Source organism: Stenotrophomonas sp. ATCM1_4 (assembly GCF_004348115.1).
GTDB lineage: Bacteria > Pseudomonadota > Gammaproteobacteria > Xanthomonadales > Xanthomonadaceae > Stenotrophomonas > Stenotrophomonas capsici.
Map to the genome: position 1 here is coordinate 806,454 of NZ_QPFB01000001.1, position 227,241 is coordinate 1,033,694.

Annotated in this window: 198 protein-coding genes and 4 tRNA genes; 120 read left to right on the forward strand and 82 right to left on the reverse strand. The window is 66.8% G+C overall.

The genetic code is table 11. The features are described 5' to 3' along the window. Positions 1 to 178: 178 nt before the first annotated feature. Positions 179 to 1,969, reverse strand: a complete 1,791-nt coding sequence (locus ATCM_RS03950) for an acyl-CoA dehydrogenase C-terminal domain-containing protein (RefSeq protein ID WP_132862957.1) — start codon at positions 1,967 to 1,969, stop codon at positions 179 to 181. A 37-nt stretch (positions 1,970 to 2,006) separates the two neighbouring features. After that, complete coding sequence (locus ATCM_RS03955) at positions 2,007 to 2,483, reverse strand: LEA type 2 family protein (protein WP_132862958.1); 477 nt, start codon at positions 2,481 to 2,483, stop codon at positions 2,007 to 2,009. A 191-nt stretch (positions 2,484 to 2,674) separates the two neighbouring features. Here ATCM_RS03955 and ATCM_RS03960 point away from each other — a divergent pair, with 191 nt between their 5' ends. From ATCM_RS03960 to ATCM_RS03980, 5 genes are all read left to right on the forward strand, one after another. Further along, positions 2,675 to 6,034, forward strand: a complete 3,360-nt coding sequence (locus tag ATCM_RS03960) for a TonB-dependent receptor (protein WP_132862959.1) — start codon at positions 2,675 to 2,677, stop codon at positions 6,032 to 6,034. 61 nt (positions 6,035 to 6,095) lie between these two features. Beyond that, a complete protein-coding gene (locus ATCM_RS03965; protein WP_132862960.1) occupies positions 6,096 to 6,683 on the forward strand; it encodes an RNA polymerase sigma factor in 588 nt (195 codons plus the stop codon). Next, positions 6,667 to 7,671: a FecR domain-containing protein gene (locus ATCM_RS03970; protein ID WP_132862961.1), complete on the forward strand. Its 1,005-nt coding sequence runs from the start codon at positions 6,667 to 6,669 to the stop codon at positions 7,669 to 7,671. The genes ATCM_RS03965 and ATCM_RS03970 overlap by 17 nt, the downstream gene beginning before the upstream one ends. 13 nt (positions 7,672 to 7,684) lie before the next feature. Continuing rightward, positions 7,685 to 9,499, forward strand: coding sequence for an amidohydrolase family protein (locus ATCM_RS03975; protein WP_165931116.1), 1,815 nt, complete (start codon positions 7,685 to 7,687; stop codon positions 9,497 to 9,499). 17 nt (positions 9,500 to 9,516) lie between these two features. Next, on the forward strand, positions 9,517 to 10,962 hold the full coding sequence (locus ATCM_RS03980) for an amidohydrolase (protein WP_132862962.1): 1,446 nt from the start codon (positions 9,517 to 9,519) through the stop codon (positions 10,960 to 10,962). Positions 10,963 to 11,737: 775 nt separating this feature from the next. Here the strand turns inward: ATCM_RS03980 and ATCM_RS03985 are convergent. The 4 genes from ATCM_RS03985 to ATCM_RS04000 form a co-directional block, all read right to left on the reverse strand. After that, a complete protein-coding gene (locus ATCM_RS03985) occupies positions 11,738 to 12,148 on the reverse strand; it encodes a hypothetical protein (RefSeq protein ID WP_132862963.1) in 411 nt (136 codons plus the stop codon). Between the two features lie 3 nt (positions 12,149 to 12,151). Continuing rightward, entirely contained in the window at positions 12,152 to 15,277 is a 3,126-nt protein-coding gene (locus tag ATCM_RS03990; protein WP_132862964.1) for an RHS repeat-associated core domain-containing protein, read from the reverse strand. 11 nt (positions 15,278 to 15,288) lie between these two features. Continuing rightward, positions 15,289 to 16,986: a hypothetical protein gene (locus ATCM_RS03995; RefSeq protein ID WP_132862965.1), complete on the reverse strand. Its 1,698-nt coding sequence runs from the start codon at positions 16,984 to 16,986 to the stop codon at positions 15,289 to 15,291. Between the two features lie 163 nt (positions 16,987 to 17,149). Beyond that, positions 17,150 to 18,835, reverse strand: coding sequence for a hypothetical protein (locus ATCM_RS04000; protein WP_132862966.1), 1,686 nt, complete (start codon positions 18,833 to 18,835; stop codon positions 17,150 to 17,152). 1,760 nt (positions 18,836 to 20,595) lie between these two features. Between ATCM_RS04000 and ATCM_RS04005 the strand changes: the two genes are divergently transcribed. Further along, positions 20,596 to 20,671: transfer RNA gene (locus ATCM_RS04005), tRNA-Ala, on the forward strand. 253 nt (positions 20,672 to 20,924) lie between these two features. After that, positions 20,925 to 21,000 (forward strand) — tRNA-Phe (locus tag ATCM_RS04010). Positions 21,001 to 21,243: 243 nt separating this feature from the next. On the opposite strand, the gene rnd is transcribed toward ATCM_RS04010, so the two are convergent. After that, complete coding sequence (rnd, locus tag ATCM_RS04015) at positions 21,244 to 22,326, reverse strand: ribonuclease D (RefSeq protein ID WP_132862967.1); 1,083 nt, start codon at positions 22,324 to 22,326, stop codon at positions 21,244 to 21,246. Positions 22,327 to 22,607: 281 nt separating this feature from the next. Between rnd and ATCM_RS04020 the strand changes: the two genes are divergently transcribed. From ATCM_RS04020 to ATCM_RS04030, 3 genes are all read left to right on the forward strand, one after another. Then, positions 22,608 to 24,338 carry a formylglycine-generating enzyme family protein gene (locus tag ATCM_RS04020; RefSeq protein ID WP_132866060.1) on the forward strand — a complete coding sequence of 577 codons (1,731 nt, stop codon included), beginning with the start codon at positions 22,608 to 22,610 and terminating at the stop codon, positions 24,336 to 24,338. Between the two features lie 66 nt (positions 24,339 to 24,404). Beyond that, a complete protein-coding gene (locus ATCM_RS04025; RefSeq protein ID WP_132862968.1) occupies positions 24,405 to 25,313 on the forward strand; it encodes a M48 family metallopeptidase in 909 nt (302 codons plus the stop codon). Positions 25,314 to 25,383: 70 nt separating this feature from the next. Further along, on the forward strand, positions 25,384 to 26,586 hold the full coding sequence (locus ATCM_RS04030; RefSeq protein ID WP_132862969.1) for an AcvB/VirJ family lysyl-phosphatidylglycerol hydrolase: 1,203 nt from the start codon (positions 25,384 to 25,386) through the stop codon (positions 26,584 to 26,586). Positions 26,587 to 26,676: 90 nt separating this feature from the next. Here ATCM_RS04030 and xseA read toward each other — a convergent pair whose 3' ends face one another. Next, positions 26,677 to 28,017 (reverse strand): exodeoxyribonuclease VII large subunit, encoded by a 1,341-nt coding sequence (xseA, locus tag ATCM_RS04035; RefSeq protein WP_132862970.1) that lies wholly within the window; start codon positions 28,015 to 28,017, stop codon positions 26,677 to 26,679. A gap of 58 nt (positions 28,018 to 28,075) precedes the next feature. Continuing rightward, positions 28,076 to 29,161 (reverse strand): tRNA epoxyqueuosine(34) reductase QueG, encoded by a 1,086-nt coding sequence (gene queG / locus ATCM_RS04040; RefSeq protein WP_132862971.1) that lies wholly within the window; start codon positions 29,159 to 29,161, stop codon positions 28,076 to 28,078. A gap of 23 nt (positions 29,162 to 29,184) precedes the next feature. Here queG and ATCM_RS04045 point away from each other — a divergent pair, with 23 nt between their 5' ends. From ATCM_RS04045 to ATCM_RS04070, 6 genes are all read left to right on the forward strand, one after another. After that, positions 29,185 to 30,717 carry an NAD(P)H-hydrate dehydratase gene (locus ATCM_RS04045; RefSeq protein ID WP_132862972.1) on the forward strand — a complete coding sequence of 511 codons (1,533 nt, stop codon included), beginning with the start codon at positions 29,185 to 29,187 and terminating at the stop codon, positions 30,715 to 30,717. Beyond that, complete coding sequence (tsaE, locus tag ATCM_RS04050) at positions 30,665 to 31,144, forward strand: tRNA (adenosine(37)-N6)-threonylcarbamoyltransferase complex ATPase subunit type 1 TsaE (RefSeq protein ID WP_132862973.1); 480 nt, start codon at positions 30,665 to 30,667, stop codon at positions 31,142 to 31,144. Before ATCM_RS04045 ends, tsaE begins: the two co-directional genes overlap by 53 nt. An 80-nt stretch (positions 31,145 to 31,224) precedes the next feature. Next, positions 31,225 to 32,781, forward strand: coding sequence for an N-acetylmuramoyl-L-alanine amidase (locus ATCM_RS04055; protein WP_132862974.1), 1,557 nt, complete (start codon positions 31,225 to 31,227; stop codon positions 32,779 to 32,781). A 140-nt stretch (positions 32,782 to 32,921) separates the two neighbouring features. After that, a complete protein-coding gene (gene mutL, locus ATCM_RS04060) occupies positions 32,922 to 34,787 on the forward strand; it encodes a DNA mismatch repair endonuclease MutL (RefSeq protein ID WP_132862975.1) in 1,866 nt (621 codons plus the stop codon). Beyond that, positions 34,787 to 35,725 (forward strand): DUF1684 domain-containing protein, encoded by a 939-nt coding sequence (locus tag ATCM_RS04065; protein WP_132862976.1) that lies wholly within the window; start codon positions 34,787 to 34,789, stop codon positions 35,723 to 35,725. Before mutL ends, ATCM_RS04065 begins: the two co-directional genes overlap by 1 nt. A gap of 8 nt (positions 35,726 to 35,733) precedes the next feature. Continuing rightward, positions 35,734 to 36,675: a TraB/GumN family protein gene (locus tag ATCM_RS04070; protein ID WP_132866061.1), complete on the forward strand. Its 942-nt coding sequence runs from the start codon at positions 35,734 to 35,736 to the stop codon at positions 36,673 to 36,675. Positions 36,676 to 36,742: 67 nt separating this feature from the next. On the opposite strand, the gene phaR is transcribed toward ATCM_RS04070, so the two are convergent. The 3 genes from phaR to gluQRS form a co-directional block, all read right to left on the reverse strand. After that, positions 36,743 to 37,327, reverse strand: a complete 585-nt coding sequence (phaR, locus tag ATCM_RS04075) for a polyhydroxyalkanoate synthesis repressor PhaR (RefSeq protein ID WP_165931117.1) — start codon at positions 37,325 to 37,327, stop codon at positions 36,743 to 36,745. A gap of 81 nt (positions 37,328 to 37,408) precedes the next feature. Continuing rightward, positions 37,409 to 38,149 (reverse strand): beta-ketoacyl-ACP reductase, encoded by a 741-nt coding sequence (locus tag ATCM_RS04080; RefSeq protein WP_132862978.1) that lies wholly within the window; start codon positions 38,147 to 38,149, stop codon positions 37,409 to 37,411. Positions 38,150 to 38,205: 56 nt separating this feature from the next. Further along, positions 38,206 to 39,093 (reverse strand): tRNA glutamyl-Q(34) synthetase GluQRS, encoded by an 888-nt coding sequence (gluQRS, locus tag ATCM_RS04085; protein WP_132866062.1) that lies wholly within the window; start codon positions 39,091 to 39,093, stop codon positions 38,206 to 38,208. Positions 39,094 to 39,185: 92 nt separating this feature from the next. Between gluQRS and htpX the strand changes: the two genes are divergently transcribed. Continuing rightward, positions 39,186 to 40,052, forward strand: coding sequence for a protease HtpX (gene htpX, locus ATCM_RS04090; RefSeq protein WP_132862979.1), 867 nt, complete (start codon positions 39,186 to 39,188; stop codon positions 40,050 to 40,052). Positions 40,053 to 40,143: 91 nt separating this feature from the next. Here the strand turns inward: htpX and ATCM_RS04095 are convergent, their stop codons facing one another. Together ATCM_RS04095 and ATCM_RS04100 are read right to left on the reverse strand one after the other, a co-directional pair. Next, on the reverse strand, positions 40,144 to 40,530 hold the full coding sequence (locus ATCM_RS04095) for a hypothetical protein (RefSeq protein ID WP_132862980.1): 387 nt from the start codon (positions 40,528 to 40,530) through the stop codon (positions 40,144 to 40,146). 223 nt (positions 40,531 to 40,753) lie between these two features. Next, on the reverse strand, positions 40,754 to 41,581 hold the full coding sequence (locus tag ATCM_RS04100) for an inositol monophosphatase family protein (RefSeq protein WP_132862981.1): 828 nt from the start codon (positions 41,579 to 41,581) through the stop codon (positions 40,754 to 40,756). Between the two features lie 120 nt (positions 41,582 to 41,701). Between ATCM_RS04100 and ATCM_RS04105 the strand changes: the two genes are divergently transcribed. The 3 genes from ATCM_RS04105 to ATCM_RS04115 all read left to right on the forward strand — a co-directional run bounded on the left by ATCM_RS04105 (position 41,702) and on the right by ATCM_RS04115 (position 45,586). Further along, a complete protein-coding gene (locus ATCM_RS04105; RefSeq protein ID WP_132862982.1) occupies positions 41,702 to 42,460 on the forward strand; it encodes an RNA methyltransferase in 759 nt (252 codons plus the stop codon). A 91-nt stretch (positions 42,461 to 42,551) separates the two neighbouring features. Next, entirely contained in the window at positions 42,552 to 43,439 is an 888-nt protein-coding gene (locus ATCM_RS04110) for a phosphate/phosphite/phosphonate ABC transporter substrate-binding protein (protein WP_132862983.1), read from the forward strand. Continuing rightward, complete coding sequence (locus ATCM_RS04115) at positions 43,436 to 45,586, forward strand: EAL domain-containing protein (RefSeq protein WP_132862984.1); 2,151 nt, start codon at positions 43,436 to 43,438, stop codon at positions 45,584 to 45,586. Before ATCM_RS04110 ends, ATCM_RS04115 begins: the two co-directional genes overlap by 4 nt. Before the next feature lie 15 nt (positions 45,587 to 45,601). On the opposite strand, the gene epmB is transcribed toward ATCM_RS04115, so the two are convergent. Next, on the reverse strand, positions 45,602 to 46,630 hold the full coding sequence (gene epmB / locus ATCM_RS04120; RefSeq protein ID WP_132862985.1) for an EF-P beta-lysylation protein EpmB: 1,029 nt from the start codon (positions 46,628 to 46,630) through the stop codon (positions 45,602 to 45,604). Between the two features lie 100 nt (positions 46,631 to 46,730). Between epmB and efp the strand changes: the two genes are divergently transcribed. The 5 genes from efp to ATCM_RS04145 all read left to right on the forward strand — a co-directional run bounded on the left by efp (position 46,731) and on the right by ATCM_RS04145 (position 50,918). Then, entirely contained in the window at positions 46,731 to 47,297 is a 567-nt protein-coding gene (gene efp, locus ATCM_RS04125) for an elongation factor P (RefSeq protein WP_132862986.1), read from the forward strand. Between the two features lie 111 nt (positions 47,298 to 47,408). Further along, positions 47,409 to 48,758 (forward strand): TRZ/ATZ family hydrolase, encoded by a 1,350-nt coding sequence (locus ATCM_RS04130; protein ID WP_132862987.1) that lies wholly within the window; start codon positions 47,409 to 47,411, stop codon positions 48,756 to 48,758. Between the two features lie 43 nt (positions 48,759 to 48,801). After that, positions 48,802 to 49,524 (forward strand): bifunctional 2-polyprenyl-6-hydroxyphenol methylase/3-demethylubiquinol 3-O-methyltransferase UbiG, encoded by a 723-nt coding sequence (gene ubiG / locus ATCM_RS04135; RefSeq protein WP_132862988.1) that lies wholly within the window; start codon positions 48,802 to 48,804, stop codon positions 49,522 to 49,524. Further along, the gene (locus ATCM_RS04140) at positions 49,521 to 50,210 is read left to right on the forward strand and encodes a phosphoglycolate phosphatase (protein ID WP_132862989.1); all 690 of its coding nucleotides are present in this window, start codon (positions 49,521 to 49,523) and stop codon (positions 50,208 to 50,210) included. The genes ubiG and ATCM_RS04140 overlap by 4 nt, the downstream gene beginning before the upstream one ends. A gap of 24 nt (positions 50,211 to 50,234) precedes the next feature. After that, positions 50,235 to 50,918: a squalene/phytoene synthase family protein gene (locus tag ATCM_RS04145; RefSeq protein WP_132862990.1), complete on the forward strand. Its 684-nt coding sequence runs from the start codon at positions 50,235 to 50,237 to the stop codon at positions 50,916 to 50,918. Between the two features lie 133 nt (positions 50,919 to 51,051). Here the strand turns inward: ATCM_RS04145 and ATCM_RS04150 are convergent, their stop codons facing one another. The 3 genes from ATCM_RS04150 to yidD are packed head-to-tail and all read right to left on the reverse strand — an operon-like array spanning position 51,052 to position 53,523. Beyond that, positions 51,052 to 51,903 (reverse strand): M23 family metallopeptidase, encoded by an 852-nt coding sequence (locus ATCM_RS04150; protein WP_165931118.1) that lies wholly within the window; start codon positions 51,901 to 51,903, stop codon positions 51,052 to 51,054. Continuing rightward, positions 51,903 to 53,249 (reverse strand): dihydroorotase, encoded by a 1,347-nt coding sequence (locus tag ATCM_RS04155; protein WP_132862992.1) that lies wholly within the window; start codon positions 53,247 to 53,249, stop codon positions 51,903 to 51,905. Before ATCM_RS04155 ends, ATCM_RS04150 begins: the two co-directional genes overlap by 1 nt. Position 53,250: 1 nt before the next feature. Continuing rightward, positions 53,251 to 53,523: a membrane protein insertion efficiency factor YidD gene (gene yidD / locus ATCM_RS04160; protein ID WP_132866063.1), complete on the reverse strand. Its 273-nt coding sequence runs from the start codon at positions 53,521 to 53,523 to the stop codon at positions 53,251 to 53,253. Between the two features lie 260 nt (positions 53,524 to 53,783). On the opposite strand from yidD, the gene dksA reads away from it, so the two are divergent. Continuing rightward, positions 53,784 to 54,869, forward strand: coding sequence for an RNA polymerase-binding protein DksA (dksA, locus tag ATCM_RS04165; protein WP_132862993.1), 1,086 nt, complete (start codon positions 53,784 to 53,786; stop codon positions 54,867 to 54,869). A gap of 70 nt (positions 54,870 to 54,939) precedes the next feature. After that, a complete protein-coding gene (locus ATCM_RS04170; protein WP_132862994.1) occupies positions 54,940 to 55,395 on the forward strand; it encodes a nucleoside deaminase in 456 nt (151 codons plus the stop codon). Positions 55,396 to 55,569: 174 nt separating this feature from the next. On the opposite strand, the gene ATCM_RS04180 is transcribed toward ATCM_RS04170, so the two are convergent. The 3 genes from ATCM_RS04180 to cysS all read right to left on the reverse strand — a co-directional run bounded on the left by ATCM_RS04180 (position 55,570) and on the right by cysS (position 58,817). Next, the gene (locus ATCM_RS04180; protein WP_132862996.1) at positions 55,570 to 56,814 is read right to left on the reverse strand and encodes an MFS transporter; all 1,245 of its coding nucleotides are present in this window, start codon (positions 56,812 to 56,814) and stop codon (positions 55,570 to 55,572) included. Beyond that, positions 56,811 to 57,251: a SufE family protein gene (locus ATCM_RS04185; protein ID WP_132862997.1), complete on the reverse strand. Its 441-nt coding sequence runs from the start codon at positions 57,249 to 57,251 to the stop codon at positions 56,811 to 56,813. The genes ATCM_RS04180 and ATCM_RS04185 overlap by 4 nt, the downstream gene beginning before the upstream one ends. Positions 57,252 to 57,449: 198 nt before the next feature. Beyond that, positions 57,450 to 58,817 (reverse strand): cysteine--tRNA ligase, encoded by a 1,368-nt coding sequence (gene cysS / locus ATCM_RS04190; RefSeq protein WP_132862998.1) that lies wholly within the window; start codon positions 58,815 to 58,817, stop codon positions 57,450 to 57,452. A 165-nt stretch (positions 58,818 to 58,982) separates the two neighbouring features. Between cysS and ATCM_RS04195 the strand changes: the two genes are divergently transcribed. The 11 genes from ATCM_RS04195 (at position 58,983) to ATCM_RS04245 (ending at position 70,773) form a co-directional block, all read left to right on the forward strand. Continuing rightward, entirely contained in the window at positions 58,983 to 59,534 is a 552-nt protein-coding gene (locus tag ATCM_RS04195; RefSeq protein WP_132862999.1) for a hypothetical protein, read from the forward strand. 303 nt (positions 59,535 to 59,837) lie between these two features. Then, positions 59,838 to 60,848 carry an N-acetylornithine carbamoyltransferase gene (locus ATCM_RS04200; protein WP_132863000.1) on the forward strand — a complete coding sequence of 337 codons (1,011 nt, stop codon included), beginning with the start codon at positions 59,838 to 59,840 and terminating at the stop codon, positions 60,846 to 60,848. A 143-nt stretch (positions 60,849 to 60,991) separates the two neighbouring features. Then, the gene (locus tag ATCM_RS04205; RefSeq protein ID WP_132863001.1) at positions 60,992 to 62,182 is read left to right on the forward strand and encodes an argininosuccinate synthase; all 1,191 of its coding nucleotides are present in this window, start codon (positions 60,992 to 60,994) and stop codon (positions 62,180 to 62,182) included. 169 nt (positions 62,183 to 62,351) lie between these two features. Further along, the gene (locus ATCM_RS04210) at positions 62,352 to 63,449 is read left to right on the forward strand and encodes an acetylornithine deacetylase (RefSeq protein WP_132863002.1); all 1,098 of its coding nucleotides are present in this window, start codon (positions 62,352 to 62,354) and stop codon (positions 63,447 to 63,449) included. A gap of 73 nt (positions 63,450 to 63,522) precedes the next feature. After that, entirely contained in the window at positions 63,523 to 64,851 is a 1,329-nt protein-coding gene (locus ATCM_RS04215; protein ID WP_132863003.1) for an acetylglutamate kinase, read from the forward strand. A gap of 4 nt (positions 64,852 to 64,855) precedes the next feature. Beyond that, positions 64,856 to 65,464, forward strand: a complete 609-nt coding sequence (locus ATCM_RS04220; protein WP_132863004.1) for a GNAT family N-acetyltransferase — start codon at positions 64,856 to 64,858, stop codon at positions 65,462 to 65,464. Continuing rightward, the gene (gene argC / locus ATCM_RS04225; RefSeq protein WP_132863005.1) at positions 65,461 to 66,414 is read left to right on the forward strand and encodes an N-acetyl-gamma-glutamyl-phosphate reductase; all 954 of its coding nucleotides are present in this window, start codon (positions 65,461 to 65,463) and stop codon (positions 66,412 to 66,414) included. The genes ATCM_RS04220 and argC overlap by 4 nt, the downstream gene beginning before the upstream one ends. A gap of 74 nt (positions 66,415 to 66,488) precedes the next feature. Next, positions 66,489 to 67,787: an argininosuccinate lyase gene (locus ATCM_RS04230; protein WP_132863006.1), complete on the forward strand. Its 1,299-nt coding sequence runs from the start codon at positions 66,489 to 66,491 to the stop codon at positions 67,785 to 67,787. Positions 67,788 to 68,078: 291 nt separating this feature from the next. After that, positions 68,079 to 68,336, forward strand: a complete 258-nt coding sequence (locus ATCM_RS04235) for a YciI family protein (RefSeq protein WP_132863007.1) — start codon at positions 68,079 to 68,081, stop codon at positions 68,334 to 68,336. A gap of 4 nt (positions 68,337 to 68,340) precedes the next feature. Continuing rightward, a complete protein-coding gene (gene proB, locus ATCM_RS04240) occupies positions 68,341 to 69,489 on the forward strand; it encodes a glutamate 5-kinase (RefSeq protein ID WP_132863008.1) in 1,149 nt (382 codons plus the stop codon). A 27-nt stretch (positions 69,490 to 69,516) separates the two neighbouring features. Continuing rightward, positions 69,517 to 70,773: a glutamate-5-semialdehyde dehydrogenase gene (locus ATCM_RS04245; protein ID WP_132863009.1), complete on the forward strand. Its 1,257-nt coding sequence runs from the start codon at positions 69,517 to 69,519 to the stop codon at positions 70,771 to 70,773. Positions 70,774 to 70,792: 19 nt separating this feature from the next. Here the strand turns inward: ATCM_RS04245 and ATCM_RS04250 are convergent, their stop codons facing one another. From ATCM_RS04250 to ATCM_RS04275, 6 genes are all read right to left on the reverse strand, one after another. Then, positions 70,793 to 71,998 (reverse strand): MFS transporter, encoded by a 1,206-nt coding sequence (locus tag ATCM_RS04250; protein WP_165931119.1) that lies wholly within the window; start codon positions 71,996 to 71,998, stop codon positions 70,793 to 70,795. 82 nt (positions 71,999 to 72,080) lie between these two features. Continuing rightward, a tRNA-Pro gene (locus ATCM_RS04255) sits at positions 72,081 to 72,157 on the reverse strand. 162 nt (positions 72,158 to 72,319) lie between these two features. Then, positions 72,320 to 72,396 (reverse strand) — tRNA-Pro (locus ATCM_RS04260). Positions 72,397 to 72,456: 60 nt separating this feature from the next. After that, positions 72,457 to 72,567: a cytochrome bd-I oxidase subunit CydX gene (gene cydX / locus ATCM_RS04265; protein ID WP_132863011.1), complete on the reverse strand. Its 111-nt coding sequence runs from the start codon at positions 72,565 to 72,567 to the stop codon at positions 72,457 to 72,459. 32 nt (positions 72,568 to 72,599) lie between these two features. Then, the gene (cydB, locus tag ATCM_RS04270; protein WP_132863012.1) at positions 72,600 to 73,751 is read right to left on the reverse strand and encodes a cytochrome d ubiquinol oxidase subunit II; all 1,152 of its coding nucleotides are present in this window, start codon (positions 73,749 to 73,751) and stop codon (positions 72,600 to 72,602) included. Positions 73,752 to 73,766: 15 nt separating this feature from the next. Beyond that, the gene (locus ATCM_RS04275) at positions 73,767 to 75,350 is read right to left on the reverse strand and encodes a cytochrome ubiquinol oxidase subunit I (RefSeq protein ID WP_132863013.1); all 1,584 of its coding nucleotides are present in this window, start codon (positions 75,348 to 75,350) and stop codon (positions 73,767 to 73,769) included. A gap of 195 nt (positions 75,351 to 75,545) precedes the next feature. Here ATCM_RS04275 and cydD point away from each other — a divergent pair, with 195 nt between their 5' ends. Next, the gene (cydD, locus tag ATCM_RS04280) at positions 75,546 to 77,249 is read left to right on the forward strand and encodes a thiol reductant ABC exporter subunit CydD (protein WP_243693950.1); all 1,704 of its coding nucleotides are present in this window, start codon (positions 75,546 to 75,548) and stop codon (positions 77,247 to 77,249) included. Continuing rightward, positions 77,246 to 78,925 (forward strand): thiol reductant ABC exporter subunit CydC, encoded by a 1,680-nt coding sequence (gene cydC / locus ATCM_RS04285; RefSeq protein WP_132863015.1) that lies wholly within the window; start codon positions 77,246 to 77,248, stop codon positions 78,923 to 78,925. Before cydD ends, cydC begins: the two co-directional genes overlap by 4 nt. Before the next feature lie 62 nt (positions 78,926 to 78,987). Here cydC and ATCM_RS04290 read toward each other — a convergent pair whose 3' ends face one another. The 18 genes from ATCM_RS04290 to ccmA form a co-directional block, all read right to left on the reverse strand. Then, positions 78,988 to 80,952, reverse strand: a complete 1,965-nt coding sequence (locus tag ATCM_RS04290; protein WP_243693951.1) for a PEP/pyruvate-binding domain-containing protein — start codon at positions 80,950 to 80,952, stop codon at positions 78,988 to 78,990. Between the two features lie 101 nt (positions 80,953 to 81,053). Beyond that, positions 81,054 to 81,686, reverse strand: a complete 633-nt coding sequence (locus ATCM_RS04295; RefSeq protein WP_132863017.1) for a DUF1294 domain-containing protein — start codon at positions 81,684 to 81,686, stop codon at positions 81,054 to 81,056. A 130-nt stretch (positions 81,687 to 81,816) separates the two neighbouring features. Continuing rightward, entirely contained in the window at positions 81,817 to 82,650 is an 834-nt protein-coding gene (locus ATCM_RS04300) for a DNA ligase (RefSeq protein ID WP_207911773.1), read from the reverse strand. A gap of 95 nt (positions 82,651 to 82,745) precedes the next feature. Next, a complete protein-coding gene (locus tag ATCM_RS04305; RefSeq protein WP_132863018.1) occupies positions 82,746 to 83,870 on the reverse strand; it encodes a homoserine O-acetyltransferase in 1,125 nt (374 codons plus the stop codon). A gap of 75 nt (positions 83,871 to 83,945) precedes the next feature. Continuing rightward, on the reverse strand, positions 83,946 to 84,971 hold the full coding sequence (locus tag ATCM_RS04310) for a tetratricopeptide repeat protein (protein WP_132863019.1): 1,026 nt from the start codon (positions 84,969 to 84,971) through the stop codon (positions 83,946 to 83,948). Beyond that, complete coding sequence (locus ATCM_RS04315; RefSeq protein WP_132863020.1) at positions 84,965 to 85,423, reverse strand: cytochrome c-type biogenesis protein; 459 nt, start codon at positions 85,421 to 85,423, stop codon at positions 84,965 to 84,967. The genes ATCM_RS04310 and ATCM_RS04315 overlap by 7 nt, the downstream gene beginning before the upstream one ends. After that, a complete protein-coding gene (locus ATCM_RS04320; protein ID WP_132863021.1) occupies positions 85,420 to 86,046 on the reverse strand; it encodes a DsbE family thiol:disulfide interchange protein in 627 nt (208 codons plus the stop codon). Before ATCM_RS04320 ends, ATCM_RS04315 begins: the two co-directional genes overlap by 4 nt. After that, complete coding sequence (locus ATCM_RS04325; RefSeq protein ID WP_132863022.1) at positions 86,043 to 87,977, reverse strand: heme lyase CcmF/NrfE family subunit; 1,935 nt, start codon at positions 87,975 to 87,977, stop codon at positions 86,043 to 86,045. The genes ATCM_RS04320 and ATCM_RS04325 overlap by 4 nt, the downstream gene beginning before the upstream one ends. After that, positions 87,978 to 88,445 (reverse strand): cytochrome c maturation protein CcmE, encoded by a 468-nt coding sequence (ccmE, locus tag ATCM_RS04330; RefSeq protein WP_132863023.1) that lies wholly within the window; start codon positions 88,443 to 88,445, stop codon positions 87,978 to 87,980. After that, positions 88,442 to 88,615: a heme exporter protein CcmD gene (locus ATCM_RS04335; RefSeq protein ID WP_132863024.1), complete on the reverse strand. Its 174-nt coding sequence runs from the start codon at positions 88,613 to 88,615 to the stop codon at positions 88,442 to 88,444. Before ATCM_RS04335 ends, ccmE begins: the two co-directional genes overlap by 4 nt. Next, entirely contained in the window at positions 88,612 to 89,364 is a 753-nt protein-coding gene (gene ccmC / locus ATCM_RS04340; RefSeq protein ID WP_132863025.1) for a heme ABC transporter permease CcmC, read from the reverse strand. Before ccmC ends, ATCM_RS04335 begins: the two co-directional genes overlap by 4 nt. 143 nt (positions 89,365 to 89,507) lie before the next feature. Then, positions 89,508 to 89,960, reverse strand: a complete 453-nt coding sequence (azu, locus tag ATCM_RS04345) for an azurin (RefSeq protein WP_132863026.1) — start codon at positions 89,958 to 89,960, stop codon at positions 89,508 to 89,510. Between the two features lie 54 nt (positions 89,961 to 90,014). Beyond that, positions 90,015 to 90,785, reverse strand: a complete 771-nt coding sequence (locus tag ATCM_RS04350) for a cytochrome c4 (RefSeq protein WP_132863027.1) — start codon at positions 90,783 to 90,785, stop codon at positions 90,015 to 90,017. After that, positions 90,782 to 93,310, reverse strand: a complete 2,529-nt coding sequence (locus ATCM_RS04355; RefSeq protein ID WP_132863028.1) for an MtrB/PioB family outer membrane beta-barrel protein — start codon at positions 93,308 to 93,310, stop codon at positions 90,782 to 90,784. Before ATCM_RS04355 ends, ATCM_RS04350 begins: the two co-directional genes overlap by 4 nt. 12 nt (positions 93,311 to 93,322) lie before the next feature. Next, positions 93,323 to 94,366, reverse strand: a complete 1,044-nt coding sequence (locus tag ATCM_RS04360; protein WP_243693952.1) for a DmsE family decaheme c-type cytochrome — start codon at positions 94,364 to 94,366, stop codon at positions 93,323 to 93,325. A 129-nt stretch (positions 94,367 to 94,495) separates the two neighbouring features. Continuing rightward, entirely contained in the window at positions 94,496 to 95,176 is a 681-nt protein-coding gene (locus tag ATCM_RS04365) for a TetR/AcrR family transcriptional regulator (protein ID WP_132863029.1), read from the reverse strand. A gap of 51 nt (positions 95,177 to 95,227) precedes the next feature. Continuing rightward, complete coding sequence (gene ccmB, locus ATCM_RS04370) at positions 95,228 to 95,923, reverse strand: heme exporter protein CcmB (protein ID WP_132863030.1); 696 nt, start codon at positions 95,921 to 95,923, stop codon at positions 95,228 to 95,230. After that, positions 95,920 to 96,579 carry a heme ABC exporter ATP-binding protein CcmA gene (gene ccmA, locus ATCM_RS04375; RefSeq protein ID WP_132863031.1) on the reverse strand — a complete coding sequence of 220 codons (660 nt, stop codon included), beginning with the start codon at positions 96,577 to 96,579 and terminating at the stop codon, positions 95,920 to 95,922. Before ccmA ends, ccmB begins: the two co-directional genes overlap by 4 nt. 164 nt (positions 96,580 to 96,743) lie before the next feature. Between ccmA and ATCM_RS04380 the strand changes: the two genes are divergently transcribed. From ATCM_RS04380 to ATCM_RS04395, 4 genes are all read left to right on the forward strand, one after another. Then, positions 96,744 to 97,892 (forward strand): pyridoxal phosphate-dependent aminotransferase, encoded by a 1,149-nt coding sequence (locus ATCM_RS04380; RefSeq protein WP_132863032.1) that lies wholly within the window; start codon positions 96,744 to 96,746, stop codon positions 97,890 to 97,892. Between the two features lie 10 nt (positions 97,893 to 97,902). Further along, entirely contained in the window at positions 97,903 to 98,214 is a 312-nt protein-coding gene (locus ATCM_RS04385; protein WP_132863033.1) for a hypothetical protein, read from the forward strand. A gap of 5 nt (positions 98,215 to 98,219) precedes the next feature. Continuing rightward, positions 98,220 to 99,035 (forward strand): amidohydrolase, encoded by an 816-nt coding sequence (locus ATCM_RS04390; protein ID WP_132863034.1) that lies wholly within the window; start codon positions 98,220 to 98,222, stop codon positions 99,033 to 99,035. A 91-nt stretch (positions 99,036 to 99,126) separates the two neighbouring features. Then, positions 99,127 to 99,561: a hypothetical protein gene (locus ATCM_RS04395; RefSeq protein WP_132863035.1), complete on the forward strand. Its 435-nt coding sequence runs from the start codon at positions 99,127 to 99,129 to the stop codon at positions 99,559 to 99,561. Positions 99,562 to 99,604: 43 nt separating this feature from the next. On the opposite strand, the gene ATCM_RS04400 is transcribed toward ATCM_RS04395, so the two are convergent. The 5 genes from ATCM_RS04400 to ATCM_RS04420 form a co-directional block, all read right to left on the reverse strand. After that, positions 99,605 to 100,240 (reverse strand): hypothetical protein, encoded by a 636-nt coding sequence (locus tag ATCM_RS04400; protein WP_132863036.1) that lies wholly within the window; start codon positions 100,238 to 100,240, stop codon positions 99,605 to 99,607. A 3-nt stretch (positions 100,241 to 100,243) separates the two neighbouring features. Further along, positions 100,244 to 100,585: a type II toxin-antitoxin system prevent-host-death family antitoxin gene (locus ATCM_RS04405; protein WP_132863037.1), complete on the reverse strand. Its 342-nt coding sequence runs from the start codon at positions 100,583 to 100,585 to the stop codon at positions 100,244 to 100,246. A 160-nt stretch (positions 100,586 to 100,745) separates the two neighbouring features. Continuing rightward, a complete protein-coding gene (locus ATCM_RS04410) occupies positions 100,746 to 102,368 on the reverse strand; it encodes a pseudouridine synthase (RefSeq protein WP_132863038.1) in 1,623 nt (540 codons plus the stop codon). Further along, entirely contained in the window at positions 102,361 to 103,212 is an 852-nt protein-coding gene (gene scpB / locus ATCM_RS04415) for an SMC-Scp complex subunit ScpB (RefSeq protein ID WP_132863039.1), read from the reverse strand. Before scpB ends, ATCM_RS04410 begins: the two co-directional genes overlap by 8 nt. 16 nt (positions 103,213 to 103,228) lie before the next feature. Further along, positions 103,229 to 104,128 carry a ScpA family protein gene (locus ATCM_RS04420; RefSeq protein WP_132863040.1) on the reverse strand — a complete coding sequence of 300 codons (900 nt, stop codon included), beginning with the start codon at positions 104,126 to 104,128 and terminating at the stop codon, positions 103,229 to 103,231. Between the two features lie 349 nt (positions 104,129 to 104,477). On the opposite strand from ATCM_RS04420, the gene ATCM_RS04425 reads away from it, so the two are divergent. The 9 genes from ATCM_RS04425 (at position 104,478) to ATCM_RS04465 (ending at position 117,227) form a co-directional block, all read left to right on the forward strand. Continuing rightward, positions 104,478 to 104,777: a YciI family protein gene (locus ATCM_RS04425; protein WP_132863041.1), complete on the forward strand. Its 300-nt coding sequence runs from the start codon at positions 104,478 to 104,480 to the stop codon at positions 104,775 to 104,777. Next, a complete protein-coding gene (locus tag ATCM_RS04430) occupies positions 104,774 to 105,049 on the forward strand; it encodes a BolA family protein (RefSeq protein ID WP_132863042.1) in 276 nt (91 codons plus the stop codon). Before ATCM_RS04425 ends, ATCM_RS04430 begins: the two co-directional genes overlap by 4 nt. A gap of 127 nt (positions 105,050 to 105,176) precedes the next feature. Continuing rightward, entirely contained in the window at positions 105,177 to 106,217 is a 1,041-nt protein-coding gene (locus ATCM_RS04435; RefSeq protein ID WP_132863043.1) for a LacI family DNA-binding transcriptional regulator, read from the forward strand. 53 nt (positions 106,218 to 106,270) lie between these two features. Beyond that, positions 106,271 to 109,231 (forward strand): TonB-dependent receptor, encoded by a 2,961-nt coding sequence (locus tag ATCM_RS04440; RefSeq protein ID WP_132863044.1) that lies wholly within the window; start codon positions 106,271 to 106,273, stop codon positions 109,229 to 109,231. Between the two features lie 198 nt (positions 109,232 to 109,429). Further along, positions 109,430 to 110,959 (forward strand): glucoamylase family protein, encoded by a 1,530-nt coding sequence (locus ATCM_RS04445; protein ID WP_225591664.1) that lies wholly within the window; start codon positions 109,430 to 109,432, stop codon positions 110,957 to 110,959. A 10-nt stretch (positions 110,960 to 110,969) separates the two neighbouring features. Continuing rightward, positions 110,970 to 112,256: a sugar ABC transporter substrate-binding protein gene (locus ATCM_RS04450; protein ID WP_132866066.1), complete on the forward strand. Its 1,287-nt coding sequence runs from the start codon at positions 110,970 to 110,972 to the stop codon at positions 112,254 to 112,256. Further along, positions 112,253 to 113,134 carry a sugar ABC transporter permease gene (locus ATCM_RS04455; RefSeq protein WP_132863045.1) on the forward strand — a complete coding sequence of 294 codons (882 nt, stop codon included), beginning with the start codon at positions 112,253 to 112,255 and terminating at the stop codon, positions 113,132 to 113,134. The genes ATCM_RS04450 and ATCM_RS04455 overlap by 4 nt, the downstream gene beginning before the upstream one ends. Next, positions 113,131 to 113,967 (forward strand): carbohydrate ABC transporter permease, encoded by an 837-nt coding sequence (locus ATCM_RS04460; RefSeq protein ID WP_132863046.1) that lies wholly within the window; start codon positions 113,131 to 113,133, stop codon positions 113,965 to 113,967. The genes ATCM_RS04455 and ATCM_RS04460 overlap by 4 nt, the downstream gene beginning before the upstream one ends. A 101-nt stretch (positions 113,968 to 114,068) precedes the next feature. Next, the gene (locus tag ATCM_RS04465; protein ID WP_132863047.1) at positions 114,069 to 117,227 is read left to right on the forward strand and encodes a discoidin domain-containing protein; all 3,159 of its coding nucleotides are present in this window, start codon (positions 114,069 to 114,071) and stop codon (positions 117,225 to 117,227) included. Positions 117,228 to 117,351: 124 nt separating this feature from the next. On the opposite strand, the gene eda is transcribed toward ATCM_RS04465, so the two are convergent. The 5 genes from eda to zwf all read right to left on the reverse strand — a co-directional run bounded on the left by eda (position 117,352) and on the right by zwf (position 123,250). Further along, positions 117,352 to 118,011 carry a bifunctional 4-hydroxy-2-oxoglutarate aldolase/2-dehydro-3-deoxy-phosphogluconate aldolase gene (eda, locus tag ATCM_RS04470; protein ID WP_132863048.1) on the reverse strand — a complete coding sequence of 220 codons (660 nt, stop codon included), beginning with the start codon at positions 118,009 to 118,011 and terminating at the stop codon, positions 117,352 to 117,354. 48 nt (positions 118,012 to 118,059) lie between these two features. Next, entirely contained in the window at positions 118,060 to 119,976 is a 1,917-nt protein-coding gene (gene edd / locus ATCM_RS04475; RefSeq protein WP_132863049.1) for a phosphogluconate dehydratase, read from the reverse strand. An 84-nt stretch (positions 119,977 to 120,060) separates the two neighbouring features. Further along, positions 120,061 to 120,780: a 6-phosphogluconolactonase gene (pgl, locus tag ATCM_RS04480; protein WP_132863050.1), complete on the reverse strand. Its 720-nt coding sequence runs from the start codon at positions 120,778 to 120,780 to the stop codon at positions 120,061 to 120,063. Then, positions 120,777 to 121,781, reverse strand: a complete 1,005-nt coding sequence (gene glk, locus ATCM_RS04485) for a glucokinase (protein WP_132863051.1) — start codon at positions 121,779 to 121,781, stop codon at positions 120,777 to 120,779. Before glk ends, pgl begins: the two co-directional genes overlap by 4 nt. Beyond that, positions 121,778 to 123,250, reverse strand: a complete 1,473-nt coding sequence (gene zwf, locus ATCM_RS04490; RefSeq protein WP_243693953.1) for a glucose-6-phosphate dehydrogenase — start codon at positions 123,248 to 123,250, stop codon at positions 121,778 to 121,780. Before zwf ends, glk begins: the two co-directional genes overlap by 4 nt. A 303-nt stretch (positions 123,251 to 123,553) precedes the next feature. On the opposite strand from zwf, the gene ugpC reads away from it, so the two are divergent. Continuing rightward, positions 123,554 to 124,654: a sn-glycerol-3-phosphate ABC transporter ATP-binding protein UgpC gene (ugpC, locus tag ATCM_RS04495; protein WP_132863053.1), complete on the forward strand. Its 1,101-nt coding sequence runs from the start codon at positions 123,554 to 123,556 to the stop codon at positions 124,652 to 124,654. Positions 124,655 to 124,669: 15 nt separating this feature from the next. Here ugpC and ATCM_RS04500 read toward each other — a convergent pair whose 3' ends face one another. Then, positions 124,670 to 125,527 carry a folate-binding protein YgfZ gene (locus ATCM_RS04500; protein ID WP_132863054.1) on the reverse strand — a complete coding sequence of 286 codons (858 nt, stop codon included), beginning with the start codon at positions 125,525 to 125,527 and terminating at the stop codon, positions 124,670 to 124,672. 39 nt (positions 125,528 to 125,566) lie between these two features. Here ATCM_RS04500 and ATCM_RS04505 point away from each other — a divergent pair, with 39 nt between their 5' ends. From ATCM_RS04505 to ATCM_RS04550, 10 genes are all read left to right on the forward strand, one after another. Further along, positions 125,567 to 125,740 carry a DUF1674 domain-containing protein gene (locus ATCM_RS04505; protein WP_132863055.1) on the forward strand — a complete coding sequence of 58 codons (174 nt, stop codon included), beginning with the start codon at positions 125,567 to 125,569 and terminating at the stop codon, positions 125,738 to 125,740. 55 nt (positions 125,741 to 125,795) lie between these two features. Continuing rightward, a complete protein-coding gene (gene sdhC, locus ATCM_RS04510) occupies positions 125,796 to 126,188 on the forward strand; it encodes a succinate dehydrogenase, cytochrome b556 subunit (RefSeq protein ID WP_132863056.1) in 393 nt (130 codons plus the stop codon). Beyond that, positions 126,185 to 126,568, forward strand: coding sequence for a succinate dehydrogenase, hydrophobic membrane anchor protein (gene sdhD, locus ATCM_RS04515; protein WP_132863057.1), 384 nt, complete (start codon positions 126,185 to 126,187; stop codon positions 126,566 to 126,568). The genes sdhC and sdhD overlap by 4 nt, the downstream gene beginning before the upstream one ends. Before the next feature lie 3 nt (positions 126,569 to 126,571). Then, on the forward strand, positions 126,572 to 128,362 hold the full coding sequence (sdhA, locus tag ATCM_RS04520) for a succinate dehydrogenase flavoprotein subunit (RefSeq protein ID WP_132863058.1): 1,791 nt from the start codon (positions 126,572 to 126,574) through the stop codon (positions 128,360 to 128,362). 18 nt (positions 128,363 to 128,380) lie between these two features. Next, positions 128,381 to 129,166, forward strand: a complete 786-nt coding sequence (locus tag ATCM_RS04525) for a succinate dehydrogenase iron-sulfur subunit (RefSeq protein ID WP_132863059.1) — start codon at positions 128,381 to 128,383, stop codon at positions 129,164 to 129,166. A 161-nt stretch (positions 129,167 to 129,327) separates the two neighbouring features. Continuing rightward, positions 129,328 to 129,582, forward strand: coding sequence for a succinate dehydrogenase assembly factor 2 (locus ATCM_RS04530; protein WP_132863060.1), 255 nt, complete (start codon positions 129,328 to 129,330; stop codon positions 129,580 to 129,582). A gap of 31 nt (positions 129,583 to 129,613) precedes the next feature. Next, a complete protein-coding gene (locus ATCM_RS04535; protein WP_243693954.1) occupies positions 129,614 to 129,982 on the forward strand; it encodes a hypothetical protein in 369 nt (122 codons plus the stop codon). Between the two features lie 23 nt (positions 129,983 to 130,005). Further along, positions 130,006 to 131,247: a lipoprotein-releasing ABC transporter permease subunit gene (locus ATCM_RS04540; protein WP_132863062.1), complete on the forward strand. Its 1,242-nt coding sequence runs from the start codon at positions 130,006 to 130,008 to the stop codon at positions 131,245 to 131,247. Continuing rightward, complete coding sequence (locus tag ATCM_RS04545; RefSeq protein ID WP_165931120.1) at positions 131,240 to 132,115, forward strand: ATP-binding cassette domain-containing protein; 876 nt, start codon at positions 131,240 to 131,242, stop codon at positions 132,113 to 132,115. The genes ATCM_RS04540 and ATCM_RS04545 overlap by 8 nt, the downstream gene beginning before the upstream one ends. A 93-nt stretch (positions 132,116 to 132,208) precedes the next feature. Then, positions 132,209 to 132,670 (forward strand): DUF6491 family protein, encoded by a 462-nt coding sequence (locus ATCM_RS04550; protein ID WP_132863063.1) that lies wholly within the window; start codon positions 132,209 to 132,211, stop codon positions 132,668 to 132,670. 91 nt (positions 132,671 to 132,761) lie between these two features. Here ATCM_RS04550 and ATCM_RS04555 read toward each other — a convergent pair whose 3' ends face one another. The 4 genes from ATCM_RS04555 to htpG all read right to left on the reverse strand — a co-directional run bounded on the left by ATCM_RS04555 (position 132,762) and on the right by htpG (position 137,653). Beyond that, positions 132,762 to 133,034, reverse strand: coding sequence for an oxidative damage protection protein (locus ATCM_RS04555; protein ID WP_132863064.1), 273 nt, complete (start codon positions 133,032 to 133,034; stop codon positions 132,762 to 132,764). Between the two features lie 17 nt (positions 133,035 to 133,051). Beyond that, a complete protein-coding gene (gene mutY / locus ATCM_RS04560; RefSeq protein ID WP_132863065.1) occupies positions 133,052 to 134,107 on the reverse strand; it encodes an A/G-specific adenine glycosylase in 1,056 nt (351 codons plus the stop codon). 155 nt (positions 134,108 to 134,262) lie between these two features. Further along, positions 134,263 to 135,576 carry a signal recognition particle-docking protein FtsY gene (gene ftsY, locus ATCM_RS04565; RefSeq protein ID WP_132863066.1) on the reverse strand — a complete coding sequence of 438 codons (1,314 nt, stop codon included), beginning with the start codon at positions 135,574 to 135,576 and terminating at the stop codon, positions 134,263 to 134,265. Between the two features lie 172 nt (positions 135,577 to 135,748). After that, entirely contained in the window at positions 135,749 to 137,653 is a 1,905-nt protein-coding gene (gene htpG / locus ATCM_RS04570; RefSeq protein ID WP_132863067.1) for a molecular chaperone HtpG, read from the reverse strand. A gap of 203 nt (positions 137,654 to 137,856) precedes the next feature. Between htpG and rsmD the strand changes: the two genes are divergently transcribed. From rsmD to ATCM_RS04605, 7 genes are all read left to right on the forward strand, one after another. Further along, positions 137,857 to 138,483, forward strand: coding sequence for a 16S rRNA (guanine(966)-N(2))-methyltransferase RsmD (rsmD, locus tag ATCM_RS04575; RefSeq protein ID WP_132863068.1), 627 nt, complete (start codon positions 137,857 to 137,859; stop codon positions 138,481 to 138,483). Next, positions 138,480 to 138,986, forward strand: a complete 507-nt coding sequence (gene coaD, locus ATCM_RS04580; RefSeq protein WP_132863069.1) for a pantetheine-phosphate adenylyltransferase — start codon at positions 138,480 to 138,482, stop codon at positions 138,984 to 138,986. The genes rsmD and coaD overlap by 4 nt, the downstream gene beginning before the upstream one ends. A gap of 43 nt (positions 138,987 to 139,029) precedes the next feature. Continuing rightward, entirely contained in the window at positions 139,030 to 139,521 is a 492-nt protein-coding gene (locus ATCM_RS04585; RefSeq protein WP_132863070.1) for a hypothetical protein, read from the forward strand. Between the two features lie 208 nt (positions 139,522 to 139,729). Beyond that, positions 139,730 to 140,014, forward strand: a complete 285-nt coding sequence (locus ATCM_RS04590) for a YfhL family 4Fe-4S dicluster ferredoxin (protein ID WP_132863071.1) — start codon at positions 139,730 to 139,732, stop codon at positions 140,012 to 140,014. After that, positions 140,011 to 141,741: a gamma-glutamyltransferase gene (ggt, locus tag ATCM_RS04595; protein ID WP_132863072.1), complete on the forward strand. Its 1,731-nt coding sequence runs from the start codon at positions 140,011 to 140,013 to the stop codon at positions 141,739 to 141,741. The genes ATCM_RS04590 and ggt overlap by 4 nt, the downstream gene beginning before the upstream one ends. Before the next feature lie 258 nt (positions 141,742 to 141,999). Then, on the forward strand, positions 142,000 to 142,890 hold the full coding sequence (locus tag ATCM_RS04600) for an MBL fold metallo-hydrolase (protein ID WP_132863073.1): 891 nt from the start codon (positions 142,000 to 142,002) through the stop codon (positions 142,888 to 142,890). 96 nt (positions 142,891 to 142,986) lie between these two features. Beyond that, complete coding sequence (locus ATCM_RS04605) at positions 142,987 to 143,820, forward strand: alpha/beta hydrolase (RefSeq protein ID WP_132863074.1); 834 nt, start codon at positions 142,987 to 142,989, stop codon at positions 143,818 to 143,820. A gap of 47 nt (positions 143,821 to 143,867) precedes the next feature. Here ATCM_RS04605 and upp read toward each other — a convergent pair whose 3' ends face one another. Continuing rightward, positions 143,868 to 144,500, reverse strand: coding sequence for a uracil phosphoribosyltransferase (gene upp / locus ATCM_RS04610; protein ID WP_132863075.1), 633 nt, complete (start codon positions 144,498 to 144,500; stop codon positions 143,868 to 143,870). 202 nt (positions 144,501 to 144,702) lie between these two features. On the opposite strand from upp, the gene ATCM_RS04615 reads away from it, so the two are divergent. From ATCM_RS04615 to ATCM_RS04665, 12 genes are all read left to right on the forward strand, one after another. Continuing rightward, positions 144,703 to 147,213 carry a TonB-dependent receptor gene (locus tag ATCM_RS04615; protein WP_132866069.1) on the forward strand — a complete coding sequence of 837 codons (2,511 nt, stop codon included), beginning with the start codon at positions 144,703 to 144,705 and terminating at the stop codon, positions 147,211 to 147,213. After that, positions 147,210 to 148,313 (forward strand): phytase, encoded by a 1,104-nt coding sequence (locus tag ATCM_RS04620; protein ID WP_243693955.1) that lies wholly within the window; start codon positions 147,210 to 147,212, stop codon positions 148,311 to 148,313. Before ATCM_RS04615 ends, ATCM_RS04620 begins: the two co-directional genes overlap by 4 nt. Before the next feature lie 23 nt (positions 148,314 to 148,336). After that, positions 148,337 to 149,683, forward strand: coding sequence for a metallophosphoesterase (locus ATCM_RS04625; protein WP_243694073.1), 1,347 nt, complete (start codon positions 148,337 to 148,339; stop codon positions 149,681 to 149,683). Positions 149,684 to 149,686: 3 nt separating this feature from the next. Beyond that, entirely contained in the window at positions 149,687 to 150,295 is a 609-nt protein-coding gene (locus ATCM_RS04630; RefSeq protein ID WP_132863077.1) for an inorganic diphosphatase, read from the forward strand. Positions 150,296 to 150,476: 181 nt separating this feature from the next. Further along, a complete protein-coding gene (locus ATCM_RS04635; protein ID WP_132863078.1) occupies positions 150,477 to 150,971 on the forward strand; it encodes a hypothetical protein in 495 nt (164 codons plus the stop codon). Positions 150,972 to 151,238: 267 nt separating this feature from the next. Further along, positions 151,239 to 153,482 carry a type VI secretion system tip protein TssI/VgrG gene (tssI, locus tag ATCM_RS04640; protein ID WP_132863079.1) on the forward strand — a complete coding sequence of 748 codons (2,244 nt, stop codon included), beginning with the start codon at positions 151,239 to 151,241 and terminating at the stop codon, positions 153,480 to 153,482. 20 nt (positions 153,483 to 153,502) lie between these two features. Further along, entirely contained in the window at positions 153,503 to 155,122 is a 1,620-nt protein-coding gene (locus ATCM_RS04645) for a hypothetical protein (protein WP_132863080.1), read from the forward strand. Then, positions 155,119 to 155,247: a hypothetical protein gene (locus tag ATCM_RS19420; protein WP_263863683.1), complete on the forward strand. Its 129-nt coding sequence runs from the start codon at positions 155,119 to 155,121 to the stop codon at positions 155,245 to 155,247. Before ATCM_RS04645 ends, ATCM_RS19420 begins: the two co-directional genes overlap by 4 nt. Before the next feature lie 18 nt (positions 155,248 to 155,265). Then, positions 155,266 to 159,813: an RHS repeat-associated core domain-containing protein gene (locus tag ATCM_RS04650; protein ID WP_132863081.1), complete on the forward strand. Its 4,548-nt coding sequence runs from the start codon at positions 155,266 to 155,268 to the stop codon at positions 159,811 to 159,813. Continuing rightward, positions 159,801 to 160,196, forward strand: coding sequence for a hypothetical protein (locus tag ATCM_RS04655; protein ID WP_132863082.1), 396 nt, complete (start codon positions 159,801 to 159,803; stop codon positions 160,194 to 160,196). Before ATCM_RS04650 ends, ATCM_RS04655 begins: the two co-directional genes overlap by 13 nt. A gap of 393 nt (positions 160,197 to 160,589) precedes the next feature. After that, positions 160,590 to 160,838, forward strand: a complete 249-nt coding sequence (locus ATCM_RS04660; protein WP_132863083.1) for a hypothetical protein — start codon at positions 160,590 to 160,592, stop codon at positions 160,836 to 160,838. Between the two features lie 324 nt (positions 160,839 to 161,162). After that, positions 161,163 to 161,975, forward strand: a complete 813-nt coding sequence (locus ATCM_RS04665; RefSeq protein ID WP_132866071.1) for an aminoglycoside adenylyltransferase family protein — start codon at positions 161,163 to 161,165, stop codon at positions 161,973 to 161,975. 205 nt (positions 161,976 to 162,180) lie between these two features. On the opposite strand, the gene ATCM_RS04670 is transcribed toward ATCM_RS04665, so the two are convergent. Next, complete coding sequence (locus ATCM_RS04670; RefSeq protein ID WP_165931121.1) at positions 162,181 to 162,732, reverse strand: SMI1/KNR4 family protein; 552 nt, start codon at positions 162,730 to 162,732, stop codon at positions 162,181 to 162,183. Between ATCM_RS04670 and ATCM_RS04675 the strand changes: the two genes are divergently transcribed. Beyond that, the gene (locus tag ATCM_RS04675; RefSeq protein WP_207911774.1) at positions 162,731 to 163,522 is read left to right on the forward strand and encodes a heme-binding beta-barrel domain-containing protein; all 792 of its coding nucleotides are present in this window, start codon (positions 162,731 to 162,733) and stop codon (positions 163,520 to 163,522) included. The two genes, ATCM_RS04670 and ATCM_RS04675, sit on opposite strands and share 2 nt — an antisense overlap. Positions 163,523 to 163,600: 78 nt before the next feature. Here the strand turns inward: ATCM_RS04675 and ATCM_RS19065 are convergent, their stop codons facing one another. Further along, positions 163,601 to 163,765 carry a hypothetical protein gene (locus tag ATCM_RS19065; RefSeq protein WP_165931122.1) on the reverse strand — a complete coding sequence of 55 codons (165 nt, stop codon included), beginning with the start codon at positions 163,763 to 163,765 and terminating at the stop codon, positions 163,601 to 163,603. 165 nt (positions 163,766 to 163,930) lie between these two features. Between ATCM_RS19065 and ATCM_RS04680 the strand changes: the two genes are divergently transcribed. The 5 genes from ATCM_RS04680 (at position 163,931) to ATCM_RS04705 (ending at position 168,423) form a co-directional block, all read left to right on the forward strand. After that, on the forward strand, positions 163,931 to 164,716 hold the full coding sequence (locus tag ATCM_RS04680) for a GIY-YIG nuclease family protein (protein ID WP_165931123.1): 786 nt from the start codon (positions 163,931 to 163,933) through the stop codon (positions 164,714 to 164,716). A gap of 121 nt (positions 164,717 to 164,837) precedes the next feature. Then, the gene (locus tag ATCM_RS04685) at positions 164,838 to 165,341 is read left to right on the forward strand and encodes a lipocalin family protein (protein WP_132863087.1); all 504 of its coding nucleotides are present in this window, start codon (positions 164,838 to 164,840) and stop codon (positions 165,339 to 165,341) included. Positions 165,342 to 165,580: 239 nt separating this feature from the next. Beyond that, complete coding sequence (locus tag ATCM_RS04690; RefSeq protein ID WP_132863088.1) at positions 165,581 to 165,937, forward strand: BON domain-containing protein; 357 nt, start codon at positions 165,581 to 165,583, stop codon at positions 165,935 to 165,937. 63 nt (positions 165,938 to 166,000) lie between these two features. Beyond that, positions 166,001 to 167,014 (forward strand): DNA topoisomerase IB, encoded by a 1,014-nt coding sequence (locus tag ATCM_RS04695; protein ID WP_343145379.1) that lies wholly within the window; start codon positions 166,001 to 166,003, stop codon positions 167,012 to 167,014. Between the two features lie 389 nt (positions 167,015 to 167,403). Continuing rightward, a complete protein-coding gene (locus ATCM_RS04705) occupies positions 167,404 to 168,423 on the forward strand; it encodes an SDR family oxidoreductase (protein ID WP_132863091.1) in 1,020 nt (339 codons plus the stop codon). A 487-nt stretch (positions 168,424 to 168,910) separates the two neighbouring features. On the opposite strand, the gene ATCM_RS04710 is transcribed toward ATCM_RS04705, so the two are convergent. Next, positions 168,911 to 169,156 (reverse strand): hypothetical protein, encoded by a 246-nt coding sequence (locus ATCM_RS04710; RefSeq protein ID WP_132863092.1) that lies wholly within the window; start codon positions 169,154 to 169,156, stop codon positions 168,911 to 168,913. 385 nt (positions 169,157 to 169,541) lie between these two features. Beyond that, positions 169,542 to 170,813 carry an amino acid permease gene (locus tag ATCM_RS04715; protein ID WP_243693957.1) on the reverse strand — a complete coding sequence of 424 codons (1,272 nt, stop codon included), beginning with the start codon at positions 170,811 to 170,813 and terminating at the stop codon, positions 169,542 to 169,544. 219 nt (positions 170,814 to 171,032) lie between these two features. On the opposite strand from ATCM_RS04715, the gene ATCM_RS04720 reads away from it, so the two are divergent. Together ATCM_RS04720 and ATCM_RS04725 are read left to right on the forward strand one after the other, a co-directional pair. Beyond that, positions 171,033 to 172,850 carry a DUF885 family protein gene (locus tag ATCM_RS04720; protein ID WP_132863093.1) on the forward strand — a complete coding sequence of 606 codons (1,818 nt, stop codon included), beginning with the start codon at positions 171,033 to 171,035 and terminating at the stop codon, positions 172,848 to 172,850. Positions 172,851 to 173,036: 186 nt separating this feature from the next. Further along, on the forward strand, positions 173,037 to 174,188 hold the full coding sequence (locus ATCM_RS04725; RefSeq protein ID WP_132863094.1) for a metallophosphoesterase: 1,152 nt from the start codon (positions 173,037 to 173,039) through the stop codon (positions 174,186 to 174,188). A 31-nt stretch (positions 174,189 to 174,219) separates the two neighbouring features. Here the strand turns inward: ATCM_RS04725 and ATCM_RS04730 are convergent, their stop codons facing one another. The 6 genes from ATCM_RS04730 to ATCM_RS04755 form a co-directional block, all read right to left on the reverse strand. Continuing rightward, positions 174,220 to 174,699: an MgtC/SapB family protein gene (locus ATCM_RS04730; RefSeq protein ID WP_132863095.1), complete on the reverse strand. Its 480-nt coding sequence runs from the start codon at positions 174,697 to 174,699 to the stop codon at positions 174,220 to 174,222. Between the two features lie 153 nt (positions 174,700 to 174,852). Then, a complete protein-coding gene (gene mtnC, locus ATCM_RS04735) occupies positions 174,853 to 175,551 on the reverse strand; it encodes an acireductone synthase (protein ID WP_132863096.1) in 699 nt (232 codons plus the stop codon). Between the two features lie 134 nt (positions 175,552 to 175,685). Beyond that, positions 175,686 to 176,240, reverse strand: coding sequence for an acireductone dioxygenase (locus ATCM_RS04740; RefSeq protein WP_132863097.1), 555 nt, complete (start codon positions 176,238 to 176,240; stop codon positions 175,686 to 175,688). A gap of 72 nt (positions 176,241 to 176,312) precedes the next feature. Further along, complete coding sequence (locus ATCM_RS04745; RefSeq protein ID WP_132863098.1) at positions 176,313 to 176,960, reverse strand: methylthioribulose 1-phosphate dehydratase; 648 nt, start codon at positions 176,958 to 176,960, stop codon at positions 176,313 to 176,315. A gap of 219 nt (positions 176,961 to 177,179) precedes the next feature. Beyond that, complete coding sequence (locus tag ATCM_RS04750; protein WP_132863099.1) at positions 177,180 to 178,613, reverse strand: amino acid permease; 1,434 nt, start codon at positions 178,611 to 178,613, stop codon at positions 177,180 to 177,182. A 79-nt stretch (positions 178,614 to 178,692) separates the two neighbouring features. Beyond that, entirely contained in the window at positions 178,693 to 180,168 is a 1,476-nt protein-coding gene (locus tag ATCM_RS04755) for an amino acid permease (RefSeq protein ID WP_132863100.1), read from the reverse strand. Positions 180,169 to 180,353: 185 nt separating this feature from the next. On the opposite strand from ATCM_RS04755, the gene ATCM_RS04760 reads away from it, so the two are divergent. Next, positions 180,354 to 180,911: an NUDIX hydrolase gene (locus ATCM_RS04760; protein ID WP_132863101.1), complete on the forward strand. Its 558-nt coding sequence runs from the start codon at positions 180,354 to 180,356 to the stop codon at positions 180,909 to 180,911. A gap of 134 nt (positions 180,912 to 181,045) precedes the next feature. Here the strand turns inward: ATCM_RS04760 and serA are convergent, their stop codons facing one another. Further along, positions 181,046 to 182,287: a phosphoglycerate dehydrogenase gene (serA, locus tag ATCM_RS04765; protein ID WP_132863102.1), complete on the reverse strand. Its 1,242-nt coding sequence runs from the start codon at positions 182,285 to 182,287 to the stop codon at positions 181,046 to 181,048. Positions 182,288 to 182,492: 205 nt separating this feature from the next. Between serA and ATCM_RS04770 the strand changes: the two genes are divergently transcribed. The 4 genes from ATCM_RS04770 to ATCM_RS04785 are packed head-to-tail and all read left to right on the forward strand — an operon-like array spanning position 182,493 to position 187,226. Continuing rightward, positions 182,493 to 183,881 carry an FAD-binding oxidoreductase gene (locus ATCM_RS04770; protein WP_132863103.1) on the forward strand — a complete coding sequence of 463 codons (1,389 nt, stop codon included), beginning with the start codon at positions 182,493 to 182,495 and terminating at the stop codon, positions 183,879 to 183,881. 51 nt (positions 183,882 to 183,932) lie between these two features. After that, complete coding sequence (locus ATCM_RS04775; protein WP_132866073.1) at positions 183,933 to 184,232, forward strand: DUF2388 domain-containing protein; 300 nt, start codon at positions 183,933 to 183,935, stop codon at positions 184,230 to 184,232. Next, positions 184,229 to 186,106: a DUF4105 domain-containing protein gene (locus ATCM_RS04780; RefSeq protein WP_132863104.1), complete on the forward strand. Its 1,878-nt coding sequence runs from the start codon at positions 184,229 to 184,231 to the stop codon at positions 186,104 to 186,106. The genes ATCM_RS04775 and ATCM_RS04780 overlap by 4 nt, the downstream gene beginning before the upstream one ends. Then, on the forward strand, positions 186,099 to 187,226 hold the full coding sequence (locus ATCM_RS04785) for an ATP-binding protein (protein WP_207911775.1): 1,128 nt from the start codon (positions 186,099 to 186,101) through the stop codon (positions 187,224 to 187,226). The genes ATCM_RS04780 and ATCM_RS04785 overlap by 8 nt, the downstream gene beginning before the upstream one ends. A gap of 142 nt (positions 187,227 to 187,368) precedes the next feature. On the opposite strand, the gene yeiP is transcribed toward ATCM_RS04785, so the two are convergent. From yeiP to ATCM_RS04810, 5 genes are all read right to left on the reverse strand, one after another. Further along, on the reverse strand, positions 187,369 to 187,935 hold the full coding sequence (gene yeiP, locus ATCM_RS04790) for an elongation factor P-like protein YeiP (RefSeq protein WP_132863106.1): 567 nt from the start codon (positions 187,933 to 187,935) through the stop codon (positions 187,369 to 187,371). 105 nt (positions 187,936 to 188,040) lie between these two features. Further along, positions 188,041 to 188,811, reverse strand: a complete 771-nt coding sequence (locus ATCM_RS04795) for an SDR family NAD(P)-dependent oxidoreductase (RefSeq protein ID WP_132863107.1) — start codon at positions 188,809 to 188,811, stop codon at positions 188,041 to 188,043. Positions 188,812 to 188,893: 82 nt separating this feature from the next. After that, positions 188,894 to 191,446: an EAL domain-containing protein gene (locus ATCM_RS04800; protein ID WP_132863108.1), complete on the reverse strand. Its 2,553-nt coding sequence runs from the start codon at positions 191,444 to 191,446 to the stop codon at positions 188,894 to 188,896. Then, a complete protein-coding gene (locus ATCM_RS04805; RefSeq protein ID WP_132863109.1) occupies positions 191,443 to 192,336 on the reverse strand; it encodes a hydroxymethylglutaryl-CoA lyase in 894 nt (297 codons plus the stop codon). The genes ATCM_RS04800 and ATCM_RS04805 overlap by 4 nt, the downstream gene beginning before the upstream one ends. A 19-nt stretch (positions 192,337 to 192,355) precedes the next feature. Beyond that, positions 192,356 to 193,144 (reverse strand): enoyl-CoA hydratase-related protein, encoded by a 789-nt coding sequence (locus ATCM_RS04810; RefSeq protein ID WP_132863110.1) that lies wholly within the window; start codon positions 193,142 to 193,144, stop codon positions 192,356 to 192,358. 126 nt (positions 193,145 to 193,270) lie between these two features. On the opposite strand from ATCM_RS04810, the gene ATCM_RS04815 reads away from it, so the two are divergent. The 3 genes from ATCM_RS04815 to ATCM_RS04825 are packed head-to-tail and all read left to right on the forward strand — an operon-like array spanning position 193,271 to position 195,626. After that, complete coding sequence (locus ATCM_RS04815; protein WP_132863111.1) at positions 193,271 to 193,519, forward strand: FeoA family protein; 249 nt, start codon at positions 193,271 to 193,273, stop codon at positions 193,517 to 193,519. Continuing rightward, positions 193,516 to 195,372 carry a ferrous iron transport protein B gene (gene feoB, locus ATCM_RS04820; protein WP_132863112.1) on the forward strand — a complete coding sequence of 619 codons (1,857 nt, stop codon included), beginning with the start codon at positions 193,516 to 193,518 and terminating at the stop codon, positions 195,370 to 195,372. The genes ATCM_RS04815 and feoB overlap by 4 nt, the downstream gene beginning before the upstream one ends. Next, positions 195,372 to 195,626 (forward strand): DUF6587 family protein, encoded by a 255-nt coding sequence (locus tag ATCM_RS04825; RefSeq protein ID WP_132863113.1) that lies wholly within the window; start codon positions 195,372 to 195,374, stop codon positions 195,624 to 195,626. Before feoB ends, ATCM_RS04825 begins: the two co-directional genes overlap by 1 nt. A gap of 38 nt (positions 195,627 to 195,664) precedes the next feature. On the opposite strand, the gene ATCM_RS19425 is transcribed toward ATCM_RS04825, so the two are convergent. Then, complete coding sequence (locus ATCM_RS19425) at positions 195,665 to 195,907, reverse strand: SDR family oxidoreductase (protein ID WP_343145101.1); 243 nt, start codon at positions 195,905 to 195,907, stop codon at positions 195,665 to 195,667. 10 nt (positions 195,908 to 195,917) lie between these two features. Between ATCM_RS19425 and ATCM_RS04835 the strand changes: the two genes are divergently transcribed. The 8 genes from ATCM_RS04835 (at position 195,918) to recJ (ending at position 205,546) form a co-directional block, all read left to right on the forward strand. Further along, positions 195,918 to 196,415 (forward strand): hypothetical protein, encoded by a 498-nt coding sequence (locus ATCM_RS04835; RefSeq protein WP_132863114.1) that lies wholly within the window; start codon positions 195,918 to 195,920, stop codon positions 196,413 to 196,415. Between the two features lie 51 nt (positions 196,416 to 196,466). Further along, positions 196,467 to 197,183 carry a 4-hydroxy-tetrahydrodipicolinate reductase gene (gene dapB / locus ATCM_RS04840; RefSeq protein ID WP_132863115.1) on the forward strand — a complete coding sequence of 239 codons (717 nt, stop codon included), beginning with the start codon at positions 196,467 to 196,469 and terminating at the stop codon, positions 197,181 to 197,183. A gap of 250 nt (positions 197,184 to 197,433) precedes the next feature. Continuing rightward, a complete protein-coding gene (carA, locus tag ATCM_RS04845) occupies positions 197,434 to 198,561 on the forward strand; it encodes a glutamine-hydrolyzing carbamoyl-phosphate synthase small subunit (protein ID WP_132863116.1) in 1,128 nt (375 codons plus the stop codon). Next, the gene (locus ATCM_RS04850; protein ID WP_132863117.1) at positions 198,561 to 199,115 is read left to right on the forward strand and encodes a hypothetical protein; all 555 of its coding nucleotides are present in this window, start codon (positions 198,561 to 198,563) and stop codon (positions 199,113 to 199,115) included. The genes carA and ATCM_RS04850 overlap by 1 nt, the downstream gene beginning before the upstream one ends. A gap of 54 nt (positions 199,116 to 199,169) precedes the next feature. Then, positions 199,170 to 202,412 (forward strand): carbamoyl-phosphate synthase large subunit, encoded by a 3,243-nt coding sequence (gene carB, locus ATCM_RS04855; RefSeq protein WP_132863118.1) that lies wholly within the window; start codon positions 199,170 to 199,172, stop codon positions 202,410 to 202,412. Positions 202,413 to 202,420: 8 nt separating this feature from the next. Further along, entirely contained in the window at positions 202,421 to 202,885 is a 465-nt protein-coding gene (greA, locus tag ATCM_RS04860; protein WP_192287234.1) for a transcription elongation factor GreA, read from the forward strand. 2 nt (positions 202,886 to 202,887) lie between these two features. Then, positions 202,888 to 203,811, forward strand: coding sequence for a phosphoglycerate mutase (locus ATCM_RS04865; RefSeq protein ID WP_132863120.1), 924 nt, complete (start codon positions 202,888 to 202,890; stop codon positions 203,809 to 203,811). Next, the gene (gene recJ, locus ATCM_RS04870) at positions 203,804 to 205,546 is read left to right on the forward strand and encodes a single-stranded-DNA-specific exonuclease RecJ (protein ID WP_132863121.1); all 1,743 of its coding nucleotides are present in this window, start codon (positions 203,804 to 203,806) and stop codon (positions 205,544 to 205,546) included. The genes ATCM_RS04865 and recJ overlap by 8 nt, the downstream gene beginning before the upstream one ends. Positions 205,547 to 205,650: 104 nt before the next feature. On the opposite strand, the gene ATCM_RS04875 is transcribed toward recJ, so the two are convergent. After that, positions 205,651 to 206,844, reverse strand: coding sequence for an acyltransferase family protein (locus tag ATCM_RS04875; protein ID WP_132863122.1), 1,194 nt, complete (start codon positions 206,842 to 206,844; stop codon positions 205,651 to 205,653). 153 nt (positions 206,845 to 206,997) lie between these two features. Here ATCM_RS04875 and ATCM_RS04880 point away from each other — a divergent pair, with 153 nt between their 5' ends. The 7 genes from ATCM_RS04880 to ATCM_RS04910 all read left to right on the forward strand — a co-directional run bounded on the left by ATCM_RS04880 (position 206,998) and on the right by ATCM_RS04910 (position 214,482). Continuing rightward, the gene (locus tag ATCM_RS04880; RefSeq protein ID WP_132863123.1) at positions 206,998 to 207,915 is read left to right on the forward strand and encodes a LytTR family DNA-binding domain-containing protein; all 918 of its coding nucleotides are present in this window, start codon (positions 206,998 to 207,000) and stop codon (positions 207,913 to 207,915) included. Between the two features lie 188 nt (positions 207,916 to 208,103). Further along, on the forward strand, positions 208,104 to 208,781 hold the full coding sequence (locus ATCM_RS04885) for a DUF1963 domain-containing protein (RefSeq protein ID WP_132863124.1): 678 nt from the start codon (positions 208,104 to 208,106) through the stop codon (positions 208,779 to 208,781). Positions 208,782 to 209,198: 417 nt separating this feature from the next. After that, positions 209,199 to 209,468 carry a hypothetical protein gene (locus ATCM_RS04890; RefSeq protein WP_132863125.1) on the forward strand — a complete coding sequence of 90 codons (270 nt, stop codon included), beginning with the start codon at positions 209,199 to 209,201 and terminating at the stop codon, positions 209,466 to 209,468. Between the two features lie 157 nt (positions 209,469 to 209,625). After that, positions 209,626 to 210,306 carry a L,D-transpeptidase gene (locus tag ATCM_RS04895; protein WP_132866074.1) on the forward strand — a complete coding sequence of 227 codons (681 nt, stop codon included), beginning with the start codon at positions 209,626 to 209,628 and terminating at the stop codon, positions 210,304 to 210,306. A 272-nt stretch (positions 210,307 to 210,578) separates the two neighbouring features. After that, positions 210,579 to 210,827 carry a hypothetical protein gene (locus tag ATCM_RS04900; RefSeq protein ID WP_207911777.1) on the forward strand — a complete coding sequence of 83 codons (249 nt, stop codon included), beginning with the start codon at positions 210,579 to 210,581 and terminating at the stop codon, positions 210,825 to 210,827. 188 nt (positions 210,828 to 211,015) lie between these two features. After that, a complete protein-coding gene (locus ATCM_RS04905) occupies positions 211,016 to 211,363 on the forward strand; it encodes an RcnB family protein (RefSeq protein WP_132863127.1) in 348 nt (115 codons plus the stop codon). A gap of 230 nt (positions 211,364 to 211,593) precedes the next feature. Continuing rightward, complete coding sequence (locus tag ATCM_RS04910) at positions 211,594 to 214,482, forward strand: VIT domain-containing protein (protein ID WP_132863128.1); 2,889 nt, start codon at positions 211,594 to 211,596, stop codon at positions 214,480 to 214,482. Positions 214,483 to 214,549: 67 nt separating this feature from the next. Here ATCM_RS04910 and ATCM_RS04915 read toward each other — a convergent pair whose 3' ends face one another. Further along, positions 214,550 to 215,848 (reverse strand): ABC transporter substrate-binding protein, encoded by a 1,299-nt coding sequence (locus tag ATCM_RS04915; protein WP_132863129.1) that lies wholly within the window; start codon positions 215,846 to 215,848, stop codon positions 214,550 to 214,552. Positions 215,849 to 216,018: 170 nt separating this feature from the next. Next, entirely contained in the window at positions 216,019 to 217,149 is a 1,131-nt protein-coding gene (locus ATCM_RS04920; protein WP_132863130.1) for a PPC domain-containing protein, read from the reverse strand. Between the two features lie 215 nt (positions 217,150 to 217,364). Here ATCM_RS04920 and prfB point away from each other — a divergent pair. The 5 genes from prfB (at position 217,365) to lysS (ending at position 224,573) form a co-directional block, all read left to right on the forward strand. Then, a protein-coding gene (gene prfB, locus ATCM_RS04925) for a peptide chain release factor 2 (protein ID WP_132863131.1) occupies positions 217,365 to 218,490 on the forward strand; the annotation gives its coding sequence in 2 pieces (ribosomal slippage) (positions 217,365 to 217,439 and positions 217,441 to 218,490; 1,125 coding nt in all). Between the two features lie 93 nt (positions 218,491 to 218,583). Then, positions 218,584 to 219,366 (forward strand): helix-turn-helix transcriptional regulator, encoded by a 783-nt coding sequence (locus ATCM_RS04930; protein ID WP_132863132.1) that lies wholly within the window; start codon positions 218,584 to 218,586, stop codon positions 219,364 to 219,366. A gap of 487 nt (positions 219,367 to 219,853) precedes the next feature. Continuing rightward, a complete protein-coding gene (locus tag ATCM_RS04935; protein ID WP_132863133.1) occupies positions 219,854 to 221,251 on the forward strand; it encodes an NAD-dependent succinate-semialdehyde dehydrogenase in 1,398 nt (465 codons plus the stop codon). Between the two features lie 55 nt (positions 221,252 to 221,306). Next, entirely contained in the window at positions 221,307 to 222,950 is a 1,644-nt protein-coding gene (locus tag ATCM_RS04940) for an acetolactate synthase large subunit (RefSeq protein ID WP_132863134.1), read from the forward strand. Positions 222,951 to 223,061: 111 nt separating this feature from the next. Further along, positions 223,062 to 224,573 carry a lysine--tRNA ligase gene (gene lysS, locus ATCM_RS04945; RefSeq protein WP_132863135.1) on the forward strand — a complete coding sequence of 504 codons (1,512 nt, stop codon included), beginning with the start codon at positions 223,062 to 223,064 and terminating at the stop codon, positions 224,571 to 224,573. A gap of 247 nt (positions 224,574 to 224,820) precedes the next feature. Here the strand turns inward: lysS and ATCM_RS04950 are convergent, their stop codons facing one another. After that, entirely contained in the window at positions 224,821 to 226,503 is a 1,683-nt protein-coding gene (locus ATCM_RS04950) for a long-chain fatty acid--CoA ligase (RefSeq protein ID WP_132863136.1), read from the reverse strand. Between the two features lie 216 nt (positions 226,504 to 226,719). Here ATCM_RS04950 and ATCM_RS04955 point away from each other — a divergent pair, with 216 nt between their 5' ends. Continuing rightward, complete coding sequence (locus tag ATCM_RS04955) at positions 226,720 to 227,067, forward strand: hypothetical protein (RefSeq protein WP_132863137.1); 348 nt, start codon at positions 226,720 to 226,722, stop codon at positions 227,065 to 227,067. Positions 227,068 to 227,241: the final 174 nt, after the last annotated feature.

Sequence of the window (227,241 nt, forward strand, 5' to 3'; positions counted from 1 at the left end):
AAAGACGGGGCGGTTCCGGGGCGTGTGCTTCTTCAACCTGCGATAGAAGCGGCCCTCGCCCCAACCCCTCTCCCGCTTGCGGGAGAGGGGCTTTGGGCTTGCTGCGATAGAAGTTGCCCTCTCCCCAACCCCTCCCCCGCTTGCGGGAGAGGGGCTTTGGTTTGTCGGGGCGTTGGGTTTAGTCGCCGAAGCGTGCCGAATCCATCGCCATCAACGGGTCGGCGCCGGCTTCCATGCTGGCGGCATGGGTCAGGGTACGCGGCAGGACGCGGGCGTAGTAGAAACGCGCGGTTTCCAGCTTGGCCTGCTTGAAGCTGTCGGTATGGCCGGACACCTGGGCGGCGGCGACGGCGCGGGCCCACCAGTAGGCCAGGGCGACGTAGCCGCTGTAGAACAGGTAGTCCCAGCTGGCCGCGCCCAGTTCTTCCGGGTTGGTGGCGGCGCGCTGCAACACGCTGACGGTCAGCTTGCTCCATTCCTTGGCCTTGGCGCCCAGTACCGGCAGGAACTCGGCCACGGCCGGGTTGTTGGCGTTGTCGGCGATGAACTGCTCGACCTCGGCCAGGAACAGCTTCAGGCCGGCGCCCTGCGAAACGGCGGTCTTGCGGCCGATCAGGTCCAGCGCCTGGATGCCGGTGGTGCCTTCATACAGCGTGGTGATGCGGGCGTCGCGGGCGTACTGCTCCATGCCGTGCTCGGCGATGTAGCCGTGGCCGCCGAACACCTGCTGGCCGTTGTAGGTGGCCTCGATGCTCCATTCGGTCAGGCAGGCCTTGACGATCGGGGTGAGGAAGCTGACCAGCGTGTCGGCGTCGGCACGTGCCTTGTCGTCGCTGCCGTTCTGGGCGGCATCGAGCTGCGTGTAGGCGTGCGCGGCGAGCAGGCGGCCACCTTCGGTCAGCGCCTTGGTGGTGAGCAGCATGCGGCGCACGTCGGGCTGGGCGATGATCGGGTCGGCCGGCTTGTCGGCCAGCAACGGGCCCTTGGGCGCACGCGACTGCAGGCGCTCACGGGCATAGGCCAGCGCGCCCTGGTAGGCGCGCTCGGACTGCGCCAGGCCCTGCACGCCGACGCCGAGGCGGGCGGAGTTCATCATCACGAACATCGCCTGCAAGCCCTTGTGCGGCTGGCCGACCAGGTAGCCCTGGGCGCCGTCGAAGTTCATCACGCAGGTGGACGAGCCGTGGATGCCCATCTTGTGCTCCAGCGCGCCGCAGCGCAGGGCGTTGCGCTCGCCCTTGTTGCCGTCGCGGTCGACCTTGTACTTGGGGGTGACGAACAGCGAGATACCCTTCGGGCCCGGAGGGGCGTCGGGCAGCTTGGCCAGCACCAGGTGGACGATGTTCTCGCTCAGGTCGTGCTCGCCGGCGGTGATGAAGATCTTGGTGCCGGTGATCGAGTAGCTGCCGTCGGCATTGGGCTCGGCGCGGGTCTTGAGCAGGCCCAGGTCGGTGCCGGCATGCGGTTCGGTCAGGCACATGGTGCCGGTCCAGTGGCCGGCCACCAGCGGCTTGAGGAAGGCTTCCTTCTGCCAGTCCTCGCCGTAATGCTTGAGGGCTTCGACCGCACCGTGCGACAGCATCGGGAACAGGCTCCACGCCAGGTTGGCCGAGGACACCATTTCGCTCAATGCCATGCCCAGTGTCTCCGGCATGCCCTGGCCGCCGAACTCCGCTGCCGCGGTCAGGCCGGTCCAGCCGCCCTCGACGAACTGTGCGTAGGCCTCCTTGAAGCCGGGGGCGGTGGTGACCTCGCCGGTGGCCTTGTCCAGCTTGCAGCCGGTCTGGTCGCCGACCGCGTTGAGCGGGGCCAGCACGCTGGCGCTGAAGCGGCCGGCCTCCTCCAGCACGGCGTCGATGACGTCGGCGCTGGCGTCTTCCAGGCCCATCGCGGCGAACAGGGATTCGGCCTTGAGCACGTCGTGCAGGGCGAAGCGAAGATCGGTAACAGGGGCTTTGTAGTTGCTCATCAGAACGGTCTCGAACGATGCAGGAAGCGGGTGGGGGTCAACGCAGGACGCCGGGCAGACCCGGTGCCTGGTTGAGGCTGTTGCGCGATTTGACGTCGAAGCTGCGCTGTTTCTTTTCTTCCGGGGTGGCGCTGATGGTGCCTTCCAGTTCATAGAACAGGGAGCGACCGCCGGCCAGCGAATCGGCCACGACGATGCGTGCCGCCGAAGACGGTTGCAGGCGCACCTTGACCACGTCGGCCGACTCCGGGCCGATCGATACGCCCGGTTGCGTGCTGAGCGTGCCGGCGGCTTCATCACCAACCTTCATCGCCAGCGACACCGCGTCAAAGCGCATCGGCATGGAGCTGTAGTTGCGCAGGCGCAGCTCGACGTCCCAGTTGCCGTCGTTGCCGACGGTAAGCTGCTGGATGCTGGCGGCAGGTTCGGAAACGCGCTTGACCGGGCCGCCGCTGCAGGCGGCAAGCGCCAGCGCGGCCACGGTGATCAGGGCGAATGTAGGGCGAAAACGCATGCCGCGCGGTCCTCCAGTCCTAAAGATGTCCCGAAGGATACTACGGCGTATGGCAGCGTGCGCAGGGCACGGGGTGGCAAACACGGGCGACAATCGCGGCGGGGGGATGGCGGAACCCGGCTCCTGGTGCATCAACACATGCAGGGGCCTGACGGCTGCCGTCTTCCGCGTCACTTTCTGGGGGTTCATTCATGCGTTCATTCAAGTTGTTGCCGCTGGCCAGCGCAATCCGCGGCGGTCTGACTCTGGCGGTGCTGTGTGCCGCTTCCCCGGCGTTCGCCGCGCCACCGCAATTCGATATCGATGCCGGCAACATCGAGGACGTACTGCCCGAATTCGCCCGCCAGGCGGGCATCCAGATCATCGCCCCGGCCCATTCAGGCAAACAGGGGCGCATCGCGGTGGGGGAACTGAAGGGGCAGATGGATACCCGGCAGGCCTTGAACCGCCTGCTCGACGGTACGGGATTGACCGTGGCCTCCGATGATGGCCGCACGATCACCCTGCGCGCGGCCACGCCGATGCTGGCGTCGCTGGGGGGCTTGGGCGCGATGTCGATGGCGCAGTCGAGCCAGGTCGAGCCGGTCGCCGCCGAAGCCGAGCCGGCGCAATCCAATGCGAACGTGAACACGCTGGACCAGATCACCGTGGTCGGCAGCCAGATCAAGGGCAGCAAGTCGGCTGCCATCCTGCCGGTGGCCACGCTGCAGACCGAACAGATCGAGGCCACCGGCGCGGTCTCCGGTGACGACCTGTACCGCTCGATCCCGCAGATGGGTGATGTCTCCTTCAGTGGTACCAACGGCGGCAACAGCTCCAACTACGCGCGTGGTGACATCGCCTCGGTCAACCTGCGCGGCTTGGGCGTGGGCAACACGCTGCTGCTGATCAACGGCCGCCGCACCGTGGTGCACCCGATGAGCCAGGCCGACGGCAACCTGGTGCCGGTGCTGACCTACAACGCCAACGCGGTGCCGGTGTCCAACCTGCGCCGGGTGGAAGTGCTGCTGGACGGTGCGGCCGCCATCTACGGCACCGACGCGGTGGCCGGCGTGGTCAACAACGTGCTGCGCGACGATATGGACGGCGGCACCATCAGCGTGCAGAAGGGCTTCGGCGAAGGCACCAACCTGAGCGATGTCGGCGTCAACGGCATGTGGGGCAAGAACTCCGAGGACCTGCGTTCCAACATCACCATCGCCTTCAACTACTACAACACCACCGGCCTGAACTCGCTGGACCAGGGCTGGACCAGGAACGGCAACCGGGCCGATGACTTCGCCGGCACGCCGTTCGAAGGCCTGGCCGGGGTGGACAACCGCAACACCAACAGTCCGTGGGGCAACTTCACCGCCAGCGGCCCGCGCATCTCGCGCAATGGCACCTGGTTGACCACGGCGGCCGGTGCCTTCCACGTGCAGCCGACCGCCAACAGCGGCTGTGCGGCGACCATCGGCGACGGGCTGTGCGTGCAGTCCGGCAGCAAGGCGACCTCCGGCGCCGATGCCAACCTGCGCGACAACCAGCAGTCGCAGTACCCGCTGTCGATCACCCCGGACGTGCGCCGGCTGAATCTGTTCGTCACCGGCAAGCATGATTTCGAGAACGGCATTTCGTTCTTCAGCGAAGCCGGCCTGTACGACTCGCGTGCCTACAGCCTGCAGAGCGGCGTGAACACCATCACCGCCTTGCCGATGACCGTGGCCGCCAGCAACTACTGGAACCCGTTCGGGGCGATGTACCTGCCCGATGGCTCGCTCAACCCGAACCGCCTTCAGGGGTTGAACATCGGCCCGGATGGCGTGCCGGTGACGATCACCAGCTACCGCTTCGAGCGACCGACCCGCATCGAGGTCAATAACACCCAGGTGCGCGCGCTGGCCGGCCTGCGTGGCTTCCATTACGGCTTTGACTGGGAAAGCGCGGCGCTGTACTCCAAGGCCAAGGTCAAGGACACCCAGGATGCGGTGAGCATGTCGCTGTTCCAGCAGGCGCTGGCCAACCCGACCGCCTCGGCCTACAACCCGTTCTGCGGTGGCTGCAACGACTGGGACAAGCTGGACCAGTTCTTCTACAAGGCCAAGCGGCAGAGCCAGACCGAGCTGTTCCTGTGGGACTTCAAGGTCTCGCGCCCCGACCTGTTCAAGACCTGGGCCGGCGATGTCGGCATGGCCGCCGGTTTCGAGATCCGTCACGAAACCCAGCGCGATGACCGCGACGCGCGCGTCGATGGCTCGGTGACCTTCACCGACATGATCACCGGCGTTGCCTACCCGAGCGACATGTACGGTGTCAGCCCGACCCCGGACACCTATGGCTCGCGTACCGTGGCCGGCCTGTTCGCCGAGCTGTCGGTGCCGCTGGTCTCGCCGGAGATGAACGTGCCGCTGGTGCGTTCGCTGGACCTGCAGGTTGCCGGCCGCGCCGAGCGTTACAACGACTTTGGCAACGTCGCCAAGCCCAAGCTGGCGCTGGGCTGGCAGATGTTCGACGGGCTGACCCTGCGCGGCTCCTGGGCCAAGGGCTTCCGCGCCCCGAACCTGGAGCAAATCAATGCCACGGTGGTGAGCCGTTCGAACAACCGCACCGACTACATCCAGTGCGAGGCCGACGTGCGCACCGGTGCGCAGGCATCGATCAACGGCTGCGGCGGCTACACCTATTCCACCACCGCACGCCGCTCGGGCAACCCGGACCTCAAGCCGGAAACCTCCACCAACACCAGTGCCGGCATCGTGTTCCAGCCGCGCTTCATCCCGGAGGACTACGGCCGCTTCACCTTCGCGGTGGATTACTACAAATACGAGCAGGAAGGCATCATCGGCCTGTTCGGCGAAGGCAACGCACTGATCTTGGACTACATCCTGCGCCAGCAGGGCGGCAGCAATGCCGCCGTGGTGCGTGCCGACCCGACCGCCGACGACATCGCGCGCTTCGCCGGTACCGGCCTGGCTGCCGCGGGCAAGGTGCTGTACGTCACCGACCAGTACGTCAACCTGGAGCCGCAGACCCTGCGTGGCGTGGACTACAACTTCAGCTGGAACTCACCGGAAACCCGCATCGGTCGTTTCGACCTGTCGGTCACCGGCACCCACCTGATCGAGTTCTACCGCCAGCGTTCGCCGGCGTTGCAGGCGCTGGAAGACGCCAAGGCCACCGGCCTGGTCGACCCGTCGATCCGCATCACCGGCGGTGGCGACCTGATCGGCAACGGCGGCAACCCGGAATGGAAGTGGGCCGGCACGCTGACCTGGCGTTACCAGCAGCTGTCGGTGGGTGCCACCGCGCGTTACTCCAGTTCCTACGTGGAGAATGGCCTGACCCTGGCCGACGGCACCCCGTGGACGGTGAAGTCGCAGACGTTGGCCAATGCCTTCGTCAAGTACGAGTTCGAGCGCGAAGGCTGGCTCAACGGGTTGGCGGTGAAGGTCGGTGCCAACAACCTGGCCAACAAGCGCCCGCCGGTGTCCGATGATGCCTACGGCTATTCCTCGGCGGTGTACCAGGCGTATCCGCGCTACTGGTACGTCAACGTCAGCAAGGCGTTCTGATGAAGGCCGTCGTGGCAGGTGCGGGCGTCCGGCAGTGGCCGGACGACCTGCTGGAGAAGCAATGAGCGCAACGCAGGCAAGACAGCGTGCCTTGTGGTTGGCCGAGCACGTGCTGCCGCACGAGCCCGGCCTGCGTGACTGGCTGCAGCGACGGTTGTCGGTGCGCCAGGACGTGGACGACGTGATCCAGGAGACCTACGCGATCCTGGCGGCGATGGCCGATGTGACGCACGTGCGCCAGCCGCGCGCGTACGTCTACACGGTGGCGCAATCGGTGGTGCTGCAGCAGCTGCGGCGTGCGCAGGTGGTGTCGATCGAAGCGGTGGCCGAGATTGACCGGGTGGCGGTATTGCCCGAGGAAGCCAGCCCCGAGCGCACCGCCTCCTCGCGGCAGGAGCTGGCGCGGATCGGCGCGTTGATCGACAGCCTGCCGGCCAAATGCCGCGAGGCGTTCGTACTGCGCCGGGTGGAAGGCTATTCGCAGCGCGAGATCGCCCAGCGGATGCAGATCAGCGAGAACACGGTGGAGAAACACATCTGCAAAGGCATTCGGCTATTGATGGATGCAATGAAGCGCGACGGCGACAGGACGGAGACGGGCACGGACCAGCCCGCCGCAGGAGAAACATGGCATGCGCGCAGACGTTAACGGGATTGATGACATCGCCGCAGCATGGGTGGCGCGGGAAGACCGCGCGCCGCTGACGGCGAAGGAGACGGCCAGCCTTGATGCCTGGCTGGAGGCCGACGCGCGCCATTTCGGCGCCTATGCGCGGGCACAGGCGGTGCTGGCGCGCACCGACCGCGCGCGGGCATTGTCGGCCGGTGCGATGGACCGCGCCTTCACCGCGAACGTGCCGGCCAGGCCGGCGCGGCGGATGCTGCGCTGGGCGGTGGGGTTGGCCGCGGTGGTCAGCGTGCTGGCCATCGGCGTGCAACGCCAGGACGACGGCGCCGAGTACTACGCCACGCGCAAGGGCGAAATCCTGCGGGTGCCGCTGCAGGACGGCTCGGCGATCACGCTGGATTCGGATTCACAGGTGCGGGTGAGCTACAGCGATACCCGCCGCGACATCCGCCTGCTGCAGGGCGAAGCGTTATTCGACGTGGCCAAGAACCCCGGGCGTCCGTTCGTGGTGCGTGCCGAGGAGACCGACGTGACCGCGGTGGGGACGAGCTTCGCGGTCAGCCTTACCGAACGCCGCAGCGGCGGGGTGGAGGTGCTGGTGCGCGAAGGCATCGTCGATGTCACCGACGTGCAGGGTGTGGTCGCGCCGACGCGGCTGGTGGCCAACTACCGCGCGCTGGCCAACCGCAGCCATGGGATCCGCATCGAACCGGTGCCCAGTGACGACCTGCAGCAGCAGCTGGCCTGGCGCGAGGGCATGTTGTCGTTCAACGGCGACACGCTGTCGGTGGCGGCGGCGCAGTTCCTGCGCTACAGCGACACCCGCATCGTCATCGACGACCCGCTGGTGGGCAGCCGCCGCATCGTCGGCCTGTACTCGGCCAGTGACCCGCTGGGCTTCGCGCGCAGCGTGGCGCTGAGCCTGGGATTGGTGGTGGAACAACAGGGCAACGAGGTCCGCCTGCGTTCGCCGGACGCCGCGCCGCACATGGCGCGGTCCATGCAATGAAATGGGGTTGAGCATGCATAACGAGAAACGACGCGCCCGCCTGCTGGCGCTGGCGACCGCGTTGCTGCTGGGCAGTGGCCAGGCGACCGTGGTGGCCATGGCCAGTGAGACGCAGGCGTTGCTGATCCGCGACGCGATGGTGTTCGACGGCACCGGCCGGGCCGCGTATCCGGCCAGCGTGCTGGTCGAGGACGGGCGGATTGCCGCCATCGGCGACGCGCTGCAGGCGCCCAAGGGGGCACGCACGGTCAATGCGCGTGGTCAGGCGTTGTTGCCGGGGCTGTTCGACCTGCATACGCACTGGACGCCGAACGCGGTGCCGTCGGAGCTGCCGCAGGTGGCCAACCTGTACATGGCCGCAGGCGTGACCACGGTCAGTGATTTCCACGAACCGCCGGAGGCGTATGCACCGCGCCGGCAGTGGCTGTCCTCGATCGCCGCGCCGGACGTGAAGTTCGCCGCGCGCATGAGCACGCCGCTGGGACACGGTGCCGACTGGGGCGACGAGAACACCACGCGCTGGGTCAATTCCCCCGAGTCCGCGCGCGCCGGTGTCCGCGCGGTGGCCGCCTACAAGCCCGATTTCATCAAGGCCTTCACCGATGGCTGGCGCTACTCCAATGCCGCCGACAACAGCAGCATGGACGAGGAAACCCTCGCTGCGCTGGTCGACGAGGCGCACAAGAACGGCCTGAAGGTGTTCACCCATACGGTGATGGTCAAGCGCGGCAAGAGCGCCGCACGCGCCGGCGTGGATGTGATCGCGCACAGCGTGCAGGACGGCCCGGTCGACCAGGAACTGATTGAACTGATGCGCACGCATGGCACCGCCTATGCGCCGTCGCTGGCGGTGTACCTGCCGGAGCGGGTGGATGGCAGCGGCCGTACCGGTGCCAAGCCGGACGTGCTGCGCCAGCGCGAGCAGAACTTCGCCAATGCCCTGCACAACGTCAAGACCTTGCATGACGCCGGCATCCCGGTGGTGGTGGGGACCGATGCCGGCATGACCGGCACGCCGCATGGTGTCTCCACGCTGCGTGAACTGGAGTTGCTGGTGGATGCCGGCCTGACGCCGGCCGAGGCGCTGCTGGCCGGCACCGCCCGGAGCGCCCGGGCGCTGGGCGTGGCCGATCGTGGCACCATCGAGGTCGGCAAGCGCGCGGACCTGTTGCTGGTCAAGGGCCAGCCGTGGCAACGCATCAGCGACATCCGCAATACCGAGCAGGTCTACGTGGCCGGGCGCCAGGTGCACGGCAAGGGGGCCGTTCTGCCTGCCGGCAACCGGGCGTTGGCATTGCCGGCGCAGCCGGTGGCGGCACTGATCGATGACTTCGAGCGCGCCGACGGCCGTACCGCGTTGGATACCCTGCGCGTGGACGAGGCCGATGGCGGCAACGACCGTACCGTGCAGGTCACCGAAGTGGTGGCGCGCGAGACCGGCGGCAATGCGCTGGCCACGCAGGCCAAGCTGTCCAGCAAGGACAGTGCATTCGCAGCGGCGATCCTGCCATTGAGCCGTGGGTCGGTGGCGCCGGTGGACGTGCGCGCCTACCAGGGGGTGCGCTTCGAGCTGCGCGGTTCGGCGCCGGAGCTGCGGCTGGAAGTACGCGCGCTGGGCAACCGCCGCTTCATCGCGCCGTTGCAGGCCCAATCGCAATGGCGCACGGTCGAGGTGCCATTCAGTGCCCTGCAGGGCCAGCCACCCTATCGCGCCACTGCACCCATCGCGCAGTGGAAAGGGGACGACCTGCAGCAACTGGTGTTCTCCGCCGGTGGTGCGCCGGGCAGCAAGGTCTGGTTCGAGATCGACAACGTGACTTTCTACTGATGCACCGGTGCCTGCCGATGAAGCATTCCCTGTTGCGTGTCGCCCTTTTGTGCAGCCTGCTGCCCGTACCTGCGGCGTGGGCGGCCACGTCGGATGTCCTTGCCACGCTCGATGCCTACGTCAAGCGCCAGGCCGAAGTGGGGCATGCGCTGTGGCAGCAGCCGGAGCTGGGGTATCTGGAGACCGCCTCCTCGGCATTGTTGCAACAAGAGCTGCGCGAGGCCGGTTTCCAGGTCAAGGCGGGTGTCGCCGGCATGCCCACCGCGTTCGTGGCGTCCTACGGCACGCGCGGCAAGGGTCCGGTGATTGCACTGTTGGCTGAAATGGACGCCTTGCCGGGCATGGCCCAGGCCGCCGAGCCGGTGCGCAGCGCCATTGCCGGCCAGGACGCGGGCCAGGCCTGCGGGCACAACCTGTTCGGTGCGGCGTCGGTGGGCGCGGCGCGCGCCATCGCGCAGTGGCTGGAGGCCACCGGACGCGACGGCGAAGTGCGGCTGTATGGCACGCCGGCGGAGGAGGGCGGGTCGGGCAAGGTCTACATGACCAAGGCCGGCCTGTTCGATGACGTCGACGTGGTGCTGCATTGGCACCCGTCGGCCGACAACTCCGCCGCGCAGGGCACCACCTTGGCCAACATCAGCGGCAAGTTCCGTTTCAGTGGCATTGCCGCGCATGCCGCCATCGCGCCGGAGCGTGGTCGCTCCGCGCTGGATGGCGTGGAAGCGTTCAACTACATGGCCAACCTGATGCGCGAGCACGTGCCGGACCGCACGCGCATCCACTACGTGATCAGCAACGGTGGCGCGGCTCCCAACGTGGTGCCGGACGCGGCCGAAGCCTATTACTACGTGCGCCACACCGATCCGGCGGTGGTGCGCGATGTGATCGCGCGCTTGCGCAAGGCCGCCGAGGGCGCGGCGATGGGTACCGGCACCACGGTGAGTTTCGAGCAGACCGGCGGCGTGTTCTCGCTGCTGCCCAACGACACGCTGGGGCAGGTGATGCAGGCCGCGCTGCAGCAGGTGGGGGGCGTCCATTACGACGCGACCGAACAGCGGTTCGCCCTGCAACTGCAGCAGACGCTGGAGAAGAAGCCTTCACTGGAAACCGCGCAGCAGTTGCAGCCCTACCGCGCCGACCTGGCCGGCAGTGCCTCCACTGACGTCGGTGACGTGAGCTGGAATGTTCCCACGGCCGGGTTGAGCACCGCGACCTGGGTGCCCGGCACGCCGGCGCATAGCTGGCAGGCAGTGGCCGCGTCGGGCATGTCCATTGGTGACAAGGGCGCATTGAATGCGGCCAAGGTGATGGCGCTGGCGGCCGTGCAACTGCTGCAGTCACCGGAGACCGTGCGCAAGGCCCGCGAGGAATTCGATATGCGACGTGGTACCGGGTTCCAGTACCTGCCGTTGCTGGAGCGGGACACCCCGCCACTGGACTACCGGCGCGCGACGCGCGACTGACTTGTCGCCGTAAGCTGCCGCCGACATGTGCTTCACTCCCGGGCTGGCAGGCTGCAGCCGGAGTGATGTTGCTGGGTAGCCCGTCACTCCGATGGGCGGCGGCCCGATCCCTCCATCGGGCCGCCGCCCGGATTCTCATCGAACCGCGATGGCGGTGCCTTGGTGGTGGAGTTGCACGGCCCGGTTGTTCGTTGAGCGATGGTGCGGGCGACGCCCCGAGGCAGAGACGCGTGCGTCGTCAGGCAAGCGTGGTGGGCTTGGGGCGGATTGGGTGGCGGTGGTCATGGACGCGCCCCTTGGCGAACGCGCAGGCAGCGCGTAGAATCCGGAGCACCGCGTGGGGCGGTAGCTCAGCTGGGAGAGCGTCGCGTTCGCAAGCTGGCCGGAAAAAACCGGAACTACCTCACCGATCAAGGATTAAACAAACGCCCGCTCATCAGCGGGCGTTTTGCGTAAGGCGGTCGGGGAGGGCGAGTGAGTAGCCGACATTTACGATGGCTTCTACGATACGGGATCAATGCGGATGAGGACGAGGACCAGCTTCACTGGCAAGGGCTGGTCTCGTTGATCGTTTGAACCGCAGAGCGTCGCATGTGCCATGCGTCTTGCGAGTGAGTGGGTATCCTTGTGGATCAGCAGGTTGGCCACTTGGCGCACAAAGGGAAGCCGGTGGTAAGCAGGCTTCCCTTTGATCATTAAGCATCTGTGCGACGATCGAGTGGGCTACAAGTCCTTGGGCAATTCAGGGCGCTGAACTTATGCTTGTTATTTTAAATCAGTTTTCAGTTGGACTAGTCAATTCATAGGCCCCATGCGAGCCATTCACCGAATGAAAAATTCCGTTCCCATCTATTCGAAGAAATAGCAAGTATTTCGTCCCGGGGTGACAAGCACTAGGGCTCGCCTCGGCGAAAGGTTCGCTGCAGCGGAACAGAAGCTCCGAAGGAGCGCTACCTTTCAGAACATTTGAAACTGCAACCGTCGCTGTTATCGCTCGCGCCGAACACTCGCCGACGATGCGAGACCCGCAGCTGATTAGTTCGTTAATCGTGCCGATGACGACCAAATCTGAATGGGCAACTTTTTCGTCCAGGTTCTTTTCAGCGAACTCATTAGCTCTGCACTCCAATGCAAAAACTAGCAATAGAAGAAAAACAACGAGCTTTCCATTCGTTAAAAAATGCATAGATCAATACTCCTTGTGATTAGGGTCAGCTGCACGTTGATCTAAGCCGGGAACTTCTGATCGGAATTTATTCTCGTTTTGTACCCCGTTCCCGGTGTCAGGGCCGATCATGATCGGAGCGGCATGAGCGACCACTTCGTGCGCAAATATCTCTGCAGGCCCATCAATTAGGTTTCCGCCAGAAGCGGATTTCAGTGAGTTGTTTGCGTTTCCAGAAACAACGACATCTACGTCCCCGTTTGGCAGAGCCCGGGTGAGTCCGCCGCCCGCCTGCGAGTCAACGTTCACTGGGACAAATGTAACGGGATCAACATATACACTCAAGACCTGCACATGCATCGTAGACGAGGAATCAATCACTCCTGAAAGCTTATCTCGAAGATAGGAGGACCTTTCACCTTGTCCGCCCGAGGCGCTGGTCAGAGCCAGCTTTCCTTGTTCGGAAATTGAGAACGAGCCGGCAGAATTTTTAGCAATCCATTCAGATACTTGCCGGGTTGCTGCAGGTGCCACCAGCACTTCGCGTCCATCCGGATCCGTAAATCGATACGGATTATTGTTGGCATACCAGTACCGATTGAACGCCCCCACCGGGTTGCTATACGCCGTCACCGGATCCACCGACAGGAACCTTCCGATCTGCGGATCGTAGTAGCGCTGCTGCATGTAGTTCATGCCGGTCGCCGCATCCAGTACGTGACCCGTGAAGCCAGGCCCATCCTTCGCCGTTGCGTTTACCACCTGCCCATAGGGCTCGTACTCGCTTCGCTCCAGCACCGCCTTGTCCGCGCCGGTCACCGTGATAGGGCTACCCAGCGCATCGGTGTGCTGGTACTTCGGTGTGATGACCGTACCTACCGCCTCACGGAATGCGACCAGACTGCCACCCAGATAGACATACTGGGTGCTGACACCCAGCCGGCCGTCGGTGCTGTACATCAATCGCCCGTCTTGGGCATAAAGACTGTACTTGCTAGCCGTGGTGTAGTCTCGAACCCGACGCCCCGCTACATCGTAGACATAGCTGGCAATGCCATTGACGCCGCGCAGGCGGTTGCCGAAATCGAAGTCAAAGACCTTGCCGTTCTTGTTGCTGAGATTGCCCTGTACGTCATAGCCCAGGCCAATCACGCTGGCGCCGCTACAACTGCCGGTCTTGACGTTGGTCAGCTGCCACTTGGTGTCGTAGCAGTAAAAGTGATTGCGGGCTGCACTACCTCCAGCAACGTTGACCCGTATCAGGTTGTCCAGAACGTCATAGGCATAGGTGGCTGTGCCGAACATCGCCGAGGTCGTCGACGTCACTCGGTCCAGCCCGTCGTACACCATGCTGCGATTCTGACGACCGGCGATGTTGTCGGTGATCTGGCTGACATTGGCGTTCTTGTCAAACCCGTAGGTCAGATCCAATCGTTTGTCGGCGGCCGCCGTGCAGCCGACCACTACACAGTCCGTGCTGCGAATCGGTAGTTGCCGGGTGTTCTGCGTCATCGTGTGGACGATGCCATTGCCGTAGGTGAACTGTTTGATGGCCCCATTTGGGTGGTAGCTCACCCCAGTGGCAAAAGTGCCCGCCTGGGTGGGCTGTCCGAGTGCATTGGGCGCAAACGCGACACTCTGCCCATTGGGATACTTCTCGATACTCAGATGGCCATTGCCGTTATAGGTGTAGTTAATGGGCCAACTGATCTGGTTCCACTGCATCCGCTCCTCCGTCAGCATCCGCCGACGGTTATAGGTGTACTGTGTGGTAACTAGGTTGGCACCATCATTGTCGGCAGACACCGTGTTGGGAAGACCATCGGCGGTGTAGGTCCAGGTTTGGTTTCCCCGACCATCCGGAAACGTTAGCGTCTTGAGTCGGTTGCGCACGTCATAAGTGCGAGCTGCGGTTCGCGCCAGAATGGCCGCAGTCTGGCCGGTGGCGTGGCAGGCGGACGTAGCGCCGAATCCGCTACCTGACCATGTGAGATTGCCTCCGGCGTCATAGCCCATCAAGGTGGCGCCGGTTTCCGGCTCAACCACCCGGCACAATTCTTGATTGGCGTTGTAAGTATAGGTGCGCGTGGCCTGCACAGTACCGCCACTATTGCCGCGCACGATGCTCGTGGGCTTGCCAAACACATCCCGGGCAATCGTGGTCACCGCCCCCTCGGGGTGCGTGATCTTCACCGGCGCATCGTAGCTGGGTTGGTCAAACATCTGGTACCAGGTCCGCGTCTGCTGTCCGCCCGGTTGCGTGACCAAGGTGTAAGGACCTGTCGCATTGTTGAGGTAGGCCGTTGTCGTGGTCAGCAACCCCAACTCCGAATCCTGCGACACCGACTTTGTTCGCCCCAAGGCATCGTAGGTTGTCCAGATCCCCTTATCCGGGTTGCTCGCTGCCGAAGGATACGAGGTAAACACCACCCGTCCCTCATGATCGTACTCGTAGCCCGTAAAGCGCTGTGTGGCAGTTACGTTGCCCGAGTCATACTCGCGCACTAGCAACGGCCGCCACAGGGCATCGAAATAGCTGATCTTGACACCATTGCCGGTTGTTACCGTCTGACGCCAGTGTCCTGCCGAAATCCCGTACTCGGCCGTGTTTACCTGGACGAAAGCCTGCGTGGTGGAGTTCCACGCAACCGTGTCTCCAGTGGGATAGGCGATGCTCGCCATGCGCCCCATGGCGTCATACGTGTAGTTGGTGGCGTAGCCGTTCTCGTCGGTGACCCGGGTGATCCAGCCATTGTCATTGACCGCGGCGGACTGAGTCTTGCCATCGGCATAGGTGATCGACTGCGGAATGCCGCGCTTCCAGTTGGACAGCGTGGTGATGTTGTTGTTGCCGTCCTTGACCGTAGCCACTGTGCCGTCAGCATTGTAGGTCAGGGTCTGCTTGAGCTTGCCGAATGACCAAGACTGCAAGGGGGCGGCTGTGTTGGTGTCGAAGGTCGTCTGCTCGACTACGATGCCATCCACCGATCTGCTGGCGACCTGCCCAAGCACCCACTTGGCGGCGTTGTCATGGTAGGTGATGGTTTCAGTGCGTGAGTTATTCTGGGCATGAGTCGATCCGATGCCCAGCGAAAGAAGTGCAGCCAAGGTCAATGATGGGAAATGATTGCCGCTAATGCTTTTTCTCATCCCCTATCTCCTCAGGGTGTATTGGAGCTGGACGTAATGATTTTCGTGGCTCGGTAAAGACTGTCTATGCAAAGTGACTGTGCGCCGATTCCGCAATCATTTGCAATTGACCAGGTAAAGTTAACCCCATCCCTTTTTATGACTCTCCTTTTTGTGATGACGACCATAATGTCTTGAGTATTGTATATGCGCCTCTTGCCTATTCCGTTGAAATTCTGATAGGGGGTGGCATACTCGTATGTCGTTTCTTGAAGGTTGCCAATTTTATGTTTTAAAAGTAAGCCGGCGTTCGTGAGATATCTGTTTCCATACGTATAGGATTCGCTGGTGCCATCCGATCCTGTAACTGTCACGGTACGATAATCCGGAGAAGAGGGGGAGCAAGGGTCTGGAGTGCTCGTGGCAGGCGATGTTTCATAGCAGGCGTTTACCGGGCCGTAGTCGATCACGTGGTTAAGTGGCTCAATGCCCGGGCCACTTATTGTTCGCTCTACGAGCGCTGGTTCGTCCACATAATTCTGGGTGTTTGCATATGAAGGGCCTGGTGTGCTGATCTGCATGCATTGATATGGGACATGCGAAAAGCCTCTTCGTTTGGGTTGTATTTTAAATGTGCCGGTGATGCCGGATTCTGCTGTCACGGCTAGAGTTGTCTCGCCGCCAATGCTCATTGTTAAGCTCTGCTCAGAAATGCAGGTGCTGTCATGGTTGCTGCTGGGACTTGATATGACGTTAGAGCTGGATACTGACCATCTCGTGTTGTCAGGATTGGTTATAGTGTAGCTGTACGGTACGCCTGTTCCGTTTGGGCCTGCAAGATAGGTCAGTAGCCATTGTTTCCCATTGGCCTCAACGCGATCGGGGTAAAAATTTATAATTCTGCCGTCACTGCTCACTATTCGATCTTGCTCGTAGTTTACCCAGTTTCCGAACTTATCCTCTATTCGCCTCAAATGCATCTTGTATAACGATACGTCAATCCATGACTCTGCATCGGGTCTGAAGTTGCTCATAATCCATAAGCTATCTGGGCCGCGTTCGGGAGTGCCGAAGAAATACTTGTCGCCGTTTTTTGCGTGACCTACAAATCCTTCGCTTCCGTCCGGCAAGAGGTAGCAGGAAAAGCGCCATCCTCCATTTGTGGCCCAAGTTGCGCTCACTCCTTGGATGCCCAGCTCGTTTTGGTCAATAGGGCGAATTATTCCTCCGCCTTCAACGCCCATAAGCGAATTTCCATCCCAATAGTCATCAGGAATGAAATTGTCTCTTGGTGGTTTTGTCGATCGAATCACGGCGGCTACGCTCTTCCTCGCTGGATCCGAGCACCTATTGGCGGTGTAGTTTGAAGGGCCACCGACAACCCACCCATGGTCATACGAGTGAATGCCGACAATATAAGGAACGGCGCGGCGTAGTTCATATCTCGAATACCAACCCAGTCTGTCCCAAATGGCGAATTCGTAATCGGCTGCCACTCTTAGTGAGTTGTTTCCGGGAATTTCGACAATCGTCTTTTTGAAGCTTAACGAACCAGTATTGAAGTCAATGGTTTCACCCAATTGGCCGAAACCATTTGGCAAGGGTGATACAGAGGCAGATAGCGATACTTGCTTGCTGTGCGTCTCGTAGGTATATGTTTGCGCATTCGCTCCGCAGGTGGTACTTAAAGTAAATATAAGTAACGTCAATCTGCCTCTGTTCATATTCATTATGAGTCGATTCCAATTCCGTGAAAATAGTGCGTCCAAATCCCTTGGCGATTATTTTGGAGAAATTTCTCCCGCCTATTCATTATTTTGAATCGTGCGGCGTGGGAGGCGTCGAAATTCCGGTCCAATTAGATTCCGCAGATGTTAACGGGCAAGGGTGGCCTTAAGGAGTGCTGTATTGCAATATTTTAACTGGTCTATAGAGGCTATCAATGCATAGTGCTGCGGCGCCAGAGCCGCAGTCGTTTGCAATTTCCCTGATGAACTTCAGTCCATCTTGCTGAATAATGGATTTTTTCTCAACCACAAAGGCATAGTCTCTTGTGTTGTAGGGCTTTCTATTTCCCCATGCGAATCCAGCAAAGCTGCTATGAGGTGTGGCGTACTCAAAATACTCTGTCCTAATACCATTCGTTGACTTCGAAAGCAGGAGGCCCGCGTTTCCATTGAGGCTATTTCCAAAAACGTAATTTGTGGTAGCGCCATTCGAGCCAACTACGCTCACGGACCTGGAACTTGGTGAGGACGAAGTGCAAGCATCAGGACGCGTTTGGGTGCTACTGGCGTTATAGCAGGCATTCACCGGTCCATAGTCAATGGTATGAACTAACGTTGAGACTCCCGGTCCAGAAACCTCACGACGAACAAGGGAGAGCTCATCAATAATGTGCATCCAGTCCGAATAGGTGGGGCCTGTACTTGACAAATGCCTGCAGTCATAAGGGACATTTGAGTATCCATGCCTTCTGGGTTGAAGGGTGAAATTCCCAATTGCCCCAGATTCAGCTTTTACCGTAACCAGGATCTGGCCGGAGTATGCCAAAGGGATCATCTGTTGGGAAACACACGCGCCAGCGTATGTGGAATATGTAGGAGAAATCACCCCGGATGCGGAGATGGTCCAAGTGGAGCCATCGGGGTTAAATAATGAAGACCCTCTGATCTGCCAGGTTCTCCCGTTTGCAATGACGTCGACTCCTCCTGCAACAGTAGTGAATGTTATGCTTCTGCCGTCGCTCGATGTGATTGCGGATGGTGAGTATGACACCCAGTTTCCAAGCTGATCCTCAATGCGAACCAGCGGCATCTTGTAGAGTGCGACCTCCAAAAATGTATTGTCGTCCTTCCAAGTTTTACTGGATACTTGCGTTATATCGGGCCCCGGGGTCGGAATTCCAAAGTAATACTTCTTTCCGTCTGGGCTATGTCCTACGTAGCCCTCGCTGCCATCGGTTAATGTGTAGCAACTAAACCTCCACCCATTTTCTGTAGCCCAGAGTACGCCTCCGCCGGGTATTGTTGGGTCGTTGCTAGTCGTTGGGTAAATTAGGCCCCCGCCACTCACCCCGACAAGGGAGTTCCCTGACCAGTATTCGTCGTACTGATAATTGTCTTGTGGAGGCTTTGATGACCTCACCACAAATGCAACCCCGAGACGATTCGGATCTGAGCATCGATTTTTTGTATAGGACACAATAGAGCCAACAACCCATCCCGAAGACGCCTTTTCGGTGGAGTGAATGCCAGAAATATATGGAAGATCTTGAACCCACTCATACTGTGGGGGCCAGCCAAGCCTATCCCAAACCTTGAACGTATAGTCAGCCGAAACCCTCAAGGAATTATTTCCGGGGATGTTTGCGAAGCTCTTTCTGAATGTCGTTGCGCCGGTATTGAAATCTACGTCTTCGCCAAATGTTCCGAAATCTGCAGGCATCGGGGCCAGTGATTGTGCTCGCCCGATCTCCTTTCCGTACAGTTCGAATGGATAAATCTGGGCGTGTGAAGCATTGGATTTAGCGAGCATCAGCAGCGCGAAAGCAACTTTAACAAAAAATTTCACTTTCACCTCGCGGTTTCAGTCGGGTAGCGTATTTTTAGCTATGGTTTGATTGTCTGATTTCGGATGAAGAGCATCCTCGGAACTCATCATGGGTCACGATTTCTGCCTAAGTTCCCCTCCGCCTGAGTGCACGAATTCTTCTGCTCCAGCCCCCTCCCCAATCTGCTTGATCGCCTACGACCGACATTGATGCAAAATCGGCGATGCGCAACGCCTTCGAGATGATTGTGGCTAAGCTTCGATCACGATCCCCACTACCGTTTGACGCCGCATCCTTGGACATAAATGGAGTGTAACCATAATTTTCGTGGGGGTGCATGGTGCGATGCGTTCCGTTGCTGACGACATTTGCGAGGCGTGCGGCTTGATACGGGAGCGTCGTGTTGTCTGGATTTCAGGTTGAGGGACTCTGGGCTTGTGCCGGTGGATTGTGGGAGCGGGGAATTTCACCATAGGTACAAAGCCGAACCCGAGCCAGCACTTCATACTTGGGCCGAATTCCATGCCACAGCAGGCATCGGCCAAGCCGCCGTCGCCCACATGTCACGTTTTTCAGCAGCCCGGCATGCGATTGGATTGGGGGTTACGTGGGCAAGAGCGGACTTGTTACCGCCTGCCGGGAATGATTCCAAGGCTGGCAATGTCGCGGATTCGTTTGGTGATGTGGTTCGTATGCATCGGTTTGCACATGCGGGAAGCACCTCGGCGGCCCATGCATGATGCTTTCGCGACTTAAGTCTGCGTTGCGCTCAATAGTTGCCGATACAGCGAAAGGGTTACGCCGCCATCGGTGATCGGATTTGCGTGCAAGGCGGATCGTCGGTGAACCGCGACCGCGGCCACATGCCGGAGCCTCGATGGCGTCAGCAGCAGCCGCTATCTGAGTGGTTCTGGGTGGTGTCAAAACTCCGTAGGGAGGGTTCTAGAACGTGGGACCTTGAACCGAAGGGCCGGGGCATCCCTTATCTCGGCGTGCCGTTGCGGTGTTTCCCCTCCGGAAGCCTTCGCTGCTTTTGCCGCCTTCTTGGCATCCCGGCGCTCCTTGGCTCTTCTCCGCTTCGACTTGGCCTCCGGACCACCCGCCTCCCGCAGGATCCGCGCCTGCTCCCGCCTCTTATGCGCATCCCCAGCAGCGGGTTGCGGGAGATCAGGCACCAGCTGACAGCTTTGGACAGTGCCGCCCCCAAGCACGCCAGATCGCGTGCCGCAGTCGAACGAGTGGGCGGACACCGTGTCTTGCCAATGGGGGTCGTCAAGCGCTGTTGCAGCCACTGGTCGGCCCAAGCCGTGTCGAAGCCGGTCAGCGGGTCGTCCAGATGTTCGGCGAAGACCTGCTCCAACCGATTGGCGTACATGTGGCCTCGTTTGAGTTCCAGTGTCGCCCAAGCCCGATATCGCTGATCGATTAAGTCTTGCAGGGTAGGGGCGCGGGATTTGCTTTGTCCGATTCGTGGCAGACCCGATTGCAGGTACTCAGCGATGGCGTGGGTAGCTTGGGCGCGGGCCAGATCAAGCGAGCGGGCGGCGATTGGATGCGTATCAGGAACAGGGACAGGAACAGGAACAGGAACAGGAACAGGAACAGGAAGGGGCCGAGTGCCGTGCCTGCCAGACCGGGTTTCGTGGACGGGAGGTCTTGACGGGGTTGCTGGGAGCTCGGAGTGATGTGGCCCGCAGGGCGACAGGCGTACCGGCGAAGCTTTGCTGCTGTGCTGACGGCCCCTTGGCGAACGCGCAGGCAGCGCGTAGAATCCGGAGCACCGCGTGGGGCGGTAGCTCAGCTGGGAGAGCGTCGCGTTCGCAATGCGAAGGTCGGGAGTTCGATCCTCCTCCGCTCCACCAATGATTCGACGAAGGGCCGCATCGGAAGATGTGGCTCTTTTCGTTTGGGCGGTGCATGGAGTCGTTTGGGCCGTGTAGGGAGGCGAAGCGGGTGTCTTGGGACGGCTGCAGGAAGCGTGCGGACCTTGCCGGATCGGTCATTTCGCGGCGATTTCAGCGGATGTGAAAATTTTTGTGAAAAGCGCTTGCCGAATCCGAAACACATGCGTAATATTCGCGTCCTCGCCGGCGGCAACGCCAACGAGAACAAAGTGGCCGAGTAGCTCAGTTGGTAGAGCAGGGGATTGAAAATCCCCGTGTCGGCGGTTCGATTCCGTCCTCGGCCACCAAGAATTTCAAGGGCTCGCAGCAATGTGAGCCCTTTTTTGTTCCTGGAATCTGCACCGTTTCTGCACCACGTTCCAACGTGGGCTGTGCGTACACGGGGCGCCCGCAAGCGTCGTGCCTGGAGCATCACGGGTACATGGCGCCCATGTTCTTCGATCACTTCCTGCGCATCGCGCGGCGTGCACGCAGCACGCAAGAAAAAGCCCGCCTTGCGGCGGGCTTGTCGCGGGTGGCGTGCGGCGCGCTCAGTTGCCGGGCAACAGGGCGCGCAGCGGGGCTTCCAGTTCCTGCTGTCGCCAGCCGGCCAATGCGCTGGGCCAGTGGCCGCTCTCCAGCAGCGCTTCCAGATGCTTGCGCGAGGCGAGGAAGCCTTCGGGCAGCTCCAGCTCGGCGGTGCGCTTGCTCACTGCATCCTGCAGCTTCTTCAGCGCGGACTTGTTGCCGTCGGTGGCGGGCAGGGCGAGCGGTGCCTCGGCCTCGTCGGCCAGCGGGGTGCTCAGTGCCTGCCACAGCGGCTGCGCGAGCTTGCGCGGTGCCTTGGGAAAGCGGCCGAACAGCTTGAGCATGGCGTCGTAGTCGGCCGGCGGCGTGCGCGCGAGCAGGTTGGCCAGCTCGTTGTCCAGGATCCAGCTGCGCGGCTTGTCGCTGTGGCGTGCCTGCTGGTCGCGCCAGCGCAGCAAGCGCAGCAGGCGCCGTTGCGCATCGGCCTCGAGGAACTGCGAGGAGCGCATCGACAGGTGCGGCCAGTGCTCGCCTTCGTCGCGCTCGACGCTGGCCAGCAGGCGTTCGCCATCATCCAGCAGCCACTGCATGCGGCCCTTGGCCTGCAGGCGCTCGCTGATGGCGTCGTGCAGGGCGAACAGGTATTCCACGTCGTCGGCGGCGTACTCCAGCTGGGCGTCGCTGAGCGGGCGCTTGAGCCAGTCCGAGCGCGTCTCGCCCTTGGGCAGGGTGGTGCCGGTGATCTCGGCCACCAGCTTCTGGTAGCCCATGCCGCCACCAATGCCGGCCAGCGCGGCACCGATCTGGGTGTCGAACAGCGGGCGCGGCAGGGCGTCGCAGGCGCACTTGAAGGCCACCAGGTCTTCGCTGGCGCTGTGCATGATCTTGGTGATCGAGGTATCGGTCAGCCACGATTTGAGTGCTTCGCACATGCCGGGGACCAGGGGGTCGATCAGCAGTACTTCGTCACCGACCGCCATCTGTACCAGGGCCAGTTGCGGCCAATAGGTGCGCTCGCGGATGAACTCGGTGTCCAGTCCAATCCGGGTCGGGCGGCGCTGGTAGCGCTCGTCCAGTTCCGATGGGTGTTTGATCCAATAAGCCACGTGGGTTCCGTCTAACTGCAGGGTTTGCTCAGGGAGGCGAGAATAGCCTAACGTCGGGCCGGCCCCGACGGGGCAGGCAGGCTATTGGAGGCGCTTTGCGTAGTTTTGGCCACATCTGGACCTTGGTGTTGCTGCTGCCGCTGGCAGTGAGCGGCTGCGGCGATCCGCCCCCGGCTGCACCGGCGACGCCCGCCGACGGGCAGGGCAAGTCGCTGGCCGGGCGCGTGGTCGAACGCCTGGAGGCCCGCGCGGCGGCCCGCCAGCGGGATGCCGAGGCCGCCATGCCGGACCCGGTGCCACAGGTGGAGGACACCGCGTTGCCGCGCTGGCAGGCGCCCGATGTCGTGCTGGCACCGGAACAATTGGCCCAGGCCCGCAAGGACGCCGACAAGGCCCTGGCGGAGGACCGGCTGTTCCGTGAGGCCGGCGATGCGATTCCCCTGTACCTGGCCATCCTGGCCCAGAAGCCGGACGACCGTGCCGCGCAGCGTGGGCTGGACAAGGCCCGGCAGCGCCTGCGGGCACTGGCCAACGCACGCATGGCGCAGACCGAGGGACAGCGCCTGGCCCTGGCCGAGGCGGCGATGCTGGTCAGCGTGGCGGTGGCCCTGGCGCCGGAAGGCAAGGCCGAACAGGCCTTGCAGGAACGCATCGCCACCGCCCGGCGCCTGCTGGCGTTGAACCGGGCCGGGGAACAGGCGCTGCGCCTGGGGCAGTTCGGTGAGGACGGTGGGGGCGCGCAGGCGGCGTTCCGTGAAGTGCTGGCCGCCGATCCGGACAACAGCCGCGCCCGGCAGGGACTGGCGGCCGTGGAGAGCGGGCTGATCCGCCGTGCCGAGCGGGCGGCGGCGCTGGATTCGGATTTCGCCGCCGCCCAGCGCTGGTTGGGCAAGGCTGGCACCGTGCGCGGGGAGGGCCCTACCCTGATCGATGCGCGGGCCCGCATCGAAGCCATCCGCACCGCCCAGCTGGATGCCCTGCGCAATACCGGCCTGCGTGACCTCACCTCCTCCAAAGGCCTGAAGGACGCCCGCGACAAGCTGGCCCAGGCCGAACGCATCGCCTTGCCCGGCGATGCCACCGTGGAACTGCTGCGCGCGCGCATCGAGCTGGTCACCCACTACGGCAGCTTCCGCCCGCGGCAGGTGTTCAGTGATGCCCTGCAGGATGGCGGGCGCGGGCCGCAGATGGTGGTGGTCCCGCATGGCACCTTCCTGATGGGTGCGACCCAGGAGGAGATCGGTGGCCGTGATGCCGAGCGGCCGCAGCATGAGGTGCGCTTCGAGCGGGGCTTCGCCATGTCGATCACCGAAGTGACCGTGGCCGACTTCCGTCGCTTCGTCGAGGCCACCCATGCGCGCCCGCGTGCGACCCGGCGTGGCCATTCGGTGGTCTACGACGAGCGCAGCGGCAACTTCATCCGCCGCAGTGGCGTGGATTGGCAATCGGACTACAACGGCGTCAGGGCCGCGCCGAACAGCCCGGTCATGCATGTCAGCGTGCGCGATGCCGAGGCCTACGCGGCATGGCTGAGCGAGCAGACCGGCCGCTACTACCGCCTGCCCAGCGAGTCGGAATTCGAGTACGCCCTGCGTGCCGGCAACCAGGGGCGCTATCCGTGGGGGAAGGCGGCAATCCCGCCGCCGAACACCGGCAACTTCACCGGCAGCCTGGACGTCTCGCCCAGTGGGCGGCACTGGAACAATGCCTTCATCGGGTACGGCGACGGCTTCTGGGGCACGGCGCCGGTTGGCATGTACAACGCCAACGCCTGGGGGCTGCACGACATGGCCGGCAACCTCAGCGAATGGGTGGCCGACTGCTGGCATGCCAGCTATCGGCGGGCCCCGGCCGACGGCGCGGCCTGGTACAACCCCGGCTGCCGGCAGCGGGTGATCCGCGGCGGCAACTGGGCCAACGCGCCGGAGCAGACCCGGGCGGCGTGGCGGCAGTCGCAGGACTCCGACGTGACCTCGGCGCGGATCGGCTTCCGCCTGGTGCGCGGGATTTGACCTTGCCCATGCACGCCGGCGCGCTAACATCGGCTCCGGCCACCCCGGACCAGACGGAACCCCACCATGCGACAAGATCCCTTCGGCAATCAGAGCGCGGGCGGCCAGGGCCGTCGTGGCGGTGGGCTGTTCGGCAACCTGCGCTGGGTGATCCTGCTGGGTTTCGCCATCTATGGCGGCTGCTATTACTTCGGCAACCGCTCGGTTGATCCCTACACCGGCGAGAAGGTGCTGATCGACAGCTCGCTCAACGCCGAGGAAGAGAAGGCCATGGGCCTGCAGGCCTACCAGGAGATCCTGTCCCAGGAGCGGCCGGTGGCCCCCGATTCGCAGATCTCCCAGCAGGTGCGGGAAATCGCGCGCCGCCTGATCGCCAAGGTGGACGTGGTCGAGACCGCGCTGGCCCGCGAGCATGGCCTGGAGCCGCAGCATTTCGCCCGTGATTTCGACTGGGAGGTCAACGTCATCCAGTCCGACGAGGCCAATGCGTTCTGCCTGCCCGGGGGCAAGATGGCGGTGTACACCGGGCTGATCCCGGTGGCGCAGAATGCCGACGCGGTGGCGGTCGTGATGGGTCACGAAATCGCCCATGCGCTGCTGCGCCATGGTGCGCAGCGCATGGCCCAGCAGAAGCTGACCCAGATCGGGCAGATGGCCGGCGCGGCGGGCGGCCTGGATGCGCAGCAACAGCAGATGATGATGTCGGCCATGGGCTACGGCTATCTGCTGCCGTATGCGCGCTCGCATGAAACCCAGGCCGACGAAGTGGGCCTGATGCTGGCCGCCGCGGCCTGCTTCAATCCCGAGGAAGCGGTGCCGCTGTGGGAGCGCATGAGCGCCAACAGCGGTGGCCAGTCGCCGCCGGAGTTCTCGTCGACGCACCCCAACCCCGGCACCCGCATCCAGAACCTGCAGGCGCTGATGTCCAAGGCAATGCAGTACCGGCAGCAGTTCTGCACCGAAGCGGCAAGGTAGGCGGTCCACCCCGCGACCGGGTCGCCGGCACATGCGGGGTGTTTTTCCCTTTGGTTGATGGCGGTGGCCGATGCAGTGCCTTGTCGTACGCGTCGTGATGGCGCTGCTGTGCGTGGTGATGGCCAGTGCATGCAGCCGGAGCAACCACCGTGCATCGGTCAACGCCGGTCGGTACGGTGACGTGCAGTTGGTGGCACCGCAGGGCGAGCCACGCGGTGTGGTGATCTATTTCGCCGAGGGCGCGCAATCGTCCGCCCGGGAACGGCCATTGCTCACCTCGCTGGCGCAGGGTGGTGCATGGGTGGCGGTGGTGGATTCGACGGCGTACCGGCAGCGCCTGGGTAGCGGGTCATCGACCTGCAGGAACATGGCCGACGATGCGGCGTTGTTGACCCAGAAACTGCTCAAGCAGGCACGGGCGCGGCAGTTCTTCCTGCCGTTGTTGGTCGCGCAGGGCAGGGAGGCCACGTTGGCCCGCGCAACCGCTGCCGGTGCCGCGGCGGGCGAGTTCGCCGGGGTGCTGGTGACACCGGGCGCTCCGGAACCCCGGCCCTGCACCGGCGGTGGGGATGCCGTCGCGGTCGAGCCGGTGCCGGCCGAGGCGTTGGTTTCCCGCGCACTGGAGACGATGGCGCGCCCGGACGGCACGCAGCGGCTTCCCCTGATCGAGATGCCGGTCGCCGGCAGCCGTCGCCTGGCAGTGGTGCTGTCCGGCGATGGGGGCTGGCGTGACCTGGACAAGGGCATTGCCCGCGAGCTCAACCAGCAAGGTATTTCCGTGCTGGGTTGGAACAGCCTGAAGTACTTCTGGGCCGAGCGCAGCCAGCAGCAACTGGGTGCCGATCTGGGCCAGGCCCTGCAGACCTACCGGCAGCGTTGGGGGGCAGACGACATCGCGTTGATCGGTTACTCGTTCGGTGCCGATGTATTGCCGTTCGCTTACCCGCAGCTACCGGCCGATCAGCAGCAGTCGGTGCGTTTCATGTCGTTGCTGGGCCTGTCCCATGGGGCCGCGTTCGAGGTCCGGGTAGGTGGCTGGCTGGGGTGGGGGCGTTCGCGCGAGACGCCCGTGTTGCCCGCACTGGAGCAACTGCACGCGATGCCGCTGCAGTGCATCTACGGCACCGATGAGAAGGACAGCCTGTGCCGCGACCTGCGCGGCAAGCCTTTCATCCAGACGGTGGAGCGGCCGGGTGGGCACCATTTCGACCGTGACCCGGTGGCGTTGACCAATATCGTGGTGCAGGCCTGGGACGCAGCCCCGCAGCGATAGGAGCGGCCTTGGCCACGAAGCCGATGGCCTCCGGGATTGCAGTAGCAGGCGTTGGCGGAAGGATTCCCGGCTTCGCGCCTGAAGGCGCTCCTACGGCTCGGAGGTTTCCACGCGGACCTGCAGGGTGCCTTCGGCCAGGCGGGCCTGCAGGCGATCACCGGGTTGTGCGTGCGCGCTGGAACGCACCAGGGCGCCGTCGTCGGCGCGGGTCAGGATCGAGTAACCACGGGCGACGGTCGCCAATGGGCTCACCGCCTCCAGTGAACGGGCGATGCCATGCAGGCGCAGTGCATCGGCTTGCAACTGGCGGTTGATGGCGGTCTGCGCGCGGGGTGCCAGGGCTGCCAGCCGTTCCTTCAATGCCGCCAGCCGACGCTGTGGCTGGGCGCCGCGCAGCACGGCGGCCGCATGCGCCAACTGTGCCCGGCGACGCTCCTGCTTCTGTCGCCAATGCGACTGCAGCCGCGCAAAGGCAGCCTCCTGCCGATGCCGCAGCAATGCCAGCCGTGCCTGCGGGCCCTGTGCCTGCAGGCGCAACGCGGCGCGATCGGCGCGCTGCATGGCCTGGCCCAGGGTGTGCACCTGCAACTGGTTCAGCCGCTGTGCGAGCCGGCGCAGACGCAATGCCAGGTCGCGCTGGTCGGGTACCAGCAGCTCGGCGGCGACCGACGGCGTCGGCGCGCGCAGGTCGGCGGCGAAATCGGACAGGCTGAAGTCGGTCTCGTGGCCCACCGCAGAGACCACCGGGGTGGTGCTGGCGGCGATGGCGCGGGCCAGCCGTTCGTCGTTGAAGGCCCACAGGTCTTCCAGTGAACCGCCGCCGCGGGTCAGCAGGATCACGTCGTAGCGGCCGCTGGCATCGGCCTGGCGCAACAGCGAGGTGATCTGCGCGGCGGCGGTTTCGCCCTGCACCAGCGAAGGCAGCAGTTCCACTTCAAGCAGCGGGAAACGCCGGCCAAGCACGCTCAGCACGTCGCGCACGGCGGCACCGGAAGGCGAGGTGATCACCGCCAGGCGGCGCACGTGCGCCGGCAGCGGGCGCTTGCGCCCGGCATCGAACAGGCCCTCGGCTTCCAGGCGTGCCTTCAGCTCCTCGTAGGCACGGCGCAGCGCGCCTTCGCCGGCTTCCTCCATGTGGTCGAGGATCAACTGGTAGTCGCCGCGTGCCTCGTACAGGGTGAGCCGGCCGCGCACCAGCACGCGCATGCCTTCGCGTGGCACGAACTTGAGCCACTGGCTCTTGGGCTTGAACATCGCCGCGCGGACCTGCGCGCGGGCGTCCTTCAGGGTGAAGTACAGGTGCCCGGAGGACGGGCGGCTGACATTGCCCAGTTCGCCTTCCACCCAGACCAGCGGGAAGCTGCTCTCCAGCAGGTCACGCGCCAGCGTGTTGAGCTGGGCGGGGGTCAGGACGTCGGCACTGCGGTTCATGGTTCAGCGGTTGCGGCGGTGGAGCGGGCGGCCATGGTCGCATGGAATGCCGGCGGGCTCACGCCGCCGGCGGGTCGGCGTCATGGTGGCGCTGCAGCGCCCACTGCACGTGCTCGCGGACCAGTTCGGAGGCGTGGTTGCTGCGCGTTTCCAATGCCTGCCGCGCACTGGGCGAGGGCGCGGCATTGCCCAATGCCACGGCGATGTTGCGCAGCCAGCGCTCGTGGCCGCTGCGGCGGATCGGGCTGCCCTCGGTACGGCGCAGGAATTCATCCTCTTCCCAGGCGAACAGTTCCGGCAGCGTGGCCGTGTCGAGGTTGTTGCGTGCGCGGAAGTCCGGCTCGTCGGTGCGCCGGGCGAACTTGTTCCAGGGGCAGACCAGTTGGCAGTCGTCGCAGCCGTAGATGCGGTTGCCCATCAACGGGCGCATTTCCAGTGGAATGGCGCCGTCGTGCTCGATGGTCAGGTAGGAAATGCAGCGCCGCGCATCCAGGCGGTGCGGGGCGATGATCGCCGCGGTCGGGCAGACGTCGATGCAGCGCGTGCAGGTGCCGCAGTGCGCGGTGGCCGGCACATCCACCGGCAATGGCAGGTCGACGTAGATCTCTCCGATGAAGAACCACGAGCCGCCGTTGCGGTCGATCAGGCAGGTGTGCTTGCCGATCCAGCCCAGCCCGGCGTTGCGCGCCAGGGCACGTTCCAGCACCGGCGCGGAGTCGACGAACACGCGGTAACCGAAGGGGCCGATCTCGGCGGCGACCCGTTCGGCAAGCTTCTGCAGGCGGTTGCGCATCAGCTTGTGGTAATCGCGGCCCAGGGCGTAGCGCGCCACGTAGGCGCGGTCGGCGTCATCAAGGGTGGCCCAGGCCTGCGCATCGTCCTTGTGGCCGTAGTCCAGCCCGACCGAGATCACCCGCACCGTGCCGGGCAGCAGTTCCTGTGGGCGCGCACGCAGGGTGCCGTGGCGGGCCATCCAGTCCATCGTCCCGTACAGGCCCTTGCCCAGCCAGTCGGCCAGGTGCGCCTCATCGTCACGCAGCTCCACGCCACTGACGCCGCAGCGCTGGAAGCCTGCTTCTCGTGCCAGTTGGCGGATGCGCAGCGACAGCTGCGCCGGGGTAGCGGCGGAAACGGCTTCGGACATGGCGCAAGTATAGAATCGGTGGCATGTCAGAGCCCGTGCAGATGTTCGATACCGCCGCCGCCCGTCGCATCGACGCGCAGGCGACCGCCGCCCTGGGCGGCGATGGCTACGTGCTGATGCAGCGCGCCGGGCAGGCCGGCTGGCACTGCGTGCTGCAGCATTGGCCACAGGCGCGGCGCATCGTGGTGGTGTGCGGGCCGGGCAACAACGGCGGCGACGGCTACGTGTTGGCGCGCTTTGCCCGCCAGTCGGGGCGCGATGTCCGGGTGCTGCACCTGGAGGACGCCGCGCCGCGTACGGCCCTGGCGCAGCGGGCCTGCACCGATTACCTGGCCGTGGGCGGGCAGGTGGAGCTGTCGATCGATTGCCTGCAGCAGGCGGATCTGGTCGTCGACGCATTGTTCGGCATCGGCCTGTCGCGCGCGCCGCAGGCCGCGGACGCGGCCCTGATCCAGGCCATCAACGAAGTGCCCGTGCCGGTGTTCGCGCTGGATGTTCCCAGTGGCGTGGACGCCGTGTCCGGCGACGTGCCGGGCGCGGCGGTGCGCGCGGTGCGCGTGCTGCAGTTCATCGTGCCGCACCGTGGCCTGCATACCGGCGCGGCGCTGGAATGCGCCGGGCAGCGGCTGCTGGCCGATCTGGACGTGCCGGCGGTGGCATTCGAAGGGGTGCCGCCTGCCGCCCTGCGGTGGGCGCGTGGCGTGCTGGCTTCGCAGTTGCCGCGCCGGCGCATCAATACCCACAAGGGCGAGTCCGGGCACGTGCTGTGCGTGGGCGGCAACCTTGGCAGCGGGGGTGCGGTGATGCTCAGTGTCGAGGCTGCACTGCGCAGTGGTGCAGGGCTGGTCAGCGTGGCCACGCAGGCAGCGCACGTGGGGCCGTTGCTGGCGCGCTGCCCCGAGGCGATGGTCCATGCCGTGACGTCGGCGCCCGCGCTTGCGCCGCTGCTGGCGCGCGCAAGCGTGGTCGCCCTGGGGCCGGGGCTGGGCCAGGATGATTGGGCACAGGCGTTGTGGTCGGTCGCAGTGGATGCAGGCAAGCCGCTGGTGATCGATGCCGACGCGCTCAACCTGCTGGCGGCCGCGCCGCGCGTCGTGCCGCACGCCATCCTCACCCCGCACCCCGGCGAGGCCGCGCGCCTGCTGGGCTGCGACACGGCCGGTATCCAACGGGATCGGTTTGCCGCCGCACAGGCCCTGGTCGAACGCTACGGCGCGGTGGTTGTACTGAAAGGCGCGGGCACCGTGGTGGCGGCGCCCGGGCAGGTGCCGCGGGTGATTGCCGCCGGCAACCCCGGCATGGCCGTCGGCGGCATGGGCGACCTGCTGACCGGTGCGATCGCCGCATTGTGCGCGCAGGGCCTGGCGCTGTTCGATGCCGCCAGCAGCGGTGCACTGCTGCATGGGCTGGCCGGCGATGCAGCGGCGGCCGAGGGTGAGCGGGGGCTGTTGCCACGCGACCTGCTGCCGCATCTTCGGACGTTGGCCAATCATAATGGCGGGCATGAACGAACTGTTTCTTCCCGAAGCCGACAGCACCGACCTGCTCGGCCATGAGCTGGCCCGCACCCGTCCGTCGCAGGCGGTAGTCCATCTGCAGGGTGACCTGGGCGCGGGCAAGTCCACGCTGGCGCGGGCCCTGCTGCGCGCGCTGGGCGTGCAGGGCGCGATCCGCAGCCCCACCTATACGCTGATCGAACGCTACCCGCTGGCCAACGGCGAAGCCTGGCACCTGGATCTGTACCGGATCGGCAGTGCCGGCGAACTCGATTTCCTCGGGCTGGACGAAGGGGCGGCCGATCTGTGGCTGGTCGAGTGGCCCGAACGGGGCGCTGGCGGGTTGCCGCCGGTGGACCTGGTGATCGGGCTGTCCATCGACGGCAATGGCCGTCGGGCGGTGCTCCAAGCCCGCAGTAATGTCGGGTCTGACTGGCTTCTGCGACTGCGTGAAAGCCCCGACTTGCAGCCCCTTTTTACCCCCTGACCATAGGAAAGTCGGGCAGGTTGCGGATTATTAAGGGAAAACATGTTGCAATTGGGGGATTCCGGTGATTGAATCCGCCCATGACTACGGGAAACCGCCTGTTCGCATCGTCTATCGTCGCCGCTGGACTGTGTCTGGCCGCGAGCTTCTCCGCGTGGGCGGGTGAAATCCGCGGGGTCAGCCTGCACACCGGCGCCACCGGCACCCGCGCCGAGATCCAGTTGGCTGGCGGTGGCAGCTACAAGACCCTGAGCCTGGCTGGCCCGAACCGGCTGGTCATTGATTTCCCTGATTCCTCCGCGGTGCGCGGACTGCGGCTGCCGGCCGCTGCCGGCGTGGTGACCGCCGTACGCACGGGCAGCCCGACCCCGGGCACGTTCCGCGTGGTGTTCGACCTGGCCGAATCGGTGGCAGCGTTCAAGCCGCTGATGCAGGGGCAGGGCGCCGAATCGAAGTTGTCGATCGAGTGGCCGGGTGAGGCACCGGTGACGGTTGCGGCGAGCGCACCGGCAACCGCCGCGCCGACGACTCCGCCTTCGCCTACCGCGGCCGCGCCTTCCAGCGCCGAGGCACGTGCCGAGGCGGCCCGTGCCACCGCCGCGTTGACCGCAGCAGTCAGCCGCCAGGCCGCGACGCCACCGCCGGCACCTGCGCCGGTCGCCAGCGCCCCGACCCCGGTGACCACGGCGACGGCCTCACCGGCGGCCATCCTCAATGCCCAGGCACCGGTGACGCGTGCACCGCAGGCGACGGGCCCGAACGTGGCCCAGGCGACGACGCCGGCTACGCCGGCACCGACGCCTGCCGTCGTCCCCGAAGCGCCGCGCCCGACCATGCCCAGCGATGCCGCGCGCATCCGCATGCAGCCGGGGATGCGCAATCTGGTGGTGGCCATCGATCCGGGCCACGGCGGCCAGGACCCGGGCGCGATCGGCCCGACCGGCAAGCGCGAGAAGGACGTGACGCTGGCCGTGGCGCGTGAGCTGGCCCGCCAGGTCAACAACACCCCGGGCCTGCGCGCGTTCCTGACCCGCGACACCGACGTGTTCATCCCGCTGCCGATGCGTGCCCAGCGTGCGCGCGCGGCCAAGGCCGACATCTTCATTTCGATCCACGCCGATGCCGCCGAGAACCGTTCGGCGACCGGCTCGTCGGTGTACGTGCTCTCGACCAAGGGCGCGTCCTCGCAGCGTGCCCGCTGGCTGGCGGACAAGGAAAACGCGGCCGACCTGATCGGCGGCGTCAGCCTGAGCCGCACCGAAGGGACCCTGGCCAACGTCCTGCTGGACTTGGCCCAGAGCGGCAACATGAAGGCCTCCGAGGATGCCGCCGGCCACGTGCTCGGTGGCCTCAAGCGCATCGGCAACAACCACAAGCCGAACCTGGAACGGGCCAACTTCGCGGTGCTGCGCACCTCGGACATGCCGGCCATGCTGGTGGAGACGGCGTTCATCTCCAACCCGGACGAAGAGCGCCGGCTGGTCGACCCGGCCTACCAGCGCCGCATCGCCGGCGCCGTGCTCGACGGCGTGCACACCTACTTCAGCCGGCAGCCGCCGCCGGGTACGCTGTTCGCGGCCCGTGCCCAGGCCGAGATGGAAGCCGCTGCCGGTACCGTGGCCGGCGGCAGCAAGTAAGTCGCGCCGCTGGCGTCGCCGGACACGGCGACGCGGCCGGGCTCGGCTATCATCGTGCCCATGCATGATGTCCTCCTGATTCCCTCCGTCTTCCCCCTGTCGCTGCGTAGGTCATTGCCGGTACCGATGGGAGGTGCCGCATGAACAGCATTCGTCCGCTGCCCGAGATCCTGATCAACCAGATCGCCGCGGGCGAGGTGGTGGAGCGGCCTGCATCGGTGGTCAAGGAACTGGTGGAGAACGCGCTGGACGCCGGTGCCACCCGCGTCGACATCGACCTTGAAGAAGGCGGTGTACGGCTGATCCGCATCCGCGACAACGGCGGTGGCATCGCCGCCGAACAGCTGCCGCTGGCGGTGTCGCGGCATGCCACCAGCAAGATCGCCAGCCTGGATGACCTGGAATCGGTGGCCACGCTGGGGTTCCGCGGCGAAGCATTGCCGTCGATCGCCTCGGTCAGCCGCTTCACGCTGGCCTCGCGCCGCCCCGATGACGAGCATGGTGCTGCCCTGCAGATCGAAGGTGGCAAGCTGGGCGAGGTGGCCCCGCGCGCGCATGCGCCGGGCACCACGGTGGAAGTGCGCGAGTTGTTCTACAACGTGCCGGCACGGCGCAAGTTCCTGCGGGCCGAGCGCACCGAGCTGGGGCATATCGAGGAATGGCTGCGCTCCTTGGCGCTGGCCCGTCCCGATGTCGAGTTGCGCGTCTCGCACAACGGCAAGCCCTCACGCCGATACAAGCCCGGTGACCTGTACTCCGATGCACGCCTGGGCGAAACGCTGGGCGAAGATTTCGCGCGCCAGGCGCTGCGGGTGGACCACAGCGCCGCCGGCCTGCGCCTGCACGGCTGGATCGCGCAGCCGCAGTATTCGCGCGCCAGCACCGACCAGCAGTACCTGTACGTCAACGGCCGCTCCGTGCGCGACCGCAGCATCAGCCACGCGGTGAAGATGGGGTACGGCGACGTGCTGTTCCATGGCCGCCATCCGGCTTACGTGTTGTTCCTGGAGCTGGACCCGACCCGGGTGGACGTCAACGTGCACCCGGCCAAGCATGAAGTCCGCTTCCGCGATGCACGCCTGATCCACGACTTCGTCTATCGCACGCTGAAGGATGCGTTGGCTGAAACCCGTGCCGGGTTGGAACCGTCGGCGATGGGACAAACCGCCGCGCAGGAAGCGCCGGCCGGAGCGGCACCGCTCAGTAGCGGTGGCGGTTACGGCGGCGGCTACGTGTTGTCGCGCCCCGGTGGCAGCGTCGGCGGCAGTGGCAACTGGCAGGCGCGGCAGTCGCCGCTGGGCCTGCCGGTGGCCGAAGCGCCGGCCGCCTACGCGGCCTTGTACTCGGCGCCGCCGGCTGGGCAGGTGCAGGCGCCGGTCGACGCCGGTCCCGCGTTGCCGCCCACCTCCAGCGACAGTGGCGTGCCACCGTTGGGTTATGCCATCGCCCAGTTGCATGGCATCTACATCCTGGCCGAGAACGCCGAAGGCCTGATCGTCGTGGACATGCATGCCGCGCACGAACGGATCGGCTACGAACGCTTGAAGAACGCACACGATGGCATCGGCCTGCACGCCCAGCCGCTGCTGGTGCCGATCACCCTGGCGGTCGGCGAGCGCGAGGCCGACACCGCCGAGCAGGAAGCGGCGACGCTGGCGGCGCTGGGCTTCGAGATCACCCGTTCCGGTCCCGGTTCGCTGCACGTGCGCAGCATTCCGGCACTGTTGGCCAACGCCGAGCCGGAAGCCTTGCTGCGCGATGTGCTGGGCGACCTGCGCGAGCATGGGCAGAGCCGGCGCATCGCGACCGCGCGCGACGAGCTGCTGTCCACCATGGCCTGCCACGGCGCGGTGCGCGCCAACCGGCGGCTCACGATTCCGGAAATGAATGCCCTGCTGCGCGACATGGAGATCACCGAGCGCTCGGGGCAATGCAACCACGGCCGCCCGACCTGGGCGCGCTTTTCTCTGGCTGAAATTGATCGCTGGTTCCTGCGGGGGCGTTGATGAAGACTTTACGGGGCTGTGCCGTGCTGCTGGCCGCGATGGTGTTGGCCGCGTGCGGCAAGCAGGAGGCGGCCAAACCGCCGGTCGCGGTGGATGCGAACTTTGCCCATGACAATGAGCTGTGGCGCGAAAGCCGCCTCACCGAGCTGCTCGCCCCGGATGGCTGGACCAGCCTGGTCGGCCTGCACTGGCTTGAACTCAAGGCGCATTACATCGGCAGCGGCAGCACCAGCGGCATCCGCATGGCGATGGGGCCGCCACGCATGGGGCTGGTCCAGCGCGAAGGCCAGACCTTCTGGTTCACCCCCGAGCCGGGCGTCTCGCTGAAGGCCAATGGCACGCCGATCGCCGGACGCATCCCGCTGCTCAGCGACGATGCCGAGCAGCCCACCGCGATCACCTTCGACGACGACAAGGGCCTGCTGACCCTGATCCATCGCGGGCCGCGCTACGCGCTGCGGCTGAAGCATGCCGATGCGCCGGCGCGCCGGCATTTCGGCCAGCTGACCTACTGGCCGGCGGATCCGTCCTGGCGTGTCACCGCCCGCTTCGTGCCGCATGACGCCAACAAAACGTTGCCCATCGTCGACATCACCGGCCTGACCACCGACCTGCCCAACGCCGGCGCGGTCGAGTTCGAGCGCGATGGTCGCACCTGGCGGCTGGAAGCGCTGGGTGAACCGGGGCGTCCGTTGCAGCTGATCTTCGCCGACCGCACCAACGGCCGCGGCAGTTACTCGGCCGGCCGCTTCATCGATGCCGAGGCCCCCGACGCCAAGGGCGAGGTGGTGGTCGACTTCAACCGCGCCTACAACCCGCCGTGTGCATTCACCCCATTCGCTACCTGTCCGCTGCCACCACCGGAGAACCGGCTGGACCTGTTGGTCGAGGCGGGCGAGAAGGTGTACGCCAAGCCGGCGACGGAGGCCGCACCATGAGCCACTGGATGACGCGCGCGGCCTCCGCGTTGCTGGGTTTCAGCCTGTTCTGCGGTGTCGCCTACGCGGCCCGGCCGGCCGCCACGCCTGCCGCCGCGCCGGCCTATGTGCCGCCGACGCCGTTGTTGTGGAAAGTCAGTGGCGGCAAGGGTGCCGAACTGTACCTGCTGGGCTCGTTCCATCTGTTGAAGCCGGATGACTATCCCTTGTCGCCGGACGTGGACCAGGCCTTCGCTGCCTCCAGCCGCCTGTTGTTCGAACTGGCTCCAGAGGAGATGGCGTCACCGGCGCTGGCCACGCAGATGATGCAGGCCGCGATCCGTCGTGATGGTGGCCAGCTCAAGGAGGAGCTCGACGCCGAGACCTGGCGCCGGCTGCAGGCGTGGGGCGCGGGCAACAGCATGCCGGTCGAGCGCCTGGTAGGCCTCAAGCCGTGGTTCATCGGCCTGACCATCAGCCTGACCCAGATGGCGCGACAGGGCCTGGACCCGCAGGCCGGGCTGGACCGCCATTTGATGAACCTTGCGGCCAAGGCCGGCAAGCCGGCCGCGGGCCTGGAAAGCGCGAGCTCCCAGATCAGCATGCTCGACGGCATGAATGCCGATGAGCAGCGCCAGCTGCTGCGCGAGGCGCTGGAGCAGGTGGAGAAGGGCGACCAGCAAAGCCGTCGCCTGCACGATGCGTGGCGCCGTGGTGACGACGTCACCCTGTGGCGGGACATGGCGTCGGAAATGAAGCGCACCTACCCGGGCCTGTACCAGCGCATCAACGTCGATCGCAATGACGCCTGGCTGGCGCCGCTGCAGCAGCGCCTGCAGGACGGGCAGGGCACCACGCTGGTGGTGGTCGGCGCGTTGCACCTGCTCGGCAGTGACGGCGTGGTCGAGAAGCTGCGTGCCAAGGGCTACAAGGTCGAGCGGATCTGCTCGGCCTGCAAGGGCCGCCCGTAAGCGCGGCGGGTGTGCCAGATACAGAAAAGGCCGACGCTTGCGTCGGCCTTTCTTATCCGGCAAAGGCTCAGCGGCCGGTGCGGGTCTTGCCGCCGGTGCTCGGCGGCGGGTCGGCCGGCTTGTTGGTGCCGGTACCCGAGGGGCGGCCGAAACCGGCACCCATGTTGCGCTGGAACTCCTGCCACAGCTCCAGGTTGCGCTCGGTGAGCTGGTTCATCATCGCCCACGGCGTCTGCCCCAGCAGATTGCCCATCTGCTGGCGGAACTGCTGCTGCTGGTCCAGGAACACCTGCATGCTGCGCTCCAGGTAGTTGCCCATGAATCCCTGCAGCGAGTCGCCGTAGAAACGGATGAGCTGACTCAGCAGCTGGGTGGACAGCATCGGCTCGCCGTCCTGCTCCTTGTCGGCAATGATCTGCAGCAGCACCGACCGGGTCAGGTCCTCACCGCTCTTGGCGTCGCGGACTTCGAACTCCTCGCCGTCGAGGATCAGCTGGCGGACGTCCTCGATGGTGATGTAGCTGGAGATCTCGGTGTCGTAGAGCCGGCGATTCGGATACTTCTTGATGATGCGGGTCGCAGCCATTAAGCAGTCACTCGTCACGGTTAGGTGCGCAGCATGGCGCAGTGCAACAGGGCTTGCAACCGCCAAAAGTACAGGTTGCAAGGCGCGGAGGGATGATTTCTTGTTGCGCAACATGAACCGCCACGTCCTGCAACATGGCGGTCGCGCTTACCAGCCCATGTGGTGGCCGCCGTTGACGTCCAGGTTGGAGCCGGTGATCCAGGCCGCTTCCTCGGCGACCAGGAAGGCCACCGCATAGGCGATTTCCTCCGGCTTGCCGAGGCGTCCGGTCGGGATGTCGGCCACGATCTTGGCGCGCACCTCCTCCGGCACGGCCATCACCATGTCGGTGGCCACGTAGCCGGGCGAGATGGTGTTGACGGTGATGCCGAAGCCGGCATTCTCGCGCGCCAGGGAAATGGTGAAGCCGTGCATGCCGGCCTTGGCCGCGGCGTAGTTGGCCTGCCCGTACTGGCCCTTCAGGCCATTGATCGAACTGATCTGGATGACCCGGCCCCAGCCACGCTTGCGCATGCCCTCGATCACCGGGCGGGTGATGTTGAACACCGAGTTGAGGTTGGTGTTGATCACCTCGTGCCACTGCTCGGCACTCATGCGGTGGAAGGTGGTATCGCGGGTGATGCCGGCGTTGTTGACCAGGATCTCGACCGGGCCGAGGCTGGCTTCCACCGCTTCGACCAGCGTCCGGCCACTGGTGGGGTCGGCCACGTCGCCCTCGAACAGGGCGATGTCGTAGCCCCGCTCGCGCATCTGCCGTTGCCACTGTTGCGCCTTCTCGGCGTTGCGGAAATTGGTGGCGACTCGATGGCCCTGGTCGGCCAGGCGTTGGCAGATGGCGGTACCAATGCCGCCGGTACCACCGGTGACCAGTGCGACGCGGGATGTCATGGGCAAGTGCTCCAGGGCGAAAGCGCGGGGAGCCGATGATTCTAATGAAACTGCGGTCAGCCCGGGGGCGATTCCGGGACGATGAACGAGGCTTTCTGCAGGAGCGCGGGGTTGAACCTGGCGGCGGCATGCTGCAGCAGCTCGCCGACGCTGCCTGCAGTATCCAGTGCAGCATCGGCCTGGCCCAGTGCAGACCACAGCCAGCGCAGGGTGGGCAGTGGGTCGGCGGCATCGACCGGTCGCGCGGCAAGCGACTTGGACAGCTTGTGGCCACTGGCATCGAGCAGCAGCGGCAGGTGCAGGTAGCGTGGCGTCGCCACACCCAGCGCCCGTTGCAGCAGGATCTGGCGCGGGGTGGAATCGATCAGGTCGAGGCCGCGCACCACGTCGGTGATGCCCTGCTCGGCATCGTCCACCACCACCGCCAGCTGGTAGGCCCAGCAACCGTCGGCGCGCAGCAGGACGAAGTCACCGACCTCCCGGTCCACCTGCTGGGTGAATGACCCCTGCAGGCCATCCTGGAACATGACCCGGCTGCCGTCGGCTACCCGCAGCCGGACGGCCGGGTGGGGGCGCAGCTGGTGGGCCGCGCAATGCCGGTGAATGCCCTGCTGGCCGGCCAGGTCGCTACGGCTGCAATGGCAGGCAAAGGCCTTGCCCTCGGCCAGCAGGCGCTCAAGGGCGGCCTGATACAGCCGATGGCGACGGCTCTGGTACTGGATGAGGCCATCGGCGTGCAGGCCGAATGCGGCGAGCGTGGCCAGCTGGGCATCGGCGGCGCCGGCGACCTCGCGTGGCGGGTCCACGTCCTCGATGCGTACCCGCCATTGTCCCCCCGCATGGCGGGCCAGTAGCCAACTGCCGAACGCAGCCAGCAGCGAGCCGAGATGGAGCGGGCCGGTCGGGGAAGGGGCGAAGCGCCCGCGGTAGGGAATGGAGGACATCGAAGCTGAATCGTCGGTCAGATTCACGCTTGAATTCAAGCGTTGGCCCCCGCAGATTTAACTCACTTTTTCATCCTCACGGATTGTTTCCCATGTTTACCCGAATCGGGCTGTTTCTGATGACCAACTTCGCGGTGCTGATCCTGGCCAGCATCGTGATGTCGCTGCTGGGCGTGAACTCGGCGCAGATGAGCGGCCTGCTGGTCATGGCCGCGATCTTCGGCTTTGGTGGTTCCATCATTTCGCTGCTGCTGTCCAAGTTCATGGCCAAGCGCGGCACCGGCGCGGTGGTCATCACCGAGCCGCGCAACGCCACCGAGCGCTGGCTGCTGGACACCGTGGCCCGCCAGGCCAAGGCCGCGGGCATCGGCATGCCGGAAGTGGCGGTGTACGACGCCCCGGAGATCAACGCCTTCGCCACCGGCGCCAACCGCAACAACGCGCTGGTGGCGGTGTCCACCGGCCTGCTGCACAACATGAGCGAGGACGAGGCCGAAGCCGTGCTGGGCCACGAGATCGCGCACGTGGCCAACGGCGACATGATCACCATGGCCCTGCTGCAGGGCGTGCTGAACACCTTCGTGATCGTGCTGGCCCGCGTGGTCGGCGGCGTGATCGACAGCGCGCTGTCGGGCAACCGCGAGGGCGGTGGGCGTGGTTTTGCCTACTACATCATCGTGTTCGTGCTGGAGATGGTGTTTGGCCTGGGCGCGACGGTCATCGCGATGTGGTTCTCGCGCCACCGCGAGTTCCGTGCCGACCATGGCGGTGCCTCGCTGGCTGGCCGCCAGAAGATGATCGCCGCGCTGGAGCGCCTGAAGCTCAACCATGGCCAGAGCACGCTGCCGACGCAGATCGCGGCCTTCGGCATCGCCGGTGCCACCGCCAGGAAGCTGTTCATGAGCCACCCGCCGCTGGAAGAGCGCATCGCCGCGCTGAAGGCATCCACGGTCGCGTGAGTGCTTGAACAACCATCGTGAAGCAGAACGCCCGGCCAACGCCGGGCGTTCTGTCTTGTTGCGCCGATGCCGGGCCCGGCATCGCCACCGGTCATGGCCCGGCGGGCGAGCGCCTCACATTGCGCAGGCCGTTCGCATCCAGCACCGCGAGCACCTCGTCAGTGTCCTCATCGACGAACAGGAGCTTGCCGGAGGGGGCGTCGGTGCTGCCGGTCAGGATATAGGCGGTGCAGTGAGCAAGCAGTTGCTGGAACTCGGGCGGGAGCTGGTTCCAGGTATCCACGGTCAGCACGGTGCCACCACGGGCGGTGGTGTGCCGGAGATCGAGCAGGCCGGTCCGCCGGGCCGAATCGATCTGTTCCTTGCACATGGGGATGGCCTGCGGGGGAAAGGGTGCCGGCGGGTCCGCCGGTTCCTGCCCACATGCGCTGTTCAGCGCCGCCAGGCTGGCAATGATGCAGATGAACGATCGTTTCATGGCTCCTCCCTGATCTTGAACGGTGCCTGCTTCACGGCGGCACGTCGGTATCGTAGCCAGAACCTCGCGTGTTCCGGTACCCCGACGCTGCGTGGCAGGAAGGGGGAGCGCAGCGCCCTGCTCGGCGCGACGTTCCCGGCAGTGCTCTGGCGCGCTTTACCGGCCGCGCAAACAGAAACGGCACCCTTGTGGGTGCCGTTTGCGGTGTGCAGCTCCAGGGCGATCAGAACTTCGGATCGAACTCGGCGGCATAGCCGGTGTTGACGATCACCTGCTGCAGGGCTTCGCAGACCTTGATGTTGCCGGCGACCACCTGCTGGGTTTCCGGGCCCTTGTCGTCCATGCGGGCCAGGGTGGCGCCGCGGTAGTTGCAGACCTTGCCGCCGGCTTCGCGGACCAGCAGCACGCCGGCGGCGATGTCCCAGGCCTTCACGCCGGCCTCGAAATAGGCATCGGCGCGGCCGCAGGCCACGTAGGCCAGATCCAGTGCCGCCGAACCCACGCGACGCACGTCTTCGGCCTGTACCAGCAGGGCGTCGACGGTCTTGAGCTGGGCGCTGGCACGGGCGCGCTCGCGCGGGGCAAAGCCGGTGTGGACCATCGCGCCGGCCAGGTCCTTGCGGTCGCTGACGCGGATGCGGCGGTCGTTGAGCACGGCGCCGGCCCCCTTGGAGGCGGTGAACAGCTCGTTGCGCAGCGGGTCGAAGATGACCGCGTCGGTCGGCTCGCCGTTCTCCACCAGCGCGATGGACACGCAGTAATGCGGGAAGCCGTGCAGGTAGTTGCTGGTGCCGTCGAGCGGGTCGATCACCCACATCTGGCGGCCGCTGCCCTGCACGCCGCCCTCTTCACCGAGGATGCCGTAGCTGGGGTAGGCGCGCTTGAGTTCCTTGATGATCACCTTTTCCGCATCGCCATCGACTTCGCTGGCGTAATCCATCCGACCCTTCTGCACCACGTTGAGCGCTTCGAGCTTGTTGATGTTGCGGAGCAGGACGTTGCCGGCGAGGCGGGCGGCCTTGACCATGACGGTGACGGCGGGTTTCTGCATGGCGTAAGGCTCCCGTGAAGGCAGAGATCGGATTGGCGGGGGAAAAGAGCAGGTCCGGCGCACTGGCCGGCCGCGCAGTTTACCATTCGCAGCTGTCCCGTTCCTGATTTTTTATAAACCATGCCTGCTTCCACCCGTATCCGTTTCGTCCTTGTTGGTACCCAGCACCCTGGGAACATCGGTGCTGCCGCCCGCGCGATGAAGACGATGGGGCTGGCCCGGCTGGTGCTGGTGGCCCCGGAAAAGCCATTGGACGAGGTGGCGTTGCGCCGCTCGGCCGGTGCCGAGGACCTGCTCGGTGACGCCCCGGTGTTCGCGACCCTGGCCGAGGCCGTGGCCGACTGCCGGTTGGTGCTGGGCTGCACGGCGCGCTCGCGCCGGGTCCAGCTGGAAGAGCTGCTGCCGGAAGTGGCCGGGCAGCGCGCCGTGGCCAAGGCCAGCGAGGAGGGCGGGGAGGTGGCTTTTGTGTTCGGCCGCGAGCGGACCGGCCTGACCAACGAGGAACTGCAGCTGTGCCACCTGGCCGTGCACATCCCCTCCAATCCGGAGTTCAGCTCGCTGAATCTGGCCGCCGCGGTGCAGGTGCTGGCCTACGAGGTGCGCATGGCCGTGCTGGAAGGTCAGGCGCAGCCGGAACGGGAGCCCGGCTACGGCGAGGCGCCGGCCAGCCATGCCCAGCTCGAAGGGCTGTTCGGGCAGTTCGGCGAAACCTTGGATGCGATCGATTTCCACAAGGGCCGTGCGCCGGAATCGGCCCTGCGCAAGCTGCGCCGCCTGTTCATGAAGGCTGACCTGTCCGAGCAGGAGGTACGCCTGCTGCGGGGGATCCTGGCCGACGCGCAGCGGATGGCGCGCCTGGCGTCCGAAGGACGTAACTGAGAAGTACATCACGTTGCAATATTTCCGGTACGCTTGACGGATCAACAGGGGAGTTGCCGTTTTGCGTGTGTTTCGATGGCTTTGGGGAGCCGTGCTGGTGGCTGCTGTCTTGCAGCCGCTGGAAGGAAGCGCGGTGGAGCGTTCGGTGCTGGTACTGGGGCGGATCAGTGATGATCCGAAGGCCCACTACGACCAGCTCAAGCCGTTGCTGGACTACGTCGTGCCACGGATGCGCGAGGTCGGGATCGTCGAAGGACGCATCCTGATGGCCCGGGACGCACAGCAGATGAGCAGCTACCTGCGTCGCGGGCGGGTGGACTGGGTCACCGAGACCTCGGGGACGGCCATGGCGCTGCAGCAGCGCGCCCAGGCGCAGCCACTGCTGTTGACCGAGCGCAACGGCGTGAGCGCCTACCACTGTGTCTTCTTCGTGCGCCGCGACAGCCCCATCCAGACGCTGGACGACCTCAAGGGCCGGACCCTGGCACTGCAGAGCACGCTTTCAACCAGCGCCTACCTGGTGCCGGCGATGGAGCTGCTGCAGCACGGCGTGCCACCGGAAATCCTGCTCACTCCGCAGGACGCGCCCGCCGCCGACGCGGTGGGCTACGTGTTCGCCCGGTCGGAGCTGAACATCTCCACCTATGTGCACAAGCGGGTGGTCGATGCAGGTGCGTTCAGCAGCATTGACTGGGCCGACGACCATGCCATGCCGGTGGCCTTCCGCCAGGACCTGCGGGTGATCTACCGCAGCGAGCCGATCCCGCGCGCGGTGGAGATGGTGCGGGGCGACCTGGAGCCGGCGGTCCGCGAACGCCTGCGGGCGGTCCTGCTCGAGGCCAGTGGCGACCCGTTGGCCGGTCCGGCGCTGGCCAAGTTTTTCGGCACCACCGGGTTCCACCCGGTGGACGCGGACAGTCAGCGCGCCCTGGACCGGCTGCGCAACGGCCTGGCACGGGTCAGGATGGAAGTCGAATGAACACTCCCCGTTTTGGCCTGCGCGCGCGCTTCATGCTGGCTGCGGGCGGTGCATTGCTGGTCGTGCTGCTGCTGGTGGTGCTGATGCTGACCCGGCAGGCGGCGGTGCAGAAGGAAGTGCTGCGCAGCAGTGGCGAGGTGGTCAGCCAGGTGTTCGACCAGAGCGTGCGCGAGCGCGGCACCGCGCTGGCCAATGCGCTGGCCGAGGCCCTGGTCAACCCGTTGTACTACTCCGACCTGTCGGCGATCGGCACGCTGGTGCGCAACACCGCTGGCCAGAAGTCGGTCAGCTATGTGCTGGTGCACGACCACGAGGGGCGGTTGATCCACGACGGTTCGTTCGACGTGGCCGGCTACGGCCAGGCCATGTCCGACCCGTTGGCGGAGGCTGCGGTGCAGGCCGACCGGATGCTGGTGCAAAGCTCGCCGTCGATCCTGGAGGTGGATTTGCCGATCCATATCGGCGACCAGCGGCTGGGTGGGGTGCGGGTCGGCATGGAACTGGCGCCGGTGCGCGTGCAGGAGGCGGTGGCGATGCAGGCGCTGGCCGCGCGCATGGAGGACGCGCGCAGCCGGCAGATGGGCTGGATCTATGCGCTGATGGCGCTGCTGGTCGGTTTCGCCGTGGTGATGATGATCTACGTGCAGCGCACGCTGGTGCAGCCGATCCGCTGGCTGGGCGATGCCGCGCAGCGGATCGAGCGCGGTGACTACCGGATCAACGTGCAGGCCACCGCGCGGCGTGACGAGGTGGGTGAGCTGCTGCGCACCTTCGACCGGATGAGCCAGAGCATCGCCCGGCATGATCGCGAAGTCCGGCAGATGGCCTATACCGACGCGTTGACCGGGCTGACCAACCGCCTGGCGTTTCGCGAGGCGCTCGACCACCGGCTGGCCAAGGCCAAGTCGGCCAACCATGGGCTGGCGTTGTTGTTCATCGACATCGACGAGTTCAAGCGGGTCAACGACACGCTTGGCCACGAGGCCGGCGACGACGCCCTGCTGCAGTTCGCCCAGCGCATCGCCGCGGCGGTGGACCAGGAGGGCGGCGAGGATGCCCTGTTGGCCCGGTTCGGTGGCGATGAGTTCGTCATCCTGATCGACAGCGGCGAGCGCATCGTGGCCGAGACCGCCACCCGGCTGGCCGAGCGGCTGGTGCTGGAACTGGGGCGTCCGCTGCAGGTACAGCGCCGCGAGATCTTCCTGGGCAGCTCGATCGGCATCACCCTGTTCCCCGAGGACGCGGTGGATGCCACGGCGCTGTTGAAGAACGGCGACATCGCCATGTACCAGGCCAAGCTGGCCGGCAAGAACTGCTTCCGCTACTACAACCGGGCGATGGACCATGCGGTCGAGCGGCGCCTGCACCTGGAGCAGGAACTGCGCGGCGCCTGGGGCCGCGATGAGCTGCGGCTGGTGTACCAGCCCATCTTCCGTACCCGCGACCGGGTGCTGGCGGGCGTGGAGGTGCTGCTGCGTTGGGACCACCCCACGCTGGGTGCGATCGCGCCGTCGGTGTTCATCGATGTGGCCGAACAGAGCGGCCTGATCCAGGCGCTCGGCCCCAAGGTGCTGCGCCTGGCCTGCGAGCAGGCCACGCAGTGGCCGCGCAACCACCTGGGCGAGGAGTTGTTCATCTCGGTCAACGTCTCGCCGCGGCAGCTGCGCAACGGCGACCTGGTGTCGGAGGTGGAGAACAGCCTGCATGCCTCGGGTCTGTCTGCCTCGCGCCTGCACCTGGAGCTGACCGAAACCGCGGTGATCGGCGACGAGATGCTGGCCGTGTCGCTGCTGGAGAAGCTGCACCGGGCCGGGGTCAAGGTCTGGCTGGACGACTTCGGCACCGGCTTCTCGGGCCTGAGCCACCTGCGCCAGGTGCCGGTGGACGGGGTCAAGATCGACCGCAGCTTCGTCGCCGAGATGGAACGCGACCCGGACGACCTGGCGCTGACCACGGCGATCATCGCCATGGCGCATGCACTGGGCATCACCGTGGTGGCCGAGGGCGTGGAGCAGGAGGCGCAGTTCGAACTGCTCAGCCAGCGCGGCTGCGACCTGGTCCAGGGGTACTGGCTGGGCCGGCCGGTGGAAGCCGGCGAGCTGGTGCGGATGCTGCGCCCGGGGCCGCAGGCGCTGGCCGCCGACTGACCGGCGGCGGCTGGCTCAGAGCGGTCGCTTGCTGGTGTCGCCGGCGATCTCGCGCACCAGTTTGGGCACCAGGTACCCGGACAGCCGCGCCATCAGCCCGGCATGCAGGGCCAGGGCCTGTTCGTCGCTGACCTCGAAGTGGGCCACGCCCTGCACGCGGTCGAGCTGGTGCAGGTAATAGGGCAGCACGCCGGCGGCGAAACTGCGCTCGCTCAGCGCCGCCAGGCTGTCCAGGTCGTCGTTGATCCCGCGCAGCAGCACGGCCTGGTTCAGCAACTGGGCGCCGGTGCCGCGCAGGCGCGCCAGCGCGGTGTCCACGCTGGCATCGAATTCGTTGGCATGGTTGGCATGGATGACGAAGGCTACCGGCCAGGGCAGGGCCGCCAGCCATTGCACCAGGCTGTCGTCCACGCGTTCGGGCAACACCACCGGCAGGCGGCTGTGGATGCGCAGGCGCTTGAGGTGCGGGATCGCGGCCAATGCGTCGGTTAGCTCGGCCAGCTTGGAGGTGGCCAGTGACAGCGGGTCGCCGCCGCTGAGGATGACCTCGTCGATGCCGGGATCGGCGGCGATGGCGTCGATGGCCTCCTGCCAGCCGCCCTTCGCCGCGTTCTCGCCGGCGTAGTCGAAATGGCGGCGAAAGCAGTAACGGCAGTGGATCGCGCAGCTGCCGGTGGCCACCAGCAGGGCACGGCCACGGTACTTCTGGATCACCCCGGTGGCCTTGCGGGCATCGCCGTCGCCCACCGCGTCGAAACTGAACCCGGGCACCACCTGCATCTCGGCATTAATGGGCAGCACCTGCCGCAGCAGCGGGTCGGCCGGGTCGGCCGGGCGCATCCGGGCCACGAAACCGCGCGGCACCCGCAACGGGAACTGCGCCAGCGCCTGCGCTGAAACGCCCAGGTCCCCGGCCTGCAGGCCGAGCAGGGCCAGCAGCTCCGCCGGGTCGCGGATGGCCTGCCGCCAGTGGGCCTGCCACCGGTCGGCGGGCAGGGGCAGGACGGCTTTTTCTGGAGTGCGGGCGGGGGCTGCGGTTATCATTGGCGGTCAGAAAAACAGATACCCCGCCTGCTGGCGGGCCTTCCATTCTAATCCGGCCGGCCAATGAACGCGCCGGTTTTGCTACCTCAGGAGTTTTTGCATGGCCGCTTACGGCATGAATGACGTCAAGAACGGGATGAAGATCCTGGTCAACAACCAACCGGCGGTCATCATCGACACCGAGTACGTCAAGCCGGGCAAGGGCCAGGCATTCACCCGCGTGAAGTACCGCCTGATCAAGGACGGCCGCACGCAGGAAATCACCATGAAGTCGACCGACTCGCTGGATGCGGCCGACGTCGTGGACACCGACATGAACTACATGTACAGCGACGGCGAGTTCTGGCACTTCATGGACCCGGAAACCTTCGAGCAGGTGCAGGCGACCAAGGCCGGCATGGGCGGCGCCGAGAAGTGGCTCAAGGGCGAGGAGTCCTGCGTGGTCACCCTGTGGAACGGTGAGCCGATCGCCGTGCAGCCGCCGAACTTCGTCGAGCTGAAGATCACCGAGACCGACCCGGGCGTGCGCGGTGACACCTCCGGCGGCGGCGGCAAGCCGGCCACCCTGGAAACCGGCGCCGTGGTCCGCGTGCCGCTGTTCGTCAGCCAGGATGAAGTGATCCGCGTCGATACCCGCTCCGGCGAATATTCGGCCCGCGTCAAGTAAGCAACACGATGCAGGCGCCGCCACCCGTTGCCGCACAGCCTCGCGCTGCCGGTGGCGGGGATGCGGCGCCTGTTCGCATCCGGCCGCTGCGCCGGTTTGTCATGGCAACAGATGGTGACCCCCGTGAGTGACGCCCAACCCCAGCAATGTGACCTCCTGATCGAAGCCGGCCATGTGGTCCCGGTCGAGCCGCACGCGGTGGTGCTGGAAGACCACGCGGTCGCGGTGAGCGACGGCCGGATCGTGGCGATCCTGCCGCGTGCGCAGGCACGGGCCCGTTTTGCCGCGAAGCAGGTGGTTTCGCGTCCGGACGCGGTGCTGATCCCGGGCCTGGTCAACGCGCACACCCACAACCCGATGACGCTGCTGCGAGGCGTGGCCGACGACCTGCCACTGATGACCTGGCTGCGCGAGCACATCTGGCCGGTGGAAGCGGCGGTGATCGGCCCGGAATTCGTCGCCGACGGCACCACCCTGGCGATCGCCGAGATGCTGCGTGGCGGCACCACCTGCGCCAACGAGAACTACTTCTTCGCCGACGTGCAGGCCGCGGTCTACAAGAAGCATGGCTTCCGCGCGCTGGTGGGCTCGGTGATCATCGACTTCCCCAGTGCCTGGGCCAGGACCGACGATGAGTACTTCGCCCGTGCCACCGAGCTGCACGACCAGTGGCGCGACGACCCGCTGATCGGCACCGCCTTCGCGCCGCACGCGCCGTACACGGTCAGTGACGCCAACTTCGAGCGGGTGCGGATGCTGTCCGACCAGCTGGACGTGCGCGTGCACCTGCACACGCACGAGACCGCGCAGGAGATCACCGATTCGATCCAGCTGCACGGCCAGCGCCCGCTGGCGCGCCTGGACCGGCTGGGGCTGGTCAACGAGCGCCTGATCGCGGTGCACATGACCCAGCTCACCGACGCCGAGATCCACCTGTGTGCCGAGCGCGGCGTGAGCGTGGTGCATTGCCCGGAATCGAACCTGAAGCTGGCCTCCGGTTTCTGCCCGGCCTGCGCGCTGGTGCGGGCCGGGGTCAACCTGGCCATCGGTACCGACGGCTGCGCCAGCAACAACGACCTGGACATGTTCAGCGAGAACCGCACCGCGGCCATCCTGGCCAAGGCCGTGGCCAACGACGCCACCGCGCTGGACGCGGCGACCACGCTGCGTGCGGCCACCCTGGGCGGCGCACGCGCGCTGGGCTTCGGCGAGCAGATCGGCTCGATCGAAGTCGGCAAGCAGGCCGACCTGGTCTGCGTGGACCTGTCGGCGCTGGAAACCCAGCCGCTGCACCACGTGCTGTCGCAGCTGGTCTATGCCGTTGGCCGTCATCAGGTCAGCGACGTGTGGATCGCCGGCAAGCCCAAGCTGGTCCAGCGCGAGCTGGTCGGCATGGACGTGCAGGCGATCACCGCCAACGCCCGCCAGTGGCGCGACCGCATCCGTAACATCCGCGCCTGATGGCGCCACCGGGCCGCGCAGGCGGCCCCATGAGGACACCGCAATGAGTGCATCTACCGCCTCCACCAATTTCGATCAGGCCGAACTGGACAAGTTCGCCGCGCTGGCCAACCGCTGGTGGGACGCCGACGGCCCGCAGAAGCCGTTGCACGCCCTGAACCCGGTGCGCCTGCAGTACGTGGCCGACCGCGCGACGCTGCGCGGCGCCAAGGTGCTGGACATCGGCTGCGGTGGCGGCCTGCTCAGCGAGGCCCTGGCCAAGGAAGGGGCACAGGTGACCGCGATCGACCTGGCGCCGGAGCTGGTCAAGGTGGCGCGCCTGCATGGCCTGGAGTCGGGCGTGCAGGTGGACTACCGCGTGCAGGCCGCCGAGGACCTGGCCGCCGAGCAGCCGGGCGGCTTCGACGTGGTGACCTGCATGGAGATGCTGGAGCACGTGCCGGACCCGGGGGCGATCATCGCCGCCTGCCAGCGCCTGCTGCGTCCCGGCGGCAAGCTGTTCCTGTCCACCATCAACCGCACCCCGGCCGCGTTCGCGGTGGCGGTGGTGGGCGCGGAGTACATCGCCCGCCTGCTGCCCAAGGGCACGCATCACTATCAGGAATTCATCAAGCCGGCCGAGCTGGGCGCCTGGTTGCGCCAGGCCGACCTGCAGCTGCAGGACGTCAGCGGCATGGCCTACGAGCCGTGGCGCAACCGCGCGCGCCTGAGCAGCCGCACCGACATCAACTACCTGGCCTACGCGGTCAAGCCGGACCAGGCATGACTGCTCCCCGGTTCCCGGCGGCGGTGCTGTTCGACCTGGACGGCACCTTGCTGGACAGCGCCCCGGACTTCGTCGCCACCGTCAATGCCATGCGCCAGGCGCGCAACATGGACGGGGTCGCACTGGAACAGCTGCGGCCTGTGGTTTCCAAGGGGTCGCGGGCGATGCTGGCGGTGGCTTTCCCGCACATGGCCGAGAGCGAGCGGCATGCGCTGGTGCCGGAATTCCTTGACCTGTACGAATCACTGATCGGCCGGCACGCGCAGGTGTTCGACGGCGTCGAATCGCTGCTGCGCACGCTGGAGCAGGCCGGTTGCGTGTGGGGCATCGTCACCAACAAGCCGGAGTACCTGGCCCGGCAGATCCTGCCCCAGCTGGGTTGGGAGCAGCGCTGCGCGGTGCTCATCGGCGGCGACACGCTGGCCGAACGCAAGCCGCACCCGTTGCCGCTGCAGGTGGCTGCCCAGCAGATCCACGTGGCAGCGGCGGCCTGCGTGTACGTCGGCGACGACGAGCGCGACATCGTCGCCGCGCGCGCGGCGGGCATGCCGTCGGTGGCCGCGCTGTGGGGCTACCGGCTGGACCACGACGATCCGGCCACCTGGCAGGCCGACCAGTATTGCGAGCTGCCGCAGCAGCTCTGGCAGGCGGACGCATGGCCGCTGACCCGACGGGCTTCGGCCTGAACCAACGAACATCGAGGTAATGACGTGAGCAGTGCGCTGGACAGCTTCCTGGACAAGTGGCGTGAGCGGTGGCCGGAATGGGTCTTCGTCGAGCGCTTCGTCGAGGAGGGCATGCGCGAACGCGCGGTGGCGTGGTTCGCGCTGCTGCAGGAGTTCGATGACATGCTCAACGTCAGTGGTGACCCCACGCCATCGGACGCCAAGCTGGCGTGGTGGGGTGAGGAACTGCGCAGTTGGGACAGCCAGCGCTCGCGGCATCCGTTGGGTCGCGTACTGGAGCCGGTGCGTGCGCCATGGGCGCAGCTGGCCGATGCCCTGCCGGGCCTGGTCGACGCGCGCGAGCGCGTTGCCGATGGGGCCCAGGCGCGCGCCGGATTGGCGGGCTATGCCGCTGCGGTAGCCGCGGTGGAGGCGGCGATGTTCAAGCAGGCACCGGCGAAGGCGGCCGGAGAGGCCGTGCTCACCCAGGCCCTGGCGCACCGGGTGCAGGAGCTGGGTGTAGCGGTGGTGCCGCTCGCCGCCGGCGACGAGGCGCAGTGGCAGCGGCAGTTGCTGGCCGCATGGCCGTCGCGGGTGGCCGGCCCGCGCCCGCGTCGTCTGTACGCGTCGCTGGCCCGCGCCCGCCTGCAGGCCGTGCTGAAGGGCGGGCAGTACCAGCCCAGCCCGGCCGCGCTGTTGTGGCGCAGCTGGTGGGCCGCACGCGGGTAAGGCCGTCGCCCGCTTCGCACCTGAAGGCGCTCCTGCAAACCGCAGGAGCGGCCTTGGCCGCGAAGCTGGAAGCTATTCCGCCATTCACAAAGCCCGGTTGCCGATGTTGCCGGCTTCGCGCCTGAAGGGGCGCCTACCTTGCGCGCTCCAGCACCAGCAGCGGGTCGATCCGCGTGTCGAACCAGTTCATGCCCCAATGCAGGTGCGGCCCGGTCGCGCGCCCGGTGGCGCCGACCGCGGCGATGGTCTGGCCCTGCTCGATGCGGTCGCCGACCTTCACGTCGATGCGCGAGAGGTGCAGGAAGTTGGAACTGATGCCGAAGCCATGGTCGAGCACCAGCGTGCCGCCGGTCAGGTACAGGTCCGGGTTGGCGAAGGTGACGATGCCGGCCGCCGGGGCCTTCACCGGCGTGCCGGTCGGCACCGCGATGTCCATGCCGGAGTGGCCGCTGCCCGGTTGTCCGTTGTAGACACGGGCGTTGCCGAAGCGGCCACTGATGCGGCCCTGCACCGGCCACGCGAAGGTCTGGGTGAAGTCGGTGCGGTTGTCGTCGCGCCGGCGTGATTCGGTCACCAGTGCCTGCTCGCGGGCAATGCGCTCGGCGATGGCCGGCGGCGGGTTCACTGTTTTCGGCGGCACGCCGTTGACCCGTTCGGTCGGCCAGTCGCGTGGGGTCACCACGATGCTGGCGGTTTCGCTGCTGCCATCCGGGCGACGCACCTGCACCTGCAGCGGTCCCTTTTCGTCGCGACCGATGCCGAACACCACGCTGCCATAGCTGCTGACCCGCAGGTCACGGCCGGCATAGCGCACGCTGCTGCCCGCAGGCACCTTGCCAATCACCATCGCGCCCTGCGAGGCACTGGCCGGGAACACCACGCGGTTGTCGACCAGCTCGCCGATGCCGTCCTGTGCCTGCACGGACGGGGCGGGGAACAGGGGCGCGGCCAGCAGCAGCGCCCCGAACAGGAAGGACGAATGCATCAGCGGTCGTAGGTCATGCGCTGGCCGGCCGGGGCGCCCACCAGCTTGCTGCCGTCCCACACCAGTTGGCCATTGACCCAGGTGGAGGCGATGCGCGAGCGGAAGGTGGTGCCTTCGAACGGCGACCAGCCGCACTTGGACAGCACGTCCTCGCGCTTGACGGTGAACGGCACGTCCTCCACCAGCACCAGGTCGGCGAAGTAGCCCTCGCGCAGGAAACCGCGCTGCTCCACATCGAACAGCTGCGCCGGCGCATGGGCGAACTTCTGCACCACCTGCTCGCGGGTCAGCTTGCCTTCGTGCACGCGCTCCAGCGCGGCGACCAGCGCGTACTGCACCAGCGGCAGGCCGGACGGCGCCTGGGCGTAGGGCTTCTGCTTCTCTTCCCAGGTATGCGGGGCGTGGTCGGTGGCGAGTACGTCGAGCACGTCGTCGGCCAGCGCGGCGGTGATCGCCTCGCGGTCGGCCACGTCCTTGATCGCCGGGTTGCACTTGATCAGGTTGCCCTTGGTGGCGTAATCCGGGCGGGCGAAGTGCAGGAAATGCACGCAGGTCTCGGCGGTGATCTGCTTGCGGCTGCCATCGGCGCGGATCAACGGGCCCTTCTCGAACAACGCCAGCTCATCGGCGGTGGAAATGTGCAGCACGTGCAGGCGGGTGCCGTGCTTGCGTGCCAGCGACATCGCCAGCCGGGTCGACTTGATGCAGGCCTCGCGCGAACGGATATCCGGGTGCATCTCCGGGGTCAGTGCGTCGCCGTATTTGTCCTGGAACGCCTTCAGGTTGGCGTCGATCATCGGCGTGTCTTCGCAGTGCGTGATGATCGGGGTCGGGCATTCGCGGAAGATCGCGTCCAGGGTTTCCGGGTTGTCGACCAGCATGTTGCCGGTGGACGCGCCCATGAACACCTTCACGCCCGGCGCCTTCTTCGGGTCGAGTACGCGGATGGCCTCGAGGTTGTCGTTGCTGGCGCCGTGGTAGAAGCCGTAGTTGGCCCAGGCGCGGCCCTTGGCCAGTTCGTACTTGGCTTCGAGGATGGTCGAATCCAGCGTCGGCGGGTTGGTGTTGGGCATGTCCATGAAGCTGGTCAGGCCACCGGCCACGGCCGCGGCCGATTCGGTGGCGATGTCACCCTTGTGGGTCAGGCCCGGTTCGCGGAAATGCACCTGGTCGTCGATCATGCCCGGCAGCAGCCAGCGTCCGGCGGCGTCCACCACCTGTTCGCCATCACGCGGGGACAGTCCGGTACCGATCTGCGCGATGCGGCCGTTCTCGATGCGCAGGTCGCCATCGAAAGTGCGGCCTTCGTTGACCATGCGGGCGTTGGTGATGAGCGTGGAGGACATGTCAGTGTTTTCCTGTACAGCGGCAAGAGGGGGAATCGGGCCGCCCCGGTACCGGGTCGAAACCGCCGGGATGGAAGGGCTGGCAGCGGCCCAGCCGCAGCAGCGTCAGCCAGCAGCCACGCAATGGCCCGTGTACGCGGATGGCTTCCATACCGTATTCAGAGCAACTGGGGACAAAACGGCAGCGCGGCCCGAGCAGGGGGCTGATGAAGCGCTTGTACAAGCGCAGTACGGCGATGAGTAGGCGGCCGATCACCCCCGAATGATATGCCAGTTGGCATTGCCATTGGATTTGTCGCACGATGCGCGGACGGCTGCGGCAATGCCTGCGGGTTTTGCCGAGCCAGCCAGGGGCGGATGGCTCCTGGTTACGTTCCGAACTGCGCGAAACGGTCCGGTGACGCCACCGGACCTGTATTGCACGGGTCGGGCATCCGTTCAGGCAACGGGGCCCGGCGCGGTTGCTGCTGCTGGTCGGGTAGGCTATAAAGGCCCGCTTTCCCGGGCCCCGGGGGAAACAAGGAAGAGCGTTTCGTGGCTGCTAAAAAACCTGCAAAGAAGGCCGTCAAGGTCGCCAAGAAAACCGCCAAACCTGTAGTCAAGAAGGCGGCGTCCAAGCCGGTTGAAAAGAAGCCGGTCGCCAAGGCTGCCAAGCCGGCCGCCAAGAAGGCTGCAGCGCCCGCCAAGAAGGCGGCTGTTGCCAAGAAGGCGGTGGCCAAACCGGTGGCTCCGGCCAAGAAGGCGGCGCCCAAGCCCGCCGTTGCCAAGAAAACGGCTGCCAAGCCGGCAGCACCTGCGAAGAAGGTGCCCGCCAAGCCGGTGGCCAAGCCCGCGGCAAAGAAGGTGGCGGACAAGCCCGCTGCCAAGCCCGCAAAGACGCCAGCCACCCCGCCCGTGGTCAAGTCCGTACCGAAGCCGGCCGCCAAGCCGGTGACGGCCAAGCCTGTCCCGGCCGAAGTCGCCAAGAAGGTTGCAGCACCGGCCCCCAAGCCGGCCGCCAAGCCGACGCCCGCGCCCAAGGCCCCGCAAATCAAGAATCCCGTGCCTGTTTCGAAATCCCCCGTCAAAACCACCGTCGTCAAGTCCGCAGCGCCTGCAGCCGTCCGTCCGGTCGGCAAGGTGGCGGTTGCCGTAACCGCCCGTTCGGCGGCCCCGGCACCGCGCAGCAAGTACAAGGTTGTCGAATACAAGACCGACGAAGCGTCCGGTCGTCCGATCCTGCCGGCCGGCTACAAGCCCAGCGCCGACGAGGAGTACATGAGCACGCTGCAGCAGGAGTACTTCCGCCAGCGCCTGCTGCAGTGGCGCGCCGACCTGGTCGAGGAATCGAAGCAGACCATCGAGAACCTGCGCGAAGAAGTGCGTGACATCGGCGATGAAGCCGAGCGCGCCACCCGTGAGACCGAGAACTCGCTGGAACTGCGTACCCGCGACCGCTACCGCAAGCTGATCGGCAAGATCGACAGCACGCTCAAGCGCCTGGAAGCCGGAGATTACGGCTACTGCGTGGACACCGGCGAAGAGATCGGCCTGGACCGCCTGGAAGCCCGTCTCACCGCCGAGCGCACGATTGATGCGCAGGAGCGTTGGGAGCACCTGCAGAAGCAGCAGGGCGACTGATCGTCCCGGCGTGATGCACCCTGCAGAACCCCGCCCTGGCGGGGTTCTGTCTTTCTGGAGGTGGGAGAAGATGGCAGAGCAGGACGTTTTCATGCGCCGCGCGCTGGAACTGGCGCGCGCGAACATCGCCGTCGGTGGGCGCCCATTCGGTGCGGTCCTGGTGAAGGACGGCAAGGTGCTGGCCGAAGCGGCCAATGGTATCCATGCCAGCCACGACCCGACCGATCACGCGGAGATGCGCGCCATCCGCCTTGCCAGTGCTGTGCTCGGGAGCCCTCGCTTGGATGGCTGCAGCGTGTATGCCAGCGGCCATCCGTGCCCGATGTGCCTGGCTGCGATGTACCTGTGCGGGATCCAGCAGGCCTGGTTCGCCTATTCGAATGAGGACGCAGAGCCGTTCGGCCTGTCGACCGGCGCGGTGTACGCACGCTTGGCCGAAGGACCGGCGGCACCGGCCTCCGGCCTGCGCCAATGGAAGCCGGCGGGCGAGCAGGGGCTGTATGCGGAGTGGGGAGTGAAGTCGTAGCGGGCAAGCGGCACCCTCATCCGCCCTGCGGGCACCTTCTCCCGTCCACGGGAGAAGGGAGCGCCTGCGACAGCCCGGCAGTCGGATGGACCCAGGCGGTCCATGCAATCTCGAACACCCTCCCTTCTCCCGCCTGCGGGAGAAGGTGCCCGCAGGGCGGATGAGGGCAGGCCTTTACTGCAGGTCGCGCAGGTTCAACCGGCGCAGCTGCGGCGCCTTCCAGGCGGTGACCCCGGCCACGCCAAGCACCGCGCAGCCGCCGATGACCGCCGCCGGGACCAGCCCCAGCCAACGGGCCATGGTGCCGGCGTAGAACGCGCCCAGTTCATTGGACGAACTGATGAAGATGCCGTTGATCGAGGACACCCGGCCGCGCATCTCATCCGGCGTGGCCAACTGCAGGATGGTCGAGCGCACCACCACCGACACGCCATCGCAGGCGCCATAGAACAGCAGGATGGCCGCAGACAGCCAGAAGTGCTGGGACAGCCCGAACGCGATCACGCACAGGCCGAAGCCGGCCACCGCGAACAGCAGCACGCGCCCGGCATTGCGTTGCAACGGTCGGCGCGCCAACCACAGCCCCACGCAGATCGAGCCCAGCGCCGGCGCCGCGCGCAGGATGCCAAGGCCCTCCGGGCCGTAGTGCAGGATCTCCTGGATGAAGGCCGGCAGCATCGCCACCACGCCACCCAGCAGCACCGAGAACATGTCCAACGCCATTGCGCCGAGCATGATCTGGTTGCCCAGCACGAAGCGCGCGCCTTCGGCGATGCTGGCGAAGATCGGTGCGCGCGTCTGCGGCGGGGGCGGTTCGCTGACCCGGAGCGAGGCCAGCGCCAGCAGCGCCAGCGTCGCCATCACCGCGGCCACGCCATAGGACAGGCCCTTGCCGCCCCAGCCGACCAGCACGCCGCCCAGTGCCGGGCCGACCACCATGCCGGTCTGGAACACCACGCTGCCGAAGCCGGCCCCGCGCGCGAACTGCTCGCGTGCCAACACCCGCGCGAACAGCGCGTTGTAGATCGGTGACAGGAAGGCGCGGACCATGCCGGTCAGCGCGATGGCCAAGTAGATCGGCCAGACGCCCTTGAACGGTAGCCAGCCCATCGCCACCGATGCCAGCACCACCGCGGTAGCGATCAGGCCGAGGCTGGCCGCCATGCCCAGCCTGCGGCGGGGCAGGTGGTCAACCAGATAGCCGGCGAACGGGGCCACGCAGAAGAACGGGAGCACCTCGGCCAGGCCGATCAGGCCCAGCGAGAACGGATTGCGGGTGATCTCGTAGATGTGCCAGCCGACCGTGACCGCGACGATCTGGTAGGACAGCATCGCGGCGATGCGGTACAGCAGCAGTGACGCGAAGCCCGGCTGGCGCAGCAGGGTCAGGGCGCTGGCGTCGCCGGCGGGGGCGCTCACCGCGACTGCGCTTGGGCAGTTTCGCGGATGAAGGCCAGCATCGCGGCCAGGCCGTTGCTGCGGGTCGGCGAGAGGTGCTTGGCCAGGCCGATGGCGGCCACGTAGTCCGGCTCGGTGGCCAGGATCTCGGCGGCCGAGCGACCGGAGTAGACGCGCAGGGCCAGGTAGATCAGGCCCGAGACGATGGCCGAATCACTGATGGCATGGAAGACCAGCTTGTCGGCGTTGCCTTCCGGCACGATCCAGACCATCGACTGGCAGCCGAGCAGGCGGTGCTCCTCGGTCTTCCATTCTTCCGGGAAGGTCGGCAACTTGCGGCCGAGGTCGATCAGGTATTGGTAGCGCTCGGACCAGTCGCCAAAGAAGGAGAACTCGTCGGCAATGGCGGCCTGGGCGTCGGCGGGGGTGGGTTCGAGCGGGAAAATCGTGTCGGTCATGGGGGTTCCTGTTCTTGCCCGCTCCAGTTGATGGGCGGGCCGGTGGGGCGGGCGGTTCTGCCCTCACCCCAACCCCTCTCCCGCGTGCGGGAGAGGGGCTCAGCTCAGCGCATGTTGAGGCGAAACTGAGCGACTGCAGTGTTTGAAGCCCCTCTCCCGCCCGCGGGAGAGGGGTTGGGGTGAGGGAAAACAGAGGCCTCAGCCCCGCTTCCACCGCACGCCCTGCGGGGTGTCTTCCAGCACGATGTTCTCCGCCGCCAGCTGGTCGCGGATGGCATCGGCACGGGCGAAGTCACGGGCCTTCTTGGCGGCGATGCGCTCGTCGATCAAGGCCTGGATACGGGCATCGTCGCCGGCTTCGGCGCCGCGGCTGAACCACGCCGCCGGCGCCTGCTGCAGCAGGCCCAGCGCCAGCCCGGCACCGAGCAGCTCGCGCTTCAGGCGGGCCTTGTCCTGGGCGCTTTCGGCCTTGCGGGCCTCGGCGGCCAGTCGCGCCACTTCGGCCAGTGCCAGCGGCGTGTTGAGGTCATCGTCCAGCGCCGCCTCGACCGCGGCCGGGATCTGGGCGGTCGCCTCGACATCGGCCAGGTCACGCAGGGTGCCGTACAGCCGGTCCAGGGTGCGGACCGACTGCTCGATCAGGTTGTCCGACCAGTCCAGCGGCTGCCGGTAGTGCGCCGACAGCAGCGCATAGCGCAGGGCCTCCGGCGGGTGCTGGCGGACCAGGTCGTGGACGCGCTCGATGTTGCCCAGTGACTTGCTCATCTTGGCGCCGCCGAAGTTGAGCATACCGTTGTGCAGCCAGAAGCGGGCGAAGGTCTGCCCGCCATGGGCGCATTCGCTCTGCGCGATCTCGTTCTCGTGGTGCGGGAACTGCAGGTCCACGCCACCGGCATGGATGTCGATGGTCGGGCCCAGGTGGGCGGCAGCCATGGCCGAGCACTCGATGTGCCAGCCCGGGCGGCCACGGCCCCAGGGCGAGTCCCAGCCCGGCAGGTCGTCGCTGGAGGGCTTCCACAGCACGAAATCACCGGCATCACGCTTGTACGGGGCCACCTCGACGCGGGCGCCGGCCAGCATTTCCTCCGGGTCACGCCGCGAGAGCTTGCCGTAGTCCTTGAAGCTGCCCACCGAGAACAGCACATGGCCCTCGGCCGCGTAGGCGTGGCCGCTGTCGATCAGGTCCTGGATCATCGCGATGATGTGCGGGATGTGCGCGGTGGCCTCCGGCTCGATGTCCGGCGGGACCACGCCCAGTGCGGCCATGTCCTGTCGGTAGGCGGCGGCGAAGCGGTCGGTGATGGCCGAGATCGGCACCCCCTGTTCCTTGGCCGCGGCGTTGATCTTGTCATCCACGTCGGTGATGTTGCGGGCGTAGCGCAGCGCACCATGGCGGCGCCGCAGCAGGTCGGCCAGTACCCCGAAGACGACCGGGCCACGGGCATTCCCGATGTGGACGTAGTTGTAGACGGTGGGGCCGCACACATACATGGTCGGGGCGGAGGGATCGAGCGGAGCGAACGGCTCCAGCTGCCGCGTCAGGTTGTTGTGCAGGCGCAGGGTCATGGTCTTCCGGGGGAGGAACGAATCGCCCAATTCTAGCGGTCCGGGCCGGGCGGGGCACAGCCGGGCTGGGCAGAACGCCTGCGGATGGGTAATGTTCAGGCCCGGGGCAGTTCGCCTGCCTACACTATTGTTGCCCCCCATCCCGGGCCTTGATCGAATTCATTGATGAAATCCGCTCCGTTTCTGTTGTTTGCCAGCCTGTTCGCCGCCGGTCCCGTTGCGGCCCAGGCGCAGGACGGTGACCAGCGCAATCGCGTGGTGATCATGGAGAACGTGCGCTACGACTATGCGCAGGTTCTCAATGTCGAGCCGGTCTTCCAGACCCTGCGCGCCACCCGTACCGAAGAGCACTGCGAGCCGGTATCCACCCGCACGCTGGCCCCGGTGCAGGTCAAGGGCGAGGAGGAGAAGGGCGGTTTCCGCCGTTTCTGGGATTCGGTGCGCGGCATCTTCACGCGCGGGGAAGGCGAGGAGGCGGTCGAGGACAGCAGCCAGGTCCATCACCCCGGCGCCAGCGCGCTGCTGACGCCCGAATGCAGGATCGTCGAGGTCGGCCGCGAGTTCCGCCGTCCCATCGCCTACGACGTGGACTACGTCTACAAGGGCATCAAGTTCCGCTCGCGCCTGCCGGAAGATCCGGGCAACCGCCTGAAACTGCGGGTGTCGATCACCCCGGATATCGGCCAGTCGTTCGAAACCACCCCGAGCATCCCCTGATGCTGCGCCGCGGCACTTGCGTGCCGCAGGGCCGCATGCGAGTATTCGGCGCTATGAAGGCGAACAGCTTCCAGCACGAAACCAGCACCGCCCGGATGGCCTCCGGCATGACCTCGCGTGCCCGCCGACCGGAATCCCACATATTCGCTGGGTAAGCCGGAGCTTCGTGCTGTCTGTTCGGAAAACCCAGCCCAGGCTGGGTTTTTTCGTTTTCGCGCCACCAAAAGTTTCAAACGCAATGAGTCGCGCCCCGGCGCATCCAACCGCCGGCAACGGCAACTTCCCGCAGCAAAGGATGGATTGATGTCTCTGAAGCACTTCTTGAACACCCAGGACTGGAGCCGGGCCGACCTTGATGCACTGCTCGCCCAGGCGACGCGGTTCAAGCAGAACAAGCTGGGTGACGAGCTGAAGGGCAAGTCGATCGCCCTGGTGTTCTTCAACCCCTCCATGCGTACCCGCACCAGCTTCGAGCTGGGTGCCTTCCAACTGGGCGGGCATGCCGTGGTGCTGCAGCCGGGCAAGGACGCGTGGCCGATCGAGTTCAACCTGGGCACGGTGATGGACGGTGACACCGAGGAGCACATCGCCGAGGTGGCCAAGGTGCTGGGCCGCTACGTCGACCTGATCGGCGTGCGCGCGTTCCCGAAGTTCGTGGACTGGGCCTACGACCGCCAGGACATCGTGCTCAGGAGCTTCGCCAAGTACTCGCCGGTGCCGGTCATCAACATGGAGACCATCACCCACCCGTGCCAGGAGCTGGCCCACATCCTGGCGCTGCAGGAGCATTTCGGCACCACCGACCTGCGCGGCAAGAAGTACGTGCTGACCTGGACCTACCACCCCAAGCCGCTGAACACGGCGGTCGCCAACTCGGCGCTGACCATCGCCACCCGCATGGGCATGGACGTGACCCTGCTGTGCCCGACCCCGGATTACGTGCTGGACGAGCGCTACATGGGCTGGGCCGAGCAGAACGTAGCCGAGAGCGGCGGTTCGCTGCAGGTCAGCCATGACATCCGCAGCGCCTACGCCGGTGCCGACGTGGTCTACGCCAAGAGCTGGGGCGCGCTGCCGTTCTTCGGCAACTGGGAGCCGGAGAAGCCGATCCGCGACCAGTACAAGCACTTCATCGTTGACGAAGCCAAGATGGCGCTGACCAACAACGGTGTGTTCAGCCATTGCCTGCCGCTGCGCCGCAACGTGAAGGCGACCGACGCTGTCATGGATTCGCCGCAATGTATCGCCATCAATGAAGCCGAGAATCGCCTGCATGTGCAGAAGGCGATCATGGCGGCGTTGGCCGGCAAGTAACGCTTGAGCCCCTCTCCCAAGGGAGAGGGCGTGGGGTGAGGGTAACGCCTTGCTCCAGATGCACCTTCATTCGTTCGCCCCCTTCCCAACCCCTCCCCCGGAGGGAGAGGGGCTTAAAGATCAACAGCAGAGACTTCTTCCCCATGAGCAAAGACATCGTCCTCGCCTTCTCCGGCGGCCTCGACACCAGCTTCTGCGTGCCCTACCTGCAGGAGCGCGGCTACAACGTGCACACCGTGTTCGCCGACACAGGCGGCGTGGATGCCGAAGAGCGTGACTTCATCGAGAAGCGTGCCGCCGAACTGGGCGTCACCAGCCATGTCACCGTCGACGGTGGCCCGGCGATCTGGGAAGGCTTCGTCAAGCCGTTCGTGTGGGCCGGCGAGGCCTACCAGGGCCAGTACCCGCTGCTGGTGTCCGACCGTTACCTGATCGTCGATGCCGCGCTCAAGCGCGCCGCCGAACTGGGCACCAACATCATCGCCCACGGCTGCACCGGCATGGGCAACGACCAGGTGCGCTTCGACCTGGCGGTGAAGGCGCAGGGCGACTACGTGATCGTCGCGCCGATCCGCGAGATCCAGAAGGAGCACACCCAGACCCGCGCCTACGAGCAGAAGTACCTGGAAGAGCGCGGCTTTGGCGTGCGTGCCAAGCAGCAGGCCTACACCATCAACGAGAACCTGCTGGGCCTGACCATGTCCGGCGGCGAGATCGACAAGTGGGAAGCCCCGGGCGAGGGCGCACGCGGCTGGTGCGCACCGCGCAGCGCCTGGCCGATCGAACCGCTGACCGTGACCTTGAAGTTCGTCGAAGGCGTGGCTGTTGAGCTGGACGGCAAGGCACTGCCGGGTGAGCAGATCCTGGCCAAGCTCAACAAGCTGTTCGCGCCCTATGGCGTGGGCCGTGGCGTCTACACCGGCGACACCGTGATCGGCCTGAAGGGCCGCATCGTGTACGAAGCACCGGGCCTGGTCTCGCTGCTGGCCGCGCACCGCGCGCTGGAAGACACCGTGCTGACCAAGCAGCAGAACCGCTTCAAGCCGGAAGTGGCGCGCAAGTGGGTGGAGCTGGTGTACGAAGGCTTCTACCACGACCCGCTCAAGTACGACATAGAGGCGTTCCTGAAGTCCTCCCAGGCCAAGGTGACCGGCGAAGTGGTGCTGGAAACCCGCGGTGGCCGCGTCGACGCGGTGGCGGTGCGTTCGCCATACATCCTCAACGCCAAGGGCGCGACCTACGCGCAGTCGGCGGACTGGGGCGTGGAGGAAGCCGAAGGCTTCATCAAGCTGTTCGGCATGAGCTCGACGCTGTACGCGCAGGTCAATCGCTGAGCCGTTGAAGCCCCTCTCCCGCATGCGGGAGAGGGGTTGGGGTGAGGGGCTTTGGCTTGATGAGATTCAGAAGCACAAAGCGCCCCCATCCGCCCTCCGGGCACCTTCCCCCGCACGCGGTGGAAGGGATGCCTTCGATCACTGACCTGATGACCTGCCGCTGCCCACCATGACGACCTTGCTCGAATCCACCCTGCAGCACCTCGAAGCGCTGGTGTCCTACGACACCCGCAACCCGCCGCGTGCGATCACCACCGGTGGCATCTTCGATTACCTGCGCGACCACTTGCCGGGCTTCAACGTCGAGGTGATCGACCACGGTGCCGGTGCGGTCAGCCTGTACGCGGTGCGTGGCACTCCCCGTTTCCTGTTCAACGTGCATCTGGACACGGTGCCGGATTCCCCGCACTGGAGTGCCAACCCGCACGTGATGCGCCGCCTCGACGACCGCGTGGTCGGCCTGGGCGTGTGCGACATCAAGGGGGCCGCCGCCGCACTGGTGGCCGCCGCCAATGCCAGCGACGGCGACGCCGCGTTCCTGTTCTCCAGCGACGAGGAAGCCAACGACCCGCGTTGCATCGCCGCCTTCCTGGCACGCGGCATCCCTTATGAAGCGGTGCTCGTGGCCGAGCCGACCATGAGCGAGGCGGTGCTGGCGCACCGCGGCATCAGCTCGGTGTTGATGAAGTTCGCCGGCCGCGCCGGGCATGCCTCCGGCAAGCAGGACCCGTCGGCCAGTGCACTGCACCAGGCCATGCGTTGGGGCGGCAAGGCGCTGGACCACATCGAGTCGCTGGCACATGCGCGCTTCGGCGGCCTGACCGGCCTGCGTTTCAACATCGGCCGCGTCGAAGGCGGCATCAAGGCCAACATGATCGCGCCGGAAGCCGAGCTGCGTTTCGGCTTCCGCCCACTGCCGTCGATGGACATCGATGCGCTGCTGGCCACCTTCGCCGGCTTCGCCGAGCCGCAGGCCGCGCATTTCGAGGAAACCTTCCGTGGCCCGAGCCTGCCCTCCGGCGACATCGCCCGGGCCGAGGAACACCGCCTGGCCGCGCGCGACATCGCCGACGAGCTGGGCCTGCCGATCGGCAACGCCGTTGATTTCTGGACCGAGGCCTCGCTGTTCTCGGCCGGCGGTTACACCACGATGGTGTACGGCCCGGGTGACATCGCCCAGGCCCACACCGCCGATGAGTTCGTCACGCTGGAGCAGCTGCAGCGTTACGTCGAATCGGTGCACAGCATCCTGCAACGCGGCGCCTGAGCCGCAGTGGCCCGGCGGCGTGCCGCCGGCTTCCTCCCCCGCGACCGTCGTGGTCGCCTTGTAGACGCAAGCAATGTCCCCTGCCATGCAACCCCATCGCCAGACCCGCCAGACCATCGTCCGCCTGCTTTCGAGCATGGCCAGCGCGAAGGAGATCAGCCAGTACCTGAAGCGTTTCTCGCAGCTGGACGCCAAGCGCTTCGCCGTGGTCAAGGTCGGCGGCGCGGTGCTGCGCGACGACCTGGAGGCGCTGACCTCCTCGCTGTCGTTCCTGCAGGAAGTGGGCCTGACCCCGATCGTGCTGCACGGCGCCGGCCCGCAGCTGGACGCCGAACTGTCGGCGGCCGGCATCGAGAAGCAGACCATCAACGGCCTGCGCGTGACCACGCCCGAAGCGCTGGCGATCGTGCGCAAGGTGTTCCAGCAGTCCAACCTCAAGCTGGTCGAGGCGCTGCAGCAGAACGGTGCGCGTGCCACCTCGATCACCGGTGGCGTATTCGAGGCGCAGTACCTGGATCCGGACACCTACGGCCTGGTCGGCGAGGTGAAGAAGGTCAACCTGGCGCCGATCGAAGCCAGCCTGCGCGCCGGTTCGATCCCAGTGATCACCAGCCTCGGCGAAACCCCGAGCGGGCAGATCCTCAACGTCAACGCCGACTTCGCCGCCAATGAGCTGGTGCAGGAATTGCAGCCGTACAAGATCATCTTCCTGACCGGCACCGGGGGGCTGCTGGACGAGGAGGGCACGCTGATCTCCTCGATCAATCTGTCCACCGAGTACGACCAGCTGATGGCACAGCCGTGGATCCATGGCGGCATGCGGGTCAAGATCGAGCAGATCAAGGATCTGCTGGACAAGTTGCCGGAGGAGTCGTCGGTGTCGATCACGCGCCCGGCCGACCTGGCCAAGGAGCTGTTCACGCACAAGGGCTCGGGCACGCTGGTGCGTCGGGGCGAGAAGGTGCTCAAGGCAACGTCGTGGAGCGAGCTGGATACGGCGCGTTTGAAGACGCTGATCGAATCCAGCTTCGGTCGCAGGCTGGTGCCGGACTACTTCGAGAAGACCCGGCTGTTGCGCGCCTATGTCAGCGAGAACTACCGCACCGCGGTGATCCTCACCGATGAGGCCGAAGGCGTGTACCTGGACAAGTTCGCGGTGCTGGACGACGCACAGGGCGAAGGCCTGGGCCGCGCGGTCTGGAACGTGATGCTGGAGGAAACCCCGCAGCTGTTCTGGCGCTCGCGCAACGGCAATCCGGTCAACCATTTCTACTACGCCGAATCCGACGGCTGCTACAAGCAGGGGCATTGGAAGGTGTTCTGGTTCGGCGCCGATGACTTCGAGGCCATCAAGGGCTACGTGAAGCATTGCGGTGAGCGCAAGGCGAGCCTGCAGGATTGATGCGATGCGGATCGGTTCGGACACCCTCTGGAATACGCCACCGGAACTGAAGGGCCGGCATGCATGGCTGCAGCCGTTGCAGCGGGCGCACGTGCCGGCATTGGAGCTTGCCCTGGGCGACGGTGAACTGTCGCGCTGCTGGTACACCAATGTGCCGGCACCCGAAGCGGTGCAGGGCTACGTCGATGCCGCCCTGGACGTGCAGGCGCAGGGCAAGGTGCTGGCCTTCGTGGTCAAGGACGCCGCCGGTGAGGTGGTGGGCAGCACCCGCTTCTACGCGCTGGAAGCGGACGTGCCGCGCCTGAACATCGGCTACACCTGGTACAACCCGCGCGTGCAGCGCACCGGCCTCAACACCGAGGCCAAGCTGCTGTTGCTGCAGCATGCCTTCCAGGTGATGGGCTGCATCAGCGTGGGCTTCGAGACCAGCTGGTTCAACCAGAACTCGCGTCGGGCCATCGCCCGCCTGGGCGCGAAGCAGGACGGCGTGCTGCGCAGCCACAAGCGCCATTCGGACGGGTCGCGTCGCGATACCGTGGTGTTCTCCATCATCGATACGGAATGGCCGGCGGTGAAAGCCCACCTGCAGTTCCTGCTGGATTCGCATTCATGACTGACAAGAAATTCTCCCTCGGCATCGTCGGCGCGCGTGGCTACACCGGCACCGAACTGATCAAGCTGGTGGCCGGGCACCCGGACATCGAACTGGCGTTCGTGTCCTCGCGCGAGCTGGCCGGGCAGCGCGTGGCCGAGCACAACGACGCCTACACCGGTGAACTGCGCTACGAGAGCCTGGACGCCGACGCAGTCGCCGCCAAGGGCGTGGACGCGGTGGTGCTGGCGTTGCCGAACGGCAAGGCCGAGCCGTTCGTGGCCGCGTTGGATGCAGCCAGGCCGGACACGGTGATCGTCGACCTGTCGGCGGACTATCGCTTCGACAACAACTGGTACTACGGCCTGCCGGAGCTGACCCGCAACCGTTACGACGGGCAGAAGCGGATCAGCAACCCGGGCTGCTATGCCACCGCGATGCAGCTGGCGATCGCGCCGCTGCTGTCGCAGCTGGCCGGGCCGCCGACGTGCTTCGGCGTGTCGGGCTGGTCCGGTGCCGGCACCACGCCCTCGGACAAGAACAACCCCGAGCTGCTGCGCGACAACCTGATGCCGTATGCGTTGACCAACCACGTGCACGAGCGCGAGGTGTCGACCCAGCTCGGTGTGCCGGTGGAGTTCATGCCGCACGTGGCGCCGTATTTCCGTGGCATCACCATGACCGTGAACCTGTGGCTGCAACAGCCGTTCAAGCGCGAGGAGATCGTCGCCCTGTACACGCAGCGCTACGCCGGCGAGCCGTTGGTGGAAGTCGTGGATGAGGCGCCATGGGTGAGCCGCATCGCCGGCACCCATGGCGTGCAGATCGGCGGCTTCACGATGGCGCCGGACAACAAGCGCGTGGTGGTGGTGGCGACCATCGACAACCTGCTCAAGGGCGCGGCGACCCAGGCGCTGCAGAACCTCAACCGCGCGCTGGGCCTGGACGAGCTGACCGCCATCCCGCAGTGACGAGCTTCGCAGGCGCGGCCAAGGCCGCTCCTGCAGACAGCCATAGCAAACCTTTTCGATTCCGAGAAACCACCATGACCAACCTGCTCTGGCAGAAACCCGGCGTCGCGGTCGACGCGAAGATCCAGACCTTCCTGGCCGGCGACGACGTCATCCTCGATCGCGAGTTCTTCCTGCACGATATCCAGGCCAGCGCGGCGCATGCCGAAGGCCTGCAGCACATCGGCATCCTCAGCGCCGACGAGCTGGCCGCGCTCACGCGCGAACTGACGACGCTGGCCGAGGACTTCCGCAGCGGCGCGTTCGTGCTCGACGAGCAGTACGAGGATTGCCACTCGGCGATCGAGGCCCGCCTGACCGAACGCCTGGGTGATGCCGGCCGCAAGATCCACACCGGCCGCAGCCGCAACGACCAGATCCTGGTGGCCACGCGCCTGTGGTTGAAGGAGAAGCTGGCGCGCGTGGCGCAGATCAGCATCGAGGTCGCGCGGGTGGCGCTGGACCGCGCTGCCGCCGAACAGCAGCAGCCGCTGCCGGGCTACACCCACATCCAGCGCGCCGTGGTGTCCTCGGCGGGCATGTGGTGGGCCGGCTGGGCCGAGGCGTTCATCGACAACGCGGTGCGCGCCCGCGATACCCGCGCATTGATCGACACCAACCCGCTGGGTACCGCGGCCGGCTACGGCGTCAACCTGCCGCTGGACCGTGCCCACACCACGCAGGCGCTGCAGTTCGCACGCATGCAGATCAGCCCGATCTACGCCCAGCTCTCGCGCGGCAAATTCGAGCTGGCTGCACTGGAAGCCTTGGGTGGGGCCACGCTGGACCTGCGCCGCATCGCCTGGGACCTGTCGCTGTTCACCACCGGCGAGTTCGCCTTCGTGGCGCTGCCGGCGCAGTACACCACCGGCAGCTCGATCATGCCGAACAAGCGCAACCCGGACGTGATCGAGCTGATGCGCGCCACCCACGCCAGCGTCGCCGCTGCGCGCACCGAGATCGAGCAGTTGCTGTCGCTGCCGTCCGGTTACCAGCGCGACCTGCAGAACTCCAAGGGCGCGATCGTGCACGGCTTTGGTCGTGGCCTGGCGGCGCTGGAACTGCTGCCGGCGTTGTTGTCCAACCTGGACTGGCGGGACGATCACATCCGTGCGGCCATTGATTCGGGCATGTATGCCACCGACGTGGCAGTGGAAGCGGCCGTGGCCGGCGTGCCGTTCCGCGATGCCTACAAGGCCGCGGCGGCGGCGTCGGAAACGGCGGGGCAGGGGCGTACCCCCGAAGGCAGCCTGGCCGCGCGCGTGTCGCCCGGCGCGGCGGCGGACCTGCGTCTGGACGAGCTCAACGCACGCCTGGCGGCGCTGCTGGGCTGAGGTGGACACGGGCGTCGAAGGGCGCCCGTGTTGGTTTGGTCCTGGCTCCGGTTGCGGCTTAAGCCCCTCTCCCGCCTGCGGAAGAGGGGTTGGGGTGAGGGGAAGCTCCTGGCTGGGCAACGTCCAAAGCCTCCCTCATCCGCCCTCCGGGCACCTTCTCCCGCAGGCGGGAGAAGGGACAGCCAAAGCAACAGCCAAAGCCAAAGCCAAAGCCAAAGCAAGTTCCAAGCGAAAGCAATCGTGTCATCTTCGCTTTCGTCGTGGTGTCATGCGCAGCTAAAGGAGAACGCAATGAAGCTCTACCTCGTACTGGCAATGCGCAAGCCGTCATTTGACGATGCAGTGATTGCCCCCCACATCGCTTTCCTCAACGCACTCGACGCGAAAGACCAGCTGTACTTGACCGGCGGCTTCAGCGATGGCACCGGCGGCGCCTATGTCTTGAAGAACATCGAAACTCTGGAGGCCGCCAAGGCCGTCGTCGCCGCCGATCCGTTGGCCCTCCACGGCAGTTCCGAGCTGATCATCCACGAGTGGAATACACGTTGATCCCATGATCCAGACTTCACTTTCACCGTTCACCGAACAAGCGCTGCCGCAGTGGCGCCGGGCCGTGCTCAAGGTCGGCAGCAGCCTGCTCGCCGCCGACGGCGGCGGGCTGACGCCACGCTTCGCGCTGGGCTTGGCGCAGTTCGTCTCGGCCAATGTGCTGGTCGGGCGTGAGGTGGTGATCGTGTCCTCCGGCGCGGTGGCGGCCGGGCGCGCCATCGTGCCGAAGGCGGCAGAAGCCGGTGCGGCGATGGCGGCACGGCAGGCGCTGGCCGCGTTGGGCCAGGCGCAGCTGATCGCGCTGTGGCAGCGCTTCTTCGAACGGCCGGTGGCGCAGGTGCTGCTGACCCACGACGACCTGCGCAACCGCCGGCGCTATCTCAACGCGCGCGCCGCACTCACCGAGTTGCTGGCGCTGGGTGCGCTGCCGGTGGTCAACGAGAACGACACCGTTTCGGTGGATGAACTGAAGCTGGGCGACAACGACAATCTGGCCGCGATCGTGGCCGCGCTGGTGGACGCCGATGCCTTGTTCATCGCCACCGACATCGATGGCCTGTACACCGCCGACCCGCGCGGCAATCCCGATGCGCGGCCGATCAACGAGGTCCTGGAACTGACGCCGGAGGTGCTGGCGATGGCCGGTGGCAGCGGCAGCGCGGTGGGGACCGGTGGCATGCAGACCAAGTTGCAGGCCGCGGCCAAGGCCGGTGCGGCGGGGATCGATACCTTCCTGTTCAACGGCCGGGATGGCGACGTGGTGCGTGGGCTGGCCCAGGGGCGGCTGCGCGGTACCCGCCTGCACGCCGGGCAGTCGCGCATCGCCGCACGCAAGTACTGGCTGCGGCATGCGCCACTGGAACCGGGTGCGATCCTGATCGACGCCGGTGCCGCGCGTGCGTTGCGCGAGAAAGGTGCATCGCTGCTGCCCGGCGGCGTGCTCGGCGCCGAAGGTGAGTTCCGGCGCGGCGACATGGTGGAGGTACGCCTGTTCGACGTACAGGGCCAGCAGAAGGTCGCGCGCGGCGTCAGCCAGTATTCGGCGGTGGACATCCGCCGCATCAGCCAGCACCACACGCGCGAGATCGAATCCATCCTTGGCTACAACTACGGCGACAACGTGGTCCACCGTGATGACATGGTGGTGCTGTGAGTTCGCCCCGCAACCACGGGAACCGTCATGAGTGATATCCGCACCCTGGCCCTGCAATGCCGTGATGCCGCCCTGCAACTGGGCCGTCTCTCCACGCAGGCCCGGGGCGACCTGCTGCAGGCGATGGCGGCGGCACTGGAGGCCGATGCCCCGGCCATCCTGGCGGCCAATGACAAGGACCTGCAGGCCGCGCGCGACAAGGGCGTGGGCACTGCGATGCTCGATCGGTTGGCGTTGAACCCGTCACGCCTGGCCGGTGTGGCCAATGCGCTGCGCGAGGTGGCGGCGCTGCCGGACCCGGTGGGCGAGGTCACCCGCGACTATGTACGCCCCAATGGCATCCGCGTGCAGAAGGTGCGCGTGCCGCTGGGGGTGATCGCGATGATCTACGAGGCGCGCCCGAACGTGACCGCCGATGCGGCGGCGCTGTGCATCAAGGCCGGCAACGGCGTGATCCTGCGTGGCGGTTCGGAGGCGATCCATTCCAACACCGCCATCGCCGCCAGCCTCCGGCGCGCCCTGCGCGAGGCCGGCTTGGCGGAAGCGGCGCTGACCCTGGTCGAGGACCTGCGCCGCGAAACCATGCTGGAACTGCTGCAGCTCAACGACGTCATCGACCTGGCCATCCCGCGCGGTGGCGAGGGCCTGATCCGCTTCGTCGCCGAGCATGCGCGGGTGCCGGTGATCAAGCACTACAAGGGCGTGTGCCATCTGTTCGTCGATGACAGTGCCGATATCGATCTGGCGATCGGCCTGCTGGTCGATGGCAAGGTCTCGCGTCCGGCGGCCTGCAATTCGCTGGAAACACTGCTGGTGCATGAAGCCATCGCCGCGCGCTTCCTGCCGGCGGCGGCGCAGGCGTTGCGCGAGCGCGGGGTGGAGCTGCGGGGGGATGTGGCCACCCGCGCGGTGCTGCCGGACGTGCTGGCCGCCACGGAAGACGACTACGCCGCCGAGTACCTGGACCTGATCCTGGCCATCCGCATCGTGCCGGACCTGCAGGCTGCCATCGCGCATATCCAGCAGTACACCTCCGACCATACCGAGGTGATCGCCACCGGTACGCCCGCACACGGCCAGGCATTCGTGCAGGCATTGCGCTCGGCGGTGGTGATGGTCAACGCCTCCTCACGCTTCTCCGACGGCGGTGAGCTGGGGCTGGGCGCGGAAATCGGCATTTCCACCACGCGCCTGCATTCCTATGGCCCGATGGGCCTGGAAGCACTCACGGTGGAGCGTTTCGTGGTGCAGGGCGAGGGCCAGGTACGGCACCCGTTGGGTTGATACCCGCCGAGGGGGCGCCTTACCAGCGGTCTTCCAGTTGCTGCGGCTTGCAGGCGAACCAGGCGGCGGTCGTCAGCACCACCGAGCAAAGCGCGAGGAAGGCGAACGACCAGGTCCAGCCACCGCTGACGCCGTGCAGCCAGCCGAACAGCAGCGGGCCAAGGCTGGCCAGGCTGTAGCCCACCCCCTGCATGAAGCCGGACAGGGCGGCCGAGCCGGCCTGGGTGCGGGTGCGCAGGTTGATCAGGGTCAGGCCCAGCGGGAACGTGGAAGGGCCCAGGCCGGCGATGATTGCCCACAGCCACGGGGCCTTCATCGGGGCCCAGAGCAGGCCGGCGAAGGCGATCATGTTCAGCACGAACACCATCACCGCGATCGGGAACGGGTTGCGCAGGCGCACCGCCAGCGCAGGCACCAGCAGCGAAGGGGCCAGGCCGATCGCCGAGTACACCGCCACCATCACGCCACCGAAGGCTTCGCTGGCGCCGGCTTCCACCATCACCTTCGGTAGCCAGGTGAACAGGGAATAGGTACCCAGCGAGGTCATGCCGAACATCAGTGCCATGCCCCAGCCCAGCGATGTCTTCCAGACACGCCCCGGCGCGTGGCCGGTGGCTGCCGAGGCGGCTTCGCGGGGCGCCTGCCGGGCGAGCAGGATCCATGGCAGCAGGGCGGCCAGCGACAGCAGCGACCACATGCCCAGCGAGATGCGCCAATCGAAGGCATCGGCCATCGGCACCGCCAGCAGCGCGGGGATCATGGTGCCGGCCTGCAGCACGGTGATGTAGATCGTGCTCAACGTACCAACGCGGTCGGCGAAGTAGCGCTTGACCAGTGGCGGGACCACCACGTTGCCCATGCCCATGCCGGCCAGCGCGATCGCCGAGCCCAGCATCAGCATGCCGATATTGCCGGAGGCGGCGCGCAGCAGCAGGCCCAGCGTGGCCAGCACCATGGTCAGCACGGCGGTGCGTTCCAGGCCGATGGCGCGGGTGATGCGGGGCGTCGCCAGGCCGAAGGCGGCGAAGGCGGCCGTCGGCATCATGCCGAGCACGCCGGTCATGGTGCTGCCGAAGTCGAAGACGTGGCCCAGCCGGTCCAGCAAGGGCGTCAGCGAGGTCACCGCGCTGCGCAGGTTGGCCGAAACCAGCACGATGGCGACGAACGCCAGCAGACGGCCATGCAGCAGCGGGGCCGGGGTGGGGGAGGTGGTGGGCGAAGACATGTCGAACTCCGGCATGGCGGGTCCGGCACCGTGTGGAACCCGCCTAAAACAAAAGCCGGCCAGAGGCCGGCTTTTGTTGAATTGGTCGGGGAGACAGGATTCGAACCTGCGACCTCTACGTCCCGAACGTAGCGCTCTACCAGACTGAGCTACACCCCGAAGGAGCCGCCTATGATAACGGCGTTCCCGCAGTCTTGCAAGTGGTTTTCCCCGGAAGCCAACCGCGCGGGAGGGTTGCTTCCAGTGCGCCCGAAGGCGGCTTGTACATCCACAAAAAAGCCCGGAAAACGTCGCCGTTTTCCAGGCTTCGATGCGACCTTCTGGTCGGGGAGACAGGATTCGAACCTGCGACCTCTACGTCCCGAACGTAGCGCTCTACCAGACTGAGCTACACCCCGTGAAGGAGCCCGGAAAGATACGCTCAGTCCGGGCTCCTGACAATACCTCAGCGCATTTTTTTAACGTTTTGTTTCACTCTTGCGCGCTTCGCGTGCTTCGAACCACATGCCGTTGAGGATCGCAACGGTCGAAGCAAGGCCAGCACCCAGAATCCAGGCGAAATACCACATGTGATGTCTCCTTCCTAAAGCGTGGATGTGGATCAGTAGGCGTTCGGGTTTTCACCCATTTCCGTCAGCGTGGTCTTGCCCTTCAGCACGCGGTACACCCAGGTGGTGTAGCCGATGATGATCGGCAGGAAGATCACCGTGGCCAGCAGCATGATCCACAGCGTCAGATGGCTGGACGATGCGTCCCACAGCGTCAGGCTGGAGCCCGGCTGGCTGGAGGAGGGCAGCAGGAACGGGAAGATGGCGAAGCCGACGGTGAAGATGATGCCGGCGATCGACAGGCCCGAGGCGATGAAGGCCAGGCCGCCACGGCGCTTGCGCAGCAGCACCGCACTGGCCAGTGCACCGAGCAGGCCCACCACCGGTGCCAGGATCGTGGCCGGCATGGCGCTGTAGTTGTGCATCCAGCCACCGGCGGCGGTCAGTTCGGCGGTCTTCAACAGCGGGTTGCTGGCCCCATCGCTGATCACCTGCGAGGTGACCGTATAGCCCGGCAGGCCCAGTGCGACCCAGGCACCGCCGGCGGCGAACAGCACGAAGCTGACGATGGCGGCGATGCTGCCGAAGCGGGCCGAACGATCGGCTACCGGGCCGTCGGTCTTGAGCACCAGCATGGCGGCACCGTGCGAGACCAGCATGGCGACGCTGAGCAGGCCGGCCAGCAGGGCGAACGGGGTCAGCAGGCCGAAGAACGTGCCCGTGTACCAGACGCGCTGGCTGTCATCGAAGTGGTAGGGGACGCCCAGCAGCACGTTGCCCACGGCCACGCCCATGATCAGCGCCGGGACGAAGCCACCGATGAACAGTGCCCAGTCCCAGTTGTTGCGCCAGCGCTGGCTGGGCATCTTGCCACGGTACTTGAAGCCGACCGGGCGCAGGATCAGGGCGAACAGGATGACGAACATCGCCAGGTAGAAGCCGGAGAAGCTCACCGCGTACAGCGGCGGCCAGGCGGCGAAGATCGCGCCGCCACCGAGCACCAGCCACACCTGGTTGCCTTCCCATACCGGGCCGATGGTGTTGATCACCAGGCGGCGTTCCTCGTCGGTCCTGGCCACGAACGGCAGCAGCGCGCCGACGCCCAGGTCAAAACCATCCATCACCGCGAAGCCGATCAGCAGCACGCCCAGCAGCAGCCACCAGATCACGCGTAGCGTCGTGTAGTCCAGAAGAATGAAATCCATGAGTGTTCTCCTGCCTTATGCCTGGCGCGTGGCCGGCGAGGCGGCGTTGTTGGAAGCAGCCGAGGGCTGCAGCGAGGGCAGGATGTCGTCCGGGCCCTTGCGGATGGCCTTCAGCATCAGCTTGATCTCGATGATCATCAGCACCGTGTACAGCGCGGTGAAGCCGGCCAGGGTCATGACGATCTGGTGCAGGGCCAGGCCCGAGGCGGCGTAGAAGGTCGGCAGCACGCCATCCACGGCCCACGGCTGGCGGCCGTACTCGGCGATGAACCAACCGCATTCGATGGCGATCCACGGGGCCGGCAGCGTCCACAGCGCGATCTTCAGGAAGGTGCGCTTGTCCTGGAAGTTGTGGCGGCAGGAGTAGTAGAAGGCCACCGCGAAGAAGGCGATCAGGTAGAAACCCAGGCCGGCCATGATGCGGAAGGTCCAGAACAGCGGGGCCACCGTCGGCACCGTGTCCATCGCGGCCTGCGAGATCTCCTGCGGCGTGGCGTTGAGGATGTCCTCGCGGTAACGCTTGAGCAGCAGGCCGTGGCCCAGGTCCTGCCAATGGCGGTCGAACATCTCACGGGCTTCGACGTCGTTCTTATTGGCGCGGATGCGCTCCAGTGCACCGTAGGCCAGCTGGCCGCCGCGGATGCGGTGCTCGGCGCGCTCGACCAGTTCCAGGATGCCCGGGATCGGCTTGTCCAGCGAACGGGTGGCGATCAGGCCCATCAGATACGGGATCTTGACCGCGTAGTCGTTCTGGTGGGTCTGCTGGTTCGGGATGCCGAAGGCGGTGAAGTCGGCCGGGGCACGCTCGGTCTCCCACATGGCTTCGATCGCGGCCAGCTTCATCTTCTGGTGCTCGTTGGCGGCGTAGCCGCTTTCGTCACCCAGCACCACCACCGACAGCGAGGACAGCAGGCCGAAGGCCGCCGCCACCGCGAACGAGCGGCGGGCGACGTCATGGTGCTTGTTGCGCAGCAGGAAGAAGGCGCTGATCGACATCACGAACACCGCGCCGGTCACGTAGCCGGCCGACACGGTGTGCACGAACTTGGCCTGTGCCACCGGGTTGAACAGAACGGCCATGAAGTCCACGACTTCCATGCGCATCGTTTCCGGGTTGAACACGGCACCCACCGGGTGCTGCATCCAGCCGTTGGCGATCAGGATCCACAGCGCCGACAGGTTGGTGCCCAGCGCCATCAGCCAGGTCACGGTCAGGTGCTGCACCTTGGACAGGCGGCCCCAGCCGAAGAAGAACAGGCCGATGAAGGTGGCTTCCAGGAAGAACGCCATCAGGCCTTCGATGGCCAGCGGCGCGCCGAAGATGTCGCCGACGTAATGGCTGTAGTAGGACCAGTTCATGCCGAACTGGAATTCCATGACGATGCCGGTACCCACGCCCATGGCGAAGTTGATACCGAACAGCACGCCCCAGAACAGGGTCATGCGGCGCCAGACGTCCTTGCCGGTCATGACATAGACGCTCTCCATGATTGCGATCATGAAGGACAGGCCCAGGGTGAGCGGGACGAAAAGGAAGTGGTACATCGCGGTCAGCGCGAACTGCAACCGCGACAGTTCTACGACTGTTGGATCAATCATGGCCTATCTACCTCGTGGGTGGGCGTCATGGGGCTGGAGGGGGTTCTATGGACAGAATGCTCCGGGTTCATGCATTGCCGTGCCTTGATCTGGATCAATGTGACGGTCGTGCGCAACCGCGAAGGTGCGGTTGCCGGCGGACGGGGTGCTGCTTGCTTACAATCAGGCAGATTTCCTTCACCAGAGTTGCCAATCTTGAGCGAAGTTCCACATCCGGGCGAAGCGTTGCGCCAGCAGCGTCGCCAGCATCAGCAATGGCTGGCCTCCCTCGCCGCCGGGGCCCGCCCACGGCAGCGGCTGGCGGCCCTGTCCGTGTGTGCTTCGGGTGCGTTGCTGATCGTGCAGGCCGGGGCCATTGCCTGGTTGATCCAGAGCATAGTAGTGGAGCGCTTGCCCATCGTGCAGGCAGTTCACGTTTTCGGCCTGCTGGCCGCGGTGCTGGTGGCGCGCAGCCTGCTGGGCGGCCTGACCCAGTCCGCCGCCGGAGACGTGGCCGACAGTGCGCGGCTGGCGCTGCGCGAGCAGGTCTACCGGCGGCTGATGGCACGCGGCCCGCTGTGGCAGCGACGCCAGCGCAGCGGCGAGCTGGGCGAGCTGCTGCTGGCCCACGGTGACGCCATCGAGGGCTACTACGCCGGCTTCCAGCCGGTACGGGTGGAAGTGGTGGTGGTGCCGCTGCTGATAGCCGTCGCGGTGGCCTGGGTGGATTGGGTGGTGGCGGTGATCTTCCTGTTCACCGCACCGCTGGTGCCGTTCTTCATGATGCTGGTGGGCTGGGGTGCCGAGGCCGCCGGCCGGGCCCAGCTCGGCGAGCTGGCGCGCATGAGCGGGCATTTCGCCGATCGCATCAAGGGGCTGGGCCTGCTGCGCCTGTACGGGCGCGGGGATGCCGAGTTGCAGGGCATCGCGCAGGCCGCCAACGGGGTGCGCGTGCGGACCATGAAGGTACTGCGGATCGCCTTCCTGTCCTCCACCGTGCTGGAGTTCTTCGCCTCGGTCAGCGTGGCGATGGTGGCCCTGTACCTGGGCCTGAGCTACCTGGGGATGATGTCGCTGCATGCCAGCGTGCCGACCCTGGGTACCGGCATGTTCTGCCTGCTGCTGGCGCCGGAGTTCTACGCCCCGTTGCGGCGGCTGGCCGCGCATTACCACGACCGGGCCAACGCGCTGGCGGCGGCAGCGGAAGTGGAGCGGCTGCTGGCCGAGGACACCCGCCTTGCCCCGGGGCCGGCCGACACCGCGTCCACCGGGCAGGAACCGGCCCAGCGACATGCGCCCTTGTTACGGGTGCAGGGCGCGACACTGTGCCCGCAGGGCAGTGCGCAGGATGTGCTGCGTGGTTTCTCTCTCTCCCTCACCGATGGCCAGCGCGTGGCGCTGGTCGGGCCCAGCGGCAGCGGCAAAAGCACCGTGCTGGAAGCGCTGGCGGGATGGTTGCCGCCCCGCCAGGGCCGGATCGTGCTGCGTGAGGGGGTCAGGGTCGGTTATGCCGGGCAGCGCCCGTACCTTTTCCACGGTTCGATCGCCGACAACCTGCGGCTGGCCGACCCGTCGGTCAGTGACGCGCGGCTGCAGGCCGTGGCGGAGGTGGCGCAGGTGATGCGGTTTGCCCGGGACCTGCCGCAGGGCCTGGACACGGTGATCGGCGAGCGCGGCTTTGGCCTGTCCGGCGGCGAGGCGCGTCGCATCGGCCTGGCCCGGCTGCTGTTGCGAGAGCCGGACCTGCTCCTGCTCGACGAGCCCACTGCGTTCCTTGATCCGCAGACCGAGGCCGACCTGCTGCAGGCCTTGGCTGCACATACGCGGGGGCGCACGGTGTTGATGGCGACCCACAGCGAGGCGGCGATGCGCTGGGCCGACGCGATCATCGACCTGCAGCAGCTGGAGGTGCGTGCATGAGCGGCGATGACATGCGAAGCGTGTTCGGCCGGCAGCGCGGGTGGTTGTTGCTGTCGATCGTGCTGCTGTTCACCACGATGCTGGCCGGGGTGAGCCTGTTGGGGCTTTCCGGCGGCTTCCTGACCGGGGCGGCGCTGGCCGGTGCGCTGGGTATGGGCGCGACCTTCAACTTCTTCTCGCCATCGGCGGGGATCCGCGGGCTGACGATGGCGCGGATCGTGTCGCGCTACTTCGAGAAGCTGGTCGGGCACGAGGCCACCCTGCGCATTGCCCGGGACCTGCGCGTGTGGTTCTTCCGGCGCGCCTTGCCGCTGGCGCCGGCACGCTTGGGCAGCAGCCGTACCGGCGAACTGCTGGCGCGGCTGATGTCCGATATCGGCGAGATGGACGGTTGGGTGGTGCGCGCGCTGGGGCCGCTGCTGGCGCTGGCCGGCATGTGCGTGGCCGCGATCATCGCCGCCGCGTTGATCTACTGGCCGGCGGCATTGTTGTTGCTGGTGCTGGCGGTGCTGGTGGGCGTGGGTGTGCCGCTGCTGGCGGTGCGACGCGGGGATGCCGGCGAGGCGCAACGTGCGCAGAGCCGTGCGACCCTGCGCACGCTCGCCTATGAAGGGTTGGAAGGTGTTGCTGACCTCACCGCGCTGCACGCGCGAGATGCCTGGATCGCACGTGTCGATGCGGCCGCACGCGAAGTGGCCGATCGTGACCGGCGGCGCCGTCGCCGCCTGATCGGCGGCAACGTCCTGCATGCCGTCTTGTCGGGGCTGGGCCTGCTGGCGATGTTGTGGCTGGCGCTGTCCGCCTTCGAGGCCGGGAGGATAGAAGCGCCCTATGCGGCGGCGCTGGTGTTCATGACGGTGGCGTTGCTGGAGGTGGCTGCAGGCAGCGGCATCGCCTGGCAGGCGTGGCAGTCCGCACGCGTGGCCGGAGGACGCCTGCAGCAGATCATCGAGCAGCCACCGTCGGTGCCCGAGGCCGCGACGCCGGCACCGGTGCCGGCCGGTGATGCATCGGTCGTGTTCGAGCAAGTGGTGTTCGCTTGGCCTGGCGAGCGCCGGCGCCTGCTGGACGGCGTGGACCTGCACCTTGCAGCGGGAGACCGCGTGGCGATTCGTGGCGACAGCGGCAGCGGCAAGACCACGTTGTCGGCGTTGCTGCTGCGGCTGTGGGACCCGGGGCAGGGCAGTGTGCGCTACGGCGGCGTGGACCTGCGCCGGTTCGCGCAGGACGATTGGCATCGCCAGATCGCATGGTTGCCGCAGGGCGCGCCGGTGTTCGCCGGCAGCATTGCCGAGAACCTGCGCCTTGGCCGCCCGGATGCCAGCGACGACGCGCTGTGGCAGGTGCTGGAACAGGTCCGCTTGGGCGAATGGGCGCGCCAGCAGGGCGGGTTGCTGGCATGGGTCGGCGAGAACGGTGCGACGATGTCGGCCGGGCAGGCGCGACGCCTGGCGCTGGCCCGCGCGTTGTTGCGCGATGCACCGCTGATGGTGCTCGATGAACCCACCGAAGGCCTGGACGTGGACACCGCGCACGCGCTGTTGACGGACCTGGCCGCGGCCCTGGGTTCGCGCAGCCTGCTGATGATCACGCACGACCGCCTGCCGCCAGGCGTCGTGCACCGGGAGTACCGCCTGCAGCAGGGGCAGTTGCTGGAGTTGGGCCCCGCGCCATAGGAACGACTTCAGCGGCGAAGCTGGCGCTGTGGCAGGTCGTCGAAAGGGCAACCCCTCCTGGGTTACCGGCTACCGTCCACGTAAGGGCGCGATTGCAGGATCAGGATGTCGTTGCCGACCACCGCCCACTCGATGTCCTGCTCGGAGCCGCCCAGGGCTTGCCGGGTTCTGCGGCCAACGGCGGCAAGCCGCGCGACCAATGCGTCGTTCAACACCTGGCGTGAAGCGGGCAGGGCAACCTCGCGTACGCCGCCATTGCGATCGGCGACCAGCTGGGTGTCTTCGGCCGAACGGCTGAGCACCTGCACCGCCCGCGAGCGGCTGGAATACATCACCTGTTCGGCCTGGCGCTTGCCTTCCACCACGCGGATGCCCAGCCCGCGCTTGGCCGAGATGTAGGTGATGTTGCGACGGCCAGCATCGAACGGATCGCGGGTGATCATCACGCCCGAGCTGTCCGAAGGCACGGCCTGCTGCACCAATACCGCCATGACCACCGCGTCCTGCCCCAGCCCTGCCACGCGCCGGGCTTCGTAGGCTTCGAAGTTGTAGACCGACGCCCACACCGTCTGCACCGCCTTGACCAACGCATCGGCGCGCACGACGTTGGGAACGGTCGTGTACAGGCCGGCACCGCTGAAGCCGGGCAGGTCCTCGGAGTTGGACGAGCTGCGCACGAACACGCCGGCGCTCCGCAACTGGCCTTGCCATTGGCTCTGCACGAGCTGGACCAGCGCAGGGTCCGCAGGCGCATTGACGATGGCCTCGCGCAGCTCGGTCAACGCCTGGCGACGGCGTGAGGCGTCGCTGGCGAAGCCCGGGCTTTGCTCCAACGCGGCCAGTCGTTCAGGAATGCGCAGGCGTTGCATGAAGGCCTGGTAGCGCGAGAACGGAATGCAGAAGCCGTCCGGCACACGCGCATCGGGCGGCAGCGCGGCGCGGAGCGTGCCGAGATTGGCGGCCTTCACGCCGCAATGGCGGCTGTCGCCCCGGCGCAGTTCGGCCAATGGCTTGAGCGCACTTACCGACAGGTCCGGTCGCGGCAGGCTGGCGGTTGGGCGCTGCACGGTGCTGGCGGGCGCACGTGCCGGACGCGTGGCTGGGCGCACGCTGTAGTTGGTATTGCTGACCTCCAGCTCCACCCATTGGCCGTCATGGCGGCGCAGCTCGGCCTGTGCGTCGCGGACATACGCATTGGGAATCCGCCACCCCTTGGCCAGCAGGTTGACGTGCGAGAGCAGGGTGGAAGGACGTTGGGTGATCAGCCCGGCTACCGGTGGCAGCGCGATGGGGACCTCATCCAGTACCACGATGTCCTGCGGCGACAGCTCGCCGGCCTGCTCCACCGAACGCACGATGCGCAGGCGGCCCTGCGCGCGACCGGTGTTCAACGGCAGGAAGACCTGCTCACGCAGCAGCGCTTCCTGGGTGATGAACGCGACGCCTGCGGCACGGGCGGCCTGTTCCTGCTGGGTGGAGTTGCTCTTGAACCGGATCGCGTCCTGGAACGTGGCACGGACACGGGCGTCGGCCAGCCGCAGCAGTTCCGGCGTGAGCTGGTCGCCTTCCCAGAATTCATGCACGTAGCCGGGCAGGGCGCGTTGCCAGCTGAGGGTGCCGAACAGGAACCGCCGCCGAGGATCGCGGTACTGCGCTGCCAGCGTGGCCTTGTCCAGCTGGGGCATGAGCTTCTCGCGGCGTACGAAGGTCTCGTGCAGCGGGAAACGCGGCGTGTTGATGTAGTACATGCGATCGCCCTGCTGGCGATCGATCGCGAAGATCAGGTGCGGAATCTCGAGTGGCGTGCCGACGTTGTAGACACGGGCCAGGCGCATGAAGTCCTCGCGGCCATCAATGCGTGACAGGAAGTCCGGTGCCTGCCGTGAGGCGGCGCTGGGAGCCTGTGGGGCATGTTCGTAGGACGAAGGCTTGCGTGCCGTCTGCGCGGACGCCGGTGCAATGCACAGCGCGGTGAGCGTGGCCAGGCCAAGCAGACCGGCACGCAGGCGGGGAAGAAGGGGGCGCAAGGCTCTGTCCATGAGTCCGGTGGAACGCGGCAAACGGCGGCCATGATACGACGGCACCGTGAAGAGGTCCCGTTCCGATGGCATGGCGCCGGGGAGCCGGCTCAGTGGACGCGCGTGAAGCGGCCGGACGCCAGCAGGTAGAGCACCGCGCAATGGATGAGCACGGTCAGCCAGAACGCGACCTGGAAGGACCGCTTGCGGTGCTTGTGGTGGAACAACCCCTGCGCCATCAGCGCACCGGGCCAGCCACCCAGTAGTGACACCAGGTGCAGGGTGTTTTCAGGGGTGCGCCGGCGGCCCTGCTGCGCGGCGGCCTTGTCCAGCGCGTACAGCAACAGGGCGACCAGGCTGAGGCTGACGATGACCAGCGCGGACCATGCCGGTATCCATTCCAGCCACCCGCACACTGCGAGCGACAGCAGGGCCGAAAGACCCAGCGCGATACGTGGCAGGTGGCGTGCGTGGCGGCCGGGCGTGGTGGATCTTCCCCTGGATGCGGGCATATTGCGGCCGCGGGCGCCCGCCGTGTCGGCCAGGCGCACGGCGGTGGCATTGAGGCGGTTGCGTTCATCCTTGCGCACCGCGTAGCTGATCAGCGCGCCGTTGGAGGGGCGCTGCCCGCGTTGGTCGAACGCCTTGATGTGGACGAAGGCGCGTTCGCCGCCACCGTTGGGGGTGACGAAACCGAAGCCCTTGTCGTCGTTCCAATCCTGCAGTCGTCCCTGGTAGCGCATCGTCGGCGTGGTGGTTCGGAGGGGTGTATTGGAGCCCAATCACGCGGCCGGCGATAGTGACCGGTGGGGCAGGCGCGCGCAGGGGGCGCGTCCAGCCTGGAACTGGCATCGCCTGTTCCAGGCCGGGGTATCACTGGTTGGCATGCCGTACCCGCAGGAAGCGGGGGAAGCGCGGCAGGCCGTTGGGTGTCAGCCCGTTGTAGCGGTAGGTGACCTGGCTGCCGACCGGTGGCGGGGTGCGGCGCAGCGCGTCACTCAATCCGCTGCCCAAGCGGAAGTGCAGCCCCTGCGGCATCTCCATCAACAGTGCGCCAACCATGCCGGTGTACTTGCCCTTGCCGGGAACGTAGCCGATCACGCGTGCTTCGGCATCCTCGAACAACTTGAGCTTGAACAGCCCATTGCTGCGACCGTCGCGGTAGGGATTGTCTTCATGGTGGAGCATCAATCCCTCGCCACCGCCTGCCGCCACGCTGCGCAGGTGACGGTGCAGGCTGTCCGTGTCGGCGAGGCGACGTTGCTCGACCAGGGCCAGGTGCGGGTTGCCGCTTTGTTCGACAACACCCTGTAATGCAGCCAGGCGCTGGCTGAACGTGCCTGGCTGCACCGGAAGGTCGAAGGCCATGAAACGCAGTTGTCGCCATGCGTCGTCGCGGGCGGGATTGCTGCGGACGATGGCGCTGGTGGCATCGAAGCGTTCGCGCGCGATCCAGAGTTCGCCGTCCATCACCTGCACCGGCCAACCGCGGGTGAACCAGACGGGCGCGGGTATCACGCTGCCGGTGCGGGTGCGGAGTTGCCGACCATCCCAGCGGGCGCGGACACCGTCGAGCTTCTCGCTGACCCAGAAGCGGGTGACGTCGGGACCGTCCTGCCAGGTGCTGGCGGACATCAAGGGGGATGAGGCGGCGTGCAGCGGGCCGCAGGTCAACAGCAGGAGGCACAGCAACAGGCGCGACACCATGGTGGCGACTCTCGTTCGGGGAAGAGTCGCCAGCGTGTTCGGGGCACCGTGATCAGGCCATCGGCCGCGCCCGGGGCGTGGCGTAGGCCCGGGGATCAGGCGGTTGTCGGCAGGGACTGCAGGAAGTCGCCTACCGCGGGGCCGAAGCGGTCGTAGTCGACCAGGAAGGCATCGTGGCCCTGGGGCGAGTCCATGCCGATGAAGCGGGCGTCGGCGCCGCCGGCACGCAGTCCGTCGGCAACCTGCTGCTGCTGTTCGACCGGGAACAGGATGTCGGTGTTGGCACCGATGGCCAGCGCCCGCTCGACGTGGATCTTCGCCAGCCCGGCCAGCACGTCGCCGCCGGCGTATTCGGCCAGGTCGAACCAATCCATCGAGCGGCCCAGGTAGAGGTAGCAGTTGGGGTCGAAGCGGCGCACGAAGCGGCGCGCATGGCCTTCCAGGTAGCTTTCGACCTGGAACTCCATGCCGAACGGGTCTTCGTCGGCCAGCTCCGAATCCAGTCGCACGCGACCAAAGCGACCGTCCCATTCCAAGGCCGAGCGGTAGGTGATCACGCCCAGCTTGCGGGCCATGCGCATGCCCGACTCGGGGTAGTGCTCCTCGTCGTAGTCGCCGTTGTTCCAGGCCGGGTCCAGGCGGATGGCCTCGCGCTGCAGCGAGCGAATGGCGATGGAGAACGGAAGGGCCTGCGCGCTGCCGGAAATGTTGATGTGGCTGCGGGCGATGCCCGGGTGCTGGTACAGCAGCGCCAGCGCGGTCATGCCGCCCATGGAGTTGCCGATCAGGCAGGCCAGCTGCGTGATGCCCAGGGCCTTGACCACGTCGGCGGCGGCATTGGCCACATCCTCGATGGACAGCTCCGGGAAGCTCAGCCGGTACGGCTGGCCGGTCGCCGGGTCCGGCGATGCGGGGCCGGTGGAGCCCTTGCAACTGCCCAGCGAATTGACGCAGACCACGAACCAGCGGTTGGTATCGATCGGCTTGCCGGGGCCAAGCATGGGTTCCCACCAGCCCGGCGCCGGGTTGCCGGCATGGCTGGCGGCATGGGCATCGGGTGACAGCCCGGTGACGATCAGGATGGCATTGCTGGCCTGGGCATCGAGCATGCCCCAGGTTTCGTAAGCGACGCGGGCGCCATGCAACACGCCGCCGCGCTTCATAGGGAAAGGCGAGGCGAGGGCGTGAAAGCGGCTGCCTTCGGGGATGAATTCAGTCATCGGCCAATTTTAACGGGGCAGGGGAAATGGGCGATGCCCATCCAGATAACCGGCGGCTATTTGAATATGTTGCGCTCAGGGTTGGCCGAGCGTGATCTGCACGACCTTGTCGGTAGGCAGATCGAGCGTGATCGGCGCCGATTCCACGTCGCCTTCCTGGCGCATGGCGGTGCCGCTGGCCGACAGGCGCGCGAAAACCTCCACCCGCGTGAGTTCGGACAGCTTCTGGGTAGGCATGGGGCTATCCGCGTCACTGAGGGTGACGGTCAACGGGCTGGCCTGGACCGGATGGCGCTGCACGGCGACCGGCATCGGCGGGCCGCCGGGCACGCGCGCGATGACGAATACCGTGTCCTGGCCTGCCGCGGCGCGTGCGGCCAGTGCCGGGGCAAGGGTGACGGTGACGCTGAGGCCCGGTGACGGCGAGGTGCCGGCGGTCGGGGTGGCCGATGCCTGCGCAGGGGGCGGTGTCTTGCCGCGGGCGATGTCGATCTGCTCCTGCAGCGCGGTGGCGGCGGCCGGCTCCAGGCGGCTGAGCAGGCTCTCCCAGGTGGCCGCGGCGGCTTCGTCCTGGCCGCGCTGGCGCTGCACGATGCCGGTCAGCCAGATCGCGCGTTCGTTGTCCGGTGCCACTTGCCGCGCATGCTGCAGCCATTGCACGGCGGTGTCGTCGAACAGGGACTGTGGGTTGGCCCGTGCCCGCGCCTGTGCGGCCTCGACCAGCAAGGGGGCTTCGTCCGGTGCCAGCTGCACCGCGCGTTCGTAGGCCGCCGCGGCCTCGGTGGTGCGGCCCAGCTCCAGTTGCGAGCGCGCCAGCAGGAGCCAGCCGTCGGCGCGTGCGGGGTTTTTCTCCAGCGCTGCCTGCAGCTGGGTGATGCCTTCCTCCAGGGTGCGCGGGGCGTCGGTGCTCTGGCCATCGGGCAGCTGCAGGGCGGCCGGCGTGCCGAGCCATTGGTACAGGCCCAGGGTGGCGACGATGGCGGCGGCGACCAGCGTGCCCCAGATCCGCCGCTTGCCATCCCGCCACAGCGGCCACAGCACGATGCCGGTGGCGATGGCCGCCAGCAGCCCGGCGCCGATCAGGAACGTGGTGCTCACCATTGGCGATCATCCTGGCTGGTGTCGCGGCCGGCGTCCGGCGCGAGAGGGACGGCACGCGCGCGACGGCGCACATACAGCACCAGCACCACCGCCCCGGCCAGCAGCAACAGGCCCGGGCCGAACCACAGCAGCAGGGTGCTGCCTTCCAGCTGCGGGCGGTACAGCACGAACGGGCCATAGCGATCGACCAGGAACTGCTTGATCTCCGCGTCGCTGCGGCCCTGTTGCATCAGGGTGAGCACCTCGCGGCGCAGGTCATGGGCGATCTGCGCGTTGGAGTCGGCCAACGACTGGTTCTGGCACTGCACGCAGCGCAGTTCGGCGGTGAGGGCGTGGAAACGGGTTTCCTCGACGCGGTCGCGGTATTGCAGCGGCGTCGGGTCGCCGGCCGGTTGCGCCTGGGCGGCGATGGCCAGGCACAGCCACACCAGCAGGCCGGCCACTGCCTTCATCGGCTGACCCCGAAGTCCGGCGCGACATGGCGGCCGCCGCTTTCGGCCTCGACCTTTTCCAGCGCCGGTATCAGTTGCTGGTCCAGCACGTCCTGGCTGATCGCACCGCTGTACTTCCAGCGCACGATGCCGCTGCCATCGACCAGGAAGGTTTCCGGTGCGGCGGCGATGCCCCAGTCCAGCGCGGTGCGGCCTTCCTCATCGGCCAGCACGACCATGTACGGGTTGCCCAGCTGTTCGAGCCAGCGCAGGGCGTCGTCGCGGTTGTCCTTCCAGTTGTAGCCGATCATGCGCACGCGCTTGGTCTCGGCGAAGCGGGTCAGGATCGGGTGCTCGTCGCGGCAGGTCGGGCACCAGCTGCCCCATACGTTGAGGATGTACGGTGCGCCGCGCAGCTGTTCGTCGGTGACATGCACGTTGGGGTCGTGCAGGACCGGCAGCGAGAACGCCGGCGCGGGCTTGCCGATCAGCGCCGAAGGCAGGCTGTCGCGGTCCGGTGCACCGGAGCGGCTGACGCCGTACAGCATCAGGCCGAGCAGGCCGAGGAAGAACAGCGCGCCCAGTGCGATGGCGACGGGCGGCAGGCGGTGCGGCTTGTTGGATTCGGGGGCGGGGGTGTTCATCGGGACTTCTCCGGGAGCCTGCGGAACCGACGGTCGACGGCGGTGATGAAACCGCCCAGCGCCATCAGCGCCGCGCCCAACCAGATCCAGCGGACAAAGGGTTTGATCTGCACCCGGACGGCCCAGGCGCCATTACCCAGTGATTCTCCCAGTGCGACGTACACATCGCCACCCAGCGCCGGATGGATGCCGGCTTCGGTCATGGCCTGGCCGCCGCTGGCATACATGCGCTTTTCCGGGTGCAACAGGGCGACCTGGCGGTCATCGCGCAGCACTTTCAGGTGACCACGGTCGGAGTGGTAGTTGGGGCCGTCGGTGGCATCCACGCCTTCGAACACCAGCTGGTAGCGGCCGGCCTGGACCGATTGCCCGGGGGCCAGGGCGACCTCGTGCTGCACGTTCAGCGCTTCCACCAGCAGCGCGCCGACCAGGAACACGGCGATGCCCAGGTGGGCGACCAGCATGCCCAGTGTCTCTGCATTGAGGCGTCCGCTGTTGCGCAGGCGCGTCCACAGGTAGTACAGCGTGCCCAGGCCCACCCAGGCGGCGGCGGCGAGCCCAGCGGCGGTCTTGAGCTTGCCCTGCGGTGCCATGTACCAGCCGATCACGCCCAGCAGCAGCGCCAGCCCGGCCCACGGTGCCAGCAGCGCCAGCGGGCGCAGGCCCTGCTCACGTTGCCAGCGGGTCAGCGGCCCGACCGGCACCAGCAGTACCAGCGGTGCCATCAGCAGCAGGAACAGGGTGCCGAAGTAGGGCGGGCCGACCGAAACCTTGCCCAGGTCCAGCGCGTCGGCCAGCAGCGGGTACAGCGTGCCCAGCAGCACCATCGCGCAGGCGCAGGCGAGCAGCAGGTTGTTGGCCAGCAGCAGGCCCTCGCGCGAGTTCAGCGCGAAGGCGCGGCTGGGATCGCGGCTGCTGCCGCCGACGGTGGGCGCGCGCAGCGCGTACAACAGCAGCGAGCCGCCGACCACCAGCGCCAGGAACACCAGGATGAACAGGCCGCGTGCCGGGTCGGCGGCAAACGAATGCACGCTGGTCAGCACGCCGGAGCGGACCAGGAACGTGCCCAGCAGCGACAACGCGAAAGCGGCGATGGCCAGCAGCAGGGTCCAGCCGATGAACACGCCGCGCTTCTCGGTGGCGGCCTGGGAATGGATCAGCGCCGCGCCGACCAGCCATGGCATGAAGCTGGCGTTCTCGACCGGGTCCCAGAACCACCAGCCGCCCCAGCCCAGTTCGTAGTACGCCCACCAGCTGCCCAGCGCGATGCCGATGGTCAGGAAGGCCCAGGCCACGTTGGTCCATGGCCGGGTCCAGCGCAGCCAGCGCACGTCGATGCGGCCGTCGAGCAGGGCGGCGATGGCGAAGGCGAACGGCACCACGAAGCCGACATAGCCCAGGTAGAGCATCGGCGGGTGGATGATCAGGCCCGGGTCCTGCAGCAGCGGGTTGAGATCGTGGCCTTCGGCCGGGGCCGGCAGCAGCCGCGCGAACGGGTTGGAGGTGAACAGCAGGAAGGCGATGAAGCCCACGCTGATGATGCCCATCACCGCCAGCACGCGTGCTACCACGTCGGCCGGCAGCTTGCGCGAGAACTCGGCCACGGCCGCCGTCCACAGTGCCAGCACCAGCGCCCACAGCAGCAGCGAGCCTTCGTGCGCGCCCCACACCGCCGAATAGCGGTAGATCATCGGCAGCAGCGAGTTGGAGTTCTCCGCCACGTAGCGCAGCGAGAAGTCCTGGCGCACGAAGGCGATGGTCAGCACCACGAACGCACCCAGCAGCATGGTCAGCTGCAGCATCGCGGCCGGGCGGGCGGTGGCGATCAAGGCCGGCGCCTGGCGCTGCGCGCCGATCAGTGGCAGCACGCTCTGCAGCAATGCCGCCAGCAGGGCGAGGATCAGCAGGACCTGTCCAATCTCGGCAAGCACTCAGGGCGTTCCCGTGGCAGGCGGGGTGGCGGGGACCTGGTGCTTGGTGTGGGCCTGGCCCATCTTGTCGGCCAGCTCCTTGGGCATGTAGGTCTCGTCGTGCTTGGCCAGCACGTCCTCGGCGACGAACACGCCGTTGGCCATGCGCCCGGTGGCGACCACCGCCTGCCCTTCGCGGAACAGGTCCGGCAGGATGCGGTCGTAGGTGACCGGCAGGACCGCATCGCCGTCGGTGACCTCGAAGCGGGCCAGCAACGCGCCGGGTTCGCGCTTGAACGAGCCCTTGGCGACCATGCCGCCGAGCCGGAAGCGGGCATCGGCCGGAACCTGGCCGGATTGCACTTCGGCCGGCGTGTACAGGTAGGCGATGTTGCGCTGCAGGGCGGCGGTGACCAGCGCGACGGCGACGCCGGCAACGGCCAGCACCAGCACCACCAGCAGCAGGCGACGGCGTTGGGTGGGCGTCATCGGCTCAATTCCTCGTCCACCGGTACCTGCGTGGCCTGGCGCGCGCGCGCGACCCGGCTGCGCGCCTGGCGCAGCTGCCGGCGGATCTGCAGCCGCGGCACGATGAAGTCCCATGCCAGCACGATGAAGAACACCGCGTAGGCCATGGCCACGTACTTGAAATAGGTCATGCCGATTTCTCCACGCGCTCGCGCAGCCACGCCTTGCCGGCCTCGCGGCGCAGGTTGTCGGCGCGTGCCCGCGACAGCAGCGAACCGGCGAACCAGAACTTGGTGGCCAGCACCATCAGCCACAGCGGCAGGATCATGCTGCCGTCCATGCTCGATTCGCCGAACACGCGGATGGTCTGGCCCTGGTGCAGCGAGTTCCACCACACCACCGAGTAACGGATCACCGGCAGCAGCACCACCCCGACGATGGACAGCAGGCCGGCGGCGCGTGCGGCGGCGCGGCGGTCATCGATGGCGCCATACAGGCCCATCACGCCCAGGTACAGGAACAACAGGATCAGCTCGGTGGTCAGGCGCGGGTCCCAGTCCCACCAGGTGCCCCACATCGGCTTGCCCCAGATGCTGCCGGTGAGCAGGGTGATCAGGGTGAAGGCGGCGCCGATGGGCGCGCAGGCCATGGCCAGGATCTCGCACAGCTTCATGCGCCAGATCAGCGCGATGGCGCTATAGAAGGCCATCAGGCCGAACACGAACAGGCTCATCCAGGCCGACGGCACGTGAATGTAGAGGATGCGGAAGCTGTCGCCCTGCTGGTAGTCGGCCGGGACCACCGCCAGCGCCTGCCACAGGCCCCAGGCGAACAACGGCAGCGAAGCGATGTAGCACCACGGCGACCAGCGGGCGGCAAAGGTATCGAAGTACGCCGGGGAACCCAGCTTGTGGAACCAACCGATCAAACCCTTGAACATCCGCGCGCTCGCTGAGGAAGACGATGGCCGGGTCACGCTGCGGCGCCCGGCCGGCTGGGCACCGTAGCGATCACGATGCCGTTGCTGAAGTCATGCCAGCGCAAGATACCCGAATTCGGGCGATCTGGCCGAGGCCCGGCCCCTCACCTGAGGGTGACCGTGCCCTTCATCATCGCCGAGTGGCCGGGGAAGCTGCAGAAGAACGACAGCGGCGCACCGGCGGCGACCAGGCGTGCGACCGGGATCGATACCGTGGTGGACTCCCCCCCGCCGACCACCTTGCTGTGGCCGATGATGCGGCTGTCGCCGGCCTTGAGGTAATCGGCGGCCAGGCCGGCGCGCATGCCGTCGGTGTCGATGCCTGCCATGTCCGAGGTTTTGGCCACCACCACGTTGTGGCCCATGATGTTCCTGGCCATCTTGCCGGTGTGGCTGAGGTTGATGGTGAAGTTGGCACAGCTCCTGGGCACGTCGATGTTGGCGAGGTTGTACTTCATCGCATCGTTGCCCTCCAGGTTCACGGAACAGGTGTCGGCGGCGTGGGCGGAGAACGCGCCGCCCACGGCCAGCAGGGCAAGGAAAATACGGGACTTCATCTGCAACTCCTCGAACAGGGGTGGAGCGCCGGAACCCGGCGCGTGGGGCAGGTGTTACTCCTTGAGCGATGACAGCCAGGTGGAAACCGCCTTGATGCTGTCGGCATCCAGCTGGCGCCCGATGCCATGCATGACCCGGCTGTTGGTCGAGGCATCGATGGCGTCGTCATGGAACTGCTGCAGGCGGGCCTGCAGATAGTCGTTCTGCTGTCCGCGCAGGCGCGGATAGGCCGCATACGGGGCGCGGCCGCTGCGGTCGCGCTGGTCGGCCAACGGATTGCCGCGTGCATCGCTGCCGTGACAGCCCTGGCAGGGTGGGATGCCCTTGGCCGGCTCGCCGTTCATGTAGATGGCCTGTCCGGATGCGGCCAAGGCCGGGTCGATCTCGAGCAGCGGCGCGTCGGCAGGCGGGGGCGGCACGGGCAGGTGCGCGTAGTAGGCCGACAGGTCGCGGATGTCCTGTTCCTCCAGCGATGCCGCCATCGCGGTCATCGGTGACTCGGGCATGCGTCCGCTCTTGTAGGCGTGCAGGCTCCAGTACAGGTAGTCGGCGCGCTGTCCGGCCAGGTTGGGGAACATCGGTGCGATGGCGATGCCTTCGGCGCCATGGCAGGCCGCGCAGACCTCGGCCTTGGCCTTGCCGGCCTGCGCGTCGCCGGCCGGCGCATGGGCGCGGCGCAGGTCGTAGCGGGTCGGCGGCTGCACCGGCGTGCCGGGTTCGGCGACCGGTGCCGGTGGAGGTGTCCCCGCGTCCTGCGGGGCGGCCATGAGCACGGCCTGGGCGCCCGCAACGGCCAGTGCGGTGAGCAGCCAGAGCGCCTTCATAGGGCCACCTCGAACAACATGCCGACCTGGTTGACCTTGTAACTGGAGGGGCCACCATCGGTATAGACGCGGTGGTCATAAACCAGCGTGTCCTCGAAGCCGAAGTAGTGCCAGTCGGAGAGATTGCCGCGCTCCCAGGTATCGAAGAAGCGCAGGCGCATGCGTTCGTTCAACGGGACCGACAGGCCGGCGGTCAGCGAATTGACCCGGTAGACCATCAACGGATAGCCGCCGCTGGCCTGGGCGGCATTGGCCGGCACGGTCAGCGCGTCGGGGGAGGCCATGCGGTAGCGCGTGCGGCCCTTGGAGTAGGTCCAGTTCCAGGCCAGGTCGAGCGTGGCGCGGCCGATGCGGCGGGTGAGGTTCAGCCCAGCGTAGTGGTTGCGCTGGGTGTCGCTCATCCACCAGCGGTTGGCGTCGGGGTAGGTGACGCCGCCCAGGGACGGATCGGTGCCGGTGGCGTCGTTGACGTTGGCCACGTCCAGCGTGGAGCGGTCGTGCCCGATCCATGCGCTGGTGGTCGTGGCCGGATTGGGCTGCCACTCCCACTGCAGGCTGCTGGCATAGGTGTCCAAGCGCTGGCGGCCGATCTGCGCGTCGTAGTGGTTGCGGTCACCGCGGAACGAGGCATAGACGGTCATGTCGCGTGGCAGGATGAAGGTGGCCATCAGGTCCAGCTTCTGCTGGGTGCGCGAGGCGATGTCGTACTTGCGCAAGGCCGAAACGGTGTGCGGGCTCAACGCGTCCTCGCCGGTGAAGCCGGGCAGGGACGAGGAGAAGGTGAACGCGTAGGGGTCGTAGTAGTACCGGCTGCCGCTGCGGTCCAGGTAGGTGTAGTTGGCGCGCAGGGTCAGCCAGTCCAGCGTGCGGTTGTTCCAGCCCAGCTTGATCATGCTGTCGCGGGTGGTGGCGACCTCGCGGTGCGCGCGCTCGATGCGGGTGAAGGTGTAGGTGGCCGAGAGCGTGTTCCTGTTGTCCAGCCGGTAGTCCACGCCGCTGGAGAGCTCGTGGGTTTCCTTGTCCAGCGGCAGGTTGCGGATGCGAGTGAGCACCGAGGCGTTCGCGCCGGCGTCCCAGACCCCCATCTCGCCGGGGACCACGCTGCCCTGCGCGCCGTTCTCGGCGATGTAGCCGTACTGCCCGGTCAGCGGGTTGTAGGCCCAGTAGGTGCCGGCATAGTCCTCGCGCAGGTAGCGGCCGGTGCTGCGCCAGGTCAGCTTGTCGCTGGGCAGCAGCACCAGGCGCGCGTCCAGCTTCTGGTTGTTGATCGCCAGGTCGGCGCGCTTGCGCGACAGCGCGTCGGTGGTGTTCCAGTTGGCGCAGTCAAAGATGAAGGGCGGCGCCAGGTTCTGGCCGAACTGGCCCTGGCAGTCCATGGGCGCCTGCAGCCGGTCGTTCTGGCGCATGGTGGTCAGCGCCATCGCCAGCGAGAAGTCGCCGTTCCATGCCGGCAGCTTGCGGCTGACGGTGACGCCGAGGCGGTGGTAGTCGTTCTCCGGCTCGTAGGCGAAGGAGCCGGAGTACAGCGCCGGGGTGGACGCGCCGGCCACCGAGTACAGGCCATACGGCACCTGGTAGTCGTAGGCGCTGTGCGCATTGCGGAAGAACGAGCCGGTGTAGTTGAAGTCGCTGCGCCAGACGTTGCCGACGAAGCGGAAGCCTCCCGTCACGTTCATCGTGCTGTCGTCGATCGGGCGTGGGATCTCGTAGATGCCGCCATTGGCCGGGAACGGGTAGTTGAAGAAGAACGGGCCGCCGAACGGCCGCGTGCCCTTGCGTTCCTCGTGGGTCAGGCTGGCATAGCCGGTCCAGCGCGGGTTGAGCAGGTAGTTGATGCTCACGCCTTGCTTGTCGCGCACCACGCTGAGGGTGGTGAAGGGCTGTGCCGCCGACAGGGCTGCCACCTGCGCGGGCGTACTGCCGGCGGCGGTCAAGCCGTGTTTCAAGGTCAGGTGGGCACTGCCAACACCGTCCCAGATCGAACGCGCATTGCCACTGAGCACGTTGGGGGTGCTGCGCACGAAGGCCTGCACCTTGTAGCGGCCGGCCTGGCCGAACACCGCGCGGTAGTACTGGTTGTCGCGCTCCAGCCGGCTCAGCCGGACGTCGGCATAGCTGCCGTCGGCCGCGCGCTTGAGGCTGAAGTTGGCCTGCAGGATCAGGCCGTCGTCCGGGTCGCGGAAGCGTCGCCAGTGGGTATTGGCCTCGTCACCGCTGACGTGCAGGTAGCCCAGCCCGACGTTGCCGCTGTAGGTCCAGCCATTGTCGCCGAGCGGCTTTTCGGCGGGCATGTGCGGGGCACAGCCGTACAGGAACCCGGTCGGGGTGCGCTTGGGCTCGGCGCTCAGCCAACTGGCGCCATCCGGATCGCAGCCGTCCCAGCCGATGCGGCCGCTGGGGTCCAGCCAGTTGCCGAACTGCAGGTCGATGCCGGCGCCACTGTCCTGGGCCTGCGCCAGGCCACCGAGCAACGCCAGCGACAGCAAGGACCAGCGGCAGGTGCGCGAACGTTTCCGTGTGCACATGTCCTTCTCCCGTTACTTGTGCAGACGTGGGCCGGAGGGGTGGTTGGAGCCGTGTACCTGGGCGTGGCAGGTGATGCAGCCGCGTCCCATCAGGCGCTCGTCCGGCGTCATCGCGCCGCCGAGCGAGATTTCGGTCTGCAGGTCGTTGGGGTGACGGGTGTGCGAATGGCATTGCTGGCACAGCATCGGGATCGGCGCGACCAGCAGGGCATGCTGGTTGGAGCCATGGACCTGATGGCAGTTCAGGCAGCTTTCGCGCACCGGCGCGTGTTCGAACAGGAAGGGGCCGCGCTTCTCGGCGTGGCACTGGTAGCAGGTCTCGTTGACGGTGTCGGTCTTGAGCAGGGTGGCGTTGAGCGTGCCGTGCGGGTTGTGGCAGTCCACGCAGCTGATCGCGCCTTCCGGCAGCGGCATGTGCGAGCGGCGGTTGAACTGTTGGCGGATGTCCTTGTGGCAGGTGGCGCAGGTTTCGCTGACCGATTGCTTGGCGGTCAGCCCTTCGGCCGAGAACTTCTGCATCGGGTTGTGGCAATCGCTGCACGACAGGTCGTTGCGCTGATGGATCGAGCCCAGCCAGGCGTCGCGCGGGCCACCGGCATGGCACCCCAGGCAGCTTTCGGTCTGGTTGGCCACCGGTGTGCCGCCCTCGTGGCTGAAGGCGATGATCGCCCCCTTCCGGGTGGGGTTGGCGGCATGCACAGAGCCCGGGCCATGGCAGGCCTCGCAGGTGGCGGTGGCCGGATTGGCGGCCAGGGCGACCTGCATGCCGGCCGCATGCGCGGTGTGGGCGAAGTTGCCGCTCTCCTGGCTGTGGCAGGCGGTGCAGACCTGCTGGCCGACCGCCTTGGCATCGGGGTGGGCCAGGTTGCGCGCGGGTACCGCGTCGGCGAAACCGGGCGGGGCACTGAAACCGTGGCCGGACTGGGTGGAGGCGAAATGGGTTTCAGGCAGCTTGACCGCCTGCCCGGATGCGTCCGCCTTGACCGGCGCGAGCCATGCAACCGATACCAACACCGCGGTCGCGACGAGCATCAACAATGCCAGATAGACCCGCACGTTCCCCTCCTTGTGTTGCCCCTGCCGATGGGTGGGTGGCAACGCTGGTGAGTGCAGCGTAATTACGGTTACGCCCTAATTTCGTGACGGGGTTCGCTGCGGTCAAGCTGCAGCGCAGCAAGCTGGGGTTCAGCTTCGGGGCAGGGCGCCTGCGACGAACAGGCGGACGGCCAGGCGGGCCTGCTGTTTGGCGCGCGGGATGTCGTCCGGGCTCATGCGGCCGTTGGTGGAGCGCAGGATCACCCCGCCGATGACCATCATGTAGAACAGGTGCGCCGAACGCTCCGGGTCTTCCAGGTACAAGCGGCCGGCGTCGGTCTCGCGCCGGAAGTAGCGGCTCAGGCGCGCTTCCATGGGCTCGATGCCATGGGCCTGGAACCAGTCGCGCAGTTCCGGCAGGCGCATGCCTTCGGAGATCACCACGCGGTGGCAGGCGATCCGCGAAGGGGTGAGGATCTCCTCGACCATCAGGTAAGCGGCTTCTTCCAGTGCCTGCTCGGGCGGCAACGTGGATTGCGCCAACTCGTCCAGGCTGCGGCCGAAGTTGTCGATGCTGCGCTCCATCAGCGCATGCACCAGCCCGACCTTGTCGCCGAAGGCACGATACAGGGTGGCCATCGAGCCGCCGGCGCGCTTGACGATGTCCGACAACCGCGCGGCCTGGTAGCCCTTCTCGTTGAACACCTCGGTGGCGGCATCCAGGAATTTCTCCACCCGCAGTTCACCGCGACGCTGCAGCTCGACCGCAGGGCGCGGAGGCAGGCTGGGTTTGGCGGTGGGGGAAGACTCTGGAGACAGCCGGTCGGTCATGTGATCGCTGCTATTCAGTGAGAACGAGCGAAAGGATAGCGCCGTTTGCGGTTACGAGTTCGCGATCCGGATCGCAGCCGCGGCGGTCAGCGGGGCCAGGAACGCGGCGACGACCAGCCCGGCGCCGAGCATCAGCAGCGCGCCGCCCGGGTCCAGTCCCTGGGCCGCGGCCGATACCGCGCCGGCCCCGAAAACCAGCACCGGCACGTACAGCGGCAGGACCAACAGGGCCAGCAGGATGCCGGCCCGGCGCATGCCCACGGTCAGTGCCGCGACCACCGCACCGAGCAGGCTCAGCAGTGGGGTGCCCAGTGCCAGGGAGGTCACGAGCACTGGCAATTGGGCAGCGGGCAAATGCATCAATTCGGCCAGCAGCGGGCTCACCAGCACCAGCGGGAAGGTCGTGGTCAGCCAGTGCGAGAACACCCGCACCGCCACCAGCCAGGCCAGCGGCACCGGCGCAAGCAGCCATTGCTCCAGCGAGCCGTCCTCGGCGTCGCTGCGGAACAGGGTATCCAGCGACAGCAGGCCGGCCAGCAGGATCGCCAGCCACAGCACCGCGGAGGCCACGCCCTGCAACTGCTTTTCCTCCCCGCCCATGGCCAGCGCGAACAAGGCCACCACCAGCAGGGCGAACAGCACCGGTTGCGCGGCATCGCCGCGGCGCCGCCACAGCAGCCGCAGGTCGCGCGCCAACAAGGCGCGGGCGGCAGTGAACAGGGTGGGCTGGGGACCGGGCAGGCTCATGCGGCGTCCTCGGTCCCGGGCGCGCGGCCCAGCACCAGGGTGCGGTTGCGCACCGGCGGGGCGGCGTAGGCGCCGTGGGTGGTGACCAGGGCGGCGCCGCCGCTGCGCAGGTGGGCGGAAATCATGCGGTTGACCAGGTTGATGCCATCCAGGTCGAGGTTGGCGTAGGGCTCGTCGAGCAGCCACAGCGGTGCCGGCGACAGCCAGATGCGGGCCAGTGCCAGCCGCTTCTTCTGGCCGGCGGAAAGCTGGCGTACCAGGGTGTCCTCGTAACCGGCCAGGCCGACAATGGCCAGCGCGTTGCCGGGCATCTGACGAGCGCGGCGGCCCTGCAGCCCGCACAGGAAATGCAGGTTCTCCAGCGTGCCCAGGTCCTGCTTGAGCGCGGTGAGGTGGCTCAGGTAGGCGATGTAGCGCGAGCGGTCCTGGGCCTTGGCCGGGCGGCCATCGATGTCGATCTGGCCGGCGTCCGGGTGCAGCAGGCCCGCCAGCACCCGCAGCAGGGTGGTCTTGCCGGCGCCGTTGCTGCCCTGCACGAGCAGGGCTTCGCCGGCATCCACGTGCAGATCCAGGGGGCCGAACACCGGGTCGTCATTGCGGGTGAAACGCAGGCCACGTGCGGCGAGCAGTGGCGGTGTGTTCGGCGAGTCGGTCATTGGATCGGGCGCTTCCGTCCTTGGGTGGGAGCGCAGGCAGGCTGGCGCATCGGGGCCGGGCATTATAGACCCGGCCCCTCATGCGGTTGGGTCATGGCCGGAACGGCACCGTTGCCATCGGCATTGCGTAAACTCGCGGTTTTCCCCCTGGTGTGTACGTACTGATGCAACCGCAGACCAAGCTGCCCAAGGTGGGCACCACCATCTTCACCGTGATGTCGCAGATGGCCGCAGAGCACGGCGCCGTCAACCTGGGCCAGGGCTTTCCCGATTTCCCGGCACCGCAGCGCCTGATCGACGAGACCGCCAAGGCCATGCGCGAGGGGTTCAACCAGTACGCGCCGATGACCGGCGTGGCGCCGCTGCGCCAGGCCATCGCGCAGAAGGCACTGGACTGCTATGGCGCGCAGGTCGACCCGGACAGCGAGATCACCGTCACCTCCGGCGGCACCGAGGCCATCTTCAATGCCATCCATGCGGTGGTGCGGGCCGGCGAGGAAGTGATCGTGCTCGACCCGGCCTACGACTGCTACGAGCCGGCCATCGACCTGGCCGGCGCGCGGGCCGTGCACGTCGCGCTGGATCCGCAGACCTTCGCGGTGGACTGGGACAAGGTGCGCGCGGCGATCACGCCCAGAACCCGCATGCTGATGGTCAACACCCCGCACAACCCGTCCGGCGCGATGCTGTCGGCGCAGGACATGCAGGCGTTGATCGAAGTGCTGCGCGGCACCGACATCTACCTGGTCTCCGACGAGGTCTACGAGCACATCATCTATGACGGCGCCCGCCACGAATCGGCGCTGCGCTACCCGGAGCTGCGCGAACGCGCCTTCGTCATTTCCAGCTTCGGCAAGACCTACCACTGCACCGGCTGGAAGATCGGCTATGCGATCGCACCGCCGGCGTTGACCGCCGAGTTCCGCAAGGTGCACCAGTACAACACCTTCACCACCTACAGCCCGGCGCAGTACGGCTTTGCCGCGATGATCCGCGACGAGCCCGAGCACCACCAGGAGCTGGGCGCGTTCTACCAGGCCAAGCGCGACCGCTTCCGCGCGCAGTTGCTGACCACGCGCCTGAAGCCGCTGCCGGTGCCGGGAGGCTACTTCCAGCTGGTCGATTACTCGGCCATCAGTGACCTGCCGGACCATGAGTTCGTGAAGTGGCTGACCATCGAGAAGGGCGTCACCGCGATCCCGCTGTCGCCGTTCTACGAAACCCCGCCGGCCGGTCAGCGCCTGGTGCGGCTGTGCTTCGCCAAGAACGACGCCACCCTGGACGCGGCCATCGCGCGCCTGCAGGCGCTCTGAGGCGGCCGGCGTGGGTGTGGGCCAGTGGCTGTTCTGCGTGCTGTTCGGCGGCTTCCTGGCCGCCGTGGCCCTGCGCGGCTGGCTGTTCTTCTCGGTCGTGCAGGACGGGCTGCGCGCGCGCGGTGTGGCGGTGGATGACGGCTGGTTGGCCGTGCGCGGCAGCTTCAACCGCTACACCCGGACCTACCTGGCGCTGCTCGATGCCCAGGAGCGGCGCCAGCCGCGCAATCGATGGGTCGCCCGGCTGCAGTGGCTGGTGCCGCTGCTGGGCGCCGGCATGGCGCTTGGCGCGATTCTCGCTTCTTCGCTTACAGGACAATGACGATCATGCAGGACCTCCGTATCTCGCTCGTGCAGGGCGACACCCGCTGGCACGACCCGGCCGGCAACCGCGCGCACTACGCCGCGTTGCTGGCGCCGTTGGCCGGCAGCACCGACCTGGTGATCCTGCCGGAAACCTTCACCAGCGGCTTCTCCAACGACGCCATCGACAAGGCCGAGGGCATGGACGGGCCGACGGTGGCGTGGATCGTGGAGCAGGCGCGCGCGCTGGGCGCGGCGGTCACCGGCAGCGTGCAGCTGCGTGAGGGTGGCGCCGTCTACAACCGCCTGCTGTGGGCCACGCCCGATGGCCAGCTGCAGTACTACGACAAGCGCCACCTGTTTCGCTACGCCGGCGAGCACAAGCGCTATGCGGCGGGCAACGAACGCCTGAGCGTCGAATTGAAGGGATGGCGGATCAATCCGCAGATCTGCTACGACCTGCGCTTCCCGGTGTTCTGCCGCAACCGCTACGACGTGGAGCGCGCCGGGCAGATGGACTTCGACCTGCAGATCTTCGTCGCCAACTGGCCCTCGGCACGCGCCTATGCGTGGCAGACGCTGGCGCGCGCGCGGGCGATCGAGAACCTGTGCTACGTGGCCGTGGTCAACCGCGTCGGCATGGACGGCAATGGCCTGCACTATTCGGGTGACAGCGCGGTGATCGACTTCCTCGGCCAGCCGCAGCTGGAAATCCGCGAGCGCGAGCAGGTGGTGACCACGACGATCTCGGCGCAGGCACTGGCGGCCCATCGCGAACGCTTCCCGGCGATGCTGGACGCGGACGACTTCACCCTGGCCGGGCCGGTCGTGGCTCGCTGAACGCACGCACGGCCACGATCGCGGCCACCATGCGCACGCCTCGGGCCGGCTGCTAGGCTCGGCCCGGGTTCACGCAACCGAAGGAGCAACCATGAAGAAGATGACCGCTGCGCTGTTGCTGTTGGCCGCCGTCGGGCTGGCCCCGGCCGCGCAGGCCGCCGGCAACATCGATTGCGAGCTGCACTACAACCTCACGGGGTGGTCGGCGTTCTACAAGACGTCGCAGGGCACCGGCACCATCACCTGCGACAACGGTGCCAGCATCCCGGTGAAGATCTCCGCCAAGGGCGGCGGCCTGACCGTGGGACGCACCACCATCACCGACGGGCGCGGCAGGTTCACCGGCGCCTATGCATTGAATGACCTGCTTGGCACCTACGCAGCGGCCGAAGTGCATGCCAGTGCGTCGCGTGCCAGCGATGCGCAGGTGATGACCAAGGGGGACATCTCGCTGGCGCTGGCCGGTACCGGTCGTGGCTGGAGCCTTGGTATCGGTTTCGGCAAGTTTGTGATCGAGCGCCGCTGAATCCTGGAACCACGATGCCCGGCCCTGTGGCCGGGCATCGAGATCATTCGTCGACGGCGACCGGGAACGCCTTCAACGCTGCCCATACGATGGGCTTGGCCCATTCGGGTACCTGCGCGAACTCCTCCTGCGTGGCGGGGCAGAGGATCTGGCCGCGTTCCACTTCCAGCACCAGCAACGGCTCGACCTGGCCATCGGCGTCGGCGGGGCGGCTGTTGTCGTAGACGTGCAGTGCGGTCAGGTGCGGGAGCAGCTCGACCAGGTTCATCCGTGAGCTGTCGAAGCGCTGGCGGATCTTGCCTTCGGGGATGTCATGGCCACCATTGGCCACGCGCTCGGCCACGCGCTGCAGGTGCAGCTCGACGCTCTCCAGTCCGCAGAACCAGATGCTGACTTCATGCCGCGCGCTGGCTTCACGCAGCAGGGCAGGGATGGTGTTCGCGCCCAGCGTGGTTTCGAAGGCGTAGTCGACGTCATCGGCCATGGCCGCGCGCAGGCGGCGGGTGCCCTCCTGCCAGGCGGTGGCATTGGCTTCATCCAATGGCCATCCACGTTCGACCAGTTGCCGGGTGAACGCATCGGGGTTGAACCAGGTGGCGCCGTCCTCGGCCAGCATCATGCCCAGCAGCGAACTCTTGCCGGCGCCATTGACGCCGGCCAGGACAAGGATCCGTGCCATCGGTCAGAGCGACTTGCCCAGCGGGATCCTGCGGCCACGACGGGCCGGTCGCGCCAACGCCCTGGCCAGGCTGCCGTCCTGCAGGGAGGACAGGTGCGCATCGAACTCGGCCTGCAGCGCCTGCAGTGACTGCGCGCGCTGGGCGCCGGCGGAATGGCCGTTGGCCTGATCCACCAGACGCTGGTACTCCTCGGCGGAGACCACCACCGCCTGCGGATGATTGTGGTTGGTGATCACCACCGCACCGCTGCGGAGCACCTTGCGCATCAGGTCCGGCCAACCCTTGGCCTTGACGTCGCTGGCGGGCGTCTTTTCCAGATCCAGCAGATTCAGGGAGAGGTCCATGGCGGCATCCAGCAGGGGAGTAAGGGGAAAATATCCCAAAATTACCATTTTGGGTACTTTTCCGGCGCCGGCGTTCAGGCGGGCGAGGGGCGGCTGAACGCAGAACGCCCGGCGCGGGGCCGGGCGTTCGGGTCATGCCAGGGGGAGACTCCTTGCGGAATCAGCCGCCACGCGGGCCGCGGCCACCGCCACCGGGACGGCCGCCACCCGGGCGACCGGCGCCGCCGGGGCGATTGCCACCCGGACGCGGGCCGCCGGCCGGACGGCCTGCGCCGCCGGGGCGGTTGCCCCCCGGGCGCGGGCCGCCGGCAGGGCGGTTGCCGGCCGGACGTGCGCCATACGGGTTGAAGCCCGGGTTGGCGTGGTCGGACGGGAAGCTCGGGGCGTTGCCCGGGTGGCCATAGGGGTGCTTGCGCTGGCCTTGGCCGGCGCCCTGGCCGGCACCACCGCCCTGCGGGCGGCCCTGGCCACCGGCGGCACCACGGCCGGCGCCACCAGCGCCCGGACGCGGCTTGTTGCCGTACGGCCGGGCCTGGCCATCCGCGCTACCGCGGCCCGGACCCCGGTTGCCACCGGGACCGGCATTGCGGTGGCCGGTCGGGCCGGTGCTCACGCCATCGGGCACGTACCAGGTGCGGAACGCGGCCGGGTTGCCTTCCGGCAGGCCGCGGTCGCCCTTGGGGGCCTTGCGCTGCTTGAACGGCTTCTGCGACTGCTTGGCCGCCGCTTCGCCGCTGACGGTCAGGCCGCCCTTGAAGCCGCCGCCCTTGCCACCACGGCCACGGCCGCGGTCTTCGCGCAGGGTGTCGAAGCGGCGCAGTTCGCGGCCTTCGTCGGCGGTGTTGTGGCCGTTGACGTAGGCATTGCCGCGGCCGCCGTCGCGCGCGACGCGTACGGTGGTCTTGGCGGCCTTGCGCTGGCCGATCACCGGCTGCAGCGTCAGCGCCGACGGGGTGCCTTCCTCCAGCTTCAACTGGCTGCGCAGGGCTTCAACCTGCGGGCTGGGCAGTTCCACCGACTGGCCGCGCAGCAGTTCGCGCGGCAGTTCGATCTTGCCGTAGCGGGTGCGCTTGAGGCGGCTGACCTGGCAGCCCTGCGATTCCCACAGGCGGCGCACTTCGCGGTTGCGGCCTTCCTTGACGACCACGCGGAACCAGTCGTGCGAATCGGTGCCGCCGATGCGTTCGATCTCGTCGAACTTGGCCGGGCCGTCTTCCAGCGCCACGCCGCGGGCGAGGCGGTCGACGATGTTGTCGGGCACCTTCTCCTCGCCTTCCGGGGCGCGCACGCGCACCACGTACTCGCGCTCGACCTCGAAGGAGGGATGCATCATGGCGTTGGCCAGCTCGCCGTCGGTGGTGAGCAGCAGCAGGCCGGTGGTGTTGATGTCCAGGCGGCCGATGGCGATCCAGCGCGCGCCCTTGAGCGGCGGCAGCGACTCGAACACGGTCGGGCGGCCTTCGGGGTCTTCGCGGGTGGTCACTTCGCCTTCGGGCTTGTTGTAGACCAGTACGCGCGACGGGTCGGTCAGCGCGCTGGCCACGAAGCTGCGGCCGTCCAGGTCGATCTTGTCGCCGCTCTTGACCGACATGCCGGTCTGGGCGGTTTCACCGTTGACCTTGACCAGGCCATCGGCGATGCGCTGTTCCAGCGCACGGCGCGAGCCCAGCCCGGCCTGGGCCAGGACCTTGTGCAGGCGCTCTTCGAGCTTGGGCTGTTCGGTGCTGGCTTCGCGCTTGAGCGAGAGCTTATTCAACGACAGCTTGCGAGGGGTGTCACTCATCAGTTTTGCTCCGGCCGGCGTTTTCCGCGTCGGCCTCTGGGTCGGAATCGGCTACGTCAACAGCCACGGTCGTCGTCGCGACGGCGTTGTCTTCGGTTTGTTCCACTTCCGCCGCGCGCTCTCCCGGCGCGGCGTCGGGTTCGCCCGTGAGGGCGGTGGTGCCTGCCGTGGCGCCGGCATCCGGGGATGCCTGCGCCGCAGCGGTATCAGGGGTGTTGCGTTCGCCGGCCTCGGCGCCATCCGGGGTGGCGGCGCCTGCGGTCAGCGGTGCCGCTGGCTGGCCGTCGCCATCCAGCGGGAGTTGCGGTTCCAGCTCGCCGATGTCACGCAGTTCGGACAGCGGCGGCAGTTCGTCCAGGCGCTTGAGCCCGAAGTAGTCCAGGAAGCCCTTGGTGGTGCCGAACAGGGCTGGCTTGCCCGGGACATCACGGTGGCCGACCACGCGGATCCATTCGCGTTCTTCCAGCGCCTGGATGATGTTGCTGCTGACCGCCACGCCACGCACCTGCTCGATCTCGCCGCGGGTGATGGGCTGGCGGTAGGCGATCAGCGCCAGGGTTTCCAGGGTGGCGCGGGTGTAGCGGGTCTTGCGCTCGGTCCATAGCCGGGACACCCAGCCGTGCACCTCGTTGGTGATCTGGAAGCGGAAGCCGGAGGCCACCTCGACCAGTTCGACGCCACGGCCGGCGCAGCCTTCGCGCAGCAGTTCCAGCGCGCGCTCGACGCTGCCCGGCGGGGCCGGCTCGTCCTCCGGAAACAGGCCCTGCAACTGTGCCAGGGTCAGCGGCTGGCTGGAGGCCAGCAGCGCACCTTCGACGATACGGTTGATCAGCGGTTGATCCATGCGTTGGCTTGTAGGCTCAGGCGGGGTCGTTGTCGGCGTCATCGAACTCGCTGGAGAACGCCAGCGGTGCGTTGGTGTTGCCGGCGGCCAGGGACTTGACGTAGATCGGGGCGAGCGGTGCTTCCTGCACGATGTCCAGCAACTGCTCCTTGGCCAGTTCCAGCATCGCCAGGAAGGTGACCAGTACGCCGAGCTTGCCTTCCTCGGCGGTGAACAGCGTTTCGAAACGGTAGAACCGGCCATCCTCCAGGCGCGCGAGCATGTCGCCCATGCGCTGGCGTACGCTCAGTGCCTCGCGCTTGATGGCGTGGCCGCTGAACAGCTCGGCGCGCTTGAGGACCTCGTGCAGCGCCAGCAGCATTTCCTTCAGCTCCACCGGCGGCGGCAGCTTGACGGCGGCGCGCTCCGGCACGAAGGCATGGGCCAGGCTGGTGTCGCGGTCCTGGCGGGGCAGGGCATCGATGTCCTCGGCGGCCTGCTTGAAGCGCTCGTACTCCTGCAGGCGGCGGACCAGCTCCGCGCGCGGGTCGGCTTCCTCGCCTTCCACGCTGGGCGGTCGCGGCAGCAGCATGCGCGATTTCACCTCGGCCAGGATCGCGGCCATCACCAGGTACTCGGCGGCCAGCTCGAAGCGCAGTTCCTGCATCACGTTGATGTAATCAACGTATTGCCGGGTGATCTCGGCCACCGGGATGTCCAGGATGTCCAGGTTCTGGCGGCGGATCAGGTACAGCAGCAGGTCGAGCGGGCCTTCGAAGGCGTCCAGGATGACTTCCAGCGCGTCCGGCGGGATGTACAGGTCCTGCGGGATCTGCAATACCGGCTGGCCATGCACCATCGCCAGCGGCATTTCCTGCTGCTGCGGAGCGTGAGGCGGCGCTGGCGGGTTCGCGTCGTGCGCGAGTTCGGAAGTCATCAGGTCGACATCGGGGTATAGCGAGCCGTACGCATGCCGGGTTCGCGCCCGGCTAGGTTCCTGCCCTGGTATTGCGAGCCATGCGCGCTTGCCTGGCGCGATTCCACACATCAACAACAAGGCGCGCCGCAGAAGGTGCGGCAACGTCATTACGAGGAGGTCGTCTACGCGGTCCGGGAGTGATGTGCTTCGGTCAACGAGCGGGGCCGGGAGCCTTCCGCTGCACCGAGCCGCTACAGGCCGTCTGCGTGCAATGGACCAAAGAGTAATCGCCGGGACCGGCCGATGTCCAGCGTTCTGGCGCTAGACTTGTGGTCGATCCATTCAGCGGACAAGGAGTGATGGCCCGGTGTGGTACGTAATCGAAGGGTATGACGGCGAGCAGGTGCTGGCCCAGCGGATGGCGGCACGCGGTGCCCATCTGGAGCGGCTCAAGGCCTTGCTTGACCAGGGGAGACTGCTTTTGGCCGGTCCTTGTCCTGCCATTGACGCCGAGGACCCCGGCCCGGCCGGCTTCAGCGGCAGCGTGGTGATCGCCAGTTTCGAGGACCAGGCCGCGGCGCGGGCCTGGGCCGACGCCGACCCGTACGTGGCGGCAGGCGTGTATACCCGGGTAGACGTCCGCCCGTTCCGCAAGGTGCTGCCATGAACCGGGTCGAGCAGATCCGCTCGGCCCTGCAGGCCGCCTTCCACCCGGACCTGCTGGAGGTGGAGGATGACAGCCATCGCCACGCCGGCCACGCCGGCGCCCGGGACGGGCGGGGCCATTTCAACGTGACCGTGGTCAGTGCCGCCTTCGCCGGCAAGGGCCCGTTGGCGCGTCACCGCGCGGTCTACGCGGCCGTGGGCGAGATGATGCAGACCGATATCCATGCGCTGTCGATCAAGGCGCTGACGCCGGCCGAGGCCGCGGGCGGCTGAACGTCGCGATCGGTACCTGGCCGGGACAGCCGATGTCCCGGTTCATTCCGGGCGGCATTACAAAAGGTTTACAAACGTCAGTGAAAACGTTTACATTCCGCGCAACCCCGGTGCGGAGGGCGTGACGGTGGCGAAGTCGGCAATCACCATCAAGGATGTTGCCCGAGAGGCGAACGTCTCCGTCGCCACGGTGTCGCGTGCGCTCAATGGCCATGACAACGTCGCCGAGCCGGTCCGCCAGCTGGTGCTCGAAGTGGCCCGTCGCCTGCGCTACACCCCGCATGCCGCCGCCCGCAGCCTGAGCAGCCGCAGCACCCAGACCGTCGGCGTGGTACTGCCGGACCTGTACGGCGAATTCTTCTCCGAGCTGATGCGTGGCATCGACGGCGTTGCCAGCGCGCATCGCCGGCACCTGCTGGTGTCCAGTTTCCACGGTGAGCCGCAGCAGCAGGGTTCGGTGCTGCAGGCCATGCGTGGCCGCGTGGATGGCCTGCTGGTGCTGTCGCCGTATGCGGGGGATGCCTCGGCACTGCTGGACCAGCTGCCGGCGGACATCCCGACGGTGCTGATCAATACCCCGATCACCGACGGCAGCCATCCGGTCTTCAGCATCGACGACCATGCCGGCGCGCTGGCCATGACCGGGCACCTGCTGGCGCAGGGCTACCGCAGCATCGCCTTCATCGGCGGCCCCGAGCGCAACCACGATGCGCGCGAACGCCTGCGCGGGTTCCGCGATGCGCTGGCGGCCGCCCCCCAGGCGATTGAATCCATCGAGCTGCCCGGGGCCTTCGACGAAGCCTCCGGTTATGAGGCCGGCCGCGCCCTGCTGGCGCGGCCGCGCCTGCCTGAAGCGGTGTTCGCCGCCAACGACATGATGGCGCTGGGCTGCCTGTATGCCTTCCAGCAGGCCGGCGTGTGCGTGCCCGGCCAGGTGGCGCTTGCCGGCTATGACGACATTCCCCTGGCGCGCTTTGTTCACCCGTCCTTGACGACGATGCAGGTGAGCATCGCCGGGCTTGGAGAGCAGGCGATGTCCCACCTGCTGCAGCGGATTCGGGAACCGGGGTCGCAACAGACGCCCGGCCTGATGTTGGTTCCAAGCCTTGTCGTGCGCGACTCCACGGCACGCACGGCGCCACTTGACCCGGCAAGAGACCGGGGTTGAGCCACTCATAACACTTACCGCGGGTCATGCCGCTACCTTGGGAGAGGTAAAACATGTACAGGATTGCTCGGAAGTCCACCCCCACACGCAAGCTGCTGAGCTGCGCGCTGGCCAGTTGCCTGTTGCTCGGCGCTGCCCCGGCCTTCGCCCAGAGCACCGCGGCCACCATCCGTGGCCAGGTGATGGCTGATTCCAGCCCGGCTGCACAGGCGCAGGTCACGGCCACCAACATCGCCACCGGCCTGAGCCGCAGCGTGCAGAGCACGGCGAGCGGCAGCTACTCGCTGGCCGGCCTGCCGCCAGGCACCTACCGCGTGGAGGTCAATGCCGGCGGCAAGACCAGCACGCAGAACATCACCGTGCAGGTCGGCCAGACCGCCACGGTGAACCTGGGCGTCGGCGGCGTCGGTGAAACCACGGCCGGCGGCGCAGCGACCACGCTGGACGCGGTGCAGGTGGTCGCGCAGGCGCCGATCGAAACCAAGACCTCGGAGATCGCCACCTACATCACGCCGCGCCAGATCGAGGCGCTGCCGCAGGGCACCCGCAACTTCCTGGCCTTCGCCGACACCGTGCCGGGCATGGCGTTCGAACAGAACCCGGCCAATGGCTCGACCAAGCTGCGCGGTGGCGTGCAGAACGCCAACAACGTCAATGTGTACATCGACGGCATCGGCCAGAAGAACTACGTCACCCAGGGTGGCATCACCGGGCAGGACGCCAGCCGCGGCAACCCGTTCCCGCAGCTGGCGATCGGCGAGTACAAGGTCATCACCTCCAACTACAAGGCCGAGTACGACCAGATCAGCTCGGCGGCGGTGACGGCGGTGACCAAGTCGGGCACCAATGAGTTCAAGGGCTCGTTCTTCTGGGACTACACCAACCAGGATTGGCGCGAGCCGCGCGAGAGCGAGAAGGACGCCGGCAAGACCCGCTCGGGCGAGAAGCAGTACGGCGCTGCCTTCGGTGGCCCGATCGTCAAGGACAAGGCGCACTTCTTCGTGACCTACGAGGCCAAGGAGTACAACGCGCCGCAGGACCTGAGCCCGGGTGAGGGGCGTATTGCCGGTGACCTGCCACAGGCCTGGCGCGACCAGCTCGGTGCAACCTCGACGCCGTTCAAGGAAGACCTGTACTTCGGCAAGCTGGACTGGTCGATCAACGAGGAGAACCTCGTCGAGCTGACCTACAAGCGCCGCGAGGAGAGCGAAATCGGCAACGTCGGCGGGCAGAGCGCGCGCAGCTACGGCACCGATACCGGCGTCAACGAGGACCGCTACGACCTGCGTTGGCAGTTCTCCAACGCCAACTGGCTCAACGACGCCCACCTGACCTACGAGAAGGCGTTCTGGACCAAGGCGCCGGTCAACATGGCCAACGGCATGGTGCTGACCGATGGCTCCGGCGATGACGGCAAGCAGATCTACCGCATCGGCGGCGGCGAAGGTGGCCTGCAGGACAAGGGCCAAAAGGGCTGGTCGTTCCAGAACGACACCACGTTCTTCGGCTGGGAAGGCCACACCGTCAAGTTCGGCGTGAAGTACAAGCAGGTCGACCTGGACACCATCGAGCAGCAGCCCTACAACCCGCAGTTCTACTACGACATCCACCAAGGTGGCGCGGTGCCGTACTTCGTGCGCTTCGGCAGTGCCGCGATGGGCACCGACGGTGGCTCGGTGACCTCCAAGAACAAGCAGTTCGGCCTGTACATCCAGGATGACTGGGATGTCACCGAGCGGCTGACCCTGAACCTGGGCCTGCGCTGGGACTACGAGAAGACCCCGTCCTACCTGGACTACGTGACCAGCGGCGACGTGCTGGCGGCGCTGGCGAGTGCGGACCCCAACGCACCGGGCCAGACCTACGCGCAGTCGCTGGCGCTGGGCGGCATCGACGTCAACCGCTACATCAGCACCGGCAACAACCGCAAGCCGTTCAAGGATGCGATCCAGCCGCGCCTGGGCTTCTCCTATGACCTGACCGGCGACGAACGCCACGTGATCTTCGGCGGCATCGGCCGTTCCTACGACCGCAACCTGTTCGACTACCTGCAGCTGGAGCGCAGCAAGGCGACCTTCCCGACCCGGCGCTTCAAGATCAACTCGCCCGGCCACGCCTGCGACCTGAGTGCCTCGGACTGCCTGGACTGGAGCCCGCAGCTGCTGGATCGCGATTACCTGATGTCGCTGGTCAATTCCACCGACGCCGGTCGCGAAGTGTGGATGTTCGACAACGACCTGAAGACGCCGTACTCCGACCAGATCAGCCTGGGCATCCGCGACAGCTTCAACCTGGGCGGGTTGGACTGGAACAGCTCGGCCACCGTGCAGCACACCCGCTACAAGGACGGCCTGCTGATCATGCGCGGCAACCGCTACCCCGACGGTGGCGTGTTCGCGCCGAACGGCAGCCCGTGGTCCGCGCCCGGCCTGCCGGGCATGGGCAGCCTGATCGTGGCCACCAACGGCTTCGAGTCCAAGAGCACCGCCCTGCTGCTGAGCCTGGACAAGCCGTACACGTCCGAGAGCCCGTGGAACGTCAACGTGGCCTACACGCTGACCGATGCCAAGCAGAACATCCACGAGAAGGACCCGGTCTATGGCTGGTACTTCACCCAGGGTGGCTGGTACGACGGTGCCTGGACGCCGCGCCATCGCCTGGTGATCAGCGGCTTCACCGACCTGCCGTGGGGCATGAGCGTGTCCGGCAAGCTGACCCTGGCCAGCAAGATCAAGCGCTGGGACATCGACAGCACGGCCGCCTACGGTGGCTACGAGCGTCCGCACAGCTGGGAGCCGGACGGCACGCTGGGCTTCAAGCAGTTCGACCTGTCGCTGACCAAGACCTGGGACACCGGCACCGACCTGAAGCTGAAGATGCGCGCCGACCTGCTCAACGCCTTCAACTGGACCAACTGGGGCGGTTACGGCATCAACTGGGATACCGGCGTGATCAACAGCTGGGACCAGTACCAGACCCGGACCTTCAAGCTGTCCTTCGGCCTGGACTGGTAAGTCGCATCCCCGGCCGCCCGCGTGGCGGCCGGGGCCTCCACACGCGCCACATTGCCCATCAAGGGCAGGTGGCGACCTGATTCCTCTACAACGGATGTCGTCTTGAGCATGTCACGTAGCCCCCGGTTGTTCGCTGGCCTGGCCACTGGTTTCGCGCTGGCGGTGCTGGCGGGGTGTGGCAAGGCGCCGGAGCCGCCGATGCCGAAGGTGTTGCCGCAGGTGATCCTGGTCGAGGCGGACCTGCCGCCACGGCCGATGAAGCCGGAGCTGCCGCCGTTATTCGATGACATCGAGCGGCGCACGTTCCAGTTCTTCTGGGATACGACCAACGAGCAGAACGGGCTGACCCCGGACCGCTATCCGTCGCGCCCGTTCGCCAGCGTGGCGTCGGTAGGCTTTGCGCTGACCGCCTATCCGGTGGGCATCAAGAACGGTTGGGTCAGCCGCAACCAGGCGGTCGACCGCACCCTGCTGACGCTGAAGTTCTTCCGTGACCTGCCTTCCGGGCCGCAGCGTACCGGCAAGGCCGGGTACAAGGGGTTCTTCTACCACTTCCTGGACATGCAGGAAGGTCGCCGCTACGACAGCTGGGTCGAGCTTTCCAGCGTGGATACCGCGCTGCTGATGATGGGCGTGCTGTTCGCGCAGTCCTACTACGACGGCGAGGACCCGCGCGAGAAGGAGATCCGCCAGATCGCCGACACGCTGTACAAGCGCGTGGACTGGCAGTGGCTGCAACGCAACAAGCCGCTGGTCTCGATGGGCTGGTTCCCGGAGAGCGGCTTCATCCAGCATGACTGGATGGGCTACAACGAGGCGATGATGCTGTACGTGCTGGCGCTGGGCTCGCCCACCCATCCGGTCGAGCCGGACGCCTGGACCGTGTGGACCCGTACCTACGACAACGACTGGGGCGTCTACCAGGGCCAGGAATACCTGTCCTTCGGGCCGCTGTTCGGCCACCAGTACAGCCACGTCTGGATCGACTTCCGCGACATCCAGGACGCGTACATGCGCGAGCGCGGCATCGACTATTTCCTCAACACCCGGCGCGCGACGCTGGCCCAGCGCGAGTACGCCATCGAGAACCCGATGCAGTGGAAGGACTACGGCGACAACGTCTGGGGCCTGACCGCCGGCGACGGGCCGCAGAACACCACCCAGGAGTACAAGGGCGAGCAGCGCCAGTTCCGCCATTACTCCTCGCGCGGCGCAGGCCTGCGCGAGAACTTCGATGACGGCACCATCGTGCCGTCGGCGGCGATCTCCTCGTTGCCGTATGCGCCGGAGGTGGTGATCCCGGCCACCGTGGAGATGCACAAGCGCTACGGCGACTACCTGTACTCCAGCTACGGGTTCCTGGATTCGTTCAACCCGAGCTTCAACTACGACATCCCGCTCAAGACCGGGCGCACCATCCCCGAGCGTGGCTGGGTGGCCAGCGATTACATCGCCATCGACCAGGGGCCGATCCTGCTGGGCATCGCCAACTACCGCGACGAGTTCGTGTGGGACGTGATGAAGAAGAACCCGTATGTCCGCAAGGGATTGGAGCGGGCGGGCTTCACCGGTGGCTGGCTGGCGCCGGAGGACAGCTTCCAGCCCCTGCAGAAGGACGACCGCGCGGCATCGGCCCGCGCCACCGGCATCGCCGAATCGCGCGCTGCCGCCGCGGCCGAACAGAAGGCCGCCGCGGGCAATCCGCCGGCCTCCAAGCCGCAGCAGTGACATGCCGTCGATGATCCGCGCGCTGCTGCTGTTGTGCCTGTCCGGCGTGCTGGTTGGCTGCGGCGGCACGCCGCAGGACGGCACCACGCTGCGCTTCTGGGCGATGGGCCGCGAAGCGGAGGTGGTGGGCGAGCTGCTGCGCGAGTTCGAGGCGGAGAACCCGGGCATCCACGTCGAGGTGCAGAACATCCCGTGGACGGCGGCGCATGAAAAGCTGTTGACCGCCTATGCCGCCGAAGGGCTGCCCGATGTCTGCCAGCTCGGCAACACCTGGATCGCCGAGTTCGCCACGCTGCAGGCGCTGGAGCCGCTGCAGGCCCGGGCGGACGCCTCGGCCGTGGTGGACCAGGCCGATTACTTCCCCGGTATCTGGGACACCAATGTGGTCGACGGGCAACTGGTCGGCATCCCGTGGTACGTGGACACGCGCCTGCTGTTCTACCGCAAGGACCTGCTGCGCCAGGCCGGCTACGACCACCCGCCGCGCACCTGGGCCGAGTGGGAGCAGGCCAACGCCGCGCTGAAGAAGCTGATGGGCGACAAGGGTTACCCGGTGCTGATGCCGCTCAACGAGTTCGAGCCGCAGCTGTCCTTCGCCCTGCAGCAGGACGATGGGTTGCTGCGCGACCACGACACGCGCGGCAATTTCCGCAGCCCTGGCTTCCGGCGCACGCTGGCCTTCTACGACAACATGTTCGAGCAGGGCTGGGCGCCGAAGATGTCCGAGACGCAGATCTCCAACGTCTGGGACGAGTTCTTCCGTGGCTTCACCGCGTTCTACCTGTCCGGCCCCTGGAACATCCGCGAGTTCCGCCAGCGCCAGCCCCCTGGGCTGGATGGGGAGTGGGGAACCACCCCGTTGCCCGGCCCGGACGGCCCCGGTGCCGGTATCGCCGGCGGCACCAGCCTGGTGGTGTTCCGCGCCTCGCAGAAAAAGGAGGCGGCGTGGAAGCTGATCGAGTTCCTGTCGCGTCCGGACATCCAGCAGCGCTTCTACACCGTCATCGGTGACCTGCCGCCACGGCGCAGTGCGTGGCAGTCGCCGGAGCTGACCGACGATCTGCTCACCGCGGCATTCGCCGACCAGTTGGAGCGGGTCAAGCCGACGCCCAAGGTGCTGGAGTGGGAACGCATCGCGCAGCAGATGCGGGTGGTCACCGAGCAGGTGGTGCGTGGTGGCCTGCCGCAGGACAAGGCGGTGGAACAGCTGGACCAGCAGGTCGACGAGATCCTGGCCAAGCGTCGCTGGATCGTTGAACAGCAGGCCGGCGCCAACGCGGCGGGGGCTGGGCAATGAAGCAGCGTTTGCTCGTTGGCTGGGTATTCGCCGCGCCGGCGCTGATCGTGATCGGCGTGTTCTTCGGGCTGCCGGTGCTGTCGGCACTGGCGCTGAGCCTGACCGACTTCGACCTGTACGCACTGGCTGACCCGCACAACCTGCGTTTCAACGGGCTGGGCAACTACATCGACCTGCTGCAGACACCGATGTTCTGGAAGTCGCTGGGCAACACCGCGTACTTCGTGGTGCTGGGCGTGCCGCTCTCCATCGCAGTGTCGCTGGGCGCGGCGATGCTGCTCAATGCACCGGCCAGCCGTTTCAAGGCGTTGTTCCGCACCGCCCTGTTCGCACCGGTGGTGACCACGCTGGTGGCGGTGGCGGTGATCTGGCGGTACCTGTTCCACACCCGCTACGGGCTGGTGAACTGGGGCCTGGGCCAGGTCGGCATCAATCCGGTGGATTGGCTGGGTGACCCGCGCTGGGCGATGCCGACCATCATCCTGTTCGCGGTCTGGAAGAACTTCGGCTACAACATGGTGATCTTCCTGGCCGGCCTGCAGGCGATCCCCAGGGACCTGTACGAGGCCGCGCGCATCGACGGGGCCACGCGCTGGCAGCAGTTTCTGCACATCACCGTGCCGATGCTGGGCCCGGTGCTGCTGGTGGTGGGCGTGATCACCGTGTCCGGCTATTTCCAGCTGTTCGCCGAGCCCTACGTGATGACCCGCGGCGATCCGCTGCAGAGCACGGTCAGCGTGCTGTATTTCATGTTCGAGGAAGGCTTCAAGTGGTGGAACCTGGGGCGCGCTTCGGCCGTGGCGTTCCTACTGTTCCTGATCATCCTGGCGGTGACCACGCTGATGCTGCGCTTCGGCAAGCGCAAGGAGCTGGTATGAGCCGGGAGATCGGGCAATCGCGTTGGCATGCGTGGTGGATCAACGGCGCGCTGGCGGTACTGGCGGTGATCAGCCTGGCGCCGCTGGCCTGGATGCTGTCGGTGTCGTTCATGCCCAGCGGGCAGGCCTCGCAGTTCCCGCCACCGTTGCTGCCCGCGCACGCCACGCTGGCCAACTACCACGCACTGGCCAGCCGCACCGGCATGGGCGGCAACTTCCTCAACAGCCTGGTCGTGTCGCTGGGCATCACGCTGGGGTCGCTGCTGTTCAACACCCTGGCCGGTTACGCCTTCGCCAAGCTGCGCTTTGCCGGGCGCGAACGGGTGTTCCAGATGCTGCTGGCGGCGCTGGTGATCCCGGCGCAGGTGGCGATGCTGCCGCTGTTCCTGCTGATGAAGCAGATGGGGTTGGTCAATACGTTCGGCGGCGTGGTGATCCCGGCGCTGGCCAGCGTGTTCGGCATCTTCCTGGTGCGCCAGTACGCGCGCTCGATCCCCGATGAACTGCTGGAGGCGGCGCGCATCGACGGGGCCAGCGAGGCACGGATCTTCTTCCAGATCGTGTTGCCGATGCTCAAGCCGGTGCTGGTGACGTTGGCCATCTTCACCTTCATGGGCGCGTGGAACGACTTCATGTGGCCGTTGATCGTGCTCACCGACCAGGAGCACTACACGCTGCCGGTGGCGCTGGCCAGCCTGTCGCGCGAGCACATCCAGGACGTGGAGATGATGATGGCCGGCGCGGTGGTCACGGTGCTGCCGGTGTTGCTGCTGTTCCTGGTGTTGCAGCGGTATTACATCCAGGGCTTGTTGCTGGGCAGCGTCAAGGGCTGAGCGCCGGCGGTGGTACTTCCGTCTGCAACCAGCGTCGTGCGGGACAGGGAACTTTGCGAAAATCCGACGCCTGCCGTCGATCGTGATTCGGGATTCTGGTGATGAACAAGCGTTATGCCGTGGGCCTGTTGGCCACCTTGCTGCTGGGGGCTGCCTCACCCGGCAGCACGACGGTGCTGGCCAGCTTCGATGACATCGGGGCGTGGCAGCTGATCACCTCGCCGCAGGTGAGTGGTTCGTTGCGGCCGGTGGTCGGTGGCAACGGCCGCGCCCTGTGTCTGGACTACGACTTCCACGAGGTGTCCGGTTATGCAGGCATCCGCCGCAAGCTCGATGTCAGCTGGCCGGAGAATTACCAGATCTCGTTCGACCTGCGCGGCGATTCGCCGGCCAACGACCTGCAGTTCAAGCTCATCGACGCCAGCGGCGACAACGTCTGGTGGGTGAACAGGACCGGCTATGCGTTCCCGAAGAACTGGACACGCGTGGAATACCGCAAGCGTCACATCGACAAGGCCTGGGGCCCGGACCCGGACCGCACGCTGCGACGCAGCGCCGCGGTGGAGTTCACCATCTACAGCAAGGTCGGTGGACGCGGCACGGTCTGCTTCGACCGCCTGACGCTGCAGCCGCTGCCCAAGGAGGACACCTCGCCGCTGCAACCGGTGGTGCTGGCCGACACCGCGACCGCGCTGCAGCAGCGCATCGCCGACGGCAAGCCGGACACGATGTGGATCAGCGGCGGCGTCAAGCAGCAGACCATCAGCCTGGACCTGGGCAAGGTGCGCGAGTTCGGCGGCGCGGTGGTGCAATGGGTGCCCGGCCTGCAGGCCTCGCGTTACGTGGTGCAGGCCTCGCGCGATGGCCGCGACTGGCATCCGGTGCGCGAGGTGACCACCGGCGGAGGCGGCCGCGACTGGCTGGCCCTGCCGGACACCGAGGCGCGCTACCTGCGCTTCGACCTGCAGGATGGCCCGAACTGGCGGTATGGCATCCGTGACATCTCGCTCAAGCCGCTGGCCTTCGCGGCGACCCCGAATGATTTCATCCGCTCGGTGGCGGCCGACCTGCCGCGCGGTTTCCTGCCGCGCGGCTTCACCGGTGAGCAGCCTTACTGGACGCTGCTGGGGCTGGACGGTGGCCGCGAGCAGGCGTTGATGGGCGAGGACGGCGCGGTGGAGGCGGTGAAGTCCGGCTTCAGCGTCGAGCCCTTCGTGCTGAGCGACGGCAAGGTGGTCAGCTGGGCGGACGTGACGGGCAGCCAGAGCCTGCAGGATGGCTATCTGCCGATGCCAACGGTGCAGTGGCAGCATGCGGACTTCGGGCTGCAGGTCAGCAGTTTCGTGCAGGGACGGCCGGAGCAGGCGCAGCTGGTCACGCGCTACCGGCTGCACAACCCGGGCAAGACGGGTCGGGAGTACACCCTGGCGTTGGCGGTGCGTCCGTTCCAGGTCAATCCGCCCACGCAGTTCCTCAACACGGTGGGCGGGGTGAGCCGGATCGAGCGCCTGGCGGTCAAGGGCAACCAGGTCGAGGTCAACGGCGTGCCGCGCGTGTTCGCGATGACCGCCCCGGACAAGGCCTTCGCCAGTACCTTCGACGGCAAGCTGGACGTCACGCATCTGGCCGACAAGACCCTGCCCGCCGATACCGAGGTGCGCGATGCCACCGGGCTGGCCTCCGGCGCGTTGCTCTACACCTTCAAGCTGGAGCCTGGCGAGAGCCGCGAGGTGGCGCTGGTGTTGCCGCAGGTCGGCGATTGGCGGCCGCCGGCCGGGTTCGACGTGGACAAGGCGCAGCAGCAGGTGGCTGCACAGTGGCGGCAGAAGCTGGACCAAGTGCGGTTGCAGGTGCCGGCGGCGGGCCAGCCGCTGGCCGACACCGTGCGCACCGCCCTGGCGCACATGCTGATCTCGCGGGTCGGGCCGAGCCTGCAGCCCGGCACGCGCTCCTACGCACGCAGCTGGATCCGCGATGGCGCGATGATTTCCGAAGGCCTGCTGCGGATGGGCCGCGACGACGCGGTGCGGCAGTACGTGGACTGGTACGCGCCGTACCAGTTCGAGAGCGGCATGGTGCCGTGCTGCGTGGATGCTCGTGGCAGTGACCCGGTGCCGGAGAATGACAGTCACGGCGAACTGATCTACACCATCGCCGAGTACTGGCGGCATACCGGCGACCTGCAGTTCCTGCAGCGGATGTGGCCGCACGTGCATGGCGCCTGGAAGTACATGGAGCAGTTGCGCCTGAGCGAGCGCACCGAGGACAACCGGGCCCGCAATCCGGGCTTCTACGGGATGATGCCGGCCTCGATCAGCCACGAAGGCTATTCGGCCAAGCCGGTGCACTCGTACTGGGACGACTTCTGGGCGTTGCGCGGCTACAAGGATGCGGCGGACATCGCCGTTGCGCTGGGGCTGGAAGAGGACGCGGCGATGATGGCGGCCTCCCGCGACGCGTTCCGCCAGGACCTGGACCAGTCGTTGCGGGCCAGCATGCAGGCACATGGCATCGACTTCCTGCCCGGGTCGGTGGAGCTGGGGGACTTCGATGCCACCTCGACCACCATCGCGCTGGCACCGGGCGGCGAGCAGGGCCGCCTGCCGCAGCCCGCGCTGGACAACACCTTCGAACGCTACTGGAGCGAGTTCGAGGCGCGTCGTGACGGCAAGCGGCAGTGGAAGGACTACACGCCCTACGAGTGGCGCAATGTCGCGGCCTTCGTGCGCCTGGGCTGGCGTACCCGCGCCTGGGCGGCGACCGAGTTCTTCTTCAAGGACCGCGCGCCGCAGGGCTGGAACCAATGGGCCGAAGTGGTGTCCTCGACGCCCCGCAAGCCGTTCTTCGTCGGCGACCTGCCGCACGCCTGGGTGGCCTCGGATTTCGTGCGCTCGGCGTTGGACATGTTCGCCTACAAGCGCGAGGTGGACGATGCGATCGTGCTGGCGGCCGGCGTGCCCGCGGACTGGCTTGCGGGGAAGGGCATCGCCATCGACGGTCTGCGGACCTCGCATGGCACGGTGAAGTACGCCCTCGCGCGCAGTGACCGCAAGCTGACCCTGCAGGTGCCGGAGGGGCTGCGCTTGCCGGCCGGCGGCCTGGTGCTGCCGTGGCCGTATGAGGGTGCGCCGGGCGAGGCCAGCATCAATGGGGAGCCGGCCGCCTGGGAAGGGCGCGAACTGCGCATCACCCAATTGCCGGCCAAGGTGGAGATCGACGTGCCCGCCGACCAGCGTCGCGGCGAGCGTGTGCGCCGCTGAAACCATGGACAGGGATTGCCCCGATCCGCGCACCGCCCTGCACAAAGAAAAACTGCGCCCCGAACACCGGGGCGCAGTGAAGTAGACGGAGGGAGAGGGAGATCTGCCGTCGTACTTGGAAAACTCAGCCTGCGCGTGCCTGCCTGACGATCGCCGCGGCAGCGGCGGCGGACCGCTTCACTTCGTCCCACTGGCCGGCGCGGATCCAGCTGTCGGCCACCATCCACGAGCCGCCGATGCACACCACGTTCTTCTGCGCGAGGTAATCGGCGGCGGTGGCTTCGGTGATGCCGCCGGTCGGGCACAGCTTCAGCTCGGGGATCGGGCCGGCCACGCCCTTGATCATCGCCAGCCCACCCACGGCGGTGGCCGGGAACAGCTTGCAGATGCGGAAACCACGGGCAAGCAGGGCCAACAGCTCGGTCGGCGACGCCGCGCCCGGCACCACCGGCAGCGGGGCGGTGGCCAGCGCATCGGCCATGTGCGCCGGGGTGCCCGGGGTGACCAGGAAGTCGGCGCCGACGTCGATGGCCTGGCGCATCTGCTCGACCGTCAGCACGGTGCCGGCACCGACGACCACGTCGGGCAGCTCGCGCTTGAGCATGGCCAGCGCGTCCATCGCCACCGGGGTGCGCAGGGTCAGTTCGATGGCCGGCAGGCCACCTTCCAGCAGCGCGGTGCTGACCGCGCGTGCCTGGTCCAGGGTGTGGACGGTAACCACCGGCAGGATGCCGGCGGCGCTCAGCAGCTGCTCGGCGCGATCCTGGTACTGGGCAATGCTCATCGTTTTCCTCTCAATGCAGCGGAAGCGTGCCACGGGCGGCACGCGGAATCAGGCGTCCTTGGCTTCGTGCGGCGCAGCGGCGGCCGCGGCGTCATGGCCAAGCTCGTATTCGGCGTCGTAGTCCCAGGTGCTGCCATCGGGGTGGGCCGGGCCGCAGGAGATCGACACCGCGCCCTGGTCGGCGGGGCCGACGATGCGGCGGTTCATCGCGAACAGATTGCGTCCCATGTCATTGCCGGCCGGCGCGGTGTTGGCGGCGATGCCGCGGGCGGCCCATTCGGCGGCGTCCACCAGCACTTCCAGCGTGCCGGCCTCGCCGTCCAGGCGGATGATGTCGCCCTCGCGCACGCGGGCGATCGGGCCACCGCGCGCGGCTTCCGGGGTGACATGGATCGCGGCGGGGATCTTGCCCGAGGCACCGGACAGGCGGCCATCGGTGACCAGCGCGACGCGGCGTCCCTGGTTCTGCAGCAGGCCCAGCAGCGGCGCCAGCGAATGCAGTTCCGGCATGCCGTTGGCGCGCGGGCCCTGGAAGCGGACCACGGCGACGAAGTCGTGCGGCAGCGCACCGGCGGCGTGCAGCTTGTTCAATGCCTGCGGTGCATCGACGACCACGGCCGGGGCCTCGATGGTGCGGTACTGCGGCTTCACCGCCGACAGCTTGATCAGCGACTTGCCGAGATTGCCCTTGAGCAGGCGCAGGCCGCCCTGTGCTTCGAACGGATCGGCCGCCGGGCGTACCACTTCCAGGTCCGCGCTCTCGGTTACGGTCGGTGCGTAGACGACCTGGCCATCGATCAGGCGCGGTTCCTGCGCGAAGGCGCGCATGCCGCCAGCGGCGACCGTGGCCAGGTCATCGTGCATCAGGCCCGCGTCCATCAGTTCACGGAACACGAAGGCCGGGCCGCCGGCCGCGGCGAAGCGGTTCACGTCGGCTTCGCCGTTGGGGTACACGCGGGCCAGCAGCGGCACGATCTGCGAGAGCTGGTCCATGTCGTCCCAGCTCAGCACGATGCCGGCGGCGCGGGCCACCGCGATCCAGTGGATGGTGTGGTTGGTCGAGCCGCCGGTGGCCATCAGCGCGACGACGGCGTTGACGATGGCGCGCTCGTCGATCAGGTGGCCGAGCGGGCGGAAGTCCTGGCCCAGCGCGCTGATCTCCAGCGCGCGCGCGGTGGCTTCGCGGGTCAGCGCATCGCGCAGCGGCAGTTCCGGGTTGACGAACGAGGCGCCCGGCAGCTGCACGCCCATCGCTTCCAGCAACACCTGGTTGGAGTTGGCGGTGCCATAGAAGGTGCAGGTGCCCGGGGCATGGTAGGAGTCCGATTCGGCTTCCAGCAGTTCCTCGCGGGTGGCTTCGCCGGCGGCGTAGCGCTCGCGGACCTCGGCCTTCTTCTTGTTCGGGATGCCCGGGGTCATCGGGCCGGCCGGCACGAACACCGCCGGCAGGTGGCCGAAGGCCAGCGCGCCGATCAGCAGGCCGGGCACGATCTTGTCGCACACGCCCAGGTAGATCGTGCTGTCGAACATGTCATGGCTCAGCCCGATGGCGGTGGACTGGGCGATCACGTCGCGCGAGAACAGCGACAGCTCCATGCCGCCGCGGCCCTGGGTGACGCCGTCGCACATCGCCGGCACGCCGCCGGCCACCTGCGCGGTCGCGCCGAGTTCACGGGCGGCGCTGCGGATCAGCTCGGGGTAGTGCTCGAACGGCTGGTGTGCCGAGAGCATGTCGTTGTAGGCAGTGATGATGCCCAGGTTCGGGGTGACGTCGCCGCGCAGCCGGCCCTTGTCGGTCGGGCCACAGGCGGCGAAGGCGTGGGCCAGGTTGCCGCAGCTCAGGCGCGAACGGAACGGGCCTTCGCGCAGGGCGGCGTCGATGCCGGCCAGGTAGGCCGCGCGCGACGGGGCGCTGCGCTGGCGGATGCGTTCGGTGATGGCGTGGATGGTCGGGTGCAGGCTCATTGGCTACCGGCTATGAGTTGAGGTCGGACGGTGTGCCGGCCTTGAAGGAAGGGGAACGGATGCCGGCAAGGCCGGCGCCCGCGATTACGGTGCCCAGTGGACGCGCAGTTTGTTTCCCGGCGCGTTGATCGCGGCCAGGATCGGGTAGGTGTGCACGTCGCCCGAGGCCAGCGCGGCTTCCAGCACCTCCAGCTTCTGCTTGCCGCGCAGCAGCAGCAGGCGATGGCGGATGGGGGCCAGGCCCTGCGGGGTGAGGGTGATGCGCAGGTGCCAGTCCTTGGCCACCGGGCAGCCGGTGGCGTCCAGCGCGGCATAGGCCTGGCGGCTCTGCAGCGCGCGGTCCAGGTCCTTCGAGCCGGGGAACAGCGAAGCGGTATGCCCGTCGTTGCCCATGCCCAGTACCACCAGCGTGGCCGGCAGCGCATGCTCGGCCAGCAGGTTGGCGGTGTGCACGCACTCGGCGATCGGCCGGCCGACCCGCACCAGCGGGTCGAAATGCGCGCCCTCGGCGAGCTTGAGGAAGCTGTTGCGCACCAGCCATGCATTGCTGTCATGGTCCTGCGGCGAGAGCCAGCGCTCGTCGGCCAGGCCCACGTCCACGCGCGCCCATTCCAGCGGCTGCTCGGACAGCATCTCGTACACCGGTGCCGGCGTGGTGCCGCCGGACAGGAGCATGCGGGCGCGGCCGTGCTGCTTGATGTCCTGTTGCAGGAAGCCCGCCATTTCCTTGGCTACGCTTTCGGTCCAGTCCTCGTCGTTGCCGTGGCGGACAAGCGTGATGCGGTCGGAAACAGCGGCGTTCATGCGGGGGTTCCTCGTGTAGCGTGCTGCAGGTCCAGCGCGTAGGCGGTGGCGCCGAGCAGGCCGGGGCAGGGGTGGACGATGGCCATCGACGGAATCTGCGACATCGTCGCAGTGAAGCGGCCCTTGCTTTCGAAACGGGGGCGGAAGCCGGACAGCTGCAGTTGCTGCAGCAAGCGCGGTACCAGCCCGCCGGTCAGGAACACGCCATCCCAGGCGCCCTGCACCAGCACGGCATCGCCAGCCACGGCACCGAAGATCTCCAGGAACACTTCCACCGCACGGGTCGCGATCGCGTCGCCTGCGGCGGCGCGGGCCGTCACGTCCGACGGTGCCAGCTGGCCGGGGTCGACGCCGGTGATCTCGCTCAAGGCGCGGTGGATGTTGACCAGGCCCGGGCCACAGACCAGCCGTTCATTGGAAACCCGGCCGAACTGCGCCGAGAGGATCTCCAGGATGCGGATCTGCTCCGGGTTGGCCGGTGCGAAGCTGGTATGGCCGCCTTCGGTGGCGAGCGGGTAGTTGCGCCCGTCGCGCACCACCAGGCCGCCCACGCCCAGCCCGGTGCCCGGGCCGATCACGCAGTAGTTGCGGGGTTCGCCGGCCGGTGCCGGCTCCCAGCTGGCGCCGCCGATCTGCACCACGTCGGCCGGCCCCAGCAGCGCGATCGACATGGCCTGGGCGACGAAGTCGTTGATCAGGTGCAACTGCTCGAAACCCAGCTGGGCGGCGGTACGCGAGCGCGAGATCACCCACGGATGGTTGGTGATGCGTGCTTCGTCGCCATCCACGCGCCCGGCTACGGCGAACACGCCGCTGCTGGCACTGGCGCCCTGCTCTTGCAGGTAGTGCGCGGCGGCATCGGCGAGCGAGCCGAACTGTGCGACCGGGTACTCGACGATGCTGCCCTGGTTCAACGGAGCGGCGAGGGACAGGTCGGCCAGCGCGAAGCGGGCGTTGGTGCCGCCGATGTCGGCGACCAGGACCGTCGTCGACGCGCTCACGGCGCGTCCCCGTCTTCGGCCCTGGCCTCGGCGACGATGTCGCCCGGCAGGAAGTGGGCCGCGTCACGCGGGCCCCAGCTGCCGGCGGCGTACGGTTCCATCGCCTGGTCGGAAGCCTTCCAGGCGTCGCTGATGCTGTCGATCCAGGCCCAGGCCGCGCGCACTTCGTCGTCGCGCACGAACAGGGCGTGGTTGCCGTTGAAGGCGTCCAGGAACAGGCGCTCGTAGGCGATGCGACGGTGCAGGCCGGTCGGGACCGACAGTTCCAGTTCCAGCGGCTGCAGTTCCAGCGCGCCCCATTCCGGGCCGGCCAGCGAGCTCATCAGGCCGAGCTGGATGTTCTCCTGGGGCTGCAGCTGGAAGGTCAGGCGGTTGGCGCTGGCGTGGTGGCGGGTCGGGCGCTCGAACAGCCAATGCGTGACCGGCTTGAGGTTGACCTCGATGCGGGTGGTGCGCTCGGGCAGTCGCTTGCCGGTGACCATGTGGAACGGCACGCCGGCCCAGCGCCAGTTGTCGATGTGCGCGGTGACGCCGACGAAGGTTTCCGCTTCGCTGCCTTCCGGCGGCTGGTAGGCCTGCACCGGCTGGTCGTTGATGGTGCCGGCGGTGTAGCGGCCACGCACCGAATCCTTGGCCGCATGGCGGGCATCGAACGGGCGCAGGGCACGCAGTACCTTCACCTTCTCGTCGCGGATGCGGTCGGCTTCCAGCGAGGCCGGCGGCTCCATCGCCACCAGGCACAGCAGCTGCAGGATGTGGCTCTGGACCATGTCGCGCAGCGCGCCGGAGCGCGAGTAATAGGAGTCACGGCCATCCACGCCGTCGCTCTCGGCGACCATGATGTGCACGGACTCGATGTAGTTGCGGTTCCACACCGCCTCCAGCAGCGTGTTGCCGAAGCGCAGGGCCATCAGGTTCTGCACCGCGGCCTTGCCCAGGTAGTGGTCCAGGCGGAACACGCGGTCTTCGTCGATCCACTTGCCGATGGTCTGCAGGATCTCCTCGGCGCTGGCGCTGTCCGAGCCGATCGGCTTTTCCAGCATCAGCCGGTGCGGTGCCGCCAGCGCGCCCCCCAGGGCGAGCCCTTCGCAGGTGGAGATGTACAGGCCCGGCGGGATCGCCAGGTAGCTCACGCACCTGCGGTCGACCAGGTCCTTGACGGCCTCGGCCACCGACTCGGCGTTGCGCAGGTCCACCGAACGGTAGTCGATGCGGCGCAGCAGGTCGTTGATGTCTTCCTGGCGGGCCTGCGGCATGGCCTGCTCCAGGCGCGGGCGCAGGATGTCGTGGAACTTGGCGGTGTCGTGCGGCGACAGCGCCAGGGCACGAACCTTGAAGTCTTCCGGCAGCAGGCCATCGCCAAGCAGGCGCAACAGGGAGGGGAACAGGTAGCGCTGGGCCAGATCGCCTGTGGCACCGAACAGGAAGAGGGTATCGTGCATTTCTCGAGTTTCGTGTGCGGATGACATCGTTGTCAATTGTTTGTATTCAAGGAACTGGAGCCTTGGGCTGCTTGCGTCTGCCGGGGCCGGGGGAGGGGGCATTGCAGTCAATGCCAGTGCCGCGAACGCCGCGGTCCGCAGGGCGGAGCCGCATGTTCATCTGGGCTGGCAAATGGAAAAACGGAACCGGGATGTTGCCATATGAATATGCTTACTGTGCACACGGTTTCGGATGTATACGATTGCACTGTGCCAATGCGGGCATTGGCATGAAGTGATTTGCCCGTTTGCGGGCACAGTGCCGGATGTGGCGATGTCAACGAGGTGGTGATGGCCAAGGTGAGCTTCGAGGGTGTGCGCAAGGTCTACGACAACGGCCAGGTGGCCGTGCACGGGGCCAGTTTCGAGATCGCCGACGGCGAGTTGATGGTGCTGGTCGGGCCATCGGGTTGTGGCAAGTCCACACTGTTGCGGATGGTGGCCGGGCTGGAGGACATCAGCGCCGGCACGCTGCGTATCGGGGATCGTGTCGTCAACGACGTGGCGCCGAAGGACAGGGACATCGCCATGGTGTTCCAGAACTACGCGCTGTACCCGCACATGACCGTCGCCGAGAACCTGGCCTTCGGCCTGAAGCTGCGCGGCCATGACAAGGCCGAGGTGCAGCGCCGCGTGCAGGGCGCCGCCGACGCGCTGGGCCTGACGACGATGCTGGACAAGCTGCCGCGCGCGATGTCCGGCGGTCAGCGCCAGCGCGTGGCGCTGGGGCGTGCGCTGGTGCGCGAGCCGGAGGTGTTCCTGCTCGACGAGCCGCTGTCCAATCTGGATGCCAAGCTGCGCCATACCGTGCGCACCGAGATCGCCCAGCTGCATCGCAAGCTGGGCAGCACGATGATCTACGTCACCCACGACCAGGTCGAAGCGATGACGCTCGGACAGCGGATCGTGGTGTTGAACGAAGGCGTGATCCAGCAGATCGACACGCCGATGGCGCTCTACGACCGCCCGGCCAACCTGTTCGTGGCCGGCTTCCTCGGCAGTCCGGCGATGAACGTGCTGCGCGGCGTGCTGCACCAGGACGCGCAGGGGGCGGCCTGGTTGAGGCTGGGCGATGGCACCGAGGTGCCGCTGGGAGCGGCGGTGGTCGCGCCGGAATGGGTGGGCCGCGAACTGGCGGTGGGCGTGCGGCCGGAGCACCTGCAGCCTGCCACCGGGGAGGGTGCGCTCGCCGCGCGGATCGAGGGTATCGAACCGGTGGGCAACGAGATGTTCGTGAATCTGCGCCTCGGCGCGCAGGCGCTGGTCATCCGGGTGGCGCCGCAGGCCCTGCCGCAGGTCGGGCAGGAGCTGCCGGTGGCGGTGAGGCCATCGGCGTTGCACTTCTTCGATGCCGCCAGCGGCAATCGCATCGAGGCGCCCGGGGCTGGTTGAGCCCCGGTACCCGGCTCAGCGCGCCAGGCCGTCCAGCAGCGGCATGATGTGGGCGTCCGCGTCGAGGACCTGCAACGGGCCCTCGGCCATCTCCAGCGGCAGGACGGCCAGCGCCAGCACGCCAGCGCTACTGGCCACGCTGCCGATGGTGGCGCCGTTCTGGCTGACCGCGGTACCGGCTTCGGGCGTGGCCACGGTGTGCAGCAGGGCCAGCGAGCGCTTGGCCTTGCCCAGGAAATGGGTGCGGGCCACGATTTCCTGGCCGGGATAGCAGCCCTTCTTCACGCTGTAGGCGGCCAGCCGGTCCAGCCCCAGTTGCTGGGGCGTCCATTGCTCGCGCTGGGCATCCACCAATCGCGGCAGCCCGAAGCGTAGGTCGCTCTGCCGCCAGGCCAGCTCCTCGCCGGGGGTGGCGGCCGCGGTTGCCGGCCCGAGCAGCAGGGTGCGGGGCAGGGCCAGGCTGCCGACATCCAGCTCGACCACGTCACCGTCGCGCCGCGCGATCCGCGCACCATCGGCCTCGGTCGGGGCCTGCAGCGCCGCATTCACGCTCAGCGTGTCGGCATGGCTGACCACCACCTTGCGACGGAACACGAAGCGGCGCAGTTGCTCGGCGATGGCCGCCGCGCCGCCGTCGTGGCAGACCAGCAGCAGCTCCTGCGCATCCAGCCGCAGCAGCTGGAAGATGGCGATCACGCGGCCCTTGGCGGTCAGCCAGGCGCTCCATTGCCAATGGCCATCGGCCAGCGAAGGGATGTCGTTGGCGAACTGGGCTTGGGCGAAAGCGACCGCATCCGGGCCGGAAAGGCGCACGATCTGCGCCATGGCCAATGTGCGGAAACCGTTGAAAGCGGGGGCGAGGTTGTCAGACACGTGACTGGGGACTAAAATTTGTGCGTTGCGAGACCGACCATGATAGGCCAAACAACCCCCACTCCCGAGACCGAAGCTGAAGCCCCGTCGACCCCCGAGAAGCAGCCGCTTCCCGAGGCCACGCCGGTGCCGCAGGAAATCGGTGGTCGCGGCGGACTTGATCCGGTGCGATATGGCGATTGGGAAAAAAACGGGCGCTGCATCGATTTCTGAGCAGCGTTGAGCCAACGCGGCATTGTGCCGCCCAGCCGAGATAACGAGTCAGCGAATGGCGAACAGACCCCGCCCCCTTTCTCCGCACCTGCAGGTGTATCGCTGGCAGATCCAGATGGCCACCTCGATCCTGCATCGAGCCACCGGCATCATTCTGGCTGTCGGCGCCCTGATCATCGCAGGCGGTTTGCTCGCCCTGATGATGGGCCCTGAGTCCTGGAGCTGCTTCACCACCCACGCCAGCGCCTGGTACGGCAAGGTGATCCTGTTTGGCTGGAGCTGGTGCTTCGCCTACCACCTGTGCAATGGCATCCGCCACATCGTGCAGGACTTCGCCATCGGCTATGCCAAGCCCACCTTCATCCGCAGCAGCTGGATCTCGGTGATCGCCTCGCTGGTCATCACCGCCGCGATCTGGGCCTACGTCTGCATGGGAGCCGCCGCATGAGCAAGTTCCGTACCCCGCTCAAGAATGCACGCGGCCTGGGCAGCTCCAAGTCCGGCACCGAGCACTTCATCCACCAGCGCCTGACCGCCACCGCGCTGGTCGCGCTGACTATCTGGTTCCTGTGCCTGGTGCTGAGCCTGCTCGGCGCCGACTACGTCACCGCCGTGGAAACTGTTTCCAAGCCGTGGAATGCAATCCTGCTGGTCGGCTTCCTGGTCGCCATGTTCTGGCACGCCCAGCTTGGCCTGCAGGTGGTGCTCGAGGATTACATCCACAACTCGCTGATGGCCCTGGCCCTGCAGACCACGGTCAAGTTCGTCGCCGTGCTCGGCGCGATCGTCAGCATCTTCGCGGTCGCCCGCATCGCGCTTGGGAACTGATACATGTCCGCTTACAACATCACTGAACACAAGGTCGACATGGTGGTCGTCGGCGCTGGTGGCGCTGGCCTGCGTGCGACCTTCGGCCTGGCCCAGAAGGGCCTGCAGACCGTCTGCATCACCAAGGTCTTCCCGACCCGCTCGCACACCGTTGCAGCGCAGGGTGGCATCTCCGCCGCGCTGGCCAACATGGGCGAGGACGACTGGCGCTACCACTTCTACGACACCATCAAGGGCTCGGATTGGCTGGGTGACCAGGACGCCATCGAGTACATGTGCCGCGAGGCCATCCCGGCCATCATCGAGCTGGAACACTACGGCGTTCCGTTCTCGCGCACCGAAGAAGGCAAGATCTACCAGCGTCCGTTCGGTGGCATGACCACCAAGTACGGTGAAGGCCCGTCCGCGCAGCGTACCTGCGCCGCCGCCGACCGTACCGGCCACGCCATCCTGCACACCCTGTACCAGCAGTCGCTGGCGCACAACGCGCAGTTCATGATCGAGTACTTCGCACTCGACCTGATCTTCGACGACGAAGGCGTCTGCCGTGGCGTGCTCGCCCTGGACATGGCCGAAGGCACCCTGCACCTGTTCCGTTCGCAGGGCGTGGTGCTGGCCACCGGCGGCTATGGCCGTGCCTACTTCAGCGCCACCTCGGCGCACACCTGTACCGGTGACGGCGGTGGCCTGGTGGCCCGTGCCGGCCTGCCGCTGCAGGACATGGAATTCGTGCAGTTCCACCCAACCGGCATCTACGGCGCTGGCTGCCTGATCACCGAAGGCGTGCGAGGCGAGGGTGGCATCCTGCGCAACAGCAGCGGCGAGCGTTTCATGGAACGCTATGCACCGCATTACAAGGACCTGGCATCGCGTGACGTGGTGTCGCGTTCGATGACCATCGAAATCCGCGAAGGCCGCGGCGTCGGCGAGCACAAGGACCACATCCTGCTCGACCTGACCCACCTGGGCCCGGGCGTGATCGACAAGAAGCTGCCGGGCATCGCCGAGAGCGCCCGCATCTTCGCCGGCGTCGACGTGCACAAGCAGCCGATCCCGGTGATCCCGACCGTCCACTACAACATGGGTGGCATCCCGACCAACTACCACGGCGAAGTGGTGCGCAAGGTCGGCGACAACCCGGATGCCGTGGTGCCGGGCCTGTACGCCATCGGCGAAGCGGCCTGCGTGTCGGTGCACGGCGCCAACCGCTTGGGTTCGAACTCGCTGCTCGACCTGGTGGTGTTCGGTCGCGCCGTGGCCAACCGCTGCGCCGAGACGATCAAGCCGGGTGCCTCGCACAAGACCCTGCCGTCCGATGCCTGCGACAAGGCGCTGGGCCTGCTGGACAAGCTGCGCCACGCCAATGGCGATACGCCGACCGCCGTCATCCGTGACCGCATGCAGCGCACGATGCAGGCCGACGCTGCCGTGTTCCGCACCAGCAAGACGCTGGAGGAAGGCTGCAAGAAGATGGCCGAGGTGTTCGACTCGTTCCAGGACGTCAAGGTTTCCGACCGTTCGCTGGTCTGGAATTCGGACCTGATCGAGACCTACGAACTGAACAACCTGTTGCTCAACGCCGTTGCGACCATCAACTCGGCCGAACAGCGCAAGGAAAGCCGCGGCGCCCACGCGCACGAGGACTTCCCGGACCGCGACGACGTCAACTGGCAGAAGCACACGCTGGTCACCGTCGACGACAAGGGCAAGTGCAGCTTCGACTACCGTCCGGTGCACATGTACACGCTCAGCGATGACGTGTCCGTCGTGCCGCCGAAGCCGCGCGTCTACTGATCCGGGGAACCTACGAACATGGCTGAATTTGCACTTCCGAAGAACTCCCGGATCACCAAGGGCAAGCACTTCCCCGCCAAGGGCGGCGCGAAGAACACGCGCACCTTCAAGATCTACCGCTGGAGCCCCGACGACGACCAGAATCCGCGTACCGACACCTACGAGATCGACCTCGATGCGTGCGGCCCGATGGTCCTGGACGCGCTGATCAAGATCAAGAACGAGATCGACCCGACCCTGACCTTCCGTCGCTCCTGCCGCGAAGGTATCTGCGGTTCGTGCGCGATGAACATCGACGGCACCAACACGCTGGCCTGCACCCGCGCCATCGCCGATTGCGGCAAGGCCGAGGTGCCGATCTACCCGCTGCCGCACATGGACGTGGTCAAGGACCTGGTTCCAGACCTGACCCACTTCTACGCGCAGTACGCCTCGATCAAGCCGTGGATCCGCACCCAGACCCCGGCACCGCCGGACCGCGAGCGCCTGCAGTCGCCGGAAGACCGCGAGAAGCTGGATGGCCTGTACGAGTGCATCCTGTGCGCGTGCTGCTCGACCAGCTGCCCGAGCTACTGGTGGAACGGCGAGCGTTACCTGGGCCCGGCGATCCTGCTGCAGGCCTACCGCTGGATCATCGACTCGCGTGACGAGGACACCGGTTCGCGCCTGGATGATCTGGAAGATCCGTTCAAGCTGTACCGCTGCCACACGATCATGAACTGCGCCCGCACCTGCCCGAAGGGCCTGAACCCGGCGCTGGCGATTGCCGAGATCAAGAAGCTGATGATGGCGCGCCGCGCCTGATGCGTTATGCCTTCCCCCTTGGGGAGAAGGTGCCCCGAAGGGGCGGAAGAGGGTAGGGGCGACGCCTGCTGCCATCGATTTCGCAGGAGCTTCGCTCCAACCCTCACCCCAACCCCTCTCCCGGCGGGAGAGGGGCTTTGGTATCCGAGGTATCCGAAGCCATGCAGACCGAAGACGAAATCCTGTTGAAGAAGCTGCGTTGGCGTTGCCGGCGCGGCATGCGCGAGCTGGACCAGTTGTTCGGCCGTTACCTTGACCGTCGCTGGCTGCAGGCGCCTGCCGAAGAACGCGCGGTTTTCCTGCAGTTGCTGGAAACCGAAGACGATAAGTTGTGGCGTTGGTCCATGGGCTACGAGGCCTGTCCGGATGCGCCGCAGGCAGAGCTGCTCTCCTATATCCGCTCCCTTCCGGTGTGAGTGCCGGCCGTCACGCTGGTTGCTGGCCGCGTTGACGCTGCTGGGAGGGCTGGCCGCCTTGGCGGCATTGACGTGTGACCTGCAGGCCCCCGTGGCCTGGCCGTTGGCCGTACTGGGGCTGGCAGGGTCGTGGCGGTTGGTGCGCCGCGAATGGCAGCGGCCGGTGGTGCAACTGCTGATCCCCGCCAGCGCGCAGCCGGCGCGGCTGGACGACCGGCCGCTGGACCGGCTGGAACTGCTCGAACGCGGGCCATTGGTACTGCTGCGCTGGCAATCCGATAGGCGGCGCGGTTGCCTGCTGTTCGGGCCGGACAACCTGCCGCAGGCACGACGACGTGAACTGCGTCTGGCCGTGCGCGCCCATGCCGTTTCCCGCCAAGCAGGGACAATGGCACCATAGCGGCACTTCCCGGGCACACGCGCATGTTCAAACCCTTACCCGTCGCAATCGGATTGCGTTACCTGCGAGCCAAGCGCCGCAACGGCTTCATCTCCTTCATCTCCATGGCCTCGATCCTCGGCATCGCGCTGGGCGTGACCGTGCTGATCACCACGCTGGCGGTCATGAGCGGCTTCCAGAAGGAAATCCGCGATCGCCTGCTGCAGATGTCGGCGCACGCCACCGTCAGCGCCGATGGCGAGCCGATGACGAACTGGCAGCACGCCATCGATGTGGCGATCAAGGACCCGCGCGTGGCCGGTGCCGCACCCTACATCGAGATCCAGGGCATGCTGGCCGGACCGCGCGTGCAGGGGGCCATCGTGCAGGGCGTGGATCCTGCGCAGGAGCCCAAGGTGTCGGTGCTTGCCGACAAGATGCAGAAGGGCTCGCTGGATGATCTGAAACCGGGCGAGTTCAACATCGTGCTGGGCAAGGAACTGGCCTTGTGGCTGGGCGTGGACGTGGGCGACAACGTGGTCGCCACACTGGCCGAGGTGCAGGGCACGCCGATGGGTGCGATGCCGCGGGTCAAGCGCTTCACCGTCAGCGGCATCTTCGAGGCCGGTTCCAACGAGGTCGACCGCGGCCTGGCCTTCGTCAACATGCAGGACATGCAGCGCGTGCTGCGCATGGACGGCGTCACCGGCGTGCGCCTGAAGATGCATGACATGGACCAGGCCTACACCGTGGCCCGCGACCTGGCGATCAACCTCAACGGCTACTACCGGGTCAGCGACTGGACCCAGGAGAACGCCAACCTGTACCACTCGCTGCGCATGGAAAAGACGGTGATGGGCATCCTGCTGTCGCTGATCATCGCCATGGGCGCGTTCAACCTGGTGTCCTCGCAGGTGATGCTGGTCACCGACAAGCAGGCCGACATCGCGATCCTGCGTACGCTGGGCCTGACCCCGGGCGGGGTGATGCAGGTGTTCATGGTGCAGGGCACGCTGATCGGCGTGTTCGGCACGATTGCCGGCGTGCTCGGTGGCATCACCCTGACGCTCAACCTGGAGCGCATCCTCGGCCTGATCGAGTCGGCCTTCAACATCAAGCTGCTGCCGGAAGACGTGTACTACATCACTGGCCTGCCGACCGACATGCAGACCAGTGACATCGTCATCATCACCGCCGTGGCGTTGCTGATGAGCTTCGTCGCCACCCTGTACCCCGCGTGGCGCGCCGCCCGCACCCAACCGGCCGAGGCGCTGCGTTATGAGTAAGAACCCGATGGAATCCGTGATCCGCGCCGAGGGCCTGGGCAAGACCTACGCCGAGGGCAAGATGCACACGCCGGTGTTCGATGGGCTGGACCTGGACGTGAAGCCCGGCGAGACGGTCGCCATCGTCGGTGCGTCCGGTGCCGGCAAGAGCACGCTGCTGCACCTGCTGGGTGGCCTGGATATTCCCACCGCGGGCGAGGTCTACGTGGCCGGGCACCGGATGTCGGCGTTGTCCGACACCGAGCGCGGTCGCCTGCGCAACCGCTCGCTGGGCTTCGTCTACCAGTTCCATCACCTGCTGCCGGAGTTCACCGCGCTGGAAAACGTGATGATGCCGGTGATGCTGGATGAGAAGAGCCCTGTCCCCGGACGCCGCTGGGTGGCCACGAGCATTGCGACGGTCTGTTTCGCCACGCTGGCCTCGGTCAGGACCGGGCACTGGATCTTCCTGTGGCTTGCCTTGGGGTTGTGGCTTGCAGGACTGCTCGGGATGGGGGTCGTCTCGTACTGGAGTGGACGGAAGAGGGTTGTTGCCGCCCGTCAACGGGCGACCGAAATACTGGAGGCCGTGGGGCTGGGACATCGCGTGCACCACAAGCCGGGCGAGCTGTCCGGTGGCGAGCGCCAGCGTGCTGCGGTGGCGCGGGCGCTGGTCAACAATCCTGCCTGCATCCTGGGTGACGAACCCACCGGCAACCTGGATGACAAGACCGCGGGCACCGTGTTCGAGCTGATGCTGGCATTGAACCGCAGGTACCAGACCAGTCTGGTGCTGGTCACCCATGACCGCAGCCTGGCCCGCAAGTTGGATCGGGTGCTGGAGCTGCGCGAGGGCCGCCTGCACCAGCTGGAGCGCAGCGAGGTCTGAGGCCGGGGATGTTTCTCGCCAATTCACCCGGACGGGAGGATGATCCTGCCTGGATGTTGCGTGGTTTTCTTTCCCGGTAAGAGGAGTCGTGCCATGAAGAAGGTGCTTGTCGCATTGATGGCTGCCGCAGCCTTGGCCGGCTGTGCCACGGCAGGGAAGCTGAGCAGCAGCGAGCGGCTGGAGTTGTACCGCGCCCACGCCGGCGCGCCGGTGAACAGCTTCCGGTACTTCGGTTCGTTCAACGGCTGGACCGAACTGGGTGACAGTGCGTTGGCGGTATGGACCAAGCCGAGCGAGGCGTGGCTGCTGAGCCTGAGTGGGCCATGCATGGACCTGTCCTACGCGCCGGCCATCAGCATCACCAACATGATGGGCCAGGTGTCGGCGCGCTTTGACCGCGTGGTGGTGTTGGGCAGCGGGCCGGTCGGTCGTGTGCCATGCCGCATCGAGAGCATCCAGCCGCTGGACGTGAAGGCGCTGCGGGCGTCGGAGAAGGAACTGCGCGAGGCCAAGGTCGCCGAGCGTGCCGCCGACCAGACGGCCGAAGACAAGTAACCAACACGGTAGCGCGGCGCCAGGCGCCGCGGGGTGTTGCTGGCAGCGTCAGGTGCCGGGCATGGCCCGGCACCTCTCGTCCTGCCCGGTGTCAGGCCTCGGGGGCGACGTAGCCGGCAGGCTTCTCGGCACCGCCGGAGAACAGGTACTTCACCAGTTCTTCTTCCAGGAATGCGCGGTGCTTCGGGTCGCGCGGCGACAGCCGGTTTTCGTTGATCAGCATGGTCTGGTGCGCCAGCCAGCTGGCCCACGCCTGCTTGCCGATGTTGGCGAAGATGCGCTGGCCCAGATCGCCGGGGTAGGGCACGAAGTCCAGACCTTCGGTTTCGCGTTGTTCGTACTGGCAGAAGACGGAACGGGGCATGGCGTGGTCCTGTGGTGTCAGTGCGCGCGATGGCGCTCAAGCAGTTTGCGGATGGGAGCGGGCAGGCCGAGGTTGGCCAGCTCCGTGCGGGATACCCAGCGCAGGTCGGCATTGTCGCCAACCCGGGCACGCAGGGCGACCTTGCGGGCGTTCAAGGGCTGCAGGTGCAGCCGGTAATGGCTGAAGGTGTGCACGATCAACGGCAGTTCTTCGGCATTGTCGTATTCACCCTGGATGTGGGTAGCGAACCATTCGCGCATCAGTGCGTCGGTATCGGCCTGCGGCAGCGTCCATAGCGAGGCCCAGATGCCGGTCGGCGGGCGCTTGAGCAGCAGGATCCGCCCCTGGGCATCCTCCAGCAGCAAGGCCGTGGCCTCGCGCTCGGGCAGGGTCTTGCTCGGCTTGGGCGTGGGCAGTGCATCGACCTGTCCTTCGGCATGGGCAACGCAGTTGCCTTGCAGCGGGCACAGGATGCAGGCCGGTTTGGCGCGGGTGCACAGCGTGGCACCGAAATCCATCTGGGCCTGGGTGTAGTCAGCCATGCGGCCGGCGGGCACCTGGGCGACATGCGCTGCGGCCAGCCCCCACAGCTGCTTCTCGATGGCCGGCTGGCCGGGGAAGCCGACGATGCCGTGGTAACGGGTCAGCACGCGCTTCACGTTGCCATCAAGGATCGGGAACGGGTCGTTCCAGGCCTGGCTGAGGATGGCGCCGGCAGTGCTGCTACCGATGCCGGGCAGGGCGAGCAGGGCATCGAAGTCACGTGGCAGGTCACCGTCATGCCGTTCGAGGCATTGCTTCGCCGCGGCATGCAGGTTGCGGGCGCGGGCGTAGTAGCCCAGGCCGGCCCAGTTGGCCATCACCGTGTCGTTGTCGGCCCTGGCCAGATCAGGAAGGGTGGGGAATGTCTGCATGAAGCGGTGGAAGTACGGGATGACCGTGGCCACCTGGGTCTGCTGCAGCATGATCTCCGACAGCCACACCCGGTACGGCGAACGCGGATGCTGCCACGGCAGGTCATGGCGTCCGTGCTGGTCGAACCAGATCAGTAGTTGGCTGGGGAAGCTGGGCATGGGCTCGCAGGCGATGGCGACTTTGAAGCCCTTCTCCCTGCGGGAGAAGGTGCCCGGAAGGGGCGGATGAGGGTAAGGGGGCGCTGGTGCTGCATGGGGGCTTCGCTCCCGTGGGCCCTCACCCCCTCTCCGGCACGCGGGAGAGGGGCTTCAGGTCAGTTGCTGCCCAGCGCCTGCGGCAGCAGGGCGTCGACGAAGGCTTCCGGGTCGAACACGCGCAGGTCTTCCGGGCGCTCGCCGATGCCGGCGAAGCGGATCGGGATGCCGAACTCGCGGGCCAGCGCGAAGACCACGCCGCCCTTGGCGGTGCCGTCCAGCTTGGTCACCACCAGGCCGGTGACGCCGGCGGCGGCATGGAACTGGCGCACCTGTGACAGCGCGTTCTGGCCGGTGGTGCCGTCGATGACCATCAGCACTTCGTGCGGTGCGGTGTCGTCGATCTTGCCGAGCACGCGGCGGATCTTGCTCAGCTCGTTCATCAGGCCGGTCTGGGTGTGCAGGCGGCCGGCGGTGTCGGCGATCAGCACGCTGGTGCCGCGGGCCTTGCCGGCCTGCAATGCGTCGAAGGCGACCGAGGCGGCGTCGGCATTCTGGCCCTGTGCGACCACGGCCACGCCGTTGCGCTCGCCCCAGATCTGCAGCTGGGCCACAGCAGCGGCGCGGAAGGTGTCACCGGCGGCCAGCATCAGGCTGTGGCCCTGGTCCTTGAAGCGCTTGGCCAGCTTGCCGATGGTGGTGGTCTTGCCCACGCCGTTGACGCCAACGGTGAGGATCACGAAGGGTTTGGCGTTCGTGTCGATGACCAGCGGCTGGGACACCGGCTGCAGCAGTGCGATCAGGTCGGCGCGCAGTGCGGCCAGCAGGGCGTTGGCATCGGCGAACTCGCGCGACTTCATGCGCTTGCGCAGGCTCTCCACCAGTGCGGTGGTGGCCGGCACGCCGACGTCGGCGGTGATCAATGCGGTCTCGATCTCGTCCAGCAGGTCGTCGTCGAGCTTGGGGTTGCGCGAGAACAGGCCGCCGAAGCTGCGGGCGAACACGCTGTTGCGCAGGCGGTCGCGCCAGCCGACCTTGCCGGCCGGGGCCGCGGGCGCGGCGTTGGCGGGGATCAGGGCGTCGTCGCTGTCGGCTGCGCTGGGAGCGGCCGCTTCGACAACGGCCGGAGCGGAGGCGGGCGCGGCGACTGCCTCGGAAGCGGAGGCGCTGGGGACAGCTGCCGGCTCGGCAACGCTGCTCGGCACCGGTGCGGGTGCCGCTTCGAGGACCGGTTCCGGGATGGCCGCGGCCGGTGTTTCGACGATAGCGGGTTCAGCCGGTTGTTCGACGAACGCTTCGCTGAGGTCCACCTCTGCCGACGCTTCGGCCGGCGCCTTGGGGAATGCGGCGGCCAGGTCTTCCGCGCTCAGCGTGGACGGCTTTGCAGGCGGTTGGACGTCGTCGGTCTTCTTGCGGCGGAAAAAGCTGAACATGGAGGAAAAAGGCCTGAAATCAGACGCATATGCTACCACCGGCGGTTGTGCTACCGGTGCGGGTTGTGAGGCTTACCCCTCCCCGGCCCTCCCCTTCGCTGCGCGAAAGGGAGGGGGCGTGAAGCCCCTCTCCCGTTTTGCGGGAGAGGGGTTGGGGTGAGGGCTGGGTCAATCAGGCCGACAGCTCCAACAGCAGCTTGTTGAGGCGGCGGACGTAGCCGGCCGGGTCCTTCAGGCTGTCGCCGGCGGCCAGCGCGGCCTGGTCGAACAGCACGTGGGCCAGGTCGTTGAAGCGGTCCGTCTCGGCCTCGGCATCCAGCTTCTCGATAAGCGGATGGGCCGGGTTGAACTCGAACACCGGTTTGCTGTCCGGCACCTTCTGGCCGCTGGCTTCCAGGATCTGGCGCATCTGCAGGCCCAGGTCCTGCTCGCCGATGGCCAGGATGGCCGGGGAGTCGGTCAGGCGGTGCGAGACGCGCACTTCCGCCACGTCCTCGCCCAATGCTGATTTCAGGCGCGTGACGAGGGCTTCCTTGGTCTTGGCGACTTCTTCCTGCGCCTTCTTGTCTTCCTCGGTTTCGAGTTTCCCCAGGTCCAGGTCGCCGCGTGCGATGTCCACGAACGACTTGCCATCGAACTCGTGCAGATAGCTCATCAGCCACTCGTCGATGCGGTCGGTCATCAGCAGCACTTCGATGCCCTTCTTGCGGAACACCTCCAGATGCGGGCTGTCCTTGACCTGCTGGAAGCTCTCGCCGGTCAGGTAGTAGATCTTGTCCTGGTCTTCGATCATGCGGCCGATGTAGTCGGCCAGCGCCACGCTCTGCTCGCCGCTGGCGTCATGCGTGGAGGCAAAGCGCAGCAGGCCGGCGACCTTCTCGCGGTTGTTGAAGTCTTCGGCCGGGCCTTCCTTCAGCACCTGGCCGAAGTTCTTCCAGAAACCGGCGTAGGCTTCGGGCTGGTCCTTGGCCAGCTTTTCCAGCATGTCCAGCGAACGCTTGGTCAGCGCGGACTTCATCGAGTCGATCACCGGGCCGGACTGCAGGATCTCGCGCGAGACGTTCAGCGGCAGGTCGTTGGAATCGACCACGCCCTTGATGAAGCGCAGGTACAGCGGCAGGAACTGCTCGGCCTGGTCCATGATGAAGACGCGCTGCACGTAGAGCTTCAAGCCCTTCGGTGCATCGCGGTGGTACAGGTCGAACGGCGCACGACCCGGGGTGTACAGCAGCGAGGTGTACTCGAGCTTGCCCTCGACCTTGTTGTGGCTCCACGCCAGCGGGTCGGCCGGGTCATGCGCGATGTGCTTGTAGAACTCCTTGTACTCCTCGTCGGAGATCTCGGACTTGGAACGGGTCCACAGCGCATTGGCGCGGTTGACGGTTTCCCACTCCGGGGTGGCCGGCGTGTCGCCTTCCTCGCCGTGGTGTTCCTTCTGCAGCTCGATCGGCAGGCCGATGTGGTCGGAGTACTTCTTGATCAGGCTGCGCAGCTGCCAGCCGTCGGTGAAGCCTTCCTCGCCTTCCTTCAGGTGCAGCACGATGCGGGTGCCGCGCTCGGGCTTGTCGATGGTCTCCACCTCGAACTCGCCTTCGCCGCGCGAGGACCAGTGCACGCCCTCGCTGGCCGGCAGGCCGGCGCGACGGCTGTACACGTCGACCTGGTCGGCGACGATGAAGGCCGAGTAGAAGCCCACGCCGAACTGGCCGATCAGGTTGGAGTCCTTCTTCTGGTCGCCGGACAGGTTCTTCAGGAACTCGGCGGTGCCGGACTTGGCGATGGTGCCCAGGTGGGCGATGGCTTCATCGCGGCTCAGGCCGATGCCGTTGTCGTCGATGGTCAGGGTGCGGGCGGCCGGGTCGGCCTCGATGCGGATGCGCAGCTCGCCGTTGCCTTCCAGCAGCTCCGGCCGGGTCAGCGCCTCGAAGCGCAGCTTGTCGCTGGCATCGGCGGCGTTGGACACCAGCTCGCGCAGGAAGATCTCCTTGTTCGAGTACAGCGAGTGGATCATCAGGTGCAGCAGCTGCTTCACCTCGGTCTGGAACCCGCGGGTTTCCTTGTGGCTCTGTGCGTTCATCGGTCGGGGATGCTCCGTGGCTGAGGTGCCGCGCCCGGCGCGGCGGCTGACACAGGGGTAGGGGTGAATGGGCGATTTTCAAGGTCGGCACCCGGGACGGGGGGCTGGTCTATCATCTGCGGCCTGATTCAGCTGTCCTGTGGGTGCCTGCCGATGCCTTCCCTTCGCCGACCGTTGCCATTGGCCCTGCCGGGAGGGGCCGCATGAGCCGTGGGCGCGCTGGCGGTGCGCCGCCGACGGGTACCGGGCAGGTGCGCATCATCGGTGGCCGCTGGCGCAATACCCGCCTGCAGGTGCCGCAGGTCCAGGGGCTGCGTCCCACCAGCGACCGGGTCCGCGAGACCCTGTTCAATTGGTTGATGCCCAAGTTGCCCGGTGCGCGGGTCCTGGACCTGTTTGCCGGCAGCGGTGCGCTGGGGCTGGAAGCGGTGTCGCGCGGCGCGGCCTCGGCGCAGCTGGTCGAACGCGACCCGGGCCTGGTGGCGGCATTGCGGGGCATGGTGTCCCGGCTGGATGCGGCCGCGCAGGTGGAGGTGGTCAGCGGCGACGCCCTGCGCTGGCTGGAAAGTGCATCGCCGGCGCGGGCCGACATCGTGTTCCTGGACCCCCCGTTCGCGGCAGGTCTGTGGGAACAGGTGATCGCGCGCCTGCCACGGCACCTGGCCGACGATGCCTGGTTGTACGTGGAGGCCCCGGCCGGATCGATGCCGGCACTGCCGGCAGGCTGGAGCCTGCACCGCGAAGGGGGGACCCGCGATGTGGCCTATGCCCTGTATCGGCAAGCCACTGTTACACTTCGCGGCGACATGAACGCGACTGAACCCGCATGACCACGCCCAACCGCCGCATTGCCATTTACCCGGGTACGTTCGACCCGATCACCAACGGTCACATCGACCTGGTGAACCGCGCGGCGCCGCTGTTCGAGAAGATCGTGGTCGGCGTGGCGCAGAGCCCGTCCAAGGGCCCCACGCTGCCGCTGGAGCTGCGTGTGTCGCTGGCGGTGGAAGCCCTGCAGCACCACGACAACGTGGAAGTCGTGGGCTTTGACACCCTGCTGGCCCATTTCGTGCGCGCCTGCCATGGCGGCGTGCTGCTGCGTGGCCTGCGCGCGGTGTCCGATTTTGAATACGAGTTCCAGATGGCGAGCATGAACCGCCACCTGATCCCCGAGGTCGAGACCTTGTTCCTGACCCCGTCGGAGCAGCACAGCTTCATCTCCTCCTCGCTGGTGCGCGAAATCGCCCGGCTGGGGGGCGATGTGTCCGGCTTCGTGCCGGCCACCGTGCTGGAAGCGTTGCGTAAGGCCCGCGAAGCCCGCGCGGGCAAGTGAAACATCCGAACAGCCGTACAGAACCTCAAAAGGGAGAAGAAACATGAAGAACACGATGCGCGTGATGCTGGCCGCTTCGATGGTGCTGGCCTTCACCGCCTGCAAGAAGGAAGAGGCCGCTCCGGTGGCGGAAGCCCAGCAGGCGCTGGTTGCCCCGGCCAAGGACGACGATGCGGGCTGGAAGAAGTACCTGCAGGCCGTGGCCGTGCAGAACATGGGCAACATCACCGCCAGCCCGTTCCTGTACTACCTCCCGCCGGAATCGGACCCGGAATTCGCCGCCAAGTACGACCGCCAGGTCGAGAGCGCCACCACCGCCATCGGCCGTGGCATCCAGCCGGGCAACATGCTGGCCTTCGGTTCCTCGGCCTCGGCCAAGATGGCCGACATGATCGAAGCCGCCTTCAAGGGCGTGCAGGCTGATTCGATGAAGAACGTGCGCGTGGTGTTCATCGGCGATGCCGCCGACAACGCCCGCGTGCAGACCATCGTCAAGCCGACCGGCGCCGACTACATCTTCGTCGAAGCCAAGTAATGCGATGGGGCAGGGCCGCGATGCGGCCCTGCCTTGCTTCAAGGCGCCGGTGGCAGGCGTTGGAAGCGACGCAGGCAACACCGGCGATGATGTGATTGCAGGCGTTCCTTCGTGGAAGCCTTGTCAGCCTCGCGGCTGAGGCCGCTCCTGCACCGGGAGCGGCGTGGTTGGTTGAACGTCCCGTCGCAACGGGAAGGCAGGAAGTGGCATGTCCCTGAAAATCAATGAGCTCTGCGTCAACTGCGACGTCTGTGAGCCCGCCTGCCCGAACCAGGCCATTTCAATGGGCGAGACGATCTACGTGATCGATCCGGCCCGTTGCACCGAATGTGTCGGCCATTTCGACGAGCCGCAGTGCGTGGTGGTCTGCCCGGTCGAATGCATCGACCCGGACCCGGACATCCCCGAGACACAGGATCAGTTGCTGGCCAAGTTGCACGGGCTGCAGCGTGATCATCCCGAACTTTACGAACCGGAGAACCCGCAGGCATGAAACCCATCGCCCGTTCCCTGTTGTTGTGTGCGTTGCTGTTGAGCCCGAGCGTGTGGGCGTCGGAGGCCGCGCCGGCGCGCGCGGCCCATCCAGATGGTGCGGTGATCGCCAGCGGCCATTCGCTGGCCACCGATGCCGGCATGGAGATCCTGGCCAAGGGCGGCAACGCATTCGACGCGGCGGTGGCCGTGTCCTCGACATTGGCCGTGGTCGAACCGATCAGCTCGGGGCTGGGTGGTGGCGGCTTTTTCCTGCTGCACGATGCAAAAACCGGCAAGGACCTGATGTTGGACGCGCGCGAAACCGCGCCCGAGTCCGCCACGCCCGAGCAGTTCTTGGACAAGAAGGGCGAGCTGGACCGCGACCGTTCGGTCAATGGTGCCTGGTCGGCCGGTATTCCTGGCCTGCCTGCCGCGCTGGTGCAGTTGGCCCGCGAGCATGGCCGTCTGCCGCTGCAGGATTCATTGGCACCGGCGATCCGTGTCGCTACTGACGGCTTCCCGGTCTATGCGCGCATGGCACGGGGCTATGCCTCACGCCGCGAAGTGATGGAACGCTACCCCGGGACGCGCGAGGTGTACCTGCGCAATGGTCGCCCGATCGCCGAAGGCGACGTGTTCAAGCAGCCCGAGCTGGCGCATACGCTGCAGCTACTGGCCGACCGTGGTTTTGACGGCTTCTACCGCGGCGAGACCGGGCGCAGGCTGCTGGCCGGCGTGAAGCAGGCCGGTGGTCGCTGGACCGCCGAGGAACTGGCCGGCTACACGGTCAAGACCCGTGAGCCGATCGTCTTCAACTATGGCGACTGGAAGATCACCACCGCGCCGCCGCCGTCTTCCGGTGGCATCGCGCTGGCATCGATGCTGCAGATCCTGGAAGGCTGGGACCTGGGCAAGATGGACGCCGCCCACCGTACCCACCTGGTGGTGGAAGCGATGCGCCGCGCCTATCGCGACCGCACCTTCTTCCTGGGCGACCCGGACTTCGTCGACATCCCGCAGAAGGTGTTGACCAGCCGCGACTACGCGCAGGGCCTGCGCGCGACCATCCATCCGGAGAAGGCCACGCCGAGCGACCTGCTGTCGGGCAACCCGACGCCGCTGGAAGACGAGGAGACCACGCACTTCTCCATCATCGACGCCGAAGGCAACCGCGTCGGCGGCACCCAGACGGTGAACCTGCTGTACGGCTCGGGGTTGATCCCGGCCGGCACCGGCGTGCTGCTCAACAACGAGATGGATGACTTCGCGCTCAAGCCGGGTACCCCGAACGCGTTTGGCGTGATGGGTTACGAGGCCAATGCGCCGAAGAAGGGCAAGCGCATGCTCAGCTCGATGACGCCCACCTTCATGGAGAAGGACGACAAGGTGGTGGTGATCGGCACGCCGGGTGGCAGCCGCATCATCACCATGGTGCTGCTGGGCATCCTGGGCTACGACGATGGCCTGACCGCGCAGCAGGTCGCCGCGCTGCCACGCTACCACCACCAGTGGCTGCCGGACCTGATCGAAGCCGAGGACGGTACCTTCGACGCGGAGACCGTGAAGCAGTTGCAGGCGATGGGCCACAAGATCGACCTGCCCGGCGACAGCGCCGCAGACGGGCGTGGCTCCAGCCATGTATGGGGCAACCTGCAGACGGTGGAATGGGACCGCAGCACCAACACGCTGTACGGCGGTAGCGATCCGCGTAACCCGGTGGGCAGTGCACGGGTCGAGGCCGACTGATCCGGCGCTACCGACGTGGTGATGGGAACCCCGCTTTCGAGCGGGGTTTTTCTTTGACGGGCTTCGGGTGCTTGCCGCTGCATGGCAGGTAGCCGGGCAGGGCGTGGACCCGAGCCGGCCCTGTCGCGGGAGGCTGGGGCCAGCGAGGCCACACGTCCCGGCGGGGTGGCGGACACGGCGTGCCGGTGGCCCATCGCGTCAATAATTCGCCACTCACAACTTGCGAATATTTAACGTGCGCCGGTTAGAATTTTTCACATGAAACTTTGGTCGATCCGCGGTAATTCGCAGAAGCTCGATGGTGGTGCCATGTTCGGCAACGCGCCCAAGGCGTTGTGGGAAAAGTGGTCGCCGTCGGATGAACTCAATCGCATCGAACTGGCTTGCCGGGCGCTGCTGGCCAGCCCGCTGGGCGGCAAGACGGTGCTGTTCGAAACCGGCATCGGCGCGTTCTTCGAACCCAAGCTGCGCGAGCGCTACGGGGTGATGGAGCCGCGCCACATCCTGATCGATTCGCTGCGCGAGGCAGGTTTCGAGCACGAGGACATCGATGTGGTGGTGCTCAGCCACCTGCATTTCGATCATGCCGGCGGCCTGCTGGCGCCGTGGTCGGAGGGGCGTGAGCCGGAGCTGCTGTTCCCCAATGCCACCTTCGTCGTCGGTGCGGCCCATTGGGAGCGTGCCCGCCATCCGCATCCGCGCGACCGGGCCAGTTTCATCCCGGAACTGCCGGGGTTGCTGGAAGCCAGTGGCCGGCTGGAAGTGGTGTCGGGTGCCCATTCGAAGGCACTGGGCGAATCGGTGCGCTTCAGCTTCAGCGACGGGCATACGCCAGGGCTGATGCTGGCCGAGATCGTCGGCCCGGAACAGGTCAACGGCCAGCCGCGCGGCGGCGTGGTGTTCTGCGCCGACCTTATTCCCGGGCGCTCCTGGGTACATGTCCCGATCACGATGGGCTACGACCGCAATGCGGAGCTGCTGATCGACGAGAAGCGCGCCTTCCTGGAGGACAAGCTGGCCCGCAACGTGCACCTGTTCTTCACCCACGACCCGCAGTGCGCAATGGCACAGGTAGTGCGTGACGAGAAGGGCCGTTTCGCCACCGCGCACGAGGTCGGCGAGTTGAAGGCACGCACGCTGGCGGCCTGAGCTGACCAACAGCACGAAAAAAACTGACTTCCGGCACTGAATCGCAAGGGCGCCGGAGAGGACATTGACCCCATCCTTTGATGCGGAGTCGATGCCATGAATATTTCCCGCCTGATCCGTCGTGCCGCCTTCTGCGCGCTGCTGCTGGTGCCATCCGTCGCGGCGCTGGCGGCCCCGTCCCGGGTGGAGCCGCTGCAGGTGAGCGCGCAGCGTTCCACCACCATGGCGGTATGGGAGCCGGCGCAGGTGCGTGGCGTGGTGCTGTTCTCATCGGGCCATGGCGCGTGGCCGGAGCGTTACGAGCGGCTGTTCCAGACGTGGGTGGACGCCGGCTTCGCAGTGCTGGCACCGGTCCACGTGGATTCGATGAAGTACCCGGAGCGCGACAAGTTCACCCTGCAGCAGAGCCTGGGCGAGCGCTTCAGCGACATGCGCGCCACCAGCGCCTACGCTGCCGCGCATTGGCCGGGCAAGCCGGTGGCCGCTGCCGGGCACAGCCTGGGTACGCTGATATCGACCGCGCTGGGCGGTGCGCTGGCCACGCTGGGGCCGCTGCGTGATCCGTCCGTGGTCGCGGTGCTGGGTTTTTCCTCGCCGGGCAAGATTCCCGGCCTGATCGGGCCGGACAGCTATGCCTCGCTCGCGGTCCCGCTGTTGGAGGTCACCGGTGACAAGGACGTGGTGCCGGGCTTCGTGAGCAACCCCGCCGATCACCTGTACGCGGTGGAAACGGCACCGGCCGGGGACAAGACCGGCGTGGTGCTGGCTGGCGGCGACCACAACCTGATCGGCGGCGAGCCGGAGGCGTTGTTCGATCGCGCCCGGCAGCTGGGGACGGCATTCCTGCAGGCCGAGCTGCTGGATGATCCGCAGGCGCGGGCCGCGTTGGCTGCGCCGGCAGCGGCTGGAGAGCAGTGGCTGCGTCGCTGAAGGGGAGAACAGCGCTGCCCCCGGATGTCCGGGGGCAGGGAGCCGGATCAGCCGACCCGGGTACCGAAGATGCGGTCGCCGGCGTCGCCCAGGCCCGGCAGGATGTAGCCCTTCTCGTTGAGGCGCTCATCGATGGCCGCGGTGAAGATCTCCACGTCGGGGTGGACCGCCTTGACCGCCTCGATGCCTTCCGGCGCGGCCACCAGGAAAATGCCCTTGATGCGGCGGGCGCCGGCGCGCTTGAGCATGTCGATGGTGGCGATCAGGGTGCCGCCGGTGGCGAGCATCGGGTCCAGGATCAGCGCATCGCGCTCTTCCAGGCGGCCGGTCAGGCGCTCGAAGTAGGGCACCGGTTGCAGGGTTTCCTCGTCGCGCTGCAGGCCGACCACGCTGACGCGGGCGGCCGGGATCAGCGACAGCACGCCGGTCAGCATGCCCAGGCCGGCGCGCAGGATCGGCACCACGGTGATCTTGGCGCCGGCGATGCGCTGGACCTGCACCGGGCCGGCCCAGCCGTCGCGGGTATGGTTCTCGGTTTCCAGGTCGGCGGTGGCCTCGTAGGCCAGCAGGGTACCCAGCTCATTGACGACCTCGCGGAAATCCTTGGTGCTCATGGCCGGATCGCGGAGCAGGCCGATCTTGTGCTGGACCAACGGATGACGGACTTCGACGATTTTCATTGGGGTACTACGCGGTAGGGAGATGCCACAGTTTGACGCCTGCATCCCGGCTCGGCCAGTGTGACTGAAACATTGCAGCCGCGTGGCTGTAACCCCCATGCAAACTTTCGGAAATACCTTGCCCACCCATCCTTTACATGGTTTGGGGGCAATAGTGCGCAAGGGTGTTCTGGTGGTGGCGGTCGCAACGGCGGTGGCCTGCATGGCATCGGCGCCGGCAAGGGCCCAGCAGGTGGGGCCGGATGGCTCGGCGACCGCGGCTGCCGCTGCGGCGGCAATCGACCTGGACCGGGTCGAGGTGCGTCCGCAATTGGAGGCGCAGACCCGCGCGGTGGAGCTCAAGCGGGATGCCAACGGCATCCAGGACGCGGTGGCCTCCGATTCGATGGGCGACTACCCGGACATGAACGTGGCCGAGTCGTTGCAGCGCCTGCCGGGCGTGAGCGTCACCCGCGACCAGGGCGAGGGCCGCTTCGTGGTGGTGCGTGGCCTGGACGCCGCGCTGAACAGCGTGAGCATCGACGGCATTGCCGTGGGTACGCCGGAAGACTCCTCGCGTGCGGCCCCGCTGGACGTGATTCCCACCGATTCGACCGAGCGCCTGCGCGTGGTCAAGTCGGCCACCCCGGACATGCCCGGTGACGCCATCGGCGGCAGCGTGGTGGTGGAATCGGCGTCGGCCTTCGACCGCGATGGCCGTTCGCTCAAGGGCAAGGTGGAGGCCAGCCACCAGCAGCTGTCCGGCGAGACCAGCCCGAAGGCGGCGTTCAACTACAGCGAAGTGTTCAACGACACCTTCGGCGTGGCGCTGGGCGTGAACTACCAGAAGCGCACCTTCGAATCGGACAACACCGAAGTGGCATACGACACGTATGACGACGACCGGCAGGACGACCTGGTCGCCACCGAGCTGCAGCGCCGCAAGTACACCATCGAGCGTGAGCGCACCGGTGCCAACCTCAACTTCGACTGGCGCCCGGACGAGGACAACCGCTACTACCTGCGGACCCTGTACAGCCGCTTCGATGATGCCGAAACCCGCCAGCGTACCGTTTTCGCGCTGGAGGACGGCCAGATCAGCGCGCTGGGCAATGGGCGCTACCAGGTGGATGAGTTGCCCGCCGATGCGATCAGCAAGCGCATGCGTTACCGCACCAAGGAAGAGAACACCTTTGCCGGCAGCCTCGGTGGCGAGAACCGCCTGAGCGGCGCGGTGCTGGACTACCGCGTGGGCTATACCAAGACCCGCGAGCGCGTGAACGATGAAATGGAGGCGCGCTTCGACTACGACGGCGACGACCTGTCCGCGGTCATCGACCAGAACAGCGGCATCCCCGGCTTGTCGCTGAGCGATGCCGGCTGGATGGACAGCAGCAACTATGCGTTCAACCGCGTGGTGCTTTCGCCCAAGCAGGTGGATGACAGCGAGCGCAGCGCACAGGTCAACATCCGCTTCGACGGTGACCACGCCAGCTACAAGTTCGGCCTGCTCGGCCGCTGGCGCGAGCGCGCGGTCAACGTCGATGAAACCGACCTGCGCAAGGGGCCGGCGGTCGACCTGACCGACTGGAACGGCGAGACGCTCGACCACCGCGGCGGTCCGCTGGGACAGGGCATGCGTTCGGCGGCGATGCGGCGCTGGTGGGCCGAGAATGGCAGCCTGTACAGCGAGCGCTCCAAGGAAGCGCTGGGCAACACGATGGCGTCGCTGGAAGAGGACTACACCGCCAACGAGGACATCCTCGCTGCCTACGCCATGGGCACCTGGGACATCGGCGCGCTGCGCGTGATCGGCGGCGTGCGCGTGGAGAACACCCAGTTCGACGCGACCGGCAACCAGGTCGATGTCGACAAGGATGGCGATCTCCTGGTGTCGCCGCGACTGGCCAGCAGCAGCTACACCAACTTACTGCCGGGCCTGCACCTGCGCTATGACACCGACAACAACTGGGTGCTGCGCGGTTCGGTCAACAAGACGGTGGCGCGTCCGTCGTTCGGGGACATCTCGCCGCGCCTTTCCGTCAACGTGCAGGACGAGGAAGTGCGCGTCGGCAACCCGCAGCTGGATCCGTATGAGTCCACCAACCTGGATTTCTCGGTGGAGCGCTACCTGGGCGACAGCGGCATCGTCTCGCTGGGCCTGTTCCACAAGTCCATCGGCGGCTACATCGTCGAAGTGACCAGCAAGAACGACAGTGACTACCCGGGCATGGATGTCACCCGTTCGCTCAACGGCGACAAGGCCAAGGTGTTCGGCGCGGAGTTCAACTGGCAGCAGCAGTTGGCGTTCCTGCCGGGCGCATGGTCGGGCCTGCTGGTCGGCGCCAGTGGTACCTGGCTGGATACCGACTTCGACCCGGGCATGGCCGACCGCGTGCGCGACGACTTCACCCTGCCGCGTGCCTCGAAGAACGTCTACAGCGCACATGTCGGCTATGAGTGGGGCGGTTTCAGCACGCGCCTTGCCGGTGTCTACCGCAGCGAATACCTGGACAGCATCGGCGACAGCCAAGCGTTCGATATCTACGTTGCGCCGCATACGCAGCTGGACTTCAGCCTGGACTACAAGTTCAGCAAGAACGTGAGCCTGTACCTGGAGGCCTCCAACCTGCTCGACGAACCGCTGGAGCTCTACCAGGGCGTGCGCTCGCGCACCCTGCAGAATGAAGAGTACGGCCGCACCTACGCCATCGGCCTGAAGGTGGCACTGTGAGGGCCGCCCTGCTGGGCACCGCGCTGGTGCTGGCACTGAGTGCCTGCCAACCGACCGCCAAGTCGACGCAACCGCCCAGTGCCGAGGACGTCGCCGAGGGCGCGGCACCGTCGGTCCGCGTCACCGAGGCCTTCCTGACCCCGATGACGCCGGCCGACAACATCGACTCGCCCGCCAGTTGGCGGGCCGCCGACGGCGCGCTGTGGCTGATCGCCACCGCCAAGGCCACCGACAAGCTGGTCGTCTACGACGGCCAGAGCGGCAAGCACCTGCGTGACGTGGGTAGCACCGGTACCGCCCCGGGGCAGTTCGATCGCCCCAACGGCATCGCCGTCAGCGGCGACCTGGTGTTCATCGTCGAGCGCGACAACCATCGCGTGCAGGTCCTGCAGTTGCCTGATTTCAAGCCGTTGGGCGTGTTCGCCGCAGGTGACCTGCGCAAGCCCTACGGGCTCTGGGTGAACCCGGCGCAGGGCGGCTACGACGTGTACGTCACCGATTCCTACGACGACGGCGAGGACGCGGCCGGCAATGACATCCTGCCGGCGCTGGAGCGATTGAACGAACGCGTGCGTCGCTACCACGTCGAAGTCGGGGACGGCACGGTGCAGGCGCGGTTGGTCCGCAGCATCGGCGACACCTCGGCGAAGGGCGCGCTGCGCGTGGTCGAGTCGATCTGGGGTGACCCGGCCAATGACCGCCTGCTGGTGGCCGAGGAAGACGAAACCTATGCCAGCGAGTTCAAGGTCTACACGTTGGCCGGTGACTTCACCGGCAACACGTTCGGCAACGGGCAGTTCAAGGCGCAAGCCGAGGGCGTGATGCTGCGTACCTGCGGCGACGGTGGCTGGTGGATCACCACCGAGCAGGGCAAGGATCGCAGCGTGTTCCACCTGTTCGACCGCCGGACGCTGGCACCGGTGGGGGCATTCCACGGCGACGTGGTGGCCAATACCGACGGCATCTGGAACAGCCAGCAGGCATCGGCGCGCTTCCCGCAGGGAGCGCTGTACGCCGTGCATGACGATCAGGGGGTGGTCGCGTTCGATTGGCGTGACATCGCCAAGGCCTTGTCGCTGCCGCAGGACTGCGCGCTGTGAGTTCCGGGGGCGGGAGGCAGTGGCTGCTGCTGGCAGCCTTGTGGGTCGCGGCCGGGGCGGTGGGGGCCGCTCCGGCCGCAGAGCCGAACACACAGGTGCCGGTGGGGAGCCGGCACTATGCGGCGACCGCCATGCCCGACCGCATCGTCGCTTCCCCGGCGCAGGATGCCGCCACCGGTTTTGCGGTGTCCTGGCGAAGCGTGCCGCTGGATGCGGCGGCGGTACTGGAGGTGACCCTGGCCGGTGACTCGCCGGACATGGGGCAGGTGCGGCGCATCACCGCCCGCAGCCAGGCGTTGCAGACAGAAAACGGCGCGGCCCAGTTCCACCACGCCGATGTCGGTGGCCTGCAGCCGGACACGCTGTATGCCTACCGCGTGCAGGGGCAGGGCAGCTGGAGTGCGTGGAACCACTTCCGCACCGCAGGTACCGTCGACCAGCCGTTGACAGTGCTGTACTTCGGCGACACCCAGAACAAGAACCTCAGCCACGTCAGCCGGGTGATTCGGCAGGGATGGCAAACGGCACCGGACGCGCGGCTGGCCGTGTTCGCCGGTGACCTGGTCAGCGGCAGCGACGGGCAGGACGACAGCGAATGGGGCGAATGGTTCGCCGCGGGCGGCTGGCTGCTGCCGGGAATGGCCGTGGCACCGGCGGCGGGCAACCATGAGTATTTCGAGGAGTTCGAGGACACCCCGCAGGAACGACGCGTACTGGGCCGGCATTGGCCGGTGAGCTTCGCGTTGCCGGACAATGGTGCGGGCGCGGCCCGCAGTACCACGTACTGGTTCGACTACCAGGGCCTGCGCGTGGTGGTGCTCGACGGTACCTCGGCGCTGGACCTGGGCACGGCCGCGCAGCAGGCGCAATGGCTGGACGGCGTGCTCACCGGTGAGCGACCGCACTGGACCATCGTCGTCGTACACCAGCCGCTGTATCCACTGCGGGCCGAGCGTGACAACACGGTGCTGGCCGAGCAGCTGCGCCCGGTGCTGCGCCGCCACCGCGTCGACCTGGTGTTGCAGGGGCACGACCACACCTACGGACGCCGTGCCGACGAGGCAGGCGACCTGCCGCAGTACATCTCCTCGGTGGCGGGCCCCAAGCAGTACCGCCTGTCCGAACAGGCGCGCGCGACGATGCGACCGGTGGCCGAGGACACCCAGTTGTTCCAGGTGCTGCGGATCGAAGGACGCACCCTGCGCTACGAGGCGCGGACCGCGACCGGGCGCCTGTACGACGCCTTCGAGATTCGTCGTGGCAGGGGCGAGGCACGGCGGTTCACCGAAGTGACCAAGGGGCGCATTGCGCAACGTGATTGCCCGCGCCCGCATTCGCCCAAGGGGCGCGACGACCGCTGCTGGGAGTAAAGGATGCGAGTGCTGCGATCAATGGTCCTGTTGCTGGCGTTGACGCCGCCGGGCGCCTGGGCGGGCGATGTCGTGCTGCACCCGATCCGGTTGGCACAGCCGGAGACGGTCCCCGACGACGTGCTGCTGGTGGTCGAGATCCCCGCCGGTGGCGCGATCAAGTACGAGCTTGGCGAGGACGGTGAGTTGCGGGTGGATCGGTTCCTGTCGATGCCCGTGGCCTATCCGGCGAACTACGGCTCGATGCCGCGCACCCTGGCCGGCGATGGCGACCCCTTGGACGCCCTGGTACTGACCCGCTTCCCGATCCAGCCAGGGGCCGTGGTCCGGTTCCGTCCCTTGGGCGTGCTGCGCATGGTCGACCGCGGCCAGGCCGATGAGAAGATCGTCGGCGTGCCCAGCGATGCGGTTGACCCGAGCTACAGCGCGCTGCGCACCCTGCAGGACCTGCCGGCGATGGAGCGCGAGCGCATCGAGGCATTCTTCCGCGTCTACAAGCAGCTCCCGGCCGGTGCCCGGATCGAGTTGCATGGCTGGGGCGATGCCGGGGAGGCGCGGCAGCTGATCCGCGCCGCGATGCAGCGATTCGGGCAGACCTCGCCCGCTCGCTGAGCCGCGCGTGCGCGGCTTCACGATGTGCCAGTGGAGGCTGGCATATACTCGGTCCTTGTGCCGAGCGTGGGGAAGGCCGGGACGCCCGTGATGGACGCGCTCCCTCGGGCCAACCAAGGGGATCGGCAAAGGCTCAATCATCGGCTCCGGCAGGCCCGGGGCGGTATCACGGAGGATAGTCATGCGTAGTCACACGGCATTGATCAGGATGAGCGCGGCACTGGTGTTGGTTGCCGCCGCATGTGGCGCGAACGCCGCACCGCCGATGGAGGAAGAACAGGTCAACCCCAGCGAGGTGGTGTTCGAAAATGGGCAGGCCTATGCCGACGCCGGCGGTGGCCGGCTCGAGCGCCTGCACAGCCGCAAGCAGGGTGGGGAAACCGTCTACTACCGGCTCGTGCGTTACGACAACGAGTTCGGTTATGTCGCCAATGACGGTGCGCAGTCGGAAGCCTACACGGCGCGCCAGACCAGCTCGCTCGGCAGCACGCCCTACACCTACCATGGCTCGGGCATGTACCGGCCGGATTTCTACAACAGCCCGTACAACCGCGATGCGCGCCAGCGCTACTGGGGCCCGGGGTACTTCGGCAGCTGCAGCCGCTATGACGGGTGCCGTGAAGTGCAGTACGTACCGCTGGTGCCCGTCGTTCCGGTGTACCGGTCCGGGTACTGAGCGCAAGGCAAGCGGGAATGAAGCGAAGGGCGGCCAATGGCCGCCCTTCGTTTTGGCGGGCCCGACTCCGTTTTCATACCTGCATCACGGTTGGTGGTGCGTCGGCGTTGGGTGCATGCAGGGCCTGAATTGGGAGCATTCCCAAGCCGCGCTGCAGAACCGTCTTGTTTAGCTTTGTGATTGAATTTTGAGGCGTCAAAATGATGGCGCTTTCCCGGTGCTGATGGCAAAGTCGGGCTCGACCTACATGGGACGACGGAGCGCCCAATGTCCGCTGCATCATTGCTTACCGCCCTGGATGTGCAACGCCTGCATCAGGATCGACGCCTGATCCGCGTGGAGACGGCACTGGAGCCGGAGACATTCCTGGTCAAGCAGTTCGATGGTTCCGAAGGCGCGTCGCGGCCCTTCAGTTACCGCATCGAGTTGCTTTCCACCCAGCCCCGGCTGGAGCTCAAGCAACTGGTGGGCCAGCCGCTGCGCCTGCAGCTTGGCGACGAATTCGGGAACCGCAGCGTGCACGGCTACGTGCGTGAGTTCGCCAGCACCGGCCAGCAGGCACAGTTCAGCAGCTATCGCGCGGAGGTGGCTCCCTGGTTCGCGTTTCTGGACTACACCTGCAACTGCCGCATCTTCCAGGACAGGAACGTCCTGCAGATCATCGAGGAGGTGTTCGACGGGTATTCCGCCCTGGCGCGGTACCGCTACGACCTCAATGCCGGCAAGCTGCCGGCGCTCTCCTACTGCGTGCAGTACAACGAGTCGGACTTTGCCTTTGTCAGCCGCCTGCTCGAAGACGCCGGCCTCTACTACAGCTTCGTGCATGACGAGGACGGGCATACGCTGGTGATCAGCGATGACTCCACGCTCAGCACCGTGCACGGTGACCCGCTGGCGGTCTCCTTCGTCTCGGACCAGGGCACGTTGGCACGGACCGGCCTGCATCATTGGGGCGCACGTCGCCGTGTCGGCCCCAGCATGCAGACGTTGCGCAGCTTTGATTTCAAGCAGCCCAGCCAGCAGCTGGATGGCGATCGGGGCAACGAGGTGCCGCTGGGCCTGCTGCCGCCGCTGGAGCAGTACCGCTACGACGGTGCGGCACGGTTCTCCAACAGCCGTGTCGGACAGGCGTTGGCAGCGGTGCGCAACGAAGAGGTGGTGTGGCCGACCAAGTTGTTCGAATGTGCCGGCAATGCCGGCGAGCTGGACGCGGGCGGTTGCTTCAGCCTGGAGCGTCACCCGGACTTCCATGGGCGTGACGGTGCTGACCGCGAGTTCTTCGTGGTGGCGTTGCAGCGGGAAGGGCGGAACAACTTCGCCAGTGACTTCGGCAGCGCCGAAGCGCCGAGCGTGGAGATGCGCGCTGAAGTCCTGCGCCGTCGCATCCCGTTCCGGCCGCTGCGCACCACGCCGTGGCCGCGCATGCCCGGGCCGCAGACCGCGACGGTGGTCGGGCCGCCGGGCGAAGAGCTGCATGCCGATGCCTATGGGCGGGTGAAGGTGCAGTTCCATTGGGACCGCCAGCTGGATCGCCGCGAGAACGCCTCGTGCTGGATCCGCAGCGCCAGCCCTTGGGCTGGTGCAGACATGGGCGGTGTCTCGCCGCCGCGCGTGGGGCAGGAGGTCATCGTCGACTTCCTCGATGGCGACCCGGACCGGCCGATCATCACCGGCCGCGTATACAACGAGCAGAACATGCCACCCTTCGGCATGGAGGTCAGCGGCCTGAAGTCCAAGACCGTCAAGGGCGCGGGCTGGAACGAGATCACCATGCACGACAGCGCCGGCGGCGAGCTGCTGAACATGCGCGCCCAGCGTGACATGGTCACCACCGTGCTCAATGACCAGAACGCCACGGTCAAGAACAACAAGTCCACGTCGGTGACGGTGAACCACAGCATGGACGTGGGCGCCAACCAGGACATCAGCGTGGGCGGCACCCGCGGCATCACCGTGACCGGCGCGGACACGTTGACGGCAAAGGACACGCGCACCACGAACGTCACCGGCGCGGTCACCGAGAAGTACGAAGCCGGCGAAACCAAGACCATCACCGCTGCCGGCTACACCGAGACCATCACCGGCCCGTTCAAGACCACCCTGACCGGCGACTACACCAGCCAGCGCACCGGCACCTGGCTGGAGACGGTGACATCGACGTCCACGCGCAACGTGGTCGGCCTGGTCACCGAGACGTTCGATGCGGGGCGCAAGACCACCATCACCGGCGAGGACAAGCGCGCGGTGCAGGGCAAGGTGGACGACAGCAATGTCGGCGCGCGCGTGGTCGATGTGACCGGCAACTACTCGCAGGACGCCTCCGGCACCTTCAGCCAGGGGTCCGATGGCGACATGAGCCTGGAGTCGGCGACCAAGCTCACCGCGAAGGTGGGGGGGTCATCCATCGAGATCACCGACAGTGCGATCACGATCAGCGCCGGGGGTTCGGTGGTGGTGATCGATGCCAGTGGTGTCTCGGTCAATGGCAGCGAAATCAAGCTCAACTGCTGAGCCGGCCCGGGAGGCAATGCATGCAGGACAACCCGATGCTGCGCGGCTTGAGCGCGTTGCGAGATGCCTGGCTGCAGGCCAGTGCGGAGCCGGCCCACCGGTTGCTGGTGTGGCGCCTGCCGGCCAACGCCAGCCGCCTGTTGGCTGCGTTCTTCGAAATGCAGCGGCACGACGAGGGGCGCGATACGCCGGACTACTTCCTGCGCATCGACACCGCCTATGAGCTGGGCTTCCGCTACAGCCGGCAGATCAAGCGCGACCTGCTGGAGCGCTACCTGGCCAGCCAGGACGAGCTGCGCGAGCAGCAGGTGCCGCTGGGTTGGCGCGGCCCGCACGAGGCGCACGCGGACAGCGCCAAGGGCGTGGTGGAGGTGCTGGAGAGCTTCGTCGAACACCACCGCGAACAGATGCGGTTGCTCGCGGCCGTGCTGGAACCGGAGCGCTGCGTGCCGGGCGAGGGTTTCGAGCGCTGGGTGGAGGCCGCCCTGGCGGCCGGCCCGGGGCCGCGGCTGCGGCTGGTGCTGATCGACAGCCAGGAGCAGCCGCGTTGGCAGGGCCTGCTGGATCGCCTGGGTGACAAGGCCGGCTTGATCACGGCGGAGGTGGACCTGTTCTCCATCGCCCGCGACACCGCCGCGCAATCGGGCGGGCGCGGCCCGGAGGTGCTGTACCGGCAACTGATGGCCGACATGATGCTGCTGATCGAGCGTGGCACGCCGGCGCAGGTCGCCGCCCGCGCCGAGCGAGCCCAGGGCCTGGCGTTGCGCCAGGGCTGGCAGGAGCAACAGTCGGTGGTGCAGATGATGCTCGCCGGTTCATGGCTCAAGCACGGTGACCACGCGCAGGCCATCAACGCCTATCGACAGGCACGTAGCGCGGCCGAAGGGGCGCGCGTGGCCGGCAATGCCGCCGCACCGGAACTGGTGATGCAGAGCTGGTTCGGCGAGGCCGGCTGCTGGTTGGCGGCCAAACAGCCCGAGCGTGCCGCCCAGACCTACCTTCAGGCCTCCACCTCGGCCGCCAGCATCCCGCACCCGATGTTCACGCTGGAAGGGCAACGCATGGCCGGCTGGTGCCAACTCCAGGCCGGCCAGCGCGAGGCGGCGCGCACGCACCTGCTGGAGGCGGTGCGGACCGCCAAGCCCCTGTCACCGGCCGACCGCAAGGCCACCACCTTGCCGCAGGCGCTGTGGGACCTGCTGTTGCTGCAGGACACGCGTCGTTGCGAAAAGCTCCAGGAGGTGTCGGCCCACTACCTGCAGGCAAGTATGCTCCTGCTTGAAAAAGCCGATGCGCAGGCACGAGCGTTGGGGCCGCTGCCGCCTCGGGCGGAGCTGGACCGGATCGATGCGCAGTTGGATGGCGCGTTGGAGCAGAGCTTCCACCGCGCCCAGCAGGAGCGCGAGCGGGTGATCCAGGGGGGCGACGAGTTCTTCCGCAAGATCGTGGCGGTGGGCCGCGACTTCCTGGACCCGGGTTGGAATGGCCTACCGGCCATCGAGCACCCGCTGGACCACGACATTCCGGTGTGGAGCGAGCCGCCGGCCATGCAGCCGCTGCCGGACCCGGCCGCGCTGCTGCAGCCAGCACCCGCCAGCCCGGCTACGTCCGCAACGACCACGGGAGTGGCCCTGGCATGAAGTCGAACAAGATCCTCTGGATGAGCGTGGCCATCGTCGTCGGCATCGCCGTCGTGGCGTGGATCAGTGCCGATTACCGGGACGAGGTAAAGGCTTTCCTGCGCGCTCTGGCGCGCGCGCTATAGCGGACAGGGAGTGTTGCCATGAGCATCGCCGCCAAGCATTTCGACCCCCAGTTGGGCATCGACATCCATATGTACGCGGTGCCGCCGAGCCCGCTGCCGACGCCGCACATCGGCCTGGTGCTGGATCCGTTCGACTACATCCCGTTCATCGGCTCGACCATCAAGGTCAACGGCGTGCATCGCGCCACCGCCGGTACCGGGGGGCTGGACATCCACATCCCGATGGGGGTGTGGGCGCCGCCGTTGTCAGCGCCCATGGGGCCGCAGTTCGACGGTGAAGAAATCTTCATGGGCAGCCGTACCGTGTCTGCCGACGGGGAGCCGTTCTCGCGGCTCGCCATGCCGGTGCTGGACTGCAACCTGGCCGGCATGATCAACCCGTTCCGGGTGAAGAAACCCAAGAAGCCGCTGCGCGCGATGTCGTTGCCCACCGGGTTGAACGTGGCCATTCCCACCAGCGTCACCGTGGGCGGCCCGCCGACGGTGTCGTGGACGGCACTGGCATTCCGCGCGGCGTTCGCGGGGCTGGGCAAGCTGCGCAAGAGTGCGTTCTTCCGCAAGAAGATGGACGCATTCGCCAACTGGCGGCGAGCGCGGTGGGGCAACCTGCCGCCGGGATTCCTCAAGTGCAAGGTGCTGCGTGCCGAACCGGTGGATATCCGTGACGGCAGCGTCGTGGTCAACCACCAGGACTTCCATGTTCCCGGCCGCCTGCCATTGGCATGGATGCGCAGCTATGGCTCGCGCCGTGGGTCAGAGCCGGGCCTGTGCGGCAACGGCTGGCTGACGCCGGCCGATATCCGCCTGGAACTCCTGGACGATGGCAGCGCCTGGCTGTCCGCGCCGGACCAGGTGGCGTTCTTTCCTGAGCTGCCGGCGGTGGATGGCGAGGTGGGTGCGATCCTGGACTTTGTCGATGGTGCCCGGTTGCTGCGGGGTCAGGGGCAGTGGCGGGTGCGCTTCAAGGGTGGGTTGCAGTATGTATTCGGCGTGCTGCAACCCGGCGGGGTGAGCACGTTGCCGGCGAGGGGCGCGTTGGTCATCGAGCGCATCGAGGACGCGCACGGCAATCATTGGCGGTTCGAGCGACGCGATGGCCATCTCGTCCGCATCGTCGAAAGCGGGGTGGATGACCTGCAGGGGCGCTTCATCGAGGTGGATGCGCGCCATGGCCGCATCGAGCGGATGGCCCTGCACGATCCGGCCACCGGCCGGCTTCACCCGCTGGTGAGCTACCGGCATGGCGATGCCGGCGACCTGCTCGCCGCCGTCGATGCACTGGGTGCGCCGCGCACGTTCGGCTACGAGCAGCAGCGGATGGTGCGCCATACTGATCGCGTCGGCCTGTCCTTCCACTATGCGTTCGACGCACAGGGCAGGGTGGTGCACTCCTGGGGTAATGGCGGCCTGTACGACTATCGCTTCGAGTACGACGGGTTGCTGCGGGAGACGCGCGTCACCGATTCCTTGGGCCACCTGACGGTGGTGAAGTTCGATGAAAACCAGTTGCCACTGTGCGAGATCGACCCGCTCGATGGCGTCACGCTGTTCGAGTACGACGACTTCGGCCGCACGGTAGCGGTGACTGACCCGGAGGGGTTGCGCACCGGCTTTGCCTATGACGCCCACGGAAACCTGACCTGCCTGACGCGTGCCGACGGCACCTCGGTCCAGATGGAGTACGACCAGGACGACCATATGGTGTCGTTGCGTACACCCGATGGCGCCGATTGGCGCCAGACGTACGACCTGCAGGGCCTGTTGGTCGCGCAGGTGGATCCACTGGGCGCTACCACCTGCTTCGACTACGACCGGCAGGGCCAATTGCTCGCGCAGACCAATGCCCGACAGGCGATGACGCGACTGCGCTATGACCGCCACGGGCTGGTGGCCGCGGTGATCGATGCACTGGGCCACGAGAGCCGCTACGTGCATGACCCGATGGGCCACCTGCAGGAGCAGACGGACCCACTCGGTCAGGTCAGTCGTTACGAGTACGACATCAAGGGACGCCTGCTGGGCACGGTCGGACCGGACGGCAATGGCGTGCGCTGCGAGTACGACGCCGAGGACCAGCTGGTGCGCTACACCGATGAAGCTGGTGGTCAAACGCGCCTGCAGTACGTTGGTATCGGTCAGATCGGCAAGCGGCTGCAGGCCGATGGCCACAGCGTGGAGTATCGGTATGACTCCGAGGAACAGCTCGTCGCGGTCATCAACCAGCGCGGTGAAACCTACCAGTTGGTGCGCGACGCCTTGGGCCGCATTGTCGAGGAGGTCGACTACTGGGGACAGGCCCGCCGGTACACCTATGATGCTGCGGGGCGACTGACCGCCACGGTGGACCCGCTGGGCCAGCGGATCGCCTTCACCACCGACAAGCTCGGACGCATCATCCGCAAGACGCTGCCCGATGTCCGTCATCCGGGCCAGCAGGTGCAGGAGCACTTCATCTACGACAAGCTGGGGCAGCTCGTTGAGCTGCGCAATCCGGCGCGAACGGTCAGGCGGCAGTACGATCAAGTAGGACAGTTGCTGGAAGAGCTGCAGGATGGCTTCCGCGTGGGCTATGCCTACGATGCGGTCGGCAACCGCGTCCTGCGCGAGACCTCGGCCGGCAACCGGGTGGCGTTCGGCTTCGACCTGCGTGATCAGGCGGTGTCGGTGACCATCAACGATGAGCCGCCGATCGCGATGGAGCGCGATGCACTGGGGCGCACTACCCGGGAGCAGCTGAGCCCGCATCTGCAGCGCGAGTTCACCTATGACAGCCGCAACCTGTTGACCTCGCAGTCGGTGCTGAAGGATGCCGCACCGCTGTTCGAGACGCGTTACGACTACGACCGCAGTGGCAACCTGACCCGGCGCAGCGACAGCGTGCAGGGCATGGATGAGTACCGTTACGACGCCATCGGTCGCCTGTTGGAGCATATTGATCCGAAGCGGGAAGTGGAGCGCTACTTCAACGACCCGGCCGGCGACCGGCTGCGCACCGAAGTGAAGCAGGTGCAGGCGCGCAAGATGGTGGGCGGCGACGAAGATGAGCTGACTACCTGGACGCGCGAAGGCACCTATCAGGGCGTGCACTACGTGTTCGACCGCGCCGGCGACCTGGTGCGCAAGGGAGGACCGCATGGCGACGCACCGGATGACCTGACGCTGATCTGGGATGCCAACCATCGGTTGGCGGAGAGCCGCCGCAACGGGCAATCAACGCACTACGGCTATGACCCGCTGGGACGTCGGGTGTTCAAGCGCAATCCGACGCAGACGACGTGGTTCTTCTGGGATGGAGATGCGCTGCTGGGCGAGGTGCAGCAGGCCAATGACGCCGAGGATGCGGTGCCGGTCTGGGTAGGGAACGTGGCCAGCCTGGTGGAAGTGAAGCGCAGGCAGCGGCGGCTGGAGATGTTGCATGAGCGGGTGCGGGAGTATGTGTACTACCCGGGGACGTTTGTGCCGTTGGCGTTGGTCACTTCTCCTTTGCAATCAAAGGAGAGCTCTCATCTAGTGGGGAGGGGAGCGAGCCCAGTGGACGACGGTCGAGGCTCTATTGTCCAACGGGTGATAGCGCCTCCCATGGTCGCAAGTGGCAAGTCTAATAGCCCGCTTGGAATCCTGGGTGCTGGGTCGAGATTGGGGCGGGAGAGTGAAAATAGGGGAGAGGGCTGCACGGGCTCTTTTCCAAGTAAAAGTGATGTGGCAACCGGTTGTGAGCCTTTATTGGTGCCCAGACAAGGTGGGAATTCGGCTTTCTATGAAGAGTCGAATAATGCCAATGATGTGGCGTATGTGGTGTGTGGCGAAAACTCGGGAGTGGCAGGTGTATCGATCTTTCAGGTTGACGCGAATGGAAGTGCGCTTCGCCTGCTGAATGCTGTCGGTGATGTGGTCTGGCAACGTGCTGCGGCTGATAGTGGTGATTCGGGTGCGGCCGATTGCGTGGGTGGTAATAATATCGCCCTGCAAGGGCAATATGCTGATGAAGAGACGGGTCTCGCTTATAATAGGTATAGATACTACGACCCCGATTTGGATGCGTTCTTGGTGCAAGATCCGTTGGGGTTGCTTACCAGCATCAATTTGTATGGGTATGGAAAAAACCCCTTGGCTTGGGTGGATCCTTTGGGGTTATCTGCTGGCAGTGCGTGGGAATCGATCGCATTCTTTAGAGACCAGAATGGTCTCCTGTCGGTTGCGGATGAGGACATGCTTGCTTTGGGAGGGGTTAAGAACTCCCAGAACACCATCGCATTGTTGAAGGTTGGTGATCGTGAGTTTATTGGTATGAATAGCCGAATTCAAAATCCAAAAAATCCTTTTACGGCGGGGCCAGTAAACAACATTACGAAGTTTCATGCTGAGGGAAATGCGGCTCAACAAGCTGTAGATGCTGGAATGGTAGGTAAGGCCAGGGTTGCCGAAATGTGGGTCGATAGAGATCTGTGTCATGCCTGCGGCCCCTCAAATGGGGTGGGTTCGCTTGCCAAAGCACTGGGGCTTGATGAGATACTTGTTCACTCTCCCTCTGGCTCCCGAGTTTTCAAGGCACCATGCGCACAATAAATGAACTTACTGAAGAGGTGCGCCGCGGCGCGTATGCGGAATCTGTTCGCATTGATGATCTTAGTTTTGATGGTGCAATGAATGCGATTGGACGTCTGAATGGGTTGGATAGAACGCTCGTGTGCATCGTTGTTTCCGATGGAAACATTCTTGTGGGCGGCGGATGTGATGGATATGTCGTTACGATGGATTTCCTGGATAAAGTCGTGAACATTGTTGACCCTGGGCGTGACGTTGACGACTTCACCGAGGTGACAGTTGGAGGGCAGGCCGTCGACTACCCGTCAACCTATGTGGTGCCCCTTCAGGCGGTTGATCTCGCTTTGAGGGAGTTCTTGTTGGGCGATGAGAGTAACGTGCCATGCGAGGTGATCAAAAAGTAGTTCCCGGACATTGCTTGAGTTGTAGGCGTGGTAGGAGATCAGACATCGAGGCATTGTAACGTGCAGGGCAATCGTCGTTTGGCCTGTGCCTCTGCTGCGGGTATCTCGCCAGAATCTTTGTCGATTGAGAGCGCATCGGATGCGCTGGCGTGTGCTTCACAGGTGTGGCCGGAAAAAATCTCGTCACGAAGTTGACATTCCGGCCCCAAGGTCACGCCGCTCTATCGGGTCAAGTATGTCTCCAATGACGATGGTTTCCCGGCCGTGCTCAAGGGTCGATTGAACAGGGCGTGGGAGTGGAGGGCATTCAATCATGACCCATCGCAGGGAAGATCAGGATCGGGCTACATATACCAGGCTGGACACGCGCGACCGGACGTCGATTATTGGGACGTGAACTGGATGGCGTCCGATCGGTTCTTGGCGGTGTGCCGCCATTTCAACATCGGCGTTGACGCGATTCCGCTGGATGTCGTGCTCGCCAACGGTGCAGCGCCGGGGACGCAGTACTTCTACCTGCGCTGGTCGGCATGGGCTTCGGTGATTGATCTGCAGCGTTCGCGTTGTACTTTGGAGCGGGACCTGATGACCGGCGATGTGCTGCATCAGAAGTATTTCCCGGCGGTCCCAGTGCTGAAATAGGTTGAGGCGTTTGTAGTCGACGGAGGCAAGGTGCCCGAGGCCGCGGCCTTCCTGTGCATGGATCTGGGTCATGCCCTGGTCTGCAATGAAGCATTACGCGTCACCTGTCAGCAGGCGGGCTTGGTGGGGATGGCATGCGAGGACATCACCTCCTACACCAGGATCGATTTCTGGGATTGATCGGCTATCCACGTCGTCAGCATGCAGTTGGGGCCAGGCGCGGCATGGGCCGCCTGGCCCGTTGAGCTGCGGATCCCCGTGCCGCCGCAGATGCGCGACCGCCAATTGCCTGCATCGAAGGGGAGGCGACGCTACACTCCCGGCATGCATGACTCTCCGGTTCCTTCGATCAATCCGCAGCTGGCCGCTGTTCACCGCGTGCTTGAACGCCATCTCGGTGACACGATCATGGCGGTCCATTTGTTTGGCTCGGCCCTGTTGGGCGGGCTCAAGCCGTCGAGTGACGTCGACCTGCTCGTCACCGTGGCCGTGGCACCGGATGAGGGTGTGCGGAATGCATTGCTGGTGGATCTGCTGACGGTATCGGCGCCGCCATCTGTCGATGCGGTGTTGCGTCCGCTGGAGTTGACGGTGGTCGCGTACGACGGTGTGATGCCATGGCGGTATCCCGCGCGCCGGGAGCTGCAGTTCGGGGAATGGTTGCGGTCGGACATCGTCGCGGGCCGCTTCGAGGCGCCCGGGCTTGATCACGATCTGGCCATTCTGCTCAGGCAGGTGCAGTCACACGGCGTCGCGCTGTTCGGGCCCTCACCGGATGCGCTGTTCGAGCCGGTCCCCGATGCGGATGTTCGCCGCGCATTGCAGGATACCGTCGCGCAGTGGCAGGTGCCGGAAGATTGGGCAGGGGACGAGCGCAACATCGTTCTGGCGCTGGCGCGCATCTGGTACACGACGGTCACCGGCCGGATCGCCGCCAAGGATGATGCCGCCGATTGGTTGCTTCCGCTGCTGGACGAGCGGTATCAACACGTCCTGGCCGCTGCGCGGGCGGCGTATCTCGGACATGCACCGGACACGCTCTCAGGCCAGCCAGATGCGGTTGCCGACTTCATCCGCTACGCCTGCCATTCCATCACGGTGCTTCACACAGGCCGGCAGGGGGCTGTCGGGCTGTGAGCGATATGCGGTGTCGGTACGCCGCATGGGAGAGCGTTCGGGCAGGCTCGGCGAAAGTGCCTCGATCAAACACCCGCAGATCCAACGGGGCTGCGGCGGCGAATGCGCAGGCAGGAGGCGCCGAGAATGGCTGAAGTCCAGGTGCTCGCGGACGATGGCTTGGCGTCCCGGAGACTAAGCGGATGGGCGGGCATGTCGCGGTTACTCATTCGAGGAGGAGGTCCTCGGGTGCGTCGGCAATCTGCGTGAGCGAGAGCGGCAACAGCGCGGCGAACCCGTCGCAGACATGGTCCATCGCATCCGGGTCGTGGGTGAAGCTGATGATCTGGCCGGGACGGCCGTGCGCGGAAGGGCTGTGGTCGAGGATCAGCATCAGGATCGGGGCGTGGAAGCCGGCGAAGGGCAGCCAGCCCTGCTGCGCCCAACCGGATTGGAGCCGCACGTCCCGGGGGCGGGGATCCTCGTAGCCGTGGTACTGGGGCGCGCGCCGGTGCATGCCGCGCCATTGCTGCATCGCCTGTTGCAACGACAGGAAGCGGTAGCCGGTGAGATACCCCGGGCGCGCGAAAACGGTCTGGGCATCCTCACTGCCATTGGCATGACGCCAGACGCTCTTCAGCAGCGGGCAGATCGTGAAGCCAAGCTCCCGTTCGGCGTCAGCGAGCGCATCCTCGCTGACGCCGGGGGCCAGTTGCAGGGCCTGATCGTTGGCCGCATACAAGGCCGCGAGTTCAGTGAGATAGGCAGGGAAGTCCATGGGCATCGGTTGTGTCGGGGCGGTGGGCGCTCCGTGCCCGCGGATCGGGCGGGTGCGGCACCGGCAGGGATATTCGGGGTGGCAGCGGGTAAAATGCGCCAATTCACTGCTGCGGTACACCCTGCGCGCCATGACCACATTCCCTGAAGACATCTACACCGAGCCGACCCCCGATCCCAACACGCTGGGCAACCTGGGCCCGCTGGCACCCATGGCCGGCGTCTGGCGCGGCGAGCGCGGCATGGATGTGAATCCCAAGGCGGACGGTCCGGAGCATCAGGCGTTCATCGAGCACTACGAGCTCCATCCCATTGACGCACAGACCAATGGCCCGCAGCTGTTCTACGGCCTGCGCTACCACACGCGCATCGTGAAGCCCGACGACGTGGAGACGTTTCACGACCAGGTGGGCCACTGGCTGTGGGAGCCGGCGACCGGGACGATCATCCTGACGCTGTCCATCCCGCGTGGACAGACGGCGATGGCCGTCGGCACGGCCGCGCCGGACGCTAAACGCTTCCATCTGCGTGCGGTGCGCGGCTCCACCACCAACGGCATCCTCTCCAATCCGTTCCTGGAACATGCGTTCCGGACCGAGAGTTACGACATCGAGGTCACCATCCATGACGATGGCAACTGGTCGTATGAGCAGACGACGGTGCTGGTGATCCCGGGCCAGGCCGAGCCGTTCAATCACACCGATCGCAACACGCTGACGCGGATCGGTGCGCCGGTGCTGAATCCAACGGCGCAGGCCGCCGCAGAGGACGCGGAGCCGATGCCGGCCTGACGTCCGCTACCCATCGTCCGGTTCTGCACAAGCCCCGTTACGCGGGGCTTGTGCTTGAAGGCGAGGCCGACGCCCCGTTCATTCTTCCTCGTCGTCGTGCTCGCGGTGCTTCTTGGGTTCGGGCGGTGTACCGGGGTTCGGCTCGCGGCGAGGCGCCGGATGCGGGAGGTTGTCGGAAGGAACGGGCTTGGCGTCGTTCCGCGATGAAATCCCGAGCCGGTGACCGGCTTGCAGGAGGGTCATGGCGTTGCTCCGTCGGCACGGCAGGCATTGCCGTGCCAGTACCCTGCGCGCTGGGCAGTTAGTATGCCGTGGCTGTCGCGTTGCCGGTACGCTGACAATGATGACCGCGGTGGATGCCCCGGCCGTTAAGCAATGGCGACGTACCCTGCGCCGATGAAACCACCGATGGAATTGCAGGGCCTGCAGGCGCTGCCGCCCGCACCCGGCGTGTACATCTTCCTGGGACAGGACGATGAAGTGCTCTACATCGGCAAGAGCATCAACCTGCGCCGTCGCGTGGCCGATCACCTGCGGGCACCGGGCTCGCGTCGCATGCTGGAGCGGGCGCGACGCGTCCGCCATGTACGCACGGCCGGCGACATCGGCGCACAGTTGCTGGAGGCCCGGCTGGTGAAGCAGCAGCTCCCGGTCTTCAACATCCGCCTGCGGCGGCACCGGCGTCTGCTGGGCATCACCCTGCCCGGGGACACGCCCGAGATCCGCAATGTCCATGCGCTCGGCGCTGCTGCCACCGCCTACGGGGTCTTCGCCAGCAGGTTCGCCGCGCAGGCCCTGCTGCGTACGTTGGCCGATGCGCATGGGCTCTGCTGTTCGGTGCTGGGGCTGGAGCCGTCGACGGCGGGGCAGCCCTGTTTCCGGTACCGGCTTGGGCGCTGCGCGGGCGCATGCTGTGGTCAGCTTCCGATGCAAGAACACCGCCGACGGCTGCACGAGGCGCTTCGCGCGCACCACCGGCGCGTGTGGCCCTATGCCGGCGGCATCGGGATCGTGGAGCAGTGCGATGGGCTTCGGCAGATACACGTCATCCGCAACTGGGCCTATCTGGGGAGCGTGGACAGCCTCGCGCGGGCCGCGGCGCTGAGCCGCCCCGAAGTCGGGTTCGACCTGGACGGCTACCAGATACTGGTCGGGCCGATCCTGCGCGCAAGCGTGGAGATCCTGCCGCTCTGACGCGTTGCCGTTGCACCCCCGTCAAGCCGGATGAGTGTCCGGTGAGGGCCGCGGCCGGTTCCTTTCACGTGCCGCTAAAGGCGCGCTTGCTCTCATGACTTCATGCACATGGGAGACCGCAATGGACACTGAAGTACTGAGCGTTCCGCACCTGGATATCGAGCGCTACCTCGGCCTCTGGTTCGAGATCGCGCGCAAGCCGATGCGCCACGAGGATGTGGGCGCGCGCGACATCACCGCGGACTACTCGTTGAACGAGGACGGCTCGATCCGCGTGGTCAACTCCTGCATCAACGAAAAGCGCGAGCTGGAGCAGTCGGTGGGCACGGCACGCGCGGTGGACGAGAGCAATGCGCGGCTGGAGGTGAGCTTCCTGCCCGAGGCATTGCAATGGGTGCCGTTCACCAAGGGCGACTACTGGGTGCTGAAGATCGACGCGGACTACCAGACCGCGCTGGTCGGTGAGCCGTCACGGAACTACCTGTGGCTGCTGCACCGGCAGGGCCACATGGAGCGCAGCGTCGCCGAGGAATGGCTGAATGTGGCGCGCATGCAGGGTTATGACCTGTCCGACCTGATCTGGCCGGAGCAATCCGGTGCGGTCTATCCGCCGACGTCGGCCTGAGTCCCGCACCGGAGCAGGTAGCCATGAAACGTCGTCGCCTTCTGTCCAAGAGGAACATAGCCATCATCGGCGCGATCGTCATCATCCTTGCGCTGATCATCAGCATCCCGCCGTGGTAGTGGCGATGTACATGATTGTCATCGGCGCATGAGCAACCGATGTGCCGCTGATGCGGCTGGTTAACCCGCGCAGGCGGATGCTGGACCTGGAGCTGACCTGCTCCGTCAAAGGAGAAATCCATGAAACGAGCACTACTCAGCCGTTGGGCCCTGCTGGCTGCATTGCCGCTGTGTGCCTCGGCCGCCATCGTCAGCGCCGAGAACCCGCCGACCGAGCGCGAAGAGGCCAAGGCGGACTCGGAACAGCCGGGCAGCGATGCCTGGATCACGACTAAGGTGAAGGCGGACCTGTTGACGACCTCGAACGTTCCTGGCCTTGAGATCAAGGTGGAGACCATCAATGGCACGGTGAACCTGAGTGGCACGGTAAGCAGCCAACCCGAGAAGGAACGTGCCGTCGCGGTTGCGCGCGGTATCCAGGGTGTGAAGCAGGTGGATGCGACCGGCATCCGGGTCATGGGGGCACCGGCCCGCTGAGGATGATGGCGGGCAGCGGCGACGGGCCGCTGCCCGCAAGGGGCAGGGAAGGAGCGCATGGCGATGGGCGCAGGCCTTAGATATGTCAGTGACGACGCGCCGGGAATACGAAGGCTGCGTTGCGGGCGTGGGTTTCGCTACGTACACGCCAACGGCAAACCCGTGGTGCAGGCGGCCACGCTCGAACGCATACGTTCACTGGCCATACCGCCGGCCTACCGCGACGTGTGGATCTGCGCGGCTCCTGATGGCCATCTGCAGGCGACCGGTCGTGATGCCCGCGGACGCAAACAGTACCGTTACCACCCCGACTGGACCCGGCGGCGCAGCGCCGACAAGTTCGCGCACCTGGTGGAGTTCGGCACGGCGTTGCCACACTTGCGCCGCCAGGTGCGTGCCGACCTGCGGCTGCCCGGCTTGCCGCGCGAGAAAGTGCTGGCGCTGGTGATCGCGGTGATGGGGCGCACGTTGGCCCGGGTGGGCAATGACGCCTACGCCCGCGGCAATGGCTCGTATGGGTTGACGACGCTACGCAACCGACATCTGGGCCGATGCGCCGGAGGTGGTCTGTTGCTGGAGTTCACCGGGAAGTCCGGGCGCAGGCAGCGCCATGCAATCGATGACCCACAACTGGTGCGCCTGCTCCGCCGCTGCCAGGAACTTCCCGGTCAATCGTTGTTCCAGTACGTGGACGCGCAGGGAACGGCCGTGCCGATCGATTCGGGGGACATCAATCACTACCTGCGGCAGGCCATGGGAGGCGCGTTCAGCGCGAAAGACTTCCGAACCTGGGGCGGTACCGCCGCCGCCGCGTTCGAACTGGCGCGATACGCCGCCGACCCCGCTGCAGCGGCCACGGTGGAACGGCAGGTGATGGATGCGGTGGCGGCCGTGCTGGGCAATACCACGGCGGTCTGTCGCAGGGCCTATGTGGACCCCTGCGTGTTCGATGCCTGGCATGCGGGGGCATTGGAACCCCTGCGTACATTGCGGGGAGCGCGTGCCCGCGAAAGCGCGGTGCTGCGCATCCTGCGCGCGCATCACCGGAACGGGAAGGGCGCGGGGCGAACGCGCTGATCGCAGGCGCGAGCAGGGGGCTAGCTGCTCCAGGCATCGCCTACACGGTACGTTTACCTGTTTTCACCTTGCCGGCCGGTGCGCACGTGGAGAATTCCTTCCCGCTTGATCACGCGAGGAACAGCAGATGGCTATCTGCGATGTTTGTGGCAACAACTATGCACACTGCTTCACCGTGACCCAGGGTGAAGCAACCGGCACCTTCGATTCGTTCGAATGTGCCATCCATGCGATGGCACCGCGGTGCGCGCATTGCGGATGCGCGGTCATCGGGCACGGCGTGGAGGCAGCGGGCTCCGTCTTCTGCTGCGAGCACTGCGCACGTCCTGCTCAGCCCGCCTCGGCGTGAACGTCCCCCCGATTCTGCGCCATACCCGGAGCATTCACATATGAGCCCCGCAAAGAAGACCGGGCACAGTGCGGCGAAGAAGGCCGTCGGCAAGAACGCCGCCGCGACCACGGCCGCCCGCCAGCGCCAGTTGCAGGCGCGGACCGACAAGGCCGATGCACGTGCGGACAAGAAGCCGAAGCCACGCGCGGGTGTCCAGGCCGGGGTGCGCCACCAACCCGTGCGCATGCCAGCCCAGCATCTGCCCAAGCCCGGCGTGGAGGCGGAGCTGGAGTTGGCCCCGCGCTACCTGGCCTCGGCGTATCACGGCAGCGGCAAACTGCGCGGCATGCGCGCGATCATCACCGGGGGCGACTCCGGCATTGGTCGTGCGGTGGCGGTGTTGTTCGCGCGCGAAGGCGCCGACGTGGCATTGCTGTACCTGGACGAGCACCAGGACGCCGAAACGACCCGCGCACAGGTGGAGCGGGAGGGCGCGAGCTGCCTGGTTATCAGCGGCGACGTGCGTGACCCCGGCTTCTGCAGCGCTGCGGTCCGCCAGGTGGTCGCGGCGTATGGCGGGGTCGAGATCCTCGTCAACAACGCTGCCTTCCAGTTGCACTGTCACCGGCTGGAAGATCTTGGCGATGCCCAACTGCAGGAAACACTGCAGACCAATATCGCCGGTTACATCCACATGGCCAGGGCGGTGCTGCCGCACATGAAGGAGGGCGCCTGCATCCTCAACACCGGCTCGGAAACCGGCATCTTCGGCAGCCCATCGCTGATTGACTATTCCGCCACCAAGGGGGCTATCCATGCCTTCACCCGATCATTGGCGGCACAGTTGCTGGAACGCGGCATCCGCGTCAACTGCGTGGCGCCAGGGCCGGTGTGGACACCGCTCAATCCCGCGGACAAGGCGGCGGACGATGTGGCTGCGTTCGGCAAGGACAGCGACATGGGCCGGCCCGCGCAGCCGGAGGAGCTGTCGCCGGCCTATGTGTTCCTGGCGTCCCCGGTGACCGCGAGCTATATCAATGGCGTGATCCTGCCGGTGATGGGTGGCCCGCGCGGCTGAGCGTGGTGCGGTGATTGCTTGAAGAAAAAGGAAAGCCCCCGGGAGGGGGCTTTCCGCTCATCCAACGATCAGGTCCCAGTGCATCTCCGAGCCCTGGAACTTGTAGCGGTAGCCGTCGTAATCCACCTGGCGCGCGATGTTGCCGTGGTCGTCGACCAAGGTCCGCATCTGGATCTCCGAAGAGCGTCGATGCGCGATGCGAATGCCGTCGCTTGAACCCGGGCGAACCTGGGTGGGCTCGCTGGCGAGCAGTGTGACTGGCCGGCGCTCCCGGCCTGGGCCTTCAAGGTACATGGATACCGATCCCATGAGGCTGACTCCGTCAGTGTGTGGTTCGGACCCCCCGCTGGTTCATATCTAGAGGGCAACTGCCGGCTGAACAAGTCAGGGCTTCACACTTTGTGCCATCGGCATGGTCCTTCGGGGGCAATGATTCATGTTTGTCCGATCCTTGTGCATGAACATGCGGGGTTGGAGCCGTACACCGTCAATGCAGGGCATCATCACGCGGCTTGCCGGCGGTGATGCTGCTGATCTCATCGAGCAGCGCACGCAACTGGTCATGGAAGTACGCGCGGTCAGGCGCGGGGACGCGTGGCCGGATTCTATCGACTTCGCGCGCGACAAACACCGCGATGTCGCCGGAGCGGGCGTTGGCCAGCCTGTCGCGCGTACGCAGTGCGATGCCCTGCAGCCAATGGTCGATATCGTCACGGGTCAGCATTGTTTCCATCATGCAGTCCTGGCATGTCGCCGTCGCAGCAGATGAAAGCAGGGTACGCCGGTTTCCATGGCGCGCTCAGTCAGTGTGGTCAGCAGGACACGCCGGACATCTGGACATGCACGTAACATCTGCGGGCATTGCCTCTCCCCCTGATGAGACTCGGGCAGAAGGGTAGAACGATGTGTCATCTACCGCGGCGCAGATATCCGCGCGATGTAACGATGTCTTAATCGTCGCGACGATAGGCTTGCTTCACCAGCTATGCGACCTTCTGTCTTCACGCCTGCAGGGTGAAGTCAGAAGGCGCTAGTTGGACCAGAGCTTGAACGCCTTGCCACGCAGGCGTGGCGTACCCGGTGTGCATGCGTCGCCGGCTTCGCGGTGGCGGCCGCCACTATCGTTGGCGGCGTAGCACGAAGTAGATCGGCAGGCCGGCGATGATCAGGCCGACGCCCCAGAGCAGGGCCTCGGTACCGATGCCGATGACCGCATACAGACTGAAGGCCAATGCGCCCGCGGCGACGACGCGCGACACCAGGCCGGTGCCACGCCATAGCCAGGCTGCCGCGCCAACCAGATAGGGCAGCAACGTTGCAGCGGTGGAGAGCAGCACCGAGAACTTGAACAGGTCCACCAGCGAACGGTTGTAGTTGCAGATGACCAGCACGGTGGCCAGCAGGCAGCTGACGATCACCCCGAATGCCGGCGCGCCACGCCGGGTTTCATGGGCAAAGGCACGCGGCAGCACGCCATCGCGCGCGGCGGCCATCGGCAGCTGTGCCGACAGCAACGTCCAGCCATTGAGCGCGCCCACGCAGGACACCGCCATCACCACGGCCAGCAGCATGCCGGCGGTCGGCCCCCACAACGCGGCGGCGGCATCGGCCATGGGCGCGCCGGAGTTGGCGAGCACGTCGGCCGGCAGCAGGCCGAGCACGGTGGTGCAGGCCAGCACGGTGGCGATGCCGGCAATGGCGGTGCCGGCCACGGTGGCGCGGGCGACGGTACGCGGCGCGTCATCGACCGATTCGGCCGGCACGGTCGCCGCTTCCAGCCCGATCATGGCCCACAACGTGAGGGCCACGGTGCTGGCGGCCACGCTGCCCAGCGACTCGGCCGTCGGGTTGAACGGAACGTAGTGGCTGGTATCGACGAACCACAGCGCGACCAGGCCGAACAGCAACAGCGGGACCACCTTCAGCACCGTGGTCAGCAGCTGCAGGCGACCGGCTTCGCGTACACCGAGCAGGTTCACGCCCGCGCACAGCCACAGCGCGACCAGACCGCAGCTGGCGGCGCGTACCGGGGTCGCGGTGAGTTGCGGGAAGATCGCCCCGATGCTGCCGGCGAAGGCCACCGCGATGGCGGCAATGGCGCACCACATCGAGATCCAATAGCTCCACGCCACCACGAAGCCTGGCAGTTCGCCGAAGGCGTTGCGCGCAAACACATACGGGCCACCGGTCTGCGGCCAGCGCCGGGCCAACCGGGCGAAGGTGACGGCCAGCAGCAGGGCGCCGCACAGGGTGATGCCCCAACCGACCAGGGTGGCGGCGCCGTACGGGGCGAGGGTGGCCGGCAACAGGAAGGTTCCCGAGCCGATCATGCTGCCCACGACCAGGGCAGTGGCGGACCAGAAGCCCAGCGGGCGGCGCGAATTCGTCATGACTACAGCAACGGCAAGGGCCCTGGCCACGTGCCGGAAGGCGGTGGGCGGGGCAGGAAGCAAGGGGTGTGGCCGGCCCGGACGGGCGGCGTGGCGGTGAATTATGACGGTTTGCCGACCGGAGCGCGAATTCCGGCCGCCACCAGTGACCTTTGGCCCTTTCCGGGTGCTTCGGCAGCACCGACGCTGCCGGTCTTGTACTTACCCTGGAAACCTTCCATGAAGCTGCGTCCCCTGGCGTTTGCCGTCTCGTTGTCCCTGGCCACCGTGCTGGCCGCCTGTTCTCCGTCCTCCGAGCCCAAGGCCGGCGAGACCGCCAGCCAGGCGCCGCAGGCCGACAAGGCCGCGCAGCTGAACCAGTTGTATGCCGACTACTGGGAAGGCGTGCTCAAGCAGAACCCGCTGCAGGCCACCTTCCAGGGCGACAACCGTTACAACGACCAGCTGCCGGACTTCGGCTCGGCGCAGTTCCGCGCGCAGAGCCATGACTTCACCACCGAGTGGCTGGGCAAGGTGGAGGCCGTGGGCGAGGCCGGCCTGAGCGGCCAGGACCTGCTGAGCTACCGCATCTTCGTGGAAGAGCAGAAGCAGTCGCTGGAAGGGGAGAAGTTCCCGTCCTGGATGATGCCGGTCAACCAGATGGGCTCGACCGTGAGCTATGCGGTGATGCTGGGCTCGGGCCAGGTCGCCCAGCCGTTCAAGACGGTGAAGGACTACGACAACTGGCTGGCGCGCGCGGCGCGTGTGCCGGTGCTGCTGGATACCGAGATCGCCAACATGCGCGAAGGCATGAAGGCCGGCGTGGTGCAGCCGCGCGTGCTGATGGAAAAGGTGGTGCCGCAGTTCGACGAGATCATCACCGCCAAGCCGGAGGACAGCCAGTTCTGGGGGCCGATCAAGTCGCTGCCGGCGGACTTCCCGCAGGCGGACAAGGAACGCTTGACCGCCGCGTTCCGCACCCTGATCGCCGACCAGCTGATGCCGGCGATCAAGAAGCAGCGTGACTTCATCGCCAACGAGTACCTGCCGGCGACCCGCGAAACGGTGGGCCTGGATTCCCTGCCGGACGGCAAGGCGTGGTACGCGTTCAATGCCAAGGAAAGCACCACCACCGCGCAGACCCCGGAGCAGATCCACGAGATCGGCCTGAGGGAAGTGGAGCGCATCCACGGCGAGATGCGCAAGGTGATGGAGGAGGTCGGCTTCAAGGGCTCGCTGCAGGACTTCTTCAAGTTCATGCAGAACGACAAGCAGTTCGAGTTCAAATCCGAGCCGGCGCTGCTGGAGCACTACCGTGGCCTGGAGGCGAAGATCAACGCCAACGTGCCCAAGCTGTTCTCGCTGACCCCGAAGGCGGGCTTCGAGATCCGCCCGATCGAGGCCTTCCGTGCCAAGTCGGCCGCCGGTGGCGAGTACATGCAGCCGAGCGAGGACGGCACGCGCCCGGGCATCTTCTACGTGAACACCTACGACCTGCCGACCCGCAAGACCTGGGACGCGGAGGACCTGTTCCTGCATGAGGCCATTCCGGGCCATCACTTCCAGCTGGCACTGCAGCAGGAGCTGAAGGACGTGCCGGCATTCCGCCGCTTCGGTGGCGAGACCGCCTTCATCGAGGGCTGGGGCCTGTATGCCGAGAGCCTGGGCAAGGACCTGGGCGTGTACACCGACCCGTACAGCTACTTCGGCCGCCTGCAGGGCGAGTTGTGGCGCGCGGTGCGCCTGGTGGTGGACACCGGCCTGCATTCCAAGGGCTGGACCCGCCAGCAGGTGCTGGACTACATGTTCACGAACTCCTCGGTGAGCGAGCCCGATGCCATCGCCGAGGCCGAGCGTTACATCGCATGGCCGGGCCAGGCGTTGGCCTACAAGACCGGCGAGCTGAAGATCCAGGAGCTGCGCAAGCGTGCGCAGGAGCAGTTGGGTGACAAGTTCGACATCCGCGAGTTCCATGCCGAAGTCCTGAAGGACGGCTCGGTGCCGCTGGATGTGCTCGATGCCAAGATCAACGATTGGATCGCGGCAAAGGCGAAGTAAGCCGGCGCTCCCCCTCTCCCGGCCGCGGGAGAGGGGCGAAGGTGGCCCCTGAAAACCAAACACAGCAGTTCAGCCGCCGCTACCTTCCCGGCAATCAGGCTGTGTCAAAGTACGTGGCATCCCCTTGAGTCCTTCCTGGCGGCCTGACGGCGGGCGAAGCCTGCATCGCGGTTGTCGCAATCAATGATGACGCTCCTTGTTTCCCTGATCCTGCCGTTGCTGGCGCTGTGGTTGTGGCTGCCGGTCAACGCGCTCAGCAGGCGGCAGCGCCGTTGGCGCATTTCCCTGACCATGGGGCTGGCCTTCGTCGGACTTGGCTTCGCCACGCTGTGGCGGCTGGACTGGCTCGCGTACGAGGTGGTGGCCTGGGTCCAGCTGGTGTTCGGCTGGGTGCTGGTGATGTTCGTGCTGCTGTTGGCCTTCCTGCTGCTGCGCACGCTGGGCTGGCTGGCCAGTCGCCTGCTCGCGCGCACGTCGACGTTGGCCACGGTCTGGCACGGGGCGCGGTTGAACGACGTTGCCGCGGTCGCCATCGTCCTGCTGGCCAGTTGGGGCATTGCCAACGGCCTGCGTCCGCCCAAGGTGCAGGAACGCGACCTGGTCGTGCCGAACCTGCCCGCGGAGCTGGACGGGGTGCGGGTGGCGGTGCTGGCGGACCTGCATATCAGCCCGGTGAAGCGCGCCTGGCGGACCCAGCGCATCGTCGACGAGGTGCTGGCCGCCACGCCCGACCTGATCGTGCTGCCGGGCGACATGGCCGACGGCGGCCTGGAGGCGTCGGGTCGGTTCGCTGCGCCATTGGCGCAGTTGAAGGCGCCGTATGGGGTGTGGCTGGCCCCGGGCAACCACGAGTACTACTACGACTACACCGCATGGATGGCCCACTTCCGGCGGATGGGGCTGGGCGTGCTGGAGAACCAGACCGCGAAGCTGTCCATCCATGGCCGCACCCTGGCGATCTCCGGCATTGGCGATCTGGCCGCGTTGAAACCCCGTCCCTATGTGCGCGGCGGCATGGCGCCGGACCTGTCGAAGGTGATCGCGGGCGCGCAGGGCAGCGACGTGCACATCCTGCTCGCCCACCAGCCCAAGCAGGCGCGCAATGCGTCCAGGAGCGGGGCGGTGGACCTGCAGATCTCCGGCCATACGCACGGCGGTCATCTGCTGGGCTTCGACCGCCTTGTGGTGGCACCGTTCAATGATGGCTATGTGCGGGGCGAGTACAAGGTGCGCGACATGACCCTGTTCGTCAGCGCCGGCGCCGGGCAATGGGACGGTTTCACCGCGCGGCTGGGGGTGTCTTCCAGCATCGACGTGCTGGTGTTGCGCACGCGATAGCAGCCTGGCGCGGCGGCCTGCCGTGGATGGATCAGTCGTTCTTCTTTTCGGGCATGAGGTGGGGCAGGGCACTGACCACGGCCAGCGCGGCCAAGGTGGTGAAACCGGCTGCCAGGTACATGCCCATGCCCGCGGCCATGCCGATGGCCGAGGTCATCCAGATGCCTGCGGCCGTGGTCAACCCCTGGATGCGTTCTTCGTTGTCCAGCTTGAGGATGGCGCCGGCGCCCAGGAAGCCGATGCCGGAGACGATGCCCTGCATGACCCGGGTGACGTCGCCGGGCGCAACGCCCATCTGCAGCGGCGCCAGGACGAACAGCGCCGAACCCACCGAAACCAGGATGTGCGTCTTCAACCCGGCGGCACGTCCCTTGCTCTCGCGCTCCAGTCCCAGCGCGCCGCCGAGCGCGATGGCCGTCAACAGGCGGGCGCCGACCACGGTGAGGGTTTCGGCGTCGGGCAGTGAAAACTCATTGGCCAGGGTCTGGCTGACCGCGAATGGACTGATCATGCGTCGATGCCTCCAGCGACCGGCAGACGGGGCTTCCGCGTCATCGGTACCCTAGCAGCCCCGCGCGTGCGCCGGCGTGAGGCCATGACGCCCGGCGACACATGCGAAAACGGCCCCACCGGGACCGTTTTCCTGTCCAGCGGCAACGCGGTATCAGAGCGTGATCTGCTCGAAGTTCTCGACCCGCGCATGGCCGTGCGTCGCTTCGCCGGTGCGTGGCAGCAGATAGTCGCTGAGCCGGTCGACCAGTACGGTCTGTAGCCCGGCCTCGCGCGCGGCGTCGAGTTCTTCGACCACGTCGGACAGGAACAGGATGTCCTGCGGCGCGATGCCGATGGCCTTGGCGATGTGCGCATAGCTCGGGGCCTCGCGCTTGCCGCCGACCTCGGTATCGAAGTTGCCGGAGAACAGTCCATTGAGGTCGCCGGCATCGCTGAAGCCGAAGAACAGCCTCTGCGCCGGTACCGAGCCGGAGGAATACACGTACAGCGGCAGGCCGCTTGCGTGCCAGCCGCGCAGGACGGCCGCCACTTCCGGGTACAGGTGGGCGGTGTAGTCACCGTTGCGGTAGCCCGCGTCCCAGATCATGCCCTGCAGTGCCTTGAGCGCGGTGTGCTTGCGGTCCTGGTCGATCCAGCCCTGCAGGGTTTCCACGATCACCGCGTCCTGGCAGGCGCCGGCGGCGATCTCGGTGGCCACCGCATCCAGCCACTGGCGCACCTGCGGTTCGTTGCCGTGGCTGCGGACGAATTCCGGCAGGGCGTTGCGTGCGTACGGGAACAGCACTTCCTTGACGAAGGAGATGCTGGAGGTGGTTCCCTCGATGTCGGTGAGGATGGCTTTGATGGTCATGGACGGGGTGTTCCTGCGCCGGGCTGGCCGGGTGCTGGCGGGTTTACGGTCGGGTCGTCGGGGAGGGCTTGCCCGCCAGGGGCTGCCTCACCCCGACTCCTCTGCCGCAGGCGGAAGAGGAGTTGAAGAGCAGATCAGGCCGCGCTGGGCTCATAGCGCGGGAAGCGCTGGGCGATGTCGGTGCCGGTGAAGTGACCGACCCAGCCGTCCGGCTCGGTGAAGAAGCGGATGGCGGCGAAGCTGGGTTCCTCGCCCATGTCGAACCAGTGGGTGACGCCGTCCGGGACCGAGATCAGGTCGTCCTTCACGCATTCCACTTCGTAGACCTTCTCGCCCACGTGCAGGGTGAACAGGCCCGAGCCGGCGACGAAGAAACGGACTTCGTCTTCCTTGTGGTAGTGCTCGTCGAGGAATTTCCTGCGGATCTCGGCGCGGTTGGGGTTGTCCGGGGCGATCGAGGCCACGTCCACGCTCTTGAAGCCATGCGCGGCGACGAGGCGGTCGATGTCCTCGCGGTAAGCGGCGAACACCTCGTCCTGGCTCGCGCCCGGGGCAACCGGGTGCTTGGCCTGCCAGCGCTCGAAGGTGACGCCGATGTGCTTCAGTTCGGCAGCGATGACCGCGCCGTCGCGGCTGTCCAGCAGCGGGGTGTCCGGGGCGGTGTCGTTGAAGATGCGCAGTCGGCTCATGGCCAGGGACTCCTCGAGTGGGGGAGGGGAGCATACCCGCACGGGCCGGCGCGGGCCCATGCGGAGGGGTAATCAGGAAATGGCGCGCAGCTTGCGCAGTTCAAGTTCGCAATGCAGCAGGAACTCGAAGGCTTCCAGGTGGCGGCGGGCTTCGGCCATGTCGCGGCCCCAGGCATACAGGCCGTGGCCATCGATCAGGTAGCCCCACATCGGGCCCTTGTCCAGCTCGGCCTCGACCTGGGCGGCCAGCACGTCCATGTCCTGGGTGTTGGGGAACACCTTCAGGTCGACGGCGGTCTCGTGGGTGGAATTGCCATGCAGCGCCTTGAGCAGCTCATAGCCTTCCAGGCGGATGTGGCCCTGGCCGCCGAACAGGCGCGAGGCGATGGTCTGGGTCGGGGAGTGGGTGTGCAGCACGCAACCGACGTCCGGGAAGCGGGCGTAGAGCTGGGTATGCAGCAGGGTTTCGGCGGACGGACGCAATGGGCGGCCCACTGCCTTGCCGGCCAGGTCCACGACCATGATGTCGCTTTCGATCAGCCGCCCCTTGTCCTTGCCGGACACGGTGATGGCGGCGTGCTGGTCGTCCAGCCGGTGCGAGAAGTTGCTGCTGGTGGCAGGCGTCCAGCCGGCCTGGGCCAGTTCGTGGATGTTGTCGATCAGCAACTGGGCCAGTTGGCTCAGCCGCTCGCTGTCGTAGGGGACGGAAGGCGCGTTCATGGGGCGCATTCTACTAAGCCGGGGGCGCTCTTAGGGGCTGCGGCGCGATGGGCTCGTGGCCTGGGAGGTGCCCTGTGCCCACGATCCAGTACGCCGGCGCGACTGCGTTCCGGCTGATCCCGGGTGTGTTTGGCGTGCCCGGGCGGTGCGTGGCGTCGGGCAGGGAAAAGCCCGGGTGTTTCCACCCGGGCTTGGAGGGCCGTTGGTGCCGCCGCCGGCTCAGCCGTTGCGGCCGCGCAGCTTGCTGTGGCGCATGCCGTAGGCGAAGTAGATGATGAAGCCGGTGGCGGTCCACAAGCCCATCAGCATCCAGTTGTGCAGGGTCATCGCGGTCAACAGGGCGATGCAGCTGAGCACGCCGAGGCTGCAGATCAACCAGGCCATCGGGATGCGGAACGGGCGCGGCAGGTCTGGCTGGGTGCGGCGCAGGACCAGCACGCCGGCGCAGACCGCGGCGAAGGCGATCAGGGTGCCCATCGAGGTCAGCTCGCCGAGGATGTCCAGCGGGAACAGCGCGGCGAGCAGGGCGATGCCGATGCCGGTGATCACCGTGTTGATGTGCGGGGTGCGGTACTTCGGGTGGATCTTGGTGAACACCGGCGGCAGCAGGCCGTCGCGGCCCATGATCATGAAGATGCGCGGCTGGCCGATCACCATCACCAGCACCACCGAGGACAGGCCGATCAAGGCACCGACCTCGACGATGATGCGCAGCCAGTCCAGCTGCGGATGTGCGGCCACCGCGGTCACCACCGGCTCGGCGGTGCCCAGCAGCTTGTACGGGACCAGGCCGGTCATCACCGCCGCCATGGCGATGTACAGCACGGTGCAGATCACCAGCGACAGCAGCATGCCGATCGGCAGGTCGCGCTGCGGGCGGTGCGATTCCTGGGCGGCCACCGAGACCGCCTCGAAGCCGATGTAGGCAAAGAACACCATCGCCGCGCCGCGCAGCACGCCGTCGAAGCCGTACTTGCCCGGGCCCTCGTTGGCGGGGATGAACGGGGTCCAGTTGGACGGGTCCACGTACTTCCAGCCGGCGAAGATGACCAGCAGGATCAGGCCGGTCTTGAGGATGACCATGGCCATGTTCATCGCCGAGGACTTGCTGATGCCCACGTAGCACAGCCAGGTCAGCAGCAGCACCAGCACGGCGGCGGGGATGTTAGCGATGGCACCGGTCGGGCGCAGCTGGGCATCCAGTGGTGCATTGACCAGCGCCGCTGGCAGGTAGATGTCGAAATGGCTGAGCAGGCTGAGGAAATAGCCGGTCCAGCTCACTGCCACCGCCGAGGCGGACACGCCGTACTCGAGCACCAGCATCCAGCCGATGAACCAGGCCGAGAGCTCGCCGAAGGTGGCGTAGGTATAGGTGTAGGCGCTGCCGGAGACCGGCACCATCGAGGCGAATTCGGCGTAGGCCATCGCGCAGAACGCGCAGCACACCGCCGCCAGCACGAAGGACAGCATGATCGCCGGGCCGGCGTGGTTGGCCGCGGCCTGGCCGGTGATGACGAAGATGCCGCCGCCGATCACCGCGCCGATGCCCAGCGCGGTGAGGCCCCACGGGCCGAGGGTGCGCTTCAGGCTCAGGCCATTGGCCTCTTCGTGCGCGGCGTGCGGGTGTTTGGTCGCCCAGAGTTGCTTGAACATGTTTCGGGTCTTCGCTCGTCGTTGCGCAGCGGGGAGGCGCAGGGAAACGCCGGCGCACAAGGCGCCGGCATGAAGGGAATCAGGCGTTGTCGTTGAGTTTGCTGTGGCGCATGCCGTAGCCGAAGTAGATCAGCAGGCCCAGCACGGTCCAACCGACGAACAGGTGCCAATGCACCACGAATGCCTGCAGGAACAGGGCGACGCAGGCGATGGCGCCGAGCGGGCAGATCAGCCACGGCAGCGGCACCTTGAACGGACGGGTGATGTCCGGCTTGGTGTAGCGCAGGACCAACACGCCGATGCAGACGGTGGCGAAGGCCAGCAGGGTGCCCATCGACACCAGCTCGCCGAGCACGTTGAGCGGGATCAGGCCGGCCAGCGCTGCCGCCAGCACGCCGACCACCACGGTGCTGACATAGGGCGTGCGGAACCGCGGGTGGACCCGGCCGAACGCCTTGGGCAGCAGGCCGTCGCGGGAAATGGTGTAGGCGATGCGGGACTGGCCCATCATCATCACCAGCACCACCGAGGACAGGCCGGCGATGGCGCCGATCTCGACGAAGGTCTTCAGCCACATCAGCTTGGGATAGGCCTCCAGCGCGGTGGCCACCGGCTTGTCGGTCCCCAGCAGGGTGTAGTTCAACATGCCGGTCAGCACGGCGCAGACCACGATGTAGACGATGGTGCAGACCGCCAGCGAGCCGAGCAGGCCGATCGGCATGTTCTTCTGCGGGTCCTTGGTCTCGCCGGCGGCGGTGGAGACCGCGTCGAAGCCGATGTAGGCGAAGAACACGATGGTGGCCGCGCGGAACACGCCGCTCCAGCCGAACTCGCCGAAGGTGCCGGTGTTCTGCGGGATGAAGGGCTGCCAGTTGGCGGGATCGATGTATTGGATGCCGAAGCCGATGAACAGGCAGATCACGGTGATCTTGATCGCCACGATGATGGCGTTGACGAAGGTGGACTGGGTCACGCCGACGTAGAGCAGGCCGGTCACCGCCGCCACGATCAGCACGGCCGGCAGGTTGAACAGCTTGCCGGAGCTGACGAACTCGCTGCCCGTCCAGGCCAGCGGCGCGGCACTGAGCGCGTCGGGGAACGGCATGTGCAGGGTGGTGGTGATGAAGCTGATCAGGTAGGCCGACCAGCCAACCGCGACCGAGGCCGAAGCGAACAGGTACTCCAGCACCAGGCACCAGCCGATGAACCAGGCCATGCCCTCGCCAAGGGTGGCATAGGAGTAGGAATAGGCGCTGCCGGAGACCGGCATCATCGCCGCGAACTCGGCGTAGCACAGGCCGGCCAGGGCACAGGCCAGGCCGGCGATGACGAAGGACAGCATGATCGCCGGGCCGGCGTGGTTGGCGGCCGCCTGGCCGGTCAACACGAAGATGCCCGCGCCGATGACCGCTCCGATGCCGAGCATGATCAGGTGCTTGGCTGTGAGGGTGCGCTTGAGCGTGGCTTCGCCTTGGAGGCTGCCCTCGATCGGCTCGCCCGCATCGACATGTGCGGCCGGTTCGACCGGTTTGACCCTCAACAGTGTTTTGAGCATTCCGCTGGTTCCCGTACTGAGTGCTGGCCCGCCGACTGGAAGGGCGGGTCCGGTAGAGTGCGCCGAAAGCTGAACATTCGGCAACGCGCCTACCTTGCCAAAGGCGATGAAACTCGACAAGCGCAGGTGCAACATCGACAGCGATAATGGCCGCCGGCATCAACCCCACGAATGTGCTTACAGTCATGCATGAACAGGATCAGGCGCTGCGCCAGGCGCTGCAGGAATATGCGCGGACCGTCCCGCAGCAGGCGGAGGTGGTGCAATCGTTCCTGGCGCTGTTGGCCGACCAGGGGCCGGATCCTTTCTGCCGGGAGCGGCTGGCCGGGCACTTCACCGGCAGTGCCTGGCTGGTCAGCGCCGACGGCCAACGGGTACTGCTGACCCACCACCGCAAGCTTGCACGGTGGCTGCAACTGGGCGGGCACGCCGATGGCGACCACGACCTGGCGGCCGTGGCACTGCGCGAGGCGCAGGAGGAATCGGGGCTGCCCGGCCTGAGCTTGGGGTCAACGGGGATCTATGACCTGGACAGGCACTGGATCCCGGCGCGGGGCGAGGTCCCCGGGCATTGGCATTACGACGTCCGCTACGTGGTGCAGGCGGGGGCGGACGAGCGCTTCGCGGTCAGCGAGGAGTCGCTGGACCTGGCCTGGTGCACGGTGCATGAGGTCGCCGGGCAGGACGATGCGTCCCTGCGGCGCATGGCGCAACGCTGGTTGGCGCGGTCAACGCCCCGGTAGGAGCGCCTTCAGGCGCGAAGCCGGAATGAGATCCGATGGCGCGCGGGTTGATTGCCAGCTTCGCGGTACTCCTGCCGCTCCTGGACGAAGCGGCAGAAGTGCCTTCAGGCGCGCAACAGGTGCAACTGCCGCGGTCAGTAGAGGATGCGCGTACGCAGGGTGCCGGGGATGGCCGCCAGCTCGTCGCGGATCACGGTAGCCTGCTCCTCGGTCGCGCCGATGTCGATCACCACGTAGCCGACCTTGGGGTCGGTGCGCAGGAACTGGCCGTCGATGTTGAGGTTGTGGCGCGAGAAGATCTCGTTGATCTTGGACAGCACGCCCGGCACGTTGCGGTGGATGTGCAGCAGGCGCAGGCTCTCGTCGTGTTCGGGCAGGGTCACCTCGGGGAAGTTGACCGCCGACAGGGTGGAGCCGTTGTCGCTGTAGCGCACCAGCTTGGCGGCGACCTCGATGCCGATGTTCTCCTGTGCCTCCAGCGTCGAGCCACCCACGTGCGGGGTCAGGATCACGTTGTCATGCGCGGTGAGCGGCGATTCGAAGCGGTCGCCATTGCCCTTGGGCTCGACCGGGAACACATCTACCGCCGCGCCACCCAGGTGGCCCGAGCGCAGCGCCGCGTCCAGCGCGTCGATGTCGACCACGGTGCCGCGCGCGGCATTGATCAGGTGCGCGCCCTTCTTCATCTTCGCCAGCTGCGGGGCACCGATCATCCACTGGGTGGAGCCGTTCTCCGGCACGTGCAGGGTGACGATGTCCGAGCGCTCCAGCAGGCTGTCCAGGCTGATGGCCGGGTGCGCGTTGCCCAGCGACAGCTTGGTTTCGATGTCGTGGAAGATCACGTTCATGCCGAACGCCTCGGCCAGCACGCCGACCTGGGTACCGATGTGGCCGTAGCCGATGATGCCCAGGGTCTTGCCGCGTACCTCATGGCTGCCGTCGGCCGACTTGGACCAGCCGCCGCGGTGGCATTCGGCGTTCTTCTGCGGGATGCCACGGGTCAGCAGGATGGCTTCGGCGATGACCAGCTCGGCGACCGAGCGGGTGTTGGAGTAGGGAGCGTTGAACACCGGGATGCCGGCCAGCTCGGCCGCCTCCAGGTCCACCTGGTTGGTGCCGATGCAGAAGCAGCCCACCGCGATCAGGCGCTTTGCGTGGGACAGCACCTCGGCCGAGAGATGGGTGCGCGAGCGGATGCCGACGATGTGGGCCTCGGCGATGCGGGCCTTCAGCTCCTCGTCCGGCAGCGACTTGGTATGGAATTCGATCTGCGAGTACCCGGCCGCCTTGAACGTGTCCACGGCGGTCTGGCTGACCCCCTCGAGCAACAAAACGCGGATGTCCTGCTTCGGGAACGAGGTCTTCTTGGGCGACATGTCGGGTACGACGGCACAGGGGGAAGGGCCGCCAACTATGCCAGATCCGAAGCCGCTTTGGTGCGCTGCGCAACGCGGCAAGGCATTGATGGAAAAAAGGTTTCAGATGAATTTACCTGCGCTTGGCAGCGGGCTGCCAAGGTGACTGGACGAGGCGCGGCCGGACTGTCACGCTTGGCGGCTTTCACGTCGCCGAAACACCGCCATGACCGATCCACGCCTGCAAAGCCTCCAGCAGTCCTGCCCGAGCCTGCGTCTGAAGACCGATCCGGCCGACCTGGAGCATTACGGGCGTGACTGGACCCGCCGCTGGACCCCCAACCCGCTGGCCATCGCCTTGCCGGGGACGGTCGAGGAAGTGCAGGCGGTGGTGCGCTGGGCCAACCAGCTCGGCGTGGCGGTGGTGCCGTCCGGCGGCCGCACCGGCTTGTCCGGTGGCGCGGTGGCGGCCAACGGCGAGCTGGTGCTCAGCCTGGAACGCATGAACAAGGCGCTGGACTTCAATGCCGTGGACCGCACCCTGACCGTGCAGGCCGGCATGCCGCTGGAGGCGTTGCACAACGCGGCCAGGGAGCACGGGCTAATCTACCCGGTGGATTTCGCCGCGCGCGGCTCCTGCTCGATCGGCGGCAACATCGCCACCAATGCCGGCGGCATCCGCGTGATCCGCTACGGCAACACCCGCGAATGGATCGCCGGGCTCAAGGTGGTGGCCGGCAACGGCGAACTGCTGGAGCTCAACAAGGGCCTGATCAAGAACTCCAGTGGCTACGACTTCCGCCAGCTGGTGATCGGCTCGGAAGGCACGCTGGGCATCGTGGTCGAGGCCACGGTCAAGTTGACCGACCCGCCGCCGGCCACCAACGTGATGCTGCTGGCGCTGCCGTCGTTCGACGTGTTGATGCAGGTGTTCTCGGCGTTCCGTGAACGCCTGCAGCTGGAGGCCTTTGAGTTCTTCACCGACCGCGCCGTGCAGCACGTCACCGCGCACGGGGCACAGTACCCGTTCGAGGAGATCCACCCGTACTACGTGGTCACCGAGTACGCCTCGGCCGACGAAGCCGGCGAGGCGGCGGCGATGGCGGCCTTCGAGCATTGCATGGAGCAGGGTTGGGTGCTGGACGGCGTGATCAGCGCCAGCGAAGCCCAGGCCCAGCAGCTGTGGCGCCTGCGCGAAGGGATCACCGAGGCGGTCGCGCGCTACAAGCCGTACAAGAACGACGTATCGGTGCGGATCTCGGCGATGCCGGCGTTCCTGGCCGAGTCGCAGGCGCTGATCAACGGCGCGTATCCGCATTTCGACGTGGTCTGGTTCGGCCATATCGGCGATGGCAACCTGCACATCAACGTGCTCAAGCCCGACGACACCAGCGATGCCGAGTTCCTGACCCAGTGCGAGCATGTCACCAAGCTGCTGGCCGAGGTGCTGCACCGTTTCGACGGCAGCATTTCGGCTGAACACGGGATCGGGCTGGTCAAGAAGGCCTACCTGGGCAGCACCCGTGGCGCGGCCGAGATCGCGCTGATGCGCGGGGTCAAGCGGGCGTTCGATCCGAACGGCCTGATGAACCCGGGCAAGTTGTTCGACCAGTAAGGGTTTGCCAGTTACTCTGTGCGCCCTCCAATCGCCAAGACCGACCTGACGATGATCCGCCCGATCCTGTTCTGCGCCCTGCTTGCCCTGCCGCTGTCGGTGTTCGCCTCCAGCTTTGCCGGAACATCGGCCGGATCGGCCTCGGGCGCGTCCTCCAACTCGTCGGGCAGCTCGTCCGGCGACGACAAGGTGGTGCTGGATGCGCGCGAAGACGCCGCCGGCTTTGTCGCCAGCAATGGCGCCATCCGTGGGGCATGGCTGGAAGCGGCCCTGATCCACCTGCGCGAGCGTGATGCCGCCGCCCGTGAAGCCAGCGACATGGAACTGGCGCGGAAGATCCTGGCGCTGTGACCGGCACCGGCCGGCTGCCGCGTGCGCGGTGGCTGGTAGTCCTGCTGGCCGGCCTGTTGGCCGCCGGCCAGGGCCACGCCGCACTGCGCATCAGCGTGGACGGCCCGGGCTTGTCGCCGTCCGAACGGCGCGACAGCCAACAACTGGTCGAGGATGTCCTGCAGCGCGCACCGCCCGCGCTGCGTGCGCGTGCAAACCGTCCGTTGCGGCTGCGCTGGCGCGAGGATCTGCCTGAACACGTGCAAGGGCGCGCCCACGGCGACGTGCTCGGCCTGGACAGGCGCCTGCTCGATGCGCTGGACGGTGGTCATGAGCCTGATTGGGCCGTGGCGCGCGCCGCGCTGGCCCACGAGCTGGCACATGCGTTGGATCGCGCACCCGACGGTGGCTGGTCGAAGCAGGCCCGCTTCCGCGACCTGGCGGGTTGGCAGGAGCGCCCGCTCTGGCCGGGCCGGGGACGCAACCGTTTCACGCTGCGCAGCCCGGATGCCTACGAGCGGGACAACCCGGCCGAGTTCTTCGCGGTCAACTTCGAGTACTACCTGCTTGATCCGCAGTTCGGCTGCCGGCGCCCGGCGCTGGCGGCCTGGTATGCCGCGCAACTGGGCGATCTCCCGGCGGAAGCCGCCGCAACCTGCGCCCCAGCCGTGCCGCTGATGAAGGCCGGCGAACAGGAAGGGTCCGCCGAGCTGGTCGAACTGGATCCTGCGCGTGTCTACCAGGTGGACTACCTGCTGGCCGAGGGCAACGACGTGCTTATGAGCCGCTGGGGCCACAGCATGTTGCGATTGGTGGTGTGCGCGCCAGGGCGGCCACTTGGCCCTGCCTGCCGGATGGACCTGCAACATCACCTGGTGCTGTCCTTCCGTGCCTTCGTCGGCGACGTCCAGATCTCCAACTGGCGCGGCTTGACCGGTTCCTACCCTTCGCGCCTGTTCGTGCTGCCACTGAACCGGGTGATCGACGAATACACCAAGGTCGAGCTGCGCGGCGTCTCGTCGGTGCCCCTTGCGCTGGACCGGCAGGAGATCACCGGGCTGCTGCAGCAGGCCGCGCAGTTGCACTGGAGCTATGACGGCCGCTACTTCTTCATCAGCAACAACTGCGCGGTGGAAACCTGGAAGCTGCTGCGCGACGGTGCCCCTCGGCTGGGCCAGGCCGACCTGCAATCCATCACCCCGACCGGCCTGCGCGCGAAGCTGCAGCGCCAGCACCTGTTGGCGGCCGCCCCGCAGGACACCGCCGAGGCGGTGCGTGGGGGCTATTACTTCGAATCGGCCGCCGGTCACTACGCGCTGGTGTTCGCCCTGGCGCGGGAGGCCTTGGGGTTGCCGGTGGCCGATGTCGCGCACTGGCTGGCGTTGCCGGCCGGGCAGCGGCGGCCATGGATGGAGCGGGCCGACGGGCAATCGCTGGCGGCACTGCTCCTGCTGGAACAGGCCGGATGGCGGCGCCAGGAACTGCTGGCCCGTGACCGCCTCAAGCGTGAATTGCTGGGGGGGAAGGACGCTGCGCGGCAGCATGCCGAATTCCTGGCCCTGATGCAGCGCGCCGGCCTGCTGGTGGCGCCGGGCGGTCTGCCGCTGGGCGGATATGGCATCCCGAACCCCGCCGAGCGCGATCTTGCCCGTGGGGCGGTGGCGGCGGGCGCGCCGGAAGCCATCGCGCAATGGTCGGCGCTGCGCGCGGAAGCCTTGGCGTTGCTGCCTGCCGGGCAACAGGCGCAAATGGCCGGCATTGAATCGAATCTGGACTACCTGCGCCAACGCTTGCGTTTGCGGTACGGTACGTCGTCCTCCTTGCCAGTCGTACTGACCGGGGGGCGGGGGAGAGGACGACTTGTGGAGGGTGCGGTTGAGCATGGCAATGAATGATGTGCAGCTGCCCGATGGGGCGACGCAGCTGGCCGAGGATGTGATGCGACTGCGCTCATGCGCGGTCCTGCAGATGGACCACCACGGGCGGATCCTGGATTGCAATGCCGGTGTGCTGGGGGTCTTCGGCTATCGTTCCGATGAACTGGTTGGGCGTAACTTCGCCTGTCTGTTCAGCAGCGCCGAACTGGACCGTGGCTCGGACCGCGCGGCCCTGACCAAGGCATTGCTGCACAGCTTCGAGAACCAGGGCCTGGCGATGATGCGCAAGGACGCCACGCGCTTCCGTGCCGGCTTGCTGCTGGAGCGGGTGGAAGGCAGCGGGGACGCGACGCCGCGCGTGCTGATGGTGGTGCGCGACCTGAGCGATTTCTTTCAGACCCAGAAGCGGGTCAACGAGGCGCAGGAGATCGCGCTGCGCGCGCAGCGGCTGGACGCGGTCGGCAAGCTGACCCTGGGGCTGTCGCATGACTTCAACAACCTGTTGTCGGTGATCGCCAACAGCCTGGACATGCTCGCCGCTCGCCGTACCGGCGACGAGAGCGCGCGCCGCATCCTGGACATCGCCCACCGTGCGGTGGAGCGGGGCACGCAGCTGACCCGGCAGATGCTGGCCTTCGGCCGCGGGCAGACGCTGGTGCCGGAGGTCAGTGACGTCGGCCACCTGCTGCAGTCGTCGCTGGAGCTGTATCGCCGCGTGTGCGGGGAGACCATCCAGCTGAACATCCAGGTGGCGCAGGGCCTGCCGCCGATCGCGGTGGATACCGGCCAACTGGAGGCCGCGTTGCTCAACCTGTTGAGCAACAGCCGTGACGCGATGCACGGGGTGGGCCGGGTGGTGCTGGAGGCCCGCCTGGAAACCGCCGTGCTGCCCGGGGGCAAGGGCGAGGAAGAGGATTTCGTCTGCATCACCGTCGGCGACAGCGGGCCGGGCATCCAGGCCGAGATCCAGGGCAGCGTGTTCGAGCCGTTCTTCACCACCAAGAGCGTGGGCGACGGCAGCGGGCTGGGGCTGAGCCAGGTGTACGGGTTTGCTTCGCAGTCCGGGGGCACCGCGACGATCGGCCGGTCGGCGTTGGGTGGTGCGGCGGTATCGCTGTACTTCCCGGTGGTGCGCTGATCCCGGAGTGCCCTGTCATCCGGTGATGTCCGGATGACGGGCCCTGATGCAGGTCGAGGCCGGCATCAGCTTCGCGGCCGAGGCCGCTCCTGCCGGGGCAGGAGTGCCTTCCGGCGCGAAGCCGGGTGCACCCGGCCGGGGATCAGTCGGCGCGGCCGCCGAACTCACCGGTGGTGGTGTTGACCAGGATGCGCTCACCGTTGGTGATGTATTCCGGGACCATGATCTCGATGCCGGTGCTCAGCTTGGCCGGCTTCGGACGCTTGGTCGCGGTGCCGCCCTTCAGCTCCGGCGGGGTCTCGACCACTTCCAGGGTCACGTGCTGCGGCATCTGGATCGCCACCGGCTGGTCGTCGATCACCTGCACGTAGATGCCGGTCAGGCCTTCGGTGATGTAGCCGGCGTCGTCGCCGATCACGTCCGCATCCAGCGTGTACGGGGTGTAGTCCTCGTCATCCAGGAACACGAAGGCGTCGCCGTCCATGTAGGAATAGGTGGACTGGCGGCGCAGCAGCTCGACTTCGCTCAGGTTGTCATCGGCGTCGAAGCTGGCATCGAGCTTGTTGCCGCCCGGCACGCTGTACATGATGAAACGGAAGCGGACGTTGCCGCCGCGGCCCTGCGGCGAGCTGCGCTCGATGTCGCGGATCTGATAGACGCCGTTGTTGTATTCGACGACGTTGCCTTTCTTGATATCGCTGGCTTTCATGCTTGGAAAGTCGGTTGGGGTAAACGGAGGCGGGGGGGGGGGGGGGGGGGGCGCCGGGGGGGGGGGGGGGGGCGGGGGGGCCCGGGGGGGCCCCCCGCGGGGGGATCACTTCGGTGCCAGACGCACGGCACCGTCAAGGCGAATAGTCTCACCGTTGAGGTAGGTATTGCCAATGATGTGGCCGACCAGGCTGGCAAAGTCGGCCGGCTGGCCCAGCCGCGACGGGAACGGGATGGAGGCGGCCAGCGATTCCTGCACGTTCGGCGGCATGCCATCGACCATCGGGGTCCAGAACACGCCCGGGGCGATGGTCAGCACGCGGATGCCGAAGCGCGACAGCTCGCGGGCCATCGGCAGGGTCATGCCAACCACGCCGCCCTTGGAGGCGGAGTAGGCGGCCTGGCCGATCTGGCCTTCATAGGCGGCCACCGAGGCGGTGTTGATGATCACCCCGCGCTCGCCATCGGCCGAGGCCTCGTTGTGCTGCATCAGGTCGGCCGCGGCCTTGGCCACGTTGAAGCTGCCGACCAGGTTGACCATCACCGTGGTCTGGAAATTGGCCAGCGGCATCGGGGCCTCGCGGCCCAGCACGCGGCCCGCGCCAAGGATGCCGGCGCAGTTCATCACCACGTTCAGCCCGCCCAGGAAGTCCCTGGCGGCAGCCAGGTTGGCGGTCACGCCGGCCTCGTCGGTGACGTTGGTGGTGAAGTAGCGGGCGTTGTCGGCGCCCAGCTCGGCGACGGCGGTCGCACCCTTCTCGTCATTGAGGTCGAACAGGGCGACCTTGCCGCCGTTGGCGACCAGGAACTGGGCGACGCCGAGGCCGAGGCCGGAAACACCACCGGTGATGACAGCACGCACGGAGGACAGCTGCATTGGAACGATCCTGCGGAAAAATGGACCACCGATTCTAGCGGATGCGCCTGCTCCGCCCAGAGGGGCAGGCCGGCTCGCCGCTTCAGCGCAGGCGCAGGGCCAGTTCCCCAGGGGACAGGCCCGGGGAGAACAGGAAGCCCTGGCCGACCGGCACGCCCAGCTCCAGCAGGAACTGGCGCTGGGCCTCGGACTCGATGCCCTCGGCCACCAGCCCCAGGCCCAGGCTGCGGGCAATGCCGCAGACCGCCTCGCAGACCGCCACGTCGGAACGGTTGCGTGGCACCCCACCGATGAACAGCTGGCTGAGCTTGAGGCCATGGATGGGCAGGTTGCGCAGGTAGTTCAGGGCGCTGTAGCCCTCGCCGAAGTCGTCGATGGTCAGGATCACCCCCATCCCGCGCAGCTCTGCGAAGGTGCGCAGCGTGGCCGGGGCGTCCTCGATCAGGACCCGTTCGGTGAACTCCAGCTCCAGCGCGCTGCCGGGCAGGTCGAACGCCTGCAGTGCCGACTGGACCTGGTGCGCCAGCCGGTCGCCGCTGAACTGGCGGTAGGAGACGTTGATCGCCACCCGCACCAGCCCCAGCCCCTGGTCGCGCCATTCGCGGATCTGCTGGCAGGCCTGGTGCAACACCCAGTCGCCGATCCGGACGATGTCACCGGTGTTCTCGGCATGGCTGATGAAGATATCCGGGCGCAGCTCGCCCAGTTGTCGGTCGTGCCAGCGGATCAGCGCTTCGCAGGCGACCAGTTCGCCGCTGCGCAGGTCCACCTGTGGCTGGTACACCAGCCGGAACTCGTCGCGTTCCAAGGCCTTGCGCAGGCGCCGTTCGATCTGCAGGCGGTCGCGCTGGCGCCGGGCCAGCTCCGGCGAGAACGCCTGCCAGCCATTGCGGTCGCGGCGCTTGCACTCGTACATGGCCAGGTCCGCGTTCTGGATCAGCTGCTGCGGGCGTTGCCCATGCTGCGGCGCGCGGGCGATGCCGATGCTGGTGGTGACCGCGAACTCGTCCTTGCCGAACTGGAAGGGCGGCACGAAGGCGTCGGTGATGGCCTGGGCCAGTTGCTCGGGGCGTTGTGGCAGGTCGCGGGCATCGCAGGTGACCACGAATTCGTCGCCACCGAAGCGGGCCAGCAGGCCCTCGGTGCCGATGGCCTGGCTGATGCGGCGGGTTGCCTCGATCAGCAACTGGTCCCCGGCATTGTGGCCGAGCACGTCGTTGACGGTCTTGAAGCGGTCCAGGTCGATGTACAGCACCGCCACGCCGGCGTGGGAGGGGTTGCTCAGGCGCGCTTCCAGGTCGGTGAGCGCGGCATCGCGGTTCATGATGCCGGTCAGTGGATCGGTGCGGGCCTGGTTCTTGAGCGTTTCCTCGGCCTGCTTGGATTCGGTGATGTCCTGCAGGGTGCCGGCGATGCGGCTGGAGGCCAGGTCGCCGGGCTCGACCTCGCCGATCATGCGGATCCAGAAGCTGTGCCCGTTCGCGCGCTGCCCCTGCAGCTCCAGCTCGAAGCCGGCACGCTGCTCGACCACCCGGTCCATGGCCTCGCGCAGCAACTGGCGCGACCCCAGGTTCAGGCAGCAGAGCAGGGTATCCAGGTCCTCCGGCGGATGGGCCTGGCCGAGGATGCGCTGGGCTTCGCCGGTCAGGTACAGGCGCTTCTGGCCGCGGTCCCATTCCCAGCCGCCGATGTGGGCCAGGGCCTGGGCGCGATCGAACAGGGCATGGTCGCGCTTGAGTTCGGTGATGTCGCTGAACAGCGAGAACACGTGGTCGGGCAGGTCGCAGTTGGACGAAAACACCGGCACGGTGGTCATCGAGATCCAGATCATGCGGCCGTGCGGCCGGTGGTACAGGCCAACGATGGTGCTGGGGATGATGCGTCCGTCGCGGAACGCGCGTGCGACCGGCCACTGCTCCATGCCCAGGCGGCGGCCGCGCTCGTCGACGGTGATCCACTCATCGGCATCCACCGGTGCGCGGGCCGGCAGGTGGTGGGTCAGTTGCAGGATGCGGTGCGCGGCGGGGTTGGCCGAGAGGATGTTGAAGCTGCGGTCGAACAGCATCACTCCCTTGTCGATGGACTCCAGCAGCAGGCGGTAGCGCGTTTCGGCCTGCCAGCGCCGGCTCAGGTCGCGGGCGACGGCGACGATGCACTGCTGGCCGTCATGCTCGAACACGGCCGAATGCACTTCCACCGGGAAGCGGCTGCCGTCGCCGCGCATGTTGGTGACTTCCACCACGTAGGTCTCGCCGCGGTGGAGGGTTTCCCAGACCGGCTCCAGGTGGTCGGCGGGCAGGTCGGGGTTGAGCAGTTCGATGGGCTGGCCGACGATTTCCTCGCGGGTCCGGCCGTAGGCCTCGATGCCGGCCTTGTTGAGGTCCAGTACGACACCGGTGGCGCTGAGGATGCTGACCGGGTCGGGCACCGCATCGAACAGCGCCTCGTAGCGGCGCTGGGCGGCGTGCCGCTCGGTCATTGCCTCGCTGAGTGCGGCGCGGGCGGCGACCAGTACCTGCTGCAGGGCAAGCGGCAGCGGCTGGTGCAGGGCCTGGTCCAGCCCGGCGAGCGCATCGACGTGGGCGGCGGGGTGTTCCCCCTCCGCGTGGACTATGCGCTGGCCGGTTCCGGTCATGACACTGTCAAAGCCTTTCCTGTCTTGCTGCCTGTCTGCCGGCCCAGCCGTTCGGCGAGCCAGTTCCCCGTGGCGGCAAGCGCCGGCAGATCGACGCCGGTGCTCATCCCCATACCGTGCAACATGTAGACGACGTCCTCGCTGGCGACATTACCACTGGCGCCACGCGCATAGGGGCACCCCCCGGTGCCCGCGACCGCCGAATCCACCACCCGGACCCCCACGTCCAAGCATGTGGCGATATTAGCCAGCGCCTGCCCATAGGTGTCGTGAAAATGGATGGCCAGGGCGTCGACCGGCAGTTCGGCGGCAACCGCCTGCAGCATCGCCCGCGCCTTCAGCGGGGTGCCCACGCCGATGGTGTCGCCCAGCGAGATCTCGTAGCAGCCCATCGCATGCAGGCTGCGCGCCACGCGCACCACGTCGGCCAGCGGCACCTCGCCCTGGTAGGGGCAGCCGAGCACGGTGGAGACATAGCCGCGGACCTTGATGCCATCGGCCTTGGCGCGGGCCAGCACCGGCTCGAAGCGACGCAGCGATTCGTCGATGCCGGCATTGGTGTTCTTCAGGTTGAATTGCTCGGAGGCGGCGGTGAACACCGCCACTTCCTGGACCCCGACCGCCAGCGCGCGCTCGTAGCCTTGTTCGTTGGGTACCAGTACCGGGTAGTTCACGCCGGGGCGGCGCTGGATGCCGGCAAACACCTCGGCGGCGTCGGCCAGCTGAGGCACCCATTTGGGGCTGACGAAGCTGGTGGCCTCGATGCTGCGCAGGCCGGTGGCCGAGAGCCGGTCGATCAGCGCGATCTTGTCGGCGGTGGCGACCTGCTGTTTTTCATTCTGCAGGCCATCGCGCGGGCCTACTTCCACGATGCGGACGAAATCGTTCATGGCGTTGCGATACCTGCGGTCACGGGGAGGCCCAGGCGGGCGGGCGCTTCTCGAGGAAGGCGGTCAGGCCTTCGCGGCCTTCATCGGAGGCGCGCAGCGCGGCGATCAGGCCGGCGTTGGCACGGTCCAGGGCATCGCGGTCACCGCCGGCGGCGGCCACTTCACGGACCAGGACCTTGGCCGAGGCCGCGGCGACCGGGCCGGCCTTGGCCAGCAGTGACAGCTGGGCGTCCACGGCCGCGTCCAAGGCCTCGGCCGCGACCACCTGGTGGACCAGGCCGATCTGCGCGGCGGTGGCCGCATCGAAGTGCTCGCCGGTGGCGAACCAGCGGCGCGCCTGGCGCGGACCGATGGCCGAGATCACATAGGGAGAGATCACCGCCGGCAGCAGCCCGAGGCGGCTTTCGGTCAGGCCGAAGCGGGCACCTTCGGCAGCGATGGCGATGTCACAGCAGGCCACCAGGCCGACGCCACCACCGAACGCGGCACCGTGGACGCGGGCGATGGTCGGCTTGGGCAGCTCGTCCAGGGTGCGCATCAGCCGGGCCAGGGCCAGCGAGTCCTGGCGGTTCTCTTCCTGGCTGGCGCTGGCCATCGCGCGCATCCATTGCAGGTTGGCGCCGGCCGAGAAGGAGGCGCCGGCCCCCGAAAGGACCACGGCGCGCACCGTCGGGTCATTGCCGACGGTTTCCAAAGCGGTGGTCAGGGTCTGGATCAGCGCGGCGTCGAATGCGTTGTGCAGTTCCGGGCGGTTCAGTTGCAGGGTCGCGACGGCGCCCTGGCGGTGTACGAGCAATGCATCGCTCATCGGGAAAGCCTGAGTTGAACGGTAAGTGCGCGAATCATAGCGGTGCAGGACTGGGACGCCATGACGCGACGCGGCGATGCTAGAATTGATAACCATTCTTATCAACTCCTTAGAAGGGCCCATTCAGTGACGTTGTCCGAGTTGCCGCTGCATGCCTCCGCCAAGGTTGAAGACGTACAGGACCTGCATCCCAATGACGCCATTGCGCGCCGCCTGCGTGAGCTGGGCTTCGTGAACGGCGAGGAGGTGCGCCTGGTGGCGCGGGGCCCGGTCGGCGGCGAGCCGCTGCTGTTCCAGGTGGGTTTCACCCGTTTTGCCCTGCGCCGCAGCGAAGCGGCCCGGGTGCGCGTGCGTACTGAAGGAGTATCGGCATGAGTGGGGCAGTGGCACGGCTGGCGCTGGTCGGCAACCCGAACAGCGGCAAGACCGCCTTGTTCAACCAGCTGACCGGCAGCCGCCAGAAGGTGGCCAACTACACCGGCGTCACCGTCGAGCGCAAGGAAGGCCGCATGCGCGGCCCGTCCGGCCGCGAGTACGCGGTGCTGGACCTGCCCGGCGCCTACAGCCTGCACCCGGCCAGCCTGGACGAGGCGATCACCCGTGACCTGTGCCGTGGTTTCTACCCCGGCGAGGCCGCGCCGGACGCGCTGATCTGCGTGATCGACGCGACCAACCTGCGCCTGCACCTGCGCTTCGCGCTGGAGGTGCGTGAGCTGGGCAAGCCGATGATCGTGGCCCTGAACATGGTGGATGCGGCGCGCCGTCGCGGCATCGAGATCGACGTGCCGGCGCTGGAAAAGGCACTGGGCGTGCCGGTGGTGGAAACCGTCGCGGTGCAGCGCAACGGGGCCAAGGCCCTGGTCGAGCGCATCGACGGGCTGGTGCCGCAGCTGGCTTCGCAGCCCCTGCAGCAACCGGTGGAAGCCGGCGAGCACCACGCCCAGGTGCGCGCCATCCTGGAAGCGGCGGTGCGCATGCCCAGTCGCACCGGCAAGATCGACGACACGCTCGACCGCTGGCTGCTGCACCCGGTGTACGGGCTGCTGACGCTGGCGGTGGTGATGTTCCTGATCTTCCAGGCGGTGTACGCCTGGGCGACCCCGCTGATGGACGGCATCGAGGCCGGCTTCGGCTGGCTGGGCGAGTTCGCCGCGGCCAAGCTGCCGGAAGGGCCGCTGAGCAGCCTGCTGGTGGACGGCATCATCGCCGGCGTGGGCGGGGTGATCGTGTTCCTGCCGCAGATCCTGATCCTGTTCTTCTTCATCCTGGCGCTGGAGGAGTCCGGCTACCTGCCGCGCGCGGCTTTCCTGCTGGACCGGATGATGGCGTCGGCTGGCCTGTCCGGGCGCTCGTTCATCCCGTTGCTGTCCAGCTTCGCCTGCGCGGTGCCGGGCATCATGTCGACCCGCTCGATCCAAGACCCGCGTGACCGCCTGGCCACCATCCTGGTCGCACCGTTGATGACCTGTTCGGCGCGCCTGCCGGTGTATGCGCTGCTGATCGGCGCGTTCATCCCGGCCAAGACGGTGTGGGGCGTGTTCAACCAGCAGGGGCTGGTGCTGTTTGCCCTGTACGTGGCGGGCATCCTCAGCGCGCTGATGATGTCCTGGACGATGAAGAAGTTCCGCCGCGACAAGAGCGAGCACCCGCTGATGCTGGAGCTGCCGTCCTACCGTCTGCCCAACCCGCGTGACCTGGCGGTGGGCCTGTACGAGCGCGCGATGATCTTCCTCAAGCGCGTGGGCGGCATCATCCTGGCACTGACCATCCTGCTGTGGTTCCTGCTGTCCTTCCCCGGCGCGCCGGAGAACGCGACCATGCCGGCCATCGACTACAGCTTCGCCGGCCAGATCGGCCATGCGATGGCGGTGATCTTCGCCCCGCTGGGCTTCAACTGGCAGATCTGCATCGCGCTGATCCCCGGCATGGGCGCGCGCGAAGTGGCGGTGTCCTCGCTGGCCACCATCTACGCGCTGTCCGCGGCCGATGACGATGCCGCCATCCAGGCGCTGACCCCGGTGATCAGCGACGGCTGGACGCTGGCGACCGGCCTGTCGCTGATGGTGTGGTTCATCTACGCGCCGATGTGCATCTCCACGCTGGCCACCATCCGCCGCGAGACCAATTCCTGGAAGCAGATGGCGTTTGCCACGGTGTACCTGTTCGCGGCGGCGTACCTGGCCGCGCTGGTGACCTACCAGGTGGCCAAGGCGCTGGGGGCAGGCTGATGGACAGGGGCATGCTGCTGCAGTACCTGATCATCGCGCTGGCTGTGCTGGTCAGCGCCTGGGTCGTGCTGAAGAAGCAGTTCCCCGGTGTGATGCGGCGCCTGCGCGGTGCACTGGCGCTGTGGCTGGTGAAGCCGGCGCATTCGCAACGGTTGCAGGAGTGGGGGCGGCGGCTTGCGCCCCCGCCCGCCAATGGCGGCGGTGCCTGCGGTGGTTGCAGCAGCTGCGACACCAAGGCGCCCAAGCAGCATTGAACCGAGCGCCGGGCCTGCCCGGCGTTCGTGTTTCCAGGTCAATCGCGGACCAATCCGCCATCGACGACCAGGTTCTGCCCGGTCACCGCGCGTGCCCACGGTGAGGCGAAGAACAGCGCGGCGTTGGCGAACTGTTCCGGCGTGGTCACCTCGCGCAGCGGGATGCCGGTGATCAGTGCCCGTTGTCCGGAGATCTTCATCGGTGTTGCAGACCGTTGGTTCGAAGTGCGCGCAGGGTAGCAGGCGCTATACAATCGCCGGTCTTGCAGGATGCAGACCAAGGGGGCTTGGATGAAGTTTCTGGTATCGCTGGCCGTGGTGATCGCGGCGGTGGTGGGGATTTACCAGTGGGGCGGTAATTCGCTCAGTGAAAGGCAGGTGCGGGCGTTCTACGAGCGCGCCGACGAGGCCATGGCAATCGCAGACGACAAGGCGCTGTGCGAACTGCTGGCCGAGGACTACCAGCAGTCAGTGGTCATGAAGACCGAGAACGCGCAGTCCGAGCGTTCGCTCGGCAAGAAGGAATACTGCGCCGAGCTGGCCCGGACGATGGACATGATGCGCCAGTTGCAGGCGCAGCTGGGGCGCATCCCGCTGCGCCACCAGCAGACCATCAAGAGCATCACGCTCTCCGAGGACGGCAGCACGGCCAAGGTCGAGTTGTCCTCGGTGCTGGAGATCCCCGGCATGCGGATGGTCAGCCGTGGGCGCGACACGATCGAACGCAACCGCTGGAAGGTGCTGGTGACGCGCAGCGTGGCGGTGGTGCACGCCGGTGCGAATCATTGATGCAGGCCTGCGGCTTGTCGCAGGTCGGTCGCAGGCGTTAGTTTCCCCGCCATGAACAACACTCCGATCCGTCTGTTGATACACGGCGCCTCCGGGCGCATGGGCCAGGCCCTGCTGCGCCTGGCTGCCGAGGATGCATCCCTGCAGGTTGTCGCCGCCGTGGTGCGCAAGCCGCCGACCCAGCGCGTGGTCGAGGGCATCCCGTACTTTGCGGCCAGTGAGCTGGCCGGCGTGCCGGCGTTCGACGTGGCCATCGACTTCAGCCTGCCGGAAGGCTTTGACCCGGTACTGGCGTTGTGCGCCGAACGTGGCGTCGGCCTGGTGTCCGGCACCACCGGCATCAGCGACGCGCAGCAGGCAGCGTTGAACAGCGCGGCAGGGCGCATCGCGCTGGTATGGGCAACCAACTTCAGCCTGGGCGTGGCAGTACTGGCCGAGCTGGTCGAGCGCGCCGCGCAGGCGCTGCCCGGCTGGGACTGCGACATCGTCGAGTCGCACCACGTGCACAAGAAGGACGCTCCGTCCGGCACCGCGCTGACGCTGGGCGAGTCGGCCGTGCAGGGCGGGGCCGCGCCGCGCTACGCCAGCCTGCGCGCCGGGGACATCATCGGCGAGCATTTCGTCCAGTTCACCGGGCTCGGCGAGCGGGTGGAGCTGGTGCACCGGGCCACCAACCGCGACATCTTCGCCCGTGGCGCGCTGCATGCCGCCCGGCAGCTGGCCGGCCGCGCGGCCGGCCGTTACCGGGTCCGCGACCTGCTGGGCTGAGCCGGCGGGGCGGGGGTAAGCTGAATACGCCGCGGTACGTGCGTTCGTTGGCTTTCCGTTACGGCTGAAACCCTTGGGAAAGGCATCACGGGGCGCTGGCGCTGGCGCCCCCTTGGCCTTACAATTCCCGCTCGCCGAAACACGTCAGCCGGACCGGTTACAGACCGCCGTCCGCGCTTTTTTGCAACCGGTTTTTGCCGGCGACGCAGGCGTGGCTTCGGAGTCCCCCGGTAGCCAAAGTGAGATTCCCGTGACCCAAGCCGCAATCCTCGTGCTCGAAGACGGCACCGTATTCGAGGGCGAATCCGTAGGCGCGCCCGGCCTGTCCGTGGGTGAGGTGGTGTTCAACACCGCCATGACCGGTTATCAGGAGATGCTGACCGATCCGTCCTACGCCCGGCAGATGATCACCCTGACGTATCCGCATATCGGCAACACCGGTATGAACGACCAGGACGAAGAGGCCAGCAAGGTGTGGGCCGCCGGCCTGATCGTCCGCGACGTGCCGCGCCGCCCGAGCAGCTGGCGCAACCAGGTGTCGCTGCAGGACTGGCTGATCCAGCGCGGCGTGGTGGCCATCGCCGGCATCGATACCCGCAAGTTGACCCGCATCCTGCGCGAGCGCGGCGCCCAGAACGGTGCGCTGATGGCCGGCGACATCGATGTGGAGAAGGCGCTGGAAGCCGCCCGCAAGTTCCCGGGCCTGAAGGGCATGGACCTGGCCAAGGTGGTCAGCACCGACAAGCCCTATGGCTGGGCCGACGGCCAGCTGGACCTGGACCGCAATGAGTTCGTGCGCGCCGCGCCGAAGTTCAAGGTGGTGGCGTACGACTTCGGCGTGAAGACCAACATCCTGCGCATGCTGGCCGAGCGCGGCTGCGAGCTCACCGTGGTGCCGGCGCAGACCCCGGCCGCCGAGGTGCTGGCGATGAATCCCGATGGCGTGTTCCTGTCCAACGGCCCGGGCGACCCGGAACCGTGCGACTACGCCATCGCCGCGATCAAAGCGTTCGTCGCCGCGAAGGTGCCGACCTTCGGCATCTGTCTGGGCCACCAGCTGCTGGGCCTGGCCTCCGGTGCCAAGACCATGAAGATGGGCCACGGCCACCACGGTGCCAACCACCCGGTGCAGGACATCGACAGCGGCCGGGTGATGATCACCTCGCAGAACCACGGCTTCGCCATCGATGAGAGCGTGCTGCCGGCCAACGTGCGGGTCACCCACCGCTCGCTGTTCGACCAGACCATCCAGGGCATCGCCCTGACCGATGCGCCGGCGTTCTCCTTCCAAGGCCACCCGGAAGCCTCGCCGGGCCCGCACGACGTGGCGCCGCTGTTCGACCGCTTCATCACCCTGATGGAAGAGGCAAAGGCCTGATGCGCGCCATCGCGCTGATCGCCGGCCTGCTGTTGTCCACCTCCGCGGTGGCGGCACCTGCTGAGCGCAAGGATGTGGGCGAGATCATGCAGGCGCTGGGCATGAGCAACCTCGCAGGCAGTGCCATCGGTCCGTTGCTGGCACAGCTGCCGGGCATGCAGGACCAGGATGCGGCCGGCATGGCCTGCGCCTCCACCCAGGTGTCCCGGCTGATGGGCGAACAGTTCCAGCAGGGCATCGCCGACGCCTTCGGCGACGACGGTGCGCAGCTGGTGGCCGAGTGGAAGCAGTTCCTGGCCACGCCGGCCGGCACCGACATGGCGCGGACGTTCCGCGCCACCGCCGCCGCGGCCGCCGCCGGCAAGGAACCGGCCGACCCGGGCGTGGACGAGGCCACCAAGCGCAAGATTACCGATTTCATGGGCAAGCCGGCCTTCCAGCGTTTCATGCAGGCCTTCAACGACAACGAGCCGCCCGCTGACTTCAGCCAGCGGATCGTCGATGCCCTGCAGCGCGAGTGCAAGATCGCGCTGGACCCGGAACAGATTTCCTGATCGACAGCGTGCGATCACTTCCCCCAGACACGCTGTACTGACTTAGAGAAGACAATGCCAAAGCGTTCCGACCTCAAGACCATCCTCATCATCGGCGCCGGCCCGATCGTCATCGGCCAGGCCTGCGAGTTCGACTACTCCGGCGCGCAGGCCTGCAAGGCGCTGCGTGACGAGGGTTACCGCGTGGTGCTGGTCAACTCGAACCCGGCCACGATCATGACCGACCCGGAGATGGCCGACGCCGTCTACATCGAGCCGATCAACTGGCAGACCGTCGAGAAGATCATCGAGAAGGAGCGCCCGGACGCGCTGCTGCCGACCATGGGCGGCCAGACCGCGCTGAACTGCGCGCTGGACCTGGCCGACCACGGCGTGCTGGAGAAGTACAACGTCGAGCTGATCGGCGCCAAGCGCGAAGCCATCCGCATGGCCGAGGACCGCGAGCTGTTCCGCGTGGCCATGCAGGAGATCGGCCTGGATTGCCCGAAGGCCGCCGTCGCCCACACGCTGGAAGAGGCGCTGGAGATCCAGACCCGCGTCGGCTACCCGACCATCATCCGCCCGTCCTTCACCCTGGGTGGCAGCGGCGGCGGCATCGCCTACAACCGCGAAGAGCTGATCGAGATCGTCAACCGCGGCCTGGAGCTGTCGCCGACCACCGAAGTGCTGGTGGAAGAATCGGTGCTGGGCTGGAAGGAATTCGAGATGGAAGTGGTCCGCGATACCGCGGACAACTGCATCATCGTCTGCTCGATCGAGAACCTGGACCCGATGGGCGTGCACACCGGTGACTCGATCACCGTGGCCCCGGCGCAGACCCTGACCGACAAGGAATACCAGCGCCTGCGCGATGCCTCCATCGCCGTGCTGCGCAAGATCGGCGTGGACACCGGCGGCTCGAACGTGCAGTTCGGCATCAGCCCGACCACCGGCCGCGTGGTCGTGATCGAGATGAACCCGCGCGTGTCGCGTTCCTCGGCGCTGGCTTCCAAGGCCACCGGCTTCCCGATCGCCAAGGTCGCCGCCAAGCTGGCCGTGGGCTACACGCTGGACGAACTGAAGAACGAGATCACCGGTGGCCTCACCCCGGCCTCGTTCGAACCGTCCATCGACTACGTGGTCACCAAGATTCCGCGCTTTGCCTTCGAGAAGTTCCCGGCCGCCGACGCGCGCCTGACCACCCAGATGAAGTCGGTGGGCGAGGTGATGGCGATGGGCCGCACCTTCAAGGAGTCGCTGCAGAAGGCCCTGCGTGGCCTGGAAACCGGCAAGATCGGGCTGGACCCGACCGGCCTGGACCTGGCCAGCGAAGACGACATCGCAACGCTCAAGCGCGAGCTCAAGGCCCCGGGCCCGGAGCGCCTGTTCTACGTCGGTGATGCACTGCGCACCGGCATGAGCGTGGAGGATGTCTACGGCTTGTCGCACATCGATCCGTGGTTCCTGGACCAGATCGAGGAAATCATCGCCGACGAGAAGCAGGTGCAGGCCGAGGGCATCGACGCGCTCGACGCCGCGCGCCTGCGCGTGCTCAAGCGTGCCGGCTTCTCCGACGCCCGCCTGGCCCAGCTGACCGGCACCAACGAAGCGGCCATCCGTGCACTGCGCCGCGCGCACAAGGTGCGCCCTGTGTACAAGCGCGTGGACTCGTGCGCGGCCGAGTTCGCCACCAGCACCGCCTACCTGTACTCGACCTACGAGGACGAGTGCGAGGCCGCGCCGACCAACCGCGACAAGATCATGATCCTGGGCGGTGGTCCGAACCGCATCGGCCAGGGTATCGAGTTCGACTACTGCTGCGTGCACGCCGCGCTCGCCCTGCGCGAGGACGGCTATGAAACCATCATGGTCAACTGCAACCCGGAAACCGTCTCCACCGACTACGACACCTCCGACCGCCTGTACTTCGAGCCGCTGACGCTGGAAGACGTGCTGGAGATCGTCGAGCTGGAGCAGCCCAAGGGCGTGATCGTGCAGTACGGCGGCCAGACCCCGCTGAAGCTGGCACGAGCGCTGGAAGCCAACGGCGTGCCGGTGATCGGTACTTCGCCGGACTCCATCGACCTGGCCGAGGACCGCGAACGCTTCCAGAAGCTGGTCCAGGACCTGGGCCTGAAGCAGCCGCCGAACCGCACCGCGCGCACCGCCGACGAGGCGCTGGCGCTGGCCCGCGAGATCGGCTTCCCGCTGGTGGTGCGCCCGAGCTACGTGCTGGGCGGCCGCGCGATGGAAATCGTGTACGGCGAATCCGATCTGGCACGCTACATGCGCGACGCGGTCAAGGTCTCCAACGACTCGCCGGTGCTGCTGGACCACTTCCTGGACGCAGCCGTCGAGGCCGACGTGGACATCATCTGCGACAAGGACGGCAACGTTCTGATCGGCGGCGTGATGGAGCACATCGAGGAAGCCGGCGTGCACTCCGGTGACTCGTCCTGCTCGCTGCCGCCGTACTCGCTGTCGGCCCAGACCCAGGCCGAACTGCGTCGCCAGGTCACCGAGCTGGCCAAGGCGCTGAAGGTGGTCGGCCTGATGAACACCCAGTTCGCGATCCAGACCGACGCCGACGGCAACGACGTGGTGTTCCTGCTGGAAGTGAACCCGCGTGCCTCGCGCACCGTGCCGTTCGTGTCCAAGGCCACCGGCATGGCGCTGGCCAAGATCGCCGCCCGCTGCATGGCCGGCAAGACGCTGGCCGAGCAGGGCGCGACCGAGGAAGTGGTGCCGGACTACTACTCGGTGAAGGAAGCCATCTTCCCGTTCGCCAAGTTCCAGGGCGTGGATCCGATCCTCGGGCCGGAGATGCGTTCCACCGGCGAAGTGATGGGCGTGGGCCGCAGCTTCAGCGCCGCCTTCGCGCGTGCGCAGGAAGCCGGTGGCATCAAGACCCCGCCGCTGGGCAAGGCCTTCATCTCGGTGCGCGATGCCGACAAGCAGCGCGTGATGCCGGCGGTGCAGGGCCTGGTCGAGCGTGGCTACTCGCTGGTCGCCACCCGTGGCACCGCGGCGTGGCTGCAGCAGCAGGGTTACACCTGCGAGGTGGTCAACAAGGTGGTGGAAGGTCGCCCGCACATCGTGGACAGCATCAAGAACGGCGAGATCGTCTACATCGTCAACACGACCGAAGGCCGTGCCGCGATCAACGATTCGTTCTCGATCCGTCGCGAGGCGCTGCAGAACCGCATCACCTATTCGACGACGGTTGCAGGTGCCAAGGCATTGGTGCAATCGTTGGAATTCCGCGGCACCGGCCCGGTCTGGTCGCTGCAGGAACTGCACAAGGAGTTGAATGCATGAGAGCCCCGATTACCCTGAAAGGCGCACAGCGCCTGCGCGAGGAACTGGATCACCTGAAGTCGGACAAGCGCCCGAAGGTCATTGCGGCCATCGCCGAGGCGCGCGAGCACGGTGACCTGAAGGAGAACGCCGAGTACCACGCCGCGCGCGAGGAGCAGGGCTTCATCGAAGGCCGCATCAAGCAGCTGGAGGGCGAGCTGTCGCATGCCGAGATCATCGACATCACCAAGCTCAACGCCGGCAGCAAGGTGGTGTTCGGTGCCACGGTGACGCTGGCCGACGTGGAGTCCGACGAGGAAAAGCGTTACCAGATCGTGGGTGACCTGGAAGCGGACATCAAGCTGGGCCTGATCGCCATTTCCTCGCCGGTGGCGCGTGCGCTGATCGGCAAGAACGAAGGCGACAGCATCGCCATCGATGCGCCGGCCGGCCAGCGCGAGTACGAGATCGTCAGCGTCGAGTACCTCGACTGACGATGGCCAAGGCCACGCTGCTGCTGCCTGCGCGCAGCCGTTTCCCGGCCGGCGCATTGCCGGCACCGGTGGCCGCCGCGCTCGGGCGGGCCGAACATGGGCTCGCCGATGCAGGAGAGTCGGCGCAGCTGCGCCGGCATTTCGACATCGCCGCCGACACCTGGTCGGCGGCGGCATTGAGCCGCCACGCCGATGCCGGCGATGCCGCCGGTGCGTTGTGGCTGCGCGCCGACCCGGCCAACGTGGCGCCGGACATGCAGGGCGCACGGCTGATGGCATCGGCCGAGACGCTGCGCCTGGAGCAGCCCGATGCGGACATACTGTTGCCCGCGCTGCAGCCGTTGTTCGCCGGGTTCGGCTTCCAGCTGGACGCCCCCACGCCGTCGCGCTGGTACCTGCGCCTGCCCGAGGACACGCCGCTGCCGGACTTCGTCGACCCGGACGTCGCGCTGGGCGATGACCTGTTCCTGCACCTGCCCGAGGGCGAGGCCGGCCGCCAATGGCGGGCCCTGCTGACCGAAGCGCAGGTGGTGCTGCACCAGCATTCCTGGAATGAGCAGCGCATCGCGCAGGGCAAGCGCGCGGTGAACTCATTGTGGTTCTGGGGTGCCGGCCGGCTGCCGGCGTCGGTACAGACCGCGCATGCGCAGGTGCGCAGCCGCGACGCGCTGTTGCAGGGCCTGGCCAAGATGGCCGGCGTGCGCGTGGGCGGGGAACAGACCGTCGATGCGTTGGTCGACCTGCGCCAGTTGCGTTCGCTGGAGCAGCTCACGCGTGATGCGATCACGCCGTTGCTGGAGGCGATCAACCGCGGTGAGCTGCAGGAGCTGCGCCTGGATTTCGAGGACGGCACGCATTACCGCATCCATCGCGGGCAACGGTGGCGCTTCTGGAAGAAGCCGGTGGCGACGTTGGCCGATGAGTGATGCCGTGAAGATCGTCCGGCGCGACGTGCTCGACGCCGGGCAATGGGATGCGCAGACGCTGCCCCTGCTGCAGCGGATCTACGCGGCGCGTGGTGCCCGTTCGGCGGAGCAGGCGCAGCCGAAGCTGGGCCAGCTGCACGCACCGGAGTTGCTGGGCGGGATGCAGGCGGCGGTTGAACTGCTGGCCGCGGCGATCGCCGGCAACAAGCGCATCCTGGTCGTCGGTGATTTCGATTGCGATGGCGCCACCGCGTGTGCGGTGGGCGTGCGTGGCCTGCGCCTGCTGGGCGCGCGCGACGTGGTGCACGCCGTGCCCAACCGCATGGTGCATGGCTACGGCCTGTCACCGTCGTTGGTCGAGGAACTGGCCGCGTTGCAGCCGGATCTGCTGGTCACGGTGGACCATGGCATTGCCTGCCATGCCGGCGTCAACGCCGCCAGGGCGCTGGGCTGGCAGGTGCTGGTCACCGACCACCATCTGCCGGGCGAGAAGCTGCCGCCGGCCGATGCCATCGTCGATCCGAACGTGGATGGCGATGCGTTCCCGAGCAAGTCACTGGCCGGGGTCGGGGTGATCTTCTACGTGCTGATGGCGTTGCGTCGCCATCTGCGCGGGCAAGGGACCTTTGCCGGGCAGCCCGAGCCGGACCTGCTGACGCTGCTGGACCTGGTCGCCGTCGGCACCGTGGCCGACCTGGTCGCGCTGGACGAGAACAACCGTGCGCTGGTGGGCGCGGGTCTGCGCCGGCTGCGTGCCGGCAAGGGCTGCGTGGGCCTGCGTGCGCTGATCGAGGCCAGTGGTCGCGATGCGCGTCGACTGACCGGCAGCGACATCGGTTTTGCACTGGGCCCGCGCCTCAATGCGGCCGGGCGCCTGGAAGACATGGCGCTGGGCATCGAGCTGCTGTTGACCGAAGACCCCGCGCAGGCCCGCGAGATCGCGGCATTGCTTGAAGAGATCAACGCCGAACGCCGCGCCGTACAGCAGCTGATGACCGACGACGCCGAGTTGGCCGTCTCGCGCGCCCTGCTGGCCGACGACGGGCAATGCCCGGTTGCCGCCTGCCTGTTCGATGCCGAATGGCATCCGGGCGTGGTTGGGCTGGTGGCCTCGAAGATGAAGGATCGGCTGCACCGGCCGGTGATCGCATTCGCGCCGTCCGAACCGGGCAGTGCAGCATTGCGTGGCTCCGCGCGCTCGATTCCCGGTTTCCATATCCGCGATGCACTGGCGGCGATCAACGCCACTCATCCGGGCTTGATGGAGAAGTTCGGCGGCCATGCGATGGCCGCTGGCCTGAGCCTGTCGCGCGAACGGCTGGATGCCTTCAAGGCCGCGTTCGAACAGCAGGTGCTGGCCACGATTGACCCCGCCACCCTGCAGCAACAACTGCTCAGCGACGGCGAGCTGTCTGCATCGGAGCTGGACTTCACGCATGCCGAAGCGTTGCGTCTGGCCGGGCCGTGGGGCCAGGGTTTCGCCGAGCCGCTGTTCGATGGCGCGTTCGATGTGCTGGAGTGGCGCGTGCTGAAAGAGCGGCACCTGAAGCTGGTGCTGCGCGCGCCAGGGGGCAACGCAAAGATCAGTGCGATCCATTTCAGCGGCTGGAAGGGCGCTGACCCGGGTAGCCGTGTGCATATCGCCTACCGGTTGGTCGGTGACGACTACCGTGGTGGTCAGGCCATCCAGTTGATCATCGAGCATTGCACCCCGGCGGAAGCGACCGCTCCGTAGGCACGCCTTCAGGCGCGAAGTCGGGCAATTCCGGGCATACGGAGCCTTTGCTACTGCAGGCGTCTCAGCTTCGCCGCCAAGGCCGCTCCTGCGACGTTCAGCTTCTACGGGCGGTCGGGTACCGCCGCCGCTGATGCCGCGCTGCCATTGAGCGGGTGCAGGCCGAACAGCGGGCGCAGGATGCGGCTGCGGCGTATCAACGCATATCCGGCGAAGCACAGGGCGAAGGTGGCTCCAACCAGCAGCATGGCCTCAAGCCCGGGGGCAATCTTCAGTGGCTTCAGTGCATGGGCCAGCACCACGATCACGGTCTGGTGCAGGATGTAGACCGGGAACACCGCCATGGTGAGGTAGCGCAGGGCGGGGCTGTCGGCATGGCGCCAACGGTAGGCGAAGCCGAGCAGGGCGGCGATCGCGCACCATTGATCGGCCGCCCAGGCCAGTCGCAACCACAGTCGCAGCGCTTCGGGAATGGGGTGCGCATCGTCATATCCGGCGAAGTACCACGCATGGACGAAGGCGGCATAGCAGGCGGCGGCCACCAGCAACGACACCCACCGCAGGCGCTGCAGCGCTTCCCAGAAGCGGCTGTCGAACGCGGCCAGGAATCCGATCAGGAACACGCTGAAGTACTGTGCGTGGCTGTACCAGTCATTGATCAGCGCGTGGGTCTGCTCGAAGCGCTCGACCATCAGCAGGCGGGCCGCCGCGAGCACGGCAACCGGCAGCAACAGCGCGCCCCACCCCGACATTGCCCGGCCGAGCGCCGCGCGCAGGCGCTGCAGCGCCGTCGCCGGCAGCAGTCGCCACGCCAGCCACGCCAGCACCGTATAGCTCCACAGATAGGGCAGGAACCACAGGTGGTTCCAGGTAGGCAGCAGCAGACAGTCCCCGTCGGTCCCGCAGAACCCGTGGTACCCGCTCAGGTACTTGCCGTAGAAGGCCAGGTACGACTCACCGTAGCCGCCTGGCAGCTGTTCGACCACCTGCAGGTAGGCCTGCGGTGGAACGATCACCAGCATCCCGAACAGCAGGGGCAGCAGCAGTTGGCGCGAGCGGCGGCGGAAGAACCCGTTGGCGGGGCCGCGCAGCATGTAGGCGGTGGCCACGCCGGAGATCAGGAACAGCAGCGACATGCGCCAGGGACTGCTCAGCAGCATGAACGGCTCGGGGCCTTCATTGGCGAACGGACTTTTGACGTGCCACCCCCAGCTCACGTAGTACATGCCCACGTGGTAGAGCACCAGCAGTCCAAAGGCGATCACCCTGAGCCAATCCAGATCGTGGCGGCGTTGCATGGTCCAGTCCCGTTGGAAGTGGCGTGCATCAGAGCACTGCCTGCGTCCGTCGGCGCAGGCCAAGTGATTGATGGAAGGGGATTTGGGACGGGTGGTGGCAACGAGGGGACGAGCCGCGGCAGCGTGTCGCGCCAGCTCCCCTAGAATGCGCGGATGGAACAACGACCTGCTCTCGATGCCTTCACCCGCTTCCGTCCTTGGCGACGCCGGGTGGAGGTGGTGTTCTGGTTGCTGGTGGTCCTGCTCAACTGCAGCGGCAATGCGATCACGACATGGATGGATGCCAATCGCTCTGGCCGGCCGCCGATGGCGGCGTGGGAACCGTGGGTCTGGGAGTTCTCCAGTGGCCTGGTCTGGCTGTTCGTGCTGGTGCCGGCCATCGTCTGGTTGACGTCGCGCTTCCCGCTGCATCGGGACAACTGGCGGCAACGATTGCCGGGATACCTGTTGGCCAGCGTGCCGGCGTCGCTGCTGCACGTGCTGGCGATGTTCGGCCTGCGCATGCTGGTCTACCGGCTGATGGGCGAGCAGTACCGGGTCCACAGCTGGGGCCAGGAACTGCTCTATGAATACCTCAAGGACATCCGCACGCTGGTGGTGATCGTCGGTTTCATCGAAGGCTATCGCTTCCTGCTGCGCCGGCTGCAGGGCGAGGCACAACTGCTGGCCGAGCCGGACGAAGGTCCACCGGTCGAGCCCATCGAGCGGCCGGAACGGCTGCTGGTACGCAAGCTCGGCAGGGACTTCCTGATCGCCACCGAGGACATCGAGTGGGCACAGGCCGCCGGCAACTACGTCAACCTGCGGGTGAAGGGGCATGACTATCCGCTGCGCATCACCATGGCCGGCCTGGAGGAGCGCCTGGCTGGCGGACGCTTCATCCGGGTGCACCGCAGCTGGATGGTGCAGATCAAGCACCTGGTGTCGATAAGATCACTCGACGGCGGCGAAGCGGAACTGCAGATGGACGACGGGCAGGTAGTGCCCTGCAGCCGTCGTTACCTGCCGTCGGTGCGGCAAACAGTGGGCGAGGGCGCAAAAGCGCCGGCCGCAGGGTTGCCGGGCCGGTGAACCGGTGACGGTGCGCGAGTCCTGACGCCGGAACGGGGCCACTCGATGGATGCGTGCACGGGCTTGTTGGCCGGGTCAGGCGTCCTTGGGATCAGGCCCCATCACGTGAGCAGGCGCACTCCGGGTGCGCCAGAGGCTCGTCACATCACCGGCCTCCCGGGGCCAGATCAACACGGTTGGCCGTGCCCATGACGCCCCACGCAGCACACGTTCTCAAAGACCTTCGGTCCAGGCTCCGCCCTGCGGCAGTCGCACGGGTCGGTGGCTTCAGGCCCCCGGAAGATCCGACCACCTCCTGGTTCTGCCGGGCGGTCGGCCTGCCCGGCGAGACGGTTCCGCAATGGCAGGGCGAGCCGATGTTCCCCCTCCTGCAGGTACGGGTATCCGAGCTCCCGGTGGTCCCCGAGGCGCTTGCGGGCATCGCACTGCTGGTGCTGTTCCTGAATCGGCACGAGTACCCGTTTGACCGTCCGCACGGGGAGGGCTGGCTCATCCGCGAGTACACCCGCCTGGAGGGGCTGGTCCCCCTCCAGGCCGATACCGGGCCGTTCCGTCCTTTTCCCATTGCCTGGAATCGCATCGACGATGACGCGCCGGGCTGGGAAGATGCGTGGGAGTTGGTCGACCTGGGGCCGGTGAATGACGACGAAGCGGCGAGCAACGCCTTCTTCAACGCCTTCTCGCGGTACGGGGGCACCAAGTTCGGTGGCTATCCCACGGAAATCCAGCATGGCGTAGGTCTGCAGGACTACGTGTTCCAGGTCGCTTCGGAAGAGAAGGTCGGCTGGATGTGGGCCGACAACGGCCGTGGCTACTTCTTCCGCACCCCGTCCGGCGACTGGCGCTGGGCGTGCCAGTTCTACTAGACGCGGCGGTTCATTCCCCCAAGGCGGGTTCACCTCGGACGTTGCGAACGTCCGCAGGGGGCATTGTGCGGGGCAACACCATCGGTGCTGCGGACGGCGCTCACGCGCAAGGCGTGGCGATCCGTTGTGATGAATGGGGATGAATCGACGAAGTCACGAGGGCCAGTCGATGCACAGCGGCATCAATATCCATGCGCCCGGTTCACTTTCGGTGGATGCGCGAGTCACCTTCAGACGGACGATACGCGTTCAACGGCTGCGATCTATCGTGATGAATGAGGGTTTCAAGCAAAAACATTGCCGATTCACGCACTTTCACGGCGCATCGATGTACGCCAACGTCAGCTGAAAGCAGGTTGCGGGCTGCGCAAAAAACGCCGCTATATTCCAGACTCCCCAGACGAAGGAGGGAGTGGAATGTTTCTGACCAAACAACAGCTGGTGATGGCACGCAGGCTTGGTGTGGCGATTCTCGTAGCCGGAAGTCTTGCGTCCTGTGCAACCTACAAAGAGGAGTTTGCAGGGATCAACTCGCGCCTGGACCAACTTGATGCGAAGGTGCAGGGCGCTGCGCAGAGTGCCGAATCGGCCAATCAGTCCGCGCAGCAGGCAAACCAACGGCTGGATCAAATCGAAGGCCGCGTCCAGCAGCTCGAAAGGGCCCCGCGCCGTACGCCGCGTGGCTGATCCCCTTTTCCGCACGCGATTGATGACGAACATCTGAATCCAGGATCCGGTGGCCGTTGCTGGCCACTGGTTTCCTTTCCATCGCGCAATCCCCATTCCAAGGAATCGTCCCATCCGTACGCACGCATACCCCGCAATCCGAGCCATTTCCGTGGCAATGGCGCTGGCGTTCGTGAGCATCGGCGTGGCCAGCGCCAAGGATGACGTGGCACCGCCGGTTGCCGCGGTCGACCAGCTGCCGCCGGGCCAGGCCGTGTCCGACACGGTGATTGAACTCGCAGGCTGGGTTGTCGCCAGCAAGGACAACCAGGGCTATCCGTTCGCGATCATGGACAAGGCCGCTGCACAGGTCCTCGTGTTCGGCGGCGATGGCCGTCTTCGTGGTGCAGCACCCGCCCTGTTCGGTTCGGCGACCGGCGATCACACCGCGCCCGGCGTCGCCGGCCTCGCGCTTCGTGAGATCCCGGGCCGGGACCGCACCACGCCCGCCGGTCGCTTTGTGGGTGGCTTCGGCCCCTCGATCGACGCCGGGCGAGTCCTGTGGGTGGACTACGACTCCGCGGTTTCCATCCATCCCACGGCCACCGGTGTGCCGGCCGAACGGCGTGCCGAGCGTCTGGCTTCGCCTTCCCCGGACGACAACCGGGTCACCCACGGCTGCATCAACCTCTCGCCCGAATTCTACGAACAGATCGTCCGCACGACGTTCGAGCGGGGCGGGGTGTTCTACATCCTGCCGGACAAGGCATCGCTGGCCGAAACCTTCCCGGAGTTCGCGCAAAGCCGTGCAACGGCGCCGCACGACGACGGCAAGCGCGAACGGTCCGCGGGCCGATAAGCGCGTCAACGCGTTGTCGTTGGCGTGCCCGCTAGCGGCGCGCTTAAGTAGCGTTGCGGGTTGCCCTGACTCCGGCCTTGCGGCCCACGCTGCAGGCTCGTTCAGGCTGCTTCAGCGGAGCAGTATGTCCCGTTGAAATGCCTGCATCCCCACGCCAAATCTGCGCTGGGATTCGCGTATCGGTGGCAGTATCCTGCTTGCATGCGCCTGCTCGTCCTGGAAGATCAATCCGATTTGCGCGAATCCGTTGCGGGCTGGTGTCGGCCGCCGGGTTGATCGTTGCGGTGACGCATGTGCCTGTCCATCAAAGCGATGGTTCCGGGCCCGACGGCGTCGTCATCCTGCTCTACCTGTCACTTTGGCCCGTTGCTCTACTGCTGGTGCACTCCGCCTTGCTGGCATGCCTGGTACGGGACAGGAACCCGGCAACGCTCATGCAAGGCCGCTGGGGTCTTTCCCTGCATGGCGTTCTGGGTGCCGGCTTCTTCCTCTACGCGCTGCACCTGTTCCATCCGGGCTGATTGCCGCACGGATGTTATCCAGTGGGATGAGGGCGGACGGGCCTGAATGCTGGCACGGATCACCCTCCGTCGTGCCTGGGTTTGGCCGGCGAAATCCGTCCCGGCAAGCACCGGGAATCGTTCACATGGGCTGATCTATAGTCCGCGCCGTGACGCCGCGTGGCGCGGCCTGGACAGGAGGTTTCCTCATGAAAGCTGGACGTTTGCTGGGCATGGCATTGACCGCTGCGGGGGTGTTGGCTGTTGCTCCTGCCTGGGCGGATCCGCCCCATCATGCGCGGGGCAACGGCCCGCCACCCCACGCGGGCGGGCCGCACAACCGTGATGCACCGCCGCCGGGCTGGCAGAAGAAGGCATGGCGTCGTGGCGATCGCCTGGCCTGGGCGGAAGTCGACCGCCGCTACTGGGTGGAGGATTACGACCATTACCACCTGCGTGATCCGGGCCGCGGGGAACGTTGGGTGCGTCAGTCCGATACCGAGTACCTGCTGGTGGAGATCGCGACTGGGCTGATCATCGACGCGCTGCATCGCTGAGCCGTGACTTCGTGGAAGGGGCTTCCGGGCGTTGGAATCGCCCGGGAGCCCCTTTTTTGTTGCCTGTCCCCGCATCGGCAGTGATTCCCGGGGCGAAGGGCAACTGGCCGGTCCGCGTCCGCAGTGCCGCCGGGCTGGGATTTCATCCCCGCGTACGGTTACCTTCTGCGGGTAACCCCGAAGCTGGTGTCTGCACGTTCAATCTCCCGGTCCCTGGATGGAGCATCGAGATGGTCCCGAAATGTTGGCATTGGTGTCTGGGTTGGGTGGCGTGGCTGGGCGTGCTGGCTGGGCCTGCAGATGCACAGCAGGCGTGGCGTGCCCCGCCGCTGATCAGCGTGGCCAAGGCCGAGCAGCCGATCCAGCTGCTGCGCGCGAGCATCGAGGGGGAAGTGCAGGCCGGGGTGACGCAGACCCGCATCGAGCTTGAGTTCCGCAACCCCAACCGGCGGGTGATGGAAGGGGAGTTGCAGTTCCCGCTGGCCGATGGTCAGCAGGTCACCGGCTTTGCGCTGGACATCGACGGGGACCTGCGGGCCGCGGTGGCGGTGCCGAAGGAACGCGGCCGGCAGGTGTTCGAGCAGGTGATCCGCCAGAAGGTGGACCCCGCCCTGCTGGAACAGACGGCCGGCAACCAGTTCCGGCTGCGGGTCTATCCGCTGCCCGCCGGCGGTACCCGGCGCGTGCAGTTGACGCTCCGGGATGCGATGCCGGTACGTGGTGAGGCCTGGCAATGGCGGCTGCCATTGCAGTTCGCGGTGGGGGCAGGGCAGGTACGCCTGCACCTGCAGGCATCGTCCGTGCCGCAGGGCGGCACCGATGGGTTCCGTTTCAACGGCCGTGAACTGACCTGGCAGGGCAGTGGCCGGCAACTGCCTGCCGAACTGCAGTGGCAGCTGCCGATGCAGGCGACGGCACGCATGCAGGTGGCCGCGTACGACGGCCAGCAGTACCTGCTGGCGCAAGTGCCGGTGGCGCGCCCGGGTGCGCGCCGCCTGCCCGGCCATGTCGGGCTGCTGTGGGATGCCTCTGGCTCCGCGGTGCATCGCGACCGGGCGCGGGAGTTCGCACTGCTTGATCGGTATTTCGCCGCCATGGGTGAGGGCGAGGTGCAGTTGACCGTGCTGCGTGATACCGCCGCTCCCGCGCGCCGCTTCGTGGTTCGCGGTGGTGATTGGAGCGCGCTGCGCAAGACGCTGGAACAGGAGCCGCAGGACGGTGCCAGCGGGCTGGCGGGGTGGCGCGCCGATCCGGGCGTGGGGGAGTACCTGTTGTTCAGTGACGGGTTGTTGAATTGGGGCGGCGATGCCCAGCCCAGCCTGTCCGCGAACCAGCGCCTGTTTGCGATCAGCAGCGCGGGCGCGCGTACCGACAGTGCTCGCCTGCGCGGCTGGGCCGAAGGCAATCGTGGTCGCCTGCTGTTGCTGGAGGGCGGTGATGTCGCCGCGGTTGCCGCTGAGCTGTTGTCCATGCCGGTGGACGTGGCGCTGGCCGATCCGGTGGGCCTGCGCGAAGTGGTGCTGGACCGTCGCAGTATCGGCCAGGGGTGGTTGTGGATCCTGGCGCGCAGCGATGACGACACCCCGGCATTGAAGCTGCGGGTGGGTGAAGGTGATTGGCAGAACGTGCCACTGGCAACGGACAAGGCCGATGGAGCGTTGTTGGCCGGGTTGTGGGCGCAGGCGCGGTTGCAGCAGCTGGGGACGGACCCTCGCCGCAACCGTGAGGCGATGCAGCGCTTGTCGCAGGCTTTCTCGTTGGTGAGTGAGGGGACCTCGCTGATCGTGCTGGATTCCCTGGAAGACTACCTGCGCTTTGCGATCCGGCCCCCCGCACCGATGCGGGCGGAGTACGAACAACGTTTCGCCCGGCAGGTGGCCGACCGCGATGCCGCGCGCAGGTCGCACCTGGATGCGGTCGCCGCGCAGTGGAAGGAGCGCGAGCAATGGTGGAACCGGCGTTGGCCGAAGGATGCCCCGCCGAAGGCGGCTGGACCGGATGCGCGCCAGCGGGTGGCGTATGCCGAAGCCCCCGCGCCAGCGGCGGCCATGGCTCCCCCGAGGCCTTCAATGCTGCCGCCTCCGCCTCCGCCTTCACCGCCGACGGACCTGGCCGCTGAAGTCGCCGATGGCGCCAGCCTGGACAGGGTCGTGGTGAGCGCTGCCTCGGCCAACGCGGCACCGGCGGCCGAGGCAGCTGCCAACGACGGCGCGCTGGAGATCCGGCTGGCTGCCTGGGTGCCGGATTCGGAAGCAGCCAAACGCTTGCGCAACGGGCCGTCCAGCACGCTGTACGCGCGCTACCTGGCCGAACGCGCCGCCAATGCCGACAGCAGTGCGTTCTTCCTCGACGTGACCGACCTGCTGCTCGCCGCTGGGCAGAAGCCGCTGGCGCTGCGGGTGCTGTCCAACCTGGCGGAGATGGACCTGGACAACCGCCACCTGCTGCGCGTGCTGGGCTACCGCCTGATGCAGGCCGGCGAGCCGGCATTGGCGGTGCCGGTGTTTGAACAGGTGCGGGTGATGGCCGAGGACGAGCCGCAGAGCTTCCGCGACCTCGGCCTGGCGCTGGAGGCCAGTGGGCAGGCACAGGCGGCATTGCAGCCGCTGTACGAGGTGGTGCAGCGCGAATGGGACTCGCGTTTCGACGGCGTGGCGTTGATCGCGCTGGATGAGCTGACCAACCTGGTCGCCCGAAGCCGCACCCCGCTGGACGTGCAGATGATCGACCCACGCCTGCGCAAGGCGATGCCGCTGGACCTGCGCGTGGTGCTGGCCTGGGACAGCGACAACAGCGACATGGACCTGTGGGTGACCGACCCCAATGGCGAGCGCGCGTACTACGGCAATCGCCTGACCCGCCAGGGCGGGCAGATGTCGCAGGACTTCACCGGGGGCTACGGGCCCGAGCAGTTCTCGTTGCGCGATGCCAAGCCCGGCATCTACAAGGTTGAAGCCAACTACTTCGGCAGCCGCGAACAGCTGGTGACCGGTTGGGCGACGTTGATGCTGCGCCTGAGCACGCATTGGGGCACGCCGGGGCAGCAGGACAAGGCGGTGACGATGCGGTTGAGCGAAACCGAATCCACGGTGCTGGTGGGCGAGTTCGAAGTGCGCTGAGCACCGCCGATGGCGACAAAAGAACGGGGCCGGCAATGCCGGCCCCGTTCGTATCCTGCCGCGCTGGTTACTTGCGGCGTGCCAGCAGGCGGTAACCGCCGGTGGCGTTGGAGTCGTAGCTGTGCGCGAGCAGCACGTAACGGCCGGCGTCCAGCTCCACTTCCAGCGACGGATCCAGGCTGCTGTCGCTGTCGTCCTGCTGGGCGACTTCCTCGCCGTTGCGCATCAGCGTGAGCATGCCGTCCAGGCCACCGATGCCGGTCATGCTGATCACGTAGGTACCCTTGCGCGGGATCTCCAGCGTGTACAGGTCGCGGTTGCCCGGGCGCAGCTGGCCCTGCACTTCGCGGCCGAGCTTGAGTTCCGGGCGGGCGGAGCCTTCCGGTGCGGCGGTGGTGGTGGTGGCGAGCTGGAACACGCCGCCACGGCCGTTCACCGAACGCACCGAGACGTTGTACTGGCCGGCATCGAGCACCTGGGTCAGGCGCGAGTTGGTGCCATTGCCGGCACCGTCGTCGTCGCTCAGCACCAGGTCGCCGCCCTGCACGGTCAGCAGTGTGTCGAAGTCACGGCTGCTGGCATCGAACTGGACGCGGCGGGTTTCCGGCAGGGTCATCACGAAGCTGCGGGTGACGTCGCCGGTGACGAAACTGCTGGTCGAGCCGTCCACCGGCAACGCGCTGCCGTCCTCGAAGACCAGGCCTTCGGGCATGTCGGCGCGCTGCACGCCCAGGTAGAACGCGCCGGAGGCTTCGCTGAAGCCGGCGGCGGTCAGGGTGTAGGTGCCGGGCTTCAACGGCGCCAGCAGGCGCGAGTTGAGCTGGTTGCCGCCGTCGTCGTCTTCCATGCTCACGCCGTTGCCGCTCAGGGTCAGGCGTGCGTCGAACTCGTCCGACTCCAGGTCGATGGTATACAGGCCAGCCTGTTCGACTTCCAGGGTGAAGGTCTTGTCGCCGCCGCGCAGCCAGTCGGTGATGCGGCGGCCGGCGGTCAACGGCTTGCCGTCGTAGGTGGCGATCGGCGCGGCCGACAGCTGGTACGGGCCGAACGCACGGGCGTCCGAGCCGCTGACGGCGACCAGGTACTGGCCGGCCTTGTCGGCGCGCATGCTCAGCGTGGTGCCGCCGTTCTCGCCGGCTTCGGTGCGGCTGATCAGGCTGTCACGCAGGAACACCGCCAGCGAGCCGTTCAGCGGGCCATCCAGCTTCAGCGAGACGGCCTGGCCGGCGGCCAGCTGCAGCGTGTACAGCTGGCTGCGGGTGCCGTCGCTGTAGTTGACCGGGGTCGAGGAGGTGATTTCGCCGTCGGCTTCACCGTTGAGGGTGAGGGAACGGGCGGGACCGGCGGCCTGAACGGGGGAATTCACGGCGGCCGCGATGGCGAGGGACAGCAGTCCTGCTGTTAGTCGCTTCACTTCGATTTCCTTATGGATTGGTACAGGGGTGGAACAGGGGAATGGCAGGCCTCCAGCCCATGGCCGCCGGCAGCGGCCATGGGGCGGGACCGCCGGGGCAGGGACCCCGGCGGCACGGCGCGTTACTGGATGACCGGCTCGGCGACGGCAGCAGCATCGGCTGCGGCGCTGGCGGCCTCTTCGGCGGCATCCTTGCGGTTGCTCGGGCCGGCCACGTCGATGGCGTCACCGCTCAGGTCGGTGGTTTCCAGCTCGAACACGCCCTGTTGGCTGCCCAGGCTGGTGACCGCGACGATGTAACGGCCCGGACGCAGGTTCAGGGTTAGGCGCGCGTTGGTGCCGTTGCCGCCGTCATCGTTCTCTTCGTCCACGCCGGGGCCGGTGATGTGCAGCACCGAGTCGAAGCCATCGGCGATGGCATCGAACTGCACCTGGCGCGGCTTGTCCACGGTCAGCACGAAGGTGCGGCGGGCACGCGAATCCATCATCGACTGCGCGGTCTGGCCGATGGTCAGGGCGGTACCGTCACGGGTGACCAGGTTGCCATCGGTCGCGGTCATGGCCACGCTCAGCTTGAACGAGCCGGTCTTGCCGTTCACCGAGGAGGCATCGATGGTGTACTCACCGGGCTCCAGGAAGGTGCGGATACGGGCGTTCAGGCGGCCGCCGTTGTCGTCGTCCTCCAGCTCGACGTTGCGACCGTTCAGGCGCAGGTAGGCGTCAAAGGCACTCGATTCCAGGGTGATCGAGTACAGGCCGGCCTTGTCGACCTGCAGCTTGTACTCCTGCTTGTCGTCCATCAGCCAGTCGATGGCCTGGCTGCCCGCGCCCAGCGGCTTGCCGTCGTAGGGGACGATCTTGCTGCTCTTGAGCTTGAACGGGCCGAAGCTGTTGGAGCCGGCGCTGTTGACCGCGACCAGGTAGGTGCCGTCCTTCGGTGCGCGGAAGGCCAGGTTGACCGCGCTGCCGGAGTCACCTTCTTCCATGTCCGAGTTGCCGCTGGCGTTGGCGAGCATGGTCTGGCCGTCGAACACGGCCAGCTGGCCGTTGAGCGAGCCGCCCAGCTCCAGCGACACCGCCTCGCCGTTCTTCAGGGTGACGGTGTAGGCCTGGTGGCGGCTGCCGTCGTTGTAGTTCAGGGTGCTGCGGGAGGTGATCTCACCGGCGACGCTCTCGCCGACGGTCAGCTTGGGGTTGCTGTCGCCGCCGGCGACGCCCCCCAGCTTTTGACAGGCGGCAAGCGCAACTGTCATAGAGATCGCTGCGAACAGGCGGGCATGACGTGTGTTCAAGCGTGGGTCCTTCAAGTAAGGGTGGTTTCCGTTCCCCGCGGGGGCGGGTCGGACGGGATTCTAACGGGTCCGGCGTTGTGTATTCAGCGAGAATCCTTCACACGGGCCGGGGGAGGGCTGGCTGGCCGCTTGGATGCTAGAATTCCCGGCTTGTCTGCCTTTTTCATCGACCGACCATGATCGAATTGAATCCCATCCGCCAGCGAATCGCCGATCTGACCGATCGCGTGGTCTCGCTCAGGGGGTATCTTTGACTACGACGCCAAGAAAGAGCGTCTTGAAGAAGTAACCCGCGAACTCGAAAACCCCGACATCTGGAACAACCCCGAGTACGCCCAGTCGCTGGGCCGGGAGCGTTCGATGCTGGACAAGACCGTCGGCGGCATCGCCGTGGTGCTGGACGGCATGACCGAGGCCAACGAGCTGCTGGAGCTGGCCGAGAGCGAGCAGGACGAGGACACCGCGCTGGCGGTGGTCGCCGACCTGGACAAGCACCAGGTCCACATCGAGAAGCTGGAATTCCAGCGCATGTTCTCCGGCGAGATGGACGCCTGCAACGCGTTCGTCGACATCCAGGCCGGTGCCGGCGGCACCGAAGCCCAGGACTGGGCCGAAATGATGCTGCGCATGTACCTGCGCTGGTGCGAATCGCGCGGCTGGAAGGCCGAGCTGCTGGAAGTGTCCGGCGGTGAAGTGGCGGGCATCAAGTCGGCCACGTTCCGCGTGGAAGGCGACTTCGCCTACGGCTGGCTGAAGACCGAGACCGGCGTGCATCGCCTGGTGCGCAAGTCGCCGTTCGACTCGGACAACCGCCGCCACACCAGCTTCACCTCGGTGTTCGTGTCCCCGGAAGTGGATGACAGCATCGAAGTGAACATCAACCCGGCCGACCTGAAGACCGACGTGTACCGTTCCTCCGGTGCCGGTGGCCAGCACGTCAACAAGACCGAGTCGGCGGTGCGTATCACCCACGTCCCGACCGGCGTGGTGGTGGCTTGCCAGACCGAACGCAGCCAGCATGCCAACCGCGACCGCGCGATGAAGATGCTGGCCGCCCGCCTGTACGAGCTGGAAGTGCAGAAGCGCAACGCCGAGCGCGATGCGGTGGAAGCCACCAAGTCGGACATCGGCTGGGGCAGCCAGATCCGCAATTACGTGCTCGACCAGAGCCGTATCAAGGACCTGCGTACCGGCATCGAGCGCACCGACACCCAGAAGGTGCTCGATGGCGACCTGGATGAATTCATCGAGGCCAGCCTCAAGTCCGGCCTGCAGGCCGGTGCCAAGCGCAGCGATGCCTGATCCGGCTCCCGCGGCGGCCTCGGCCGCCGTCCGGACCGTGGGCGGGTCCCGTCGTGGGGCCCGCCTTGCCGTCGCCGGCCGTGGGGCACGGCGATGATGCGCAGCGAAGAAGAACGCAGGGAACTTGGCGGCTTCCTGAAGGCCTGCCGGGCACGCGTGGATCCCGGTACGCTGGGGCTGCCGGTGGGGCGCCGGCGCACGCCCGGGCTCAAGCGCGAGGAAGTGGCGCTCGCCGTGGGCGTCAGCGTCAGTTGGTACACCTGGATCGAGCAGGGGCGCGACGTGCGGGCCTCGCCCGAGGTGCTGGAGCGGCTGGCGCGGGTGCTGCAGCTCAGTGACGACGAGCGTGCCTACGCGTTCGCACTGTCCGGTTACGGCGTGCCGCTGGAATCGCCCGATGAAACGGTCACCGAAGGGCTCCGCCAGCTGGTGATGGCGATGCAGCCGATCCCGGCCTATGTGCGCAATACCCGCTTCGACATCCTGGCGTGGAACCCGGCCGTCGCCGAGCTGTTCGTGGACTATGCGCAACTGGCGCCACACGAGCGCAATACGCTGCGGTTGATGTTCCTGTACCCGCCGTACCGGCAGTTGATCCTGAACTGGGAAGAGATGACGCGCGGGCTGCTGGCCAGCTTCCGCGCGGCCATGGCGCAGGCGCAGGACAAGGCGCCGTTCCTGGCGCTGGCCGAGGACATCGCCGCGCACAGCGCCGAGTTCCGGGCGTGGTGGCCCGAGCACGATGTGCGGCGTTTCGATGAGGGCGCCAAGCGCCTGAACCATCCCACCCGCGGCCTGCTGGACCTGCAGTACGTGGCGTTGATTCCGGAAAGCCGGCACGATCTGTCATTGGTGACCTACCTGCCGCGGACCTGAGTGCCGGATGCAGGCGCGGCTCCGGTCGCGAGGCCGGTGACGTTTCAGTGCCAGGTGAAGAACGACCCCTCGCCAACCCTCCCCTTGGCTTCGCCATAGGGAGGGGGCCGTTGCGCGGTGCGCTGTGGATGCGCCCCGGCAGGTGCGGCTCCGGCCGCGAAGCCGGCGGTGTCTCCGTCCCGTGCGAAGCGCGACCCCTCCCCAATCCTCCCCTTGGCTTTGCCAAAGGGAGGGGGCGTTGCGCGCGGCGCTGGATGCGCCCAGATGGGAGCGGCTTCAGCCGCCAAGCCGGCAACACCTCCGTGCGCGAAAGCAGCCGCCGCCCAACAATCCCAAGCCTTCGACAACGGAACGAACCCGCGCTGCAACAAAGGGGGAGTGCCACTCCTAGGATGGTCACACGCCTTGTTGTCGGTGGGTGGTAGGGTCCAGATTGCGTTCCAGGAAACGGACCGCTGGTCCGTTGTCGACACGACAGGAGAACCTGATGTCCGCCGTCCCCGTAGCAAGCGGCGCTGCCGCGATTTCCCGCGACCCCGCCACCGGCGAGCTGATCGCCACCCACCCCTTCATCAGCGATGCCGAACTGGACGTGCTGTTGGACCGCAGCCGCGCCGGCTTTGCGGCCTGGAGCGCGCAGACACCGGCGCAGCGGGCCGAGGCCCTGCGCCGCATGGCGGCGATCCTGCGCCGTGACCGCGAGCCGTTGGCGGCGTTGGCTACCGCGGAGATGGGCAAGGTCCTGGCCGAATCGCTGGCCGAGATCGAGAAATGCGCGCTGCAATGCGAGTGGTACGCCGACCACGGCCCGCAATGGCTGCGGGACGAGCCAGCCGAGGTGCTGAGCGGTGAGGCATACGTGTCGTTCCTGCCGCTGGGCGTGGTGCTGGGCGTGATGCCATGGAACTTCCCGTACTGGCAGGTGATGCGCGCCGCCGTGCCGATCCTGCTGGCGGGCAATGGCTTCCTGCTCAAGCCCGCCGAGAACATCGTCGGTACAGCCAAGCTGCTTGACGCCGCCTGGCGCGAGGCGGGGCTGCCGGACGGCACCTTCATCGGCGCCAACCTCAACCGGGAGCAGACCAGCAAGGCCATCGCCGATGACCGCATCGCCGCGGTGACATTGACCGGCAGCGTCGCGGCCGGGCGCAGCATCGCTGCTCAGGCCGGGCAGGTGCTGAAGAGGGTGGTGCTGGAACTGGGGGGCTCGGACCCGTTCATCGTGCTGGCCGACGCCGACCTGGAGAAGGCGGTTGCCGCGGCGGTGACCTCGCGCTTCCAGAACGCCGGGCAGGTGTGCATCGCCGGCAAGCGCATCATCGTCGAGGATGCCATCCATGACCGCTTCGTGGCGTTGTTCAGCGAGCAGGTCAAGGCATTGACCGTGGGTGACGGACGTGACCCAGCCAACCGGCTTGGGCCGATCGCCCGCCAGGACCTGCTCGACCAGTTGCACGCGCAGGTGCAGGCCTCGGTGGCGGCCGGTGCGCAACTGCTGGTCGGCGGGCACCAGCTGGATCGACCCGGCAGCTTCTACGCGCCTACCGTGCTGGCCGGCGTCGAGCCGGGCATGCAGGCGTTCGACACCGAAACGTTCGGGCCGGTGGCGCCGATCACCCGCGCGCGCGACGCCGACCACGCCGTCGCACTGGCCAACCAGAGCGAGTTCGGCCTCAGCGGCAACCTGTGGAGCGGCGATGTGGCGCGCGCCACGCTGCTGGCCCGACGCCTGCAGACCGGCGGGGTGTTCATCAATGGCTTCTCGGTATCCGACCCGCGGGTGCCGATCGGTGGCGTCAAGAAGAGCGGGTTCGGCCGCGAGTTGTCGTACTTCGGTGTCCGCGAGTTCGTCAACGCGCAGACGGTGTGGATCGACCGCGCTTGAGCCGCGCGCATCGTTGCCTGCCATACAACCAGTCCAGCAAGAAGGGCGTCATTCCATGTCCAAGGGTTCTGATCTGCTCGTCGCCGCACTCGAGAACGAAGGCGTCGAGCGTATTTTTGGCATTCCCGGCGAGGAGAACCTCGATGTGGTCGAGTCGCTGCGGCACTCGCGCATCGAACTGGTCATCACCCGCCACGAACAGGCGGCGGTGTTCATGGCCGCCACCTACGGCCGCCTGACCGGCAAACCGGGCGTGTGCCTGGCCACGCTGGGCCCGGGGGCGCTGAACTTCACCACCGGTGCGGCCTACGCATTGCTGGGCGCGTGGCCGGTGATCATGATCACCGGGCAGAAGGGCATCGTGGCCAGCAAGCAGGCGCGCTTCCAGATCGTGGACATCGTCAGCACGATGAAGCCGCTGACCAAGTCGGCGCGGCAGATCGTCTCGACGCGTACCATCCCGACCATCGTCCGCGAAGCATTCCGCACCGCGCAGCAGGACCGGCCCGGTCCGGTGCTGCTGGAGCTGCCGGAAGACATCGCGGCGATGGAAGGGGACGAGGACGCGCTGATCCCGCCGCATCCACAGGAACTTCCCATCGCCAGCCCGGAAGCGCTGGATCGGGCCGCCGGGATCATCCGCGCCGCCAAGCGGCCGTTGCTGATGATGGGGGCCGGCGCGTCACGGCCGCGCTCCAGCGAGGCGCTGTCGGCGTTCGTGCTGCGCGCGGGCACCCCGTTCTTCACCACCCAGATGGGCAAGGGCTCGGTGACCGGCGGCTCGGGGCTGTACATGGGCACCGCCGCGCTGACCGAGCGCGACTACGTGCACATGGCCATCGACCAGGCCGACGTGATCGTCACCATCGGCCATGAAGTCACCGAGAAACCGCCGTTCGTGATGCGCCCGGGTGGCCCGACCGTCATCCACGTCGGCTACCTGCCGGCGGAGGTGGAGCAGGTGTACTTCCCGCAGGTGGAGGTGATCGGCGACATCGGCCGATCGCTGACCCTGCTGGCCGACCGCATCGAAGGCAAGGTGGCCAACGCCGACGCGCTGCTGCCGCTGCGCGAGCAGATCCTGTCGCATATCACCGACCGCGCCGAGGAAGACCGCTTCACCCCGCAGCGGCTGGTGCACGACGTGCGCCAGGTGATGCCGCCGGACGGCATCGTGGCGCTGGACAACGGCATGTACAAGATCTGGTTCGCCCGCAACTACCGCACCCAGGTGGCCAACACCCTGTTGCTGGACAACGCGCTGGCGACCATGGGCGCCGGCCTGCCCTCGGCGATCACCGCGGCCATCCTGTATCCGCAGCGGCGGGTGCTGGCGGTCTGCGGCGATGGCGGCTTCATGATGAACAGCCAGGAGCTGGAAACCGCCCGCCGGTTGGGCCTGAACCTGGTGGTGCTGATCTTCAATGACAACGCCTACGGGATGATCCGCTGGAAGCAGGCGGTGGACGGCTTCGCCGACTACGGCATGACCTTCACCAACCCGGACTTCGTCAAGTACGCCGAGGCCTATGGCGCCACCGGGCACGAGGTGCGCGAGATCGGGCAGTTCATCCCGACCCTGGAAGCGGCCTTCAACGCTGGCGGCGTCCATCTGGTAACGGTGCCGGTGGACTACTCGGAGAACGCGCGGGTGCTGGTGGACGAGCTCCGTCAGGCCTTCCCGCCGGCCGTCCATTGACGTGGGCGGGGCAGGGGCCGGGCCGACCGGCCCGGCCGGGGGAGGGTGGTTTTGGTATGCTGTACGACCGGTGTTGCCGGCCGTATCCCCCCACTATCCACCTGCAGATCCATGAGCGAAGCCACCGAAACCCCACCCGTCGACGAAAACAAGTTGATTGCCGAGCGTCGCGAGAAACTCAAAGCGCTGCGCGGGCAGGGGATCGCCTATCCGAACGACTTCCGTCGTGAAGACTTCGCCGGCAAGCTGCAGGCCGAGTACGCCGACGCCGAGCAATGGACCGCCGAAACGCTGGAAGGCAATGGCCGCCGCGTGAAGATGGCCGGCCGCCTGATGGCCAAGCGCATCATGGGCAAGGCCAGCTTCGCCCAGATCCAGGACGAGAGCGGCCGGATCCAGCTGTTCCTGCAGGGTGCCACGTTGGGCGATGCCTACACCGCCTTCAAGGGCTGGGACGTGGGCGACATCATCGCCGTCGAAGGCGGGCTGACCCGCACCAAGACCGGCGAGCTGTCGATCAAGGCCGAGTCGATCCGCCTGCTGACCAAGTCGCTGCGCCCGTTGCCGGACAAGTGGCACGGCCTGGCAGACGTGGAGCAGCGTTATCGCCAGCGCTACGTCGACCTGATCGTGACCCCGGAGTCGCGCGAAGTGTTCATCAAGCGCTCGCGCATCATCCGCGCGATGCGCGCCTGGCTGGACAACCGTGACTTCCTGGAAGTCGAGACGCCGATGATGCATTACATCCCCGGCGGCGCGACGGCCAAGCCGTTCACCACCCACCACAACGCGCTGGACCTGGACCTGTACCTGCGCGTGGCACCGGAGCTGTACCTAAAGCGTCTGGTGGTCGGTGGCCTGGAACGCGTCTACGAGATCAACCGCAATTTCCGCAACGAAGGCGTCAGCACCCGCCACAACCCGGAATTCACCATGATGGAGTTGTACGAGGCTTATGCCACGTACAACGAAGTGATGGACCTGACCGAAGGCGTGATCCGTGACGTCGCCCAGCAGGTGCTGGGTACGACCGAGGTGGAATGGGACGGTGCACGTATCAACCTGGGCCCGGCGTTCCGTCGCTGGCGCATGGACGAGGCGGTGCGCCACCACAACCCGGAGATCAGCGTCGCCGACTGCACCGATCGCGAAGCGCTGCTGCGTCATTGCGAGCGCCTGAAGATCAAGGTCAAGCCGTCCTACGGCTGGGGCAAGCTGCTGCTGGAGATCTTCGAAGCCACCGTCGAGCACACCCTGGTGCAGCCGACCTTCATCACCGACCATCCGGTGGAAGTTTCGCCGCTGGCCCGCGCCAGCGACAACGAACCGGGCTACACCGATCGCTTCGAGCTGTTCATCAACGGCAAGGAGATCGCCAACGGCTTCTCCGAGTTGAATGACCCGGAAGACCAGGCGGCGCGTTTCCAGGCCCAGGTTGCAGCGAAGGACGGCGGCGACGACGAGGCCATGCATTACGACTCCGATTACATTCGTGCGCTGGAGTACGGCCTGGCGCCGACCGGCGGCCTGGGCATCGGCATCGACCGTCTGGTGATGATGCTGACCGGCCGTGCGTCGATCCGTGACGTGCTGCTGTTCCCGTACATGCGCCCGGAAGCCTGAGGCCCGCCGGATTGAGTCGAGAGCCCCGCGCAAGCGGGGCTTTTTCGTGGGCATGGCGGTAGGAGCAGCTCCGGCCGCGAAGCAGGTGATGCACAGGTGCAGCGGGTTGCCGTGATTGCAGTCGGTTTTCGTGGCGGGGCAGGTGCGTCGGCTTCGCGGCCGAGGCCGCTCCTGCTGGCCCGCGTGTGTCCAAACAAAAAGCCCTCCCGGTGAGGGGAGGGCTTGGGTCATTCCGGGGCCGGGCGGATCAGGCTTCCGGCTTGGAGTCGCGCAGTTCGCGGCGCAGGATCTTGCCCACGTTGGACTTGGGCAGCTCCTTGCGGAACTCGACGATGCGCGGGTGCTTGTAGCCGGTGAGGTTGGCGCGGGCGAACTCCTTGACGTCCTCCTCGGTGAGCTTGGGGTCCTTCTTGACGATGACCACCTTCACCACTTCGCCGGACTTCTCGCTCGGTGCGCCGACCGCGGCCACTTCCAGCACGCCGGGCATCATCGCGATGACGTCCTCGACTTCGTTCGGGTACACGTTGAAGCCGGACACCAGGATCATGTCCTTCTTGCGGTCGACGATGTAGAAGAAACCCTGTTCGTCCATGCGCGCCATGTCGCCGGTATGCAGCCAGCCGTCGGCATCGAGCACCTTCTCGGTCTCGTCCGGACGATGCCAGTAGCCCTTCATCACCTGCGGGCCGCGGATGCACAGCTCGCCGACTTCACCGACCGGCAGCACCTGGCCCTCGTCGTTCTTGACGCAGGCATCGGTGGAGGGGATCGGCAGGCCGATCGCGCCGTTGTAGTCCTTCAGGTCCAGCGGGTTGATGCAGGCCGCCGGCGAGGTTTCGGTCAGGCCGTAGGCTTCCACCAGGGTGACGCCGGTGACCTTCTTCCACTTCTCGGCCACGGCGCGCTGCACGGCCATGCCGCCGCCCAGCGCCACCTTCAGTTCGGAGAAGTTGATCTGGTCGAAGCCTTCTGTGTTGAGCAGGCCGTTGAACAGCGTGTTGACGCCGGTGATGGCGGTGAAGCGGTTGTTCTTCAGCTCCTTGACGAAGCCCTTCATGTCGCGCGGGTTGGTGATCAGGTAGTTCAGCGCGCCGATCTTCATGAAGACCAGCCCGTTCGCGGTCAAGGCGAAGATGTGGTACAGCGGCAGCGCGGTGATGATCACTTCCTCGCCCTGCTTGACGCCGGAGCCACTGATCCAGGCCGAGGCCTGCTGCATGTTGGCGATCAGGTTGCGGTGGGTGAGCATCGCGCCCTTGGCCACGCCGGTGGTGCCGCCGGTGTACTGCAGGAAGGCGATGTCGTCATGGTCGATGTCCACCACCGGCATCGGGTGGCGCTTGCCCAGCTTCAGCGCGTCCTTGAAGCGGATCGCGTTGGGCAGGTCATAGTCCGGGACCATCTTCTTCACGTACTTCAGCACGAAGTTGACGATGCCGCCCTTCGGGAAGCCGAGCATGTCGCCCAGGCCGGTGGTGATGACCTGCTTGACCGGGGTCTCGGCGATGACCTGCTGCACGGTGTCGCCGAAGTTGTCGACCACCAGCAGCACGCTGGCGCCGGCATCGACCAGCTGGTGCTTGAGCTCGCGGGCGGTGTACAGCGGGTTGACGTTCACCACGGTCAGGCCGGCGCGCAGGATGCCGAAGATGGCGATCGGGTACTGCAGGCAGTTGGGCATCATCACCGCGACGCGGTCACCCTTCTTCAGCTGCAGCTCGCCCAGCAGGTAGGCGGCGAACTGGGTGACCAGTGCGTCGGTTTCACCGTAGGTGAGGACCTTGCCGAAGTTGGAGTAGGCGGGGCGATCACGGAACTTGGCTACGGACGTATCGAACACCGCGGCAACGGAACGGAATTCGTTGACGTCGATTTCAGCCGGGACACCGGCCGGGTAGCTCTGCAGCCAGGGACGTTCCTGATTCATCTTCCCCTCCAGGAAATGGATGTGATCTAGTGATGGGAGCGGGGCACCGGGGCGCCACAGCCGCTGATGCCAGCATACCGTCCAGAATGGAAAAGGCGAAGGGTTCAGATGATCCGAACGGTTCTGAAATGCATGCTTATTGCGGTGATTGTGCTTTCCGTCGCCGGTTGCAAGCGCGCGCCGCCGGAACAGCGGCTGCGCGACACGATTGCTGCAATGCAGAAGGGTGTGGAGTCGGGCAGTGCCGCGGACTTCATGGAGGCGGTCTCGCCCGAGTTCGTGGGCAACGAGGGCGTGGACCGGGCGGGGCTGGAGCGCCTGGTCAAGGCGCAGTTGCTGCTCAACAGCAAGGTGTCGGTGCAGACCGGTCCGATAGCCATCGAGATGGCAGCGGACAACAAGACGGCGACAGTACGTTTCAGTGCCCTGCTGGTCGGGGGTACGGGCGGCTTGCTGCCCGTGCGCGGCGACATGCAGGAGATCCAGACCGGCTGGCGGGATGAGGACGGCCAGTGGCGGGTGTATAGCGCCAGCTGGGGGCCGGTGGGTGGTGAGCGCGGGTAAGCGGGTGGGGGAGTGGGGGTAGAAGCAAGAGCAGGAGCGGGAGCGTCACCCCTCCCCAGCCCTCCCCTTCGCGATGCGAAAGGGAGGGGGAAGATGCCGGTTCGCTGCGATCTCGAACTCTAGTCGCCGCCGTGCAGCTCGATCGCGGTCTGACAGGTCAACGGAAACCGCCCC

What these genes read in the sequence shown, in the direction of transcription:
- ATCM_RS03950 (WP_132862957.1), bottom strand. Translation starts at nt 1,969, where the DNA reads ATGAGCAACTACAAAGCCCCTGTTACCGATCTTCGCTTCGCCCTGCAC.
- ATCM_RS03955 (WP_132862958.1), bottom strand. Translation starts at nt 2,483, where the DNA reads ATGCGTTTTCGCCCTACATTCGCCCTGATCACCGTGGCCGCGCTGGCG.
- ATCM_RS03960 (WP_132862959.1), top strand. Translation starts at nt 2,675, where the DNA reads ATGCGTTCATTCAAGTTGTTGCCGCTGGCCAGCGCAATCCGCGGCGGT.
- ATCM_RS03965 (WP_132862960.1), top strand. Translation starts at nt 6,096, where the DNA reads ATGAGCGCAACGCAGGCAAGACAGCGTGCCTTGTGGTTGGCCGAGCAC.
- ATCM_RS03970 (WP_132862961.1), top strand. Translation starts at nt 6,667, where the DNA reads ATGCGCGCAGACGTTAACGGGATTGATGACATCGCCGCAGCATGGGTG.
- ATCM_RS03975 (WP_165931116.1), top strand. Translation starts at nt 7,685, where the DNA reads ATGCATAACGAGAAACGACGCGCCCGCCTGCTGGCGCTGGCGACCGCG.
- ATCM_RS03980 (WP_132862962.1), top strand. Translation starts at nt 9,517, where the DNA reads ATGAAGCATTCCCTGTTGCGTGTCGCCCTTTTGTGCAGCCTGCTGCCC.
- ATCM_RS03985 (WP_132862963.1), bottom strand. Translation starts at nt 12,148, where the DNA reads ATGCATTTTTTAACGAATGGAAAGCTCGTTGTTTTTCTTCTATTGCTA.
- ATCM_RS03990 (WP_132862964.1), bottom strand. Translation starts at nt 15,277, where the DNA reads ATGAGAAAAAGCATTAGCGGCAATCATTTCCCATCATTGACCTTGGCT.
- ATCM_RS03995 (WP_132862965.1), bottom strand. Translation starts at nt 16,986, where the DNA reads ATGAATATGAACAGAGGCAGATTGACGTTACTTATATTTACTTTAAGT.
- ATCM_RS04020 (WP_132866060.1), top strand. Translation starts at nt 22,608, where the DNA reads ATGCCGGACCCGGTGCCACAGGTGGAGGACACCGCGTTGCCGCGCTGG.
- ATCM_RS04025 (WP_132862968.1), top strand. Translation starts at nt 24,405, where the DNA reads ATGCGACAAGATCCCTTCGGCAATCAGAGCGCGGGCGGCCAGGGCCGT.
- ATCM_RS04030 (WP_132862969.1), top strand. Translation starts at nt 25,384, where the DNA reads ATGCAGTGCCTTGTCGTACGCGTCGTGATGGCGCTGCTGTGCGTGGTG.
- xseA (WP_132862970.1), bottom strand. Translation starts at nt 28,017, where the DNA reads ATGAACCGCAGTGCCGACGTCCTGACCCCCGCCCAGCTCAACACGCTG.
- queG (WP_132862971.1), bottom strand. Translation starts at nt 29,161, where the DNA reads ATGTCCGAAGCCGTTTCCGCCGCTACCCCGGCGCAGCTGTCGCTGCGC.
- ATCM_RS04045 (WP_132862972.1), top strand. Translation starts at nt 29,185, where the DNA reads ATGTCAGAGCCCGTGCAGATGTTCGATACCGCCGCCGCCCGTCGCATC.
- tsaE (WP_132862973.1), top strand. Translation starts at nt 30,665, where the DNA reads ATGAACGAACTGTTTCTTCCCGAAGCCGACAGCACCGACCTGCTCGGC.
- ATCM_RS04055 (WP_132862974.1), top strand. Translation starts at nt 31,225, where the DNA reads ATGACTACGGGAAACCGCCTGTTCGCATCGTCTATCGTCGCCGCTGGA.
- mutL (WP_132862975.1), top strand. Translation starts at nt 32,922, where the DNA reads ATGAACAGCATTCGTCCGCTGCCCGAGATCCTGATCAACCAGATCGCC.
- ATCM_RS04065 (WP_132862976.1), top strand. Translation starts at nt 34,787, where the DNA reads ATGAAGACTTTACGGGGCTGTGCCGTGCTGCTGGCCGCGATGGTGTTG.
- ATCM_RS04070 (WP_132866061.1), top strand. Translation starts at nt 35,734, where the DNA reads ATGACGCGCGCGGCCTCCGCGTTGCTGGGTTTCAGCCTGTTCTGCGGT.
- ATCM_RS04080 (WP_132862978.1), bottom strand. Translation starts at nt 38,149, where the DNA reads ATGACATCCCGCGTCGCACTGGTCACCGGTGGTACCGGCGGCATTGGT.
- gluQRS (WP_132866062.1), bottom strand. Translation starts at nt 39,093, where the DNA reads ATGTCCTCCATTCCCTACCGCGGGCGCTTCGCCCCTTCCCCGACCGGC.
- htpX (WP_132862979.1), top strand. Translation starts at nt 39,186, where the DNA reads ATGTTTACCCGAATCGGGCTGTTTCTGATGACCAACTTCGCGGTGCTG.
- ATCM_RS04095 (WP_132862980.1), bottom strand. Translation starts at nt 40,530, where the DNA reads ATGAAACGATCGTTCATCTGCATCATTGCCAGCCTGGCGGCGCTGAAC.
- ATCM_RS04100 (WP_132862981.1), bottom strand. Translation starts at nt 41,581, where the DNA reads ATGCAGAAACCCGCCGTCACCGTCATGGTCAAGGCCGCCCGCCTCGCC.
- ATCM_RS04105 (WP_132862982.1), top strand. Translation starts at nt 41,702, where the DNA reads ATGCCTGCTTCCACCCGTATCCGTTTCGTCCTTGTTGGTACCCAGCAC.
- ATCM_RS04115 (WP_132862984.1), top strand. Translation starts at nt 43,436, where the DNA reads ATGAACACTCCCCGTTTTGGCCTGCGCGCGCGCTTCATGCTGGCTGCG.
- epmB (WP_132862985.1), bottom strand. Translation starts at nt 46,630, where the DNA reads ATGATAACCGCAGCCCCCGCCCGCACTCCAGAAAAAGCCGTCCTGCCC.
- efp (WP_132862986.1), top strand. Translation starts at nt 46,731, where the DNA reads ATGGCCGCTTACGGCATGAATGACGTCAAGAACGGGATGAAGATCCTG.
- ATCM_RS04130 (WP_132862987.1), top strand. Translation starts at nt 47,409, where the DNA reads ATGGTGACCCCCGTGAGTGACGCCCAACCCCAGCAATGTGACCTCCTG.
- ubiG (WP_132862988.1), top strand. Translation starts at nt 48,802, where the DNA reads ATGAGTGCATCTACCGCCTCCACCAATTTCGATCAGGCCGAACTGGAC.
- ATCM_RS04140 (WP_132862989.1), top strand. Translation starts at nt 49,521, where the DNA reads ATGACTGCTCCCCGGTTCCCGGCGGCGGTGCTGTTCGACCTGGACGGC.
- ATCM_RS04150 (WP_165931118.1), bottom strand. Translation starts at nt 51,903, where the DNA reads ATGCATTCGTCCTTCCTGTTCGGGGCGCTGCTGCTGGCCGCGCCCCTG.
- ATCM_RS04155 (WP_132862992.1), bottom strand. Translation starts at nt 53,249, where the DNA reads ATGTCCTCCACGCTCATCACCAACGCCCGCATGGTCAACGAAGGCCGC.
- ATCM_RS04170 (WP_132862994.1), top strand. Translation starts at nt 54,940, where the DNA reads ATGGCAGAGCAGGACGTTTTCATGCGCCGCGCGCTGGAACTGGCGCGC.
- ATCM_RS04185 (WP_132862997.1), bottom strand. Translation starts at nt 57,251, where the DNA reads ATGACCGACACGATTTTCCCGCTCGAACCCACCCCCGCCGACGCCCAG.
- cysS (WP_132862998.1), bottom strand. Translation starts at nt 58,817, where the DNA reads ATGACCCTGCGCCTGCACAACAACCTGACGCGGCAGCTGGAGCCGTTC.
- ATCM_RS04195 (WP_132862999.1), top strand. Translation starts at nt 58,983, where the DNA reads ATGAAATCCGCTCCGTTTCTGTTGTTTGCCAGCCTGTTCGCCGCCGGT.
- ATCM_RS04200 (WP_132863000.1), top strand. Translation starts at nt 59,838, where the DNA reads ATGTCTCTGAAGCACTTCTTGAACACCCAGGACTGGAGCCGGGCCGAC.
- ATCM_RS04205 (WP_132863001.1), top strand. Translation starts at nt 60,992, where the DNA reads ATGAGCAAAGACATCGTCCTCGCCTTCTCCGGCGGCCTCGACACCAGC.
- ATCM_RS04210 (WP_132863002.1), top strand. Translation starts at nt 62,352, where the DNA reads ATGACGACCTTGCTCGAATCCACCCTGCAGCACCTCGAAGCGCTGGTG.
- ATCM_RS04215 (WP_132863003.1), top strand. Translation starts at nt 63,523, where the DNA reads ATGTCCCCTGCCATGCAACCCCATCGCCAGACCCGCCAGACCATCGTC.
- ATCM_RS04220 (WP_132863004.1), top strand. Translation starts at nt 64,856, where the DNA reads ATGCGGATCGGTTCGGACACCCTCTGGAATACGCCACCGGAACTGAAG.
- argC (WP_132863005.1), top strand. Translation starts at nt 65,461, where the DNA reads ATGACTGACAAGAAATTCTCCCTCGGCATCGTCGGCGCGCGTGGCTAC.
- ATCM_RS04230 (WP_132863006.1), top strand. Translation starts at nt 66,489, where the DNA reads ATGACCAACCTGCTCTGGCAGAAACCCGGCGTCGCGGTCGACGCGAAG.
- ATCM_RS04235 (WP_132863007.1), top strand. Translation starts at nt 68,079, where the DNA reads ATGAAGCTCTACCTCGTACTGGCAATGCGCAAGCCGTCATTTGACGAT.
- proB (WP_132863008.1), top strand. Translation starts at nt 68,341, where the DNA reads ATGATCCAGACTTCACTTTCACCGTTCACCGAACAAGCGCTGCCGCAG.
- ATCM_RS04245 (WP_132863009.1), top strand. Translation starts at nt 69,517, where the DNA reads ATGAGTGATATCCGCACCCTGGCCCTGCAATGCCGTGATGCCGCCCTG.
- ATCM_RS04250 (WP_165931119.1), bottom strand. Translation starts at nt 71,998, where the DNA reads ATGTCTTCGCCCACCACCTCCCCCACCCCGGCCCCGCTGCTGCATGGC.
- cydX (WP_132863011.1), bottom strand. Translation starts at nt 72,567, where the DNA reads ATGTGGTATTTCGCCTGGATTCTGGGTGCTGGCCTTGCTTCGACCGTT.
- cydB (WP_132863012.1), bottom strand. Translation starts at nt 73,751, where the DNA reads ATGGATTTCATTCTTCTGGACTACACGACGCTACGCGTGATCTGGTGG.
- ATCM_RS04275 (WP_132863013.1), bottom strand. Translation starts at nt 75,350, where the DNA reads ATGATTGATCCAACAGTCGTAGAACTGTCGCGGTTGCAGTTCGCGCTG.
- cydC (WP_132863015.1), top strand. Translation starts at nt 77,246, where the DNA reads ATGAGCGGCGATGACATGCGAAGCGTGTTCGGCCGGCAGCGCGGGTGG.
- ATCM_RS04295 (WP_132863017.1), bottom strand. Translation starts at nt 81,686, where the DNA reads ATGCGCTACCAGGGACGACTGCAGGATTGGAACGACGACAAGGGCTTC.
- ATCM_RS04300 (WP_207911773.1), bottom strand. Translation starts at nt 82,650, where the DNA reads ATGGTGTCGCGCCTGTTGCTGTGCCTCCTGCTGTTGACCTGCGGCCCG.
- ATCM_RS04305 (WP_132863018.1), bottom strand. Translation starts at nt 83,870, where the DNA reads ATGACTGAATTCATCCCCGAAGGCAGCCGCTTTCACGCCCTCGCCTCG.
- ATCM_RS04310 (WP_132863019.1), bottom strand. Translation starts at nt 84,971, where the DNA reads ATGGTGAGCACCACGTTCCTGATCGGCGCCGGGCTGCTGGCGGCCATC.
- ATCM_RS04315 (WP_132863020.1), bottom strand. Translation starts at nt 85,423, where the DNA reads ATGAAGGCAGTGGCCGGCCTGCTGGTGTGGCTGTGCCTGGCCATCGCC.
- ATCM_RS04320 (WP_132863021.1), bottom strand. Translation starts at nt 86,046, where the DNA reads ATGAACACCCCCGCCCCCGAATCCAACAAGCCGCACCGCCTGCCGCCC.
- ccmE (WP_132863023.1), bottom strand. Translation starts at nt 88,445, where the DNA reads ATGACGCCCACCCAACGCCGTCGCCTGCTGCTGGTGGTGCTGGTGCTG.
- ATCM_RS04335 (WP_132863024.1), bottom strand. Translation starts at nt 88,615, where the DNA reads ATGACCTATTTCAAGTACGTGGCCATGGCCTACGCGGTGTTCTTCATC.
- ccmC (WP_132863025.1), bottom strand. Translation starts at nt 89,364, where the DNA reads ATGTTCAAGGGTTTGATCGGTTGGTTCCACAAGCTGGGTTCCCCGGCG.
- azu (WP_132863026.1), bottom strand. Translation starts at nt 89,960, where the DNA reads ATGAAGTCCCGTATTTTCCTTGCCCTGCTGGCCGTGGGCGGCGCGTTC.
- ATCM_RS04350 (WP_132863027.1), bottom strand. Translation starts at nt 90,785, where the DNA reads ATGAAGGCGCTCTGGCTGCTCACCGCACTGGCCGTTGCGGGCGCCCAG.
- ATCM_RS04355 (WP_132863028.1), bottom strand. Translation starts at nt 93,310, where the DNA reads ATGTGCACACGGAAACGTTCGCGCACCTGCCGCTGGTCCTTGCTGTCG.
- ATCM_RS04365 (WP_132863029.1), bottom strand. Translation starts at nt 95,176, where the DNA reads ATGACCGACCGGCTGTCTCCAGAGTCTTCCCCCACCGCCAAACCCAGC.
- ccmB (WP_132863030.1), bottom strand. Translation starts at nt 95,923, where the DNA reads ATGAGCCTGCCCGGTCCCCAGCCCACCCTGTTCACTGCCGCCCGCGCC.
- ccmA (WP_132863031.1), bottom strand. Translation starts at nt 96,579, where the DNA reads ATGACCGACTCGCCGAACACACCGCCACTGCTCGCCGCACGTGGCCTG.
- ATCM_RS04380 (WP_132863032.1), top strand. Translation starts at nt 96,744, where the DNA reads ATGCAACCGCAGACCAAGCTGCCCAAGGTGGGCACCACCATCTTCACC.
- ATCM_RS04390 (WP_132863034.1), top strand. Translation starts at nt 98,220, where the DNA reads ATGCAGGACCTCCGTATCTCGCTCGTGCAGGGCGACACCCGCTGGCAC.
- ATCM_RS04395 (WP_132863035.1), top strand. Translation starts at nt 99,127, where the DNA reads ATGAAGAAGATGACCGCTGCGCTGTTGCTGTTGGCCGCCGTCGGGCTG.
- ATCM_RS04400 (WP_132863036.1), bottom strand. Translation starts at nt 100,240, where the DNA reads ATGGCACGGATCCTTGTCCTGGCCGGCGTCAATGGCGCCGGCAAGAGT.
- ATCM_RS04405 (WP_132863037.1), bottom strand. Translation starts at nt 100,585, where the DNA reads ATGGACCTCTCCCTGAATCTGCTGGATCTGGAAAAGACGCCCGCCAGC.
- ATCM_RS04410 (WP_132863038.1), bottom strand. Translation starts at nt 102,368, where the DNA reads ATGAGTGACACCCCTCGCAAGCTGTCGTTGAATAAGCTCTCGCTCAAG.
- scpB (WP_132863039.1), bottom strand. Translation starts at nt 103,212, where the DNA reads ATGGATCAACCGCTGATCAACCGTATCGTCGAAGGTGCGCTGCTGGCC.
- ATCM_RS04420 (WP_132863040.1), bottom strand. Translation starts at nt 104,128, where the DNA reads ATGACTTCCGAACTCGCGCACGACGCGAACCCGCCAGCGCCGCCTCAC.
- ATCM_RS04430 (WP_132863042.1), top strand. Translation starts at nt 104,774, where the DNA reads ATGAACCGGGTCGAGCAGATCCGCTCGGCCCTGCAGGCCGCCTTCCAC.
- ATCM_RS04440 (WP_132863044.1), top strand. Translation starts at nt 106,271, where the DNA reads ATGTACAGGATTGCTCGGAAGTCCACCCCCACACGCAAGCTGCTGAGC.
- ATCM_RS04445 (WP_225591664.1), top strand. Translation starts at nt 109,430, where the DNA reads ATGCCGAAGGTGTTGCCGCAGGTGATCCTGGTCGAGGCGGACCTGCCG.
- ATCM_RS04450 (WP_132866066.1), top strand. Translation starts at nt 110,970, where the DNA reads ATGATCCGCGCGCTGCTGCTGTTGTGCCTGTCCGGCGTGCTGGTTGGC.
- ATCM_RS04455 (WP_132863045.1), top strand. Translation starts at nt 112,253, where the DNA reads ATGAAGCAGCGTTTGCTCGTTGGCTGGGTATTCGCCGCGCCGGCGCTG.
- ATCM_RS04460 (WP_132863046.1), top strand. Translation starts at nt 113,131, where the DNA reads ATGAGCCGGGAGATCGGGCAATCGCGTTGGCATGCGTGGTGGATCAAC.
- ATCM_RS04465 (WP_132863047.1), top strand. Translation starts at nt 114,069, where the DNA reads ATGAACAAGCGTTATGCCGTGGGCCTGTTGGCCACCTTGCTGCTGGGG.
- eda (WP_132863048.1), bottom strand. Translation starts at nt 118,011, where the DNA reads ATGAGCATTGCCCAGTACCAGGATCGCGCCGAGCAGCTGCTGAGCGCC.
- edd (WP_132863049.1), bottom strand. Translation starts at nt 119,976, where the DNA reads ATGAGCCTGCACCCGACCATCCACGCCATCACCGAACGCATCCGCCAG.
- pgl (WP_132863050.1), bottom strand. Translation starts at nt 120,780, where the DNA reads ATGAACGCCGCTGTTTCCGACCGCATCACGCTTGTCCGCCACGGCAAC.
- zwf (WP_243693953.1), bottom strand. Translation starts at nt 123,250, where the DNA reads ATGTCATCCGCACACGAAACTCGAGAAATGCACGATACCCTCTTCCTG.
- ugpC (WP_132863053.1), top strand. Translation starts at nt 123,554, where the DNA reads ATGGCCAAGGTGAGCTTCGAGGGTGTGCGCAAGGTCTACGACAACGGC.
- ATCM_RS04505 (WP_132863055.1), top strand. Translation starts at nt 125,567, where the DNA reads ATGATAGGCCAAACAACCCCCACTCCCGAGACCGAAGCTGAAGCCCCG.
- sdhC (WP_132863056.1), top strand. Translation starts at nt 125,796, where the DNA reads ATGGCGAACAGACCCCGCCCCCTTTCTCCGCACCTGCAGGTGTATCGC.
- sdhD (WP_132863057.1), top strand. Translation starts at nt 126,185, where the DNA reads ATGAGCAAGTTCCGTACCCCGCTCAAGAATGCACGCGGCCTGGGCAGC.
- sdhA (WP_132863058.1), top strand. Translation starts at nt 126,572, where the DNA reads ATGTCCGCTTACAACATCACTGAACACAAGGTCGACATGGTGGTCGTC.
- ATCM_RS04525 (WP_132863059.1), top strand. Translation starts at nt 128,381, where the DNA reads ATGGCTGAATTTGCACTTCCGAAGAACTCCCGGATCACCAAGGGCAAG.
- ATCM_RS04530 (WP_132863060.1), top strand. Translation starts at nt 129,328, where the DNA reads ATGCAGACCGAAGACGAAATCCTGTTGAAGAAGCTGCGTTGGCGTTGC.
- ATCM_RS04540 (WP_132863062.1), top strand. Translation starts at nt 130,006, where the DNA reads ATGTTCAAACCCTTACCCGTCGCAATCGGATTGCGTTACCTGCGAGCC.
- ATCM_RS04545 (WP_165931120.1), top strand. Translation starts at nt 131,240, where the DNA reads ATGAGTAAGAACCCGATGGAATCCGTGATCCGCGCCGAGGGCCTGGGC.
- ATCM_RS04550 (WP_132863063.1), top strand. Translation starts at nt 132,209, where the DNA reads ATGAAGAAGGTGCTTGTCGCATTGATGGCTGCCGCAGCCTTGGCCGGC.
- ATCM_RS04555 (WP_132863064.1), bottom strand. Translation starts at nt 133,034, where the DNA reads ATGCCCCGTTCCGTCTTCTGCCAGTACGAACAACGCGAAACCGAAGGT.
- mutY (WP_132863065.1), bottom strand. Translation starts at nt 134,107, where the DNA reads ATGCCCAGCTTCCCCAGCCAACTACTGATCTGGTTCGACCAGCACGGA.
- ftsY (WP_132863066.1), bottom strand. Translation starts at nt 135,576, where the DNA reads ATGTTCAGCTTTTTCCGCCGCAAGAAGACCGACGACGTCCAACCGCCT.
- htpG (WP_132863067.1), bottom strand. Translation starts at nt 137,653, where the DNA reads ATGAACGCACAGAGCCACAAGGAAACCCGCGGGTTCCAGACCGAGGTG.
- rsmD (WP_132863068.1), top strand. Translation starts at nt 137,857, where the DNA reads ATGAGCCGTGGGCGCGCTGGCGGTGCGCCGCCGACGGGTACCGGGCAG.
- coaD (WP_132863069.1), top strand. Translation starts at nt 138,480, where the DNA reads ATGACCACGCCCAACCGCCGCATTGCCATTTACCCGGGTACGTTCGAC.
- ATCM_RS04585 (WP_132863070.1), top strand. Translation starts at nt 139,030, where the DNA reads ATGAAGAACACGATGCGCGTGATGCTGGCCGCTTCGATGGTGCTGGCC.
- ATCM_RS04590 (WP_132863071.1), top strand. Translation starts at nt 139,730, where the DNA reads ATGTCCCTGAAAATCAATGAGCTCTGCGTCAACTGCGACGTCTGTGAG.
- ggt (WP_132863072.1), top strand. Translation starts at nt 140,011, where the DNA reads ATGAAACCCATCGCCCGTTCCCTGTTGTTGTGTGCGTTGCTGTTGAGC.
- ATCM_RS04600 (WP_132863073.1), top strand. Translation starts at nt 142,000, where the DNA reads ATGAAACTTTGGTCGATCCGCGGTAATTCGCAGAAGCTCGATGGTGGT.
- ATCM_RS04605 (WP_132863074.1), top strand. Translation starts at nt 142,987, where the DNA reads ATGAATATTTCCCGCCTGATCCGTCGTGCCGCCTTCTGCGCGCTGCTG.
- upp (WP_132863075.1), bottom strand. Translation starts at nt 144,500, where the DNA reads ATGAAAATCGTCGAAGTCCGTCATCCGTTGGTCCAGCACAAGATCGGC.
- ATCM_RS04615 (WP_132866069.1), top strand. Translation starts at nt 144,703, where the DNA reads ATGGCATCGGCGCCGGCAAGGGCCCAGCAGGTGGGGCCGGATGGCTCG.
- ATCM_RS04630 (WP_132863077.1), top strand. Translation starts at nt 149,687, where the DNA reads ATGCGAGTGCTGCGATCAATGGTCCTGTTGCTGGCGTTGACGCCGCCG.
- ATCM_RS04635 (WP_132863078.1), top strand. Translation starts at nt 150,477, where the DNA reads ATGCGTAGTCACACGGCATTGATCAGGATGAGCGCGGCACTGGTGTTG.
- tssI (WP_132863079.1), top strand. Translation starts at nt 151,239, where the DNA reads ATGTCCGCTGCATCATTGCTTACCGCCCTGGATGTGCAACGCCTGCAT.
- ATCM_RS04645 (WP_132863080.1), top strand. Translation starts at nt 153,503, where the DNA reads ATGCAGGACAACCCGATGCTGCGCGGCTTGAGCGCGTTGCGAGATGCC.
- ATCM_RS19420 (WP_263863683.1), top strand. Translation starts at nt 155,119, where the DNA reads ATGAAGTCGAACAAGATCCTCTGGATGAGCGTGGCCATCGTCGTCGGC.
- ATCM_RS04650 (WP_132863081.1), top strand. Translation starts at nt 155,266, where the DNA reads ATGAGCATCGCCGCCAAGCATTTCGACCCCCAGTTGGGCATCGACATC.
- ATCM_RS04655 (WP_132863082.1), top strand. Translation starts at nt 159,801, where the DNA reads ATGCGCACAATAAATGAACTTACTGAAGAGGTGCGCCGCGGCGCGTAT.
- ATCM_RS04665 (WP_132866071.1), top strand. Translation starts at nt 161,163, where the DNA reads ATGCATGACTCTCCGGTTCCTTCGATCAATCCGCAGCTGGCCGCTGTT.
- ATCM_RS04675 (WP_207911774.1), top strand. Translation starts at nt 162,731, where the DNA reads ATGGGCATCGGTTGTGTCGGGGCGGTGGGCGCTCCGTGCCCGCGGATC.
- ATCM_RS04670 (WP_165931121.1), bottom strand. Translation starts at nt 162,732, where the DNA reads ATGGACTTCCCTGCCTATCTCACTGAACTCGCGGCCTTGTATGCGGCC.
- ATCM_RS19065 (WP_165931122.1), bottom strand. Translation starts at nt 163,765, where the DNA reads ATGACCCTCCTGCAAGCCGGTCACCGGCTCGGGATTTCATCGCGGAAC.
- ATCM_RS04680 (WP_165931123.1), top strand. Translation starts at nt 163,931, where the DNA reads ATGGAATTGCAGGGCCTGCAGGCGCTGCCGCCCGCACCCGGCGTGTAC.
- ATCM_RS04685 (WP_132863087.1), top strand. Translation starts at nt 164,838, where the DNA reads ATGGACACTGAAGTACTGAGCGTTCCGCACCTGGATATCGAGCGCTAC.
- ATCM_RS04690 (WP_132863088.1), top strand. Translation starts at nt 165,581, where the DNA reads ATGAAACGAGCACTACTCAGCCGTTGGGCCCTGCTGGCTGCATTGCCG.
- ATCM_RS04695 (WP_343145379.1), top strand. Translation starts at nt 166,001, where the DNA reads ATGGGCGCAGGCCTTAGATATGTCAGTGACGACGCGCCGGGAATACGA.
- ATCM_RS04705 (WP_132863091.1), top strand. Translation starts at nt 167,404, where the DNA reads ATGAGCCCCGCAAAGAAGACCGGGCACAGTGCGGCGAAGAAGGCCGTC.
- ATCM_RS04710 (WP_132863092.1), bottom strand. Translation starts at nt 169,156, where the DNA reads ATGGAAACAATGCTGACCCGTGACGATATCGACCATTGGCTGCAGGGC.
- ATCM_RS04715 (WP_243693957.1), bottom strand. Translation starts at nt 170,813, where the DNA reads ATGACGAATTCGCGCCGCCCGCTGGGCTTCTGGTCCGCCACTGCCCTG.
- ATCM_RS04720 (WP_132863093.1), top strand. Translation starts at nt 171,033, where the DNA reads ATGAAGCTGCGTCCCCTGGCGTTTGCCGTCTCGTTGTCCCTGGCCACC.
- ATCM_RS04725 (WP_132863094.1), top strand. Translation starts at nt 173,037, where the DNA reads ATGACGCTCCTTGTTTCCCTGATCCTGCCGTTGCTGGCGCTGTGGTTG.
- ATCM_RS04730 (WP_132863095.1), bottom strand. Translation starts at nt 174,699, where the DNA reads ATGATCAGTCCATTCGCGGTCAGCCAGACCCTGGCCAATGAGTTTTCA.
- mtnC (WP_132863096.1), bottom strand. Translation starts at nt 175,551, where the DNA reads ATGACCATCAAAGCCATCCTCACCGACATCGAGGGAACCACCTCCAGC.
- ATCM_RS04740 (WP_132863097.1), bottom strand. Translation starts at nt 176,240, where the DNA reads ATGAGCCGACTGCGCATCTTCAACGACACCGCCCCGGACACCCCGCTG.
- ATCM_RS04745 (WP_132863098.1), bottom strand. Translation starts at nt 176,960, where the DNA reads ATGAACGCGCCTTCCGTCCCCTACGACAGCGAGCGGCTGAGCCAACTG.
- ATCM_RS04750 (WP_132863099.1), bottom strand. Translation starts at nt 178,613, where the DNA reads ATGTTCAAGCAACTCTGGGCGACCAAACACCCGCACGCCGCGCACGAA.
- ATCM_RS04755 (WP_132863100.1), bottom strand. Translation starts at nt 180,168, where the DNA reads ATGCTCAAAACACTGTTGAGGGTCAAACCGGTCGAACCGGCCGCACAT.
- ATCM_RS04760 (WP_132863101.1), top strand. Translation starts at nt 180,354, where the DNA reads ATGCATGAACAGGATCAGGCGCTGCGCCAGGCGCTGCAGGAATATGCG.
- serA (WP_132863102.1), bottom strand. Translation starts at nt 182,287, where the DNA reads ATGTCGCCCAAGAAGACCTCGTTCCCGAAGCAGGACATCCGCGTTTTG.
- ATCM_RS04770 (WP_132863103.1), top strand. Translation starts at nt 182,493, where the DNA reads ATGACCGATCCACGCCTGCAAAGCCTCCAGCAGTCCTGCCCGAGCCTG.
- ATCM_RS04775 (WP_132866073.1), top strand. Translation starts at nt 183,933, where the DNA reads ATGATCCGCCCGATCCTGTTCTGCGCCCTGCTTGCCCTGCCGCTGTCG.
- ATCM_RS04785 (WP_207911775.1), top strand. Translation starts at nt 186,099, where the DNA reads ATGAATGATGTGCAGCTGCCCGATGGGGCGACGCAGCTGGCCGAGGAT.
- yeiP (WP_132863106.1), bottom strand. Translation starts at nt 187,935, where the DNA reads ATGAAAGCCAGCGATATCAAGAAAGGCAACGTCGTCGAATACAACAAC.
- ATCM_RS04795 (WP_132863107.1), bottom strand. Translation starts at nt 188,811, where the DNA reads ATGCAGCTGTCCTCCGTGCGTGCTGTCATCACCGGTGGTGTTTCCGGC.
- ATCM_RS04800 (WP_132863108.1), bottom strand. Translation starts at nt 191,446, where the DNA reads ATGACCGGAACCGGCCAGCGCATAGTCCACGCGGAGGGGGAACACCCC.
- ATCM_RS04805 (WP_132863109.1), bottom strand. Translation starts at nt 192,336, where the DNA reads ATGAACGATTTCGTCCGCATCGTGGAAGTAGGCCCGCGCGATGGCCTG.
- ATCM_RS04810 (WP_132863110.1), bottom strand. Translation starts at nt 193,144, where the DNA reads ATGAGCGATGCATTGCTCGTACACCGCCAGGGCGCCGTCGCGACCCTG.
- feoB (WP_132863112.1), top strand. Translation starts at nt 193,516, where the DNA reads ATGAGTGGGGCAGTGGCACGGCTGGCGCTGGTCGGCAACCCGAACAGC.
- ATCM_RS04825 (WP_132863113.1), top strand. Translation starts at nt 195,372, where the DNA reads ATGGACAGGGGCATGCTGCTGCAGTACCTGATCATCGCGCTGGCTGTG.
- ATCM_RS04835 (WP_132863114.1), top strand. Translation starts at nt 195,918, where the DNA reads ATGAAGTTTCTGGTATCGCTGGCCGTGGTGATCGCGGCGGTGGTGGGG.
- dapB (WP_132863115.1), top strand. Translation starts at nt 196,467, where the DNA reads ATGAACAACACTCCGATCCGTCTGTTGATACACGGCGCCTCCGGGCGC.
- ATCM_RS04850 (WP_132863117.1), top strand. Translation starts at nt 198,561, where the DNA reads ATGCGCGCCATCGCGCTGATCGCCGGCCTGCTGTTGTCCACCTCCGCG.
- carB (WP_132863118.1), top strand. Translation starts at nt 199,170, where the DNA reads ATGCCAAAGCGTTCCGACCTCAAGACCATCCTCATCATCGGCGCCGGC.
- ATCM_RS04865 (WP_132863120.1), top strand. Translation starts at nt 202,888, where the DNA reads ATGGCCAAGGCCACGCTGCTGCTGCCTGCGCGCAGCCGTTTCCCGGCC.
- recJ (WP_132863121.1), top strand. Translation starts at nt 203,804, where the DNA reads ATGAGTGATGCCGTGAAGATCGTCCGGCGCGACGTGCTCGACGCCGGG.
- ATCM_RS04875 (WP_132863122.1), bottom strand. Translation starts at nt 206,844, where the DNA reads ATGCAACGCCGCCACGATCTGGATTGGCTCAGGGTGATCGCCTTTGGA.
- ATCM_RS04880 (WP_132863123.1), top strand. Translation starts at nt 206,998, where the DNA reads ATGGAACAACGACCTGCTCTCGATGCCTTCACCCGCTTCCGTCCTTGG.
- ATCM_RS04885 (WP_132863124.1), top strand. Translation starts at nt 208,104, where the DNA reads ATGACGCCCCACGCAGCACACGTTCTCAAAGACCTTCGGTCCAGGCTC.
- ATCM_RS04890 (WP_132863125.1), top strand. Translation starts at nt 209,199, where the DNA reads ATGTTTCTGACCAAACAACAGCTGGTGATGGCACGCAGGCTTGGTGTG.
- ATCM_RS04895 (WP_132866074.1), top strand. Translation starts at nt 209,626, where the DNA reads ATGGCGCTGGCGTTCGTGAGCATCGGCGTGGCCAGCGCCAAGGATGAC.
- ATCM_RS04905 (WP_132863127.1), top strand. Translation starts at nt 211,016, where the DNA reads ATGAAAGCTGGACGTTTGCTGGGCATGGCATTGACCGCTGCGGGGGTG.
- ATCM_RS04910 (WP_132863128.1), top strand. Translation starts at nt 211,594, where the DNA reads ATGGTCCCGAAATGTTGGCATTGGTGTCTGGGTTGGGTGGCGTGGCTG.
- ATCM_RS04920 (WP_132863130.1), bottom strand. Translation starts at nt 217,149, where the DNA reads ATGACAGTTGCGCTTGCCGCCTGTCAAAAGCTGGGGGGCGTCGCCGGC.
- ATCM_RS04930 (WP_132863132.1), top strand. Translation starts at nt 218,584, where the DNA reads ATGATGCGCAGCGAAGAAGAACGCAGGGAACTTGGCGGCTTCCTGAAG.
- ATCM_RS04935 (WP_132863133.1), top strand. Translation starts at nt 219,854, where the DNA reads ATGTCCGCCGTCCCCGTAGCAAGCGGCGCTGCCGCGATTTCCCGCGAC.
- ATCM_RS04940 (WP_132863134.1), top strand. Translation starts at nt 221,307, where the DNA reads ATGTCCAAGGGTTCTGATCTGCTCGTCGCCGCACTCGAGAACGAAGGC.
- lysS (WP_132863135.1), top strand. Translation starts at nt 223,062, where the DNA reads ATGAGCGAAGCCACCGAAACCCCACCCGTCGACGAAAACAAGTTGATT.
- ATCM_RS04950 (WP_132863136.1), bottom strand. Translation starts at nt 226,503, where the DNA reads ATGAATCAGGAACGTCCCTGGCTGCAGAGCTACCCGGCCGGTGTCCCG.
- ATCM_RS04955 (WP_132863137.1), top strand. Translation starts at nt 226,720, where the DNA reads ATGCAGAAGGGTGTGGAGTCGGGCAGTGCCGCGGACTTCATGGAGGCG.